Consider the following 230,686-nt stretch of genomic DNA (forward strand, 5'->3'; position numbering starts at 1 on the left):
GGAATCCCCCAGGCGAAACGGCAACAAACTCTTTATAATCTTGGCTGCACAGCGGAGCAGGTGAGCCGTTGATAAGGAGATCCAATGAAACGTTTATTACTTGTTGCCACCTTAGTGGCAAGTTTATCCCCGTTGGCAATGCACACAGCGCAGGCTGACAACGCAAATATCACCTTAGCTCCTGGCGTCTCGTTACATATTGGTGACCGCGATCCGCGCGGTAATTACTGGGACGGCGGCCGCTGGCGCGATGGGCACTACTGGCGCAGCAACTACCGTTATGATGAAGGCCGCTGGTGGCGACACGAGCAGTGGCGCAGGCATGAAGAGATGCGCCGTCGTCACGAATGGGAGCGGGAACGCAGATGGCACGATCGCGAACGTCATCGCGAATACCGTCATCATGAAAGAGAGCGTCATCACGACCACGATCATCGCCATTAAGCGATCAAAAAAGCCGACCTGTTAAGGTCGGCTTTTTTATCGGCTGCGCAGTAATGAAGTCGGCTTACAACCCCATGGCCATCGCCACCAGCAGATACAGATTCAACGCCACCACCACCAGCACAATCACCTTGCCTGCCAGCTGCATCGGGCGTGAGTTCACCATATCGCCCATCAGCTCGCGGTTGCCGGTAAAGGTCAGCAGCGGGATTAACGCCAGCGCGATACCGAAGCTCAGCAGTACCTGACTCATCACCAGGATACGTGTCGGCTCCCATCCGGCAAGGATCACGATAAAGGAAGGCAGCATGGTCACCACGCGGCGCACCAGAATCGGAATGTGAATATGGACGAAGCCCTGCATCACCACCTGCCCGGCCATGGTGCCCACCACGGTGGAAGAGAGTCCGGCAGCCAGCAGGCTCAGACCAAACACCAGCGCCGCTGCGCGACCCAGCAGCGGGTCCAGCGTCAGGTAAGCCTGATCCAGATCGGCAATGCCGGTATGACCGCTAAAGTGGAACGCCGCCGCCGCCGTGGCCATCATCGCCAGATTGACGAAGCCGGCAATGGTCATCGCAATCGCCACGTCCAGCTTGGTTGACGAGTAGCGCTGTTCACGCGAGCCGCCGTCGGGATTTTGCGTTAACGAGGAGTGCAGATAGATCACGTGCGGCATAATTGTCGCGCCCAGCACGCCCGCCGCCAGTAACACCGCATCGGCGGTTGGCAGCGAAGGCACGGCCAATCCCTGCATCAAATCGGTAATCTTCGGCTGTGAGAAGAACAGTTCGATGACGTAAGCCGCCGCGACAAACAGCAGCAGGCCACCAATCACCAGTTCCAGCGGCTTTTTACCGTGGTTTTGCAGCATCAGGATCAGGAAGGTGACCACGCCGGTGAGCACCGCGCCCTGCAGCAGACTGACGCCGAAAATCAGCTTGAAGCCAATCGCCGCCCCGATAAATTCCGCCAGGTCGGTCGCCATGGCAATAATTTCAGCCTGCACCCAGTAAAACCAGACGGCAGGACGCGGGAAACGATCGCGGATATGTTCAGCGAGGTTTTTCCCGGTGGCGATGCCGAGTTTGGCAGACATCAGCTGGATCACCATCGCCATAATATTGGCCCACACCACCACCCACAGCAGCGTATAGCCATAAGAGGCGCCGGCCTGAATATTGGTGGCAAAATTGCCGGGATCGATATAACCGATAGCCGCGATAAACGCAGGGCCCATCAACGCAAATTTGATTTTGCGCGATCCGCGAACCGTTTGTTCTACTGTGCGGCCTTCAAACATAGTTAGTCCCCTAAACACCTGAAGAGATCATTGTCTTTTAAATGATAATGATTATCAAGCGCATTTGAATGGGTTTTGCATATCGCTCTGATAGCCAGTACTAAGAAATATAGCAAAGGCTATACCTTGATTTCAAACTACTCCATAGCTAAAAAATGAGCAATCACTTTTCGTGCGCCGGTAAAAGCTTAACCTTCCGATGCGTGGGGTGTTTTTTTAAACAGTATCAGGATGTGATCAATCAGGGGATTCTGTCGGGAAGGGTGATAGGTAATTGTTATATTGTGTTCTAGATCTCGTTTTTCAGTTTCTTGTTACATAGAATGTGCAGCGAAATATAACATCCTTCAAAAATGGAGCACACATGTCAGGCATTTTTCATTTTGCTTTGGCGCTGGTGATGGTAGCCGTGCTGGCCTTACTGGTTAGCACCGATCGGAAAAACATCCGCGTACGTTTTATTATACAGCTTCTGGTTATCGAAGTGCTGCTTGCGTGGTTCTTCCTTAACTCTGAAGTGGGTCTTGGCTTCGTTAAAGGGTTTGCGGGTCTGTTCGACAAATTGCTGAGCTATGCAGCACAAGGGACTAATTTCGTTTTCGGCAACATGAGTGATAAAGGCCTGGCATTCTTCTGGCTCAATGTTCTCTGCCCTATCGTGTTTATCTCTGCACTGATCGGGATTTTGCAGCACTTCCGTATCCTGCCGATTGTTATTCGCGCCATCGGTACCGTGCTGTCAAAAATCAACGGCATGGGCAAGCTGGAATCTTTTAACGCCGTGAGCTCGCTGATTTTAGGTCAGTCAGAGAACTTCATTGCCTATAAAGATATCCTCGGAAAAATGTCTCAGCGCCGCATGTACACCATGGCGGCAACGGCGATGTCTACCGTATCAATGTCAATTGTGGGCGCGTACATGACCATGATTGATCCGAAATACGTGGTGGCCGCGCTGGTATTGAACATGTTCAGCACCTTTATCGTGCTGTCGATCATCAACCCGTACAGCGTCGACAGCGAAGAAGAACTGACGCTGGGCGATCTGCACAAAGGGCAGAGCTTCTTTGAGATGCTGGGTGAATACATCCTGGCCGGTTTCAAAGTTGCGGTGATCGTCGCGGCGATGCTGATTGGCTTTATTGCGCTGATTTCAGCGATTAACGCCCTGTTCGATTTCGTCTTCGGCATCAGCTTCCAGGGTGTGCTGGGTTACGTCTTCTACCCGTTTGCCTGGGTGATGGGCGTGCCGGCAGGTGAAGCGCTGAAAGTGGGTAGCATCATGGCAACCAAACTGGTGTCTAACGAGTTTGTGGCGATGATGGATCTGCAAAAAGTGGCGGCTGAACTGTCACCACGCGGCGTCGGCATCCTCTCCGTGTTCCTGGTCTCTTTTGCGAACTTCTCGTCTATCGGGATTGTGGCAGGCGCGATCAAAGGCCTGCACGAAGAGCAAGGTAACGTGGTTTCCCGCTTCGGCCTGAAACTGCTGTACGGCTCAACGCTGGTGAGCGTGCTCTCTGCTTCCATTGCAGGATTAGTGCTGGCCTGGTAACACGCCAGAACGAAAAAAGGCGAACCTGTGATGGGTTCGCCTTTTTTTTACTCGTCGTTCAACGAGGCGTGACCAGCGGTAAATCCAGATGGTCGCGCAACGTGGTTCCCTGATAGCCCTGCCTGAAGGCACCGCGCTTTTGCAGTTCCGGGATGACCCGTTCAGCAAAATTATTCAACGAGGCCGGCATATCAGCGGGCATCAGCACGAAACCGTCGCAGGCTTTGGCCTCTACCCAGGCAATCATCTCGCTGGCAATCTGTTCTGGCGTGCCGGCAATCACCTTAAATGAGGCGCTGGCCGCATAGGCTTTCGCCACTTCGGCCAGCGTTTTCCCCTCTTTCCTCGCCTGAGAAATCACGTACTCAAAGCGCCCTTTGCTGCCACTGATTTTGTCGAAGATATCCGGGAATATGTCGTTTTCATCGTGCTGCGACAAATCGTAATTCATGCTGGCAGACATAAAGCTCAACCCGGCTAACGGATTGACCAGTTCATCCAGCTGACGGCGCTTCTCTTCCGCCTCCTGCTGCGTTGCGCCCACAATCGGCATCAGGCCGGGCAGCACTTTACAGGCTTGCGGTGGACGACCCAAGGCGGCCATCTCCTGCTTAAACTGCTGATAAAATTGCTGCGCGCGCGCCATGTCGGGTTGAACGGTGAAAATCACCTCTGCCACCCGGGCGGCGACCTTCTTAAAATCCTCCGAGACGCCCGCCAGGATCTGCACCGGCCTGCCTTGCGGCGAGGCGGCGACGGTCAGCGGCCCTTTGATATGGAAATGCTCGCCGTGAAAATCGGTATAGCTGACCTTTTCCGGATCCATATAAACGCCGCTCTCCTGGTCGGCCACCAGCGCACCAGGCTGCCAGCTGGCAAGCAGCTGATGCACCGCATCGATAAACTCTCCCGCACGCTGATAACGCGCCTGATGGCCTAAATGCTGCTGGCGGCTGAAATTGCGTGCTTCGCCATCATTGGTCGAGGTCACCGCGTTCCAGCCCATTCTGCCGGCGCTAAAATGATCGATTGTGGCGATGGTGCGGGCAGTATGGAAAGGCTCACCGTAGGTGGTCGATACGGTTGCGCCTAAGCCAATGCGATCGGTAAACAGGCTCAATGCGGTCAGCAGCGCCATCGGTTCCGGACGGGCATAACCCGGACGCGACTGAACGGTGCTGGCGATGTCGTTACCGTAAATATCATCGATCGACAGTTTGTCGGCGATAAATGCGAAATCAAATCCGGCCTGCTCGGCTTTTTTCACCAGCGTCAGCCAGGTCTGCAGCTGCATCGGATCGTTATTTTGCGCCTCAGGATGCCGCCAGCCTCCGGCGTGCAACCCGGTGTCGCTGAGATAAAGCGCCAGATGCATGCTATTTCCCCTGCGAAAGGCTGAGGTCAATAAAGGAAGCCGCCTTCAGCGGTGCCGGGATCAGGCCATTTTTCACGTAGAAATCGGCGGTATTTTGCTGCACCGCAACCACGTCCTGACTGTTCGTGTCAACGGAGTTCACTTCGCGCTTCACCTTTGCCAGCGCCACGTCCTGCGGGATCCTTAACAGCTTGCTGATGGAGGCCGCATAGGCGTCAGGATGCTGGATGCCCCAGGCGCGGGCACGGCTCAACCGCTGCGTGAAGTCGGCCAGTTCGGCCTTCTTGCTGGCAATGGCGGCGTTGCTGGCCACCAGATAGTTGAGGGCCGGATAGTCTTTACCGTCCGCCAGGATCTGTGCGCCTGACTGATGCGTGGCAAACGACACGTAAGGTTCCCAGGTGGAAACCGCATCGACGCCGCCCTGATCCAGCACCAGCGTCGCTTCTGCTGGCGTGGTAAAGACAAAGCTGACCTGCTTAGGATCGACACCGGCTTTTTGCAGCGCCTGCAAAGCCAGGTTGTGCCCGGATGAACCTTTGACCGTCGCAATGCGTTTGCCAATCAGATCCTTCACGCTGTGAATCGGGCTACCCTTTTTGACGATAATGGCGTTGCCGGCATAGCGCGTCGCCAGGATCCCTTTGGCATCCAGCCCTGCCGCCACGGCGAAAGTTAAGGGTGCATCCCCCACCGAACCGGCATCTATTGAACCTGCGCGCATCGCTTCCAGCAACGGTGCGGCGTTAGCAAACTCATGCCAGTCCAGCGTATAAGGCGTGTTGTTTAACTCGCCGGAGGCTTCAAGGATCGCCCGCGCATTGCCCCGCTGGTCGCCAACTGAAAGCGTATTCGCAGCCAAAACGGGCGCCGTGACCGCCGCGAGAAGTACAGCAAGTGCAGAAAGAGAAAGGGTTTTCATCTGGTGTCTCAATAAGGAGAAAACCCGAGACTAACACCGGCTTTTTTAGAACCTAAATGCATTTATTGCGCATAATTTATGCAAAATGAACATAACGAGCGGCACGCTCACCGTCGGTTGCCTGCGACTGAGTAATAGCTGTATTTGCGCAAAGCTTCGCAGATTAATGAATTTCACACTCCCGCCCATCAACTATACGGTTTTCTCTCTGCCGGCGTTTACCGGCCCTCACCTGGAGAGAACCTGATGAGCATTCAATTCCTCGGTATGATTGGCCATCGCCTGGCGTCCGAAATCATTCCTGCCAGCGGTCCGCTATTCAATAAACAGTACATTGCAGACTTTGCCCGTGCTCATGAGCAGGCCGGTTTCGATCGGGTGTTGGTCGGCTACTGGTCCGATCAACCGGATGGTTTTCTGGTCACTGCGCATGCCGCCGCCAACACCTCAACATTGAAATTCCTGCTGGCCCACCGTCCGGGCTTTGTCTCGCCGACGCTGGCAGCCCGTAAACTCGCTACCCTCGATCAACTCACCGATGGCCGCCTGGCGGTGCATATCATCAGCGGCGGCAGCGATGTTGAACAACGCCGTGATGGTGATTTCCTTAACAAGACCCAGCGCTATGAGCGCACCGATGATTTCCTGAGCGTATTAAGGCAGAGCCTCACTTCCGACACGCCATACGATCACCAGGGCGAGCATTATCAGGTTGAGCAGGCGTTTTCGGCGGTGAAGCCACAGCAAAGCGCGCTGCCGATCTATTTCGGCGGCTCCTCGCCTGAAGCGATCAAAGTGGCAGGTCGTCATGCGGACGTGTTCGCCCTTTGGGGTGAACCGCTGGCCGGTGCCGCAGAAACCGTGCGGACGGTGCGTGCAGAAGCCGCCAGACAGGGCCGCAAGATTGGTTTCAATATCTCCTTCCGCCCGATTATTGCCGCCACGGAGAAAGAAGCCTGGGAAAAAGCCGAGCATATCCGCGAAGTCGCCCGCAAAAAGCTGATTGAATCCGGCCATGATTTTGGTTTGCCGAAGCCGCAAAGCGTCGGCGCGGCCCGCCTGATGGCCGCCGCCAATGAAGGGGAACGCCTCGACAAATCCCTGTGGACCGGCATCGCTAAACTGGTTGGCGGCGGTTATAACTCCACCTCACTGGTCGGTACGCCGGACCAGGTCTCCGACGCGCTGCTGAAGTATTACGACCTGGGCATTGAAAGCGTGCTGATCCGCGGCTTCGATCCGCTGAACAATGCGCTGGATTACGGCCGTGAACTGATCCCGCTGACCAGAGAGAAAGTCGCGGCCCGCAAAGTGGCAAGGAGTGCCTGATGCGTTTTCCTTTTTTACTGGCAGTCGTACTGTCATCGCTCGCCACCTCAGCGCTGGCGGAGAAAGTCACCCTGCGGCTGGGCGATGTGAAAGGCGATCGCTTTATTTCGCTGCGCGAGTCCGGGCAGTTAAAAGACCTGCCTTATGATTTGAAGCTCACCTCTTTCGATTCCGGCGCACCGGTGCAGGAAGCGCTGAACGCGGGCGCGTTGGACGTGGGCTTCACCGGCGATCTGCCGTTCTTATTTGTGTATGCCGCTGGCGCACCGGTAAAAGCGGTGGGGGCCTGGCAAAACAACCCTGACAGCATTGCCTTACTTACCCGCCCGGATTCGGGCATCCACAGCTTAAAAGATCTGAAGGGCAAACAAATTGCCGTCAACCGTGGCGGCTGGGGCCACTATCTGTTGCTGGGTCTGCTGGACAGAGCCGGCCTGAAACCCTCTGACGTCACGCTGCGCTTCCTTGGGCCGGTTGATGGACGTGCCGCGCTCGCCAGTCATGCTGTCGATGCCTGGGCCACCTGGGAACCCTACGTCTCTTCCGCCGTGGTGGTCGATCAGGATCTGTTAGTGCCACAGGGCGGCGGCAAAGGGATCCTGTCCGGTTACTCCTATGCCTTAGCCCGTGAAGAAGCGCTGAAGGATCCGGGCAAACGCAAGGCGATAGCCGACCTGCAGGCACGGCTGGCAAAAGCGCAAATCTGGGCGCAGCACCATCCTGAGGCCTTCGCTAAGGCACTGTCGACCTCACTGGGCATGCCAGAGAACATCACCCAACGCTGGATTGCCAGTGCGCAGATCCGCCCGGTGGAATTCACGCCAAAGCTGGCGAATTCCCTGCAGCAATCCGCCGATTTTTTCTATAAAAATCATGTACTGCCGAAGTCGATTGATGTCCATCAGGCCTTCGATTACAGCCTCTCCAGCCAATCCAATCAGCTGGCCTTAGGCCAGGAGGCAAAACATGAGTGAGTTGAACAACGCTCGCCTGCGCGAGTTTGTCGGTAGCCTGGCCACGCTGGTGGATGAACAGCCGCAGGAAGCCGATCTGCTTCATCGCGGCAGCCAGTTGCTGCATCAGCTGATCGCCCATGATGACTGGCTTCCCGAGGCGTTTGCCCAGCCAAATCCGGCCCGCTACCAGCAGTATTTGCTGCATGCCGATGCCCGCCAGCGGTTTTCCGTGGTCAGCTTTGTCTGGGGCGCAGGGCAATCGACGCCGGTGCATGACCATCGCGTCTGGGGATTAATTGGCATGCTGCGCGGCGCGGAAATTTCGCAGAATTTCATCCGCGATGCGCGCGGGTTATCGCCACATGGCGATCCGGTGCGGCTGGATCCCGGCACGGTTGAAGCGGTCTCGCCGCAGGTCGGCGATATTCACCGGGTCAGCAACGCCTTCAGCGATCGCACCTCCATCAGTATTCATGTTTATGGCGGCAATATCGGCGCAGTTCAGCGCGCGGTTTACAGCGAAACCGGCGAAGAAAAACCGTTTATCTCCGGATATAACAACGCGTATTTACCTAATATTTGGGATCTTTCACATGGTTGATCATTTACTCCATACCCGCAGTTTTCACGACATCCGTCAGGCGTTGCTTCAGCAGCAGGAGCTGGCGTTAATTGACCTGCGGGAAGAAGCGCAGTATGCCGAAGGCCATCCGCTGTTTGCGGTGAACATTCCGCTGTCAAAGCTGGAACTGGAGATCCTTAACCGGGTACCGCGCTTTGCCACGCCGATTACCGTCTATGACAACGGCGAAGGGCTGGTGGCGCTGGCCATTGAGCGCCTGAAAGACTTCGGCTATGCCAACGTCGCCCTGCTTGAAGGCGGCCTGCAAGGCTGGAAGGATGCAGGCGGTGAACTGTTTATCGATGTTAACTCGCCAAGCAAAGCCTTTGGTGAGCTGGTCGAGAGTCGGGTACACACCCCGTCGCTGCCCGCGGAAGATGTTCAGGCGTTATTAAACAGCGGTGAACCGGTGGTGGTGCTGGACAGCCGTCGATTCGATGAATATCAGACCATGAGCATTCCTGGAAGCATCAGCGTGCCGGGTGCAGAACTGGTGCTGCGGGTGCAGGATTTGGTTCCTTCGCCAACCACAACGGTTATCGTTAACTGCGCAGGTCGAACCCGCAGCATTATCGGTACGCAGTCGCTGGTGAATGCCGGGATTACCAACCCGGTATTTGCGCTGCGAAATGGCACCATCGGCTGGACGCTGGCCGGACAACCGCTGGAGCATGGCCAGAGCCGACGCTTTGGTGAAAGCAGCGAGACGGCCAAAACCCAGGCCGCGCAACGCGCCCGTCATGTCGCTGACCAGGCAGGCGTCAAGCGTGTGACGCGGGCGCAGCTGCAGCAATGGCAGCAGGATCACGCCCGGACGCTGTATCTGTTTGATGTCCGTGATCCGGAAGAATATGCCGCCGGTCATTTGCCCGGTTCACGATCGGTGCCGGGCGGTCAGCTGGTGCAGGAGACGGATCACACCGCCAGCGTGCGCGGCGCACGCATCGTGCTGATTGATAACGACGGTGCACGCGCCAATATGAGTGCGTCCTGGCTGGCGCAGTTGGGCTGGGATGTGTCGGTACTGGATGGATTGGTTGAGCACGATTTCAGCGAGCAAGGCCCTTGGGTAGCGAAAGTCCCTGCCCTGCCAGAGCAGGAAGAGGTTTCACCCGCCGTGCTGGCGGACTGGCTGAATACGCCCGGTACCCAGGTATTGGACTTCACCACCAGCGCTAACTATGTTGCCAGCCATATTCCGGGCGCAGCATGGCTGCAGCGCGGTTTACTGACGCAGAAAGGCCTGCAGGCACTGCCCGCCGCCGATCGGTATGTGGTGACCTGTGGCAGCAGTTTGCTGGCACGCTATGCCGTGGAAGAGTTGCAGCAGCTTAGCGGCAAGCCGGTCAGCGTGCTGACGGGCGGCAATGCGGCGTGGAGAGCGGCAGGTTTACCCATAGAACAGGGTGAAACGCAGCTGTTACAGCCGAGAAGCGATCGCTATCGTCGCCCGTATGAAGGCACGGATAATTCTGCCGACGCGATGCAGGCGTATTTAGACTGGGAGTTTGGGCTGATTGCGCAGTTAGATCGCGATGGAACGCATGGATTTACGGTGCTTGAACTGAAATAAAACGGATGCTGGGGGAGAGTGAAGCAAGAAAGGAATTGATTGGTGGAGATAAGCGGGATCGAACCGCTGACCTCTTGCATGCCATGCAAGCGCTCTCCCAGCTGAGCTATACCCCCACATAATTCAATCTGTTATCCGGTGCCACAAAATCTGCTGGTGAAGATTTGGTGGAGATAAGCGGGATCGAACCGCTGACCTCTTGCATGCCATGCAAGCGCTCTCCCAGCTGAGCTATACCCCCAAGCCGGATAACCTCGTCAGACAACCGGAGTCGTCTCAACGGCGGGGATAATATGAAACGGGGATGATGGTGTCAACGGCAAATTGCCAAACTCTGTCTAATCGCTGAAAAAGCCGCCAAACCGCACCAATTACAGCTTGTTGAGACACCGTTTATCCAGAGAGAACTGCCTTTAACTGACCAGTTGAAACGACAAAATAGGGTAAAGAGTGCAATTTCATCCGGTTATTCCTGCCGACACAGTTTGACCGCGCCAATCTTGTAAACAACGCGTTAATTAGCGGTCTAATTGATCTTGTTTTTGTTAATTTCTCGTGCAAAACTGCCCGCGCTTTCGAAGGCCGGAGCCCTCTCAGCGCTGGATGCGCGCGTTTCCCGACGCGACGGAACCGGCCATTTCATCCTTAACTACACCAGAATCAGAGCTCCTATGTCCTTGCATTCACCTAAAGAAATCGCAGCGGTTGCTATTCAATCCGGCGTGGCGAAAAGCCATTCATCTGTTTCGACTTTATTGATCCTTGGCTTCCTGGCCGGTGCGTTTATTGCCCTTGGCTTCCTGCTGGATATCCACGTTATTAACTCCTTACCTGCAGACTGGGGCTCATTTGGCGGCCTGCTGGGCGCTGCGGTGTTCCCGGTGGGAATTATCATGACGGTTCTGGCCGGCGGTGAACTGCTGACCGGTAACATGATGACCATGCCCATTGCCTGGTTCGCGCGTCAGATCAGCGCTTACAGCGTGTTGCGTAACTGGTTCTGGGTCACCATCGCTAACTTTATTGGCAGCATCGCCATCGCCTGGTTCTTTGGTCATATGCTGGGCATGACCGAAGGCGACTACCTGAAGAAGACCGTTGCTATTGCCACCGCGAAAGTAAACGCTGACTTCACTCACGCCTTTATCTCTGGCGTCGGCTGTAACTGGCTGGTGTGCCTGGCGACCTGGCTGGCGTTTGCCAGTAAAGATGTGGTCGGCAAAATCTTTGGTATGTGGTTCCCGGTGATGGCCTTTGTGGCGATCGGCTTCCAGCACGTGGTGGCCAACATGTTCATCATTCCTGCGGCCATTTTTGCCGGTCAGTTAAGCTGGGCAGAATATCTGCCTAACTTTGCCGCCGTGTTCCTCGGTAATACCTTTGGCGGCGCGGTGTTCGTCGGCCTGGCCTATTATATGGCTTACCGTCCGCAGGCAGAGTCAGCTAAAGCGCAGGGCTAATCCCCCTTTCCCTCTGCCTGTGGGCAGGGGGAAATTTCTTCTTTTCAATTGCGAACCGCCTCCCTTTTCAGCGCTTGCTGTTAGTTGTCCACGCAACAAAATCCTGTAATATGTTCGCGTTATCTCACGTCGCAAACAGGAATTGCATTATGAAAAAGGAATGGTTAACACCAGAAGAGCTGGCCCGGGAAACAGGTTTCAGCCGTCAGACGATCAACAAATGGGTCAAGAAAGAGCAGTGGACAACCATGCCGAAAACCGGCGTCCAGGGCGGTAAAGCACGGATGATCCAAATTGATGACCGCGTCAAAACGTATCTAAAATCCACGCGCCATGCGTCGGAACCCTCTGCAACTTACCGCGTTGCCCCCAACTCTCTGCAATCTTTACTGATGACCTCATTGCAGCAAATGAATGCCGCCGAACAGGAAAGGCTTTACGCGTTGCTGTTACGTGAAGGCGTACAAGGTTTACTGAGCCGCCTCGACATCAGCGACGCTCAGGCATAAAAAAACCGGCCAGTTGGCCGGTTTTTTTTATTTGCAGACGTCAGCTGAGATTACTGCTGAGCTTCGCGCTCTGCGATAAAGCTTAATGCCTGATTGATGCGCGCCACTGAGCGCGTTTTGCCGATGGCGTGAACGGTGACATCCAGCGCAGGAGACTGACCGGCACCCGTTACCGCCACACGCAGCGGCATGCCGACTTTGCCCATACCGACTTCCAGCTCATCAGCCGTGGCCTGAATGGCCTGGTGAACGTTTTCTGCCGTCCAGTCAGTTAAAGCAGCCAGTTTGTCACGCACAACTTCCAGAGGCTGGCGAGCGACCGGACGCAGGTGTTTTTTCGCTGCATCGGCATCAAACTCCGCGAAGTCCTCATAGAAGTAGCGGCATGACGCAGCCATCTCTTTCAGCGTTTTGCAGCGCTCACCCAGCAGTTTGACCAGCTGAGCCAGCTCTGGGCCGGTACGCGTATCAATTTTTTCCTGCTCGATGTGCCATTGCAGATGCGTCGCCACATACTCAGGCGCCAGGGTATTGATGTAATGATGGTTCAACCACTGCAGCTTTTCGGTGTTGAAGGCGCTGGCAGATTTGCTGACCGCGTCCAGCTCGAACAGCTCTTTCATCTCAGCAATAGAGAAGATTTCCTGATCGCCATGGGACCAGCCCAGACGCACCAGGTAGTTCAGCAGCGCTTCTGGCAGATAGCCATCATCGCGATACTGCATCACGCCCACGGCACCGTGACGTTTGGACAGTTTTTTCCCGTCGTCGCCGAGGATCATCGACACGTGCGCATAAACCGGCACCTGCGCACCGATCGCTTTCAGGATGTTGATCTGACGCGGAGTGTTGTTGATATGGTCTTCACCGCGGATCACGTGGGTAATTTCCATATCCCAGTCATCAATCACGACGCAGAAGTTATAGGTCGGCGCGCCGTCAGTACGACGGATGATCAGATCGTCCAGCTCCTGGTTGCTGAATTCGATCGGGCCACGGATCTGGTCATCAAAGATCACCGATCCTTCCTGCGGGTTACGGAAACGCACCACGCACGGCTCATCATCGGCATGATGTTCGTGGCTGTCGCGGCAGTGGCCGTCATAACGCGGCTTTTCATGATTCTCCATCTGCTTTTCGCGCAGCGCGTCGAGACGCTCTCTGGAGCAGTAGCATTTATAGGCTGTGCCGGCGTCGACCATCTGATCAATTACCGCGTTATAGCGGTCAAAACGTTTGGTCTGGTAATACGGGCCCTCGTCCCAGTCGAGGTTCAGCCAGTTCATGCCATCCATAATCGCGTCGATAGCCTGCTGGGTGGAGCGCTCCAGATCGGTATCTTCTATACGCAGCACAAACTCACCGTCCTGGTGACGGGCAAACAACCAGGAGTAAAGCGCGGTACGCGCGCCGCCAACGTGCAGATAGCCGGTTGGGCTGGGTGCGAAGCGGGTTTTGATTTTCATTAACAGCTGCCTTATTACGCTATCAGAGTCGCGCATTGCTGGAGGAGGTCAGTAAAGACCAACACAAAGTGGGCAACATTCTACCATCTGCAAACGAATCCTCAACGGCATTCCCCCGGTTGTTAGAGGCCTTTGGCGGAAAAGCCAGCGGCACCCCCCCATTTTTGGATAAAACCCCAACATCTTGATTAAATTTAAGACGAACGAACATTTTCGTTTTAAAAACCGTTGACTCATTTGCCGCGATCCCTATAATGCGACTCCACACAGCGGGGGTGATTAGCTCAGTTGGTAGAGCATCTCCTTTACACGGAGGGGGTCGGCGGTTCGAGCCCGTCATCACCCACCACTCTAAACGGTGGCTCCGCAGTGTTAAGCAGTACCGAAGTTCTCAGAGATGGGTGATTAGCTCAGTTGGTAGAGCATCTCCTTTACACGGAGGGGGTCGGCGGTTCGAGCCCGTCATCACCCACCATCTCTCAGCAGTTTCGTGAAGTACCGAAGTGGGTGATTAGCTCAGTTGGTAGAGCATCTCCTTTACACGGAGGGGGTCGGCGGTTCGAGCCCGTCATCACCCACCACTTCGGGTCGTTAGCTCAGTTGGTAGAGCAGTTGACTTTTAATCAATTGGTCGCAGGTTCGAATCCTGCACGACCCACCAATGTACGAAGGCGCCCTAAAGGCGCCTTTTTGCTATCTGCGATTCGTGTAGGATTTGAACCTGCAGCAGGTCGAGTCGAACGAAGAGAGACAGCGTTGCGACAGCAACGACCCGAAGGGCGAGGCGAAGCCGAGTCATCCTGCACGACCCACCAATGTTAAGAAGGCGCCCTAAAGGCGCCTTTTTGCTATCTGCGATTCGTGTAGGATTTGAACCTGCAGCAGGTCGAGTCGAACGAAGAGAGACAGCCACTCTTTTTCCTTTTCGATTTTTTAGCACTTCTTTTACGATTTTTCTCATCAAGTATCCCGCCACTCCTACCGATAACCGTATTGGTCTATTACACAGGAGAAAGCGATGACTACAATCAGTTCCAACTCCCTATCCTCTATTGGCTCTGGAAGTTCAGGCGGCGGGTCGGCCTCTCAGGTTGCCACCCTCAACAAGCAGATCACCCAACTGCAGGCGCAGTTAAAGGATTTGGGCAACGACACGACGCTGACGGATGAACAAAAGTCTGAACAACAGCAGTTGATCGAAGGCCAGATTCAGATGATTGAAGCGCAGATTGCTCAGGTTGAGCAGCAGCAGGCTGAGAAGGCGCAGGAAAAGCAAAGCAGCGCGAAAGATGATACTGCCAACACCATTTCTAAAGCGGCAGATGGCGTAAACCGCCCTACCGCCACCAACACGCTGAACGTCTATATCTAAAACGCCGGAGTTTTCTTGCGTTGTTGCGTCAGCAGGAGTGCCTGCTGGCGTACTTCCTGCCAGATGGCCTCGGCTGCGGGCGTAAGCGAGCGATTTTTACGGCGCACCAGCACAATGGTGCGGTTAATCTCCGGCACCATACGCCTGACCAGCAACGGCCTGCCTTCAGGCAACGGCAATGCCAGCGCCGGAAGAATACTGATGCCAATTCCCGCTTCCACCATCGGATAGAGCGTGGCGGGATGACCGATCTCCTGCACAATCTCCGCCTGCACCTGCTGGACGCGTAATGCCTCATCGATAAGAACCCGACTGCCGGAGGCATAATCCTGCAGCACCAGCTGCCGCTGGTTAAGCATCTGCCAGTGAATGGTTTGCTGAGCCGCCAATGGATCGTCCTTACGGCACAACAGCAAAAAAGGTTCATCGAGGATCGCTTCCGTTTCGAAATCCTCTTCCGGCAGCGGCCCGACAACAATACCGAAGTCCACTTCCGCATTGCGAATGCTTTGCAGCACCCATTGCTGAGGACGATCGCGCAGCATCACTTTGATATCAGGAAAATGCTCCGTGCTGGCGGCAAGGCACTGCGGCATTAAATGCGCGGCGATGGTCTGGCTGGCAGCTACCCGCACCGTGCCGCTTCTCTGCTTACCGTAGCTGCGTACATCCCGCAAGGTGGTATTCAGCTCTTCCAGTAGCCGCTCAAGCCGGCTGGAGAGCTGTTCTCCGGCTTCGGTCAGCAACACTTCCCGCGTGGTGCGGTCCAGCAAACGGATGCCCATCTCCCCTTCCAGCTCTTTAATGCTGTGGCTGACCGCCGACTGGCTCAGTCCGATCAACTGCCCGGCCTGGCTGAAACTGCCTTGCTGGGCCACGGCGACAAACACGCGAAGTTGGCGCAGGGTATAATTCATCTGTTTTATTCATATATGTATTCAATAAATCAATTTTATTTCTAAAACCGCCCGGCGCACAATAGCCCCCATCATTTTTTTAACCAGGCATTAACAATGGGCATCTTCCGTATCGATCCACTGATGTTGAAACTGATTATTACCGTGCTGCTGGCAACCTTCCTGCCCGCGCGTGGGCATTTTGTGGAATTCTTTGAATACCTGACCACGGCGGCGATTGCGCTGTTGTTCTTTATGCATGGCGCCAAGCTGTCTAAAGAAAAAATCATTGCCGGTGGCAGCCATTGGCGACTGCATCTGTGGGTGATGTGCAGCACCTTCGTGCTGTTCCCGATCCTTGGCCTGCTGTTCGTCTGGTGGCACCCGCTGCCGGTAAGCGCGGAAATCTATACCGGCTTCCTGTACCTGTGCATTCTGCCGGCCACCGTACAGTCAGCCATTGCCCTGACCTCACTGGCGGGCGGCAACGTCGCCGCGGCGGTGTGTAGCGCCTCGGCGTCCAGCCTGCTGGGCGTATTTATCTCGCCGATGCTGGTGGGCCTGGTGATGAACGTGCACAGCGATGCGGCCGGCGGCAGTTTTGAGCAGATCGGTAAGATTATGCTGCAGCTATTAGTGCCGTTCGTGGTGGGTCACCTTTCACGCCGCTGGATTGCGGGCTGGGTGGAGAGAAACCGTGGGCTGATTGGTAAAACCGACCAGGCGTCGATTCTGCTGGTGGTCTATTCCGCGTTCAGTGAAGCGGTGGTAAACGGCATCTGGCATCGCGTGGGCGCATCTACGCTGCTGTATATTGTTGCAGGTAGCCTGGGGATCCTGTTTGTGGCGCTGGTGATCAACCTGCTGGTCGCACGACTGTTCCGCTTTAATCGCGCAGATGAAATCACCATCCTGTTCTGCGGCTCGAAAAAGAGCCTGGCGAACGGTGTACCAATGGCCAACATTCTGTTCCCGTCGGCCTCGGTGGGCATCATCGTGCTACCGCTGATGATTTTCCATCAGGTGCAGCTGATGGTCTGCTCGATGCTGGCGCAACGCTATAAAAAAACCGGCGAGAAGCTGGCCGCTAAGCAGAAGGTGGAAGCAAAAGCCGCCGTGGTTGAATCGCAGAAGTAATGCAGACCGGGCTGGTGATCACCCGCGCTTCAGCGGTTTCACCAGCCCATCAAGCCCTTCGATTTTTATCGCGAGGGTGAGCTGCAACAGCTCACCCAGATGACCCGCCGGAAATTCGCCCTTCCGTTCAAACCACAACAGATACTCTTCCGGTAAATCAATCAGCGCCCTGCCCTTATATTTACCAAAAGGCATGATGCTGTTGGCGATTTCAAGCAAATGCTCTTTTTCCATCTCACTCTCCCAGTAAACGGATCATCTCAGCTTCATCAATCACGTCGATACCCAATTCCTGAGCCTTGGCCAGCTTGGAACCTGCCGCTTCGCCGGCAATCACCAGATCCGTTTTCTTCGATACGCTGCCGCTGACCTTGGCGCCTAACGCCGTCAGGCGGTCTTTGGCTTCATCGCGCGACAGAATCGTCAGTGAACCGGTCAGTACCACGGTTTTTCCGGCAAACGGACTGTCGATCTCAGCCGCATTGACCACTTCAACGGCCGGCCAGTTGATACCCGCTTCTTCCACCAGCTGACGGATCACCTCACGGTTGCTCTCTTCATCCATAAAGTTACGCAGATGGCTGGCCACCACGGTGCCGACATCCTGTACCGCGATCAGCGCGTCCAGATCGGCGGCCATGATCTTCTCCAGCGAGCCAAAGTGCGCAGCAAGGTTAGCGGCTGTCGCTTCACCCACTTCACTGATGCCAAGGGAGTAAAGGAAACGCGCCAGCGTGGTGGTCTTCGCCTTCTCCAGCGAGTTCACCACGTTTTGCGCTGACTTTGGCCCCATCCGATCCAGCCCGGTGAGTTTGCCTGCGGTCAGCCTGAACAGATCGGCTGGCGTATGGACGTACTCTTTCTCCACCAGCTGATCGATAATCTTGTCGCCCATGCCATCAACATCCAGCGCGCGGCGGGAAACGAAATGCTTCAGTGCGCCTTTGCGCTGAGCACCGCAGATCAGGCCGCCGGTACAGCGTGCAACGACTTCACCCTCGACGCGCTCAACATCGGAGCCACAGACCGGGCAATGGGTTGGGAATACCACTTCGCGCGCATCGTCCGGGCGCTCTGACTCAATCACCCCGACCACCTGCGGGATAACGTCACCGGCGCGACGGATAATCACCCGGTCGCCGATACGCAGCCCAAGACGCTCGATTTCATCGGCGTTATGCAGCGTAGCATTGCTGACAATCACGCCAGCCACCTGCACCGGCTCCAGTCGGGCTACCGGGGTGATAGCGCCCGTCCGGCCCACCTGAAACTCGACATCACGCACGGTGGTCATCTGCTCCTGCGCCGGGAACTTAAACGCCACCGCCCAACGCGGGGCCCTGGCGACAAACCCTAACTGCTCCTGCAGATCCTGTGAATCCACCTTGATGACCACACCATCAATATCAAACCCTAAGGTCGGGCGATCCTGCTCAACCTGGCGATAGAAGGCCAAAACTTCCTCGGCAGTATGGCAAAGCTTGATACGGTCGCTGACCGGCAACCCCCAGGCCTTAAACTGCTGCAAACGCGCCATATGGCTGCGCGGCATCTCGCCGCCTTCCAGCAGGCCAAAGCCGTAACAGAAAAACGTCAGTGGCCGTTTGGCGGTGATGCGGGGATCAAGCTGGCGCAGCGAGCCTGCGGCGGCATTGCGCGGGTTGGCAAAAACTTTGTTACCTGTGCGGCGCGCTTCATTATTTAACGCTTCAAATCCTGCCAGCGGCATAAAGACTTCGCCACGCACTTCCACCCGCGACGGGATATTCTCGCCGTGCAGACGCAGGGGAATGGCGCGGATAGTGCGCACGTTGGCGGTAATGTTCTCACCGGTTGTGCCGTCGCCACGCGTCGCAGCCCGCACCAGCAGGCCATCTTCATACAGCAGGCTGACCGCCAGTCCATCCAGCTTCAGCTCGCAGCAGAAGGTGATGTCATCGGTATTCTTTAACCGATCCTGCACCCGCTTATAGAAAGCCAGATAGCTCTCTTCATCAAAGGCGTTATCCAGCGACAGCATCGGCACTTCGTGACGAACCTGCTCAAAAGCGCCGAGCGGTGCCGCGCCAACGCGTTGAGTGGGCGAATCGGCGGTGACCAGTTCAGGATGTGCCTGTTCCAGCTCGCGCAGTTCGCGCATCAGCCGATCGTATTCCGCATCGGGAACCTCAGGATCGTCCATCACGTGATACTGATATTCGTGATGGCGGAGAGTGGTTTGCAGCGCAGTGATTTTGTCTTGTACGGATTCCATAGCGGCACCATAGCGATAAAAAACCCCCGACTGGCGGGGGTTTTGGAAAAACGGGAAGTCAGGCTGTTGCCTTACTGCTCAGTGAGTCAGGCGTTGGCCTCGATCACATCACGAATACGGTTTTTATAGGTTTCAAGCTTCTGCGGCGTCATCATGCGGCGCTCATCATCCAGCACCACACCGCCCACATCATCGGCGATACGCTGGGCAGATTGCAGCATCAGCTTGAAGTTCTGATTCGCATCGCCATAAGAAGGCACCATCATAAAGATGGAAATGCCCGGCGTGGTGAAATCACCCATATCGTCGGGGTTAAACGAACCCGGTTTCACCATGTTCGCCAGGCTGAACAGCACAGGGCCGCTTCCGGCCGGGCTCAGGTGACGGTGGAAGATGTTCATCTCACCGAACTGGAAGCCCGCCTGCAGCACGCCCTGTAATAGCGCTTCGCCGTTCAGCGTGCCGCCAGCGTGGGCGCCGACATGCAGAACCAGCACGGTTTCCTTCGCGCGTTCCTGCTTCGGTGCCGCTGCAGGCGCTTCTGGCTCTGCGGCGACCGGTTCCGCTTTAGCCTCGGCAACCGGCGCACGGGTAGCGACGTCAGGCTTAGCGGCAGGCTGCGGCTGATGAACAGGCGGCTGCTGACGAACAGGCTCCGGCTCATCGTCGTAATCAGGTTCAGGCGCATGCGGCAGTTCGCCACCGAACAGCGGATCGAGTTCCGGCTGCTCGTCAATCTGCGGCTGGTGACGTACCGGTTCAGGCTGGGCACGAACGGGACGCGGTGGCGCTTGATCAGTGCCAAAAGCGGCTGGAGGAACGACATCATCGTCTTCATCATCAGCTCGCGACCGTTTCACCCGCACTTCACCCACGCCATCATCGACGTCGTCAAATGTCTCTTCTCTTTCCTGTTTTAAACGCTTGTGAGGGCGATCGCGAAAAACGGATGAGCGCTCTTTACGGCTGGTCCAGAGGCCGTGCAGTAAAAGCGCTATTATGGCGATCGCGCCAACAACGATTAATATCAGACGCAAATCCTGCATCATTGTATTCTCTGTTGTTCCAATACCTTGCCACCGCGGCAAACTTTATCCTCTAACTGTATTTGCCCTGGTTAACAAGTGCAAGTCCGTGCAGTATTTTCTGACAAATAAGCGTGCATCAACACGGTTTTTTGCTGTTTTTTCGTTCAAAAGCGCACTGGTCAGCGCAAATAGCTGAGTTATGCTAGCGTTGCAACACCGTCTGTAAGGAGAAAATCAGACCATGGCCCCGACAAATACCCCACCTTCTGTTAATGGCATTCACTATTTTTCGCAGGGCTGGAAGTTGATCCGCTTGCCGGGCATCCGCCGCTTTGTGATTGTGCCATTGGCGATCAACGTCCTGCTAATGGGCGGTGCTTTTATCTGGCTGTTCTGGCAACTTGGCCAGTGGCTCCCGGCCCTGATGGCTAAAGTTCCCGACTGGCTGCAATGGCTAAGCTATTTGCTCTGGCCGCTGACCGTTATTTCAATCGTATTGGTGTTCAGTTATTTCTTCTCCACCATTGCCAACTGGATAGCCGCGCCGTTCTGTGGCCTGTTGGCCGAGCAGCTTGAAGCCAGATTAACGGGCAAGCCGCTGCCAGACAGTGGCTGGGCCGGTCTGGTGAAAGACCTTCCGCGCATCATGAAACGCGAATGGCAAAAGCTGGCCTACTACCTGCCCCGCGCGATTGTGCTGTTGATCCTTTACTTTGTGCCGGGCTTTGGCCAGACCGTTGCGCCGGTGCTGTGGTTCCTGTTTAGCGCCTGGATGCTGTCGATTCAGTACTGTGACTATCCGTTCGATAACCATAAAGTCAGCTTCCAGCAGATGCGTATGGCATTGCGGCAAAACAAAACCGACAACATGCAGTTTGGCGCGCTGGTCAGCCTGTTCACCATGGTCCCTATTCTGAATTTAGCGATCATGCCGGTGGCGGTTTGTGGCGCCACGGCGATGTGGGTTGACCGCTATCGCACGACGCTCGGGCGGGTGGCGTAGGGCCTTATGCCATTTCCATTGCCCTTATTTCTGCATAACATATATATATACGATTTCTTCACTTCCTTGAGAAACTGAAGCGGGTATGCTTTCTGCGTTCCCAATTTTTCATACAGTTAAGGACGGGCTATGAGTAAGATTTATGAAGACAACTCTTTAACAATCGGTCATACACCGTTGGTTCGTCTGAACCGCATCGGTAACGGTCGCATTCTGGTAAAAGTGGAATCCCGTAACCCGAGCTTCAGCATAAAATGCCGTATCGGTGCCAATATGATTTGGGACGCAGAGAAACGTGGCATTCTGAAGCCAGGTGTTGAACTGGTTGAACCAACCAGCGGTAACACCGGTATCGCACTGGCCTATGTTGCCGCTGCGCGCGGTTACAAGCTGACGCTGACCATGCCGGAAACGATGAGCGTTGAGCGCCGCAAGCTGCTTAAAGCGCTGGGTGCCAACCTGATCCTTACCGAAGGCGCAAAAGGCATGAAAGGTGCCATCGCCAAAGCGGAAGAAGTGGTTGCCAGCAATCCGGACAAATTCGTGCTGTTGCAGCAGTTCAGCAACCCAGCCAACCCAGAAATCCACGAAAAAACCACCGGTCCTGAAATCTGGGAAGACACCGATGGCAACGTGGATGTGTTTATCGCCGGTGTCGGTACCGGCGGAACGCTGACCGGCGTTAGCCGTTATCTGAAAAATACCAAAGGCAAAAAGGATTTGATCACCGTTGCAGTAGAGCCAACGGATTCTCCGGTTATCGCTCAGGCGTTAGCAGGCGAAGAGATCAAGCCTGGTCCGCACAAAATCCAGGGTATCGGTGCCGGGTTTATCCCAGGCAACCTCGACCTGAACCTGATTGACCGCGTGGTGGCGATCACCAACGAAGAATCCATTTCTACTGCCCGTCGTCTGATGGAAGAAGAAGGGATTCTGGCCGGCATCTCTTCCGGTGCGGCGGTTGCTGCAGCACTGAAGCTGCAGGAAGAAGAAGCCTTCGCTAATAAGACCATCGTGGTGATTTTGCCGTCCTCCGGCGAACGCTATTTGAGTACTGCGCTGTTTGCCGATCTCTTCACCGAGAAAGAATTGCAGCAGTAACGCTGCAGCAGGCGGATTTGTCTAAAAAAGCACCCAAACGGGTGCTTTTTTGTGGAGCACATCAAAGTTTTGCCATCCTGCAGATTGCTTTTACCCGTCAGTGTCTGGTATCTAAGCTGCCATTATTTCGATCCACAAAATTAATCGCCGCGTGAGATGGATCAAGCTGAATCGATTTACTGGTTTGGCGCTACGGCACAATTCGCGGCATAATGGGAACAGGTTAGTGATGGCGCGTAACAGGTTTTACTCCGCCTCCACCCTACCCTTAAACAGCGCATTTTTTGGCGCGTCTTTGTACGCAGGCCAGCGCGACACATCCAGGCTAAAGTCCGGTCACCAGGCTAGACTTTAGGTCGATAACATCAAACAAAATAAGTTGGGGAAAAAGCATGTTCCAGCAAGAAGTTACCATCACCGCACCTAACGGCCTTCATACCCGCCCTGCTGCACAGTTCGTGAAAGAAGCGAAAGCTTTTGCATCAGACATCACCGTGACCTCTAACGGCAAATCAGCCAGCGCGAAAAGCCTGTTCAAGCTGCAGACTCTGGGCCTGACTCAGGGAACTGTGGTGATGCTGTCTGCTGAAGGTGAAGACGAGCAGAAAGCGGTTGAGCATCTGGTCAAGCTGATGGCAGAGCTCGAATAAGCGCCTCTTCTCACGCTGAGCCAGTAAAATTAGTGCAAACATATTGATCGCGGACAGCATGTCCGCGTTGTTGCTTTCGTAAAGTACGTTTCTGTGCAAACCGGGAGCAGCCAGCGTGTTACGCTGTCGCCTACATAGAGGCTGGCTCGCTGAGGTGATTGACCCACAGATTCTGGGTTGTTCGCCCCGGGTGATTACTAGTAATTAAAAAGGTAGGGTTATGATTTCAGGTATTTTAGCATCACCGGGTATCGCTTTTGGCAAAGCGCTTCTGCTGAAAGAAGATGAGATAGTCATCAACCGGAAAAAAATTGCTGCCGACCAGGTTGAGCAAGAAGTTCAGCGTTTTCTCGACGGTCGCACCAAGGCTGCAAGCCAGCTGGAAGCGATCCGCATCAAAGCCGGCGAATCGCTGGGTGAAGAGAAAGCGGCCATCTTCGAAGGGCATATTATGCTGCTGGAAGATGAAGAGCTGGAACAGGAAATCATAGCCCTGATTAAAGACGATCTGTCTTCTGCCGACGCGGCTGCTCACTCTGTGATTGAAGGCCAGGCGAAAGCGTTAGAAGAGCTGGATGATGAATACCTGAAAGAGCGTGCGGCTGACGTGCGCGACATCGGTAAGCGTCTGTTGCAGAACATTCTGGGTCTGCACATCGTCGATCTCAGCGCCATTGCTGATGAAGTGCTGCTGGTTGCCAAGGATCTGACGCCGTCAGAGACCGCACAGCTGAACCTCGACAAGGTGCTGGGCTTTATTACCGATCTGGGTGGCCGTACCTCACACACCTCGATTATGGCGCGTTCCCTTGAGATCCCTGCCATCGTCGGTACCGGCAATGTCACCTCTCAGGTTAAGAATGACGACTATCTGATTCTGGACGGCGTAAACAACCAGATTTACGTCAATCCAACCGCAGAAAAAATTGAAGAGCTAAAGGCGATTCACGCGCAGTACGTGGGCGAGAAAAACGACCTGGCGAAGCTGAAAGATCTGCCGGCGATTACGCTTGATGGCCATCAGGTTGAAGTCTGTGCCAACATCGGTACCGTGCGCGACGTCGCCGGCGCTGAGCGTAACGGCGCAGAAGGTGTCGGCTTGTACCGTACCGAATTCCTGTTTATGGACCGTGACTCCCTGCCTACCGAAGAAGAGCAGTTCCAGGCTTACAAAGCCGTGGCTGAAGCGATGGGCTCGCAGGCAGTGATCGTGCGCACCATGGACATCGGCGGCGATAAAGATCTGCCGTACATGAACCTGCCAAAAGAAGACAACCCATTCCTCGGCTGGCGCGCCATCCGTATCGCGATGGACCGTCCGGAAATCCTGCATGCTCAGCTGCGCGCTATCCTGCGTGCTTCCGCTTTCGGCAAGCTGCGCATCATGTTCCCGATGATCATTTCGGTCGAAGAAGTTCGCACCCTGAAAGGCGAGCTGGAAACGCTGAAAGCGCAGCTGCGCGAAGAAGGCAAAGCCTTTGATGAGACCATTGAAGTGGGCATTATGGTGGAAACACCGGCTTCAGCGGCAATTGCGCATCATCTGGCTAAAGAAGTTGATTTCTTCAGTATTGGTACCAACGACCTGACGCAGTACACGCTGGCGGTTGACCGTGGTAACGATCTGATCTCGCATCTGTACAACCCGATGACCCCTTCCGTACTGACACTTATCAAGCAAGTTATTGATGCGTCTCATGCTGAAGGCAAATGGACAGGGATGTGTGGTGAGCTGGCTGGCGATGAACGTGCTACACTGTTGTTATTGGGAATGGGGCTGGACGAATTCAGCATGAGTGCCATTTCTATCCCACGCATCAAGAAAATTATTCGTAATACGAATTTTGAAGATGCGAAGGCATTAGCAGAGCAGGCTATGGCTCAACCGACAGCGGATGAGTTGATGAACCTGGTTAACAAGTTCATTGAAGAAAAAACACTCTGCTAAGATGTGTAGACGCTGGCCCAATATTACTGCTTAGGAGAAGATCATGGGTTTGTTTTCAAAACTTTTTGGCGATAAGTCAGATACCGCATCTGGAGCCATTGAGATCGTAGCGCCGCTGTCTGGTGAAATCGTCAATATCGAAGACGTACCGGACGTAGTGTTTGCGGAGAAAATTGTTGGCGACGGTATCGCTATCAAACCTACTGGCAATAAAATGGTTGCGCCGGTTGATGGCACCATCGGTAAAATTTTCGAAACCAATCATGCATTTTCCATCGAGTCAGACAACGGCATCGAGCTGTTTGTCCACTTCGGAATTGATACGGTTGAACTGAAGGGTGAAGGCTTCAAGCGCATCGCTGAAGAAGGCCAGAAAGTGAAAAAAGGCGACGTCGTTATCGAGTTCGACCTGGCACTTTTGGAAGAAAAAGCGAAATCAACGCTGACGCCGGTCGTCATCTCCAACATGGATGAGATCAAAGAGCTGGTTAAACTGACAGGTTCTGTGCTCGTGGGTGAAACACCTGTGATCCGTATCCGTAAGTAATCGGTTTTGCGTCTGAAACAGAGCCCCCTGAGCAGTCAGGGGGCTTTTTTTATGGCTGTTTGCCGCGTCGGATGGGGAACGAAGAGCGAAATATCTCGCTGACCTCAGGATGCTGCCAGCTTCGCTCCGGATAGGTTTGCTGCAACTCGGTCAGCTGAATGCCCGCCTGGTGATGCAGCCGATCGAGATCAAAACCCGGCTTAACCAGCTGTCGGTCCCACAACACCTTCTCTCCTGCCACAATCACGCCCTGCACATCGCGGCCGTTGCCGTTAATCACCAACGCGGTGATCGGATCAAAAACCTGCCCCATCGCCGGTTCATCCAGATCGAACAGCACAATATCCGCCTGCGCGCCCGCAGCCAGTCGCCCTAAATCCTCTCTGCCAAGGGCTTTGGCACCGCCCAGCGTCGCCATACGGTAATACCCGGCCGCGCTGGCTGCAGCGCTGTCCGACGCCACCACGCGGCTCAGAATAGTGCCGAGATGCATATTGCTGATCATATCGGGCGGGAAGGTATCGGTGCCAAGCGCAAGGTTTACGCCCTTCTCACGCAGCTCGTCGAAGGATTCGAGATATTTACCGTGCCGCCCTGACACCAGCGGACAGGAAATCAGCGTGGCCTGCGACGCCGCCAGCCGCGCGATGTCTGCGGAGATCTTCACGCTGTCAGGCTGAGGACCACCTAAAAACTGCCCATGCGGTAACAGCATGTGGCGATTGAGCAGCGAGAAATCCTCCAGCACTTCCAGCGAGCTCTTGCCTGCAAAGCGGGAAGCCACCTCATTGACCTCCAGCTGGCTTTGGCAACAGTGCAGGCGTGTCGGACAGCGCAGCGCGTTAACGGCCTGTGAGAGACCGTTGAACAGCGCGGGCGTGCCACCTTCAATCCGATCCGGTGCCAGCATACCTTTAACCGTTGCGCAGTTCCGCGCCGACAGCCGGTCGACAAACGCCACCGCCTGCTCAAGTCCGTGCAGACCTTTGGCTTCATCCAGCCGCAGAGTAATGCTACCGTCGGCTTCCACCACGTGGTAGCCAGCCATAAAGGCCGGACCAAGGTAAGCGCGGATGCCCAGCGATTCCGCCACGTCAGCGGCGTAGCAGTATTCATCAAAGGTTTCTGCCCACTCGCGATAGAGGATGGAGGTGATGGGAAGCGCGGTGGTAATGCCGGTGCGTAACAGCTGGCTGTAAGCATAGCGTTTACTGAAGTCGAGCTGGTCGCGGCTGTACAGGTCGCGCCGGACCCAGTCGGCGGCGACAACCCGGCCCTTACGCCAGCCGGGCTGGTTATCAAACCCCAGCACGGTGGTATCGACATCGCCCAGCGCGTCCAGGTCGATAAAACCGGGCCCCACCAGCGCATTTCCGGCCTCAATCTCATCATCAACCTCGCCCGGATAACCATGGCCGACAAAAAGTATCTGCGCGCCCTGCCAGACCACTTCGCCATCCTGAAAAAGCTGATGATCGCCGTTTTCATAGCCAACCACCCAGCGCGCCCGGATGCGGCTGACTTTCTGCGGGATGTCGGTCAAAACAGGCACTCCCCGTTGCGGGCAATCACCACCCCCTGTTTGATCACGGTGCGTCCCGACGGCGGGCAGGCGATCGCTTCCGCCATCGCGCGGGCCGGCACCAGCACCATATCCGCCCGACAGCCAACGTTCAGACCGTAATTTTCCAGCCGCATCACCTCCGCGCCGCCTTCGGTAACGGTTCGCGCAGCCTTGAGGATTTCACTGTCCTTGCGCCAGCGGTAGCGTAAGCCCATCAGCATCGCGCGCTGCAACATATCGCCGTTGCCATAGGGGTTCCATGTATCGCGCACGCCGTCATTCCCGGCGCAGACCCGCACGCCTGCGGCACGCAGCAGATCGAAAGGCGGAACGGCGACGTTAGTAGGCGCAGTGGTGGCGATGGCGATGTCCAGCTCGGCAAGCTGGTCGGCAAAGCGTTTCTGCGCGTCGGCATCAACCATCCCAAGGCAGAAGGCGTGACTGATGGTCACCTTACCGGCTAAACCGTATTCCCGCGTGCGGTTGATGATCAGCTCGGTGCTGAACGCCCCCAGTTCGCCCAATTCGTGCAGGTGAATGTCCACGCCTTTGCCATATTTCGTCGCCAGGCGGAAAATGATATCGAGGTGTTTAACCGGATCCTTTTCATACGAGCAGGGATCCAGTCCGCCAATCAGATCGGCCCCCATCTGCAGCGCTTTTTCCAGCAGTGCTTCCGTTCCCGGACTGCGCAAAATCCCGCTCTGCGGGAAGGCAACGGTTTCAATATCCACCTGCCCGCGCAGCGTTTCTTTGGTGGCCAGCACGCCAGCAAGGTTATTCAGCCCGCATTCGTTATCGATATCGATATGGCTACGGATAAACGCGGTGCCGTGGCTGATGCACTCACGGACTATCCGCTCCGATTGCAGCTGAATATCCGGCTGCTGATTGCGGCGATAGTCCCGTTCGTTGGCGATAATCGCCGTCAGATCCCGTGGCACATCGTTGTGATACCAGTCGCGTCCCCAGACGCTTTTATCAATGTGCGCGTGCCCATCCACCAGGCCTGGGAAAAGCTGGAAGCCGCGGCCATCAATCAGCGTACAGTCAGCGGTCGGTGCGGGCAACGTCGCGGCTCTGGCCACGATTTTACCCTGCTCCAGCAGCCAGTCTTCGGGTTGATGATGGTCAAATGCCGTCGCCTGCTTAATCAATAAGGTCATAAGGTTGCTGCTCCTGTGATAAGGGATTGCTGAGGCTGTAACGCCAGCTCGGGGAAATGGCATTCCACCTGATGGCTGGCCGAGCGGGAATGAATTACGGGCGCTTCACTGCGGCATTTCGCCGTGGCGTGCGGACAACGCGGGTGGAAGGCACAGCCGGAAGGCGGATTTAAGGGGCTGGGAACCTCGCCGGTTAATGCGCTGCGTTCGCGGGTGTTGCCCTCAAGATTAGGGATGGCGGCCATCAGCAGACGGGTATAAGGGTGCGCCGGATGACTGAAAATCTCCTCGACGGTGCCGGTCTCAACGATGCGCCCCAGATACATCACCCCCACGCGATCGGAGAAGTGCGAAATCACCGACATATTATGGCTGATAAAAAAGTAGGTCAGCCCCAGCTCGCGCTGAAGCTTGCGCATCAGGTTCAGCACCTGCGCCTGCACCGACACATCCAGCGCCGAGGTAGGCTCATCACAGATCAAAAATCGTGGCTGGGTTGCCAGCGCCCGGGCGATAGAGATTCGCTGCCGCTGCCCGCCTGAAAACTGGTGCGGATATTTCTCCATATCAGCCGCCGTCAGCCCCACCTGCTCCAGCAGAGCAATACATTGCTGCCGCGCCTGACGGTAGTGCCCTACCCGCTTTTGCAGGCACAGAGGCTCGGCAATAATCCGCTCAATTCGCCAGCGGGGATTCAGGCTGGCGTAGGGATCCTGAAAAATCATCTGGATGCCGCTGGCAGGAGGTGCCGCCTGGGGATCTAACGTTTGCCCGGCAAAAGCGATCTCGCCCGCTTCCGGCTGATAAAGCCCGGCCAGCGCGCGCGCTACCGTCGATTTACCGCAGCCGGATTCGCCAACCAGGCTGAAGGTTTCGCCCTGACAAATATCGAAGCTGATGCCGCGCACTGCCTGCAGCCGCGGCGGCTTACCTTTGCTGAACAGGCTGCGCTGACCGACCCGAAAACTGATATGCAGATCCTTGACCGACAGCACCACGCGTGGAGACGAAACGGATTTCATAGCGGACTCCCAGGCAGGTTAAGACAGGCGACGCTTGATGAGCCGACAGTCAGCAAGGCGGGCTCCTGTTGACGACAGTGTGCCGTACAGTGCGTGCAGCGCGGATGGAAGGTACAGCCCGACGGCAGTTGCGTCAGACGCGGCATCGCGCCTTCAATCTGGGTGAGGAATTCCTGACGTTGATGCATCGACGGAATAGACGCCATCAACCCCTGGGTATAGGGATGACGGGGATGGTGAATGACGTCGGCAACCGGCCCAATCTCTACCAGTCTGCCGGCGTACATCACCGCTACCCGATCGCAAATTTCGGCGATCACGCCCATATCATGGGTAATCAGCATCACGGCGGTTTGGTGCTGTTTGCATAACCGCCGCAGCAGCGCCAGCACCTGCGCCTGCACCGAGACATCCAGCGCCGTGGTCGGTTCATCGGCGATCACCAGCTGCGGATCGACGCACAGCGCCAGCGCGATAACGATGCGCTGACGTAACCCACCCGAAAGCTGATGCGGGTACTGGTCCATACGCATTTCCGGGCTGCTGATGCCGACTTCGGTCATCAAATCAATCGCCCGCTGGCGACAGGCCGACGCGGAGAGCTTGAGATGGGTGGCAATGGTTTCGGTCAGCTGGTCGCCGATGGTCAACACCGGATTCAGGCTGGTCAGCGGATCCTGGAAGATGCAACCAATCGCTTTGCCACGCAGCTTGCGGCGGGGTTCCTCTTTCAGGTTATCAATGCGTTGGTGATTAAAGCGGATCTCGCCACCGCTGATGCGGCCCGGCAGGGTCAGCAATCCGCTGATCGCCGCGCCGGTCAGCGATTTCCCCGCACCGGATTCGCCAACGATGCCGAGGATTTCCCCCGGCTTCAGCGAGAAGCTGACCTCATGCAGCGCCTGCACATCGCCTTTACGGTGCAGGAATTCCACCGAAAGTTGCTTCACTTCCAGCAACGGTTCAATTTCAATCGCGTCAGGATTCATCATTCTTTTCTCACTTAGCGCAGGCGCGGGTTAAGCACATCGCGCAGCCAGTCGCCCAGCACGTTAAACGCCAGCGACAGCGTCACCAACACCAGCGCCGGGAATAACACCACCCACCACTGACCCGAGAATAAAAACTGATTACCTTCGTTGATCAGCGTGCCCAGCGAAGGTTGATCCGGCGGCATGCCGACGCCGAGGAACGAGAGCGTGGCTTCAGTAAGGATCGCCATTCCAAGATGCAGGGTCGCCAGCACCGACAGCGGGCTGATGACGTTCGGCAGGATATGGGCAAACATGATATGCAGGGTGCCGCCACCGCTGACGCGGGACGCCTGGACATACTCTTTCTGCTTCTCCAGCAGCGTCAGGCTTCTGATGGTGCGGGCATACTGCATCCAGCCGGTCAGGGTAATCGCCAGCACAATCACCGGCATCGCCACCGCACCGTACATCTCTTTCGGCACCAGCCCTCGCGCCACGCCGCTGATCAACAGTGAAAACATAATGGTGGGAATACTTAACATCGCGTCGGCAAGCCGCATGATCAGCGTGTCCACCCAGCCGCCGAGATATCCGCTGATCACCCCGAGCAGCGTGCCCACCACCAGCGAGCAGCCCACGCTGATCACCCCAACCGTTAAGGAGATGCTTAAGCCGTAAAGAATTAAGGAGAGCACATCCCGGCCCTGCACATCCGTTCCCAGCCAGAAGCGCGGATCGCCGGCCTCCAGCCAGGCCGGCGGCAGTTCTGAATCCATCAGATCGAAGCTGGAACTGTCAAAAATCGCGTGCGGTGCCAGCCAGTGGCTGAACAACGCCGCCAGCAGCAGCACCAGCGTCCAGATAAAGGCCAGCACCACCGGTTTTGAGCGCCAGAACAGCCAGAGAAAATCACTGTCCCGCCAGGCCGAAAGGCGCTGACGTAACCGGGTCAGGCTCCCGCTGGGCGCGGCTACGGCCGGGTTTTGTGGCATTTTCATTATTCCGCCCTCACTGTTTTTTCATTCGTGGATCGATCAGGAAATAGAGCAGATCGACCGTGGTATTAATAACGATAAAAATCAGTGCGATAAAAATCAGATAGGCCGAAATCACCGGGATATCGACATAGTTAATCGCCTGAATAAACAGCAGACCCATGCCGGGCCACTGGAACACGGTTTCGGTGACGATGGCGAAGGCGATCAGCCCGCCGATTTGCAGGCCGATAATGGTCACCACCGGCAGCAGCGCATTACGCAGCGCATGGTGGAACCAGATGCTGCGGGACTTCAGCCCTCGCGCCCGGGCGAACTTGATGTAATCGGTGCCCATCACCTCCAGCATCTGCGTTCTTACCAGGCGGATAATCAGGGTGATCATAAACAGCGACAGCGAAACCGCCGGCAGGATCACCGAGCGCCAGCCGCTCAGGCTTAACAGGCCGGTACTCCAGAAGCCCAGATGCACCGTGTCACCGCGCCCGCTGGAAGGGAACCAGCCCAGCCACACCGAGAAGATGATGATCAGCAGGATGCCGGTCAGAAAGCTGGGTAACGAGATGCCGATTAACGACAGGCCCTGGATCAGGCCGGGCATCACCCGGTTCTTGCTGATAGCCGACCAGACGCCCAACGGAAATCCCACCACCAGCGACAGCACCACCGCCACAAACACCAGCTCCAGCGTGGCGGGCAGGCGTTCCATAATCAGATGGAACACATCGACCTGGTTGTAATAGGAGATGCCGAAATCGCCGTGCAGGATGCGCTGCATAAAGTGCAGAAACTGCGTCAGCATCGGATCGCTCAATCCTAACGAATTTCTCAGCTGCATCCGTTCCGCCTGGGTGGCGCTTTCCGGCAGCATGTTATTCACCGGATCGCCCAGATACTGGAACATCGAGAAGGCGATAAACGCCACCACCACCATCAGACACAGCGCCTGAATCAACTTCTTAATCAGAAAGAGAGGCATAGGTCATCTGTCCGTTCAGAGGGTTACTTAACGCTGCTGTACCACAGGCGCACCACGTTGTCCGGGCTCTGCTTGATGGCGATATTTTTCTTCGCCACCCACACCACCGGCTCGAAATGCATCGGCATAAACGGCAGGTCTGCCTGCGCCAGGTTGATCTCCTGACGCAGCATTTCGGTTCGTTTCGCGCTGTCCAGCTCCGGGATAGACTGCTCGATCAGCTTATCGACGGCGGGATTCGAGTAGCGCGGCACGTTGAACATGCCGTAGCCGCTGCCGTCATTGGTATGCAGCAGCTGCACGGAAATGCTGTAGGCATCCATAATCGGCAGGTTCGCCCAGCCCAGCACGCCAATATCGGTTTTGCCGTTATCGGTGATCTGGTTGTAAACGCTGTTGGTATGCATGGTCAGCGTGGTTTTGACGCCGATTTTTGCCCAGTAGCTCTGCACCGCCTGGCACCACTGCGGCGCGTTCATATACATCCCTTCCGGGCAGTCAAACGCCAGTGAAAAGCCTTTGCCGTAACCCGCTTCGGCCAGCAACGCTTTGGCTTTTTCCGGGTTGTAGTCCAGCGTGATGGCGCTGGCCGCGTCATAGCCAGGAATGGCCGGTGCCAGATAGGTATTGGCGACGTTGGTCATTTTGCGCATGATTTTTTGCACGATGGCCTCGCGGTTCACCGCCATCATCAGCGCCTGACGCACGCGCAGATCTTTCAGCGGGTTTTTGCCGTCGACGTTGCCGGCATTCAGGGTGTCGCGCAGGTTAAAGGTGAGGAAGTCGACGCGCAGCGAGGGACTGATCAGGGTTTGCAGCGTCCGATCCTGATTCAGCCGGGCGATATCCTGCAACGGCACGCTGGTCACCAAATCGTATTCGCCCGCCAGAATGCCGGAGAGACGCGTGGCGTCGGCGGTGATCGGTTTGAAAATAATGCGGTCAATGTTGGTTTGCGAATGCGCCTTGTTCCACCAGTCGGGGTTACGCACCAGCACCATCTGCGCTTCACGCTGGCGGCTTTGCAGCATAAAGGGTCCGGTGCCGTTGGTGTTATTGGTGGCGAAGCCTTCGGTTCCCTGGCTCATGCTGGTCGGTGACAGCGCGTTATGCTGTGCCATCCACTCCTTGTCCATCATCATCACACCGCTCAGTTCATTCAGCGCGATACCGCTTTTCTCTTTCAGATGAATATCGACGGTGTACTTGTCGACGGCCACCGCATCTTTGATGGTGGAGGCGTTGGCACGGATGCCGGAAGCCGGATCGGTGACGCGCGCAATGGATGCCACCACATCGGCCGAATCAAAGTCATCACCGTTCTGGAACTTAACGCCCTGACGCAGGGTAAAGCGCAGCGTGGTGTCGTTAACATATTCCCAGCCTGTCGCCAGCGTCGGCTGCAGCTTCAGGTCGTTATCGCGCTGCAATAACGCTTCATAGATATGGTTCTGGAAGGTCAACGCCGTGGTAGAGGCATAGGCGTAAGGGGCCAGCGTGGGAATATCTGCGGCAACGGCCCAACGTACGACGTTTTCAGCCTTTGCCCACGGAGAAGCAATCAGACCCAACAACAGTGTAACCATGACTTTTTTCATTTTTCCGCCTGGAGGTAACAGTGAAAGAAGAGGCACCTTAAACAAATAGCAACAAACCCTTTAATTGCTAGCAATCATTGCTAGCATTAACTGTGCCAGATCGCAGAAAAGGAAAAATAAGCTGATAACACGGGAGATTAGGCGGAGGGGAGAAAAAGCAGAGCAGATTGAGTTGCCCAAAAATGGAACAAAAAAAGCAGGAAAACACACCGTATTGGTGCAAAGCGGCAGGAGCGGAAGCGATCCGCTCCTGCGGGGATCAGGCCGTGCGGCCGATTTCTGGCGTCAGGATCCATTCAGCGCTGTCGTTCAGCACGTCCATATGGGTGATTTTACCTTCACGCACTTCGTAACGATCGACGTAGCGATTGCCGGCAAACTCGCGGCCATCGGGCCACTGGCCATACAGCGTGCCGGTCGCATAAACCACAACGTGATCGCCCCGATCCATCCAGTCGAACTGCCCCAACTGTTTTTTTACCCATTTATAGCGGGCACCGTTAAATGCAGTGATCGCCTGCGGATCGGGCATTTCGCGCCGTCCGGTGAAGGTGATTTTTACATCTTTGGTCATATAGGTGGCCGCCAGCACCGGGTCCGGTGCCATTGATGCCGCCAAAAAGTCTTTGACGAGATCAACCGCTGAACAATCGTTAGTCATGGTTTTCTCCAGTTTTACTTGAACAGGCATCAGGGAATTCCGTCAGCGCCACAACGGCGCTGGTCAGCCCGGATGGGGTGAGGAATAACAAAATGGCATCTAAATTGCTAGAGATAATTATAATATTGCTAGCAATTAAGGATTCACCATGAGTGCTGTTCAGTTTATTCATGCCCGGCTGGCCCACAGCGACCGGCTTCAAACCCTGTGGGTGCAAGACGGCCGATTTATCTCCTCGCCTGAGAAAGCAATCCCCGGCTGTTCCACCGTCGATTTAGGCGGCAATCTGGTGCTGTCGGGGCTGGTGGAAACCCATCTTCATCTGGATAAAGCCTGTATTTTGTCCCGCTGCCAGCTGCACAAGGGCACGCTCGGCGAAGCCATCGAACAAACCCGGCTGGCGAAAGCCACTTTTAGCGAAGAGGATGTCTATCAGCGCGGGGCGAAAGTGCTGGAGCAGGCCATTTTGCAGGGCACCAGCTGGATCCGCACGCATATCGAAATCGATCCGCAGATTGGGCTCACCGGGTTTAAGGCGATCAAACGGCTGAAAGCGGATTATGCGTGGGCGATCGATCTCAGCCTGTGCGTTTTCCCGCAGGAAGGCTTGCTGAACAATCCGGGAACAGAGGCGTTACTGGAGGACGCGCTGGCTTCAGGTGCCGACCTGCTTGGCGGCTGCCCGTATACCGACAGCGATCCCTGCGGGCAGATTGATCGCCTGTTTGCGCTGGCCGCTCGCTGGCAGGTGGACCTCGATTTCCATCTGGACTTCGATCTGCAGGCCGACAGCAGCAACATGGACTATGTGATTGCCGCCACCGAACGCTGGCAGATGGCGGGCCGGGTCACGCTGGGCCATGCGACACGTCTCTCAGCCCTGGCTGAACCGCAGCTGATCGCGCTGGCACACCGGCTGGCGAAAGCGGGCGTGCAGATCACCGCCCTGCCTGCCACCGACCTGTTTCTCACTGGCCGTGACCAGTTTCAGCTGAAGCCGCGTGGCGTTGCGCCGCTGGCCACGCTCGATCGCTGCGGCGTGACCTGCTCACTTTCCAGCAACAACATTGGCAACCCGTTCACGCCGTATGGCGATGCGTCGCTGGTGCGTCAGGCAAACCTGTTTGCCAACGTCACGCAGCTGGCCACGTCAGCAGAAATGCTGCGCTGCCTGGCGTGGATCTCCAGCCAGTCGGCGAAAATGTTGCGGCTAAAAAACTATGGCTTAACGCCGGGATGTCAGGCTGATTTTGTGGTGTTTGCCAGCGCGCAGGCGTGTGAGGTCGTGAGGGAAATCGCGGTGCCGCTGATGGGCTTTAAGCGCGGGCGACAAACCTTTCATCGCCCGGCCGCGCAGTTACTCAGAGACTAGGAAGAGAGCGTCAGCGCCTGGCGCAGGCTCAGGGAATCTGGCGAGGTGTCATTCAGATCCAGCTGCTGCTCCAGCTCATTAAGATGGGCAATCATAATCGCCTGCGCACGGGCCAGATCGCCCTCTTTCAGCGAGCTGACAATTGCGCTGTGCTCGTCGCACTGGCAGGAAGGAATATCGTTACGCTGGTAAAGCGCCACAATCAGCGAGCTGCGCACCATCAGGTTGGCGAGGATTTCACTCAGCACCTGATTGCCACTGACTTTGCCTAACAGCAGATGAAACTGGCTCAGCTCACGGACAATTTCCCGGCGGTCATCAAGCTTCGTGGCATTCACTTCCGCCAGCTGCTGGGCTTCCAGCTCAGCCAGATGGGCAGCCATATTTTCAGGCGTAATGCAGGCAATGATGGCGCTTTCGATGGCGCGGCGGGCAGTAAAAATTTCACGGGCTTCACGGGCTTCTGGCTGCGCGACCATCGCGCCACGGTTGGGCTCAATGGTGACGATATGCTGCAGCGCCATGCGTTGCAGGGCCGACTGAACGTGGTTGCGATTGGCATCCAGCACGTCCACAATTTGCGCTTCCACCAGTCGCGTTCCCGGCTTTAAACGATGCTGAGCGATGGCAATGGACAACGCTTCAACGATCCGCTGGACTTCCTGTTGCTTGCTGGTCGCAACTTTACTCATCCCTTACCTCATGAACGTGATTGCTAACGATTTAAGCCGACAATCATAGCACCGTGCGGCACAATTAAACCACCCAGTGTGGCAAACGTAACGTAAGTTCCAGTCCGCCGTTCTTGCCGTTGACTGCGCTGACCTCGCCCTGATGGGCCAGCAGCACTTTGCGGACGATCGACAGCCCCAGTCCGTAGCCTTTTCCCGACAGCGGCGAATTCACCCGCACAAAGGGATCGAAGATGCTGGAGAGCTTATCGGCATCCACGCCCGGCCCCTGATCGATCACGCTGATATTCAGCCAGCCCTGCTCCTGACGCAGATTGATCACCACCCGTTGTCCCTGCAATGAGTAGCGGAGCGCGTTACGCACTACGTTTTCCACCGCCGAACGGATCAGCTTGGCATCCCCTTTAACGGTGTAGTCGCCGCTCTTGTCGGCAAACAGCAGGATTTCCACACCGGGGATTTGCGCTTCATAGCGGGCATCGTTTGCCACCGCTTCCAGCAGGCCCAGTAAATCAAAGTACTGCTCGTCGGGCATGGCTTCATGTTCAGCCCGCGAGAGGGTCAACAGTTCGCCAATCATCTTATCCAGACGACGCGCCTCTTCATCAATGCGATCCAGCGACTGGCCAACGGATTCCGGCGTCTGGCGGGCCAGTCCGGTAGCAAGCTGCAAACGTGCCAGCGGGGAGCGTAATTCATGGGAGACATCATGCAGCAGCTCTTCGCGCGCCTTCACCAGCACCGAAAGGCGCTCAACCATTGCATCGAAATCCTGCGCCACCACCGACAGCTCATCGTAACGACGCCGCATTACCGGGAACAGGCGCACCGAAAGATCGCCTTTGGAGACGCGGTCAAACCCGGCGCGCAGCTGGCGCATCGGTCGGGTCAGGTTCCATGCCAGTATCAGGCTGAAGAGTAAACCGCCGCCGCCGGCCAAAAATAGCATCGGCTCGGGGATATTGAGAAAGCTGCGGCGCGGGCCGCCCATATGGCTGTCTTCGCGCAGGCCCTGCACATCGTAGCGCAGCTGATACTGCTGGCCGTCGGCACCGGTTACCCACTCAATCACTTCTTTAGGAAACTCACCCGGACGAAGGTCACGATTCAAATCGCCGCGCGGAATTTCCTGCGGCGGCTTTTGCATCACCTGCACCGAGAAGAAACGGCGGTCGCTGTCAGACCAGTCGGCCATCATATCATTCAGCGCGTCCATGCCGCCGCGCTGCAGGACCGACACCGCCGAGGTCATCTGCAGATTGACGATGCGCCGGGCCGCGAGGCTTTCCGGCGGCTCATGGTGCTTGCCGTAAAAGGAAAAGCTCAGCCACAGAAACTGGCTCATGATCAAAAAGGTCAGCCAGAAGCCCAGCAAAATTTTCCAGAACAACAGCCCGCGAAACCCTGCTTTCATCGGATACGGTAGCCAATGCTGCGCACGGTTTCGATGTTGATCGTCTCGTTAGTTAAGGCGGCCAGCTTCTGGCGGATGTTGCTGATATGCACGTCGACGCTGCGGTCATAGGCTTCGCGCGGGCGTCCAAGGCCTTTTTCAGACAGCTCGTCCTTCGAGACCACGCGGTCAGGAGAACGCAGCAGCAGATCGAGCAAGTTGAACTCCGAGGCCGTTAAATCAAACGCCTGTTTTTTCCATTCGCTGATGCGCGTGGCCGGATTCAGCGTCAGATCGCCCCAGGTTGCCAGCTCTTTGCTTTCGACAACCACCGGCTGCTCTTCAACGCGGCGCAGCACGGCGCGCAGTCGGGCGACCAGCTCGCGCGGGTAGCAAGGTTTCGGCACGTAGTCATCGGCACCCATTTCCAGGCCAATCACCCGGTCAATGTTGTCGCCTTTGGCGGTCAGCATGATCACCGGCAGGCGGCAGTTCTGCCGGACCTGGCGCAGCACATCAATACCGCTCATATCGGGCAGCATAATGTCGAGGATCATCGCGTTGTACTCGCCAGACAGTGCGCCTTCAACGCCCGCTTTGCCGGTTAACACCAGCGAAGCGTCGAAGCCTTCAGCAATCAGGTACTGGCTGAGCATGGTGCCCAGCTCGAGGTCGTCGTCGACCAGTAAAATTTTCATACAGCATCTCTCAGTGAGTCAGCCGCTATATTCACCTGTCGGTGACTTAATAGCAGCCGGTTTTACCTAATCCTTACAGTGTATCAGCAGGAATTAGTAAACGCCGGTAGAGAGATAACGGTCGCCGCGATCGCACACTATCGCCACCACGATACTGCCCGGCTGCTCCTCCGCAATGCGCAGTGCGCCGGCAACCGCACCGCCGGAACTGACGCCGCAGAAAATGCCTTCACGGCGGGCCAGCAAACGCATGGTTTGCTCCGCTTCGGCCTGCGCCATATCGATCACCCGGTCCACCAGCTCCGGGCGGTAAATGCCCGGCAAATAGGCCTCGGGCCAGCGACGGATACCGGGAATGCTGCTGCCTTCAGCGGGCTGCAAACCGACGATTTGCACGCTGTCGCACTGCTCTTTCAGATAGCGACCCACGCCGGTAATGGTGCCGGTGGTGCCCATGCTGGAGACGAAATGGGTTAATCGTCCGGCAGACTGCTGCCAGATTTCCGGTGCGGTGGTGGTGTAATGTCCCAGCGGATTGTCCGGGTTGTTGAACTGGTCGAGGACCTTGCCCTCGCCTCTGGCTTCCATCTCCTTTGCCAGATCGCGTGCGCCTTCCATCCCGAGAGTTTTGCTGACCAGAATCAGCTCGGCACCGTAAGCCTGCATCGCCATCTGGCGTTCCACGCTCATGTTCTCAGGCATCAACAGCTTCAGCGCATAGCCTTTCATCGCGGCGATCATCGCCAGCGCGATCCCGGTGTTGCCACTGGTGGCCTCGATCAGCACGTCGCCCGGCTGGATCTCACCGCGACGCTCGGCCCGATCGATCATCGAGAAAGCGGCACGATCCTTTACCGAACCTGCGGGATTATTGCCTTCCAGCTTCAGCCAGATTTCGCTGCCGTTGGCGGGCGTCATGCGCTGAAGCTTGATCAGGGGCGTGTTGCCGATGGTATTTTCTAGTGTGGTCACTGTGCGATTCCTGGAAGGAGCCAGAAAAGCTGGCAAAAAAAAAGGGTCAGGAAGACCTGACCCTGTTCGACTAGAAAATATCAGGCACTTTGCGCAAAGGCAACCTGTCGCAACGGCGTTTCACCTTTGTACAGGCGAGCCTGTTGCAGGCCTACAAACAGCTGCTCGCCGCGAACCGGCGCAGTCTGCGTCCCTTCCACCACCAGCGTAATCGGATCCAGGCCCCAGCCGGCTGGCTGCGCAACCAGCTGCCAGTAGTGACCGCGCGGGCTGACTTCCAGCACCTGCACCGGTAACGGCGTTTCCAGGCTGCTGTGGCGGCTGACGTCGATTTCCCACGGACGCAGGAACAGCTCGACGCGGCCCTGATGCGCGGGCGTATAGCCCAACGGCCAGTGATGCGCGCCAACGTGGAACTGGGAACCATGCACTTCGGCTTCAAAGCGGTTCACTTCACCGAGGAACTCCAGCACAAACCGGGTAGCCGGATCGCGCCAGACGTCGTCCGGTGTGCCGACCTGTTCAATGTTGCCCTGGCTCATCACCACCACGCGATCGGCCACTTCCATCGCTTCTTCCTGGTCGTGGGTCACGAAGACGCTGGTGAACTTCAATTCTTCATGCAGCTGACGCAACCAGCGGCGCAGCTCTTTACGTACCTGGGCATCCAGCGCACCGAACGGCTCATCGAGCAGCAGGATCTGCGGTTCAACCGCCAGCGCACGCGCCAGCGCCACACGCTGTTTCTGACCGCCCGAAAGCTGTGCCGGGAAGCGCGTAGCCAGATGGCTTAACTGCACCATCTCCAGCAGCTTGGTGACTTTCTGCTTAATCACCGCCGCAGAAGGACGTTCGCGGCGTGGCAGCACGGTCAGGCCGAAGGCGATGTTATCGAACACCGTCATATGGCGGAACAAGGCGTAATGCTGGAACACAAAGCCCACCTGGCGGTCGCGCGCGTGCAGCTGGGTGACGTCTTTGCCATTAAAGCTCAGACGGCCGCTGTTCTGGCTTTCCAGCCCGGCAATAATGCGCAGCAGCGTGGTTTTCCCTGAGCCAGAAGGCCCAAGCAATGCCACCATCTGACCGGAAGGGATATCCAGTGAAATATCGTTCAGGACCTTAGTACGGCCGAAAGATTTGTTAATTTTGCTGATATCAATGCTCATGGTTCCCCTCCTGTTGCAAACGCTTGTTCTGGTGTTCTAAACGCCATTGCAGCGCGCTCTTCAGAAACAGTGTGACTATCGCCATCAGGGTTAACAGCCCGGCCGCCGTAAAGGCCCCGACGGTGTTGTAATCCTGATGCAGTAATTCAACTTGTAATGGCAGCGTGTAGGTCTCGCCGCGAATCGATCCCGAGACCACCGAGACCGCACCGAATTCGCCAATCGCACGGGCATTGGTCAGTACCAGACCGTACAACAGCGCCCAGCGGATATTGGGCAGGGTCACCCGCCAGAACATTTTCCAGCCTGACGCGCCTAACAACACCGCCGCTTCATCTTCATTGCTGCCCTGACTCAACATCACCGGCACCAGCTCACGGACCACAAATGGACAGGTCACAAAGATGGTCACCATCGCCATCCCCGGCCAGGAGAACATCAGCTGGATATTGTGCGCGTCCAGCCAGCCGCCTGCCGGGCCGTTGACGCCCCAGAACAGCAGATACATCAGCCCCGCCACCACCGGCGACACGGCAAAAGGAATATCAAACAGGGTCAGCAGCAGCTGGCGGCCGGGGAAATCAAAGCGCGTAACCAGCCAGGCCAGCAGCGTCCCGAACACCAGATTGACCGGCACGGTAATCAGCGCCATCAGGACGGTCAGCCAGATTGAGTGCAGCATGTCGCCATCTTTCAGGTTGCTGAACGACGCCATAAGGCCGTTGGAGAAGGCGCTGGTAAAAATCGCCACCATCGGCACCACCAGCAGCCCAAAGGAGATCAGCATGCCCAGCGCAATCAGGATCCATTTACCCCAGTTGATGCGGCTGCGGCTGGCCCCTTTCAATTCGGTGATATCGGCCATTAATGACCTCCAATACGACGGCCAAAGCGGCTCTGTAAGGTGTTAATCGCGAACAGCAGCAGCAGCGATGCCGCGAGGATCACTGACGCAATGGCGCTGGCGGCAGGATAATCAAACTCCTGCAAACGGACGAAAATCATCAGCGAGGTCACTTCGGTTTTCCAGGCAATGTTGCCGGCAATAAAGATCACCGCACCAAACTCGCCTAGGCTGCGGGTAAAGGACAACGCGGTGCCGGCCAGCAATGCCGGCGCCACTTCAGGCAGCACCACGCGACGGAAGCTCTGCCACGGCGTGGCGCCCAGCGTTTCGGCCGCTTCTTCGTATTCCGGGCCCAGTTCTTCAAGCACCGGCTGAACGGTACGCACCACAAACGGAATGCTGGTAAACGCCATGGCGACGGCAATGCCCAGCCAGGTGTAAGACACTTTAATGTCGAACTGCGCCAGCCATTGACCATACCAGCCGTTGACCGAGAACAGGCCGGCCAGCGTCAAGCCCGCCACCGCCGTCGGTAAAGCAAACGGCAGATCCATTAAGCCATCCAGCAGCGTGCGGCCAGGAAAACGGTAGCGGGTGAGGATCCACGCCATCAGCATGCCGAACACGGCATTGAACAGCGAGGCTACACCGGCTGAAATCAGGGTAACTTTGTAGGCGGCCATCACCTGTGGGTTGGTCACGACTTCCCAGTACTGAGACAGCGTCATTTGCGACAGCTGCATCAGCAGTGCGCTGATCGGCAACAGCAGGATCAGGCAGGTGAAGAACAGGCTGCTACCGAGGCTGATACCAAAGCCCGGCAGCACGCGCTTACTTTTAGTGGCAAACATTACTGATGTCCTGCGGCTAACAATTTGTCCAGCTCACCACCGCTGGCGAACTGGGTTTTCATTACCTGGTCCCAGCTGCCGAAGGCCTCTTCCACGCGGAAAAGGTCAACCGCCGGGAAACGCTCTTTCTGCTGCGCCATCAGCTCAGGATTGTTCACGCGGTAGTAATACTGCGTGATAATTTTCTGCGCCGCTGGCGTGTAGAGATAGCCCAGGTAGGCTTTAGCGGCTTTGCCAGTGTTATTGGCATCGACGTTTTTATCGACCCAGGTCACCGGGAACTCCGCCAGGATATTGGTTTTCGGCACCACCACTTCGTAGCCATCTTTGGCGTACTGGTTGCGGATATTGTTCACTTCGGACTCGAAGCTGATCAGCACATCGCCCTGCCCACGCTCAACAAAGGTGGTGGTGGCACCGCGACCGCCGGTATCAAAGACCTCGACGTTTTTCAGGAACTGAGTCATAAACTGCTCGGTTTTAGCCCGATCTTTACCGTCCGCTTTATCGGCGGCACCCCAGGCAGCCAGGTAGGTGTAACGCCCGTTGCCTGACGTTTTTGGATTGGGGAACACCAGCTTCACATCAGTTTTCACCAGATCATCCCAACTGTGGATGTTCTTGGGGTTGCCCTTGCGCACGAGGAACGCCATGGTCGAATAGAACGGTGAGCTGTTATTGGGGAAACGTTTTTGCCAGTCGGCCGGGATCAGATTGCCGCGATCGTGCAAAATCTGCACGTCAGTCACCTGGTTGTAGGTCACCACATCGGCTTTCAGGCCCTGCAAAATGGCCAGCGCCTGCTTGGATGAGCCGGCGTGTGACTGTCTGATAGTCAGCTTGTCACCGTTATTTTGCTCGGCCCACTGTTTTTCAAAAGGCGCATTCAGGGCGACAAACAGCTCGCGCGAGACGTCGTAGGAGCTGTTCAACAGCTCGGTAGCCTGAGCGGACCCGGCTAACAGCAACGAGAAAGCGGCACTGCTCATTATTTTTTTAACCGTCGGTAACGTCATTATGCACCCTGGGAAACAGTCGGCTCGCGCCCTGAAGTTTCCTCAGTTTATTTATAACCACACTAAAAGCAGTAACGATTTCATATACCGTTTGGTGATTTGGAAGTTTAAAACGCTATAAGCGAATGGAATTGTTTATGCAGGGGATGGGAAAGCGGACGATCAGCACAGCACCTCACCGTACTTATCGCGGTGCTCTTTCGGCGTCATATCGTAATCTTTGCGGAATACCGAATAGAAGTACTGTAAGGAAGGATAGCCGCACATCTGTGAGATCTCGTTGATTGACAGCGAGCTGGAAATTAACAGGTTGCGCGCCCTCTCCAGCTTCTCGCCGTGGATCATATTGTGGATGGTCTGGCCGGTCTCATCCTTGAAGCGCTTCTCCAGGTTCGATCGCGACATGCCGACCGATTCCAGCACCTGCTCCACCTTAATCCCTTTGCAGGCGTGATGGCGAATATAATGCATCGCCTGGATCACCGCCGGGTCGCGCAGCGAACGGAAGTCGGTCGAGCGCCGCTCCACCACCTTTACCGGCGGCACCAGAATGCGTTGCAGCGGCATTTCCCGCTCGTTCAACAGCTGATGCAGCAGTTTTGCCGCGCGATAGCCCATTTGCCGCGTGCCCTGCGCTACCGATGAGAGCGCCACGCGCGATAAATAACGCGTCAGCTCTTCATTATCGATGCCAATCACGCTGAGTTTTTCCGGCACGGCAATGTCCAGATGCTCACACACCTGCAGCAGATGACGGGCGCGGGCATCGGTGACCGCAATAATTCCGGTCTGCTGCGGCAGGGTTTGCACCCAGTCCGCCAGCCGGTTTTGCGCGTATTGCCAATTCTCCGGCGCGGTTTCCATTCCCTGATACACCACGCCCTGATACTGCTCGGCCGAAACCAGATTGCGGAAAGCCTGTTCCCGCTCCTGTGCCCAGCGCTTGCCGCCCTCCGGCGGTAGGCCGTAAAAGGCAAAGCGGTTCAGGCCCTTTTCCTTCAGGTGCATAAAGGCCGCTTCGACCAACGCATGGTTATCCGTGGCGATGTAATGCACCGGCGGGTAATCTTCTTTTTGCAGATACGATCCGCCCACGCCGACAATAGGCACCTTAACGTTGTGCAGCAGCCTGGCTATCTCACCGTCGTCAAAATCCGCAATCACCCCATCGCCCAGCCAGTCGCGGATATTGTCGATGCGGCAGCGGAAATCTTCCTCAATAAAGATGTCCCAGTCGCACTGTGAAGCCTGCAGATATTCGCCGACGCCTTCCACCACCTGACGGTCATAGACTTTATTGGCGTTAAACAGCAAGGTAATGCGAAAACGTTTGCCAAACATACGGGTTCCCCTGAAATCATGCTGCTCTCTGGATAGCACAGCCATCAACAGAGCAGTGAAAATGCCGCCAGATTTGTGAGGCAACGCGAAGCCTTTCGCTGGGCCGGCACATTCTGGCGGCATTCCAGGCGATTCATACCCGACGCTTGGTGGCGGAATCCATCCACACCGCCAGCAGCAAAATCGCCCCTTTAACGATGTATTGCCAGAAGGTCGGCACGTCCAGCATGCTCATGCCGTTATCCAGCGACGCCATAATAAAGGCCCCCATCACCGCGCCGGCGACGCTGCCGATGCCGCCCGCCAGGCTGGTTCCGCCAATTACGCAAGCCGCTATCGCATCCAGCTCGGCAATGTTGCCGGCAGAAGGTGAACCGGCACCCAGTCGGGAGCTGAGGATCAGCCCGGCAATCGCCACCATCAACCCATTAATGGCGAACACCGCCATCTTGGTGCGCTCAACGTTTACGCCCGACAGGCGCGCGGCATCGATGTTGCCGCCAATAGCATAAATGCGTCTGCCAAAGGCGGTTCGGGTGGCCATAAACATTCCGGCCAGCATCAGCGCGGTCAGGATCAAGACCGGCGTGGGCACCCCGCGATAATCATTCAGCAGATACACCGCGCCCAGCACGATAATCGCCATGATGCTTTGGCGCGTGACGTCGCCGCTGGCACTGGCCACCGGCAATCCCATTTGTGCCCGACGTGCGCGACGTCGCCACTGCCAGGCGACAAACAGCATCAGCCCCACCGCCCCAATACCAAAGCCCAGCCCGCCGGGCAGATAGCTTTGCCCCATCAGCGACATCGCATCGCTGGTCGGCGCTACCGTGGTGCCGTTAGTGATGCCGATCAGCACGCCGCGAAACGCCAGCATGCCGGCAAGGGTGACAATAAATGACGGAACCTTGCGGTAAGCCACCCACCAGCCATTCCACGCGCCCAACAACACCCCAGCCAGCAGCGTCACCACAATGGTCAGCGGCAGCGGCCAGCCCAGCCAGACATCGAAGATCGCCGCCGCGCCGCCCAGTAATCCCATCATTGAGCCCACCGACAGATCGATTTCGGCAGAGACAATCACGAACACCATGCCCACCGCCAGAATGCCGGTAATCGCCGTCTGGCGCAGCAGGTTGGAGATATTACGGGCGCTCAGGTAGGCACCTTCGGTAGTGAAGGTGAAAAACAGCATGATCACCACAATGGCGGCCAGCATCACGAAGACTTGCAGATTGAGAGACTTCAACCGCAGGCCGCGTGGCGTGACTGGCGGTAAACTCACTTCAGATTGCGTGCTTTTCGACATCAGTTTCACTCCTTAACGCGGCTTCCATAATCTGTTCCTGGGTCAGGTTGCGGTTCGGCAGATCGGCTTTGATTCGCCCTTCATGCATCACCAGCACCCGGTCGCTCAGCCCCAACACTTCGGGCAGTTCGGAAGACACCACAATTACGGCGATGCCCTGCTGCACCAGCTGGTTAATCAATTTGTAGATTTCATATTTCGCCCCGATATCGATGCCGCGCGTGGGCTCATCGAGGATCAGAATTTGCGGGTCCAGTAACAGACAGCGCGCCAGAATCGCTTTTTGCTGATTGCCGCCGCTGAGCCGGCCAATCGCCAGCAAGGGCGAGGAGGTTTTCACCTTCAGCCGCGCCAGCGAGTGCTGAATAGTGGCCTGTTCTTTGGCTTCATCCAGCAGCGAGAAGCGCCCGCTGTACTGGCTTAATGCCGCCAGAGTGATATTTGCCCCCACGCTCATCACCGGCACGATGCCGTCACGTTTACGATCTTCTGGCACCATCGCTATGCCCTGCGCCATCGCATGGCGACAGTGCTGAATGGTCACCGGGCGACCGTTTACCGCGATGTTGCCTTGCCAGCGGCCAGCGTAAACGCCAAACAGGCACTGCATGGTTTCGGTACGGCCCGACCCCACCAGCCCGGCGACACCGAGGATTTCGCCGCGCCGCAGGGTAAAGGAAACGTCATCGACGCGGCGAATATGGCGGTTAACCGGATGCCACGCGGTGAGGTTGTCCACCTGCAGTACCACCTCACCAATCTGATGCGGCTCCTGGGGATACAGCTCGGTTAACTCACGACCCACCATCATCGCAATGATGTCGTCTTCGTTCATGCCTGCGGCTGAGCGCGTGGCGATATGCCGTCCGTCCCGGATCACGCAAATTAAATCCGAGATGGCTTTCACCTCGTTCAGCTTGTGCGAGATGTAGATGCAGGCAATATCGTGATCGCGCAGATCGCTGATGATCTCCAGCAACGTGGCGGTTTCGCTTTCGGTGAGCGAAGCGGTTGGCTCATCCAGTACCAACAGGCGCACCTGCTTATTCAGCGCTTTGGCAATTTCCACCAGCTGTTGCTGGCCCAGGCCAAGCTCACCCACGCGGGTATTGGGGTCGATGTTCAGCTTGACCTGCGCCAGCATTCGCTGGCAGCGCAGATACATCGACTCGTAATCCATCAGGCCAAACCGGCCCCACTCGCTGCCGAGAAACATGTTCTCCAGCACGGTCATTTGTTTCACCAGCGCCAGCTCCTGGTGAATAATGGCGATGCCCTTTTGTTCGGTTTCCCGAATGGTTTTCGCGGTGATCAGATCGCCTGAAAAATAGATCTCACCTGAATAACTGCCGTGCGGATATATTCCGCACAGCACTTTCATTAGCGTTGATTTCCCTGAACCATTCTCACCACAAAGTGATAATACCTGGCCTGCTTCAAGCTGCAGGCTGATATTATCGACGGCTTTAACCACGCCGAATTGCTTGGTGATATTTTTCATCTCTAAGAGAATAGCCATTCTGTCCTCCCGTTATTTCGCTGCGGAGGGTTCAATTTAATTCGGCTTTTTTATGGAATCCGTCAGCGATAATGGTACTGTCGATATTCGATTTATTGACCGAAATCGGCGTTAATAACCAGGACTTCACCTCTTTAGCGCCATTATTTAATGTGGCATTACTTTCTGGCTGCTGGCCCGAACCTAATTGCACCGCAATTTTCGCCGCGTCATCGGCCAGCTTGCTGATCGGTTTATACACCGTCATGGTTTGGGTGCCCGCCTCAATGCGTTTCACCGCCGCCAGGTCTGCATCCTGCCCCGAGATCGCCACTTTCCCCGCCAGCCCCTGGGCCGATAACGCCTGAATCGCCCCGCCCGCGGTCGCATCATTCGACGCCACCACCGCATCAATGTGGTTATTGTTGGCGGTCAGCGCATTCTCCATAATCTTCAGCGCGTTCTCTGGCAGCCAGCCGTCGACCCACTGATCGCCCACCACTTTGATTTTCCCGCTATCGATCAGCGGCTTGAGCACGGTCATCTGCCCCTGACGGAACAGCTTGGCGTTGTTATCCACCGGCGAGCCGCCCATCAGGAAGTAATTCCCCGTAGGCACGCGCTGTACCAGGCTTTGCGCCTGCAGCTGCCCGACCTTTTCGTTATCGAAAGAGATATAGAAATCGATGTCGGCGTTGTTGATCATCCGGTCATACGCCAGCACCTTGATGCCTTCGCGTTTGGCTTCTTTGATCACGTTGCTCAGCACCTGGCCGTTGTAAGGAATGATCACCAGCACATCGACCCCGCGATTAATCATGTTCTCAATCTGCGCCATCTGCGTCTCTTCGTTGCCGTTGGCGGACTGCACAAATACGTTTGCGCCCAGCGACTCGGCCTTCTTCACAAAAATATCGCGATCTTTCTGCCAGCGCTCCAGACGCAGATCGTCAATCGCCATCCCGATTTTGATTTCTTTACTGTATCCAGGCTGGCTGGCCAACACTAACAGCGCACAGGCAGAGAGTAAGAGGTGCTTGAATTTCATTTTTATTACCCTTTTTTATTGATGGTGTCGGGGAAATAGAGGTCACGAAACGTCCAGCGGATTGTTGTCAATTGCTTCCGGTTGAGCAATTACTGATTCTTACCCGTTGATTACGATTTTTGGTTTAGTTTTTGTTTTATGACCACGGTCATGTTTTGCTGTCATCATTCACCTTCAGCGCATTTAAAAATGCGGCACCGGCTGAAGTTAACTTTTCCCGCTGAATAATGAGATCTCACGCACAGTTAATAATTCTCTGAATTTGAGTGTGAAATAACGTAATTGTGGTTCGGCCGCTGAACTCCGAAGATGCCCCTATCCCGCCAGACGGGCCAGCTACCCAGGAGTCAACCATGCAACCCTATTTTGATCAGCTTGAACAGGTTCGCTTTGAAGGAACCGGCAGTAAAAACCCGCTGGCGTTTCGCCATTACAATCCCGACGAGATCGTCCTCGGCAAACGGATGGATGAACATCTGCGTTTTGCTGCCTGTTACTGGCACACCTTCTGCTGGACCGGGGCGGATATGTTTGGCGTCGGGGCGTTCGAGCGGCCGTGGCAGCAGGCGGGGGATCAGCTGGCGCTGGCAAAGCGTAAGGCCGATGTCGCCTTCGAATTCTTCCAGAAACTGAACGTGCCTTACTACTGCTTCCACGATGTGGACGTCTCGCCGGAAGGCGACTCGCTGAAGACCTACCTGAATAACTTTGCGGTGATGAGCGATGTGCTGGCGGAAAAACAGCAGTCCACCGGCGTCAAGCTGCTGTGGGGCACCGCCAACTGCTTTACCCATCCCCGCTATGGCGCAGGCGCGGCCACCAGCCCCGATCCGGAAGTGTTCAGCTGGGCAGCGACTCAGGTGTTCACCGCGATGAACGCAACGAAGAAACTGGGCGGCGAAAACTACGTGCTGTGGGGCGGACGCGAGGGTTATGAAACCCTGCTTAACACCGATTTACGTCAGGAGCGCGAGCAGATCGGCCGCTTTATGCAGATGGTGGTTGAGCATAAGCATAAGATTGGCTTCCAGGGCTCGCTGCTGATTGAGCCGAAACCGCAGGAGCCGACCAAGCACCAGTATGATTACGACGTGGCGACGGTGTATGGCTTCCTGAAGCAGTTTGGCCTGGAAAAAGAGATCAAGGTGAATATCGAGGCGAACCACGCCACCCTCGGCGGCCACTCCTTCCATCATGAGATTGCCACAGCGATTGCGCTGGGGATCTTCGGCTCGGTCGATGCCAACCGTGGCGATCCTCAGCTCGGCTGGGATACCGATCAGTTCCCGAACAGCGTTGAAGAAAATGCGCTGGTGATGTTTGAAATTCTTAAAGCGGGCGGCTTTACCACTGGCGGCCTCAATTTTGATGCCAAAGTCCGCCGTCAGAGCACCGATAAATACGATCTGTTCTATGGTCATATTGGTGGCATGGATACCATGGCGCTGGCGCTGAAGGTGGCGGCGAAGATGATTGAAGAGGGTGAGCTGCATCAGCTGGTCGCCAAACGCTACGCCAACTGGAACGGCGAGCTGGGCCAGCAGATCCTGCAAGGCAAGCTGTCGCTGGATGCGCTCGCGAAATACGCCGGCGATCATAACCTGGCACCACAACACCAGAGCGGTCATCAGGAAAAGCTGGAGAATCTGGTGAATCGCTATCTGTTTGGTTAATACAAGGACACGCCCCTATGTATATCGGCATCGATCTCGGCACCTCCGGGGTGAAGGCTATCCTGCTCAGTGAAAGCGGGCAGCTGCTTGCCACGCACGGTGAGCCGCTGACGATTTCACGCCCGCAGCCATTATGGTCCGAGCAGTCGCCTGCTGAATGGTGGCAGGCAACGGATAAGGCGATGCAGGCGCTGGCGAAACAACAGGATTTGCAGCAGGTGAAGGCCATCGGCCTGACCGGACAAATGCACGGCGCCACGCTGCTGGATGCGCGCCAGCAGATCTTACGTCCGGCGATCCTGTGGAACGACGGCAGAAGCGCGGCGCAATGTCGGGAACTGGAACAGGCGGTTCCGGCCTCGCGTGATATCACCGGCAACGTGATGATGCCGGGGTTCACTGCGCCCAAGCTGCTGTGGGTGAAGCAGCACGAGCCGGAGATTTTCAGCCAGATCGACAAAGTGCTGCTGCCGAAGGATTACCTGCGCTGGCGGATGACCGGTGAATTCGCCAGCGATATGTCCGATGCGGCGGGAACGATGTGGCTGAACGTCCGTCAGCGTGACTGGAGCGATGAACTGCTGTCCGCCTGCGGCCTGTCCCGCAACGCCATGCCTGCGCTGTTTGAGGGCAACCAGATAACCGGCAAGCTGCACGCCGAACTCGCCGAGCATTGGGGGCTGGCGGGTAGCTTACCGGTGGTGGCGGGCGGTGGCGATAATGCCGCCGGCGCGATTGGCGTTGGGCTGTATCAGCCGGGCCAGGCCATGCTGTCGCTTGGCACCTCGGGGGTTTATTTCGCGGTGAGCGACGGCTTCAGGAGCAATCCGGAAAGTGCGGTGCACAGCTTCTGCCATGCGCTGCCGGAAACCTGGCATCTGATGTCGGTCATGCTGAGCGCGGCGTCCTGCCTGGACTGGGCCTGCAAGCTGACCAATATTCGCGATGTGCCGACGCTGCTTACGTTGGCGGAGCAGGCCAAACCGGTTGATGCGCCGGTGTGGTTCCTGCCCTACCTTTCCGGAGAACGCACGCCGCATAACAATCCGCAGGCGAAAGGCGCTTTCTGGGGGCTGACGCATCAGCACGGTGCCGAACATCTGGCGCGCGCCGTGCTGGAAGGGGTGGGTTTTGCGCTGGCGGACGGCATGGATGCGCTGCATGCCAGCGGCCTGCAACCGCGCAGCATCACGCTGATCGGCGGCGGTGCGCGAAGTGCCTGGTGGCGGCAGATGCTGGCGGATATTTGCGGACATGCACTGGAGTACCGCACCGGCGGTGACGTGGGTCCTGCGCTGGGTGCGGCCAGGCTGGCGCAAATCGCGATCAATCCTCACAAGCCGCTCAGCGAGATGTTGCCCGAGCTGCCGCTGGAACAACGCCATACGCCGGATGCGGAAAATCATCAGCATTATGCCCAACAGCGGGAAACCTTCCGCCAGCTGTATCAGGCGCTGTTGCCGTTTATGACTGAGGAGTAATGCCGGTTGAGGAAGGATCTGTGAGCAGGGAATTAAGCCCCTTTCGTGAGGGGCTTATTGCGTATTACAGGGCGGCTAACTGCTGCTGAGAAGGCGCATAGAAATAGCTGCCGCTGACCGGCTTGGTAAAGCGCAGCATGGCATCGAACTTATTGTCCAGCTCGCCGAACATGCTTAACAGCTGCTTTTCAATGTTGTAAAGCGTGGCGCAATAGGCGAGGAAGAACAGCCCGTTGGTGCCGCTGGCCGTACCGTATGGCAGGCTCTGGCGCAGAATTTTCAGGCCTTTGCCGTCCTCTTTCAGGTCGACACGGGCCACGTGCGACGTGGCCGGGCGGTCGTCGCCTTCCAGCTCTTCATTGCTCTCTTTGGTGCGGCCCATAATCTGCTCCTGCTTATTCACCGCCATGCGGTTAAACATCTTCAGATTATGTTCCCAGCGCTGGCTCAAGACGTAGCTGCCACCGGCATTTTCGCCTGCGCCAATCAGTGCCACCATCGGCCGCTGCTCGCCCTGCGGGTTTTCCGTACCATCAACAAAGCCGCTTAAATCGCGATCTTCCACCCAGCGGAAACCGTGGGTTTCTTCCACCACGGTAATCGCTCCGCCAAATGCCGCCACCGCCGCCTGCGCCAGGCTGAAGTTCACGTCATGGCGTAAGGACTGAATATGGATCAGCAGATCGCGCTGCGTGGCGGGTGCCATGCCCTTCCCCAGCGGCTGAAAGTCTTTCAGCTCAGCAGTGCTGTTTGCAGGGTTCAGATCGTTCCATAACGCCGGGCCAAAGGCGATAACCGCACCCAGTCCCGCATCCGGCCAGCGCTGTTGCAACTGCTCAAGCTGCTGCAGGAAAAGAGGAATACCCTGACGAAAGGCGGCTAAATCGCCCTGCATCATCGCTTCAAGGTAAACAGCAAAACGGCGATGTTCTAATAAAATGCCGCTCTGGGACTGGGACATGGTGTGGCTCTCCTGCTATTTTTGCCAGATGATTTTACTGATGGTCCATTTCTGCAGCGCCTCATCCGACGGCATCAGGCCTTCCGGACCGTGCCATTCGCCGGTAAAGACGTAGCTGATATGCTGACTGCCTGGCGCATTACACTCCACGCCGTCGCTGTCTTTGCCGGTGCCTTTCTGGCAGGCGCCGAAGGCTTTGCGGAACAGATCGCTGAACGGCGTACCGATTTTATTGCCGTCGGCGGAGGCGATGCTGCTGTCGGTCACCTCAATACGGTCGACGGTCGACTGCCCGCTCACTTCCACCTTAACCTTGGCATCTTTCACGGCCTGGAAGAAGGTCACCACGTTGCCATTATCACTACGCATCCCTTTGCGCACCTGATAGTTGCCGTTGAGGCCGTCACTGATAGCCTCTTCGGTCATGGCGGTGCTGCCATTCAGCGTGCCGACGCCCTGCTCTTCAACGGTGAGCGAGGAGCCAAACCAGTGCCATGGCGCCAGGCTGGACCACGAATAGGTCAGCGGATTCCACCAGGTCGCGCCGTTGGACGGCTGGGGTGAAGGGCCTGAACTGGCGCAACCGGCCAACAGCAAAGCGACGGCGATCAGTGCCGGGCGAACAGATTTCATTGCAACTCCTGTCATGGTGACTCAAAACGTCTGAACTGGTTGGAGTGTTAATCCGTGAAAAAGTTTTATCCGGCTCACAGAGTCGGATAAAAACCTGAAAGTGCCAGGCAACAGGTTTATGCCATATTGCTGGCAGGATCAAAACAGGCTTTTAACCGCCGGTTGAAAGCCAGCCAGTACAGCGCCAGCAGATCAAAACCGGTAAACAGGATCACCAGTGGTGAAACGGCGTCGTCGCCGTGCCACAGGGTGAAAGCCTGTAACGCCAGCATCGCCACCAGGGTCAGCATCAGCACCCAGCGCCAGGCCTGCCAGAGTTTCGGTGCGCGCTGGCGATAGCCGGTTAACAGCAGGCCCAGCGCGGCGGGCACGCCTAATCCCAGCCCCAACCAGAAGGCATGGGTGTCAGGATAGAATAACGCCAGCAGCGAAGTCCCTTGCTGACGCGAGGCGCCAGCCATCACAAACAGCACCCAGGTGCGGGCCTGTAACAGCAAAATCGCCCAGAAGCCCAGCGGTAATCGCAGCTGGCCTCGGGCATCGTAATCGTCAGGGGAATACATCAGGTTATTTCACATCACAGGCAGGAACGTCGGGTGACTCTGCGCCACCCGAGCGATTAATATTCGCGATCTTCAATCAGGCGTTTGCCGAGCAGCGCGCTGTCCACCGCTTCATAATCGAGCTTTTCATAAAAGCCCATTACCGCATCATTTTCTTCACGCACCATCACGTGGATTTTCGGACATCCGCGGGCGATCAGCTTTTTCTCCAGCCGGTTGATCAACGCGTTAGCAAAGCCACGGCCCTGATAATCGGGATGAACGCCGAGATAGTAAGCCGACCCACGATGACCGTCGTAACCGCCCATCAGCGTGCCGACAATTACCCCACCGACGACCGCCACCAGAAACAGATCGGGATCGTGATTGAGCTTACGCTCGATATCCATTTCCGGATCGTTCCAGGGACGTAATAGATCGCAACGCTCCCACAGGGTAATCACTTCTTCAAAATCGTCCTGGCTAAATACGCGAATTTCCATGGCGTTGCCCCAGATGTTAACCACAATTTGCTGATTATCACGCTTTCTTTCGGCGGTGCAAGCCTCAACCATCATTAAGAGCGAAAAAAACGCCCGAGCCCATCTGTTAGCCTGCTGAAATGGAAAGTAAAAAGTTGAAATAGTTCCCTCCTCGCGCGGGAGCTATTGTTACGATATAACAATAAGCACTTTGTGCCCTGAGGATGTGTTGATGAAAAAGTTTGGCCAGATGACCCCGTTAACTTCCCGACGTCAGCTGCTGCTTTCCGGCCTGGCGTTGGTTTTACTGGCCAATAAACCGGCAAGGGCGAAAGAGGAAAGCGCGTCGCTAAAACTCGCTTCGGCACGGGCTAAAGCCAACACCCCGCCACCGCCGTCCGCCAACGGCAAAAAAATCGTGATGATCGATCCGGGCCACGGCGGCATTGACTCCGGTGCGGTGGGCGAAGAGGGTTCCGAAGAGAAACATGTAGTGCTGGAAATTGCCAATCATATCCGCACCATGCTCAACGACCATCCGCATATCGAAGCGCGGCTCACCCGCGAGTCCGACCACTTTATTCCGTTGGGTGAACGTGTCGAAATCGCCCATCAGCACGGCGCGAACCTGTTTATGTCGATCCACGCCGACGGCTTTACCAGCCCCGATGCCAACGGGGCTTCGGTGTTTGCCCTGTCCAATCGCGGGGCCAGCAGCAGCATGGCGCGCTACCTGTCGCAGCGTGAAAATGCCGCCGATGACGTCGGTGGCGTCAAAGCCGCCGATAAAGACCACTATCTGCAGCAGGTGCTGTTCGACCTGGTACAGACCGACACCATCAAAAACAGCCTGACGCTGGGCAAACACGTGCTGGGCCAAATTCGTCCGGTGCATCACCTGCACAGCCAGCATACCGAACAGGCGGCGTTTGCCGTGCTGAAGTCCCCGTCGATCCCGTCGGTGTTAGTGGAAACCTCCTTTATTACCAACCCGGCTGAGGAGCGTCTGTTAGGCACCACCGCCTTCCGGCAAAAAATCGCCACGGCGATTGTCGGCGGCATCGTCAGCTACTTTAATGAGTTCGATGCCAATAACAGACGCCCCAGCTGACCCATTTTGGCGTATACTGCGCGCGTCAATTTTCATCAGCAAGGTAAGCCATGAACGCACCCGACCTCGCCCAGGTGAAGCAGTTTCTGCTCACATTACAGGACAGCATTTGCCAGCAGTTAGCCAAGGCTGACGGCAAGGCAAATTTTGAAGAAGACAGCTGGGACCGCGAAGGCGGTGGTGGCGGTCGCAGCCGCGTGCTGCGCAACGGCGCGATATTCGAGCAGGCCGGCGTTAACTTCTCCCACGTTCATGGCGATCAAATGCCGGCGTCTGCCACCGCACACCGCCCGGAGCTTGCAGGCCGCAGCTTTGAAGCGATGGGCGTGTCGCTGGTGATCCACCCGGAAAACCCCTATCTGCCGACCAGCCATGCCAACGTGCGCTTCTTCATTGCCGAGAAGCCCGGTGCCGATCCGGTGTGGTGGTTTGGCGGCGGGTTTGATATGACCCCGTATTACGGCTTCGCGGAAGACGCCGTACACTGGCACCAGACCGCCAGCGATCTATGTCAGCCGTTTGGTGAAGAGGTCTATCCACGCTATAAAAAATGGTGCGACGACTACTTCTTTATCAAGCATCGCAACGAGCAGCGCGGTATTGGCGGGCTGTTCTTTGACGACCTGAACACCCCTGACTTCGACCATTGCTTCCGCTTTACTCAGGCGGTGGGTGAAGGCTTTTTGCAGGCCTACCTGCCAATAATCGAACGCCGCAAGGGGTTAAGCTGGGGCGAACGTGAGCGGGATTTCCAGCTGTACCGCCGTGGCCGCTACGTTGAATTCAACCTGGTGTGGGATCGCGGGACTTTATTTGGTCTGCAAACCGGTGGGCGAACCGAGTCGATTCTGATGTCGATGCCGCCGCTGGTACGCTGGGAGTATGACTACGCGCCGCAGCCTGGCACCCCGGAAGCCGCGCTCTATACCGATTTCCTGCCGGTGAAAGACTGGATTTAAGCTAAAAAAAGGGGCGATAACACGCTTATCGCCCCTTGCATCTTCTTCGGCCGCGCGGCTTTATAACGGTGCCGTTTGCGCCTCAACCACCGCCAACGCCACCATATTGACGATACGCCTGACCGAGGCGATTGGCGTCAGCACATGCACCGGTTTGGCAATCCCCATCAGTACCGGACCGACGGTCACCCCTTCCGAACAGGACACGCGCAGCAGGTTGTAGCTGATCCGCGCCGCCTCAACGTTCGGCATAATCAGGATATTCGCCGCGCCTTTTAACGGGCTGTCCGGCATCAACTCCTGACGGATGCTTTCCACTAACGCCGCATCGCCATGCATCTCACCGTCTATTTCCAGCTCCGGCGCGCGCGCTTTCACCAGCGCCAGTGTTTCCCGCATCTTACAGGCGGCCGGTGCGTTGGAGGTGCCGAAGCTGGAGTGTGAGAGCAGCGCAACTTTCGGTTCGATACCAAACCGGCGCACGGTTTCCGCCGCCATCAGCGTCAGCTCGCACAGCTGTTCCGGCGTGGGATCCTCATTGACGTAGGTATCGGCGATAAAGGTATTGCCGGCAGGCAGCAGCAGCGCGTTCATCGCTCCGGCGACCCTGACGCCTTCGCGGAAGCCAAACAGCTTTTCGATTACGTCGTAATGCTCTTTAAAGTCGCCAATGGTGCCGCAGATCAGCGCATCCGCTTCACCGCGATGTACCATGATTGCACCAATCAGCGTCGGGTTGCCGATCACCGCGCGCTGGGCCTGTTCCGGCGAGACGCCGCGCCGCTTCATAATCTGGTAATACTCACTCCAGTAGGCTTTAAAACGCGGATCGGATTCGTTATTTACCACGTCAAAATCCTTTCCGGCTTCAATCTTCAGCCCCAGTTTTTTCAGCCGCATGTCAATCACGCTCGGGCGGCCGATCAGGATCGGTTTCGCCAGCCCCAGCGAGACCAGTTCCTGGGTGGCATGCAGCACTCTGGCTTCCTCGCCTTCCGCCAGCACAATCCGTTTCGGATCTTTTCGTGCCTGCGAAAAGATCGGCTTCATAAACAGATTGGTTTTATAAACAAACTCGCTGAGCTTTTCGCGATAGGCGTCCATATCCTCGATCGGCCGCGTCGCCACGCCCGAATCCATCGCTGCCTGCGCCACCGCCGGCGCTATCTGCACAATCAGCCGCGGATCAAAGGGTTTGGGGATCAGGTAATCCGGGCCAAACGCCAGTTCTTCATCGCCATAGGCGGAAGCCACCACGTCACTCTGCTCTGCCAGCGCCAGTTCGGCGATAGCATGCACCGCAGCCAGCTTCATCTCTTCATTAATCGCCGTCGCACCGACATCCAGCGCGCCACGGAAAATAAACGGGAAGCACAGCACGTTATTCACCTGGTTGGGATAGTCGGAACGTCCGGTGCAGATAATGGCATCCGGCCGCACCGCTTTTGCCAGCGGCGGCAGAATTTCAGGTTCCGGATTGGCCAGCGCAAGGATCAGCGGATCGCGCGCCATTTTTTTTACCATCTCCTGCGACATCACGCCGGGACCCGAACAGCCCAGGAAGATATCGGCCCCTTCAATCACCTCATTCAGCGTGCGTTTGCCGCTGTCCTGCACCGCATACGCCGCCTTGGTTTCCGCCATATTCGCTTCACGGCCCTGGTAAATCACCCCTTTGGAATCGCAGACCACGATGTTGTGTTTTTGCATTCCCAACGCCACCAGCAAATTCATGCAGGCGATGGCGGACGCACCGGCGCCCGAAACCACCAGCCGCACGTCGGAAATGGTTTTCTTCACCACCCGCAGCCCGTTGAGTACCGCGGCAGTACAGATAATGGCGGTGCCGTGCTGATCGTCATGGAACACCGGAATATTCATCCGCTCACGCAGCGTTTTTTCGATATAGAAGCACTCGGGCGCTTTGATATCTTCCAGATTGATGCCGCCAAAGGTCGGCTCCAGCGCGGCAATCACGTTGATCAGCTTGTCGGGATCCAGTTCATCAATTTCGATATCGAACACGTCGATGCCGGCGAACTTTTTAAACAGCACGCCCTTCCCTTCCATCACCGGCTTACCTGCCAGCGCACCGATATTGCCCAGCCCCAGTACCGCGGTGCCGTTAGAGATCACCGCCACCAGATTTCCCCGCGCGGTGTACTTAAAGGCGGCCAGCGGATCGGCGGCAATTTCCAGACAGGGTGCCGCCACGCCCGGCGAGTAAGCCAGTGCCAGATCGCGTTGTGTTGCCAGGGGTTTCGTCGGTGAGACCTGAATTTTTCCCGGAACCGGGAACTGATGAAAATCGAGCGCACTCTGCTTCAGTTGTTCGTCCATTATCAGGATCCTTGTTTTCTACGGAGGGAGTCAACGCGTCAGTATAAAAGGGCTTCGCCGGGCAAAACTTGAAGCAGTGCATAAAACCGCCAGGAATTCAGGTTTTATGGAAATGGTTTCCAGTAATCAGCAACAGCGAATAAAACCCGCCCGGCGTCAGCAACGTGGCGCCTTCAAAGACGGGATAAATGCATGCGGGGGAGAAAAGGCAGAGCAGCCATAAAGGCTGCTACAGAGTAAATCAGCGAGGAAAGGGCTATCGTTGAACGCCGCGATATCCGGGCGCGTTCCAGCGTTACTTGGTCATATTCAGCAAGGTGCGAATGTTCTGCGCCGAGCTGGCAATAATATCGATAGCGCCGGTTCTTAACGCGCCAAGAATGGCCATGGCTTTGGTATTTTCCGAGGCGATGGCAATCACGCAGGGTATTTTGCGCAGCTCTTCGATACTCAAACCGATCACCCGATCGTTCATCACCGTATCAACGTGCTGGCCCTGCGCATTAAAGAAGTCATAGCCCGCCACATCCCCGGTGACGCCCTGATTCAGGCTGGCATCAATAATTTCATGCGGCGTAAACCAGCCGAGCTTCACCATATAGCTGTTCTCGTTCATGTCACCAATGCCGACCAGCGCAATATCGGCTTTGCGGGCGCGATCGAGGGTCTCTTTAATGGTGCCGTTCTGCATAAAGGACTCTTTCAGCGCGCGGTTTTCCACGTAGGCCGGGGCATACAGCGTTTCGCTGATGCCGCCGAACTTGCGCGCCAGGCGGCGGCTGATATGGTCGGCGTTGATCGCATCGCCAGGACGATGGGTGCCGCCAATGCCGCTGATAAAGTGGCAGTTGCGGATCGGCACGTTGCCGGGATGATCGGCCACCGCGGCGATATTGCGTCCCTGTCCCACGGCGACCACCGCGTTATCCTTCAGCGTCTGCGCCAGATGCGCGGAAACCAGCGCCGCAACCTGACGGCGCTGCTCTTCTTCATCCTGATAATCCAAAGCGATTAAGGCACGTTGCAGCGGAAAACGCTCCAGCAGCTGCTGTTCCAGGCGGGTACTGAACACCGGGTGATAGCGCACGTTGATTTCAACAATGCCCTCTTCCTTGGCCCGCTTAAGCAAGCGACCCACTTTGATGCGGGAAATACCGAATTTACGCGCGATCTCTTCCTGGGTAATTTCGTCCTGATAGTAGGCAACGGCAATTTCCGTCAGCAGTTCTGTATCCTGAGAAGGCGAGTTCTTTTCCATCCGGGTTCTCTTGAGCTGGAGATAAGTCGGTGCCTGGCGGGCAACAAAGCCCGGGCGGCACTCGGGCCGCCCGCACGGTATAGACCGGATTTATACCACTTTCCCCCGGCGATGAGCCAATGATTGCCCATTCTTGCCCGGGGGAAGCTCACAATTAGCGGCGGATTGCGTCAATTTTCAGCATACGGGCAATGACGATATCCAACTCTTTCTCGTCAAAAATCTGCTTCCAGTCGGGTTTCACAATCTTCTCACGGCCATATTCCATGGCGATCATGCAGGCATCCGAGAACGGGTTGGTGGCGCGGAAAGCCACCGCCAGCGCAATCTGAATATGTCCGTAGAGCATCGCTTTCGCAGCGGCTTCCGGCACGCCAGAATGCTTGACCGTTTCGTCCAGCGCTTCTTTCATAAAGGCACCGACCATACAGGCCACGGTTTCCACTAACGTTGGCTCCAGATAGGCCAGCTGCTTCACCGTCACCCAGTGCACTTCCTCAACCGGGCCGTACATCACGCTGACCACCTTGCTCAGCTCGGCTTTTTGCGCGTCGCTGCCGGTCTCATAGGATGCGGCAATGTGCTGGATGGCGGCCACACCCCCGAACGCATCGGCATGTTCTTCTTTGGTGTAACGCTCGAGGAATACCGAGGGATGGCAAGGGTGCGCAACCGCGTACTCAATGCCGTCGCGCTGGGCGATCAGGTTGGCATAGGCGGCAGCCGGATCCAGCGTTAACAGGATGCCGCCGGTTTTCATCTGCGGCACCACGATTTCAGACACTTTGCCCAACACGATGTCCGGCACCGCGAGGATCACCACATCACTGACCGGCACCACCGATTCAGCGGCTGACAGTTCACGGCCCTGGGCGGTGACCTGTTCCTGCGCCTGTGGCGCGCTCTCACAATAGAAGACCTGATAATCACTTTTTTGCAGATTGGCTGAGATGCGCATGCCCATTTTGCCGCCGGCGCCAATAACGGTAATTGTTTTTAATTGTGTGCTCATAAAATCACTCCTGGAATTGATGTTTCGCTAAATAATCGACGCTTTGTTGAGTCCACTGCTGTTCCAGCTGGCAGGTGCGTTGCGCATCCTGCTGCCAGGGTAACCAGTGCTCGACGATTTGGTTGATGCCTCTGCTGTCCGGGCGCACGCGCTCAATCAGCTGGCGATAATTCAGTAAGCCTTCGCCCATCGGACTGCCGGCGAGGGTAAAGCCGACCCAGCCATCCTGACGCGAGAAAGCAAAATCTTTGACATGCAGGTTCAGTACCCGATCGACGGTGTTTTCAATCACCTGTTCAGGCAGTTCCAGCGCGGCCACGCAGTTGGCCGGATCGAGACATACGCCCAGAGACGGGGAGTCGAAGCGGTTGATCACCGACATCATGTCGGCGCTGCGCACCTGCTCGTAGGTTTCCAGACAGAGTTTGACCTGCTGCTGCTCAAATTTTGGCAGCACGGTTTCGATCATCGCGCCCGCTTCGGCCAGCGTCGGTCGTGACGTCGCGCTGTTGAACATCGACCGCAACACGGTGACCTCAAGCGCATCGGCCAGTTCGAGGTAGCGTTGCAGATGCCCGGCCTGCAGGCCACGCGTGCCCAGCTCAAGCGCCATGCCCAGCTGGTCAGCCTGCTGCCGCAGCGCCTGAAGCTGCGCCGCGCTCCAGCTCTCAATCTGCGGATAGTCGCAAATCTGGAACAGCGACACGCCCATCTCAGCCGTGTGCTGCAGGACCTGTTGCAGGGTCATCGGTGCCGGGACTTTTTCTGACATCCGCCAGAAATAGGCGTAGGTGCTTAAGCCTGTTGCCATGCTGCCTCCTGAGATGTAGCCAGTTCGGCGGCTTCATCAATAATTGACGCCAGTGCCACCGGCTGATGGGCAAAGCGTCCAAGGAACAAACCGTCAACGTGGTGACCCAGACGGCGTAATAAGCCCGGCCCCGCGCTGCCGCCATAAATCACGCTGAAGGTGAATTCCCCCAGCCCGCTGAACGCACGCAGGCCGTGGCAGACCTCAGCGATAAAATCGTCGGGCGCGGAGGTGGCCGCGCCAATCGCCCACTGCGGTTCATAGGCCAGAACGATGTGGCCGGAAAGCTGTTGCTGGCGGGCCGTCAGCAGATAAGCGTCCAGCTGCTGACGACAAACGGCAATCGCCTCCTGACTGGTGCCCTGTTCTGGCTCCCCCAGACAGAGCACCGGCGTCAGGCCATTGCGCAGCGAAGCGGCCAGCTTGGCGGCAATCAGCCTGTCGTCTTCGGCAAAGTAGCGACGGCGCTCGGCATGACCGATTTCGGCGAAGCCACAGCCCATTTCCGCCAGCATCGCGCCGCTGACTTCACCGGTCCAGGCACCGTTATCTTCCTGACACAGATCCTGCGCACCGACCAGCACATTGCTGCCGGCAAATGCCTCAAGCACCGGCGGCAACGCGGGAAACGCGGGCAGGACAAACAGCGCCACCTCACCACTGATTATTGCCGGATGGTTGCGGGCAATGGCCGCGACCGCCTGACTCCACGCCAGCGTCTGCTGATAGCTGAAATACATCTTCAGGCTAACGCCCAGCGTTATACGCGGCTGTGTCATCAGTGCACTCCCTGCAGGCGGGCTTCGGTCTGCGCGGTCAACTGTTGATGAATTCTGTTAACGATCAGCGCCAGTGAGACGGCACCGGCATCCGGCGTGCCGACGCTTTTTTCGGCCAGCGGGCGGGCGCGGCCCATTTTCGGCACCATTTGACGGGTGGCTTCGGCACTCAGCGTCGCCTGCCTGGCGGCGGCGGCCCAGGCGTCATTCAGCGAGTCACCGGCCTCAACGCGGGCGCTCAGCGTTTCGCTGAACGGCACCAGCACATCGACCAGGGTTTTATCGCCGACCTTCGCCTTACCAAAGTGCATGATGCCCTCTTTGGCATGCTGCACGCCCAACGCCACGCGATGCGCATTCGGCGACTCAGTGTCACCCAGCGCGGAGCCAATAGCGGTTAACGCCACGCCCCACAATGCGCCCGAGGTGCCACCGGCTTTATCCGCCCAGGCATCGGCCGCGCGGCAAAGTAAGGTGCCGGCGCCCGCGTGGCGCTGGTGCATTTCGACCGCCTTTTCCACCGCCCCGGTCACGCCGCGCGCCATACCAATGCCGTGGTCGCCGTCACCGGCCACCGCATCGATGCGGCCTAGCTCTTCTTCATGCTGATAGATAACCTCTGCCATCGCCTTCACCACCGCCAGCACGCAGCGCGCGGACTGTTGTGACGCTTGCGAGGCGTTCGGGACCTCATCCACCTGCGGCAAAATCAGTTCGGCTGCGCTCAGCGGTTCAGCCACCAGCACGCTGCCTTTGCGGAAGGCCGGGGCATTGGCCGGCGCGCGCCAGAAGGTTTCCAGCTCGTCATCCAGCCACACCAGGGTTAATGACGCGCCGGCCATATTGAAGCTGGTGACAAATTCACCCACCTCGGGTTCAACCACTTCCAGTCCGGCGTCTTTCAACAGCTGGGCAACGCGGCGATAGACCACAAACAACTCTTCATATTTTACCGAGCCAAGGCCGTTGAGGATCGCCGCCACGCGCTGACCGCGCGGTTCGCCAATCTCTTGCGGACACTCTTTCAGCAGGTGCTCAACAAACAGCTCCGCCAGCGTATCGGCCGGTGGAATGGCACATTCGCTGATGCCCGGTTCGCCGTGAATGCCCATGCCGAGTGCCATGGTGCCGTGCGCCACTTCAAACAGCGGCTGGCTGGCGCCGGGCAGCGTACAGCCGGAAAAGGCCACGCCGAGGGAACGGGTGCGGTGGTTGGCATGGCGTGCCAGCCGGGTAACCTCGGCCAGCGAGTAACCCGCTTCAGCCGCGGCGGCAACGGCTTTAAATACCGCTAAATCACCGGCGACGCCGCGTCGCTTTTCCTGCTCGGACAGCGATGCGCTGGAGATATCGTCGGTGACCGCCAGCAGTTCACAGGGAATGCCTTCGGATTTCAGGCGCTCACAGGCCTGGCCAAAATGCAGCACATCGCCGGCATAGTTGCCGAACGCCAGCAATACGCCGCCGCCATTGTCGGCCGCGCGGGCCACGTTATAAATCTGCTGAGCGGAAGGTGAGGCAAACAGGTTACCCATCGCCGCACCGTGCGCCATCCCCTGCCCGACCAGGCCAGAAAATGCCGGGTAGTGCCCGGAGCCGCCGCCGATAACAATCGCCACGCAGCCCGGCTTGCTGCGCGTGCTGCGCACCACGCCGCCCGCCACCTGACGCACTTTGTCCGCATTCGCCGCCACAAACCCTTCGATCAGTTCATTGGCAAACGCAGAGGGTTGGTTAAAGAGATAGGTCATTGTGAAGGCTCCTGTGAAAGACGGGCAGACTGCATTCCTGAACGTTTGGCGTTGAGCAACAGCATCAACACGGCGGAGAGCAACATAAAGCCGCCGACCACCATCATCGACACGGTGTAGCTGCCGGTGGCGTCTTTTAGCATCCCGGTCAGATAGCCCGCAGAGAATCCGGCCACGTTGCCCAGCGTGTTAATCAGGGCAATCGCCGCGGCTGCTGAAGCGCCGGTCAGGAACTGCGTAGGTAAAGTCCAGAAGTTAGGTAAGGCAGCAAAGATTGAGCTGGCGGTGATGGAAATCACCAGAATGGTCGCCATCGGCGAGTCCATATACAGCGCCAGCGGCACGCTGATGGCACCGGTCAGGGCCGGCAGCGCGATATGCCAGGTTTTGCAGCCACGACGTGACGCATCACGCGACCAGAAGAACATCACCACCGCCGCAAAGATGTACGGCACGCCGGTAATCAGCCCTTTCTCAATCACGTTAAACGAGGTGCCGAACTGCTGCTGGAAGCCAGAGATAATGGTTGGCAGGAAGAAGGCCAGCGCGTACAGGCCATAGATGAAGCCGAAGTAGATCAGGCACAGCATCCACACGCGGCCATTAAACAGCACGCTGCGCAGGCCTGGATGGGCGTTGCCCTGCTTCTGGTCACGCTCTTTTTCCAGCTCGCTGCTCAGCCACGCTTTTTCTTCGGCGTTAAGCCACTTAGCCTGACGCGGCGAGTCGGCCAGATAGAACCAGGTGACGATGCCGATGACGATGGCCGGGATCGACACGCCAAGGAACATCACCCGCCAGCCGGATAAACCAAACAGGCCATGCTGTTCGATCAGCGCGGCGGCCAGCGGTGCACCAAACACCACCGTCAACGGCTGCGCCAGATAGAACAGCGACAGCACCTTGCTGCGATGGCGCGCCGGTACCCACATGCTCAGGAACAGAATGGCGCCGGGGAAGAAGCCGGCTTCCGCCACGCCCAGCAGCATCCGCAAGGTGTACAGGCCTTCGACGCTGCTTACCCAGGTAAACAGTAACGAGACGATGCCCCAGCTGACCATGATCCTCGCCAGCCACTTGCGTGCGCCGAAGCGATGCAGCGCAAGGTTGCTTGGCACCTCCAGCAGGATATAGCCAATAAAGAAGATGCCCGAGGCGAGGCCGAACTGCGCGGCGTGCAGCCCCAGATCCTCGCTCATGCCGTTTGGCCCGGCGAAAGAGATCGCCGTGCGGTCAAGGAAGTTGATGAAAAACATCAGCGCCACAAAGGGCACCAACCGCAGTGAGACTTTGCGGATAGCCGATTTTTCGACGGCCGATTGCAGATGAGTTGTCATGCCACGACCCCTTTTGCCACCGGCATCAAGGAAGAAACGGCTAACGTTGTGTAGGGCGATGAACCTGGTTGAAAGTGAATTTGACGCATGGTTTGAGTCCTCAGTGGGTCTTCTTGTGCATTGCATCAATGCGTGAACATATGAACACTACCTGTATCAATGCTCATTGCCCACGGGACAATCACAAAAGTGTGAGCGACCTCAAAACCTTTCATTTTTCCGACTTACGCCGAATAAAAGCGCATTTAAGCGACACTCGTCACCATACCTCGCGTAATAATCTCACGATCAAAAAAAACAAAAGAACATCTATTGAACATATGAGCATTTTTATGCGAGGGTAATAGCAGTTCGCCGTCGACCGGTTTTCCTGACGTCAGGATGCCCAGCGGCCCCCTTACCCGTGGAGTAACCTATGACTTCTATTGCAATTGGTGCTGATGATGCGGCGCTGGAATTAAAAAACCTGATTAAACAGTACCTTCAGACGCTGAATCTGGATGTCAGCGACTACAGTAATGATGCGCAGACCGATAAACCGATCTACCCGGACATCGCATGGACGCTGGCCAATGCCATTAAAGACGGCAAGCATGAACGTGGGATTTTGATTTGCGGCACCGGCATTGGCATGGCGATCGTCGCCAACAAGGTGCCGGGCATTCGTGCGGCGCAGTGCCACGACACCTATTCGGCCGAGCGCGCCCGCAAAAGTAACAATGCGCAGGTGATGACGCTGGGTGCGCGAGTGATCGGCCCTGAACTGGCGCGATCGATTGTATCCAGCTGGTTGAATTCGGAATTTGAGGGCGGCGGTTCGTCGGAGAAGGTCGATAAAATCAGCTATTACGAGCAGCACGCCGGCGCGAAATAAGCCTGCCGTTGGCGCGCAACCGTGCGCGCCATCACGAAATCCCAGGGAAGTGCTACACTGAAAAGTGCGGCATTTTTTTCGTCCGCGCGGCCTGACCATTGGGCGAACCCATTGCAATAATCAGAGAAAACGCATTTCTATTACAGGACGTCTGATGCAATGTTTGGCCTGAGAACAGAAAACCCTGTCGGGCAGACCGGCTGTTAGCCACTGAAAATTCCCCCTTATGAGAAGATTCAAGGCTGGATAGTTGGCCTTCAGCCCACGTTGTCCGCAAGGGTCGTAAACGTATGCAGATTGCACATCAAGGAGCCAAGAGATGAACCAGCTAGACGCACTGAAACAATACACCACCGTGGTGGCTGACAGTGGCGATATCGAATCCATCCGCAATTATCACCCGGAAGATGCCACCACCAACCCGTCTCTGATCCTGAAAGCCTCCAGCCTCGATTCTTACAAACACCTGATTACCGACGCTATCGACTACGCCAAAAAACAGGGCGGCAGCAAAGAGACTCAGATCATCAATGCCAGCGACAAGGTCGCGATTAACCTCGGTATGGAAATTCTGAAAAGCGTTCCAGGACGCGTTTCAACCGAAGTGGATGCACGCCTGTCGTTCGATCGCGGTATGTGTGTCACCAAGGCTGAGAAGCTGGTCAGAATGTACGAAGACAACGGCATTGACCGTTCGCGCATCCTGATCAAACTGGCTTCCACCTGGGAAGGTATCCGCGCTGCGGAAGAACTCGAAAAGAACGGCATCAACTGTAACCTGACGCTGCTGTTCTCCTTCGCTCAGGCGCGCGCCTGTGCTGAAGCCGGCGTGTTCCTGATTTCGCCGTTTGTTGGCCGTATCTTCGACTGGTACAACAGCCGCAAGCCGATCGACCCGTATGTCGTTGATGAAGATCCGGGCGTAGTGTCCGTACGCAACATCTACGAATACTACAAACAGCATCGCTATAACACGGTGATCATGGGTGCCAGCTTCCGTAAAGTTGAGCAGATCCTGGCACTGGCCGGCTGCGATCGTCTGACTATCTCCCCTAACCTGCTGGAAGAACTGCAGGCCAGCGATGCGCCGGTTGAGCGTAAGCTGAAGCCGTCAACCGAGGCCTTTAACCAGCCAACGCCGATGACTGAAGCCGAGTTCCGTTGGGAGCACAATCAGGATCCGATGGCGAATGACAAGCTGGCAGAAGGTATTCGTCAGTTCGCCGTTGACCAGCAGAAGCTGGAAGACGTGCTGTCCGCCAAGCTGTAACACTCAATAACCAGGGAGAAAAATATGTCTTCACGTAGAGAACTGGCTAATGCCATCCGTGCATTGAGTATGGATGCGGTACAGAAAGCCAATTCCGGTCACCCAGGTGCCCCAATGGGCATGGCAGATATCGCCGAAGTGTTGTGGCGCGAGTTTATGCATCACAACCCGACCAACCCACTGTGGGCCGATCGCGACCGTTTTATCCTGTCTAACGGCCACGGTTCAATGCTGCTGTACAGCCTGTTGCACCTCACCGGCTACGATTTGCCGATTGAAGAGCTGAAAAACTTCCGTCAGCTGCACTCTAAAACGCCAGGTCACCCGGAATACGGCTATACGCCGGGCGTCGAAACCACCACCGGCCCGCTGGGCCAGGGTCTGGCCAATGCGGTCGGTATGGCGATTGCGGAACGTACGCTGGGCGCGCAGTTTAACCGCCCGGGTCACGATATCGTCGACCATAACACCTACGTCTTCATGGGCGATGGCTGCCTGATGGAAGGGATTTCCCATGAGGTCTCTTCTCTGGCCGGTACGCTGGGTCTGGGTAAACTGATCGGTTTCTATGACCACAACGGCATATCGATTGATGGCGAAGTGGAAGGCTGGTTCAGCGATGATACCGCCAAGCGTTTTGAAGCCTACAACTGGCATGTGATCCACGAAATTGATGGTCACGATGCCGATGCCATCAAAAATGCCATCAAAGAAGCGCAAAGCGTTACCGATAAGCCTTCACTGATTATCTGCAGAACGGTGATTGGTTTTGGTTCGCCGAACAAAGGCGGCAAGGAAGAAGCGCACGGTGCCGCACTGGGCCCTGAAGAAGTGGCGCTGACCCGTAAGCAGCTCGGCTGGAACTACCCTGCCTTTGAAATCCCGAAAGACATTTATGCCCAGTGGGATGGCAAAGAAGCCGGTGCGAAATACGAGAAGTCGTGGAACGAGAAATTTGCTGCTTATCAAGCTGCGCATCCGGAACTGGCGAAAGAGTTTTTACGCCGTATGGCCGGCGATCTGCCGGACGTCTGGGAGCAGGAAACGCAGAAGTTCATTACTGAACTGCAGGCTAACCCGCAGAAAATTGCCAGCCGTAAAGCGTCACAAAATACGCTGGAAGCCTACGGTAAGCTGCTGCCGGAATATCTGGGCGGCTCCGCTGACCTGGCGCCAAGTAACCTGACCATCTGGTCTGGCTCTAAGTCGATCAAAGAAGACCATGCCGGTAACTATATTCACTACGGCGTGCGCGAATTTGGTATGACCGCCATTGCCAACGGTCTGGCGCTGCACGGTGGCTTTATCCCGTACACCGCGACCTTCCTGATGTTTGTGGAATATGCCCGTAACGCCGTGCGTATGGCCGCGCTGATGAAAGCCCGTCAGATTATGGTTTATACCCATGACTCGATTGGTCTGGGCGAAGATGGCCCGACGCACCAGCCGGTTGAGCAGCTTGCCAGCCTGCGCGTCACGCCAAATATGAGCGTCTGGCGTCCGTGTGACCAGGTTGAGACCGCCGTGGCGTGGAAACATGCCGTTGAGCGCCATCATGGGCCAACCGCGCTGATCCTGTCACGTCAGAACCTGTTGCAGCCTGAGCGTAGTAAAGAGCAGGTCGACAACATCTCTCGTGGTGCTTACGTGCTGAAAGATTGCGAAGGCACGCCGGAAGTGATCCTGATTGCCACCGGTTCAGAAGTGGAAATCACGCTGGGCGCAGCGGCGAAACTGACCGCCAGCGGCCATAAAGTGCGTGTGGTGTCGATGCCGTCGACCGAGCTGTTTGATAAGCAGGAAGTGGGTTACCGTGAATCGGTGCTGCCATCCAACGTCACCGCGCGTGTTGCGGTGGAAGCGGGCATTGCAGATTACTGGTTCAAATACGTTGGCCTGAACGGCGCTATCGTCGGCATGACCACCTTTGGTGAGTCAGCGCCTGCCGATAAGCTGTTTAACGAGTTTGGCTTCACGGTTGAGAATATCGTCAGCCATGCTGAAGCACTGCTGAAACCTCACTGAGGTGACTGACCGTTACGATCGCTGACTGAAGGCGATCGCTGATGGACAACAAAAAGCCCGGCAATCTGATTGCCGGGCTTTTTTTATGCCGCGAGAAGCGGCTCTGATGGCTTCATCACCGGGCTTCCCGCTAGGAGGTTAAGGCGTCATTTCCACATTACCGGTTGGCGTCACCGGCAAGGTTTTGCTGGTCCACAGCGTTGGCCAGTCATCGCTGCCGTGCCAGGCGTCGCAGGTGCCCTCTTCCGCAAACTCGGCCAGCACAAACTGACGTCCGTTGAACTGCCAGCGTGACGCGGTGCCACAATCTCCCAGCCCGCGATCCTTGCTGAAGGTCAGCAGCTCTCCCGAGTTGGCGTCATATTCCGCGTTAATCAATTCCAGCTGCTTATCACCGTGGCCAGGCGGCACAAACGGCAAGGTCAGCGTGATGCCCTTGGCAATATAGGGTTCGCTGCGGCTGACTTCAAAAGCCAGATCGATGACGTTGTACGCTCCCATCTCACAGCTCACCAGCAGCAGCGCTTTCTGATCGGATAACGGGGCGACGCTGACTTCACGACGCTGCGGATCCAGCGAGCACTCATCGGTATTGATCCGCCAGGTACCAAAATCAATCAGGCCGGTGGTTTCTTCGCGCGTCAGCGGTAAAGGCGGACGCGGCGGCGGAATGATTTCAGGCATCGCCGGCTCAGGCGGCACATCCATCGCCGCACGATCGCCCCGCTTAATCCAGGCGCTCATGCCATTAACCCGTCCCTGAACGTCGTCCATCAGCAGCAGCGCCGCTTTCAGCCCGTGCAGGGAAATGGTGGCGTTTGGCCGGTACAGCAACTGGATATTATCCGCGTCCATCACCTGCGCCAGAAACTCATCGATGGAGATGTTATGCGCGGTGGTCAGATGATGGGGTTCTACTTCCCAGTGCTTCAGGTCGGGCTTCAGTCGCTGCCCGTCCAGCAGCAGGTTATCCTTCAGCGCGGCGCCCTTCAGCTCACCGGTATAGCGGTTGCCATAATCAATGCGCAGCAGCGGCCGGTCATTAATTCCGGCATTACGGCTGAGGGTCATCACCAGGCCATCATCGCCGGGGAAATTACGCACCACACAACCATTAAGGTTATTGCAGGTAATCTGCCAGTCGGAAAAGACTTTTTGCAGCGGCTCGGCATGTAGCGAAGCAGCAAACAGCAGCAGCGAAGCAAAAGGTAATTTCATCCAGTAAGGCATTGAAAACGTGTATCCCAGGGTGACGTAATGGCGACGGAAACGTGCGGATAAGATCAAAAATTCGATACCGCTATGATGACGTCTGCAGGCGGGCAGCTCAATCGGATTTTTCGGACAGTGTTAGTAAAACGTTAAATCAGTCAAATCCACACATTCGGTCAAAAGCGGTCATGTTATTCTGATTCGGCAATAAGACCGTAGCCGACTATTTCTCTGCGGCACCGTGCTGCAATAGCGAAATAATGTGATGTGGTTCAAGTTGCGGACTTAAAAACATTGCCATTCAATGATTTAAATTAATGACCCTCGCATCAGAAAATGACTTAACTGCGGTTAATTCATTGATCCGGTTTATTTACTGAAGGGATATGCGTTTAGCGCTTGTTTAAACGCCTCATGCTTTTTTCCGGCAAAGAAAATATTTATTAAGGATATCCGAAAATTGCTGATGTTCTTCTTCCCGTATTTGCTATTAGCCTATGGGAGCTTTTAATTATCAGTATGCTGAGAGAGAGTCGATCTGATTAATCGGGTTGATGTACCCCGGCAAATGTTGACTTTATTTTGCAACAATAGCGGCATGACGCGGCAGTTTAGCTGCCGCTATCTGGGAAAAGTCCGGCCGCGATGCTCTCCGCGTAAGCCGGTCAGAGAGGGTTACAGTTTCAGCCAGCCTTCCAGCAAGGCGTGCTGAAACAGCATCACCGTTTTGCCGTCCTTGATGCGCCCCTCTTTGACCATCGCCCAGGCCTTGGGGAAAGGAATTTCCATCACATCGATATCTTCATCGTCCACGCCGCCGCCCGCATTGGCGCGCAGGGCATCATTGTATTCTGCGGCGAAGAAGTGGATCAGTTCGGTCACGCCGCCCGGCGACATATACATTTCGTACAGCTTCTCAACGTGGCCGACCTCGTAGCCGGTCTCCTCAATCGCTTCCTTACGGATGCAGTCTTCCGGCGAATCATCGTCCAGCAGCCCGGCGCAGGTTTCAATCAACATGCCGGTTTCATTGCCGTTAACAAAGGTCGCAATACGGAACTGACGGGTGAGGATCACGCTGTTTTTTTCGCGGTTATACAGCAGGATGGTCGCGCCATTGCCGCGGTCATAAACCTCGCGCTTGTGGCGGATAGTGGAGCCATCGTTGGCGGTAAGATCGTAGGTAAAATTACGCAAAACGAACCAGTTTTCTGACAGGATTTTATTCTTAATCACTTCGATTTTGGCTGACATACAGGCTCCGTTGCGTTTTTAAGGAGCCTGTCATCATAAGGCCAGGCTTAGCGGAAAACTATCCTAATTCAGGCTTTGTTGCGGGCCGCTCCAGCGGGCGATCGCCAGCGCGATGGCGGTGGTGCAGGCAATCAGGTCAGCCACCGGAACATGTTCATTGGGCTGATGGCATAACGCCGGGTCGCCGGGGCCAAAGTTGACGGTCGGCGTGCCGAATAATCCCGGCAGGCCAATATCACTGTGTGCACCAAAGCCGACCAGCGCCGGCGGCATTGCCGCTTCGGTGACCGCTGACTGGAAGGTGGTGACGAAAGGATGGTCGGCGGGCACTTCCGCGCAGTCGGCATCGAGGATCCATTCAATGCGCGCCGGATGCTGCTGCAAATAGGGATCGACCGCGCAGACCCGCGCCAGATAGTCTTCCAGCTCGGCCTTAACGTGGCCGCCGAGACCGAATTGATCCTTTTCCGCCGGCAGATACTGCACGTCAATAATGATTTCGGCCCGTCCGGCGATCGACGCCGGATGCTCACCGGCCTTCAGCTGCGTGACGATGATCTGATTCGGCAGATCCATCAACGGATGATTTTTGCGTGGGTCGGTCTGCCAGCGGCGATTCAGAATATCTATCGCATCGAGCATCTGGCGGCACAGCATAATGGCGTCGACCGGCCCGCTGCTGTTCCAGGCGTTCGGCGTCAACTCCGCGTGGCCACCGATGCCCTCCAGCACAATTTTGCTCCACAGCACGCCATGGCAGATCGGCGCGATGCGGTTGGCGGTCGGTTCGGTCATGATCCCGGCATCGGCCTTAAAGCCGCGATCGACCATCGCCAGCGATCCCATGCCACCAATCTCTTCGTCTACCACCGTAGTGAAAACCACATCTCCGGCCAGCGGAATGTTCAACTCTTTGAGAAACGTCAGCGCCATCAACATGCAGGTGACGCCGCCTTTCATATCTACCGAGCCACGTCCATACACCGCACCGTCCTTCACCACCGGGGTAAAAGGATCGGTGTGCCAGTGCTCCGCAGCACCCGGCGGCACCACGTCGACATGGCCGTTGAGCATGATTGAACGCCCGCCGCCGCTGCCCGCCAGAATCCCGCCCAGATTCGGCCGTCCTTCAAAGGTGCGGCCTTTATTGGCGCCCGGTCGGCCCTGGTATTTGGCGTACAGCGCCGGGCCATCGGAATCCCACAGATCGGTGGTCATGCCTAATGCCTGCAGCCGTTGCTGAAGGTAAAGCTGGCAGCCACGCTCGCCCGGCCCGGCTTCACGCGGATCGACTTTGACGATCGATGGGAAGGCGATCAGATCGCAAAGCGTCTGCACCAGACGATCGGTGTTGGCCTCAACGTGACGCGCAATCTGCTGTGCTAATGTCATAAATTATCTCCGGTAAGATGAGAAGCGGTCGGCCAGCAGCACGGCGATCAGTAACACCCCCACCACGCCCACTTGCCAGACCGTATTGATGCCAAACTGCAACAGGCTGGTTTTGATCGCCACCAGCAACAGGGTGGCGGCAAACACGCCCACCACACCGCCCCGGCCACCAAAGATCGCCATGCCACCCAACAGCGCGGCGGTCAGCGATTCCAGCTCCAGATTCACGCCGACATTGGGGCGTCCGCTGCCCAGCCAGGCCAGAGTAATAAATCCGGCACAGCCCGCCAGCGCACCGCAAATGCCGTACACCAGCATGCGCAGACGATCGACAGGAATGCCCACCAGCCTGGCCGAACGTTCGTTGAATCCCATCGCATAAATCCATCGGCCCCAGCTGGTAAAGCGCAGGATTGCCCAGGCGATAACAAACGCGGGGATCACACAGCAGAGGAACGGCAGCGGAATGGCCGCCAGTACGCCGCGTCCCCACGGCAAAATATCGCGCGGGACGCCGGATTGGGCGGCCCCGCCGGTCAGCGCCAGTGCCAGACCGGACCAGGCGTAGAACGTGCCCAGCGTGACGATCAGCGGCCAGATTTTTAGCTTCGCCACCAGATAGCCGTTGAACAGGCCAAGCAGGAAACCGCAGAGCAGGCAAATAACCGGCAGCAGCACCGGCGGTAAACCGGCGTGCAGCGCCATCATGCCCGCCACTGCCGAGAGCGAAACGTTGCCACCGACCGACAAATCGATCCCGGCGCCGCCGGCCAGCACCACCAGCGCCTGGCCTAATGCCACCAGCGCCAGTACGGTGGCAAATTGCAGGATGGTGGTCAGGGTTATCGGGTCCAGCATGCCGGGTTGCAGAATCAATACCGTGCCCAACAGCAGACACCACAACAACACCAGCAGAGAGGTCACCAGATGCGCACGTAAAAATTTCATGCCCTTCCCCGCTTCAGTCCATTCAGGTTTACGCGTCCGCTAATCACTTCCGCACTCAACACCAGCAATAACAACACGCCCGTCACCACCGTCTGCCACAGCGACGGCACGCCCACCAGCAGCAGGCCGTTTTGCAAAATCCGCAGCAGCAGAACGCCTAACACCGTGCCCAGCAAACTGCACTGCCCACCGGTGATGCGGGTTCCGCCCAGCACCACCGCCGCAATGGCTTCCAGCGCCAGCGTGCTGCCGACGGTCATCTCCACGTTGCGGTAGGTGGCCACATAAAAGGTGGCTGCCAGCCCGCACAGCAGGCCGCTCAACATAAAGGTGATAAAGCGCACCCGGGTGACCGGTACGCCGGACAGGCGGGCTTTCTCTTCCGAATGGCCAATCGCCAGCAGATGCGGGCCATAGGCCGTGCGCCGCAACGCCAGCCAGACCAGCAGATAAGCCAGCGCTATCAGCCACGCCATCAGCGGCAGGCCAAGCAAGCGGCCATCCACCCAACGCGTCAGCCCATCGGGCAGACCCGATAACCACTGACCGCCGAGTAAGGCAAAAATGGCGGTGCGGTAGACGCCGTACAAACCCAGCGTGCCGACAATGGCCGGGATGCGTCCCAACACCACCACCACCGCCGTAAAGGCACCGACCAGCATGCCAATCAGCGGGCCGGCAATCGCTGCGGCCAACACCGCGTTCGCCCCCAATAACTGTCCCACGCCCCAGGCCGCCAGCCCCATCACCACGCCGACGGAGACATCGACGCCGCCCATCGCCAGAATCAACGTCATCCCCAAACCAATCAGCAGCAGCTCAACGCTGTTACGCAATACCGTGCTCAGGTTATCGACGGTGGCAAACCAGGGTGAGGCCAGCGAGAAGATCGCGCAGGCCAGCAGGCAAACGATGGCAAGGGTGATTTCACGCGCCGACCAGCGCCACAGGGCTCCTTTCAAATTCATCCTCATCAGAAGTGATACTGATCGACGTTATCTTTGGTGAATACCGCCGGAGCGCCCAGCAACAGGATGCCGGTTTTACTGTCATAGCTGACCGGCTTAGCAAAGCCCGGCACGCTGTTTTCCGCCGCAAACTTTTTGCCGTCGATCAGCTCTTTGCCAGCCCAGACGGTCAGGTAGCCCAGTTTCTCCGGGTCCCACAACACGCTGTAACCAAAGGCACCGCTCTTCAGATAGGCGCGCGCGGTATTTGGGCTGCAGTAGCCGGCACCAATCACCTTGCCGATTTTTCCGGCGGTTTCGATGGCCTGCGCCACGCCAGGACAGGTGGTGGACGCGACGGCAATAATGCCTTTCAGGTCAGGATTGGAAGACATCAAATCGGTGGAGATTTGTGCCGCACGACTGGCGGTGCCACCGGCAAACTGCGGTGCCAGTAAGGTAACGTTCGGGTATTTCGCTTTCACCCTCGCCTGCATAAACCCGATCCAGGCGTTGAGATTCGATGCGGTCGCTTCGCCAGAGACGATGCCAATTTTGCCGCGATCGCCTACCCGTTTAACCATCTCATCAATGATGCTTTCGCCCAGTCCCTGATCCGTGGCCTGGGCAACATAGACCGCACGGCCGCTGTCCGGCGCATCGCTGTCGCTGGTGTACAGCGAGATGCCGCGTGATTTGGCCTGTTCAACCACCGGGGCCAGGCTGGAGGCATCCAGCACGCTTACCGAGATGGCCTTCACGCCCTGCGCAATCAGGTTCTGCACGATTTGCAGCTGATCCATCGGGTTGGTGTCCACCGGGCCGGAATAGATAAAATCGACGCCCAGTTCCTTCGCCGCACGGTTGCCACCGTCCTGCATCGCCTGGAAGTACGGAATGCCGACTATCTGCGGCACAAAGGCCACTTTCGGTTTGTCGGCAGCGCTGACCAACTGGCTGACAAGGTAAACAGAAGACGCAAGCAGTGTAAGAGTGACGCGTTTCAACATAGTTAAATTCCACCCAGAGAAAGGAACGATTGGTTAGTCACGGCGTTGTTCAAAGGCGCGCGCATCGGGATGCGCGCCGGTGATCAGCGAGACGATTTCATCCGGCGAGGTCTCTTCCCGTCGCCGTTCGGCAATTTTGCGGCCACGGCGGAAAACCACCATGCGATCGGCCACTTCAAACACGTCGCTGATGTTATGGCTGATCAGCACCACGCCACAGTTACGCTCGGCCAGCCGCCGCGTCAGTGAAAGCACCTTGCGGGTTTCGGCTACCGCCAGCGCGGCGGTCGGTTCGTCCATGATCACCAGCTGGGCATTGAGGTTCAGCGCGCGGCAGATCGCCACCGCCTGACGTTGACCGCCTGACAGGCTGCCTACCGGCGCTTCCGCATCGGAGATATGCGCATCCAGTTCGGCCAGCAGCTGTTGCACCCGTTCACGCATCGCCTGCATACGTAAAAATGGGATGCCCAGCACCTGCCGTTTCAACTCGCGACCGAGAAAGACGTTTTCGGCAATCGACAGGTTTTCCGCCAGCGCCAGCTCCTGATAAATGGTGGCGATGCCGCAGTCGGACGCCTCTTTCGGCGAGGAGAAACGCACGCTTTTACCGGAAACAACCAGCTCGCCTTCCGTGGCGCTGTAGGCACCCGACAGGACTTTGGTAAAGGTCGACTTTCCGGCGCCGTTATCCCCTAGCAGCGCAAGCACCTCTCCCCGGTTGATCTCCATGTTGACGCCGTTGAGCGCGGTCAGCGCGCCAAAGCGCTTGGTAATGTTGGTAGCTTTAACCAAAACGTCACCCATAACGGTTTCCCTGATGCTGGCAATAAACGAGTAAACCGGTTTACCCCTTTTCAACATCCCGGGCTTACGGCGGTGGTCTTATGGAGGATTATTAAGCAGTTCGCGTGCCAGTTCAGAGGGGTTATGACAAATATAAAAGCCAGGCGACTGAAAACCCTGCACTAATTTGTGAATGGTCTGGTAAACCGGTTCACGTGTCAGCAGCGGGAATTTTCCGTGTTAAATCAAGGATGCAACATCGTTGTGCATAATTGCGCCAGTGTGAGGCACGGGCATAAAAAAAGGCGACCTGTAAAAGGCCGCCTTTTTCTGAACGTCTCAGGATTACTTCGCTGAGGTTTCCTTCACCGGTGCATGCTCGGTTTGCGCCACCGCATGCACGCGCTTGCGCACGCCAAACCAACCGAGGATCAGGATCAACGCAATCAGCGGCACGGCAGCAATGGTGTAAGTCCCGTTAGGGTAATCAAACGCCATCAGCACCAGCACGCTGGCCAGGAACACCAGCGTCAGCCATGAGGTGAACGGTGCCCACGGCATTTTGAAGCTGACGTCTTCCGCTTTCCCTTCTTTGATCGCTTTACGCAGACGCATCTGGCAAACCACGATAAAGCCCCAGGAAGAGATGATGCCCAGTGAAGCGATATTCAGCACGATCTCAAACACGCGCGATGGCACGATATAGTTGAGGTAAACCCCAATAATATAGACGCCAATCGTCACCAGGATGCCCATGTAAGGCACCTGCTGACCGCTCATTTTTGACATGAACTTAGGTGCCGAGCCGCCCATCGACATCGAACGCAGAATGCGGCCGGTGGAGTACAGGCCGGAGTTAAGGCTGGAAAGCGCCGCGCTCAGCACCACGATATTCATGATGCTGCCAACGTAAGGCACGCCCAGTTTCGAGAAGAAGGTGACGAACGGGCTCTGTCCTGCCTGGTAAGCATTCCACGGCAGTAACAGCACCAGCAGCACCACCGAGCCAACGTAGAACAGGCCAATACGCCAGATCACGCTGTTGATAGCCTTCGGCAGCATGGTTTTCGGGTCTTTACATTCGCCGGCCGCCGTCCCCACCAGTTCAATGGAGGCAAAGGCGAAGACCACACCCTGCACCAGCACCAGCGCCGGTAACAGACCGTGCGGGAAGAAACCGCCGTTATCGGTGATCAGGTGGAAGCCGGTTGAGTTGCCGTCCAGCGGTTTACCGGTGCCGAGGAACACCACGCCGACAATCAGGAAGATGGCGATAGCCAGTACCTTGATCAGCGCGAACCAGAACTCCATTTCGGCGAACCACTTTACGCCGATCATGTTCATGGTGCCGACAATCGCCAGCGCGCCCAGCGCGAACACCCACTGCGGCACATCGCCGAACGCGCCCCAGTAGTGCATATACAGCGCCACCGCCGTGATATCCACGATACCGGTCATAGCCCAGTTGACGAAGTACATCCAGCCCGCCACGTAGGAGGCTTTTTCGCCAAGGAATTCACGCGCATAGGAAACAAAGCTGCCGCTTGATGGGCGGTGAAGAACCAACTCACCCAGCGCACGCAGGATAAAGAAGGAGAAGATGCCACACACTAAATAGACGATTGCCAGCGCCGGGCCGGCAATCTGCAGACGGGCTCCCGCACCAAGAAACAGTCCTGTCCCTATCGCCCCACCAATCGCAATCATCTGAACGTGACGATTGTCCATGGCCTTGTGATAGCCAGAGTCATGAGAATTTAACCAACGTCTTCTTGCGGCGCGTTTGTCTGCGACCGCTGTTTTATCAGCTTTCATTTTCTTTCCTATTATCCTGTCCACAGTATTACGGTTACCCGTCCCAGGTATCCTGATGTCTGTCGCCAACCAAACGATTGCGTCGCAGCACAAACGTCTGGGCAAAAGCCGACTTCCTGTAATTATATTCTTGACGGAAGCGGCAAAATTGCGGCGATGCATCCTAACCGTTCTGGAAAGCTGACGCAAAAGTTCCGCGCGTGAAATCGTGAGCTTTTGTAATTTTTGCCGGATGGCGCATAAAAAAACCGACCGCAAAGGGCGGTCGGTTCAGTGAAATCACTAAGGCTACACAGGGGTAAAACGGAGAGGGTACAGCTTAACGGTAAATCTCTGCGTTACCGCTCCACAGGCTTGAATCACCCGGGGTATCAGCGCGGATAACACGATAGTGCGTGGCGCCCATTTCAGATGCTTTCTGAGAAAGCTGATGGGTTGCGTCATCCAGCGAACCGCTAACGGCCGAGACGGACACCGTACCCATTGATTGCAGATTCTGGCTCTGCTGCGCATCGACCTGAGTAGCGGCCAATGCTGAGAAAGAGGTTGCAGCTAAAAGAGTGGCGGCGACAAGCGCAGGTATTTTGATATTCATAATTGATTTCCTCGTCGAAAGTTATCATTCGTCAGAAAGTTGATGTTGGTTACGGAATCAATTATGACCATGCTAATGAAAAGCAGGGTGAGCGAGGGGTAAAGGTGTTTAAGGATTGTGAAGAGATCGCGGATTTATCTTAAGAAGCGTCAATAAAAGTTACATTTAACCTGGGATGTAAACAGAGGTGTCAAACCGCACGGGGGAGATACATTTAATCGGGTATTTTAAGCAGTGAAACCACTGTATCCGGGTTGCCACGGCGCTTCAAGCGATACACCGCACGTTTTGAACATTCTTTTTTGCAGCCGCTTCAGGTCAGTATTTTGCTTGTGGGTTGCGGCTATACTGACCGCCTCTCTGATAAAGGATAAGCCGGATGTTTAAACGTTCCGTCACTGGCAGCCTCGCCCGCGCGCTGTTCGCCATTGCCCTGCTTTCAGTGCTGTCGACCGGTCTGGCGCTGCTGACGCTCTCCACCAGCCTGCGCGATGCGGAAGCGGTGAACATTGCCGGATCCCTGCGGATGCAAAGCTATCGACTGGCGTGGGATGCTGCCAGCCAGCGGTCTGAATTGCCGAAAGATATCGCCGCGTATCAGAAATCCGTGCAGGCGCCGCCTTTGAAAGCGTTGGATCGGGCCTATGTGCCGGAGAGTGTCCGGGCCCGCTATCATGCCCTGCTCCATGACTGGCAGAGCCTGCAGCCGGCGTTACTGGCGGGAGAGACTCAGCACTACCAGCAAAACGTCTCCTTATATGTCGCGCAGATCGATCGCTTTGTGCTGGCGCTGCAGCACTGGGCCGAACTGAAGATGAAACTGGTGGCCGGCGTCAGCCTGCTCGGCTTTATCGCCATCGCCCTGCTGGTGTTTCTGACGTTAAGACGGGTGAAGCGCCAGGTGGTGATCCCGCTGAATAAGCTGGTGAACGCCAGCCATGAGATTGAGCAGGCCCATTTTCAGCACGCGCCGCTGGATACCGGACTGAGCAACGAACTGGGCGTGCTGGCCCGCGCCTTCACCAGCATGTCGGCTGAACTGGATAAGCAGGTGCAACGCCTCGAACAGGCGGTAAAAGAGAAAACCAGCGACCTGAGTCAGGCTAACCGCCATCTGGCGCTGCTCTATCACTGCTCGGAAACCCTTAACCGCCACCTGAATCCTGCCGACGCCTGGCCGGAGGTGCTGGAGAAAGTCATTGAACATCAAGGCCTCAGCGCGATTGAACTGAGCGCCGATCCCCACGGCACGCTGAGCGCTGGCCAGCCGAATCCCCATCTGCCGTGGCTGAGCCTGCCGCTGGCGGAGAAGCCCGCATCGGCATTACGCTGGCAGGCAACAACCAGTGAGCCGCAACTGATGCAGGGACTGGCCACCATGCTGGCCCGTTCGCTGCAACTCGATCGCGCGCAGCAAAGAGTTCACCATCTGCTGGTGATCGAGGAGCGCGCCACCATCGCCCGCGAGCTGCATGATTCCCTGGCACAGTCCCTCGCCTATCTGCGCATTCAGCTCGCCAGGCTGAAACGGGTGGTCGACAGCAAGGCGGAACAGGCGTTGGCGATTGTGGCTGAGATCGATCGCGCCCTGACCGAAGCGAATATTCAGCTGCGCGAGTTACTGACCACCTTCCGCCTGTCGGTTGAACCCGCAGATTTAGCCACCGCGCTGCGCCAGGCGATCGCCACCCTGCGCACGCAGTCCAGCGCTGAAATCGTGTTAGAGAGTGAGCCAGCAGTACAGCACCTGGAGGCACAACAGCAGGTTCATGTGCTGCAAATCGTGCGCGAAGCCCTGCTCAATGCCATTCGTCATGCCCAGGCATCGCGGATTGTGATCCGCTGCAGCCGCATGGATTCGGGAGAAAATCTGATTGAAATTCATGATGATGGTGTCGGTATCGCCGACGCGGCCTCGCCACCCGGGCATTACGGCCTGTCGATTATGCAGGAACGGGCCAAAAGCCTGCGCGGCGGCATAACCATCTGTTCCGCCGGCCACCAGGGGACCACCGTCTCATTACGCTTCCCGGCATAGCGATGAGGTCACGGTCGTCAGATCAGATATTGCTGATGGCACAAGGGCTGACGGCGTACGTCTGCGGACGAATTAGCACGATAATTTACACTTTCTCCTCATTTTCTCCACGATTCTTCACAATGCTGAGGGTAAAGTGTTTGCTGCCGAAGCAGTTTGAATAAACTAGAAAAATTTGCGGCGGACCGGATTTCAGAAGCCCGCGCCCAAGAATAAGGCCGGCGCATTTCCTTTCCCGATTACTTGCCAGGAGCCTTTTTCAATGGCGAATTTTTTTATCGATCGCCCGATCTTCGCGTGGGTGATAGCGATTTTACTTTGCCTGACCGGCACACTGGCTATTTTAAAACTCCCCATTGAGCAATATCCCGACCTGGCTCCGCCTAACGTCCGCATCACTGCCAACTATCCTGGTGCCTCCGCCGAAACGCTGGAGAATACCGTAACCCAGGTTATCGAACAGAATATGACGGGCATCGATAACATGATGTACATGTCTTCCCAGAGCAGTAATACCGGGCAGGCAACCATCACCCTGACCTTTACCGCCGGAACCAACCCGGATGAAGCGCGCCAGCAGGTGCAGAACCAGCTGCAGGCCGCGCTGCGTAAGCTGCCGCAGGACGTGCAGACCCAGGGCGTCACGGTCACCAAAACCGGTGACACCAATATTTTGATGGTGGCGTTCGTCTCCACCGACGGCAGTATGGATAAGCAGGATATTTCCGACTACGTCGCCAGTAACGTGCAGGATCCACTTAGCCGTATTGATGGCGTGGGTGAAGTGGATGCTTACGGTTCGCAGTACGCGATGCGCATCTGGCTCGATCCCAACAAGATGATCAATTACGCCCTGACCACCTCGGATATTGTTTCGGCGATTGAGTCGCAAAACAGTCAGGTGGCCGTGGGTCAGCTGGGCGGCCTGCCGTCTGTCGATCGCCAGGCGCTGAATGCCACCATTAACTCGCAATCCCTGTTAAACACGCCGCAGCAGTTCCGCGATATCACCCTGCGGGTAAACCAGGACGGGTCAGAAGTAAAACTCGGCGACGTGGCGGATGTGGCACTGGGCGCGGAGAAATATGACTTCCTCAGCCAGTACAACGGCCAGGCCGCCTCCGGTCTGGGGATCAAGCTGGCGTCCGGCGCGAATGAGCTGCAAACCGATGAGCTGGTGCGCGCCCGTATTGAAGAGCTGTCGCACTTCTTCCCACACGGGCTGAAAGCAGAGGTCGCTTATGAAACCACGCCGTTTGTTAAAGCGTCGATTGAGGACGTGGTCAAAACCCTGATTGAAGCGGTGATCCTGGTATTTGTGGTGATGTATCTGTTTATGCAGAACTTCCGCGCCACGCTGATCCCGACCATCGCCGTGCCGGTGGTGTTGCTCGGGACCTTTACCATCCTGTCTGCCTTCGGTTTCAGTATCAACACCCTGACCATGTTCGCCATGGTGCTGGCAATCGGGCTGCTGGTCGATGACGCCATTGTGGTGGTGGAGAACGTTGAGCGAATAATGAGTGAAGAAGGACTCTCGCCGCGTGATGCCACCCGAAAATCGATGGGACAGATTCAGGGCGCGCTGGTGGGGATTGCGCTGGTGCTGTCAGCGGTATTTATTCCGATGGCCTTCTTTGGCGGCACCACCGGAGCAATCTACCGTCAGTTCTCGGTGACCATCGTGTCCGCCATGGTGCTGTCGGTGCTGGTGGCGATGATCCTGACCCCTGCCCTGTGCGCCACGCTGCTTAAACCTATCGCTAAGGGCCATCATCATGGTCGCCGCGGGTTCTTCGGCTGGTTCAACCGCATGTTCAACCGTAATGCCGAACGCTATGAACGTGGCGTGGGCAAAATTCTGGCGAAAGCCGGACGCTGGATGGTGCTCTATGTGCTGCTGATCGCCGGGATGGCCTTTATGTTCCTGCGCTTGCCGACCTCCTTCCTGCCGCTTGAAGACCGTGGCGTGTTCACCACCCAGGTGCAGTTACCGCCGGGTTCCACGCTGCAGGAAACCAATAAGGTGGTTAATAAGGTTGAGCAGTACTATCTGACCGAGGAGAAGAACAACGTGCTGTCGGTGTTCTCGACCATTGGTGCCGGTCCAGGCGGGAATGGTCAGAACGTGGCGCGTATGTTTGTCCGCTTAAAAGACTGGGGAGACCGCCCAGGCGCCGAAAACACCTCCTTCGCGATCATTGAACGGGCAACGGCCGCCTTTAAGAAGTTCAAAGAAGGCCGCGTGATTGCCAGCAGCCCGCCGGCCATTACCGGGCTGGGGAACTCAGCCGGATTTGATATGGAATTGCAGGATCACGCCGGCCTGGGCCACGATGCGTTGATGAAGGCGCGCGATCGGCTGCTGACCGCCGCCGAGGGCAATACCTCGTTAGTGCGCGTGCGCCATAACGGTCTGGATGATACGCCGCAGTTACGGATTAACGTCGACCAGCATAAAGCTCAGGCGCTGGGGGTTTCCATTGATGATATCAATAACACCCTGCAGACCGGCTGGGGCTCGACCTACGTTAACGATTTCCTTGACCGTGGCCGCGTGAAGAAGGTCTATGTTCAGGCCGCAGCAAAATACCGCATGTTGCCGGACGACATCAGCAAGTGGTACGTCCGCAACAGCAGCGGCGGCATGGTGCCGTTTACCGCATTCGCCACCACCAGTTGGGAAACCGGTTCGCCACGCCTGGAGCGCTATAACGGCTATTCCGCGGTGGAAATTGTCGGTGAGTCCGGTCAGGGCATCAGTACCGGTACCGCCATGGACGTGATGGAAAATCTGGTCAGCAAACTGCCTACCGGCTTTGGCCTGCAATGGACCGGCGCGTCCTATCAGGAACGGATGTCCGGCTCGCAGGCGCCTGCGCTGTATGCTATTTCTCTGCTGGTGGTGTTCCTCTGTCTGGCGGCACTGTATGAGAGCTGGTCGATTCCGTTCTCGGTGATGCTGGTGGTGCCGCTCGGCGTGATCGGCGCGCTGGTGGCCACTTGGGCACGCGGTCTGGAAAATGACGTTTACTTCCAGGTTGGCCTGTTGACGGTTATCGGCCTGTCGGCGAAGAATGCCATTCTGATTGTGGAATTCGCCAATGAAATCAATTCAAAAGGCCGGGATCTGCTGGAATCGACCCTGGAAGCCTCGAAACAGCGTCTGCGTCCGATTCTGATGACCTCACTGGCCTTTATCTTTGGCGTATTGCCGATGGTGATCAGTAACGGGGCCGGCTCCAGTAGCCAGCATGCGGTGGGCACGGGCGTGATGGGCGGTATGATTTCCGCCACGGTGCTGGCGATCTTCTTTGTCCCGCTGTTCTTTGTGTTAGTCAGACGGCGCTTCCCGGTACAGGAAAAACCCGGCAAATAAACGAACAAAGGCAGCACCGAGGTGCTGCCTTTTTCTGTTCTGGAGGTGGCCGGTGTTGCCCGATCCGCCTTACTTAAAGAAGGTGTTATTTACGCGTTAACATTGCTTCGATAAAGTCTTTCCAGGTCCCCATTTCTGTATCAATCATAAATCACCTCTCTTTTATTGTGGGTCCATTATAGGATTAATCCTAAGGCGAAGTGAATCATTTTCGCTCACCCATACCATCGGCAGTTTCGATCAAAACTGTAATTTGCGTGGCAGGACACAGTTCTGCCGTTATCATTGGCAGACTAATCAATAGCGTGATTATCGTTCGAAAACCAGAGGGAAAAGCATGATTCAGATGGTACTGACGACCTCTTACGAAAAACCTGACGTCGACTGGCAGGAACTGGCCGATCTTATCGAGCGCGCCGGCCTTAGCCGCCGCGATCCGCACACTCTTCAGCGCGCCTATCAGCATTCTCAGTTTGTCTGGTTTGGCTACGTCGAAGGTAAGCTGATGGCGACGGCGCATGCCATTAGCGACATGACCTATGCTTCCTACCTTTCCGATGTGATTGTCGACGCGACTTTCCAGGGCAAGGGATATGGCGGGCAATTGATGGCGGCGATTATGCAAGCGCTGGCGCCCTGTGGAAAAGTCTTTATCTACTCAATGCCGGACAAAATCAGCTTCTATAAGAAACTGGGCTATGCGCCATTAACGACCGGGATGATTTATGCAGAAGGGACGGCATTACTGAGGTTGCAGGAGAAGGGATTCGTCAGCGGATAGAACCTGGGGGGCCCTGCGCCCCCCATCCACGTCCACTGTTATTTCAGAACTATCACTTTATCGTAGCCGCCGCTCTCGCTGTCGATATGCGTTTTGGCATCGGGATGGTCCAGCATCACCGCCTCAACGATGTGATTGAACTCATCACACCGGCTGGTTTTCTTCCGCACGATCACGATCATTGATTGTGTCTCTTCAACCGAATGGGCGGAAGACGCTTTCATATAGTTCATATTGTCCCTCCTTACGCTAAGTCTCTGTCTGGGTGATGATATTCTGTGCTTCCCTGCTGCCTCGCAGGCGCATCCGTTGTAGACTAACCGCCTGAACAGTATCGAATATAGTTGAAACCCACAGAAAAAAGAAGGGAACCGTCATGCTTACAATGTACGGCATCAAAAATTGCGACACCATTAAGAAGGCGCGAAAGTACCTGGAAGCTGAGGCGGTGGCCTATCAGTTTCATGACTACCGCGCCGATGGCCTGGACAGCGCAACCTTACAGGGCTTCATCGACGTGCTGGGCTGGGAAGCCTTGCTGAATACCCGTGGCACCACGTGGCGCAAGCTCAGCGAAGAAACGCGCAATGGGGTGAATAATGCGGCAACTGCTCGCGAACTGATGCTGGAACAGCCGGCAATCATCAAACGCCCGTTGCTCTGCAGCGCAGACGGCTCTATGCTGCTGGGCTTTAGTGAAGCAACCTACCAGCCATTTATTTCGGAGAAGTCCTGATTATGTTTTGTCCGGTCATCGAGCTGACGCAGCAGCTTATTCGTCGCCCTTCCCTCAGCCCGGATGATGCCGGCTGTCAGGCTATTTTGATCGAACGCCTTAAGGCGCTAGGCTTCACCATTGAGCCGATGAACATTGGCGATACCCTGAATGTCTGGGCTTGGCGTGGCCAGGGCGAGACGTTGGCCTTTGCCGGGCATACCGACGTAGTGCCAACCGGCGATGCCAGCCGCTGGATCAACCCGCCGTTTGAACCGACCATCCGTGATGGCATGCTGTACGGGCGCGGCGCGGCCGATATGAAAGGCTCGCTGGCGGCGATGATTGTCGCGGCGGAGCGCTTCGTAACCAGCAATCCGAATCATAAAGGCCGTCTGGCTTTCCTGATTACGTCTGACGAAGAAGCCAGCGCCACCAATGGCACAGTGAAAGTGGTTGAAGCGCTAATGGCGCGCAAAGAGCGCATGGATTACTGTCTGGTCGGCGAACCGTCCAGCACCGAAATCGTCGGCGACGTGGTGAAAAATGGCCGCCGCGGATCGATGACCGCCAATCTGACCGTGCATGGCGTTCAGGGTCACGTGGCCTATCCTCATCTGGCCGACAACCCGGTTCACCGCGCGCTGCCGGCGCTCAATGAGCTGGTCGCCACCGAGTGGGACCAGGGCAATGAATTCTTCCCGCCGACCAGTATGCAGATTGCCAACGTGCAGGCCGGAACCGGCAGCAACAATGTGATCCCCGGTGAATGCTTTGTGCAGTTTAACTTCCGCTTCAGCACCGAGCTGACGGACGCGATGATTAAGCAGAAAGTGCAGGAGCTGTTGGATCGTCACCAGCTGCGTTACACGCTGGAGTGGAATGTTTCCGGCCAGCCGTTCCTGACGTCTCGCGGTAAGTTGGTCGATGCGGTAGTAAATGCCGTTGAGCACTATAATGAAATTAAACCGCAGTTGCTGACCACCGGCGGCACTTCAGACGGTCGTTTTATCGCCCGAATGGGTGCGCAGGTGGTTGAACTGGGTCCGGTGAATGCCACCATTCATAAAATCAATGAGTGTGTCAAAGCCGCCGACCTGCAACTGCTGAGCCGCATGTACCAGCGGATTATGGAACAGCTAATCGCTTAAGCGAATAAGGTGAGAATATGGAATGGCTGAAAGAGTATTGGTGGCTGTTGGTGATTGTGCTGATGGTAGGCGTGCTGATGAACGTCTATAAAGATCTGAAGCGCATCGATCCGAAAAAATATATGGCGAACAAACCGGATTTGCCACCGCATCGGGATTTTAACGATAAGTGGGATGACGACGACGACCTGCCGAAAAAGAAATAAATCGCAGGGGCTTCGGCCCCTGCTTTACCCTTCCCGTTCTATCCGCTCACTTTCCTGAATTACGATAATGCTTTGATTGCCTCTATCACGCTCTGCCAGCGTTGGCTGGCTGCGGCATCCAGGCCCGTTAACGCTCTTTGCGTCTCCTGTCGCCAACCGGCCAGCAGTGCCTTGCGGCCAGACAGGCCAAAGTGCTGATTGAGTTCCGCTGCCGACTTCTCCCCCACCATCGCCCCGTTAAGCAACGGCAGATCGCTCTGGCACTGGCTGACCAGCCGCCCCAGCGCGCCAAAGCTGGCTTCAAACGGACGGTGGCCCCAGGCAAAGCCTGCCAGCTCGCGCCAGTCTTCTTCATTCAGCTGCCGATCGTCCGCCTCAGGCAGTTGCAGTGCGATGCCGGGAACAAGTCGCTGTAACCACGGCCAGTCGCGTTGAAGCCGTTTTTCGGCACAGGCCTGCAGCTGTTCAGCCGGTTCACTTAATGGCAGGATCGCCATCGCCGTAAAACAGCCGCTGCTGGCTTCACGCTGGCTGCCCAGCCGCATTAGCTTAAAGCCGCAGGATTGCCAGAAGGCCCAAAGCTCTGCGGTATACCCAAAGCTGACCGACAAATAATCCAGCCCGTCGGCATCTTCCCTGCTCCGTTCCACCATTTGACGGCCGATGCCCTGGCGCCGCCGTTCAGGTGCAATGGCAATCCGACTGATACGCCGGGAACGAAGCTGGGCGGCTGCGGGCCAGCCACCATGAGCGGCTAGAGACTGCGCCACCAGATTTCCCCGGGGACGCCGAAAGCCGGCCCAGACCGCCTCGGACAGAGCGGCTGTCAAACCACCTTCATCAACCAGTAGCATCGCCCCCTGCACGGTATTGCCCTGCGATGCCAGGCTGAAATGCATGCCTGGCGCATCCATCATCCGCCGCAAATCCAGCGGCGAAGTACGGTAGTGGGCGCTCGCCAGCAGCTGATACATGGCGGACAATTGTTGCGGCTGAGTCAGCCAGGCGGATTGCTCAGGGAACGAAAACTGCAGCGGCAGCGTGCTTTGCTCTGGCTCCGCTTCCGCAATCAGCAGCGCCTGATTAATAAAGCGCTCCAGCGGATCATCGGCTGACCAGCGCAGCGGCTGATCCAGTTTACGCAGCGTCACCTGCGGCAGGCTGGCACAGAATTTCAGCATAAAGCCGCGACCGGTGCCTTCGTAACCCTGCAAGGTCGAGGTCAGCAACACGCGGGGATACAGCGCCACCAGCTGCCGCAGGATCGGCGCCGGTATGGCTGCGGCTTCGTCCACCAGCAGCCAGTCGATCGGCTGCGGCCGCTGTTCAGGGCTGAGAGCCAGCAGCCGGTCCGGTGCGATAAACTCAAAAGCGTCGCCGGCGAATTCTGCCAGCACATCGGTGGCCACTTTGGCCGGTGCGGTTATCAGGCAACGCCCTGGCCAGCGTGCCGCCAGCAGCCCGGCCAGCGCAGACTTTCCTCTGCCGCGCGGTGCGACAATCACAGAGATACCGGGCTCGCTGGCCAGCAACGCATCTAGCACTGCCTGCTGCTGTGACGTATCATCAGGCCGCCAGGCAGGCGATGTGGGCAGAGACGGTAAGGTGAATGGCTGATGCTGCTGGAGCAGCGCAATGCTGTCGTCCTGCTCAACCAGTTGCTGAAAACGACGGATAAAATTACAGGAAGGAATGGCCGAAGCCTGTTCGCTCCAGCGCAATGAATCGGTGTCTGGTAAGGTGGCCCAACGCGACCAGTCGGGCACCAGCATCAGCAGCCAGCTGCCTGCTTTTAGCGTGCCGGAAAGTGCGGCCAGCGCTTCGGCATGAAAACCGCTGCGGGCATCAAACACCGCGTGCAGAAACTCGCGCCCCAGCAGGGTTCTTGCCGCCGCCGGCGCGCAGTTCAGCGGACTGTGGGGTGCATCGCCCAGCCACATCCAGTCGCCCGGTAACCAGGCCATCCACTGCTCGGCCTGATGCTGGCACCAGCTATCGTCGCCGCTGATCACCAGGATTTGCCGCAGCCCGTGCTGCCTGAGATGTTCGCTATGGCGTAGTGTGTCGTTAACCCCGGCCATAATCAGCGACTAAAGGTGTCGCACTGGCCCGGATTACCGCTATCAAACCCTTTTTTGAACCAGCTGTAACGCTGCTCTGACGTCCCATGGGTAAAGCTGTCCGGTACTACCCGACCCTGACCACGCTGTTGCAGACGATCGTCACCGATCGCTTCAGCGGCGTTAAGCGCTTCCTGCAAATCGCCAGGTTCAAGGATATTTTGCTTTTGCATGTAGTAACCCCACACGCCCGCAAAGCAGTCCGCCTGTAACTCCATTTTCACCGAAAGCTGATTAGCCTGAGTCTGGCTTGCACCCTGCTGCATCTGGCGGACTTTTTGCTCAATGCCCAACAATCTCTGTACGTGGTGACCCACTTCATGAGCAATAACATATCCCTGGGCGAAATCTCCGTCCGCCCCCAGCTTGTTTTTCATTTCATCGTAAAACGACAGGTCAATGTAAACCGTGGTATCAGCCGGGCAGTAAAAAGGCCCCATCACTGACTGACCGGTACCACAACCTGTGCGGGTCGCCCCGCGATACATCACCAGCTTTGGTGGTGTATAGGTTTTACCCATTTTCTGAAAAAGCTGCTGCCAGGTATCTTCCGTGGTAGCCAGGATCACTGAGGTAAATTTGGCCGCTTCATCCTGCTGCGGCTTGATGCTGCTCTGGCGTTGCGGGGCTGGCTGAGAAACGCTGCTGCTTTCACCGGTCAGCAACGGGCTAAGGTCATAGCCATAGTAGCTGGCGATCACCACCACAATCAGCAGAATGATGCCGCCTTTGCCCCGGGGAATGCGCATTCTTCCCGCCCCCATTGATGGCGACGAACCAGAATCATCACGGCGATCGTCCACATTGTCGCTCTCGCGGCGCCCTTGCCAACGCATACCTTACCTCTCGTTATGTCCATTTCACGGCTGTTAGATTGATTTTAGACGTGTGTCTCAGGTAACACCAGCTAACCGGGCGTAACCTGCGATTTGAGTTAATCAGACGGGGAGAATACGGGCAATGCGAGGGAAAAGAAAGGCTGCGGTATGAGCGCCGCAGCCACAAATCTTAGTCGAGCTTCACACCCAGACGGGTGGCGACTTCTTCATAGGCTTCAATCAGGCCGCCCAGACTCTGACGGTAACGGTCTTTGTCCATTTTGTTCAGGGTGTCTTTATCCCACAGGCGCGCGCCGTCCGGCGAGAACTCATCGCCCAGCACCACTTCACCCTTGAACAGGCCAAACTCCAGCTTGAAGTCCACCAGGATCAGGCCAGCATCGGAGAACAGCTTGCTCAGTACTTCGTTCGCTTTGTAGGTCAGCTCACGCATACGGGCCAGATTCTCTTTGTTCACCCAACCAAAGGTTTCGCAGTAGGATTCGTTAACCATCGGATCGTGCTTGGCATCATCCTTCAGGAACAGGTCAAACAGCGGTGGGTTGAGGATCATTCCCTCTTCCACGCCCAGACGCTTCACCAGCGAGCCAGCGGCACGGTTACGCATCACGCACTCTACCGGGACCATATCCAGCTTTTTGACCAGCGCTTCGTTATCAGACAGCAGCGCTTCCATTTGCGTTGGGATACCGGCTTCCTGCAGTTTAGTCATGATGAAATGGTTAAACTTATTGTTAATCATTCCTTTGCGATCAAACTGTTCGATACGTTCACCGTCCAGTGCTGACGTATCGTTGCGGAATTCGAGTACCAACAGATCCGGGTTTTCGGTGCTGTAAACGGTTTTCGCTTTGCCGCGATACAACTCAGCTTGCTTTTGCATCTTCTTAAACTCCAAAAATAGAACGGGAAAAATTGTGCTGTGGCTAGTTTATTCTCTGTGGCGAAAAAATCGAAGCAATCGTTTACGTACAGAGGAATAAAAAAGGCCGGAGAGATCCGGCCTTAGGGTTTACTTGCTAAAGGCTGCGTTAAATACGGCAACCAGTGCGTCGTTTTGCGACTGGGTCAACGTATGGCCTTTAGGATCGAGGAACTGCAGGCTGCTGCGGTTATCCAGATCGCCGACCTGCAGCTTATAATCGCCGTTGGTCAGACCCGGATCTTTCGCGCCCAGCGCGTCCCACTCATCACTGCCCAGCGTTTTGTAAGTCACGTTCAGGCTGCCCTGAGAACGGTTAGTATCGGTGACTTTCCAGCCTGCGCGTTGCAGGGCTGCTGGCAGACGTTCCCACACGGTGTTGAACGGTGCGCGAACAATCAGATCCGGCAAGCCGGTATCATCTGCGCCGCTCTGCACGTCAATCTGCGCGGAACTGCGTTTAGCTGCCGCGTTTTCACGTGAGGTTTCGTTTTTATCCAGACCGCTGCTCAGCTCGTTCAGCATCTGCGCGGTGTAGCGCTGCAGCTGGACCGGTGAGTTCACGCCTTTGCCTTCCTGCTGCAGTTCCAGCAGTTTGACCGACAATGCCTGCTGATAACCCTGCTGCTGCACGCTGATCTGGTAGCGGCCACGATACTGGTGATCTTCATCAGCACGGTTCCACTGCACCCAATCGGTGGTCAGCGTCTGGGTGGCATCAGTCCGGCTGGCAATCGGGTAATTCTTCGCCTGCACCACATCGACAACCTGCGGCCACAGTGAACCGGTACGCGCGCTGTCCAGCAACAGGACGCCAGAATTACCGGCAAACTGCGTCCGGGTGCCGTTCATCAACGCCAGTGGCTGAGCCGGTGGACGGATGTCCAGCTGCTTGCCAATCGCGCCGGTGGTGCTGGCGGAAGGAATGTCGAAATCGCCATTCTGCAACGGCATCACCATCCCTGCCGGGGCGTGCAGATCGCTTACATCAGCCGCTTTCAGATAAGATTCATCGCCGCTGACCTGACGCTTGTAACGCTGGTCGCTGGAACATGCTGCCAGCAGCATCACCAAAGAAAGCCCTACCACTTTTGCTACCGTGGACTTTTGTACTGAATAAGCCATTAAAACTCCCTAAATTTACAGCAGACCTGCGCTTTTCAGTGCCTGCTCAACAACCGGACGACCGGCATCAGTCATCGGCGTCATCGGCAGACGCAGCGTGTCGGTTGCAATTAATCCTAACTGCTTAGCAGCCCATTTAACCGGGACAGGATTAGGCTCAATGAATAGCTTCTGATGCAGATGCATCAGGCGCTGATTAAGGCGTCGCGCTTCGGTAAAATTGCCCTGGCTGGCCAGTTTGCACAATTCTGCCATTTCACGCGCGGCAATGTTTGCCGTCACAGAGATTACGCCCTGTCCGCCAAGCTGCATGAAGTCGAGGGAAGTCGCATCGTCGCCACTTACCAGGATGAAATCTTCATCAACCAGCTCTTGGATCTGACTAACCCGCGATAAGTTCCCGGTAGCCTCTTTGATTCCGATAATATTTTTTATTTTCGCCAGGCGACCCACCGTTTCTGGCAGCATATCGCAACCCGTACGTGACGGGACGTTATACAGCATTTGCGGCAAATCGGTGCTTTCAGCAATGGCTTTGAAGTGCTGATACAGCCCTTCCTGAGTGGGACGGTTGTAGTATGGCGTCACGGTCAGGCAGCCTACCACGCCGCTTTTTTCAAAGCGTTTGGTCAGAGCAATCCCTTCAGCGGTGGCGTTAGCGCCGGTTCCGGCGATCACCGGAATGCGGCCGTCGGCCAGTTCCAGCGTCATCATCACCACGTCACCATGTTCGTCATGGCTTAATGTGGCGGATTCACCGGTAGTCCCTACTGAGACAATTGCCGCGGTTCCGCTGGCAACATGATAATCAATCAGTTTTTTCAAACTCGCACGGCAGACAAACCCTTTGTCATCCATCGGCGTGACGAGTGCAACAATACTTCCCGTGAACATTAGCCATCCCCTCCACAAACAAGTCCTTCATGGTACGGTTTACGGCACTCTAAAAGCAAGCAGACAAGCCCCCCAGGCCACTTGGCATAGGGTATTTTTTATGTTTACCTTAGAGTTATCACAATTGCTAATCATCATGACGGACAGGAAGCATCATTTTGCCGCAGTCACAGCAACATCATCTGGTTATCACCGCACTGGGGGTTGACCGCCCGGGGATCGTTAACACCATCACCCGCCACGTCAGCAGCTGCGGTTGCAACATTGAAGATAGCCGTCTGGCCATGCTGGGTGAGGAATTCAGCTTTATCATGCTGCTTTCCGGCAGTTGGAACGCGATTACGCTGATTGAATCCACCCTGCCGCTAAAAGGCGCGGAGCTGGAGCTGCTGATCGTGATGAAGCGCACCACCTTCCGCGAACGGCCGCCCATGCCCGCCACGGTCTGGGTTCAGGTGGAAGTAAAGGATTCACCGCATATTATTGAGCGCTTCACCGATCTGTTTGATTCCCATCAGATGAACATCGCCGAGCTGGTGTCCCGCACGCAGCCCGCGCAAGAAAATCAGCCGCCTTTACTCTATATTCAAATTACCGCTCACAGCCCCGCAAGCCAGGATGCCTCATTTATTGAGCAGGCATTCAACAGGCTATGTACAGAACTGCAGGCGCAAGGCACTATTAACGTCGTCCAGTACCCACAGCATGATGAAAAAATGGAGAGTAGTGATGAATCCACTGAAAGCCGGTGATACCGCACCGAAATTTAGCTTGCCCGATCAGGATGGCGAACAAGTAAATTTGACCGACTTCCAGGGACAGCGCGTTCTGGTGTATTTCTACCCGAAAGCGATGACGCCAGGTTGCACCGTTCAGGCTTGCGGTCTGCGTGACAGCATGGATGAGCTGAAAAAAGCCGGTGTTGATGTGTTAGGGATCAGCACCGATAAGCCAGAGAAACTGTCGCGATTTGTTGAGAAAGAGCTGCTGAACTTTACGCTGCTTTCCGATGAAGACCATCAGGTCTGCGAACAGTTTGGCATCTGGGGTGAGAAGACGTTCATGGGCAAAACCTATGATGGCATCCACCGGATCAGCTTCCTGATTGGCACCGATGGCAAGGTTGAGCATGTGTTTGATGACTTCAAAACCGCCACTCACCACGACATCGTGATGGACTACCTGAAGAGCGCCTGATCCCAGGCGCAACATAAAAAGGGCAGAAGAGAGTGCCCCTTAATCTCCGGTTTGTCGCCGAAGATTAAGGCACAGCGCCGCTTCTGCCCTTTTCTTATCCCGCTATGTGCGTTTTTTCGGCTCGACGTTCAGCTCATCAGGCCAGGCATGCACCACCGCTTTGATCAGCGTGGCCAGCGGAATGGCGAAGAACACCCCCCAGAATCCCCACAGCCCGCCAAATATCACCACCGACAGAATGATCACCAGCGGATGCAGATTGACCGCTTCTGAGAACAGCACCGGCACCAGAATATTGCCGTCCAGCCCCTGAATAATCAGATAGACGATAATCATCGTCCAGAAGTCGCCGCCGAGGCCCCATTGTGCCAGGCCCACGCCGATGACCGGAATGGTCACCGCCAGCGCGCCGACATACGGGATCAGCACCGAGAAGCCAACCAACACCGCCAGCAGCAGCGCATAGTTCATGCCGATCGCGAGGAAGCCAATCCAGGTGGCGATACCGACCACCACCATCTCCAGCACTTTGCCGCGAATGTAGTTGGAGACCTGCTGGTTCATCTCTGCCCACACCTGACCGGCCAGGCCACGGTTGCGCGGCAGAACGCGGCTGATGGCCGCCAGCATCTGATCTTTGTCCTTCAGCAGGAAGAACACCATCAGCGGCACCAGCACCAGATAAATCGCCAGGGTCATAATGCCCACCAGCGAAGCCAGCGAGTACTTCACCAGCTGGTCGCCCATGCCGCTCAGGCGGCTGCGCAGGTTCTCCACCACGATATCGACGATGCCCACGTCCATCAGCGTTGGGAAGCGCTCCGGTAAGCGGGTGGCATAGTGATACAGGCCGTTAAGCATGGTCGGCAGTTCATGCGCCAGGTTAATCCCCTGTTGCCAGGCAACGGGCGCGACCACCAGCACTAACACCATTAATAAAGAGGCAAAGATAATCAGGATGATGGCGGTCGCCCAGGTACGGGAACAGCCCAGGCGTTCGAGGCGCACCGTTGGCCACTCCAGCAGATACGCCACCACTAACGCCACCAGCAGCGGGGCCAGCAGGCCGTTAAAGAAAAACAGAATACAAAAGGCGGCGATCAGGATGGCCAGCAAGGCGATAGCCTGTGGATCGCTGAAGCGGCGGCGATACCACTGAATTAAGAGGTCCAGCATGTGAAACGTCCTTGCGTACTAAGGGGGGAAACAGTCTACCTGAAGGGTGAGGCTCTGTCGCGTGGCTGTCCGGCGTGGCGGGATGCCAGGCCGGACGGGTGAGGATTAGCCGCTGTGACGTTGCGGGTGCATCTCAAGCTGCGGTTCTGGCTGGCTGGCTATAACACGGTTACGTCCGGCATTTTTCGCCTGATAAAGCGCATCATCAGCCTGCTTGAACACCCGCTCCATCGAGATTTCATCCGGTGACCAGAACGCCACGCCAATCGAAATCGAAATATGCCCAACGGTCGGTAATTCCAGCTGCTCAATCTTTCTTCTGACGCGCTCGGCAATCGCCATCGCCACATCACGATCGGCGCCAGGCATGATCATCAGAAACTCTTCCCCGCCGTTACGGCAGACAACGTCGGTCTGTCGGGAGCTATTACCCAGCTGATCGGCGACGCTTTTAATCACGTTATCGCCCACATCATGACCCCAGGTATCGTTCACCCGCTTAAAGTGATCGATGTCCACCGCCAGCACGGCAAACGGCTGACGGGTCGCGAGGAAATATTCCAGCACCGCGTTCAGGCCGCGACGGTTAAGCAGTTCGGTCATTGGATCGGTCTGCACTTCGAACTTCAGCCGGCCGATTTTATCCTGCAACAAACCAATCCCGGCCAGCATCGCGCGTTTGATTTGCGACGATTCATAATACCAGGAGCGGATGCCGTTAATCTCTTTCGACACGCCTGGCGCGTCCATCTGGCTGGCCTTACGGGCCAGTTGCCATAGCGGTAACGCAATCAGGCGCGCAAGGATCCAGGCACAAATCAGGGTCAGTAGCGCGAAGGGAACCGAATGCTGCAGCACCTTCATCAACAGGCTGTTCAGCGGTTCAAGGGTGGTCTGCGTCGGTTTAAGCGCGACGATGGTCCAGCCCGGCGTGGAGACCGTGGCGTAACCTGCCAGCATCGGTTCGCCGCTGGCTTTCGGGATCTGCTGGTAGCCGTTGCTGTTCTTCTCCCGGACATCGTCCGCGATCAGCGGGGCAATTTTCTGCCCAATCAGTTTGGCGTTCTGGTGGTAGAGCACCCGGTTGTCGCCATCAACCACATACAGTGACGAACCATCGCGGTAGAACTGCTCGCCGAGCAATTCATTCAGAATACTTTTTTTCTTCAGGTAGATCGTGCCGCCGACAAAGCCCAGATAGCTGCCGGTTTTTGACCAGACAGGATAAGAGACAAACACCATCAGGTTGTTGGCCGCCGAAATGCTCGGTTTGCCGATCAGCGGTTTGCGCTCAGCCAGTGCCTGCGTGGTGCTGCTGCTGGTCAGATGCATGCCTTTCAGCATCAGAGACTCGGGCGAAATCGCTTTCACCCAGCCATTGGCGTCGACAATCACCACCGAGTTAAAGCTGTTAGTCTGTTCGCGCAGGCGATCGACCTCACTTTGCAACGCCGCATCGTTATCCATACCGTCGCCCAGCACTTTGGCACTGAACGCCAGCTGTGACTGCGCCAGCTGAAAAAACATTTCAGTGGTGGAGGCCAGTTTCGTGGCGTAAACGCGGTTGGATTCGAGCGTATTATTGATCAGCACTTCACGCTGTACTCGCCAGGTGGCGTACAGTGAGTTGGCCAGTGTAATCACGATGCTGGCCACGGCTAATAATGTAATAAGCGTGCGTAAGTCCGTCTTGGGGCGACTTAGCCTCAACATGGACTCACCTCGGTGAGACGTTTCATAATGTAGCGCCTTATTATTTTATGTGCGCATTTGATAAGTGCGTGTTATGCCCTGGTAAAGCACACGCCAATTGTACACCTCTCGTTCGTTTTGGGAATATTCTGACGCCCTTTATACCAATAATAATTTGGTTTAATCGATAAGCCCGTTGGCATCATAGAAGGGATAAGGGCCATCAAATTGCCCGACGACGCACTGATGGGTGACCACCCCCTGCTCCGGCGTCCAGCGGTGCAGTAAATAACCGGCGGGCTCCAGGCAGAAGTTGGCCGGGCCGTCGGTTTGCAAATCAAACGCCACCTGATGGGATACACCTGGCGCGCTGCACGCCAGCGTACCGGCAAACCTGACCTGCATACTGCGATGAAGATGCCCGCACAGCACCCTTTCCACCTGCGGATGGCCCTTGATCACCGCAGCTAACGGCTGGGGATTACGCAGCCGCTGGCGATCCATATGGTCAATCCCACTGATAAACGGTGGATGGTGCAGCATCACTATTGTCGGCCGCAGCGGTTGTTCCTTTAGCCTGTCAGACAGCCAGCCCAGACGTTCTTCGCAGAGTTCCCCTTGCGGTTGCTGTGGCACGGTGGAATCCAGTGCCAGCAGGCGTAACGGCCCGCATTCGCCTTCCCACTCAATGAATTCGTGGTGCTGAAAAAGATGCGTTTGGTCGGCAAAGATTTTTCGCATCATCTGACGATCGTCGTGATTGCCCGCCATCAGCCAGTACGGCAATTCAAGGTGGGATAACGCTTCCTTCAGCGTCAGATACTCTTCTTCGTGGCCAAAGTCGACCAGATCGCCGGTAATCACCACCGCATCAGGGCGTGGCAACAGCGCATTCAGTCGGGCAATCACCTGGCGTAATGCACCAAGGGTATCCACTTTGCGGTAGGACAATTTGCCGTGGGCTTTAATGTGTAAATCACTGATCTGGGCCAGTAACACCGCTTGCTGAGTCAAAATAACGATCCCTTAATCCCGAATTAAAAATGCATCACCCGTTCGTCGGTGATGATCAATCCTACCCTCTGACCGGTCTGCCAGACCTCACGGGCAGAACGTTCGACCTGAATCGGTTTTTCGCTGCCGATATCAATCAGCAAGCGCTGGCTGGCACCGAGAAACAGTTGTTCGACGATACGGCCCTGACGCAGACCGGCATCCGGCTGACCAAGCTGAATATCTTCAGGCCGGCAGAAACGGGCCGGCGTGCCGTATCCGGCTGGCTGAATGCAGTTGATGGCACCGACAAAATCAGCGACAAACCGGGTGGCAGGCTGCTGATAAATGGCACGCGGCGTGTCGATCTGCGCGATCCGTCCACGCTCAAGCACCGCAATCCGGTCGCCCAACGCCATTGCTTCCTGCTGATCGTGCGTGACATAGACGGCAGTGATGGCCAGCGTTCTCAGCAGATGGCCGATATCCTCACGCAGGCGCTCACGCAGCTTCACATCAAGCGCCGCCAGCGGCTCATCAAACAACAGAACCTTTGGCCGGGCTGCCAATGCGCGGGCCAGCGACACGCGCTGCTTTTGCCCACCGGAAAGCGCCTGCACCGGGCGATGAGCAAAGGGCAACAGATCGACCATCGCCAGCATCTCATCCACCCTTTCCTGCCGTTCCGCTTTGGGCACACCCTGAATACGCAGGCCGTAGCCGACGTTATCCGCCACGTTTAAATTGGGGAACAGCGCATAGTTCTGGAACACCATGCCAACATTGCGCTTCTCAATCGGCAAGTGGGTGACGTTACGATCGCCAAACCAGACTTCACCGCCAGCGTCTGGCGTTTCCAGGCCGCTGATGATGCGCAGCGTGGTGGTTTTCCCGCAGCCAGACGGTCCCAGCAGCACCAGCGTTTCGCCAGCCACAATGTCGAGATCCAACGGGTGCAATGCCACTGAACCGCCGGCAAAAGTGCGTGAACAGTGACGTAAATGAATACTCAGGGAGTCTGCCATCAGACGGTTTCCTTAACGGGTAACGCTCGCGCATCTGCCCGGCGCTGAGCAAACTGGGTGACCCAGCTCAGCGCCAGCAACAGCGGCAAAATAATCGCGAGGAAAATCAGGGTATAGGCCGAGCCCACTTCCAGACGCATTGAGGCATAGCTGTCCGCCAGACCCACCGGCAGCGTTTTCGTCAGCGGCGTGTGCAGCATCCAGGTGATATTGAATTCACCTATCGACAGCGTCAGCACCATAAATGCCCCGGCAAGAATGCCGTTACGGCAGTTCGGTACGATGACGGTAAAGAACCGACGCCAGAAACCGGCGCCCAGGCTGGCGGCCGCTTCTTCCAGCTGCAGCAGCTGGCTGGCGCGCATCACCGACAGGACCGGACGCACCATAAAGGGCAGAGTGAACAGCACATGGCCGATCAAAATAAACAGCCAGCTGCTGCGTAAACCGTGGAAGCCGCCATAAATGACAATCAGGCCGAGCGCCGTGGCCAGTCCGGGTAATGCCACCGGCAGCAACAGAAACTCTTCAATGCGGCTGGCCCAACGTGAGGGGGTTTTCAGTAATCCCCATGCGGCTGGCACGCCTAATACCAACACGCAACCGAGGCAGCTGACGGCGATCAGTAGCGACAGCCAGATCGTGCCGGCGTACAGCTCCCAAACCTGGGCAACCCAGCGCAGCGTCAGCCCGCTTTTCAGCCCGATAAAATAGTTCTCCGTCACCCCTGCCAGCAGCGAAAGGACGATGGGTACCACCATAAACAGGCACAGGCTGAGCGTGAAAATCAGCTGTAACCAGAACAGTCCGGTGCGTTTCATTACGCCATCTCCTTATGTTCACCGGCCAGCCAGCGCGCCAGAATCAACGCCAGCCAGGCGACACCGCCCATCGCCACGGACAATGCGGCCGCCGTGGCAAAATTGGCGTAATTGGTGAACTCACCGTAAATCGTCAGCGGCAAAACCTTCAGGTCGGTGCCAAGAGTAAACGCGGTGCCAAAAGCACCCATACTGGTGGCAAAGCAGATGGCGCCGCTGGAAAACAGTGCCGGCGAGATCCCCGGCACGATCACATCCCACACCACTCGCCACTGGCTGGCACCAAGGGATCGCGCTGCCTCCTCCAGCGACGGATCGAGTTTTTCGCAGGCGGCGACCAGCGTCATCACCACGCGAGGGATGGAGAAATAGAGATAGCCCACGAACAGCCCCGCCAGCGAATAGGCAAACATCCAGCGTTCGCCGAACAACGTCAGGCTAATTTGCGCAATCAGCCCCTGGCGTCCCGCCAACATCACCACCAGAAAGCCCACCACCACGCCTGGAAAAGCCAGCGGGAAAGTTAACACCGCCAGCAACAGCGAGCGCCCGGCAAAGCGGTGACGCGCCAGAAAACAGCCGACGATGGCACAAATCGCCACCGCCAACAGGGAAACCAACAGCGACAGCAGTACCGTCACCCCGAGGCTGCGCAGGTATTGCGGCTGCGTCAGAATGGTCCAGTACGCATTCACACCGGTGCTGTTATCGGCTTCGGTGCCCATCATGATCAGGGTGGCGAAAGGCAGCAGCCAGAACGCCGCAAAAAACAACAGGGCGGGAACCAGCATCCACTGCACCTTTATCCGGCGGAGAAATGGCGCGGCGCGCGCCCCGACATGGGGACGCGAACCGCTGCTGACTAATGGCGCAGACATTACTGGATCTCACTCAGATAACGCGCGGAAAAGGCTTTTTGCGCGTCAGCCATCTGCTGATAATCGACGGTTTTGGCGCGGGCATAATCACTGTCAGGCAGGAAGCGTTTCTTCGCCTCAGCCGACATCGCTTCCGGCCGGACCGGGCGCAGATAAGCATTGGCCCAAATCGCCTGCCCTTTGTCGGACAGCACGTAATCAATCACCTTTTTGCCGTTATCCGCGTGTGGCGCGTTTTTTACCAGGCTGATGACGTACGGCACGGTAATGGTCCCCTCTTGCGGGATCACAAAGGCGACGTTGGCATGGTCGGTGTATTTCGCGCGATAGGCATTGAAGTCATAATCCAGCAGGATTGGGATTTCGCCGGACAGCAGACGCGCATAGGCGGTTTGCTTCGGCACAATCGGCTTATTGGCTGACAGTTTTTTAAAGTACGCCAGGCCAGGTCCGAAGTCCTGCAGGGTGCCGCCCATCGCCAGGTTCGCGGCGACCGCGCCCACGTAACCGACGAACGCGCTGGAAGGGTCGAGGAAGCCAATCATGCCTTTATATTCCGGCTTCAACAGGTCATTCCAGGATTGCGGCACCGGCAAGCCGCCTAAGGCATCGACATTGACCATAAAGCCCATGGTGCCAGAGTGCAGCGCGACCCACTTCCCGTCTGGATCCTTCATGCCAGCCGGGATCGCGTTCCATCCGGCGGGCTTATACGCCTCCACCACGCCCGATTTTGCCGCCTGAATACCAAAGGTGACGCCCAGATAGGCCACATCGGCCACCGGGTTGGCTTTTTCCGCCACCATCTGTGCCAGCGCCTGACCGGAGTTTTTATTGTCCTGCGGCACGTTGATGCCGGTATCGGTGGCAATCGCTTTTAACTGCGTGCCCCAGTCAGCCCATTCTGGCGGGCAGTTATAACAAATGGCATCGGCTGCTGACGCCAGCTGGCTGACCATTGCACTCCCCGCCAGCAGCGCGGCGACGGCAATCTTGCTGAACTGTTTACGCTGTAACATAAGTTTTCCCGGATGTTGGTGTAATAAAAAAAGGTTAAGGCAAAGGCAGAACTGGCGGCGGCGCGATGCTTTCACCCAACCGCAGTTGCACCGGTAGCGGCGCAACAGGATCCGGACGCTGACCGGCAATTAATGCCAGCAGATGGGCAATGGCCTGCGTTCCCATGTTCTGTAAAGGTTGCACCACGGAACTGAGCGAGGGATAAACCAGCCGCCCGAGATCGATTCCGTCGAAGCCAATAATTGAAATTTGCTGCGGTACGCGATAGCCCGCACGAAGCAGCTCGCCGATCACGCTTATGGCCAGCAGATCGTTAGTGCAGAGCAGCGCGGTCATCGCCTGATGGCCCTGTAAGGCGGGTTGCAGCGTCTGCAGGTCTGAACGGGTATGGCTGGGCATTTCCAGCACCGCGGCGGGCGTCAGACCGGCGGCGTTCATCGCATCGCAGTAGCCCTGATAACGCTGAAGCGCGCGGTCAGATTGCAGGATTGGCCCGGCAATCATGCCGATGTGGCGATGCCCAAGGCCAAGCAGGTGCCCGGTGGCCTGACGCATGGCCTGGCGGTTATCAACACACACCGACGGCAGCGTGATTTTTTGCGGCGCGTTGTGGACCAAGACCACCGGCACATCTTCCCGCTGAAGGTTGGCGAGAACCTGGCTGCTGTCGGCATCGGCGACGGTCAGCACCAGCCCATCAACGCGCTGGCGGAGCATATTTTCCACGATGTCCGCTTCGCGCTGCGGCTGATAATCACTGGTGGCAATCAGCAGCCCGTAGCCTCTTTGCTGAGCAGCCACTTCCATCGCCTGAAGCTGTTCAGCAAAAACGGGGTTACTTAACGAAGGCAACAACACCCCCAGCGTGCGGGAAGATTGGGTGCGGAGCTGGCGGGCAATAAGATTTGGCCGGAAGCCAAGCGCATCTGACGCAGCAAATACTTTCAGCCGGGTCTCTTCACGCACCAGCTCAGGCGAAGAGAAAGCCCGTGCTGCCGTAGCGCGTGAAACGCCCGCCAGTTTTGCTACCCGCAATAAATCCGTCATTCGCTCACCTTTTCACCATGAGATCGATCTCATGGCAGGCAAGTTAACAACGATTTATGACAGAAAAATGATCGCAGAATGGGCCGTGCAGCGGCTCAGGGAAGGTGATCAACGAAAGGCGGCAGAAGCCTGAGTGCGGATTTGCGGGCCAGCGGCCCGCGTTATCGCAGGGACAGCAGAATTACATCGCGAGGAAGGCATAGCCCTGGTTTTCCAGGGTTGAAACCGTGGTCGGGCTGGACAGCGCATGGGTAACGGATTTATCGATCCAGTCATGCTGGAAATGGTGGAAGGCGACAGACTGATCGCAGACCGAGACATCCACTCCTTTGGCCCGCAGCTGGCTGATGAGCTTCAGGTTAGGATTATCCATACCAAACATTTTTTTATACTGTTCGTTATTTAACATCGCCGGGGTGCCATCACCGGTGACAGAAACCACGAACTTCAGCTGGTCGACCGGCACGCCAGAAGCGACATACAGATTCACAACCCTGGCAACACGCTCCAGGCCGAGATTAGGATCGTTGGGGCCATTTTCCGCTTTGGTGATCTGGAAAACGATTTTATTACTCTCACCCACAGCCGGTTTATACGCCACGTCTGATTCGTAATGAATTTTGCCGTAACCCTCAATGGTTGGAGTTGACCAGAAACCTGCGGGATCGGCAGCCGGGGTGCCAAAACGGGCACTGATTTTATCGGCAATATCGGGGGCCTTTGAAAAACTGGCGCCGACAAAACCGGCTACAACAGCGATGACTAAATAGGATACGACAGGACGCATAGGATGCTCTCCGCAACAGGGCAACGAGTCAGATGGCTCACGGATAAAAAGGCTGTAGAGTGTCGCCAACTGCGGCGATAACAGGATCTATACCATAGCTTTGACGAATTGTTTGCGGCTGAAAAAAGCATAAGAGCGCAATTAGTTTAGCGATGAAATCATTGATATTATGCAATATCAAAAAAATATTGAAAGTTACTGATTACAACAGGTTGCGCAAAGATCCAGCCAGTGCTCAGCCCATTAAATAGAGTATATTTTTTATCGTCATGGTTAATATCCAGAATTAAAATTTAACTTAAGTTATTAATGGTACTGTTAGTTAACAAATAAATTAATTATTGGCACGATTTAATTTCTGATATCAGTCCAAATAAAGCAATTATGCTAATAAACACCTCGTTCACTCCCCGGTTCATTGGGGGTATTTTTAGGACTAAACCTAATCAAATTCCATGCCATCATCAGATTAATTGAATAAATTTACCTAACTTTAAGGAAAGCACAGTTATGATTCGCCGATTGGTAAAATTTATTTGTGATCGGGGACGCAGTAAAAGCAGAAATATCAGGCGCTGCCTGTTGTGCTCAGAGCAAAGTGCGTTAAGCCGCGTAATTGGGGTTTGCGATGAGATAGTCAATTTTTTACGGCAATAATGGCCGTTTTGCAGAAAATCATTCAGTAACCGTCTGTTGCAACCGTTTCCTTCCGACTGACTTGTGATTAAGATACCCTGCGAAAAGTGCAACGATTGCCCACGGCTGCCAGAACATTTGGTCAGACTGTCGGTCGAAAGAAGACGTCATCAGAATGGGATTCCGCATGATCAGTAGATTGAAGAAGTGTGCTCTGGCCTCACTCATCTTTTCTCTTTCGGCCGCTTCACTGCCGTTGAAAGCGGACGTCAGCGACAATCTGCCGGATATCGGTACCACGGCAGGCAATACGCTTTCCATCGGCCAGGAAATGCAGATGGGTGACTTCTATGTGCGCCAGCTGCGTGGCAGCGCGCCGTTGATCAACGACCCGCTGTTAAACGACTACATCAATCAGTTAGGCCAACGGCTGGTCGCTCACGCCTGGTCGGTAAAAACGCCGTTCCACTTCTTCCTTATCCGTAATGATGAAATTAACGCCTTCGCCTTCTTTGGCGGCAATGTGGTGCTGCACTCTGCCCTCTTCCGCTATACCGACAATGAAAGCCAGCTGGCCTCGGTGATGGCGCACGAAATCTCGCACGTCACCCAACGACACCTGGCGCGCGCGATGGAAGAGCAGCAGCGCAATGCCCCGCTGACCTGGGTGGGTGCGCTGGGCTCGATCCTATTGGCCATGGCCAGCCCGCAGGCGGGCATGGCGGCGTTAAGCGGAACGCTGGCGGGCGCGCAGCAAGGGGTGATCAGCTTTACCCAACAAAACGAGCAGGAAGCCGATCGCATCGGCATTCAGGTGTTGCAGCGCTCGGGCTTTGATCCAGAAGCAATGCCGAACTTCCTGCAAAAACTGGCCGATCAGTCCCGCTTCTCCTCCAAGCCGCCGGAGATCCTGTTGACGCACCCGTTACCGGATAGCCGCCTGTCGGATGCCCGCAACCGCGCCAACCAGATGAAGCCGGTGGTGGTGCAGTCGTCACAAGACTATTACATGGCGAAAGTCCGCGCGCTGGGCATGTATTCCACCGGACAAAACCAGCTAACCGATGATCTGCTGGATACGCTGAATAAAGGCAACACGCGGGAGCAGGCGGCGGGACAGTACGGTAAAGCCGTGCAGTTTTTACAGGCCAAAAGCTTCGCCAATGCCAAAAAAATCATTGCGCCGTTACTGGCAAAGCAGCCGGACAACGTCTGGTATCTGGATATTATGAGCGATATTGATATCGGGCTTAATCAGCCGCAGCAGGCAATCTCGATGCTGCTGGCCGCGAAAGGCGTCAGTGCCAGCGCGGTGGTTCAGCTCAACCTGGCGAATGCCTATGTTGAAGCGAAGCAGCCGGCCGAAGCCAGCAAGATTCTCAATCGCTATACCTGGGCGCACAAAGACGATCCTAACGGCTGGGATTTACTGGCGCAGGCCAGTGCCGATCAGGGATTAACCGACGAAGAGCAAGCGGCCAGAGCGGAGAGTTTGGCGCTGAACGGCCAGCTCGATCAGGCGATCAGAAGTCTGAGCAGTGCCAGTGCCTCGGTGCCGTTGGGTAGCCTGAAGCAGGCAAGATATGATGCGAGAATCGATCAGCTGCGTCAGTTACAGCAGCGGTTCAAGCCTTATATGCGATCCTAATCCGGGCGGGCTGACGCAGCGGCCCGTTGCCGAACTACAGACCGAGCGCTTCTTTCACAAAAGGAATGGTCAGCTTACGCTGGGCACTGATTGAAGCGCGGTCCAGCTTATCAAGCGTTTCAAACAGCGTGCGCATCTCCCGATCCAGCCTTTTCAGCAGAAAACGGCCCACGTCTTCCGGTAGTTCAAAACCTCGCAGTCTGGCCCGCAGCTGCAGCGCCTGTAACTTATCCTCATCGGATAACGGCTGCAGGCGATAAATCTGCCCCCAGTCGAGGCGGGAAGCCAAATCGGCTAACTTGAGGTTTAACTGGCGGGGAGGACGATCGGCGGTGATCAGTAAGCGGGTGCGGCCGGTTTCCAGAATGCGGTTATAGAGATCGAAAATCGCCATTTCCCAGGGTTCATCCCCGGCAATGCATTCAATATTGTCGATGCAAATCAGCGGCAGCTGCTCCATGCCATCCAGCACTTCCGGCACAAACCAGGTGCGCTTATCCAGCGGCACATAGCCGACGGCCTCGCCACGGGCGGAGAGCTCGGCGCAGGCGGCATGCAGCAAATGGCTGCGACCTCCCCCTTCACGCGACCAGAAATAAAAATAGCTGCCGTGCTCCTGTTGCAGCGCACTTTGCAGCGCGGCAATCAGCGACGGGTTTTCCCCCGGCCAGAAGCTGGCGAAGGTTTCGTCATCGGGCAAATACAAGGGCAAAGACAGCTGTGCCGGTGTGTTCAGAAGCACCTCAGTGTTGATCGGGCAAAATCCGGCTGGAGTTTATCACAACTTTCTTCTGTTAATAAACGCAGGCCGGATTGCCGTCGCTTACAGGCGATCGCGATCCTGCGGATCGAGCACCACTTCTTCAGGGCGGATCAGGCCGATCGCCTTGAAGATCAGGCTCAGCAGAATGCCGATGATGGTGGCCAGCGCCATGCCTTTCAGCTCCGCCGCACCGATATGCACCGATGCGCCGCTCACGCCGATAATCAGGATTACCGAGGTCAGGATCAGGTTCTGCGCCTTGTTATAGTCAACCTTCGACTCAATCAGCACGCGAATACCGGAAGCGCCAATCACGCCGTATAACAGCAGTGATACGCCGCCCATAACCGGCACCGGTACCGCCTGGATCACCGCGGCCAGTTTACCGACGCAGGACAGCAGGATCGCTAGAATGGCCGCGCCGCCAATCACCCAGGTGCTGTAGACGCGGGTGATGGCCATTACGCCAATATTTTCACCGTAGGTGGTGTTGGGCGTGGATCCAAAGAAGCCGGAGATGACCGTAGAAATGCCGTTGGCAAACATCGAGCGATGCAGACCCGGATCTTTCAACAGGTCCTTTTTCACGATGTTGGCGGTGACCACCAGATGACCGACATGCTCGGCAATCACGACCAGCGCGGCCGGCAGGATAGTTAACATCGCATACCATTCGAAACGCGGCGTATAGAAGGTGGGCAGCGCGAACCAGTGCGCGGCTTCTACCGAAGACCAGTCGACAATGCCCATCGCCGAAGAGAGCGCATAACCGGCAATCACCCCAATCAGGATCGGGATAATCGCCAGAAAGCCGCGGAACAGCACCGAGCCAAACACCGTTACGCCCAGCGTCACCATCGAGATGATAATGGTTTTGCTGTCAACGGAAGCGCCGTCAGCGGGCAGCAGTCCGGCCATTTTCGCCGCCACGCCCGCCAGTTCCAGCCCGATAACCGCCACAATCGCGCCCATTGCCGCCGGTGGGAACATCACGTCCAGCCAGCCGGTGCCAGCTTTTTTGACAATCAACGCCACCAGGCAGAACAGCACGCCGCAGAGAATAAAGCCGCCGAGCGCCACTTCATACCCGAGCGGCAACAGCAGTAACACCGGAGAAATAAAGGCAAAGCTTGAACCGAGGTAAGCCGGGATTTTGCCCTTACAGATAAAGAGATAGAGCAAGGTGCCGACGCCGTTAAACAGCAATACCGTGGCCGGATTGATATGGAACAGGATTGGCACCAGCACGGTAGCGCCAAACATCGCAAACAGGTGCTGGAAGCTGAGTGGGATGGTTTGCAGCAGCGGTGGCCGCTCGCTGACGCCAATTGCACGACGTGTCATAGTATTACCCCTTGTTTTACCCATTAAAAAGCCGACTCTGCGGTCGGCTTGTCTCGTTGATGACGGCTTATTTGGTGCCGAAGATCTTATCGCCTGCGTCACCGAGGCCCGGAATGATATACCCTTTCTCATTCAGACCCTGATCGATAGACGCGGTGTACAGCTCAACATCCGGGTGCGCTTTTTCCAGCGCGGCAATGCCTTCCGGTGCGGCGACCAGCACCAGCACTTTAATGCTGGTACAACCGGCTTTTTTCAGCAGGTCGATGGTGGCAATCATTGACCCACCGGTAGCCAGCATTGGATCCACCACCAGCGCCATGCGCTCTTCGATATTGGAAACCAGCTTCTGGAAATACGGGACCGGCTCCAGCGTCTCTTCATCGCGGTAAACACCGACAACGCTGATGCGCGCGCTTGGCACGTGCTCGAGTACGCCTTCCATCATGCCCAGTCCCGCACGCAGGATCGGCACAACGGTGATCTTCTTACCTTTGATTTGCTCGATTTCTACCGGACCATTCCAGCCTTCAATGGTCACCGTTTCGGTGGCTAAATCAGAGGTGGCTTCGTAAGTCAGCAGACTTCCCACTTCTGAGGCGAGTTCACGAAAACGTTTGGTGCTTACGTCATGCTCACGCATCAGACCCAGTTTATGTTTGACCAGCGGGTGTTTGACTTCCACGATCTTCATTGTTGTACTCCCGGAGTGTTAAGCTGCAAAAAAAAATCGCGAGATTATAGCGCCATTTACGCTCCACGCCATATGACTTAGTGCAACTTTTGATTAAACCGTCCCTACCCGTCAATAATTAGCTAAAATCCAGTTATCCGCAACGCGTCTGAAGATGGCACTCGCAAACGTTTGCCTGCGCTGTTAGAATTGCCGCGCTTTATTTTCCATACCACCAACCGCAAACCGCGTGGGGATTTCGCAGTGACCGATAAGACCTCTCTCAGCTATAAAGACGCCGGCGTAGATATCGACGCGGGTAATGCTTTAGTCGATCGTATTAAAGGCGTAGTGAAAAAGACTCGTCGCCCGGAAGTGATGGGTGGACTAGGCGGTTTCGGTGCCCTTTGTGCGCTGCCGCAAAAATACCGCGAGCCGATTCTGGTTTCCGGCACTGACGGCGTCGGCACCAAGCTGCGTCTGGCGATGGACCTTAAACGCCACGATACTATCGGTATCGATCTGGTCGCGATGTGCGTGAATGATTTGGTGGTTCAGGGCGCCGAGCCGCTGTTCTTCCTGGATTACTATGCCACGGGCAAACTGGAAGTCGACACCGCAGCCAGCGTGATCACCGGCATTGCTGAAGGCTGCTCGCAGTCTGGCTGTGCGCTGGTCGGCGGCGAAACCGCAGAGATGCCGGGCATGTACCACGGCGAAGATTACGACGTGGCAGGCTTCTGCGTTGGCGTGGTTGAAAAATCAGAAATCATCGATGGCAGCAAAGTTCAGGACGGCGACGTACTGATTGCCCTCGGCTCCAGCGGCCCGCACTCCAATGGCTACTCGCTGGTACGTAAAATTCTGGAAGTCAGCAACACCAATCCGGAAACGACGCAGCTGGAAGGCAAGTCGCTGGCCGATCATTTGCTGGAACCTACCCGCATCTATGTGAAGAACATCCTCAGCCTGATCGAACAGGTTGATGTTCACGCGATTGCTCACCTGACCGGTGGCGGCTTCTGGGAAAATATCCCACGCGTGCTGCCAGACAACACCCAGGCGGTGATTGAAGAGTCAAGCTGGCAGTGGCCGGCCGTCTTCGGCTGGATGCAGGAAGCGGGCAACGTCAGCCGCTTTGAGATGTACCGCACCTTTAACTGCGGCGTGGGCATGTTAATCGCCCTCAGCGCAGACGAAGCTGATAAAGCGGTACAGCTGATGACTGACGCGGGCGAAAAAGCCTGGAAAATCGGCGTGATCAAAGCGTCCGATTCTGAAGAGCGTGTGGTCATTAACGCATGAAACGGCTAGTCGTGCTGGTTTCCGGCCAGGGAAGCAATCTTCAGGCAATCCTGGATGCCTGCCAGCAAGGCCAGATCCACGGCAGCGTCGCTGCCGTGTTCAGCAACAAGTCGGACGCGTACGGTCTGACCCGCGCGCGTGAGGCCGGTGTTCCGGCCCATGCGCTCGCCGCTTCCCAGTTTGCTGACCGTGAAGCGTTCGATCGCCAGCTGATGCTGGAAATCGATGCTTATGCGCCCGATTTAGTGGTGCTGGCCGGTTACATGCGGATCCTCAGCCCGGCCTTCGTCCAGCACTATGCCGGACGCATGCTGAACATCCACCCTTCCCTGCTGCCGAAATACCCGGGTCTGCACACTCACCGCCAGGCGATTGAAAATGGCGATGAAGAGCACGGCACCTCGGTGCATTTCGTTACCGAGCAGTTGGACGGCGGCCCGGTGATCCTTCAGGCGAAGGTGCCGGTGTTTGCAGAAGACAGCGAAGAGGATGTGAACGCCCGCGTTCAGCATCAGGAGCACGCTATTTATCCGCTGGTGGTCAGTTGGTTTGTCGATGGCAGACTGGCGATGCGTGATGATGCGGCGTGGCTGGACGGTGAAAAGCTGCCTGAAGAAGGGCATGCTGGCGACTAGCTTGTCGTAGCGCATATTAAGGGGGAGATCGTCGATCTCCCCCTTTTTTATTAGCCGTAGCGGCCGGTAATGTAATCTTCCGTGCGACGCTGGCGCGGCGTGGTAAACAGTTCGTCAGTCTCGCCAAACTCCACCACACTCCCCTGATGCATAAACGCGGTGTAATCTGACACCCTCGCGGCCTGCTGCATATTGTGCGTTACCAGAATCAGCGTGAAGTGCTGCTTCAGGCTGCTCATCAGCTCTTCAATCACCAGCGTCGAAATCGGATCCAGCGCCGAGGTTGGTTCATCCAGCAGCAAAATTTCCGGTTCAATCGCAATGGCACGGGCGATCACCAACCGTTGCTGCTGACCGCTGGACAGCGTCAGCGCATTCTGCCACAGGTTATCCTTCACTTCGCCCCACAGCGCCGCCGCCCGCAACGCCCGCTCAACCGCTTCATCCAGCACCCGCCGATCGCGAACGCCCTGCAGGCGCAGGCCATAAACGATGTTTTCATAGATGGTTTTCGGAAACGGGTTGGGCCGCTGGAACACCATGCCAACGCGCCGACGTAGCGAGGATAAGTCCTGACTGCTGCCGAGGATCGACTGCTGATTCAGCCGGATATCGCCTTCGGTGCGGCAGCCATCTATCAGTTCGTTCATCCGGTTCAGGCTGCGTAACAGCGTCGATTTTCCGCAACCGGAAGGGCCAATCAGCGCGGTGATGCGATTTTTTGGGATCCGCAGGTTGATCTCATTCAGCGCCTGCTTTTCGCCATACCACAGCGACAGGTTCTCCAGCTCAAGCGTGCTTTCCAGCAAATCGGACTTCACCATTTTTCTCTCACCATCAGTTCATCAGGGCGCGATAGCGTTCCCGCAGGCGATGCCGTAACACCATCGCCAGCAGGTTCAGCGCCAGAATTATCGTTACCAGCAACAACGCGGTGGCAAAGACCAGCGGACGATCCGCCTGAGCATTCGGGCTCTGGAAAGCCAGATCGTATATCTGGAATCCAAGGTGCATAAATTTACGGTCCAGATGCAAATAAGGAAACACCGCATCGATCGGCAGTTCTGGCACCATTTTCACCACGCCCACCAGCATCAACGGCGCGGTCTCCCCTGCTGCGCGCGCCACGGCGAGGATCAGGCCGGTCAGCATCGCAGGAACGGCCAGCGGTAGGGTCACGTGCCACAGCGTTTCCGCCTGGGTGGCCCCTAAGGCTAGCGAGCCCTGACGCAGGGATTTAGGAATACGCGACAGGCCTTCTTCGGTGGCGACAATCACCACCGGCAGCGTCAGCAATGCCAGCGTCAGCGAGGCCCACAGCAGGCCAGGCGTGCCAAAGGTAGGGTCGGGCAAGGCATCGGCAAAGAACAGCTTGTCGAGGCTGCCGCCCACCAGCCAGACAAAGAAGCCGAGGCCAAACACGCCGTAAACAATCGAAGGCACGCCCGCCAGGTTCACCACCGCAATCCTCACCAGCCGGGTCATCAGGCCGTTTCCGGCATATTCATGCAGCCAGATCGCCGCGATCACCCCCAGCGGCATCACCACGATCGACATCAGCAGCACCATCAGCACGGTGCCAAATATTGCCGGGAACACGCCGCCTTCGCCCAGGCTGTCGCCCTGGGTGCCGCTGACAAAGTGCCAGATCTGCCAGGCCAAATGCAGCCATTTCTCGCCGTAGCTCATCGCATTGGGATACCAGGCGCCGAGGATCTCGTTCATCGCAATGCGGTGCTGCTGGCCCTGAGCATCCCGCAGGATCAGCACCGTGCTGCTGCTTTCATCATTCAGGTCGCTGAGCTGCTGGGCTTTTTGCACAAACTGACGCTGCAGCTCGGCACTGTCCGCCTGATGGATCGACTGTGCCTGCGCCGTGTACTGGTGCTGTTGCTGAAGATGCCGCTGTTGCTGCGCCAGCTGCTCCAGTTCGCTGTTCAGCCTGGCCATGCTCACCCGGCGGATTTTCTCCGCCTGCGACATATGCTGTTGCGACTGTTTAATTCGCTGCTGCAAGGTACGCATCATATTGCGCGCCACCAGCGGCTGACCGTTCTCCAGCAGGCCGTCGAACCAGCCGTACGCCATGCCGCCGGTACGACGTTGCAGCGCGATCACCCCGGTAGGCTGCTCGCTGGACACAATCTGGCTGCTTAAGATGCTGTGAAAATCGGACGCGGCGAAATCGCGGTTGCCGGTTTTAATCAGATAGCGGGTCAGCTCTTGCGGCAGCCCGGCTGGCAACACGCGGCCACTCTCCTCAAGCTGCTGGCGGGAAACCGTCTGTGACTGGGCAACTTCACCCAGCATCTGCGTGGTGCCGACCGTTTGCTGAACCGTATACAGCGTAACCGGATGCGGCCAGAAATACTTCATGCCCTGCCAGGCAAGCAGAGCGATCAGCAAAATAAACGCCAGCAGGCTGACCGCCACCGCGCCACCGGTCAGCCAGCGCCAGCGGTGATTGTTCATCACTCCACTCATAACGTCTCCTCCTGCTGACTGTAACGCCGGCGAAGGCGCTGGCGGATCAGTTCAGCCAGGGTATTTACCGTCAGGGTAAACACCAGCAGCACCAGCGCGCTTAAGAACAGGATGCGGTAGTGACCGCTTCCGGCAGCCGCCTCGGGCATTTCAATCGCCACGTTAGCCGCCAGGCTGCGCACGCCCTGTAATAAACCGCCTTCGGTGACCGGCGTGTTGCCGGTTGCCATCAATACAATCATCGTTTCACCCAGCGCCCGACCAAAGCCGATCATCAGGGCGGCGAAAATGCCGGAAGAGGCGCCCGGCACCACCACGCGAGTGAGCGTTTGCCACTGCGTTGCACCAAGCGCCAGTGAGCCCTGCCCTAGCGATGCCGGCACGCTGAAGATGGCATCTTCCGCCAGGGTGAATATTAACGGCACCAGCGCAAAGCCCATCGCCACGCCGGCAATCAATAAGTTACGTTGCTGATAGCCGCTGCTGAAACGGTCGGCCAGACCCTGGCCAAACAGGCTGTGCTCAATGGCGGGCAGCAACCCCAGGCAGAAGACGCCGGTCAGCAGCATTAGCGGCAGCAGGATCCAGATTTCACGCCCTTCATCACACAGGCGGCGACGCCAGCGCGCAGGCAGTTTCAGCGAGGCCCAACTGCATAAAAGCAGGACGCCAGCCAGCATTAGCGGCAACAGCAGCACGCCGAGCAGTTTGTCAGCCAGTAGCGGGGCCAGCCACAGCCCGGCAATCAGGCCGATGACCACGCTGGGCAATGCGCCCATCATCTCTATCGCCGGTTTCACCCAGCGCCGTAAACCCGGCGCCATAAACCAGGCGGTATACATTGCCGCAGCCAGTGCCAGCGGCGTGGCAAACAGCATCGCCAGGCCAGCCGCTTTCAATGTTCCCATCACCATCGGGACCAGGCTGAATTTGCCCTGATATTCGTCATTAGCCGAGGTCGATTGCCAGACGTAATCGGGCGATGGATAGTGTTCATACCAGACTTTTTGCCAGAGGTTTCGCCAGCTGATATCGGGCCACGGGTTATCAATTTTGTAGTGCTGCAACATGCCGCCGTGCTCCAGCAGCAAACCATCACCCTGCGGCGAAAATGCGCCATTTTCGGCATTGGCAGCCAGCTGGCGTGACAAAATCGCGCCTCTTTGCTTACTGGCATACAGCTTGAGTTCACCGGCGGGGCTGAGCGTGGCAAATACCCGCCGATGCGCCTCGCTGAACAGCAGCCCGCGATCTTCTGCTCCGGCAAACTGGCGGATAGGCTGCAAATGCGGCCCGGTTTCGCTGGCGATATCAAACCACTGCGCAATCCCATTGGCATCGGACAACAGCAACGAGCTTCCGCCGCTCAGTAAGGCAATTCGATGGGGTGCGCTGGTTAAGGTGCGCGTATCGCGCAGAACCGGCCCGTCCGGGGCGATCCGCCAGACGCGGAGAATATTGCCGGCGACGCCGAACAGCAGTTTGCCATCCGGGGAAAGCAGCAGTTGATTGATGTCCGGCACCACAAGCGTGAATTTCTCAGGCGCTGCGCCTGCCGCATACCGCAACAGCGTGATCTGCTGCGCACTGCCCTGAGCAATCAGCCAGCGATCGTCGGCATGGGACAGGCTCATGACCGTTGCATTGGCATCGCTGCCCGCTAACGGTCGATCGCCGAGCGGGAACTTCCACACCGGTTCATCGTGGCTGACGGTTAGCTGTGGCTGAACCAGCACCAGCCCGCTGGCGCTATGCAGCAACACGCTGCCATTATCGGCGGACGTCACGGCACTGACTTCGCCAGCGGCAAGCGGAAAGGCCACTGACGGCGGCTGTGCATCAAGCGGGATAAACATGCCCTGTCCCTGGCGGTCAATTCGCCATGCCCACTTTTGTCGGGTATCCATCCCCAGCGCCACTGACGGTGTTGAGACGGGCAGCCTGATGGTTTGCGCACTGCCAATCGACGGTGACGAGAACAGCGGCACCACCACCCACAGCAGCCAGACAAACAGCAGCAGCATCACCAGCAGGATCGCCAGCCCGCAGACTCTGACGACGCGGCGAGTCAGCCGATCAATAAATTGACGGCGCCGGTCGTTGAACTGGGCGGGAATGGGGGTCGAACTCATGCGTTAAGTGCTTTCCTGTGGGCGTTGAAGCCGCTATGTTGCCCGTATGTGGTTAATAAGACAATCAACAATGTCCGTTGGACTTTCCTGCCATACTCTCGCCATAATGAAGTGAGACAATGGCCGGTCAAGGGCAGGATCTTCATACGGAGTAAAAATGGGTCAGGAAAAGCTGTATATAGAAAAAGAATTGAGCTGGTTATCGTTCAATGAGCGCGTTCTCCAGGAAGCGGCAGATAAATCCAACCCCCTGATTGAGCGTATGCGCTTTTTAGGCATTTACTCCAATAACCTGGAGGAGTTCTATAAAGTCCGCTTCGCCGACCTGAAACGCCGCATTCTGATTGGCGAAGAGCAAGGCATTCCCAATACCCCGCGCCACTTACTGAAAAAAATTCAGGCCAGGGTGTTGAAAGCGGACCAGGAATTCGACGGCCTGTACAATGATTTGCTGCTGGAGATGGCCCGTAATCAGATCTTCCTGATTAACGAGCGCCAGCTTTCGCCAAACCAGCAGAGCTGGTTGCGCCACTATTTCAAACACCAACTGCGTCAGCACATCACGCCGATTCTGGTCAATCACGACACCGACTTGATTGAGTTTCTGAAGGATGACTACACCTATCTGGCGGTAGAGATCATCCGTGGCGATCAGATCAGCTATGCGCTGCTGGAAATCCCGTCAGACAAGGTGCCGCGCTTCGTCAACCTGCCGCCGGAAACGCCGCGCCGCCGCAAACCGATGATCCTGTTGGACAATATTTTGCGCTATTGCCTGGGCGATATTTTCCGCGGCTTCTTTGATTACGATGCGCTAAATGCCTACTCGATGAAGATGACGCGCGATGCCGAATACGATCTGGTCACCGAGATGGAATCCAGCCTGCTGGAACTGATGTCCTCCAGCCTGAAGCAGCGTTTAACCGCCGAGCCGGTGCGCTTCGTTTATCAGCGTGATATGCCGGATGCGATGGTTGAGATGCTGAGCAAAAAGCTGAACATCACCAACTACGACTCCATTGTGCCGGGCGGCCGTTACCATAACTTTAAAGACTTTATTACCTTCCCGAACGTCGGCAAGGCCAATCTGGTTAACAAACCGCTGCCGCAGTTGCGCCACATCTGGTTCGACCGTTTCCGCAACGGCTTCGATGCCATCCGTAATCGCGATGTGCTGCTGTATTACCCGTACCACACCTTTGAGCATGTGCTGGAACTGCTGCGTCAGGCGTCGTTTGACCCGGCGGTGTTAGCCATCAAAATCAATATTTACCGTGTCGCCAAGAACTCGCGCATTATCGACGCGATGATCCATGCGGCCTATAACGGCAAAAAAGTCACCGTGGTGGTGGAACTGCAGGCGCGCTTTGATGAAGAAGCGAATATTCACTGGGCCAAACGCCTGACGGAAGCCGGCGTACACGTGATTTTCTCGGCTCCTGGACTGAAAATTCACGCCAAGCTGTTCTTAATCTCACGGCGTGAAAACGGCGAGATTGCCCGTTATGCCCATATCGGCACCGGTAACTTCAACGAAAAAACCGCGCGTATTTATACCGACTACTCATTGTTGACCGCCGATGCGCGTATCACTAACGAAGTGCGCCGGGTGTTTAACTTTATTGAAAACCCTTATCGCCCGGTCACCTTCGAGCATCTGATGGTTTCGCCACAGAACTCGCGCCAGATGCTGTATCAGCTGATCGATAATGAGATCGCCAATGCGCAGAAAGGCATTCAGGCTGGCATCACGCTTAAAGTGAACAATCTGGTGGATAAAGGCCTGGTCGACAGGCTGTATACCGCTTCCAGCGTCGGCGTGAAGGTCGATCTGCTGATCCGTGGCATGTGCTCGCTGATCCCTAATCTGGAAGGCATCAGTGAAAATATCCGCGTAATTAGTATTGTTGACCGCTACCTTGAGCACGATCGCGTCTATATTTTTGATAACGGTGGCGACAAAAAAGTCTATCTCTCCTCGGCTGACTGGATGACCCGCAACATCGATTACCGTATCGAAGTGGCCGTCGCCATTCTTGACCCTATTCTGAAACAGCGGGTGCTGGATATTATTGGCATCCTGTTAAGTGATACGCTTAAAGCGCGCTTCGTAGACAAAGAGTTGAGCAATAAGTATGTTCCGCGCGGCAATCGCCGCAAAGTGCGCGCCCAGCTGGCTATTTACGATTACATTAAATCTCTGGAACAACCTGACTAACTCACTATGCCAATATCCCAGAAAAATACGCCCAAACCGCAGGAATTCGCCGCAATCGACCTGGGCTCGAACAGTTTTCATATGGTGATTGCCCGCGTGGTGGATGGTGCCATGCAGGTGCTCGGCAGGTTGAAACAGCGGGTTCATCTGGCCGACGGCCTGGATCACAATAACGTGCTGGGCGAAGAGGCGATTGAGCGCGGGTTAAGCTGCCTGGCGCTGTTTGCCGAACGTTTGCAGGGTTTCAGCCCGGCCAATGTGACCATCGTGGGTACTCACACGCTGCGTGAAGCGGTAAACGCCGAAGATTTTCTGCGTCGTGCCGCCGATGTCATCCCCTACCCGATTGAGGTGATTTCCGGCAATGAAGAGGCCCGTCTGATCTTTATGGGCGTCGAGCACACGCAGCCGGAGAAAGGACGCAAGCTGGTCATTGATATCGGCGGCGGCTCAACGGAAATGGTCATCGGGGAAGACTTCGAGCCCAAGCTGGTCGAGAGCCGCCGCATGGGCTGCGTCAGTTTTGCTAACCTCTACTTCCCTGGCGGCGTGATCAGCAAAGAGAATTTCCGCCGTGCCCGCCTGGCCGCTGCGCAAAAGCTGGAAACCATGGCCTGGCAATATCGCCTGACAGGTTGGCAGTTTGCCCTCGGCGCGTCTGGCAGCATCAAAGCCGCCTGTGAAGTGTTGCTGGCGATGGGTGAGAAAGAGAAGCTCATCACGCCTGAACGCATTGAGATGCTGTACGACGAAGTGATCAAACATAAATCGTTTGATGCCCTGAGCCTGCCAGGCCTGTCTGAAGAGCGCAAAGCGGTGTTTGTGCCGGGCTTAGCCATCCTCAGCGGCGTGTTCGATGCGCTGGCCATTCGCGAACTGCGTCTGTCGGACGGCGCGCTGCGTGAAGGCGTGCTGTATGAAATGGAAGGTCGGTTCCGTCATCAGGATATTCGTAGCCGGACCGCGCAAAGTCTGGCCAATCATTATGCCATCGACAGCGACCAGGCGCGACGCGTGCTGGAAACCACCGAAAAACTCTACCTTCAATGGCGCGAACAGAATCCGAAGCTGACCAATCCACAGCTGTCAGCCATGCTGAAATGGGCCGCGATGCTGCATGAAGTCGGACTGACCATCAACCACAGCGGCATGCAGCGCCACTCCGCGTATATCCTGCAAAATACCAATCTGCCGGGCTTTAACCAGGATCAACAAACGCTGCTGGCAACCCTGGTACGCTTCCACCGTAAAGCGGTGAAAGTCGATGAAATGCCTCGTCTTACCCTGTTCAAGAAAAAGCAGTTCCTGCCGTTAGTGTTCCTGTTGCGCCTTGCCACGCTGCTGAATAATCAGCGTCAGGCCACCAACACGCCGGACGTGCTGAAACTGGATACGGATGATGGCCACTGGACGCTGACTTTCCCGGTCGACTATTTCAGCCAGAACAACCTGGTACAGCTCGATTTAGAACGCGAGCAAAGCTACTGGAAAGAGGTTACTGGCTGGCAGTTAACGATTCAGGAAGAGAACAAGCCATGATTGTCAGGCCCGATGACTACTACACCGAAAAATATCAGCTTTCCCCGACCCATTCTGAGGTGCTGGAAGCCCTGCAACTGATCGCGCCTGGGCGGGCGCTGGACGTTGGCTGCGGCAGTGGCCGAAATTCGCTTTACCTCAACCTGAAAGGGTTTGAGGTTACCGGATGGGATAATAATCCGGCCAGCCTGGCGCGGCTGAACCAGATTATTGCCGATGAGCAGCTGACCGGGATCGAGACCGCAGAAAAAGATCTCAACGATCTGCGTTTCAACGGCGGCTGGGATTTTGTACTGTCTACCGTGGTGATGATGTTTTTGCAGCCGGAAACCATCCAGCAGTTGATTGCCGATATGCAGGCCAGCACGGTCAAAGGCGGCTATAACCTGATTGTTGCGGCGATGGATACCGACGATTATCCGTGCGATCAGGGCTTCCCTTTCGCCTTCAAATCCGGTGAGCTTAGCGATTACTACCGCAAATGGCACATCCTGAAATACAACGAGCACGTCGGTCAGCTGCATCGTACTGACGAGCACGGCAATCGTATTTCGCTGCGCTTTGCCACCTTGCTGGCACAGAAAGAGATCACGAAAGACTAATCTCTGCGGATTCAGGCTGGCTACATCACTTCTCCACGCCGGCCTGAATCATTTCCTGCAACGGCCTTGCCGCACCGATCGCTTCCCCCTGAAAATAATCCACTCCGAGCTGGCGCAGCGCCTGTTCTGTTTCCAGTGAATTTACGCCACAGGCAATAACGCCCATGCGCTTACTTTGTGCCAGCGCACAGATTGCCGCTATCACCTGATAATTCAGGCAGTCCTGCAGCATGCTGCTGATAAAGCGCGCGTCCACTTTCAGCATATCGCCTTCCAACTCTTTCAGCCTGGCGTAGCCGGCAAACTCACTGCCAAAATCAGTGACCACTACCCGACAGCCCAGTTGCAGCAGCTGTAAAGCTGAACGCCCGCCCCATCTGGCTTGATTCATCAGCGGCGAATCCGCCACCTGGATAATCAACTGCCAGGGCTGCAGGTCATAAAGCTCCAGATACCCTTTGATCTCTTTGGCCAGCGTGGGCCGGCACAAGCTGGAGATAAACAGGGTCACGGCAAAACGGCTGACTGCAAGCCGATCACGCTGCCGGTCGGCAAAGGCCAGCACGTGCTCGAGGGTCCAACGATCCACTTCCCAGCTCAACCCTAGCTCATCCAGTTTCTCCGGGGATAGCGTTTGTCCTGAGCTGTCCTGCATGCTGAGCGTAAGGTCGTAGTAATCATCTCCCCGCACGCCCTGTACCCGCTGTGCCAGGATCGGATAGCCCTGGTTTCGCAACCTGTCGCGGATCTCATCCATCACCGCCACCTTTTCCGCGATCCGGCGCTGAACCGGCAGACTGTTATTACGCAGCAAGCTTTCCGCGATGCCGGTTCTGAGCGACTGTTCGGCCATGGCACTCATCTCGCCCAACAGCTCGTAAAGATGCGTCACCGGGCGCCGGACGGTGCAATAACTGATGCCAATATCGGGATGGATCGGCAGACCTTCCCAGCGCAGATGGAACGCCTTCAGACTGGCCTCAATGCTTTCTATACGCTGCTGACGAGCGGTGTAATTAAGCCTGATCGCCAGATCAAAGCCGGGCAGCTGGTAGACATCCTCGCCCGGCTGCAGGTCATTGAGCAGATAGTTCGCCAGGCTGCGCTTGTACTGGATGCGCAACCGTAATCCATACATACGGCTGAGCCTGTCGAGTTCCGGGATGCTCAGGTAAAACAGAAGAGTCAGTGGGATTTCATTCAAATCCGCGCTGAGTGCGCGCAGATTGGGTAGGTTGAAAACCGGATCGCTTAAGGCAGCCAGCCTGGTTTTGATTAAGATCCGCCGCTGGCGGGTACTGATCGCCGCCATCATCAGGATCGTCAGACTGAATACCAGCAGGTTCGCCGACATCACCGCCAGATGGTAAGGCTCGGTCTCAGGACAGAGAAACCGGTCGCGTAACTGGTACAGCACCACCAGCAGCACGGCCCAACTCAATGACGTGAAGAGGTAACCAAACCGCATTGCCGACCACAGCATCAGCGGCAGCAGCAAAGGAAGGCCATAATCGCTGGCCAACAGGTTGTCTTCGCTTTGCTGCATCAGCAGCAACATCACCAGCAGAAACGCCACCAGCGAGAGCCATGCCACACACTCATACGGGTGGAGATTGGCCGCCCGTTGATGGGTAAGCCGACAGTAAATCACCCGAATAAATCGCGGCTTGCGGATGCAACGGATAGCAAAGTAGTAAATCTGCACCATCGTCACGCAGGACAGCAGTACGGATTGATAATTAAGCAGCGTGTGCAGAGTGAATAAGCCGGGGGTAAAAACCGTGCCATCCAGCGCGACCACGCCCGTGGTTGCCACGCCCTGCATACCAAAGACGAACAGGGTTGGCATCAGAAAAGCCAGCCAAAGCAAACGCACCTGTGCCAGGCTCAGGCCACCATAATCCGCCTTACCGCGCCGGCCAGCATGGAGTTTATAGCCCTTCATACCCAGCGCCAGCACGGCAAGCGTAACGCTAATAATCAGCGCGGCGGGCAGCGGGCTAAAGCGCGAGAAATAGTACAGGCTCAGCACCAGCGCAATTCCCGGCATCGCTCGCCAGTCAAAAACCAACAGCATGGCAAGGTACATGGCCAGTGGCAGATAGATCAGATAGACATAGCCGCCTTCAACCACCAGCCGGATGGAGAGCTGGGTGGAAAGCGGCATCAGCAGCAACGGTAAAATCAGGGGCAACCCGAAGGCGCTTTGGCTGAAGCGGGAGATCCAGTGTGTGATATTCATGGTGCTCGACAGGGTGGCAAAAACGTCAGGCCATAACAGGTCTTTGCACGTTTCTCGGGGTCGGATTCGGTTATAGTAAAGTCAGCAGTTAAGTAAAAATTGATTTAAATCAAACCTGGCTGATTTGCTGTCGTTAATGCCGACACGTTTAAGCAAATGATCGTTTAGCCTTGTCAAAATCTGATTTGGCGCAATCTGTTGGCCCGCGCGCAGCCTCAACGTTGACCTGCTGGGCTGGCTGTGCCTAAATTGTATTAATGCCTGCGGGCTTTTTTCAGGAACCGATGCGTGAATAGCGCTATGTCATTTAGAAAACGTCGTAAAACCAGCCATATGACCCGAATTATATTGCTGGTGAGCTTTATTATCTTAGTGGGACGGTTAATTTTTGTGGTGCCCGGTGCCATCAAACATCATCAGCAAAAAAATCAGGACGTTGCTGTGCCTACCGTCATAACGAAATAATCGGCTCTGCCATCGTATTCCCCCCAGGGAGTTGCTATAAAAATGCGACTTCTCTCACTCTTTTGCCTGATTTGAGCAATACTTACCGTCTCGCTCGTCTTTTGCCAGACACAAGGGAATTTTTATGTCTGTAGCCTTATCCCATGCCCAGCAACTTGCTGAAATCCGTGGCCGTATCCTCAATCTGCTGTTAAATGACGGCGATCTGGTCGATACGCTGCTTGAACGTCCGCTAAATGAAACACCTGCCGAGGCCAGGGCGCACGAGGAACAGGCGGAAGAGATCAGGCAGTATATTCCCCTGCTGCACGCTGCGGATATTGCTGACCTGCTGGAAGCCCTGCCGGAAGATGAACGCCTGGCATTGTGGCATCTGATTGACACCGAGCGCCGCGGGATGGTGCTGGTCGAAGCCTCTGAAAGCGTCTGGGACAGCCTGATCGAAGAGATGAGCGACCGCGATTTGCTGCGCGCCATCGCCCCGCTGGATATTGATGAGCAGGTTTACCTGTCAAAATATCTCTCGCGGGATTTAACCGGCCGACTGCTGACCTCTCTGGATCCGGCGTTACGCTCCCGCGTGCTTGAAGTCATGGATTTCGATCGCGACCGCGTCGGTCGCATCACCGACTTCAAGCTGATCACCATGCCTGCCGACGTGACCCTTGCCACCGTGCAGCGTTACCTGCGGCGTAAAAAATCCATTCCTGATGGCACCGATAAGCTGTTTATCACCGATGAGCACAACACCCTGTTAGGTGAGCTGGCGCTGACTGACATTCTGCTGAACAAGCCGAAGAAGATGGTTCATGAAGTGATGAACGACAAACCGACCACCTTCCGCATCGATGATAAGGCGGAAGATGCCGCCGGGGCCTTCGAACGTTATAACCTGATCTCTGCGGCGGTTATCGATGCCAAGGGCAAGTTAATGGGCCGCGTGACCATTGAAGATGTGGTCGACCTGGTCAACGAAGAGAACGACAGCAACATCCGTAAAATGGGTGGGGTAAACCCGGATGAGGACGTGTTCGCGCCGGTCCGTAAATCGGTGCGCACGCGCTGGACCTGGTTGGCCGTTAACCTGTGTACCGCGTTTGTCGCCTCACGGGTGATTGGATTATTTGAAGGCACCATTTCGCAAATCGTCGCCCTTGCGGCACTGATGCCGATTGTCGCGGGCATCGGCGGCAATACCGGTAATCAGACCATTACTATGATTGTCCGTGCTCTGGCATTGCACCAGGTCGAACCGGGCAACTTCTCCTTCCTGATTGGCCGTGAGCTTGGCGTCGCGCTGATTAACGGAGTGTTCTGGGGAGGCATTATGGGCGGCGTCACCTGGGCGATGTACGGCAATCCGGCGCTGGGCGGCGTGATGATGCTGGCGATGGTGCTGAATCTGTTGCTGGCCGCGTTAATGGGCGTGCTTATCCCGTTGATGATGACCAAATTCAAAAGGGATCCCGCAGTCGGTTCCAGCGTATTAATCACCGCGCTGACCGACACCGGCGGCTTCTTTATTTTCCTCGGTCTGGCGACGATTTTCCTGATCCACTAACCGGTCTGGCTCCGCCCAGCAGCCTGATAACGGACATAAAAAAGCCCGCGATTACGCGGGCTTTAGTTTCAACGTTCAGAACGGGTTAGCTGAGCGCTATTCCCACTCAATCGTCGCCGGTGGTTTACCTGAAATATCGTAAACCACACGGGAGATGCCGTTGATTTCGTTGATGATGCGGTTAGAGACGCGGCCGAGGAATTCATACGGCAGGTGCGCCCAGTGCGCGGTCATAAAGTCGATGGTCTCTACCGCACGCAGAGAAACAACCCAATCGTATTTACGGCCATCGCCCATCACGCCAACGGAACGCACTGGCAGGAACACGGTGAACGCCTGGCTGACCTTGTTGTACAGGTCGGCTTTATGCAGCTCTTCAATGAAGATGGCATCCGCACGACGCAGCAGGTCACAGTACTCTTTCTTCACTTCGCCCAGCACGCGAACACCCAGACCAGGGCCCGGGAACGGGTGACGGAACAGCATGTCGTGAGGCAGACCCAATTCCAGGCCGATTTTGCGCACTTCGTCTTTGAACAGCTCTTTCAGCGGCTCAACCAGACCCAGCTTCATCTCTTTCGGCAGTCCACCCACGTTGTGGTGCGACTTGATCACGTGCGCTTTGCCGGTGGCAGATGCAGCAGACTCGATCACGTCCGGATAGATGGTGCCCTGCGCCAGCCATTTCACGTCCTGCAGCATGGTGGCATGCTCGTCGAACACTTCAACGAAGACGCGACCAATGGTCTTACGCTTCGCTTCAGGTTCGTCGATGCCAGCCAGCGCATCCAGGAAACGGTCTTCAGCGGCAACGTGAATGATGTTCAGACCGAAGTGGTCACCGAACATATCCATTACCTGCTCGGCTTCGTTCAGACGCAGCAGGCCGTTATCCACGAACACGCAGGTCAGGCGGTCGCCAATGGCGCGGTGCAGCAGCATCGCGGTCACAGAGGAATCCACACCGCCTGACAGGCCGAGGATAACTTTGTCGTTGCCCACCTGCTCACGCAGACGCTCAACGGTGTCTTCGATGATTTTTGCCGGTGTCCACAGCGCTTCACATTCACAGATATCGCGAACAAAACGCTCCAGCAGACGCAGGCCCTGACGGGTATGCGTCACTTCCGGGTGGAACTGCACGCCGTACAGACGCTTCTCTTCGTTGGCGATAATCGCGAACGGACAGGAATCCGTGCTGGCAACGGTGACGAAATCAGCCGGGATAGCAGACACTTTGTCGCCGTGGCTCATCCAGACATCCATCAGCGGCTTGCCATCTGCGCTCAGGGAATCTTCGATGCCACGGGTCAGTGCGCTCTGCAAGGCAATTTCAACCTGTGCATAGCCAAATTCACGCTCGTTAGAGCCTTCCACTTTGCCACCCAGCTGCATTGCCATGGTCTGCATGCCGTAGCACACGCCCAGCACCGGCACGCCCGCATTGAAGACATACTCAGGCGCACGTGGGCTTGCGTGCTCGGTGGTGCTTTCCGGGCCACCAGAAAGGATGATGCCGTTCGGGTTGAACCCGCGGATCTGCTCTTCGGTGACATCCCACGCCCACAGTTCACAGTAGACGCCCAGCTCACGCACGCGGCGTGCAACCAGCTGCGTGTACTGCGAGCCGAAATCAAGGATCAGAATGCGATGTTTATGAATATTTTCCGTCGTCATTGGGCTATTCCAGGGCGATATAACAAATTCAGGGAGAAGGAGTAAAACGCCCGGCTAAGCCGGGCGTGGGGTTCAGCGATGTTATGACCCCATACGGTAGTTCGGGGACTCTTTGGTGATCGTCACATCGTGAACGTGACTTTCCGAAATACCGGCGCCGCTGATGCGGACAAATTCTGCTTTGGTGCGCAGGTCGTCGATGGTAGCACAACCGGTCAGACCCATACAGGAGCGCAGGCCACCCATTTGCTGGTGAACGATCTCTTTCAGACGGCCTTTGTAAGCCACACGGCCTTCAATCCCTTCCGGTACCAGTTTGTCCGCCGCGTTGTCGGTCTGGAAGTAACGGTCAGAGGAGCCTTTGGACATTGCGCCCAGCGAACCCATGCCACGGTAGGATTTGAATGAACGGCCCTGATACAGCTCGATTTCGCCCGGAGATTCTTCGGTACCCGCCAGCATTGAGCCAACCATGACCGCGCTTGCACCTGCGGCTATCGCCTTAGCGATATCGCCCGAGAAGCGGATACCGCCATCAGCGATAACCGGAATCCCGGTGCCTTCCAGCGCTTCAACCGCGTCAGAAACCGCAGTGATCTGAGGCACACCGACGCCGGTCACGATACGCGTGGTACAGATGGAACCCGGACCGATACCCACTTTCACTGCGCTGACGCCAGCTTCAACCAACGCCAGTGCGCCTGCACCGGTCGCCACGTTGCCGCCCAGGATCTGCAGATCGGGATATTTCGCACGGGTTTCACGGATACGTTGCAGAACGCCTTCAGAATGGCCGTGTGAGGAGTCAATCAGCAGCACGTCAACACCCGCAGCCACCAGCGCATCAACACGCTCTTCGTTGCCGGCACCGGCGCCAACCGCAGCACCAACACGCAGACGGCCATGCTCGTCTTTACAGGCGTTAGGTTTACGTTCGGCTTTCTGGAAGTCTTTCACGGTGATCATGCCCAGCAGATGGAATTTATCATCCACCACCAGCGCTTTCTCTACGCGTTTTTCGTGCATTTTGTGCAGAACTACTTCGCGGGCTTCGCCTTCGCGAACGGTAACCAGACGGTCTTTCGGGGTCATTACCGCCGAAACCGGCAGGCTCAGGTCGGTCACGAAGCGCACGTCACGACCGGTAATGATACCGACCAGTTCGTTGTCGCCGTTCACCACCGGGTAGCCTGCAAAGCCGTTACGTTCGGTCAGCACTTTAACATCGCTCAGCGCGGTGGTTGGCAGAACGGTCTGCGGATCGGTGACCACACCACTTTCATGCTTCTTCACCTTGCGAACTTCTTCCGCCTGGCGCTCGATTGGCATGTTTTTGTGGATAAAGCCGAGTCCACCTTCCTGTGCCAGTGCAATAGCCAGACCGGCTTCGGTCACGGTATCCATAGCAGCGGAAAGCATTGGGATGTTCAGACGGATAGATTTGGTAAGCTGGGTGCTGAGGTCAGCCGTGTTTGGTAATACTGTGGAGTGAGCAGGAACGAGCAAAACGTCGTCGAAAGTCAGGGCTTCTTTAGTGATTCTTAGCATGGCAATATCTCAACCTCAGGGTGAATGAGAACTTGTAAAATATTGCCGCGGCATTATACAGGCCGTAATCGATTGCCTCCAGCATTATTTACGAAAAGTTCTTGATCCCGCCAGTCAGGCCTGTAGTATCGGTCAATTAACCCTCTGATTTAAAGTTTGATCTTCATCACATGTCGCTACCGCCATCAGCCAATATTTTTACCGTCAGCCGTCTCAATACCACAGTGCGCAAGCTGCTGGAGATGGAAATGGGCCAGGTCTGGCTGAGTGCTGAAATCTCCAACTTCTCGCAGCCCTCTTCCGGTCACTGGTATTTCACTCTGAAAGACGATGGTGCCCAGGTGCGCTGTGCGATGTTCCGCAACAGTAACCGGCGCGTCACCTTCCGGCCGCAAAATGGCCAGCAGGTGTTAGTCAGAGCAACCATCACCCTGTATGAACCGCGCGGGGATTACCAGCTGATTGCCGAAAGCATGCAGCCCGCCGGTGAAGGTCTGTTGCAACAGCAGTTCGAGCAGTTGAAGCAGAAGCTGATGAGCGAAGGGCTTTTTGAACAAAGCCATAAACAGCCGTTGCCGGACCCGGCCCGTCAGGTTGGGGTGATCACCTCGTCCACCGGCGCCGCGTTGCATGACGTCCTGCGCGTACTGCATCGACGCGATCCCTCGCTGCCTGTCGTCATCTACCCTACCCCGGTTCAGGGCGTGGATGCGCCGGCCAGCATTGTTCGCGCCATTGAAACCGCCAACGCCCGTGCCGAATGTGACGTGCTGATTGTGGGACGCGGCGGCGGCTCTCTGGAAGATCTGTGGAGCTTCAACGACGAGCGGGTTGCCCGCGCGATTTACGCCAGCCGCATTCCGATTGTCAGTGCCGTTGGCCATGAAACCGATGTGACCATCGCCGATTTTGTTGCCGACCTGCGAGCACCGACGCCTTCTGCTGCCGCCGAGCTGGTGAGCCGTAACCAAATCGAACTGCTGCGTCAGCTGCAATCTCAGCAAACCCGGCTGGAAATGGCGATGGATTATTACCTCGCGCAGAAGAGCCGGACCTTCACCCGCATTCAGCATCGTTTGCAGCAGCAGCACCCGCAGTTGCGCCTGGCCCGTCAGCAGACCGCGCTGATGCGTCTGCAACGCCGTCTGGACGACGCAATGCAGTTACGAGTGCGTCAGGCTGGCCGTCAGCAAGAACGCGCTAAGCAGCGTCTGAGCGCGTTTCAGCCGCAGGCGCGCATCCATCGCGCTCAGCAAAACCTGCAGCAGTGGCAGTACCGTCTGCAACAGGCGATGCAGCAGCAGCTGAATGGCGGAAAACAGCGCTTCTCAACGCTTACCGCGCAACTTGAGGGCGTCAGCCCACTGGCGACGCTGGCGCGTGGGTTTAGCGTCACCACGGCCCAGGATGGCCAGGTGGTGAAAAAGACCCGCCAGGTACAGACCGGCGACACGCTGAAAACCCGGTTAGATGACGGTTGGGTCGAGAGTGAAGTCACTGCCGTAACCCCGACTAAAAAACCGCGCAAGCCGAAAAATCCCGCATCCTGATTGCCATGCCGCCTGATTAACAGGCGGTACTGACTTCACCGCACAACTCTCCCCTGGCGACTATACTTTTCGCATACCCATCATCGACCAGGGAGCTTGGTATGCACTATGGCGTTATTCCCCCTTACATCCTGCGCAAAATAATCGATAACGGTTCCGGGCAGCAGCAAAGCTGTGCGCGCAATACGTTAGTCCACGTTCAGACGCTGATGGCCGAGAACTGGATCAAACCTGAAGGCACAACAAACGCCACGCCCGGCGAGGTCCAGCGGGAAATTTACGATTCAGAACAGACGCAAAATCTGCCCGGTACGCTGGTTCGTCGCGAAGGCCAGCCCGCAGGCAGCGATATCGCCTCGACCGAGGCGTATGACTATCTTGGTTTTACCTATGATTTCTTCTGGCAGGCCTACCAGCGCAACTCGCTGGACAATCAGGGCCTGACGCTGAAAGGCACCGTCCACTATGGTAAAGACTATCAAAATGCCTTCTGGAACGGTCAGCAGATGGTGTTCGGTGATGGAGACGGCGAGATATTTAATCGCTTTACCATCGCGCTGGATGTGGTCGGTCATGAACTGGCACACGGCGTCACCGAAACCGAAGCCGGATTGATTTACTTCGAGCAGGCTGGTGCGCTAAACGAATCGCTGTCGGATGTCTTTGGCTCGCTGGTGAAGCAATTTCATCAAAAGCAGACAGCCGACCAAGCCGACTGGATTATTGGCGAAGGCCTGCTGGCCGACAAAATCAAAGGCAAAGGCCTGCGATCGATGTCAGCGCCCGGTACCGCCTATGACGACCCGTTATTAGGCAAGGATCCGCAGCCCGCCGACATGAAAGGCTACATCCAGACCCGCGATGATAACGGTGGTGTGCACCTCAATTCCGGCATTCCAAACCGCGCATTCTATCTGGCGGCAAAAGCGCTGGGTGGCTATGCATGGGAACTGGCCGGATACGCCTGGTATGACACGGTCTGTGACAAAACCCTGCCGCAGAATGCCGATTTCAAAACCTTTGCCGGTTTCACCATCAAGCATGGTCAGAAACGGTTTAACAAATCCGTCGCGGAAGCGATTGAAGAGGCCTGGAAACAGGTTGGCGTACTCTGATGGACAGCTTGCCGGAACTGAGCGATGACGCGGTGATTGATGTGGCGCGTGAAGGAGGCTTTGCTTATATCCCTAAACTGTCGGGACCGCGACGCATTGCGCTGGCACAGCTTAGCGGGCCTCAGCGTGAGCATGTGTGCAATGTTTTGCGCCAGGCCATGCCGCTGGCCGAATCGCCGGCAGAACAAAGCCGGGCTGGTCAGGGCGATCAGCGCTATTACCGCATAGAGATCAGTTATGCCACGCCCGATCGGCTGGGTAACATCGTGATTATCATTGCCGAAGATCAGGCACCGCCGGCGCTGGTACAGCTCTGGCAGGACGGGCAATAGCCCTGACACGCAGGCAATAAAAAAGCCCCTTCAGTGATGAAGGGGCTTTGGTTTTTCAAGCCTTCAGAGGTTTCCCCCGCAGGACTTACTTATCCAGTGCGTAAGCAATCACGTAGTCGCCACGGTCTGGAGACTGACGGCCACCGCCTGCAGAAATCAGGATGTACTGCTTCCCGTTCTCTGGTGAGACGTAGCTGATTGGCGTACCCTGGCTACCCACTGGCAGACGCGCTTTCCACACTTCTTTACCGGTTGCGGTATCGAAGGCGCGCAGGTAGTAATCCTGAGTACCGGCAATGAACACCAGACCGCCCTGAGTGGCCATGGTGCCGCCCAGTGTTGGCATACCAACTGGCATCTGTGCATGCATTTTGATACCAAACGGACCGGTATCCTGCACGGTGCCGACCGGCACCTGCCAGACGATTTTCTGGGTGTTCAGGTCGATTGCAGACAGCGTACCGAACGGTGGCTTCTGGCAAGGGATGCCCAACGGCGACATGAAGCGGTTTTTGTTCACTGCATACGGCGTGCCTTTCATCGGCACCAGGCCCATACCGGTGTTAACGGCTTCACCGCCGTTGTTCACCGCGCCATCTTTCGCCGGTGCCGCAGCAACCATCTGCTGCCACAGGCCCAGACGCATATCGTTGACGAACAGGTAGTTATGGTTTGGATCGGTAGACATGCTACCCCAGTTCATTCCGCCCAGAGAGCCAGGGAAGCTGAGGGAGATATCGGTGCCTGGCGGGGTATAAAGCCCGTTATAGCGCATCGATTTGAAGCTGATACGGCATGCCAGCTGATCGAACGGCGTTGCACCCCACATGTCAGACTCTTTCAGCGTTTCGTTGCCGATCTGCGGCATGCCCACTGAACGTGGCTGAGTTTTGGAATACTGCTCGTTCGGGATATTAGCCGTCGGAACCGCCTGCTCTTCCACTTTGGTCAGCGGCTCACCGGTCAGACGATCGAGAACGTAAATCTGACCAGACTTGGTGCCGATCACCACGGCCGGTTTCTTGCTGCCATCTTTCATCGGGAAGTTGACGAGGCTTGGCTGCATTGGCAGGTCGAAGTCCCACAGATCGTTATGCACGGTCTGGTAAACCCACTTCTCTTTACCGGTCGTTGCATCGACGGCCAGCACCGCTGCACCGTATTTGTGGTCAAGCTTGGTACGGTTAACGCCCCACAGATCGACAGACGAGCTGCCCATCGGGATGAACACGGTGTTCATGTTCGGGTCGTAAGACATCGGTGCCCATGAGTTAGGCGTGCTGCGGGTGTAGTGCTCGCCCGGCATCAGGATCGCATTTGGATCGTCTTTGCCTGGATCGAACGCCCAACGCATTTTACCGGTGATCACGTCAAAGCCACGCATTACGCCGCCAGGCATATCGGTGCTGACGTTATCCGCCACACGTCCACCCACCACGACGGTGCTGCCAGCCAGCGTTGGCGCTGACGTCAGTACATAGCTTGGGTCTTTTGCATCGCCCATACCTTCACGCAGGTCAACGATGCCGTTCTTGCCGAAGTCAGCACAGAACTGGCCGTTATCGGCATCCAGCGCAATCAGGCGGTCATCAATGGTGTTCATCAGAACACGACGCTGACAGGCAGCACCTGCAGGCAGGTTAACCGGTGCCGGTGCGTTTGAACCCGGCGCAGCAGGCTGCGTCAACGGTTTGGTCGCGTCGAAGTAAGCCAGACCACGGCAGCGCATCCAGACGGAGGATTTCGCGTTGATGTCCGCTTTCCAGATCTGCTTACCGGTATCAGCCGCAACGGCAATCACGTTGTTGTGCGGCGTACACAGGAACACGGTGTTACCAACCTGCAGAGGCGTCTGCTGATCTTCCGCACCATTGCCGTCCGGGCTCAGTGGGATATCACCGGTGTGGTAGGTCCAGGCAACTTTCAGATCCTTCACGTTATCGCGTGTGATCTGGTCCAGCGCCACAAAGCGGCTACCGCCAGGGGTATTACCGTAGTTGTCCCAGTCTTTCTGCTGCTGATCTTTCGCAACAGGAACCAGTGGCAATTCCTGACCGTTTGCCACGGTAGGATGCGGCTGGAACATCTGCACCAGCGTGGCCACCAGGCCAACCACCAGTACCGCAGAGATCGCGTAAGCCGGTTTAGCCGCTGATGATTTGCCTTCGCGCTTGCGCAGGGCTGGCAGCGTAATCATCGCCACCAACAGCAGGCCGGCCAGCGTCATCAGACGGGAAACCAACGGCCAGAAATCCATGCCCGCGTCCTGCACGGCCCAGATAGCCGAGCCAATGAACACCAGCGCGAAAATCGTCACGGCAGAAGATTTGCGGCGGAAGAATTGAATCGCGGAAAGAACGGTGAACACGCCGGCAATAACGAAATACCAGCTACCGCCCAGTGAAACCAGTTTCCCGCCACCAATCACAAAGAAAAGGCCGGTCGCCAGCAGGATTAACCCGAGCAATACGCACCACAAGCTCAGCCATTTTGATGGCCGGGCATTCAGTTGAGACATGGTAAAAATACTCCTGAACAAAATAGGGCTTCAGCACAATCTTCATTTTGCATCTGTACCGCAAACACCAAGGTTGGCAGGTAGCGGAGGGCGATGAACATTATTCTTAAGTCACTAAACTTATTAACAATTCGATACGGGCTGTCCCCGTCCTGTGTTAGCCAAAGCCCCTGACGACGCCTGTTGCAGGCGGAGTGGCTCTGAAATAACGGCAAAATTGTACCACGTGGTTCGTAAAGGAATAAACACAAACTTAACAAACTTCACACTTCTGGCTCTTTTTGGCAAAAGCAGGCAGCACGCGTAGAAAGCGGAAGAAATAGTTCAGCGCCACAATTATCCATTATAGCTGAAGTGATTTTTTTGATATTCGGAGGCGGGAATAAAATAATGGGAATAAAAAAAGGGAGCCAGGCGGCTCCCTTAATATCTAATTTACTTTTTCTTCAAATGGCTGATTAAACGCTTACGTTTGCGCAGCTGATTTGGCGTCAGCAGGTTACGTTTTCCTTCGTACGGGTTATCGCCTTCCTTAAACTGGATACGGATTGGCGTACCCATCACTTCCAGCGAACGGCGGAAGTAATTCATCAGGTAGCGTTTGTAGGAATCCGGCAGATCTTTCACCTGATTACCGTGAATAACCACAATCGGCGGGTTATATCCCCCGGCGTGAGCATATTTCAGCTTCACACGGCGGCTACGGACCAGCGGCGGCTGGTGGTCATCAGCAGCCATGTTCATGATGCGGGTCAGCATAGAGGTGTTCACGCGGCGCGTGGAACAGTCATAGGCTTCGGTGACCGATTCAAACAGGTTACCCACACCGCTGCCATGTAAAGCAGAGATGAAGTGTACACGCGCAAAGTCGATAAAGCCCAGACGGAAGTCCAGCGTCTCTTTCACTTCATCACGTACTTCCTGTGACAGGCCATCCCACTTGTTAACCACAATCACCAGCGAGCGGCCGCTGTTGAGGATAAAGCCCAGCAGCGACAGATCCTGATCGGAAATGCCTTCGCGGGCATCGATCACCAGCATTACCACGTTGGCGTCTTCGATAGCCTGCAGGGTTTTGATTACCGAGAATTTCTCAACGGTCTCCGTTACCTTGCCACGCTTACGTACACCGGCGGTATCAATCAGGATGTATTCGCGACCGTCGCGCTCCATCGGGATATAGATACTGTCACGGGTAGTACCCGGGGCATCAAACACCACCACGCGGTCTTCGCCCAGAATACGGTTAGTCAGCGTTGACTTACCGACGTTAGGACGACCGACGATAGCCAGTTTGATCGGCAGATCCAGCGGGTTGAAGTTGTCTTCAGCTTCCGCTGCTTCGATTTCACCCTGCTCTGCCGCTTCCAAATCAGCCCAGTAAGCGGCGTTCTCTTCTTCTTCGGTCAGCGGTGCAGACTCTTCCACGACTTCGCGGTAAGGCTCCAGCACATCTTCCAGCAGGCTTGCGACGCCGCGGCCATGAGAAGCAGCAATCGCATGGATCTCGCCCAGGCCTAACGAGTAGAAATCCACCACGGCAGAATCAGGATCCAGACCGTCAGTTTTGTTCGCCACCAGGAAAGTCGGTTTTTCGCGCGAGCGTAAATGCTGGGCGATAGCGATATCAGCAGGCATCAGGCCGGCACGGGCATCAACCATAAACAGCACCACATCGGCTTCTTCAATCGCCAACAGGGACTGCGCGGCCATGCGCGTTTCCACACCTTCTTCGTTACCATCAATACCGCCGGTATCGATGCAAATAAACTGCTGCCCTTCGACCTCAGCACGACCATATTTACGGTCACGCGTCAGTCCAGGAAAATCCGCCACCAGCGCATCTCGCGTATGCGTTAAACGGTTAAACAGGGTGGATTTTCCCACATTGGGACGCCCGACCAGCGCGACCACAGGTACCATATTGAAGCCTCATGACAAAAATTAAGCGCCTGACATACATACTATTCATGCACGACAAACAAAAAGAGTGCTGACGCACACGCAGGCTGAAGGCGTAGAGGATACCACGCCCAGAGAAAAACGAAACGGCCCCTGACGAATCAGGAGCCGTTTAAGACCAGAACAGCGGGTGGAAGTTAGCGGGTAAACGCGTAAACTTCGCCGCCTTTTGCCTGGATCAGTAACTTATCGCTGGCGACGACTGGTTCAGTCTGGAAGCCGGAGCTGTCGACGTTCTGCTGAGCAACGAAACGACCGTCATCGGTATTAATCCAGTGCAGATAGCCTTCGCTATCGCCGACAACCAGATAGCCATTGTACAGCACAGGCGAGGTCAGGTTACGGTGCAGCAGATCGCTCTGACGCCAGATGGTCACGCCACCTTCGGTGTTCAGGGCAACCACACGGTCATCCTGATCGACCAGGTAGATACGGCCGCCATCAACGATCATATCGTGCACGGAGCCAATTTCACGCTTCCACAGGATCTGACCAGAACGCAGGTCCATCGCGGTCAGGTTGCCGTTGTACGCCAGGGCATAAACCACGCCATTGACCACCACCGGCGTGGTATCCACGTCAGACAGGCGATCGATTTCCGTGGCGCCGCTTGGCTGGGAAATACGCTGCTGCCAGATAATCTGGCCCTGGTTCATCATCACGGCGCTCACGCGACCGTTATCACCGCCAACAATCGCCGCACCAAAGGCTGCCGTAGGCGCAGACTCACCGCGCAGGGAAAGCGCCGGCACGTCGAGGTTCACAGACCACTTAATGGCACCGCTGGTCTGATCCAGACCCTGCAACATGCCGTTACTGGTGTGAATCAATACCAGGCCATCGCTGACCACCGGACGGGACAGCACTTCGCCGGCCGCCTGGGTCTGCCAGGCAACGGAACCGTCACTGGTGTTCAGGGCATAGACCTGAGCACGTTCGCTACCGAGGTAGACATGACCACCGTCAACCGTCACGCCGCCTGAAATCAGCGCAGGACGATTGCTGGAGAAGAAGCCGGTTTTTTCTGACAGGTCAACTTTCCACTGTTCTTTACCGTCGCCCGCGTTCAATGCTTTCACAATGCCATGGCGATCGGCGGCATAAACCGTACTGTCTGCCCAGCCTGGATGCAGGTTGGAGTAGTAATCACCTACACCATCACCTACTGAGGTGCTCCAGACTTTTTCCGGGGTAAACTGATTTTCAACTTTTGGTAACGGTGACATTTTGACGACGTCTTCTTCACCGCTAAACCATGAACATCCGCTGAGCAAAGTGACTGAAATCAGTCCCGGCAGAAGTATCTTACGCAATTCCATGAAATCCCTCTTGAGCCTGTGGAGGCAATTTTATACCGCGGGTAAACTTAGCCGGGTAAATTATTCATTTTCATCTGCAGCATCTCTTTCAGCGCCGGAGACGCGTCAGAGTCAATGCCTTTGCTCCAGGCATCGTGGGCGCCTTTGGTGTCGCCTTTGCTGAGCAGGGCTTCACCACGCACGTCAGCCACGATAGCTGTCCAGCCGTCACCTTTGATTAAATCGAGGGTTTTTACCGCCTCATCAGGTTTCTTCTGCTGCAGCTGAATACGCGCCAGGCGCAGATTCAACACGGCTTGCAGGTTCGCGTCTTTAGTATCTTTCAGGCCGCTTTGCAGCTGGGCTGCGGCTTGATCCAACTGGTTGCCGTCGGCGTAGCGCTTGGCCACGTCCAGAGAAGCCAGCGCACCGTAGGTGTTGCTGTTTTCACTGGCAAATTTGGCCGCAGCGGCCAGCGTTTCTGGCTTGCTGCTGTCCAGCGCGCCAGACACCTGCTGATAAGCTGCGGAGGTTTCACGGCTGCTGCCATCTTCATGGCTGCTCCAGTAGCGCCAGCCGGCCAGGGCACCAATACCAATAATGACGCCGATAACCAGTGCTTTACCGTTCTGGGCAAAGAAACCGCGTAACGCATCAACCTGTTCGTTTTCGTTGCTATAGACTTCCACGCAAACCTTCTCCTTTAAAACCGCGATACCGCTTTTGGCTTATTTCAACATCGCTGCCAGTGTGGCTGCAGCATCACGTTGCGCCAGCGTCTGTTGCTCGCCATTGCGCAAATCTTTAATAGTCACCTGCCCGTTGGCAACTTCATCTTCGCCAAGCATCAGTGCAACGCGAGCGCCCCACTTGTCCGCACGGGCGAACTGCTTCTTGAAATTACCGCCGCCGAAGTTAGTCATTAACTTCAGTGTCGGGTCTGCATCACGAATCTGCTCGGCCAGTTGCATGGCGGCTGACTGCACGCCTTGACCCGAAGCGATAACATAGACATCGACAATTCGCGTCGGTTCAAATTCCGGATTAACTGCCTGAACCAGCAGCACCAGACGCTCCAGCCCCATCGCAAAACCGACGGCTGGGGTCGCACGACCGCCAAGCTGTTCAACCAGACCATCATAACGGCCGCCGCCACAAACGGTGCCCTGTGAGCCCAGACTGGTGGTCACCCACTCAAAGACGGTGCGGTTGTAGTAATCAAGCCCGCGCACCAGACGCTGGTTAACGGTATAGGCGATACCCGCCGAGTCCAGCAGTTCACACAGGCCAGCAAAGTGCTCGCGTGATTCAGCGTCCAGATACTCGCTCAACTCCGGTGCAGCGTTCAATAACGCCTGAATATCCGGGTTTTTGCTGTCCAGCACACGCAGCGGATTGGTGTACATACGGCGCTTGCAGTCTTCATCCAGCACGTCCTGATGTTGTTCCAGGAAAGCGATCAGCGCATCACGATAGTTAGTACGCGCCTCCAGTGAACCAATTGAGTTCAGCTCGAGCTTAACGTGTTCAGAAATGCCCAGCGCTTTCCACCAGCGCGCGGTCATCATGATCAGCTCAGCATCAACGTCAGGGCCCTGAAGACCGAAGACTTCCACACCCATCTGATGGAACTGGCGATAACGGCCTTTCTGCGGACGCTCGTAGCGGAACATCGGTCCCACATACCAGAGACGCTGCTCCTGATTGTACAGCAGACCATGTTCGATACCGGCACGTACGCAACCTGCCGTGCCTTCCGGACGCAGCGTCAGGCTCTCACCGTTGCGGTCTTCGAAGGTGTACATCTCTTTTTCAACCACGTCGGTGACTTCACCGATGGCGCGTTTGAACAAAGGGGTCTGCTCTACAATCGGCAGGCGGATTTCACTGTAACCATAGCTGGCCAGCACCTGCTTGAGGATCTGCTCAATGCGTTGCCATACGACGGTTTCCGCGGGGAGGTAATCATTCATGCCACGGATAGCCTGGATATTCTTCGCCACTTTTTTTCTCTTCTTAACTCTGGGGCTGGTTAAAAGGGCCGGGACAGAAAGTCAGTAAACTCTGTCCTCCGGCCTTCGGGCCAACCCGTAAATGCGATTTATTTTTCTAACTGCTGGATAGCAATGCGGCGGCTTTCGTCCATCATCGTGGCTTTAGCACGGATGCGGGCTTCCAGCTGATCGATCATGTCGTTGTTATCAAGACGTTCACGCAAGCGCACGCCGTCTTCATATAAGCCACTTTTCTTGTTGCTACCGGTGACGCCAAGGGTGGAAACCAGCGCTTCACCCGGGCCATTCACCACACAGCCGATAATGGAGATATCCATCGGCGTCACAATATCTTCCAGCCGCTGCTCAAGCTCATTCACCGTGCCAATCACATCAAATTCCTGACGTGAACAGGTTGGGCAGGCAATGAAGTTGATACCACGTGAACGAATGCGCAGGGACTTGAGGATATCGAAGCCGACTTTCACTTCTTCCACCGGATCGGCGGCTAACGAAATACGCAGCGTATCGCCAATGCCTTCTGAGAGCAGCAGGCCAAGACCGATGGCAGATTTCACTGAGCCAGCACGCATGCCACCGGCTTCGGTGATGCCAAGGTGCAGTGGCTGATCGATCTGCTTAGCCAGCAAACGGTAAGACTCAACGGCCAAAAACACGTCGGAGGCTTTAACGCTGACTTTAAACTGATCGAAGTTCAGGCGATCCAGATGATCGACATGACGCATGGCAGATTCCAGCAGGGCCTGTGGCGTAGGTTCGCCATACTTTTCCTGCAGGTCTTTTTCCAGCGAGCCGGCGTTCACGCCAATGCGGATAGGGATGTTGTAGTGACGCGCGCAGTCCACAACCTGGCGGATACGCTCATCATTGCCGATGTTACCTGGGTTGATGCGCAGGCAGTCAACGCCGTATTCGGCAACCTTAAGGGCAATGCGATAGTCGAAATGGATGTCAGCAACCAGCGGGACATTGACCTGCTGTTTGATCAGGCGAAAAGCCTCAGCGGCGTCCATGGTAGGAACAGAAACGCGAACAATGTCGACACCGACACGCTCAAGCGCTTTGATTTGATTGACCGTCGCCGCCACATCGGTGGTTCGCGTGTTGGTCATGGACTGAACGGCTATTGGTGCACCATCGCCCACTGGCACCTTGCCGACGTAAATGCGCGTAGATTTGCGACGGATAATGGGTGCTGCGTTATGCATAGTCTTCTTTCTCCACAATTACTCGCGATCAGAAAGATGCGTTATTGCGCACCGACTGTCAGGCGAGCAACCTGGTTGGTACGGATGAAACGACTCAGATCGACCGGCTGGCCCTGATACTGGATCTGAACGGCGCCCGGCGCACCAATCTTCAGACGATATGGCGCTTTACCGGCGAGGCTGAGTTTACCACCACTACGCTGCATTCCGCTGAACAGTTTTTTCCCTGTTGCATCGGCGACTTCCAGCCAGCAGTCTTTATCGAAGCTCATCACCAGCGCATTGCCGTCGGCAGCAGGCGCGCTAACGCCTGCAGATCCGGTTGGCATCTGGCTGTTGGCCGTGTTGTCCACTGGCGCCTGAGAAGGCGAAACGGCAACAGGCTGTGAAGAAGCCGCGGCATTATTTGCCGGGGTCTGAGTTGCCGCAGGTGCGCTGGCTGCTGCTGGCGCCGAAGCTGATGGCGTCTGGGCTGAAGCGTCAGCAGGAACACTTTGAGCGGCCGAGTTATCGGCCGGCGTGTTGTCATTGCTGCTGTCACCCAGCGGGATCGACTGGCTATTATCGCCACTGGTTCCCGCGTTCTGATCGGCCATCGACACCAGATCGTCCTGAGCAGCCTTGTGGTTTTGCCACCACCAGGCGCCGGTCAATCCGACGACAACAAACAGGACCAGCCAGGTGAAAATCATCAACCAGCCATCGCGTTTTTTGCGACGTTTGCCCAAAGAAAAACTCTGCATCGGCTCCACTTTGGCAGCACGAACAGGTGAATGCTTAGCCATCATCGGCAGCAGTTCATCTTCAGGTACGTGTACCAGACGGGCATAAGAACGGATATATCCCCGCAGGAAGGTCGACGCCAGATCGGCAGGCGACTTGTCCTCTTCAAGATCACGGACGGTGGAAAGTTTCAGGCAAAGGCGTTCAGCAACGTTCTGCTGAGTCAGTCCCATTTGCTCACGGGCACTGCGCAGGCGCTGGCCTGTTGAATTTACTGCTGAGTTATCTTGAGTGGCTTCAGTATTCATTAGCTAAATAATGCAGGTGCTGTATCGATTGTGGAAAATTTCGCGCCAACTGCGCCCCGGCAAGCTTTACGCCTTCGGGTTGCTGCGCCAGCGCGGCGAAGCGAATCTCTAACCACAAACTCTCAGCCGTGGCTGAAAAGTTGCGTTGATAAACATCTAAAAGGAGCCGCGATACCTCGCGCTCATTCTTTCCAAATCGCCTTTCGGCTTCTGCCAGCAGAGCCTTTCCCTTGTCGACAGCGTTTTGTGTTGCCTCAACCAATGCGGTCCGTGCCCTGTCCTGTTCCCCCGCAAGGAGGTAGCAGTAACCGGCATTTTCACGCGCATCGGCAAGCACGCCGTTTTCAGGTAATTCAGCGGCTTTGCTGAACTGCTGCTGAGCCGCATCATACTGCCCTAAACTACAGAGAAACGCACCGTAATTATTGATTACATCACGGTTTTGTCCTGCCAGCAGCAGAGCCTTCTGATAATGCTCGCTGGCGGCAACCGGGTTATCCGATCGCTGGTAAAAACGCGCTATCGCCAGCTGAACACGATAATCCGTCGGTGCAAGCACCACGGCCTGATGCAGATTGCGCCCGGCAGCAGATAAATTATCGCGGGCCAGATAATCCAGCCCCAATTGTAGTCGGGTCTGCAGCAGTTCATTGCGTTGCGATGACGAGTGGCAGCCTGCTACAAGCAACAGTGCCAACCAGAACGGGAATCCTTTACCCATGCAACCTCCTGATTTGAGTTAAGCGTATGGTACGCTTTTCACATCAGGGCGGACAGCACGGGTCACTGCCAACGTTCAGGTTTCAGAGCGCTTTCACAGAAATCGCTTCACCGGCCATTTTTTTACGCAAGGTACGCTTGGTACGGTCAATCACTTCCCCGGCCAACTGTCCGCAGGCCGCATCAATATCATCACCGCGCGTCTTACGCACAATAGTGGTAAATCCGTAATCCATCAACACTTTAGAGAAACGATCGATGCGACTGTTCGAACTGCGACCATAAGGAGCGCCCGGGAAGGGGTTCCATGGGATCAGGTTGATTTTGCATGGGGTGTTTTTCAGCAATGCCGCCAGCTCGTGTGCGTTATCGGTGCTGTCATTCACATGATCCAGCATCACGTACTCAATGGTCACACGGCCCTGATTGGCATTGGACTTAGCAATATAACGGCTCACCGAGGCTAAAAACGTCTCGATATTGTACTTTTTGTTAACCGGCACAATTTCGTCACGAATTGTGTCGTTTGGCGCATGCAGGGAGATCGCCAGCGCCACGTCAATCATGTCGCCCAGCTTATCCAGTGCGGGAACCACGCCTGAAGTGGACAGGGTGACGCGACGCTTGGACAGACCGAAACCAAAGTCATCCAGCATGATTTCCATCGCCGGAACAACGTTGTTCAGGTTAAGCAGCGGCTCGCCCATACCCATCATTACCACGTTGGTAATAGGGCGCGTACCGGTGATTTTAGAGGCACCGATAATTTTTGCTGCACGCCATACCTGGCCGATAATTTCAGACACGCGCAGGTTGCGGTTAAAGCCTTGCTGCGCCGTCGAGCAGAATTTGCATTCCAGCGCGCAGCCCACCTGGGAAGAGACGCACAGGGTGGCGCGGTCTTTCTCCGGAATGTACACGGTTTCGACCTGCTGACCGCCAACGGTGATCGCCCATTTGATGGTGCCATCGGTCGAGCGCTGCTCGGTTGCGACTTCAGGAGCGCGGATTTCAGCAACTTCTTTCAGCCTGTTGCGGAAAACCTTGTTGATGTCGGTCATCTCGTCGAAATCATCACAGCAGTAGTGATACATCCACTTCATCACCTGATCGGCGCGGAACGGCTTTTCGCCCATGCTGGCAAAAAACTCGCGCATTTGCTGACGATTCAGATCGAGCAGGTTGATTTTTTCTGTTTTTGGCGTGGCAATGACAGGAGATTCGGACGACGGACTCACAATTAGTTCAGACATAATATTCTCTGGCCTCGTTATTACACGTTATGGCTCTGGGGGAATGGAAGGTAAAGTAATGCGCCCCTGACAGCCAGGCTGGTCAGGGGCGCATTATCATACAAGCGTGTAGCGACAGGTTAAAGCGCGTCTGCAAAATAAATTGTAAACGCCCGGCGCTATTCGCCCTGTAGTAACGATCTTAGCGGGTGCGTGGGCAAACTTCACCTTCGCCGAAGAAATAGGCGATTTCACGGGCAGCAGATTCAGCAGAGTCAGAACCGTGGGTCGCGTTCTCGGTGAAGCTGTCAGCGTAATCTGCACGCAGAGTACCTGCCAGTGCGTTAGCTGGGTTAGTTGCGCCCATCAGGTCACGGTGACGCTGAACGGCGTTTTCGCCTTCCAGCACAGAAACCACAACCGGACCTGAAGTCATGAACTCTACCAGACCGTCGAAGAACGGTTTGCCCTGGTGTTCAGCGTAGAAACCTTCAGCCTGCTCTTTGCTCAGGTGCAGCATTTTGCTGCCAACGATTTTGAAGCCAGCGCTTTCAAAACGGTTGAAGATGGCACCAATAACGTTTTTTGCCACCGCGTTCGGCTTAACGATAGAAAAAGTACGTTCGATAGTCATATGGACCCCTGTTTGATGTCGAGTTTGGCCGGTGAAAAGGCTCCCCGGCCTGGAAAATGGCGCCGATTATAGGGGGCATCGCCGCCCTTGCCTATCGGAGATTCAACAATTTAATAAAAAAATGCGATCTATAAACCCACAATTATTTAGCGGTTTTATCGCATTCAAGCGGAATCACTCCACAGTAAAAGTTGCCGAGGCGACTTGTCCACCCTCATCCAGCACCGTTAGCTGGTAGCTACCGGCTTTACCTAATGACAAATTTACGGTGTCTTGCCGGTTTGGGCGCGGAAGCGCACTGCCGTCCAGGAACCACCAGCGTTGATTTCCGCGGCCTCCCTGCGACGTGACGTTCACATCCAGCTGACTTTTACCTGGCAGACGATGCAACAGCTGACCACTGCGAACGCCCGTTAAAATCAGAGGAACCGCACTGCCGTTATCCAGTGGCGGACAGCGGGGATCCACGGCGGGCAACCGCTGTTGCCGTCGCTCAGACACCGGCAGCCAGGGTTCCAGCGGTAATGGCCACAACACCACATTTGCCCCCTTCGCCTGCGGGCAATCCGCTGCCACGCGCAAGCCTGCGGCATTTATCCATACTGGCTGTTGCAGCCCTGCCAGATTTTCCTGTCCTTCCGCCAGTAAAGTGGGCGGTGTCGTCCCTTCCAGAATCCAGCTTTGCTTAAGCTGCCGGCAATTGCTATCGCCTTCAGGTAACGCCTGTCCACCCGGCCAACACAGCGATCCGGCGGAGACCGTCGCAGGACGCGGTTCGACGGGTAACCAGTTACCGCGAAAACCGGGTGAGGTCATCAGCAAATTATTGATTTGATTCAACACCGGTACGGCGCTGGCAAAGCCAAACTGCCCGGCAACCGGTGTTCCATCCGGACGGCCAACCCACACGCCGATCAGATAACGAGGATTGACGCCGATGGCCCAGGCATCCCGGTAGCCGTAACTGGTCCCGGTCTTCACCGCCAGCGGGACAACGCCCGGTAACAGGTTGTCTGCTAAGGGTTTGGCCTCCCCGGCAAGGATGCGCCTGACGATCCACGCAGCGCCGGGAGAGAGTAACGGCCTTTCCACCAGCGGTTGTTCCGGCATAAAGCGTAATCCTGCCGCCAGCCCGTTGCGGGCAAAGGCACTGTAGGCCGCAACAATCTGATCCATTCGCGCGCCGGTCCCACCTAAAACTAAGGACAGGTTTGGCTCCGCTGCCGGCGGGAAACGCAACGTCAGGCCCACATTGCGCAAGCTGGCAGCCAGAAACTTCGGCCCGACCGCCTCCAGCAGCTGCACCGCAGGCAAGTTCAGCGAACGGGTCAGTGCTTCGCTGGCGCTAACGGCGCCGTGAAATCCGGTATCAAAATTTCCCGGCCGGTAATCACTAAAACGGCGTGGGACATCCTGCAACAGCGATTCCGCGGCGATCAGCCCCTGATCCAGCCCCATGCCATAGACGAAAGGCTTCAGAACCGACCCCGGCGAGCGGATGCTGCTGATCATATCCACATGGCCGAAGCGGCTGTCATCGTCCAGATCGACCGAGCCCAGATAGGCCCGCACTTTCATCGTGGCATGATCGACCACCAGGACAGCCATTGAGGTGCGCGGCGGTAGCTGGCTTTTCCAGCCTGACGCCAGCGCCTCTATCTGCCGCTGCAGTGCGGCATCGACCGTTGAGACGATCTTTTGCTGGCTGGACATCGCCAGTAAACGGCGGGATAGCAGTGGGGCCAGCTGTGGCATCTGCCTTGGCGCCAGCCAGACAGGCTCCGGATAAATCTCCTCAACCAGCTCTTTCGGCCAGACATGCAGAGCGACCATTCTTTCCAGTACTTTATTACGCGCGGCCTGAGCCCGCTCTGGCCAGCGATCGGGCCTCAACCAGCTCGGTGCCTGTGGCAACACCGCCAGCAATGCGGCTTCGCTTTTGGTTAGCTGCGAGGGAGGCTTACCCAGCCAGGTCCAGCTTGCTGCGCCGACGCCTTCTACCGTGCCACCAAAAGGCGCACGGTTGAGGTACAGCGTCAGAATGTCACGCTTGGACAGATGCCATTCCAGCTGCATGGCGCGCCATGCCTGCCAGAGCTTGCCGGTAAAGGTTCTTGGGTGGGGATCAATCAGTCGGGCAACCTGCATCGTTAGCGTGCTGCCGCCTGAAACGATCTCACCTCCGCTCAGATCCTGCCAGGCGGCCCGGATAACCGAGAAGGGATTAATACCCGGGTGATACCAGAACCAGCGATCTTCATAGGTAAGTAACGCTTGCAGGTAATCAGGGGAAACGTCTTCTGGCGTAACGGGATAACGCCAGACGCCCTGGGCATCAGCAAAGCGCCACAGCGGCGTGCCATCTTCCGCTACAACCACTCGCGCTGGCTGCAGCTCCTTCAGCGGCAACGGCCACAGGCGATCCGCCAGTACAAGCAGCAGCACAACGGCAATCGGCACCATCAACCAGCGGGTATAGCGTAAAAGCTTATTCATTGGTTAGCGGTGCCCGGCGTTAAGCCAGGCACCTGCAACTCAGTGAATCGTCAGGCTGTCTGGCGTAGTTCCCAGCGCCCGCCATTGTGGGACATACATCGATTCCACCTGTGGAGGCGGCATCAGGTACTGACCCGGCGTCACCGCCCTTGCCAGATAAAGCAGGGTAACCGGGCGATAGCCATCCACATCCACCGCGGCAACAAAGCGATCGTCGCGGAACTCGATGTGTTTGATATTGGCCTGCTGCATATCCCCCATCAACTCCTGCACATCGGCGGCGCTCTCCTGCAGGCTGGCGCTGCTGTTGGCCAGGTTCTGGTTTTCCAACTCAAGTCCCGCCGGCAGAAGATCGACCACCAGCGCATCTGGCACCCGGCGATCCGCCCAGACCTTCAGGCTGACCAGCAGCAAATCACCGCTCTTCAGGTTTTCCAGTGAGATCTCCTTGCCCTGAAGATCAAGATAGCGTCGGGTGACATTCAGCACACTGTTGAAAGGCGCCGGCTTAGCCGTTGGGTAGCCAACCACATCCAGTCGACTGTAAATGGCATCCGCAGAATCGTTTTGCAACTGAACCCCTTCCGCCAGCTCTGGGAAGTTTAATGGCGTGGTCACCGGTCCTTTACCATTGAGGGAACTGCCGTTGAGCGTGGCCTGCCAGGCTGAACCTGAGGCATCGGTCAGCGCCCTGCCCACCAGGAACAGGGCATTATTTTCCTGAGTAGACAGCCAGCGCTTACCATTCAAGTTCTGCGTCAACGTAAGCAGTAAGCTGTCCTGCGCCTGTGGCAGAAGCTTATTCTCTGACAACAACACGTAGATCATGGCCTGGTCGCGGATGTCGCTGCCGTAATCGCCCAGCCAGCTCTCTTTCTGGCTGCGCTGCGTCGCCAGTCCGAGGTTCAGGGCTTGTTCAGAACGCGGCCGATCGCCCATTAATTTCAATGCAACGCCCAGTTGGACCAGCGACAGCCCGGTTTTCGCCTGACCTTGTTTATCGAACAGGGCACGCAGTGCGCCCAGTGGCGCTTTTTGCTGACGCGCAAGGACCAGCGCAGCATATGCCTGAACGCTAAAGCGGGAGGCAAAGCTATCCTGGCTGTAGTAAACCTCGATCTGAGTGGGGTCCTGCAGATAGCGCAGCAGGCGCTGGTCTGCATTTTCAATCACTGATTTTTCCACGCCATAGCCCATCTCGTTGGCCCGCACGAGGAAATCAGTGACGTAGGCCGTCAGCCAAAACTCTTCCGGACTCTCTTTGCTCCACAAGCCAAAGCCGCCGTTTGCACGCTGCATTCCCGCCAGACGGTCAATGCCCAGATCGATGGAGGCCCGCCGCGCTTCATCAGTGCTGGTCTTGATCCCCAGCGCCTTCAACTGCAATTGATTGGTAAACAGTGAAGGATAGAGTCCGCTGGTTGTCTGCTCCAGACAGCCGTACGGGTATGCGTAGAGTTCGGCAATATAGCGGGCGATATTCAGCGGAGGTTTATTGCTTAATACCAGCTGCCCCTGCAGGGTTTCCGTTGCCAGACCAGAAAGCGCATCTGCCGGCAAGGCCCACGGCTCACCCGCATGTAGCACGCTGCTAAAGCTGCGCGTCACGCCCGGATAGGCTGGACGAACGCCAATTTTCCATTGTTGTTTCATCGGTTTGAACGCTTCACCTGGCAGCGACAGGCCAGTAATTTCCGTGCTGACGTCGCCATCTCCAAATCCGGCTGAGGCGGTGACGGGCAGGAACAGCGTTTTGCGTTCTCCTGCTTTCAGGATCACTGATTGCGTCTGCGGATCATCCAGCTTAAGCAAACCACCCGCACTGAACGCTATTTGCAGCGTTTGCGGCTGTGGGGTCAGGTTAGTCAGGTCCATCGCCAGCCTGGCGCGGTCGCCACCCGCCATAAAGCGCGGCGTCGCCAGTTCACTGACTAACGGTGCCGCGACAACCACTTTCTTCTCTGCCGAACCAAAGTCGCTATCACTCCAGGCCTGCGCCATTACGCGCAGTTCACCGTTGAACTCCGGTATTGCCAGCTCAAGCGTGCCCTCGCCATTGGCATCCAGCGTAACGGCCTGCAGCTGTTGGGCCACAATATTGACGTGAGTGACCGGTTTCTGCCCGCCACGGGTTAACGGATCTTCGTCATCGCCGTCACCACCGAAGCGCAGTGCCGCCAGGCGACCGCTGCCTTCAATCAGCTGACCGTAAACATCATATTGATCGGCGTTGTACCGTTTGCGGCCAAAGAAGGCTTCCCACGGGTCCGGCGTTTTGTAATCGGTAATGCTTAAGACACCACTATCAACAGCTGACAGCAGTACGGTGATTTTTTGCGGCACAGGTCCCTGCGAAACGCCCGCTTTCACCTTCACTTTCAGCGTCTGCTGCGGGCGAATTTTCTCTGCGGCATCCAGGCTGAGGGACAAACGTCGGTTCTCTTGCGCCAGCGGAAGATGCAGTAAGCCTACCGCACGTTTTGGCGTGCTTCCCTGGGTTTTATCCCCAGGGCGGATCACCAGCGCGCTGAGGTACAGGTCATGGCGTTTCCAGGCGTTATCAACCGGCACGTCAACATCCATGCCACCTGCCGGTACGGTGATCTCCTGCCACCACAATGGACCGTTACTGGACTCCACCATCAGATAGCCTTTACCCGCAGCCGGAGATTCAACGTGCACCCTGGCTTTCTCACCCGGTTTATAAGCCGGTTTATCGAGCTTTAACTTGACCTGATCCGGCCGCAGTGCCCCGGAGCCATCGGTATTATCCTGCCAGCTGTAGCCTGCCCAGAAGCGCACGCTGCTGAGCACATTATTCTCCGGGTCACGCACTTCAAGACGGTAAGATCCCCAGTCCACTGGGTATTCGACACGCGTGCTGCCGTCAGCGGCAATGGTGACGTTGTGTTCATCTTCAACCAGATCTTTCTGATCGAAGCGGGACTGCCAGCCTTCGCTGTCCGAGAAGCTCCAGTAATAATCGCGGCGTTCATGGATCAAACGGACATTCAAATCCTGGGCAGCCAACTTCTTGCCGCGACTGTTGGCATACACCAAATCAAAGGCGGCGGTACTGCCCTCTTCCACCATGGGCTGGCTGTGATAACTGTCGCTGCGATAATCGTACACGTCCTTATTACCAAATAAAGGCCGGATACCGGGTAAAATCTCAGCAGGCCAAATCGCCTGAGAAGCACGGCGCGTCACCGGTCGGCCACCCGCCTCCAGCAGGCTGGCCTGCAGAATGACGGTCAGCGGTGAATGCACCTGTTTCCAGCTCGATTCGGCCACCACGCTGCTGTTGCCCTCGGCGTCCAGCTTGAGGTCAACTTCATCAAGCGTGCGTTTCAGGTCGGATTCATTGATATCGCCAAACTGATAGCCTGGCAGGCTGGCGACAGCATCCCTCAGCGGGCGCAGGAACAGTTGACCTTGCAGAGTGTTTCCGGCAGCCGGAGCACCATACAGATAACGGCCATTCACCTGGAAGGCAGCATCCTCCTCCATAGACTGCGGAAGTGGGCTGCTTTTCAGGGTTAATGCCATGCGCTCTGGCATAAAGTCTTCTACGTTAAACGCCCAGCTTCGTTTACGGTTATCGCCGGTATTCAGGCGGAATGACCATTTGCCGGTGGTTGCCGACTCCGGCAAGGTGAAACGATATTGATAGAGGCCATTTTCTGGCAGCCAGACTAACGTGCGGGCAACCTCGCCATCCGGCTTAACCACTTCCAGCGTGACCGGCTGAGGAGCCAAAGGTTGACCATCGGCATCACGCATCAGCGCATTGATCACCACCGTCTCACCCGGGCGATACAGGTCGCGTGGGCCAAAGATAAAGATCTGCTTGTCGTACCCTTCCGGGCCAGCCACCGCGAATTCCGCCAGATCCAATGCCGGACGCGTCAGATCCAACAGCGTGGTTTGCTCACCCAGCTTTGCCAGCACGATTTTGGCTTTCGGGAAGCGGGCAAATTCCGCATGGCCCTGCGCATCCGCAGTCGCTTCGGCCAGAACCTGCCCTTTTTCGTCCAACAGTGAAAGCTGAGTACCAGGCAGAGCCGCCCCGCTTTCCAGGCTCTGGCTGAACAATGCCAGCGTTTGCGGGAACTGATGCAGAGACAGGCCGATATCGCTCAGCGTGAATAGCGTGGCGGGGTTGCTGTAGTTATAGGAACCGGCCTGCTTCATCACTGCCAGATACACGCCAGGCTGTTTAAGCGCGTCAATGTTGCTGAGCGGCAGCAGCATTTTTTCACGGGTATTGCGCTGCGGATTGAAATCAAAACGGCCGGTGTAGACCAGGTCGGCTTTGGTCAGCACATCTTGTGACTGCCAGCTGGAAAGCGTGGTGCCATATTGCCAGGACGCCAGAAAAGAAGGCAGTGAAGCCGGTTTTACCCGGAAGAAATCGACATCAATGCTGTTAATGTTGAGCGCCAGAACCGGCAGACCCTGCGTAACTTTGGTCGGCAGAAGAGAACCGCGGCTGGCAAAGCCAACCATCGGCTGCACGTCACGCGTGGCTATTTTTTGCTGGAAGGCCTGCTCAAGGACAGCGCCATTGGCGGCTTTTATCCCGCTATCAACCGAGACGGTCAGCTCACGCGCCGGTTCAAGATGACGGAAACGCAGTTCTTTACGCGAGGGAGAAAGCTCCCATCCGCCTTCGACTGCACCGGTTTTGGTGTCGATCAAATGTAACTGGCTGGCATAGTTTTGCCGATCGTCAAGCGGGATGGAAAACGTCAGCACCAGCGTGGAGGCGCCATCCAGCTGCACTTCGGAAGCATCAATAAGCGTTAATGATTTACCCGCATCACGTTTAGCTTCAGCTGCCCTCTGCGCGTCACTTAGTAAGGGAGGCTTACTGGCTGGCGCCTTATCAGATGCACTCTGGCTGGCCGGTGTCGATGATGTTTCTTCTTTTTGATCGCAGCCACCTAACAGCAGCAGCGAGAGAAAAGCCGCAACATATAATCCATTCCGTTTAACGTTCATCATGACTCCATGGCCAGCTCCCGATAATTGAGGTGCACAGTATGACCTCAGCAGGGGCAAAAAAAAGCCTGTTTTTTCACTTTTAGCAACATTTCGCAAAGTTATTCAGGACCCGTCAGCCAACGACACAAGAATTGCGTGCTGCATTCAGATTCTTACGCAATATCATCCTGATAGTGCGGAACATCTTGTGATGGAGTAACAGCGCGGTACACTGGAACTATCGTTACTTCATGTCCCAACGCGAGGCCGCTATGACATCCTCTTTCTTTGTTACCGCCGACTGGCTGGCAGAACACCTTTCGGATCCCGATCTGCAAATTGTAGACGCACGCATGTTGCCTCCGGGTATGGAAAACCAGCGGGACATTAAGGCTGAATATCTGGCAAAGCACCTGCCTGCCGCGCCGTTCTTTGATATCGAAGCCCTGTCGGATCACACCAGCCCTTACCCGCATATGTTGCCGAGGGCGGAAACCTTTGCCGTTGCGATGCGTGAGCTGGGGGTCAACAGCGATAAACACCTGGTGGTTTACGATGAGGGCAACCTGTTCTCTGCTCCACGCGCCTGGTGGATGCTGCGTGAGTTCGGCGTGGCGAAGGTGTCGATTCTGGCTGGCGGATTAAAAGGCTGGGAAGATGCCGGTTATGCGCTGGAAAGCGGTGCGGTTGACCTGCCCGAAGCGGAATTTGACGCCCGCTTTGACAGCAAACTGGTGAAACGCCTGACCGACGTGCTGTTAATCAGTCATGAAGGCGGCGCGCAAATTTTGGATGCGCGAGCAGCTAACCGTTTCAGAGGCGAAGTGGATGAACCTCGTCCCGGCCTGCACCGTGGACGCATTCCTAACAGCCTGAATGTGCCGTGGAATTCGTTGGTCGAAGACGGTGAGTTGAAGTCGCCCAAGGCGCTGGAAGAGATTTTCAGCCAGCAAGGCGTCGATCTTACCCAGCCGATCGTCACCAGCTGTGGCTCCGGCGTGACGGCGGTGGTGGTCATTCTGGCGTTGACCACGCTGGGCGTCGAAAACGTTACGCTGTATGACGGCTCCTGGGGAGAATGGGGAAGTCGTGACGATCTGCCCATCGCCGTCGGCTGATTCGCGCGGATAAAAAAGGCGGGTCAACTAAGCTGACCCGCCTTTTTTCACCTTATGCCGACTCGACGAGCTTATGCCGGCTTATTGTTCGCCTTAAACTGCCGCAGGAAGCTGCCCCACTTGCGTTCATAAAACGGGGTGATATGGGCGGTAAAGAAGTGGCTAATGCCTTTATCGTTTTCCACCACTTCACAAATATCCACCGGCTCATCTTCCAGCAGCGTATCCGTTGCCACACTGCCCGCCGCCTGAATAATCGCCTCGATATCGCTGTCCGCTTCAATCCCAATCAACAGGTTTGGCCGATCCTCTGCCGCTTCTTTGATATGCGCCACATAAGCCCGACGAACCTGCTTATATTTCGCAAACAGCTGGGTCAGGGAATCAATCATCTGCGCTGGCGGTTCAGCAATCTCAGACAGTAACAGCGAGGTTCCCCCTTCCAGCACCGTTTGCTGGCTAAGCGCATTCGCGCCTTCGCCCAACAGGCTGGTGATTTCGCGTGGAGAGAACTCTTTGCCTGTCGGCAGCTTAGGGTTAAGAAACAGCGTTTCTCCCACCGTCATTTCAAACAGGGTGCGTACCGGCATCACCAGGAACGGCTGCTCTTCGGTGACCGCCTGCTCCATCGCTTCTACCGAGGTAAAGAAGGGAATGATGCTGGTGCCGTCGTCTTTTTCCCAGTGCTGCAGGTCCACCTGAGATTCAGCGGTGACGGCCTGTTCCTCCGGGCTTTCACCTGGCACCCAGACGCTGGCGTCCATCAGCAGAGCAAAAAATTCAGGGCGATGAGCAGGCTCAGTCGCGGCCAGTTTTAGCACCTCTTCAAGGCGCTGATTGGTTTCATTCATCGGTTCGATCCAGGCTTATTTCAGCAGCATATTGGCGACGGTACGCACGCCTAAGCCCGTCGCACCGGCAGACCACTGATCGACAGCACCTTTACGGTAGGTGGCTGAACAGTCGATATGCAGCCAGCCCTGCTGATAGTTCTTCACAAAATGCGACAGGAAGGCGGCCGCAGAGCTGGCACCGGCGGTGTGTGACGGCGCAGCAATGTTGTTCAGATCGGCAAAGTTGGATGGCAGGTGGCCACGATGGAATTCAGCCAGCGGCAAGCGCCAGAACGGCTCGTTCTCATCCGTTGCACTGCCCAGTAACGACTGAGCCAGCCGATCGTCAAAGCTGAACAGCGCGTGGTAATCATTACCTAATGCGGTTTTCGCCGCGCCGGTTAAGGTGGCGGCATCAATCAGCAGCTCGGGATTTTGCTCGCTGGCATCAATCAGGCCATCAGCCAGCACCAGACGCCCTTCGGCATCGGTATTCATCACTTCAACGGTTTTACCGTTACGGTAAGTGATGATATCGCCCAGACGGAAAGCGTTGCCACTAACCATATTGTCGGCACAGCAAAGATAGAGTTTGACGCGTTTGGTCAGCCCACGGCTGATGGCCAGCGCCAGAGAACCGGTCAGCGTCGCTGCACCGCCCATATCTGACTTCATTGAGTCCATTGAACCGCTCGGCTTCAGGCTGTAGCCGCCGGTATCAAAGGTGATGCCCTTACCCACCAGGCAGGCAAACACCGGTGCGTTCTCATCGCCCGTTGGGTTGTAATCCAGCGCCAAAAACGCCGGGCTGCGGGTCGAGCCACGACCGACGGTGTGCAGGCCCATATAGCCCTGCTTGCGCAGATCTTCGCCTTTGGTGATGCGGTAGCTGACCTTGTCGCTGCCTGCGCCACACAGCAGATCGACGGCACGCTGAGCCAGTTGCTCAGGGCTAAGGTCTTCTGCAGGCAGGTTGATGGTGTCGCGCACCCAGTTGATGATCTTCATGCGGCTGTCGAATTCGGCACGGTCGCTGTCATTCAGCGTCGCCCACTCAACGGTGCGCTGCCCTTTCGGCCCACGATAACCCTGCCAGAATGCCCAGCTTTTTTCCAAATCCCAGTCGCCACTCAGGCTGACATGACGGATGCCCTGCGCATCAATTTTACGCGCTGCGCGCTGGATAGTTGCCAGCACATCGCCGCCGGTCAGATGAATGGTCATCCCGCTGTCATTGCTGGTCAGGGTCGCTTTTTCGCCCCAACGTGCATCCGCCGCTGCCGTTGACAGTGTTATTTTCATTGGTGTGGTTGTCATCGCATGGCTCCTTCTAGAGTTTATTATTTGGTCCGTCCTTAAAAACGGTCGGTCACTACAATAAACCTTTATTTGCGTTCGTCTAATCAGACTTGCAGAAATGAGAGCAAACGGACTGAAAAAGTGTTCAGTCCGTTGGAGAGTCGTAGAGGGAAAGTGCTGCTAATTCAACGAGAAGTCGTTGCTGTCTGACTGTTAGCTTTGAATGCTTTCCACTCCGGGGAAAGCTCGCGCAGGCGGCCAATCGACTTCTGCACCAGCTGAATCGCATAGTCGATCTCTTCTTCGGTAGTAAAACGGCCCAAAGAGAAACGCAGTGAACTGTGCGCCAGCTCATCATTCAGCCCCAATGCGCGAAGCACATAGGAAGGCTCAAGGCTGGCAGAGGTACAGGCAGAGCCTGACGACAGCGCGAGATCTTTCAGCGTCATAATTAGCGACTCACCGTCGACATAATTAAAGCTGACGTTGAGGATATTCGGCGCACCCGCCGCCAAATCGCCATTCAGATAGACTTCCTCGATGTCACTGAAGCCCGACCAGAGTTTGTGGCGAAATGCGCTCAGGCGCGCCATTTCACCAGCCATCTCCTGCTTAGCGATGCGGAATGCTTCCCCCATGCCGACAATTTGATGCACGGGAAGCGTTCCGGAACGCATACCGCGCTCATGACCGCCGCCGTGGATCTGCGCTTCCAGACGGATACGCGGTTTACGGCGAACATACAGACCGCCGATGCCTTTAGGGCCGTAAATTTTATGCGCAGAAAATGACATCAGATCGACTGGGATCTGGGTGACATCGACCGGTAATTTACCGACGCTTTGCGTCGCATCAACATGGAACAGAATACCGCGCGCCTGGCAAAGCTCAGAAATTTTGCCAATGTCCTGCACCACGCCCGTTTCGTTGTTCACGTGCATGATCGACACCAGGATGGTGTCATCGCGCATCACCGACTGCAGCAGATCCAGGTCGATCACCCCGTTGCTGGCTGGTGCCAGGTAAGTGACTTCGAACCCTTCACGTTCCAGCTGAATACAGGTGTCCAGCACCGCTTTATGCTCGGTCTGGCTGGTGATGATGTGCCTGCCCTTCTCCTGATAGAAGTGAGCAATGCCTTTGATCGCCAGATTATCGGATTCGGTCGCGCCGGAGGTGAAGACGATTTCGCGCGGATCGGCGCCAATTAATTCGGCCACCTGATTACGGGCGATATCCACCGCTTCTTCGGCTTGCCAGCCAAAACGGTGAGAACGGGATGCGGGATTACCAAAGGTGCCGTCGAGCGTCAGGCACTTGATCATTTTCTCGGCTACGCGAGGATCGGCAGGGGTGGTTGCAGCGTAATCAAGGTAAATCGGAACCTTCATTGCTTTTGAACTCCATACATCATGCTAAATGTAAGTCATTCAATGCGACCCGATAAGGTTATCACCCTGCCGCCACCGGCTGAAACTATCAGCCGGTGAACGACAGGAGACAGGTTCGCGTTAGCGACAATCAGGCACGCAGATTGACGTTAATGGTTTCATGCACGCGGCCATTGGACACGCGCGCTTTTTCAGTATTGTTCTGACGGTCAGCCACTTCCAGGATTTCCTGGTTGTTAACCAGCTCAGCCAGTGAAATGTTGTTCAGGAAGTCGCTGATACGCTCGCTCAGGTCACGCCACAGCACGTGAGTCAGGCAGCGTTCGCCACCCTGGCAGCCTTCTTTACCCTGACACTTAGTCGCATCAACGGATTCGTCAACCGCCGTAATCACGGCACCGACCGCGATCGCGTCAGAGCTTTTACCCAACAGGTAACCACCGCCTGGACCACGTACGCTAGCCACCAGGCCATTTTTGCGCAGGCGTGAGAACAGCTGCTCCAGATAAGACAGGGAGATGCCCTGACGTTCTGAAATATCAGCTAACGGCACAGGCCCCTGATGGGAGTGAAGTGCAACGTCGAGCATAGCAGTAACGGCATAACGGCCTTTGGATGTCAGTCTCATGGCGTAAACGACCTCAGTAATTACCCTGGTTGGGTGTTAACAAAATATGCCTGAAGTCTGCCATTCCCGACTAAATTGGTCAAGTATTTAACCTAGTAAAACACTCAACTATTTAACCAACCGTTTTAGTCAACTATTACCCCCGCAAACCGGGGGGTAAAATAGTCTACTTTTCGCCCTTTGGCTTTTGCAGCGAAGAGAGCATGCCGCGCAGAATATTCAGTTCATCGCGCTCCGGGCGGGCTCGAGTGAACAGGCGACGCATTTTACTCATTACCTGGCCAGGGCTGCCTTCACGGATAAAGCCGCTGTGGGTCATCATCTGTTCCATATGCTGATAGAAGCGCTCAAGGTCATCGACCAGCGGATATGGCGACTCTTCGTACTCTGGCTGCACGGTTTCCTGCGACTGTAAAAACGCCATACGCACTTCATAAGCGATGATCTGCACCGCCATCGCCAGGTTCAGCGAGCTGTATTCCGGGTTAGCGGCGATTGCCACGTGGTAGTGACATTTCTGCAGCTCTTCATTAGTCAGACCCACGCGCTCGCGGCCAAAGACCAGCGCGACCGGCGCCTGCTGACCTTCCTGCACGCTTTTGATCCCGCATTCGCGCGGATCCAGCATCGGCCACGGCAGCGAACGGGAGCGGGCACTGGTGCCAACAACCAGACTACAGCCGGCCAGGGCTTCATCGAGGGTGTCAACAATGTGGGCTTCGCCGATCACATCGCTGGCACCCGCCGCCAGGGCGATAGCCTGGGAGTCAGGCTTGACGAGAGGGTTAACCAGATAAAGGTTGGTCAGTCCCATGGTTTTCATCGCGCGGGCGACGGATCCCATGTTGCCGGTGTGAGAGGTTTCAACTAGCACGATTCGGATGTTTTGCAGCATAGGAGTTCAGGTCAGTGAGATAATTTGAGGATGCTATCATATTTTCAGGACATTTTACGATCTCCCTGCTATAATCCGCGCCGTTTTCCCGTTCTTTAACATCCAGTGAGAGATAACGATGCATCCAATGCTCAACATTGCCGTGCGCGCTGCGCGCAAGGCCGGAAATTTAATCGTCAAGAATTACGAAACCCCGGACGCTGTCGAAGCGAGCCAGAAAGGCACCAACGACTTCGTTACCAATGTTGATCGCGACGCTGAGCGCCTGATTATTGAGGTGATTCGCAAGTCCTATCCGAAGCACACCATTATTACCGAAGAGAGTGGTGAATTAGCCGGTGAAGACGAGGATGTACAATGGGTTATCGATCCACTGGATGGCACCACTAACTACATCAAACGCCTTCCTCATTTCTCTGTTTCTATCGCCGTGCGCATTAAAGGCCGCACTGAAGTCGCCGTCGTTTACGATCCAATGCGCAATGAGCTGTTCAGCGCCGTTCGTGGACAGGGCGCGCAGTTAAACGGTTACCGCCTGCGCGGCAGCACCGCTCGCGACTTGGATGGCACCATCCTGGCAACCGGCTTCCCGTTCAAGCTGAAGCAACACGCCACGCCTTACATCAACATCGTAGGCAAGCTGTTCACCCAGTGTGCTGATTTCCGTCGTAGCGGTTCTGCTGCCCTGGATCTGGCCTACGTGGCGGCTGGCCGTGTTGACGGTTACTTTGAAATTGGCCTGAAGCCATGGGATTTCGCGGCCGGTGAACTGCTGGTGCGTGAAGCAGGCGGCCTGGTGACTGACTTTGTTGGTGCACACGGTTACCTGACTTCCGGCAACATTGTTGCGGGCAACCCACGCGTCGTTAAAGCGATGCTGGCTAACATGCGTGAAGAACTGAGCGAAGCGCTGAAGCGCTAGGTTCCCCTTCGGGATCGTTCAGTGACAAAAAGGCGGAGCTCAGCTCCGCCTTTTTTGCTTTCAGATTAGCCTAAAAACATCGGTCTTATGCCGCCGGACATCGCCGGCGTGGCGCTCAGCCACAGCATGATGCCGACCGCGACCAGCAGCACGCCTCCCACCAACGACAATCCTGACCAGCCGACCTTCTGCCAGCCCGCCGGAGAGGCGCCACGGCTGAGTTTTAGCGCCAGCGCTCTGGAAACCTGCACCAGCAAGGCCATCGCCGAAACGGTCAATGCCGTGCCCACCGCCATCGCCAATGCCGACAGCACGCCCCAGCCATAAACACCGATCACTTTTGAAAACAGCAGCATCATGATCGCCCCGGAACAAGGGCGCAGTCCCATCGAAAGCACCACGATCGCTTTGGTTTTGCCATTGACCGCTTTATCCAGCATCTGGGCGTCCGGCACATGCTGATGCCCGCAACCGCAGCTATCGCTGTGTTGATGCCCCACCGGCACGATCCGTTGAATCTTCATCGCTGGCAAGGGCCGTAAGGCTTGCCAGATTTTGCGCAGCGCGCGCCAGCACAGCCAGAGGCCCAGTCCGGCGACCATCAGATAACTTCCCTTCTCCAGCCAGTAACTGCTGAGATGCAGCTGGCGGGATGAGAGGCCGAGCACCACCAGCATCACGGTGACCAGCAGGATGGCCACCCCGCCCTGAACCACCGCCGCGGCCAGCGTCAGTTGCAAACTGGTTTTGACTTTCGTTGGATGCGTGGCAAGAAACGTCGCGATCACCACCTTGCCATGCCCCGGCCCCAGCGCATGCAGCACGCCATACATCAGGCTGAATCCCATCAGCGCCAACCCCGCCTGATGCGGATGGCTGGCCACCTGCTGCAGCAACGCGGTCATCTGTTGATGAAGCGTTTTCTGCCACAGAATACTTTGCAACAGGATCTGCGGCCAGTGTTGCCAGACAGTGAAACCTGCGGCAATAAACAGCAGCAGCACAACATAGAGCGGCCACGCTTGCAGCCAGCCACGTTGCGGCCGGGGAGTTATGGCATTTACTGACATGTCAGGGTCACCGTCTGCGCAAACTGTTGCCCCAAATCCATATCCTCTGGCGGCGCGTCGGCTTTATCCAGCGACAGCGCATAGGCCTGCATCGACGCATCCGGTTTCGGCGTTTTCAGGGTGAAGGTACAGCGCTGCGCCAGCTCAGGGGGAATGTGCAGGGACTTTTCGGAATCGTAATACATATCAACGAAGTAACTCGGGTCAAAGGTGGTAAAGACATACGTCTGGCTGGCCAGCGGCTGCGGTTCGCCCAGCGGTAAAACATAGTCCAGCACCGCCTTGTTTCCCTGCCTGGAGAGATGGTATTCCGGCGGTAAGTTATCGAACTTCACCGGTTTGCCCTGATGCCAGAACTCACTGAAATAATGCTGTCCGAGCACGTTGGCCATCACCTCTGCCGCCAGCTTTTTCCAGACTACTGAATCGGGTTTGGCCTTACCGGCGTCGTACAGCAGATCGGCCGAGGTAATCTCATCCATCACCCAATGCATTTTCAGGCCAGTGATCTTATCGTCCTGATGCACTAGCGTTGCCTGCATATCAATAAAGCTGTGCGGATGGGCCCACGCGTGCGGTGCCAGACACAGGCATAATGCCCCGATTAGCCGCCCAACAATAATGTTATAATGTAACAAATTCAATTCCCTCTGCTGTTCAGGCAAAAATTCTGTGACCTGCCTAGAAAGCTATAAATAAAACTGGCCGCACCACGCTGCCACCGGCAGCAATCACGCTATGCTTAGCGATGTTACTTTTCACTGGGATTGCCGACGATGAGTTTACCCTCACCCGAGCCTTCAGCTTTCTCCAGTCCGCAGCGTCATTGTCATCTGCTTTTATTGCTTTATCTCCCTGAACTTCCCGTGACTCTTGAGGTGATGAGTCAGATTAACGGGGTGGATCGGTCGGTTACCCGGCAAGATATAGCGGAGGTCGAAGCAGAAATCCAGCGCTATCACCGCCTCGCCCTGCATCAGGATGCCGCGGGGAAGTGGCAGATAAGCGGTGCGGAACTGGACCAGCGGTTGTGCCTGTTTCACTGGTTACGTCGGGCATTGCGGCTGACACCGGATTTTGTGCAGCAACATTTTGCCCCGCACGTTAAGCAGCAGCTCAAACAGAAGCAGATTGAGAAGGCGCTTTATGATGAGCGAAACCTTCTGGCGCTGGTGCAACATTGCGGCCAGAAGCTCGCACGCCAGTTCACCGAGCGGGATCGCCAATTCTTGCAACTGCTAATGCAGCATTCACTGTGCCGGCAATCACGCACGGAATTCAATGACGCGCAGCAAAGCTGGCTGGCGGCAAAAATCGAACATCAGGTGGCGGAGGAAGTGGTTCGTCACTGGCAAAAACGCTGTAAAACGGCCCCCGATGGCAGTGAAACCTGGCTGTTTGCCCTGCTGTTCAGTCAGATGCACGCACCCAGCGCTGATGATGCCCACCATGATTATGAACATCAACTGCTGGACGCGGTGCGCCAGTTAATCGATCGCTTTCAGCAGCTTTCGGGCATGCGCTTCAGTGATGATAAGGGGCTGGCCGACCAGCTTTATACCCATCTGGCCCAGGCGCTGGAACGCTCGCTGTTTGGTGTCGGCATTGATAACAGCCTGACTGAGGAAGTGACCCGCCTGTATCCAAAGCTGTTGCGAACCACCCAGGCCGCGGTAGCGGAATTCGAGCAGCAGTATCAGCTGACCTTCTCGCAGGAAGAGATGGGGCTGATTGCGATAATTTTTGGCGCCTGGCTGATGCAGGAAAGTGCGCTGCAGGAGAAGCAGGTTTTGCTGCTTACCGGCAAGGATGAGGCGCTGGAGCGGGAAGTTGAGCAACAGGTGCGCGAGCTGACGCTGCTGCCACTGAATATCAAATACCTGGATGTGGCCGAGTATCAACGCAGCAGTGCGCCTAAGGGCATTGCGCTGGTGATTACTCCGTACGCCACACCGCTTCCTCTCTACTCGCCGCCGTTAATTCATGCCGAGCTGCCGCTGCAACCTCATCAGCAGCAGCGCATCCGGCAGCTGCTGGAGTCGTGATCAGGCGACCTTCGGTCGCAGGAACAGCGCAGGTATCACCACCATCGCCATCACCCAGAAGACGCCGCCGTGCAGATGCTGGAACAGCACGCCGCAAATCATGGTCATCACCGCAATACCGCCACCCATCGCCAGCGCCGAATAGACCGACTGCAGACGGATCACCTCTCCTCCCTCGCGCGTGGCAATAAAACGCATCGCCGCCAGATGACAAACGGTGAAGCTGCCGCAGTGCAGGATCTGCGCCACAATCAGCCAGGGTAGCGCGGTGGTTGATGCCATCAGGCTCCAGCGTACCAGCGCACAAATCCCTGACAGCAACAGCAGGTCTCGCGCGCCCCAGCGACGGAACAGTCGGTTGCTGGAGGCAAAGACAATGATTTCGGCCACCACGCCCAGCGACCAGAGATAGCCGACGACGCTGGCTGAGTAGCCGGCTTCCTGCCACCAGATGGCGCTGAAGCCGTAATAGGCGGCATGCGCGCCCTGCATCAGCGTCACGCACAGCAGGAACCGCCAGACGGCATTTTCCTGCAGCAATCGCTTCCAGTCAGCCCATCCGGCCGTTTCGGTCTGCTTCGCATTGCCTGTAGGCAGCACGGATGGCCGCAACAGCATGCCAGCAAACATCGCGGCAACGCCGATACACAGCATCACCAGGATCGCCTGATAAGAGAAAGCATTGACCAGCACGCCGGTCAGCGCCGAGCTGATAACGAACGCCAGCGAGCCCCACAGGCGGACCGGGCCATAGGCCATTGAAATTTGCTTTTGCCAGGTCGCTGCCAGCGCATCGCTGAGCGGAACCAGCGGCGAGAAGAACAGGTTGAAGCCAATCATCACCAGCAGCAGCCAGATCCACGAAGTGCTGATCCAGAAGCTGAGCACAAAGCATAACGCCATCACCGCCAGCAGGCGAAGCGCGGTAATCAGTTGCGAAGGATTGGTGACTCTTGAGGCGATGATCAGGCTGCCGAGGAATCGGGCGATCATGCCGCAGCCCAGCAGCAGGCCAATTTTCTCTGGCTGCAGGCCAGAGTCTTTCAGCCACACTCCCCAGAAAGGAAGCCAGACGCCATAGGCAAAGAAGTACGTGAAATAGCCCAGACCGAGCCAGTAAGCTGAACGAATCGCCATGTTCCCTCCGACAAAAGTGCGCGCTACTTTCTCAGAGGTCAGGCCTAAGATCAATTAACGGGACAGTATTGTCCCGTTAATGTGTTCCGGATCCCCTTTCGCGAGGGAAAGGGGTAACGCAACGTTATGCGTAAACCGGGAAGCGTGCGCAGATTTCCAGAACCTGCTTCTTCACACGTTCCTGAGTGCCTTCATCCGCGACGTTGTCCAGAATGTCGCTGATCCAGCCAGCCAGCTCGCGGACGTCAGCTTCTTTGAAGCCACGGCGAGTAACCGCAGGAGAACCAATACGAATACCTGAAGTCACAAACGGGCTCTTCGGATCGTTTGGTACGCTGTTTTTGTTAACGGTGATGTTGGCGCGACCCAGCGCGGCATCCGCTTCTTTACCGGTCAGGTTTTTGTCAACCAGGTCCAGCAAGAACAGGTGGTTATGCGTGCCACCAGAAACCACTTTGTAGCCACGCTCCAGGAACACCTCAACCATCGCTTTAGCGTTTTTAGCCACCTGCTGCTGGTACACCTTGAACTCAGGCTCCATCGCTTCTTTCAGTGCGACCGCTTTACCGGCAATCACGTGCATCAGCGGGCCGCCCTGGCCGCCAGGGAAGACAGCGGAGTTCAGCTTCTTGTACAGGTCTTCGTCGCCGCCCTTCGCCAGGATCAGGCCGCCACGCGGACCCGCCAGGGTTTTGTGGGTGGTGGTGGTAACGATGTGTGCATGCGGGAGTGGGTTAGGATAAACGTCCGCTGCGATCAGACCGGCAACGTGCGCCATATCAACAAACAGCCAGGCACCGATGCTGTCAGCGATTTCACGCATTTTCGCCCAGTCGCACAGACCGGAGTACGCGGAGAAGCCACCGATGATCATTTTTGGCTTGTGCTTCTGAGCCTGCGCCGCCAGATCGTCATAATCGATTTTGCCGGTTTCATCGATGCCGTAAGGCACGACGTTATACAGCTTACCCGACAGGTTAACCGGGGAACCGTGAGTCAGGTGACCACCGTGTGCCAGGTTCATCCCCAGAATGGTGTCGCCCGGCTGCAGCAGCGCGGTGTAGACGGCGAAGTTCGCCTGGGAACCTGAGTGTGGCTGCACGTTCGCATAATCGGCACCGAACAGCGCTTTCGCACGATCGATCGCCAGCTGCTCAACGATATCCACATACTCACAGCCACCGTAGTAGCGCTTGCCCGGATAGCCTTCGGCATATTTGTTGGTCAGCTGAGAACCTTGCGCCTGCATAACACGCGGACTGGTGTAGTTTTCAGAAGCAATCAGTTCAATGTGCTCTTCCTGACGCACTTTTTCCTGCTCCATTGCCTGCCATAACTCGGCATCATAATCGGCAATATTCATATCACGCTTTAACATCCGCATCTCCTGACTCAGCTAACAAAATAATCGGTATCGATCGGCCCGTTTGGGCGAAGGCCAACAGTGTAAACTGTTTTACCTGCTTAGGGGTAGCCACAAAGCGCCCTTTTTACGCAATCGATTGGCTTCAGGACTGGCGAGGGTTGCCTAACCAAATGATGCCCCTGCCAGTTAAAGGTGTATTTACAATACGTGTTTATAAGTTATAAGATGCATTTTAAATACATGTTTAAACCCTCAAGGGAGTTCACCTATGTTAGACGCAAAAACCATTGCCACTGTGAAAGCCACCATTCCTGCCCTGCTGGCGACCGGTCCGGCGTTGACCGCCCATTTCTATGACCGAATGTTTGCGCATAATCCCGAGCTGAAAGAGATTTTCAATATGAGTAATCAGCGCAACGGCAATCAGCGTGAAGCGCTGTTTAACGCCATCTGTGCCTATGCCAGCAATATTGAAAATCTGGCTGCTCTGCTGCCCGCCGTGGAAAAGATTGCGCAGAAGCACACCAGCTTCGCCATTCAGCCCGCGCAGTATCAGATTGTCGGCCAGCATCTGCTGGCAACCCTAGACGAAATGCTCAGTCCGGGCGACGAGGTGCTGGATGCCTGGGGCAAAGCCTATGGCGTACTAGCGGGCGTGTTTATTCAGCGGGAAGAACAGCTTTATCAGCAGGCCGAGGAAAAAGTGGGCGGCTGGCGTACGCCGAGGGCGTTTCGCATCAGCGCCATTGAGCCGCAAAGCGAGGTGATCAAAAGCTTTATTCTCAGCCCGACCGATGGTCAGCCGGTGGCGGATTATCAGGCGGGTCAGTATCTTGGCGTCTGGCTGCGCGACAAGCGTTTTGCCAATCAGGAGATCCGCCAGTATTCGCTGACCCGCGCGCCCAATGGCCGGGATTATCGCATTGCCGTGCGCCATGAACCGGGCGGCACGGTGTCTGGCTGGCTGCACCAGCATGCACAGGTCGGTGATGAGCTGAGACTGGCCGCACCGGCGGGTGACTTCTTGCTGGCCGTCTCTCCCGAGACACCGGTCACCCTGATCTCCGCCGGCGTCGGCCAGACGCCAATGCTGGCGATGCTGGATGTGCTGGCCTCTCAGCAGCATCCTGCCCGCGTGCAGTGGTTCCATGCTGCCGATAATGGCAACAGACATGCGTTTGGTGAAGAGGTGGCGGCTTCAGCACAACGTCTGCCCAATTTTTCGCAGCACCTGTGGTATCGCGATCCGCTGCCGCAGGATGCCGGACGTTTCGACAGCGCCGGCGTGATGAATTTACTGCCGCTGGAGAGCCAGCTTAGCGATCCGAAAGGTCATTACTACCTTTGTGGGCCGTTAGGCTTTATGCAGCAGGTGGCGCAACAGCTGGTCACGCTGGGCATCGACAGCGCCCGCATCCATTACGAAGTGTTTGGTCCGCACAAGGTGCTGTGATCGGTCAGCCAGAAACGACATCGCCGCCCTGTAAAGGACGGCGATGTGATGGGCCAGACGGGAGAGGCAAAAAATCAGATCGCTTCTTCGTCTTCCTCGCCGGTACGAATACGCACCACGCGTGCCACATCAAAGACAAAGATTTTGCCATCGCCAATTTTGCCGGTCTGCGCGGTACGCATGATGGCTTCGACGCAGGTATCGACGATATCGTCAGCGATAACCAGCTCAATCTTCACCTTCGGCAGAAAATCGACCATGTATTCCGCACCACGATAAAGCTCGGTGTGTCCTTTCTGACGACCGAAGCCTTTCACTTCAGTCACGGTCATTCCAGTAATCCCTACTTCGGCCAGTGCTTCACGCACATCGTCGAGTTTGAACGGTTTGATTATGGCATCAATCTTTTTCATGGCAGACCCTTTTCATTCTCTCCGCGGCCGGAGAGTAATCTCTGTTCAGTATACGTGCAACGGACAGCTCCCGCTGCGCGGTCTGTCTCTTTTTCAGCGTGCTTAAGCTAACATATCTCAGCCGTGAAGCGGCACAAAAAAACTACTCTTTAAAATCAGAGGCATCCAGCTCGTGGCGGGATAACAGCTTATAGAATTCCGTGCGGTTGCGCCCGGCCAGACGTGCGGCATGGGTGACGTTGCCTTTGGTCATTTGCAGCAGCTTGCGTAAATAATTGAGTTCGAACTGGTTTCTCGCTTCCACGAAGGTCGGTAGCGCGGTGTTTTCGCCCACCAGCGCCTGTTCAACCAGCGCTTCACCAATCACCGGTGCCGAACTCAGCGCCACGCACTGTTCAATCACGTTGACCAGCTGACGGACATTCCCCGGCCAGCTGGCGGCCACCAGTCGCTTCATCGCGTCGGTCGAGAAACTGCGCACAAAGGGTTTGTGCCGCTCGGCCGCCTGCTTCAACAGATGATTCGCCAGCAGCGGAATATCTTCTGAACGCTCATGCAGCGCGGGAATTTTCAGGTTAACCACGTTCAGGCGGTAGAAGAGATCCTCACGGAACTCTTTCTTTTCCATCGCTTTCGGCAGATCGCGGTGCGTTGCCGAGAGGATGCGCACGTTAATGTCCTGATCGTGGTTGCTGCCGAGCGGACGCACCTTGCGCTCCTGCAACACGCGCAGCAATTTCACCTGCAACGCCTGTGGCATATCGCCGATTTCATCGAGGAACAGCGTGCCGCCTTCGGCTGCCTGAAACAGACCTTCACGCTGGCTGACCGCGCCGGTAAAGGCCCCTTTGGCGTGACCAAACAGCTCCGATTCCAGCAACTGCTCAGGCAAGGCACCGCAGTTAATGGCGATAAAGGCTTTGCCGGCTCTTGGGCTGGCGGCATGGATCGCCTGGGCGAGGATCTCCTTGCCGGTGCCGCTCTGGCCATTGATCAGCACGCTGACATCCGACTGAGCGACCATTCTGGCCTGTTCTAACAAGCGCAGCATTACCGGGCTGCGGGTCACAATGCTTTCGCGCCAGGCATCATCACTTGCGGGTGCGCGGTGTGCCAACGCCTGATCGATAGCACTGTAAAGCGCATCGCGGTCGACGGGTTTGGTCAGAAAGCTGAACACGCCCTGCTGGGTAGCGGAGACCGCTTCAGGTATTGAACCGTGGGCGGTAAGAATGATCACCGGCATGCCAGGCTGCTGCTTTTGGATTTCGTTAAACAGCTCGACGCCATTCATTTCGTCCATCCGCAGATCGCTGATCACCAGGTCGATCTTCTCCCTTTGCAACAATCGCAGCGCTTCCGGCCCGCTTTCGGCCGTTTGCACGCTAAAGCCTTCGCTGCTCAAACGCATTCCCAACAGTTTCAACAGGCTGGGATCGTCGTCCACCAGCAGCAGATTGGCTGATTTCTTTATCATGGCTGCGCAGCATCCTCGGGTGTTGTGGCCGGCGTGCTTCCGTCGCTCTTATCGGTGTGGCTGCTATCGGACGCATCCGGAGAACGGCGGGATGAGAGCTGGCGTTCAATATCGGTCAGTGACTCCAGCTTACGGCGGGTGACGCTGAGTTCGTTAGTTAACGCCAACTGGTGCTGGCGCAACGCATCCAGCTCGGCATCACTGCTTTGCTGCAGATGGTGGTAGCGGGTTCTCTCTTCCGACAGTTGCAGTAGCCCCATCTGATCGTCCCGCCACAGTTGAATAAGTGGACGCAGCGAAGAAGGATAGTCGGCACTAAAGGTGTCCAGCCGCGCCATATACTGCCGCCGTTCGACCGGCGTGACGTTGCCATTATTCAGCAATACGCCCTGCTTGAAGGCGCTTTGCCAGTTATCCGTTGGCCAGCGCCGGGCTTCTTCACGGGCTTCAGCCGGGGAAAGACGCACCGCACAATCCATCGCCCGTAACCAGTACAGTGAACTGTTCAGCGCCGTGTCACTGTCGATGTCCCATAAGCGGTTGCAGTCAATCAGCTGGAAATTGACGATTTTGATTTCGGGTTCGGTCAGCGGTTTACCGTTAATGGTCATGGCCGGATCGGGGGCTTTGCTGCTGCATGCCGCCAACAGCATAGCGATGGCGACCACAGCGGAAACAGGGAGGGTTCTCATTATTGGGCATTCCCGACGATGGCGTTAAGTTCGATACGAAAACAGACTTCTTCCGCTTCACTGTTAACCAGTTGCAGATCGCCCTGCAGGCGATGGATACAGTCCCTGGCGATGCTCAGCCCAAGTCCGCTGCCCTTTACGGCGCCTTTGCGCTGCTGGTTGCCCTGGAAGAAAGGCTCAAAGATCATTTTTCTTTCACCTTCAGGGATGGTGCTGCCGGTATTTGCGACCTCGATCAGCACCTTGCGCCCCTGCTGGCGGCTGCGGATCCAGATGGTACCGGATTCTCCGCCGTAATGTATCGCATTCGAATAAAGATTATCGATGGCCCGCGCCAGCAGCGTGGCGTCGGCGCGACAGGCCGCAACCGGTAGCGTCACTTCAGTCTGCATCATTTTAGCTCTGGCGGTCAGGCTGTGCGAACTGACGATGCCGTTGATCAACGGATCCAGCTGCACCTCGCCCATCGCCACCGGGGCTTCAGATAGCTTGCGGTTGTAGTCCAGCAGCTGCTCGATCAGCCGCTGCAAATGGCGGCTGCTTTGATCGAGGATGCTGACCACTTCCTGCTGGTCCGGCGTTAAGGTGCCCACCACTTCGTCCGCTAACAGCGCGGTGCCTTCACGCATACTGGCCAGAGGGGTTTTAAGCTCATGAGAAATATGACGCAAAAACTCATGGCGCTGGGATTCCAGCCACGCAAGCCGTTCGCTCAGCCAGAGGATCCGTTGCCCTAACGAGCGCAATTCACGCGGGCCTTTGTACGCCAGGTTGTGGCTGAGCTGTCTGCCCTCTCCCAGCCGATTAATCATTCTCTCAACCGCCTTGACCGGGCCGATAATCATTCGGGTAAACAGCAGCACCAATCCCAGGCTCAGTAAGAACAATATCAGCGCCTGCCAGCCGAAATACTGGCCGCGTTCGGCAATTTCGCGCTGAAGTTGTAAACCGCGCGAGAAAACCACTTCGCGCGTCGACTGAACCAGCTGCGCATTTGCCGTCGAGAACGCCTCCAGCGCGTCGGAAGCGGCCTTCACTGGATTGCTGTTATCGCAGCTGATTTTTACCAGCTGGCCCAAGGCGTTATGCAGCGTGGTGGCAATCCGGCTGTCGGGCAGTACGGAGGATTGGGCATCAAGCATCTGCGCGTATTTGGTGCGTTGGGTCTGATAGAGGTTGGCGAGCATCGGATCGTCCAGCACGCAGTACTGCCGATAGCTACGCTCCAGTTCCAGCGCGGTTCGCGCCATCGCCTCGCTGCGACGAACGTCGGTCAGCGTAGTGCGGTTGGTATCCGCCGCCCTTTCGCTCAGCGCAGACAGGCTTTCCCATGCCTGCCAGGCCAGCACCAGTAAAGGCAGCAGCACCAGCAGAAAGGCCATTAATACCAGTTGACGAAGGGAACGAGGGAATAAACGCCATTTTTTCACAAGAGTTTCTCATTTTGCACGCTGCAACGATGCTAGCTGAGTGACGCGCGGGAAGAAAGCCCTGGATCCAAAACGAAAAATGGCAGATTCAAAGAATCTGCCATTCACGCTGTGAGGACATCCGTCATCACAGAAAATTAGGTGGTGCCTAACTCAACGTTGCGTCCGAAGCTTGATAGAGCCACAAAGTGGACTGTATCGGTTTGGTGGACGGCAGGCACCGTATTGTGCGTCATTCGGGTTGTTATGAAGCGCTTGACCGCTTTCGCAGGGCTGTCGTAACCAGGTGAATGAGCCACTGCAGAGATATTAGCAATAGTCGTGCCAATTTTATAATTAATCATTAACACAATGATTTCTATAACAAAGATAAATGCGGGGTAACTGGAGTCAGCGCGTTCCGGACCTGATGGTCAAAAGAAACTGTCGCTGAATAGAAACGTTATTCGGATAAAACTCAGCGAGTGAGTGAAATCAATAACTTAGATGTCACTTATTGGCGACAGTGCCAACAGGCCACTGTCGCAATTTTGCAACAGGTGGGCAGAACGTAAAAGGGCAACCCCGGAGGGTTGCCCTGTAAACCCGACTTAGCCGAGTTGTTTGCGCGCGTTACGGAAGATCCGCATCCACGGGCTGTCTTCGCCCCACTCTTCCGGGTGCCATGAGTTGCTCACCGTACGGAACACACGTTCCGGGTGCGGCATCATGATGGTCACGCGACCGCTTTCGTTGGTCACCGCGGTAATACCGTTTGGTGAACCGTTAGGGTTCGCCGGGTACTGCTGAGTCACCTTACCGAAGTGGTCAACGAAGCGTAATGCCACCAGACCTTTGTGCTCCAGCGTCGCCAGATGCGCATCATCACGCACTTCCACGAAGCCTTCACCGTGCGATACCGCAATTGGCATACGCGAACCCACCATGCCTTCCAGCATCAGTGATGGGCTTGCCGCCACTTCCACCAGGCTGAAACGGGCTTCAAAGCGCTCGGACTGGTTGCGCACAAAGCGCGGCCAGGCTTCGCTTCCCGGCACCAGTTCGCGCAGGTTGGACATCATCTGACACCCGTTACAGACGCCCAGCGCCAGCGTTTGCGGACGGTGGAAGAAGGTTTCGAACTCATCACGCACGCGGGAGTTGAACAAAATCGACTTCGCCCAACCTTCGCCTGCGCCCAGCACGTCACCATAAGAGAAGCCGCCACAGGCCACCAGCGTCTGGAACGCTTCCAGACCACGGCGTCCTGCCAGCAGGTCACTCATGTGCACGTCAACCGCATCAAAACCAGCGCGGTGGAACGCGGCCGCCATTTCAACGTGGGAGTTAACGCCCTGCTCACGCAGCACGGCAACTTTCGGACGCGCACCGGTTGCGATGTATGGCGCGGCGATATCTTCTTCTGGCTTAAAGGTCAGCGCCACGTTCAGGCCTGGATCCTGGTCGTTTTTCTTGGCGTCGTGTTCCTGATCGGCACAGGCCGGGTTATCACGCAGACGCTGCATCTGCCAGGTGGTTTCTGCCCACCAGGTACGCAGCGTGGTGCGGCTTTCGCTGTACACCGCAGAGTCGCCAGAGGTGATCACGAAACGATCGCCCTGAACGGCCTTGCCAAGGACATGCACACAGTCAGCCAGACCGTGTTGAGCAAACACCTGCTCAACCTGAGCACGGTCTGCCGCAGCCACCTGAATCACGGCACCCAGCTCTTCGTTGAACAACGCGGCCAGTGAATCGTTACCCAGCGCAGCGATATCCGCTTCAACACCGCAGTGACCGGTAAAGGCCATTTCAGCCAGCGTGACCAGCAAACCACCGTCTGAACGGTCGTGGTAAGCCAGCAGTTTGCCATCCGCCACCAGCACCTGCATGGCGTTGAAGAAGCCTGCCAGCTGCTGCACGTCACGCACGTCTGCCGGCTTGTCGCCCAGCTGACGATAAACCTGTGACAGCGCCGTGGCGCCCAGCGCATTGATGCCTTTGCCGAGGTCGATTAACAGCAGCGCGTTATCCTGCTGCGGCTGCAGCTGAGGCGTTACGGTGCGGCGCACGTCTTCCACGCGGGCAAACGCGGTGATCACCAGCGACATTGGTGAGGTCATTTCACGCTGTTCGGTGCCATGCTGCCAGCGGGTCTTCATCGACATGGAGTCTTTGCCCACCGGGATAGTAATGCCCAGCGCCGGACAAAGTTCTTCGCCAACCGCTTTCACCGCTTCATATAAACCGGCATCTTCGCCCGGGTGACCGGCTGCGGCCATCCAGTTAGCCGAAAGCTTGATGCGCTTCAGCGAACCAATCTGCGTGGCGGCAATGTTGGTCAACGCTTCACCCACCGCCAGACGGCCGGATGCGGCAAAGTCCAGCAGGGCAACCGGCGCACGTTCGCCCAGCGCCATCGCTTCACCGTAGTAGCTGTCGAGGCTGGCCGTGGTCACCGCACAGTTCGCCACCGGGATCTGCCATGGACCGACCATCTGATCGCGCGCAACCATACCGGTCACCGAACGGTCGCCAATGGTCACCAGAAAGGTCTTCTCAGCGACCGCAGGCAGGTGCAGAACACGGTTTACCGCATCCGCAACCGTTATGCTGTCGCGGATCAGCGGCTCACCCTGCGCTTTCAGCGTGGTGACATCGCGGGTCATTTTCGGGGTTTTACCCAGCAGCACGTCCAGCGGCATATCGATAGGCTTGTTATCGAAGTGGCTGTCTTCCAGAGACAGATGCATCTCTTCGGTGGCTTCGCCAATCACCGCGAATGGCGCACGTTCACGCTTACAAAGTTCGGCAAACAGTTCCAGCTTCTCTGGCGCAACCGCCATCACGTAGCGTTCCTGGGACTCGTTACACCAGACTTCCAGCGGGGTCATACCCGGTTCGTCGTTAAGAATGTCACGCAGGTTGAAGCGACCGCCGCGCTCGCCGTCGCTGACCAGTTCAGGCATCGCGTTAGAAAGACCGCCTGCACCCACGTCGTGGATAAACAGAATCGGGTTGTCTTCACCCAGCTGCCAGCAGCGGTCGATCACTTCCTGGCAACGACGTTCCATTTCTGGGTTGTCGCGCTGTACCGAAGCAAAATCCAGATCGGCATCAGACTGGCCGGAAGCCATGGAAGAGGCTGCACCGCCGCCCAAACCAATGTTCATCGCCGGGCCACCCAGCACGATCAGCTTGGCACCGACGGTGATTTCGCCTTTCTGCACGTGGTCAGCACGGATGTTGCCAATACCGCCAGCCAGCATGATCGGCTTGTGGTAACCGCGCAACTCCACGCCGTTATGGCTGTTGACCTGCTCTTCATAGGTACGGAAGTAGCCATTCAGCGCAGGACGACCAAATTCGTTGTTGAATGCCGCGCCGCCCAGTGGGCCTTCGGTCATGATATCCAGCGCGGTGACGATACGGTCAGGTTTGCCGAAGTCTTCTTCCCACGGCTGTTCAAAACCTGGGATACGCAGGTTAGAAACCGAGAAGCCAACCAGACCCGCTTTCGGTTTCGCGCCACGTCCGGTTGCGCCTTCATCACGGATTTCACCGCCTGAACCGGTTGCCGCACCCGGCCATGGCGAAATCGCCGTCGGGTGGTTATGGGTTTCGACCTTCATCAGAATGTGCGCTTCTTCCTGATGGAAGTCGTACTGCCCTTTTTCTGCGTCCGCATAGAAACGGCCCACCTGAGAACCTTCCATCACCGCGGCGTTGTCTTTATAGGCAGACAGCACGTGGTCCGGGGTCTTCTCCATGGTGTTTTTGATCATCTTGAACAGCGATTTTGGCTGCTGCTCGCCGTCGATAATCCAGTCGGCGTTGAAGATTTTATGACGACAGTGCTCGGAGTTCGCCTGGGCAAACATATACAGCTCGATGTCGTTCGGGTTGCGCCCGAGTTTTTCAAAGGCCGCCAGCAGGTAGTCGATTTCATCATCGGCCAGTGCCAGACCCAGCTTACGGTTGGCTTTATCCAGCGCGTCACGGCCTTCACCCAGCACGTCGACGCTTTGCAGCGGAGCAGGCTGGTGATGAGCAAACAGTTGTTCAGCCTGGTTCAAATCGCTGAGGACCACTTCCATCATGCGGTCATGCAGCAGCGCAGCCAGCAACGACCACTGGGCGTCGGTCAGCTGTGGGGCCTTAACATAGAAAGCCAGACCGCGCTCCAGACGAAGCACCTGAGGCAGATCGCAGTTGTGCGCGATGTCGGTCGCTTTAGACGACCACGGCGAAATGGTTCCCGGACGTGGTGTCACCAGAATCAGGCGCCCTTCCGGCGTATGTTCCGCGAGAGAGGGACCGTACTTCAGCAGGCGCTGTAAACGGGCTTTTTCATCAGCGGCCAGAGGCGTGCTGACGTCAGCAAAATGGACGTACTCAGCGTAAATGTCACTCACCGGCAGGTGAGCGTCCTGAAAGCGGGCCAGCAATTTAGTAATACGAAATGCCGACAGAGCGGGCGAACCACGCAGAATTTCCATCATCAAAGATCTCTCGTCTTCGAAGCGCCGGGCGACGCTTCTTTGGGCGCAACAGGGAAAGCGGGCGGTATTATAGAGAATCCCCACCGGTTACGAAACCGTTTGCGCAGAATAAATCGCACCAAGGAATTGGCTGAAATTCACACAATTCAGGTTGAATTCAGTTGCGCAGGGGCACCGAGTTGCGCAAAATGCCCCACGCTCAGGAACCATTATAGACATCAAATACTGCCGTTACAGACAGAACCTGAGAGCAATCGAGAGATAACCATTTGAAACGCCTGAAAATTAATTATCTTTTCATCGGCCTGGTTACCGTGCTGCTTGCGTTGGCACTGTGGCCATCGATCCCCTGGTACGGGGGTCAACAGGACCAGATAGAGCAGATAAAATCACGGGGAGTTTTGCGTGTGAGCACGTTAACTTCCCCGCTGACTTACTACACCATTAATAAAGCCCCAGCCGGAATGGACTATGAGCTGGCGAAACGCTTCGCTGATTATCTTGGCGTGAAGCTGCAGATCACCGTCCGGCAAAACCTCAGTGACCTGTTTGACGACCTGGAAGATGATAAAGCTGACGTGCTGGCCGCAGGCTTAATTTACAGCGGCGAACGTCAATCGCGCTTTCGTACTGGCCCCACTTATTACTCCGTATCCCAGCAACTGGTTTACCGGATGGGTAAGCCACGCCCAAAAAACCTCGGTGAGCTGCATGGCCGACTGACCGTCGCTTCCGACTCGGCCTACCTTTCCACCCTGCGCGGCATTAAGCAGAATCAGTATCCCGATCTGGATTGGGCGATTTCGACCGATCAGAGCCCGAACACCCTGCTGGAAGCGGTGGCCGATGGCAAACTGGATTACACGGTGGGGGATTCCGTGTCGATCGCCCTGCTCCAGCGCATCCATCCGCAGCTGGCGGTCGCCTTTGATATTACCGATGAAGAGCCGATTACCTGGTATATGCAGCGCGATCAGGACGACAGCCTGAATGCGGCGATGCTCGACTACTTTAATCAGATGGGTGAAGAAGGCGCGATGGCCCGTCTGGATGAGAAGTACCTCGGCCACGTGGGGACCTTCGATTATGTCGATACCCGCACCTTCCTGCGCGCCATTGATGGCACGCTGCCGGATATTCGCCCGCTGTTTGAAAAGTATGCCAGCGAGATCGATTGGCGTTTACTGGCGGCGATTTCCTATCAGGAGTCGCACTGGAATCCTCAGGCAACCTCCCCGACCGGCGTGCGCGGGATGATGATGCTGACCCGCAACACGGCTGAAAGTCTGAACGTCAGTGACCGCACCGATCCCGAGCAAAGCATCCGTGGCGGCAGTGAATATCTGGTGCGAATGATGGAAAAAGTGCCGCAAACCATCCCAGACGATGAGAAGATTTGGTTTGCTCTGGCGGCCTATAACATGGGTTATGCCCATATGCTGGATGCCCGTAAGCTAACGGAAAAACAGAAGGGAAATCCGGATAGCTGGGCAGATGTGAAGCTGCGTTTGCCGATGCTGAGCCAGAAACGCTATTACAGTCAGACCAACTATGGCTATGCCCGTGGTCAGGAAGCCTATAACTACGTGGAAAACATCCGGCTGTATCAGATAAGCCTGGTGGGCTATTTGCAGGATCAGGAGCGGAAGCTGGCACAGCAGGCGGCTTATGAAGCCGAGATGGGGGAAGGCTATCCGGCTGTGGCCCCTAAAATTGCGCTGAACTAACGGCATTCAGGGGCAACAGACCGCAACTCACTGGTCGTCTTCGGCAGCCTGCTCGCGTTGTTGCAGGCGCAGTGCCTTTTTTTCTGCGCGACGGTGACGGAAGAAATCACTCAGCATGCCCGCGCACTCTTCCGCCAGCATCCCCTCTTCCACCTTAACCTGATGGTTCATGCCTGCGTGGCCCAACACGTCGATCAGCGATCCTGCTGCGCCGGTTTTCTCATCCCTTGCGCCAAACACCAGCCTGCCGATCCGTCCATGCACCATCGCCCCGGCGCACATCACGCAAGGCTCCAGCGTGACGTACAGCGTGGTGTCCAGCAGCCGGTAGTTTTCCAGCACTTTCCCACCCTGACGCAGCGCCATAATCTCGGCATGCGCAGTGGGATCATGGTGGCCGATCGGGCGGTTCCAGCCTTCGCCAATCGCCTTATCGCCCTGTACCAACACCGCACCGACCGGCACTTCACCCTCTTCCCAGGCACGACGCGCCAGCATCAGAGCATGGCGCATCCAGAATTCATCGCTTACTTTGTCGCTCACCTGAGTCTCCAGCTAAAAAACGCGGCACAGTATACCTGTTTTACTCAAGCTGTTGCAGCTCGCCCTGCGGCGTGACGCGCCAGCGGTGCTGGCAGAAGAACAGCAGCGGGTTATCCTGCTTACTGTCGCTGTAGCCGCTGTACAGCTGCAACGGCGTGCCGATCTTCTCTTCCAGCCGGGCCACTTTTTCATGCCCCAGGCAGCGCATCGACAGCACCCGGCCACCGAAACCGCGGCTCATCTGGCTGGCGATCAGCTTTACCTTCGGCAGGAAAGCCGAGTCAAAATAGACCTGCTCCACCAGCCGTTGCGGTGAACCGGTGATTAACCAGACGTCCGCATCCGAGCTGTTCAGATAGTCCGTCAGCCGTTGCTGAACCACCGGGAAGGCCGTGACGCGCTGACGGAACCACTGCGCAAAGGCATTTTCCTTCGCCGTCAGGCTTTCCTCGCTATGGCCAAAGGTGATCGACCACAGCAGCAGGCTCATCGGCCAGCGTGCCGCCCGTCCCTTTATCAGTAAACCGGCGCCAATCACCGGCAGCAACGGCACCACCAATAGCAGGTTCAACGGCTGGCGCTTCAGTAAATAGCGCATAAAGGTGCCGAACATATCCTGCTGATGCAGCGTGCCGTCTAAATCAAAAAACACCACGCGTCGTTCCTGACCAGTTATCAAAAATTACTCCTCAGGGTCATTGAATCCCATAAACCAGGCAAAGAGAAAACCGCAGACTACCGCGGCAAGCCACCCTGCGAGATAGAGCATTACCTTACCAGAGATGATAGTGAGCGCCAGCGGCAGACCCGAAATACCAAAAGTAATCACCGTCGCCACCTTGGCATAGCTGATCACCGCGCCGCCGACCGCACCGCCCAGACAGGCGGCAATAAATGGCCGGCCTAAAGGCAGCGTGACGCCGAAGATCAACGGCTCGCCAATACCCAAAATCCCCACCGGAAGCGCCCCCTTCACCAGCTTTTTCAGTCGCGCATTGCGGGTTTTCAGCAATACCGCCAGTGAAGCGCCCACTTGCCCTACCCCGGCCATTGCCAGAATTGGCAGCAGCGCGTTGTAGCCATGCGCCTGAACCAGCTCGACATGAATCGGCACCATGCCCTGATGCAAACCGGTTAACACCAACGGCAGGAACGTGCCCGCCAGTAGCGCGCCGACCAGGATGCCACCGCGATCGATGGCCAGGGTTGCGCCGTGCGCAATCGCATCTGACATGATCCCGCCAAGCGGCTGTAATGCCATAATCGCCAGCGTTGCCGTGATAAGTGTAGTCAGAAGTGGGTTAAGGATCAGCTCCAGTGCTTCTGGCAGCCACTGCCGCAGCTTTTTTTCAATCCAGCACATCAGCACAACCACCAGCAGCACGGCAATGACCCCACCCCGGCCGGGTTGCAGATTTTCACCAAACAAACTGATTTGCGCCAGCGCCGGACTGGAAAGGATCCCCGCCATCACTCCGCCGAGGGCGATCGAACCGCCAAACACCCTGGCGGTATTGACCCCTACCAGAATGTTCATGATGGTGAAAATGGTGCTGCCGAAAATCGCCGCCAGACCTAACAAATTGGGATAATGAGTGGCAAAATCCCCGATGATATCCGGGCGTTTAACAATGTTGATGATGCCGGTTATCAAGCCGGAGGCGATGAATGCCGGAATAAGCGGGATAAAAACGTTGGCCAACTGGCGCAATGCGTCGCTCATCGGCGCTTTGTACTTTTGCTTCACCTGAGCTTTGGTCCGATCGATCGCCTGCGGTTGAGACGGCGCGGAAGCCATCAGACTGCGCATCGCCTCCACCACCTTGGCCGCGGCACCCGGCCCGACGATGAACTGATGCTGGCTTCCCTGCTTGACGTATCCCTTCACGCCGTCGAGCTGACGTAGTCGGGTTAGATCCAGACGCGCATCGTCATTCACTTCAATACGTACTCTTGTCATGCAGTTTTCCAGCCGGGTGATGTTCTCCTCCCCGCCGATCCCCTGCAACAGGTGGCCAGCCAGCGTCATCGCCTTATCCATCGCCTATCCCCTGTCCTGAAGCGCTGCGCGCAGGAACCCTTTATGCCTGGTTAACAAACTTTTGGCCTGGTCAGCCGCGAGGCCGCTCAGCACCATCAGAATGGCGGTTTTTACCTCGTACTGGGTTTGTTTCAGGGCCGTTTCCGCCTCTTCGGCTGAGCAGCCGGTGGCCTGACACACCATGCGACAGGCGCGATCCACCAGCTTGATGTTGGTCGCCTGCATGTCAACCATCAGGTTCTGGTAAACCTTGCCAATTCGCACCATCGCGCCGGTTGAAATCATGTTGAGCACCAGCTTCTGCGCGGTGCCCGATTTCAGACGCGTCGATCCGGTCAGGGCTTCCGGGCCCACCACCGGGGAAATGGCAATTTCGGCTTCATGGGCGATCGGTGACGCGGGATTGCAGGAGACCGCTGCGGTATGGCAGCCCAGCTGGCGGGCGTAACGCAGTGCGCCAATCACATATGGTGTGCGGCCGGAAGCGGCAATGCCGACCACCATATCTTGCGGCTTTAGCTCCAGCGCCTGCAGATCGCTGACGCCCAGCTGCGCATTATCTTCCGCACCTTCAACCGCTTTCAGCAACGCACCCGGGCCGCCGGCAATCAGTCCGACCACCACACCGTGCGGGACGCCAAAGGTTGGCGGGCATTCAGACGCATCCAACACGCCCAGACGCCCGCTGGTGCCGGCACCCAGATAAATCAGCCGGCCGCCCGCCGATAACGACGCCGCCGCAGCATCCACCGCTTTGGCCACGTCCGGTAAGGTCAGCCGCACCGCCTCGGCCACGGTGGCATCCTGTTGATTAAACTTTGTGACCATCTCAAGCGTGGACAGGTTGTCCAAATCCATCGTCTCTGGGTTACGCGTTTCTGAAACCAGTGCGCCAAGATCCATGTTTCCTCACTTATGAATTTTTAATTCTTAAAAATAGAGTAAATTTTGAATATTATATTCACTGCAAAACAGAAATTACCTAATTTTAATCATGGATTGTGATAAATGTGCCGATAAACTTACCGCTTATCGTACAGCAAGCTATTATCTGTCCATAGAATTCAAGCTGTTGGCATTTTTATTTAGAGGTAGACCGATGAGTTCCCTGCTGCGTATTCGCCAGCTGTATCCGTCCCTGGCCATGAACGAACGGCGTCTGGCCGATTTTCTGCTGTCGCAGCCGGATCGTGCACGTCATCTCAGCTCGCAGAAGCTGGCGGAGGAGTCGGGTGTCAGCCAGTCGAGCGTGGTGAAGTTTGCTCAAAAGCTCGGATATAAAGGTTTCCCCGCACTGAAGCTGGCGCTCAGCGAATCGCTGGCAGATAAAGATGCCATCACCGTGCACAACCTGATTCTCAGCGATGACCCGCTAAAACTGGTCGGCGAGAAGTTGCTGACGGAAAAGCAGTCGGCGATCCGCGCCACCCTTGATATCAACAGTGAAGAGATGCTGCTGGAGACGCTGCGGCTGATCCGCAGCGCCAACCGCATTGTGTTGGTAGGTATTGGGGCTTCCGGCCTGGTGGCGAAGGACTTCTCCTGGAAGCTGATGAAAATCGGCATTAACGCGGTGGCAGAACAGGATATGCATGCGCTGCTGGCCAGCGTGCAGGCGTTGAATCCCGGCGATCTGCTGTTAGCAATCTCTTATACCGGCGAACGGCGCGAGATTAACCTGGCCGCGCAGGAAGCGCAGCGGGCAGGCGCCAATGTGCTGGCCTTTACCGGCTTCACGCCGAATACCTTGCAACAGTGCGCGACGCATTGCCTGTATACGGTGGCGGAAGAACAAACCACCCGCAGCGCCGCCATCTCTTCAACCACCGCCCAGCTGACGCTGACCGACCTGCTGTTTATGGCGCTAGTACAGCGCGATCCCGAAAGAGCCTCCAGCCATATCCGCCATAGCGAAGCGCTGGTGAAAAAGCTGGTCTGATAACATCAGCGGCGTATAATACCCACGCACTTTATCCTGTTACTGATTGAGAGACTTATGGCGCTGCTTATCACAAAAAAATGCATTAACTGTGACATGTGCGAGCCGGAATGCCCCAATCAGGCCATTTCGATGGGTGACAGCATCTACCAGATTGATGCCGATCGCTGTACCGAGTGCGTGGGTCATTACGACACGCCAACCTGCCAGCAAGTTTGCCCAATCGTGAATACCATCATCACCGATCCCGCGCATCGTGAAAGCAATGAGCTGCTGTGGGAGAAATTTGTGGTGTTGCATCACGGGGGATAAAGGAAGCAGCCGGGCAAGCTGTGCTCAACCCGGGTTGTTGATCAGTTTTCAATAATGACCGTCGCGCAGGCGTAATGCCTTTCGTCAGCCAGCGTGACGTGGACATGCGCCACGCCCAGCTTTTTCGCCACTTCCTGCGCCTGCAGGAAGAAACGCAGTCCCGGCTTACCCAATTCGTCGTTGTACACTTCAAACTGGTTGAACGCCAGGCCACCACGGATCCCGGTGCCAAAGGCTTTTGCTGCCGCCTCTTTTACCGCAAAGCGCTTGGCCAGAAAACGCACCGGCTGCTGATGAGCCTGGTATTGCGCCCACTCATTGTCACTCAGCACGCGTTTTGCCAGCCGGTCGCCGGAACGGGAAATCACCCCTTCAATGCGTGCGATCTCCACGATATCGGTGCCGAGGCCCAGAATAGCCATTAGCGACGCGCTTCCCGCATCAGCGCTTTCATCTCTTTAACCGCGTCCGCCAGCCCACTCATCACAGCACGGCCGATGATCGCGTGGCCGATGTTCAGTTCATGCATCTGCGGCAGCGCGGCGATAGGCTGGACGTTGTGATAGGTCAGACCGTGACCCGCATTGACCTTCAGCCCTTTGCCTGCGGCATAGGCTGCAGCATCTTTGATGCGGATAAATTCTGCGTGACGCTCGCGCCCTTCTTCGGCTTCCGCATAGGCACCGGTATGAATTTCAATGTACGGCGCGCCGGATGCCATAGCGGCATCAATCTGGCGATGATCCGCATCGATAAACAGCGACACCAGGATCCCGGCTTCAGCGAGACGCGTCACCGCATAGGTGACTTTCTCCAGCTGTCCGGCTACGTCCAGACCGCCTTCGGTGGTCACTTCTTCACGCTTCTCGGGGACCAGGCAGCAGAAATGCGGTTTGATTTCGCAGGCGATATCCACCATTTCATCGGTGACGGCCATTTCAAGATTCATGCGGGTCTGGATGGTCTGACGCAGGATGCGCACATCGCGATCGGTAATGTGGCGACGATCCTCACGCAGATGCACGGTGATGCCATCGGCACCTGCCTGCTCGGAGACGAATGCTGCCTGCACCGGATCGGGATAGTTTGTGCCACGCGCATTACGCACGGTTGCAACGTGATCGATATTGACGCCTAACAACAACTCAGCCATGACAATCCTCGGAATTTTTGCAATGAGTGAAAGCAGTGTACAACGTTCGGCACGCTGACCGGAACGGCCTGATGGCTTTACTCTTCGTCCGGCAGCACGTCTGCGCGTTTTTTCGGCACAAACTGACGGAACAACTCCTGGCTTTTGAGTGGCTTTCCGCCGAGATAGGGCTTCAGTGCGATGCGGGTAAAGCGTTTCGCCGCCCGTAAGGTATCGATATCCGGGAATGACCGCTCTTCCAGCGCGCGCAGTTGACGACCGGTAAAGGTGTTATTGCCCATCACCAGGCTGGCGATAAAGCCTTTCTCCGCGCGATAGGTATAGGTCATTCCATCGGCCACTTCTTCCCCGCTGCCGGCGCAATGCATGAAGTCAACGCCATAGCCCAGGTGACCCAGCATGGCCAGCTCAAAGCGCCGGAGTGCCGGTTCGGGTGAGCCAGTGACCGCAGCCAGTGCCTGAAGACAATAGAGATAATCGAAGAAGAGTTCGGTAAACGCGGTTTCCTGCTCCAGTACCCGTGACAGCAGCTCGTTAACGTACAGGCCGCAGTAGAGCGTCAGACCAGAAAGAGGCAAAGCAAGGGAGATGGGCTCAGCGCCACGAAGCGTTTTAACTTCGCCGCGCCCGCCCCAACGGACCAGTAAGGGAGTGAAAGGTTGTAGTGCCCCTTTCAGGCTGGAACGTTTGCCTCGGGCGCCTTTGGCCAGCACCCGAATACGGCCGTAATTCTCAGAAAACAGGTCGAGCAGAAGGCTGGTTTCGCTATAGGGACGTCCATGCAGGACGAATGCGCGCTGCCAGCCTTCCATAGGGATCAAAGGTCGTCGGTGTAGCCCAGGCTACGAAGAGCACGCTCGTCATCCGCCCAGCCAGACTTCACTTTCACCCACAATTCAAGATGCACTTTTTGCTCGAACATCTCTTCCATGTCTTTACGCGCTTCGATACCAATGGTTTTGATCTTGGTGCCTTTGTTACCAATAACCATCTTTTTCTGGCCTTCACGCTCAACCAGAATCAGGCCATTGATGTCATAACCGCCGCGGGCGTTAGTCACAAACTGCTCAATCTCAACGGTCACCGAATACGGCAGCTCAGCACCGAGGAAACGCATCAGTTTTTCACGGATGATTTCTGATGCCATAAAGCGCTGCGAGCGGTCGGTAACGTAATCTTCCGGGAAGTGGTGAACCGCTTCCGGCAGACGCTTACGCACGATACTGGCGATGGTATCAACATTCTTGCCGCTTTCGGCAGAGATTGGCACCACGTCCATAAAGTCCATCTGCTGGCTGAGGAACTGCATATGGGGCAGCAGAATGCTCTTATCAGTGATGTTATCAACTTTGTTGATCGCCAGAAGAACCGGTACGCGGTTGTCTCTCAGCTTGTTGACCACCATCTCGTCATCCGCTGTCCAGCGGGTGCCTTCAACCACAAAAATCACCAGCTCAACATCGCCGATGGAGCTGCTGGCTGCACGGTTCATCAGACGGTTGATCGCCCGCTTCTCTTCCATATGCAGGCCGGGGGTATCCACATAGATGGCCTGGTAAGGCCCTTCAGTATGGATGCCCATAATACGGTGGCGCGTGGTCTGTGGCTTGCGCGAGGTGATCGAGATCTTCTGCCCCAGTAACTGGTTCAGTAAGGTGGATTTCCCGACGTTTGGACGGCCTACGATAGCAATAAAGCCGCAATGGGTAGTTTCTTCGTTCATTCAAGTCCTAGCTTAATCAGCGCCTGTTCGGCGGCTGCCTGCTCGGCTTTGCGACGGCTGGAGCCGGTTCCTACAACCGGTTCTGCCATGCCGCTCACCTGGCAGTGAATAGTAAATTCCTGGTCATGCGCTTCGCCACGCACCTGCACCACCAGATAGGAGGGCAGCGGCAGATGACGACCCTGCAGATATTCCTGCAGACGCGTTTTTGGATCTTTCTGTTTATCGCCTGGGCTGATTTGCTCCAGTCGGCTGGCATACCATTCGAGGATCAGCTTTTCAACGTTCTGAATATCGCTGTCCAGGAAGACGCCACCAATCAGCGCTTCGACGGTATCGGCAAGGATTGATTCACGACGGTATCCGCCGCTTTTCAGCTCGCCAGGCCCAAGACGCAGGCATTCGCCCAGGTCAAACTCACGGGCCATTTCTGCCAGCGTGTTACCGCGCACCAGCGTGGCGCGCATGCGGCTCATATCACCTTCATCCACACGGGGAAAACGTTGATAAAGCGCATTGGCAATCACGTAGCTGAGGATCGAGTCGCCCAGAAATTCCAGTCTTTCGTTATGTTTGCTGCTGGCACTGCGGTGAGTAAGCGCCTGCTGCAACAGTTCCTGATGAGTAAAAGTGTAGCCCAACTTCCGCTGGAGCCTGGTTATTACAATGGGGTTCATGTGTTACCAATATCTGAATGCGTCAATAATTCTGCACACGGAACAGGGCTGGCCAGGCCAACACGAAACTGTTTCGTGTGCAGTGGCTGCCCCGCAGGGCAACCACCCGTTTAACTGAACATGTCTACCGACAAACTCAGTGAATACCGCCAATGCGGCTCAGGCGAACGCCGGTTGGCCATTGCCCTTCCTGCTTGTCAAAGCTCATCCAGATGGCTGTCGCTTTGCCTACCAGATTCTTCTCCGGTACGAAGCCCCAATAACGGCTGTCTGCGCTGTTATCACGGTTGTCGCCCATCATAAAGTACATGCCCTGCGGCACGACCCAGCTTGACTGAGGCTGACCAGGCTGCTGATAGTACGAGCTGGCCTGACTTTGTGCCTGAGTGACCAGCAGAATGCGGTGCGTTACGTCACCCAGCGTTTCATTGCGGGTCGCCAGACGAAGGCCACCTTGCATTGATTCGCCCTGCGGTTTCTCGTAGAAGCCGTTGCCCACTTCATTACCGTCAAAGCCGCTGAAGGTCTGGATAAAATCACTTGGCTGTACATCGGAATAGGTCACCGGCACCGCTTTATCACAGCTCTGCTGGGCACAAGCGGGATTGATGGTGACGGTTTTGCTCTGCGGGTCATAAACCACGTGGTCACCCGGTAAGCCTACTACACGCTTGATGTAATCCATGCTCGGATCTTTCGGATATTTAAAGACCGCGATATCGCCGCGCTTAGGATGCCCGGTTGGGATCAGCGTGGTCTGGGTGATCGGATCTTTAATCCCATAAGCGAACTTCTCAACCAGGATGAAATCGCCGATCAACAGCGTTGGCATCATGGAACCGGACGGGATCTGGAAAGGCTCGTAAATAAACGAACGCACCACAAACACCAGCAACAGCACCGGGAAGACGGACGCTGCCGTTTCTACCCAACCTGGCTGTTTAGTGGCTTTATCCTGCTCCCCTGTGCTACCAGCAGCTGCGCTAGCTTCGGCCAACCTGGCCTTGCGGGCTGGCGCCCACTTGAATTTATCAATGCACCAGATTATCCCGGTGATCAAGGTCGCAATCGCCAAAATCAGGGCGAACATATTAGCCATTCCAGTTCCCTCGTAGCCTTAGGGCTTATTTACTTTCTTTACCAACATGGAGTATGGCAAGGAACGCTTCCTGTGGCAGCTCAACGTTACCAACCTGCTTCATACGTTTCTTACCGTCTTTCTGCTTCTGCAACAGCTTTTTCTTACGGCTGACGTCACCGCCGTAGCATTTCGCCAGGACGTTTTTACGCAGCTGCTTAACGGTAGAACGGGCAATGATATGGGTACCAATCGCTGCCTGAATCGCAATATCAAACTGCTGGCGAGGGATCAGCTCACGCATCTTCTCAACCAGATCGCGACCACGGTAAGGGGCGTTATCACGGTGAGTGATCAGCGCCAGCGCATCAACACGCTCAGAGTTAATCAGTACATCAACACGAACCATGTCAGACGTCTGGAAGCGCTTGAAGTTGTAATCCAGCGAGGCGTAACCGCGCGAGGTCGACTTCAGACGGTCGAAGAAGTCGAGAACCACTTCAGCCATCGGAATTTCATACGTCAGGGCAACCTGGTTTCCGTGATACACCATGTTGGTCTGCATGCCGCGCTTCTCGATACAGAGGGTGATAACGTTGCCGAGGAATTCCTGTGGCAACAGCATATGACACTCGGCAATCGGCTCACGCAGCTCTTCAATGTTGTTCAGCGGCGGCAGTTTACCCGGGCTGTCAACATAGACGGTTTCGCCTGAGGTGGTGATCACTTCATAAACCACGGTTGGTGCGGTGGTGATCAGCTCAAGGTCATATTCACGCTCAAGACGTTCCTGAATGATCTCCATGTGCAGCAGACCCAGGAAGCCACAGCGGAAGCCGAAGCCCAGCGCCGTGGAGCTTTCTGGCTCATAAAACAGCGAAGCATCGTTCAGGCTCAGTTTGCCCAGCGCATCACGGAAGGCTTCATAGTCGTCAGAGCTGATTGGGAACAGACCGGCATAAACCTGCGGCTTCACTTTCTTAAAGCCTGGCAGTGCTTTGTCTGCCGGGTTACGCGCCAGCGTCAGCGTATCGCCGACAGGTGCGCCAAGAATGTCTTTGATGGCACATACCAACCAGCCAACTTCACCGCAGTTCAGGGCATCACGATCCACGCGCTTCGGCGTGAAGATACCCAGACGGTCAGCGTTGTAGGTCTGGCCGGTGCTCATGACTTTGACTTTTTCGCCTTTGCGCAGCGTGCCGTTTTTCACACGGATCAACGACACAACGCCAAGGTAGTTATCAAACCATGAGTCGATAATCAGCGCCTGCAGTGGGCCATCCGGATCGCCTTCTGGCGGTGGGATGTCACGCACTAAACGCTCGAGCACGTCAGGTACGCCAACGCCGGTTTTTGCCGAGCAGCGCACCGCATCGGTGGCATCAATGCCGACGATGTCTTCAATTTCCTGGGCAACGCGATCCGGATCTGCCGCGGGCAGATCGATCTTATTCAGCACCGGTACTACTTCCAGATCCATTTCCATCGCGGTGTAGCAGTTTGCCAGCGTCTGAGCTTCAACGCCCTGACCGGCATCTACCACCAGCAATGCACCTTCACAGGCCGCCAGCGAGCGGGAGACTTCATAAGAGAAGTCTACGTGGCCTGGGGTGTCGATAAAATTGAGCTGGTAAGTTTCACCGTCCGGCGCATGGTACGCGAGGGTTACGCTTTGCGCCTTAATGGTAATACCGCGTTCACGTTCCAGATCCATGGAATCCAGAACCTGTGCGGCCATTTCACGTTCGGTCAGGCCACCGCAAATTTGAATCAAACGGTCGGAGAGCGTTGATTTGCCGTGGTCGATATGAGCGATGACAGAAAAGTTTCTTATATGCTTCATTTATATGAATATTTTCGCTTAAACGTTCGGTTTAATTCTCGCGGTGGACACAGCTATTAACACTTCATGCAATGTACCCGCCATCAATGAGCACGCATCTTACACTGTTAGCCCCTTGCACGAAAGAATTCACATACATAGCCGGACATCAAATTCGCAACCGGAGGTGTCATTTTATAAACAAAATCTCTCTGTAAAGCGCAATAGCGTAACAAAAATAGGCGCTTTGGACTGTCACGATCAATTAAGGCCGCATGGCGGCCTTTATTCAGATAATGAAAAGCGGTTATGGCGTTGCCGGTGGATTCTTTGCCGGCAAGGTCACCCAATAACCTGGCTGATACACCAGCGGCAGGAAGCGTTGATGGAATTCACGGAAGGTGGCATCGGGATCGATATCTGTGAACAAATCCGGGTGCAGCCATTTGGCCATCGCCTGAATCGCCACAAAGTTATAGGGGCTGTCATAGAACTGATGCCAGATAGCATGAACGTTGCCATTGCTGGCGACCGGTAAGGTTCTGAAGGCTGGACGTTCCATCAGCGCTTGCAGACGCTTAATCGCTTCCTTTTGGTCGGCGCCTGGCCCCACACCCACCCAGCCGTTGGCGGTGTTGTAGTTTTTCCAGTTAGCACCCGTCACAATCACCACATCCGGGTTTGAGCTGATGATTTGCTCTGGGTTGAGCATGCCAAAGGTGCCTGGGATCAGCCCTTTGGCGATATTCCGGCCGCCGGCAACCTCGACCATCCGACCAAAGTTTTCATCGCCAAAGGACATGCAGCACTCTTCCGTGTAGCCACCGGCGCGATCCAACATCACTGAAGGACGTTTACCCTGATAGTTTTTCAGACGTTCGGTGACGATCTCGACCTGCTGACGGCGGAAAGCGATGATTTCATCTGCTCTTTTCGGATTGCCGACCAGCTGGCCCATGATGTGAATGCTCTTCTCCGCATTTTCAAACGGCTTCTCACGGAAATCGATAAAGACTACCGGGATGCCCAGTTTGCTCAGCTTATCAATCAGCTGGCCTTCATCGGTTGCCGCTTTAGATTCGAGGTTCATCAACACCAGATCGGGCTTCAGCGTCAGCGCCTGTTCAATGTTGAAGGTGCCGTCTTTCGCCCCGCCAAAGGTGGGCAGATTACTGATCTGAGGGTATTTCTTTTCGTAATTCTGATAGCTGTCGAAATCCGCCTTCGGCAGATCGTCACGCCAGCCGACAACACGCTGGAAAGGTGCTTCGGTATCAAAAGCAGCCAGCAAAAAAATCTGCCGCCCTTCCCCGAGGATAATCCTTTTAACCGGCGATTTTATTTCGACTTTTCGACCACTGACATCTTCCACCACAAAAGACGCTGCCAGTGAAGAGACCGAAAATAACAGACAACCAACAAAGACACAGAACCTGGCCAAACGATGTTGCATGACTTACCCCAGAAAAAGTAATGATAATCATTATCATCAAAGAGTCAGCATGCTACGACGTTAGCAAATTGAAAACAACATGTGTCCGGGGATTTCGTAATGTTTCAGAGGGAGCGTAAGAAAAGTGAGATCGGCGTCACTTTATCGGCAAGATGAGAAGCAGAAAGGAGAAACCCGCCGTTAGCACGGCAGGTTGGCAAGCTTAGCGATCTGTCTCTACGCGCAGTGCATCAGGTGGTAGAGCAACGCTTAAGATAACAGGCTGGAATGAGGCCGATTTCCCCAAATACGTGGAGATGCCTTTCGCCAGGATGAAGCCACCAACCCCACCGAGCAACGCGCCAGATACTGCGGCAATATCGGTGTGAAACAATGCCTGAAACAGGCCAGCGACGATAAACAGTCCGACCAAAGGCGTCATATAGACCAGCAGCGCTGAACTGAGCAGGCTTTTTTCGGCAATCCCCAGCTCAATCCGCTGACCGGCAGCTAACGGCTCGGCGCTGGCGACTTTCATTACGTGCGCATTTTTCGGCCCAAGCTTATCCAGCATATGGCTGCCGCACCCCTTCCGCGCAGAACAGCTGCTGCAGGAGGTTTTGATTTCTGAATGCAGCGTAGCAATGCCGTTGTTCCAGGAGACCACAGTGGCCCATTCTCTCATCATGGTGTTGATCCTAAATTGACCGCATCTGCAATACGCTTGGCGGTTGACGGTGGCAGTTCGCCAACGACAGTTATTTCCGCATTATTACGCACTTCAGTCTGCACCGTACGACGCCCAGTGCGCATTAGCTGCGGAGAACTGTTTTTATCCGCTGCGCTGACGTTGATGGAGAAGCTGAACAAGCCATCTGAGTATAGACGCGACTCAACCGGTTTATTCATTGAGGGGATCTGTCGGCGACTCTGTGTCACTTCTTTCATGCCGGTAGGTAACCAGTCGGCTTTCCACTTTAATGCCACTTTCTCGCTGGGTGGCACGGACAACGCGGGAGGAAGCGTGGATTTTTCCAGCACCTTCATCACGTTCTTCACGCCATCGTCTACCGCAAAGCTAATCACGCGGTATTGCTCCAGCGTTTCGCCATCGCGGTCCAGCAAATCAACCCGCAAAGGCAGTTTGGTTTCGCTGTCCAGCCAGACTATATAGCTGTAACGGGTTCCATCACGCGCCACAATGCGGATCACTTCGCACAGTTGATCGGCGATACGGGTACGCCCAACCGCAACAAAATCATAGTTGTCGGCTAGCTTGCGGAAATCGGCATACACGAGGGACGGAAGTGAATCGACAATATGGTCGCCAGGCAGGGTAAAGGGCTCCAGGCCAGGTTCGAAATAGCTTATTTCGCTCCCACGCTGAATAATCTCACGGCGCGGGCCATCCATCTGCAGCAGCTGAGCGTAGACTTTGTTGCCCAGCATTGCATGACGATAGCGTAAGGATTCAATCCCTAACCGAGAAACGTTGATATAGGCGAATTCATAACTGAGAGACTGGCTGGCCTGCTCCATCTGTTGCAAGAGCGCCCCGGAGGTGGTTGATTCCGCCGGGGCGACACTGGAGTACATCAGGCTGCCAGCCATTAGGCTGACGGCACACCAAAGTTGCTTCATTACTGCTGCTGAATTCCTAACGACTGATTACCGGGAACCTGAACAGCGGCTTGCTGATCGGGTGCCTGCTCAAACTGGAGCTGGTCGGAATGCAAACGACGCTGCAATTCATAATCCTGCAGCATGGCATTCACGCGACGACGCGAGTCCTGCACCTGCTGGCTGGCATTGGTGTTGTTGGTCGCACTTTCAGAAGAAGGTACACCAAGGCTAACAGGTGACGCCTGCCCCATCATCGGCAGCGTGTTAAACACCGGCGAATCGGATTGTGGCTGACCATCCTGCGGCTGGTTGTAATGCTGAACACCAACAATCACGGCCAATGACACACACGCAGCAACCCCAATCTGAGTGATTTGGGCAGCCCATGGACGCACCTTGTGCCAGAACGGCATATTTTCATAGCGCTCTGGTTTGGGTTGCGCTTCCGGGATCAGCGTCGTGGTTTTGTTGACCGGCTCAAGTTCAATGGCGGCGGCAACGCGTGCGGCAATATCGAAATGCATAACCTGACCCACATCGCCACGCATAGTGTCGCGGATCAGGTGATAGCTTTCCCAATTTTTCTGCAGCGTAGCGTCTTTAGACAATGCGGATAAAACTTCATTATCTAAAGCCTCACCATCCATCAAAGCGGAAAGTTGTTCTTTCTGCATGCCTCAGTACCCTTCCTGTGTGCGCTATGACTAGCGTTGGATAAGCGGTTGAATTTTATTATCAATAGCTTCTCGCGCACGGAAAATACGGGAACGTACCGTACCGACCGGACAATCCATAATGGCGGCTATCTCTTCGTAGCTCAAACCATCCAACTCCCTGAGGGTGATCGCCATACGGAGATCTTCAGGCAGCGTCTCAATGGTGCGAAAAACTATCTGCTTCAATTCTTCAGACAACATTAAGTTCTCAGGGTTCGAAATTTCTTTCAGTGCTCCTGCACTTTCGAAGTTTTCGGCGTCTATTGCATCCACATCACTCGCCGGTGGACGACGCCCCTGAGCAACCAGGTAATTTTTGGCCGTATTGACGGCGATTCTGTAGAGCCAGGTATAAAACGCACTGTCGCCACGGAAAGATTCCAGCGCACGATAGGCTTTTATAAAGGATTCCTGCACTACGTCAGGCACATCTCCGGAGGGGACGTAACGGGAAACCAGACTCGCCACTTTGTGCTGGTAGCGAACCACCAGTAAGTTAAATGACTTCTGATCTCCTTTCTGTACTCGCTCAACGAGAACCTGATCCGTTAACTGCTCGCTCATCCGAGGTAATGTCTCCCCAAATCTTGTTCCACGCGTTCTTGAACTACCCGCAATAACTCATATTTTTCGAGCAAGCATCCGCTTTGAGTGATCATCATGAGTAAAGTTCCGTTGCGCCATTATATTTGTGATGTTCTGCCGGAAAAGGATAAATCAGCGATCATTTTTATGATTTCTGACTGATTAAGCAGCCACTGCCCCCCTTTGCACTTTCGCATGTTAGCAAAAAGTGCCCCGTCAACGCCGCAGAGTACCCCATGGAGCCCGCTTTTTCACCTTAAAATCACGGTAATCCAAGGCTGTTCTCAATATTAAACCTTATCCTCGCTTAATTGACGCAAATTGACTTAATTCTTACATTTACGAAAGTCTCGACCAGCTCACACTCTGCCTGTTGACAACGAAAAAGCCTTTTTTCGTGCCGAAGTTGAGTGCTATGCTCAGCAAACAACCTGTTTAGTAAATTAAACACTATGACTTCTTCTCCTGAATACAGCTGTGACGTGTTGATCATTGGTAGCGGTGCCGCGGGCCTGACCTTAGCGTTGCGCCTGGCGGAAAAGCATCAGGTCACCGTATTGAGTAAAGGCCCGGTTAGCGAAGGCTCAACCTTTTATGCTCAGGGCGGGATCGCCGCCGTTTTCGATGAGACGGACAGCATCGAATCTCATGTTGAAGACACCTTGATTGCCGGTGGCGGCCTGTGCGACAGGGACGCGGTCTCGTTTATCGCCAGCAATGCGCGCCACTGTGTTCAGTGGCTGATTGATAACGGCATGCTGTTTGATAAAGAAAACCCGGACGCTTTGGAAGGTCGTTACCATCTAACCCGCGAAGGTGGCCACAGCCATCGCAGAATTCTTCACAGTGCGGATGCGACCGGTCGTGCGGTCGAAACCACACTGGTCAGCCAGGCATTGAGCCATCCCAACATTCATATTATTGAACGCAGCAATGCGGTGGATTTGATTGTCTCTGACAAAATTGGTCTGCCGGGCGAACGCCGCGTGGTCGGCGCCTACATCTGGAACCGTAAGCGCGAAAAGGTGGAAACCTGCCGGGCACGTTCTGTGGTGCTGGCCACGGGCGGCGCCGCCAAGGTGTATCAATACACCACCAATCCGGATGTGGCTTCAGGGGATGGCATCGCGATGGCCTGGCGTGCGGGTTGTCGGGTCGCCAATCTTGAATTCAACCAGTTTCATCCCACCTGCCTGTTCCATCCCGACGCCCGTAATTTCCTGTTAACGGAAGCGCTGCGTGGCGAAGGCGCGATCCTCAAGCGTCCCGATGGCAGCCGCTTTATGCCCGACTTCGATCCACGCGCTGAGCTGGCCCCGCGCGATATTGTCGCCCGCGCAATCGACCACGAAATGAAGCGGCTGGGGGCAGATTGCATGTATCTGGATATCAGCCATAAACCGGCTGAGTTCATCCGTGCGCACTTCCCGATGATCGATGAGAAACTGCAAACGCTGGGCTTTGACTTAACCAAAGAGCCGATCCCCATTGTTCCTGCCGCCCATTACACCTGCGGCGGCGTGGTCGTCGAACGCCAGGGTCTGACGGATATCACCGGGCTGTATGCCATTGGCGAAGTCAGCTATACCGGCCTGCATGGCGCGAACCGTCTGGCATCGAATTCGCTATTGGAGTGTCTGGTTTACGGCTGGTCGGCAGCGGAGCACATCAATCAGCATCTGCAGGACGTCAGCATGCCGGAAAGCTTGCCGCAGTGGGATGAAAGCCGGGTCGATGATTCTGATGAACGCGTGGTGATCCAGCATAACTGGCACGAGCTTCGCCTGTTGATGTGGGACTACGTGGGGATCGTGCGCACCACGAAACGTCTTGAGCGCGCGCTTCGCCGCATCAATATGCTGCAACAGGAAATTGACGAGTACTACGCTAACTTCCGCATCTCAAATAACCTGCTGGAGCTGCGTAACCTGGTGCAGGTTGCGGAGCTGATTGTCCGCTGTGCGATGGAGCGAAAGGAGAGCCGTGGATTGCATTTCACGCTCGATTATCCCGAGCTGCTGGATGAGGCGAAGCCTACCCTTCTCTCGCCGTAGTGAGTTAGCGGAACAGATAGAAATCGCGCGTCAGGCTGCAATGCGCTTCGGAATAATTGTGGTCTGGCCCGCGAATCGTCATACGATCAACAAACGGTTCGCCGGGTTTGGGTGACAGTGCCAACAGCACGCGATTTGGCGGGCGCATTTCGGTATCCGATATATCCGTACGACAATGCAGATGCCAGCCGCGCTGTTGAGCCAGCTCAACCAGTTTGTCTCCCGCAGAGGCTGGCAGCACCACACAGAAATAGCCTTCCTCGGTAATTAATTCTTCCGCGCAGCTCAGCAACACATCGTGCGTTAAATCCGTGGTATAACGAGCAGATGCGCGCTCAGGGCTGGCACAGTCTGTTCCGGGCACAAAATACGGCGGATTGCTGACGATCAGCGAGTAACGCTGCTCAGCGTTTTTTGACCAGTGAACAATGTCGTCCTGCCAGACGTGAATTCTGTCTGCCCAGGGGGACTCGGCGGCATTTTCCCGCGCCTGACCAACGGCCTGCTCGTCCAGCTCAACAGCATCAACCTCAACGTCCTGCCCGGTTCGCTGAGCCAGCATCAGTGCAATCAACCCGCTGCCGGTGCCGATATCCAGCACGCGTTGCGCACCTGCGACTGGCGCCCAGGCACCCAGCAACACGCCATCGGTTCCAACCTTCATCGCACAGCGATCGTGGGCGACAAAAAACTGTTTGAAGGTAAATCCGTTGGACCGAAGGACCGCTTTCTGTTGAGACATTTGACTGACCTGAAATGGAAACGGCGCTAGCATAGGACAATATCCTCGTAAGGAAAAGTCATTCAGACCACACAAACAGATGAAGATCGTGTTCAATCTGTCTATAATCAGCGCCCCAAACTGAGGTAGACCATGACTGTAACCACTTTTTCCGAACTCGAACTAGATGAAAGCCTGCTGAAAGCATTGCAGGAGAAGGGCTATACACGCCCTACGGCTATCCAGGCCGCTGCGATCCCGCCTGCACTGGAGGGTCGTGACGTTCTGGGTTCGGCACCAACCGGTACAGGCAAAACGGCGGCTTATCTGCTGCCCGTGCTTCAGCATTTGCTCGACTTCCCCCGTAAAAAATCCGGACCGCCGCGCGTTCTGATCTTAACGCCGACGCGCGAACTGGCGATGCAGGTTGCCGATCAGGCCCGTGAGCTTGCTAAATACACCCATCTGGATATCGCGACGATAACCGGTGGCGTTGCGTACATGAACCACGCGGAAGTGTTCAGCGAAAACCAGGACGTCGTGGTCGCCACCACCGGCCGTCTGTTGCAGTACATCAAAGAAGAGAACTTTGACTGCCGCGCGGTAGAATCGCTGATCCTCGATGAAGCGGACCGCATGCTGGACATGGGCTTTGCCCAGGATATCGAAACCATCGCGGCTGAAACCCGCTGGCGCAAACAGACATTACTGTTCTCCGCCACGCTGGAAGGCGATGCGATTAAAGACTTCTCTGAACGTCTGCTGAACGAGCCGGAAGAAATTGAAGCCGATCCGGCCCGCCGCGAACGTAAAAAAATTCTGCAGTGGTACTATCGCGCAGATGACGTTAAGCATAAAACCGCGCTGTTGATCCACATGCTGAAACAGCCTGAAGTCACCCGCTCCGTGGTGTTTGTGCGTAAACGTGAGCGTGTGCACGAGCTGTGTGGCTGGCTGCGTGAAGCGGGCATTAACACCAGCTATCTGGAAGGCGAACTGGAGCAGTTCAAGCGTAACGAAGCGATTAAACGTGTGGTGGATGGCCGTGTAAACGTGCTGGTTGCAACCGATGTTGCCGCGCGCGGTATCGACATTGAAGATGTCAGCCACGTGTTCAACTTCGATATGCCACGCACCTCCGACACCTACCTGCACCGTATTGGTCGTACTGGCCGCGCGGGTAAGAAAGGCATCGCGATTTCGCTGGTTGAAGCACACGACAACGTGTTGTTGGGTAAAGTGACTCGCTACATCAAGGAGCCGCTGAAATCCCGCACCATTGACGAACTACGTCCAACCACTCGTCCGCCGAGTGAGAAGCTGAACGGCAAGCCGTCGAAGAAAGTGCTGGCCAAGCGCAAAGAGCTTAAACAGACGGAAGCGAAAGAAGCGCAGCCGCGTGCGAAAGAGCGCCATCGCGATACAAAGAACATTGGTAAGCGTCGTAAGCCTACCGCAGTGGCGAAACCGGACAGTGCTGAATAATTGCACCGCATAACAAAAAACCGCCCGTAGCAGGCGGTTTTTTTATGTCTGTGATGCAGAAAAATAACGGTTCCAACAAATTTTCAATCTGAAAATGGGCATTGTTGCCTCAGTCCAATTTAACCCTGAAACAACAACCCCCTATTTTCATTAACTTTCATCAGATTACAATGAAAATAGCGCTGCTGCACTTTTCAACACGCGTCCTATTTTCATGGCGATAACAGGGGTAATTTTCCCCGATTATTACAGACTTTCTGTGAAGGTACGGGCGATCACATCGCGCTGCTGTTCTGGCGTCAATGAATTGAAACGCACAGCATAGCCAGAAACACGAATTGTCAGTTGAGGATACTTTTCGGGATGATCGACAGCATCCTGCAGCGTCTCGCGGCGTAGCACGTTAACATTCAGATGCTGACCGCCTTCCACACGCACTTCCGGCTTCACTTCCAACGGAATTTCACGGTATTCGATTTGGCCTAACTCACTGACCGGCACAACCTGATCCTGGTTATAACCTTCTTTGGCACACACGCAGCGTGCTTCAGCTTTCTCGTTGTCCAGCAGCCAGAATGAGTTCAGCAGACCGGCGTTGGATGCTTTAGTAATTTGAATTCCGGTAATCATGATTGTGCCTCCAGGCAGTTCAGGGCTGATAACTATCAGCAAGGATAATGGAGCAGGATTGACTCATATCCGATCTGTATATCAGCCCGAAGGTGGTGCCTCTTTGACCAAAATCAATATTCTGCCGCGGATGAAAATGCATCCCCGAACAACTTAATGATTTAGCTCAATTTTCGTCAAACCCTCGCTTCATATTTTTTTGTAAAATATCAACAATATTTTAAGTTTTACCGCTCGCGGTTCCACGTTAAGCTACACGGCTTAAACGTTAAGGAGGCGATAATGGCCAACACACTGACCTGGCACGACGTGCTGGCAGAGGAAAAAGAGAAGCCCTATTTCATTGAAACGCTGGCCAAAGTGGCTCATGAACGTGCGTCGGGCAAAATCGTCTATCCGCCTCAGAAAGATGTGTTCAACGCGCTAAGGATGACGGAATTAGGGGATATCAAAGTGGTTATCCTCGGTCAGGACCCTTATCACGGCCCCAATCAGGCTCATGGTCTGGCCTTCTCAGTGCTGCCTGGCGTGGCTGTGCCGCCATCACTGGTGAATATGTACAAAGAGCTGGTTACAGACATTCCCGGTTTCATCCGTCCGCAGCACGGCTTCCTCGAGAGCTGGGCACGTCAGGGCGTGATGTTGCTCAACACGGTTTTAACTGTTGAAGGCGGCAATGCCCATTCACACGCGAAATTTGGCTGGGAAACCTTTACCGACAGAGTGATCGCTGCGATTAACGAACATCGCGAAGGGGTGGTATTCCTGCTGTGGGGCGCACATGCGCAAAAGAAAGGCAGCATTATCGATCGTCAGCGGCACCATGTGTTGCTGGCACCTCACCCTTCCCCACTCTCAGCCCATCGTGGCTTCTTTGGTAGCGGTCATTTTTCAAGCACCAACGAATGGCTGGAGCAGCACGGCGAAAAACCGATCGACTGGCAGCCGGTTTTGCCGGAATAAGAGCATAAAAAAAAGCACCCGAGGGTGCTTTTTTAATGGGTCAGCGCGATTACGCTTTGGCTTTCGCTACGGCAACCATCGCCGGACGAAGCAGACGGCCATTCAGCGTGTAACCACGTTGCATCACCATCAGAACGTGGTTTGGCGCCACATCCTCAGATTCCATCATCGACATCGCCTGGTGCAATTCAGGGTTGAACGGCACGTTAATGTCGCCAATCACTTCCACACCGAATTTACGGACTGCGCCCAACAAAGATTTCAGCGTCAGCTCAATCCCTTCGACCATTGAGTTCAGTTCAGGATTGCTTTTGTCAGCCACTTCCAGCGCGCGCTCCAGGCTATCGATCACTGGCAGCAGTTCGTTGGCAAATTTTTCCAGCGCAAATTTGTGCGCTTTTTCGACGTCCAGTTCGGTACGGCGACGGATGTTCTCAATCTCAGCCTGGGCACGGATTTGAGCTTCACGTACGCCACCCTGAGACTGTGCCAGCTGGACTTCCAGCTCGGCAATACGCTCATCACGCGGATCGACCGCTTCGGCTGTGTCTGCGCCCTGATTCTGCGCCTGCTCCATCTCGATATCGTCTGAGACTTGCTCGTTTGGGGTGTTCTGTTCTTTACTACTCATGAATTTCTCCGCGTTTATGCACATTCATCTCGCTGGTTCGCTTATTATGGGGATCAGAATTGCGGTTTCAAGGGAACCCGTCACATTGTCTGAGGTAGTTTACCTCATGAGGAACGCCAGCATCATGAACAAACATTTCAACTGTATCGGTATTGTGGGCCATCCGCGCCATCCTACCGCGTTGACGACACACGAGATGCTCTATCGCTGGCTGACAACCAAAGGCTACGAGGTGATTATCGAGCAGCAGATCGCCCGTGAGCTGAATCTGACGGACGTTGAAACCGGCACGTTGGCGGAAATTGGTCAGCGAGCCGATCTGGCCGTAGTGGTCGGCGGTGATGGTAATATGCTGGGCGCGGCGCGCGTACTGGCCCGTTACGATATCAAAGTGATTGGGATCAACCGTGGCAATCTTGGCTTTCTGACCGATCTCGATCCGGATAATGCCCAGCAGCAGTTAGCCGACGTGCTGGAAGGTAAATACATTACAGAAAGCCGCTTCCTGCTTGAAGCGCAGGTGTGCCGCCAGGGCCGTGAACCGCGCATCGGCACGGCCATTAATGAAGTGGTGCTGCATCCAGGCAAAGTGGCCCATATGATTGAATTCGAAGTCTACATTGATGAGTCGTTCGCCTTCTCTCAGCGCTCCGATGGCTTGATTATCTCCACGCCGACCGGTTCAACGGCGTATTCACTTTCCGCAGGCGGCCCCATTTTAACGCCGTCTCTGGATGCCATCGCGATTGTGCCGATGTTCCCGCATACGCTCTCCGCAAGGCCACTGGTGATTAACAGCAGCAGCACCATTCGCCTGCGCTTTTCCCATATGCGCGGCGACCTGGAAGTCAGCTGTGACAGCCAGATTGCCCTGCCAATTCAGGAAGGTGAAGACGTCTTGATCCGCCGGAATAACGATCACCTCAATCTCATCCATCCCCAAAACTATAATTATTTCAATACGCTGAGCTCTAAGCTCGCCTGGTCGAAAAAATTGTTTTAAAAACCAACGCCAGCTACTTTACTGGTTATAAAACCAGTATATACTGTATGAAAAACCATATCTGTGTTTACGTACAGGAATACCCACTATGCTGGCACAACTGACCATCAGTAATTTTGCGATTGTTCGTGAACTTGAAATCGATTTTCAGCGTGGCATGACCGCCATCACCGGCGAGACCGGCGCAGGGAAGTCCATTGCTATTGATGCGCTCGGCTTGTGCCTGGGCGGTCGGGCGGAAGCGGATATGGTTCGCCTTGGCGCTTCCCGCGCCGATATTTGTGCGCGCTTCTCTCTAAAAGATACCCCTTCTGCTTTGACGTGGCTGGTTGAAAACCAGCTTGATGAAGGTAACGAGTGCCTGTTGCGCCGGGTGATCAGCAGTGACGGCCGTTCACGCGGCTTTATCAACGGCACTGCGGTTCCCCTTTCTCAGCTACGCGACCTCGGTCAGTTGCTGATCCAGATCCACGGTCAACATGCTCACCAGCTTCTGCTGAAACCCGAACATCAGAAAACGCTGCTAGATGGTTACGCCGGAGAAACCGGCCTGATGCAGGAAATGGCGACAAGCTATCGTGCATGGCACCAAAGCTGCCGCGTGCTGGCACAGCATCAGCAACTCTCTCAGGAGCGCGAGGCTCGCCGTGAGCTTCTGCAATATCAGCTGAAAGAGCTGAACGAGTTCGCGCCCGTGACCGGTGAATATGAAGCGATTGATGAAGAGTACAAGCGTCTGGCCAACAGCGGGCAGCTGCTCTCCACCAGTCAACAAGCTCTGATGCTGCTGGCTGATGGCGAAGACGCCACGTTGCAGAATCAGCTGTATACCGCTCAGCAATTGCTTAGCGAGCTGCTGACGATGGATGACAAGCTCAGCGGGGTCTATAAGCTGCTGGATGAAGCATCCATTCAAATCAGTGAAGCCAGCGATGAACTCCGTCACTACTGCGAACGTCTGGATCTCGATCCAAACCGTCTGCATGAGCTTGAACAGCGGATATCTAAACAGATCGCTCTGGCGCGCAAACACCACATCTCCCCTGAAGAACTGCCGGTCTTCCACCAGCAGCTGCTGGAAGAACAAGGTCTGCTCGATCAGCAGGAGAGCGATCAGGAAGATCTGACGCTGACCGTTTCCCGCCATCATCGTGCGGCAATGACCTGTGCTGAGCAGTTGCATCAGCGCCGTGTGCATTTCGCAGAAGAATTGAGCCGCCTGATTGGTGAGAGCATGCATGCGCTCTCCATGCCGCACGGTAAGCTGGGGATTGAGGTGCTGTTTAACGCTGACCATTTGACCGCTGAGGGTGCAGACCGTATCGATTTCCGTGTGACCACTAACCCTGGTCAGCCGCTTCAACCGTTGTCTAAAGTGGCCTCTGGCGGTGAGCTGTCGCGTATTGCCCTCGCCATTCAGGTGATTACAGCCCGTAAGATGGATACGCCAGCGTTGATTTTCGATGAGGTGGATGTGGGCATCAGCGGTCCTACCGCAGCCGTGGTCGGTAAGATGCTGCGTCAGTTAGGGGAATCCACGCAGGTTATGTGTGTGACCCACCTTCCGCAGGTTGCGGGCTGTGGAAATCATCATTTCTACGTCAGTAAAGAGACCGATGGCGAAATGACTGAAACCCATATGATCCCGTTGGATAAACGTGCCCGTCTGCAGGAACTGGCCCGTCTGCTGGGCGGTAGCGAGGTCACTCGCAACACGCTGGCGAACGCAAAGGAGCTTTTAGCAGCCTGATTGCCGCACTTTTTTGGCCTGTTGTGGTCATATCCTTGCTCCGTAGAGGTTTCAAACTGCGGAAAGGTTTATTATCATCGTCTTCTTACGCTGTAATCGTAGCGAACGTTCGATGCAGCCAGATTGTTGGCCCGAAAAGGAATAGAGATACTTATGCGCTGTAAAACGCTGACTGCTGCGGCGGTGGTTCTTCTGATGATGACTGCTGGATGTTCCACTCTGGAGCGAGTGGTTTACCGCCCGGACATCAACCAGGGCAATTACCTGGTTGCGAATGATGTTTCCAAAATTCATACCGGCATGACGCAACAGCAGGTGGCTTACACCCTGGGCACGCCGATGATGCGCGACCCGTTTGGTAGCAACGTCTGGTATTACGTGTTCCGCCAGGAGCCAGGCCATGAGCCTGTGACTCAGCAGACGCTGACGCTGACCTTTGATGGTAGCGGTACCCTGACCAACATTGATAACAAGCCAACCCTGAGCGGCAAGAAAAGCGGTTAACAGCAGGCTTGTTGATGAAATCGTAAGGCGCTAAGGCGCCTTATTTTTTTGCCGCGCGTTCGGCGCGCTGACGGCGGAGTTCTTTCGGGTCGGCCAGTAACGGGCGATAGATTTCAATGCGATCGCCACTGTGTACCTCATCCCCCAGTTTTACCGGACGACTAAAAACACCCACTTTGTTACTGGCGAGATTGATATCACTTCTGAGTTCAAGAATGCCGGAAGCTTTGATAGCGTCTTCGACAGTCGCGCCCTCTTCCACGTTAACCGTGTACAGATACTGTTTTTCTGGCAACGCATAGACCACTTCAACCGCGATATCAGGCACTGTAGACCTCTTTCGCGCGTTTAGTAAACGCCTGCACCATGCTGCTTGCCAGCTCTTTGAAGATGCGTCCAAAGGCCAGTTCAACCAGCATATTGGTGAACTCAAAGTCCAGACTCAACTCAACCTTGCAGGCATCATCACTGAGCGCGGTGAACTTCCAGCCACCGTTCAATTTGCGGAACGGGCCATCAACCAGCTGCATAGCAATGCTCTGGTTATCCGTCAGCGTATTTCGCGTGACAAACGTTTTACTGATCCCAGCCTTAGAGACATCCACTGACGCGGTCATCTGCTGTTCGCTGGCATCGAGAATACGGCTACCGGTACACCCTGGAAGAAATTCCGGATAGGCATCCACATCGTTTACCAACCGGAACATCTGCTCTGCGCTGTAGGGCACCAACGCGGAACGACTAATCTGAGACATAACGTTTCCTGTTAATCTTCAACTTTTCAATAATACCATCGCCGGCAGGCAAACAAAAATTCTCAGCCGCCAGCGTTCTGCTAAAATAGCGCTTTTCCCCGTCTCGTTTGTTACAGGGGATGCCTTCAATCACTGCTTCATGTAAACTAAGTGGCACTATGACTAAGAAAAAAGCACATAAACCCGGTTCCGCTACCATTGCCATGAACAAACGGGCCCGCCATGAATACTTCATTGAAGATGAATTCGAAGCGGGACTGTCGCTCCAGGGATGGGAAGTCAAATCACTCCGCGCAGGAAAGGCTAACATCAGCGAAAGCTACATCATGCTGCGTGATGGGGAAGCCTTTCTGTTCGGCGCAACCTTCCAGGCGTTGATTGGCGCATCCTCGCATGTGGTCTGCGACCCGACCCGCACCCGCAAGCTTCTTCTTAAGGAGCGCGAGCTGGCAATCCTGTTCGATAAAGCCAACCGCGATGGTTACACCATCGTCGCTTTATCCCTGTACTGGAAAAACGCCTGGGCCAAGCTGAAGATTGGCGTAGCCAAAGGTAAGAAAGAGCACGACAAACGCGGTGATATCAAAGATCGCGAATGGAAGACCGACAAAGCACGTATTATGAAACACGCAAATCGCTAAGCCTATGGCGTAGCGACAGGTTTTTCTGTTATAGTGGTTCACAGTAGTACATGGGGCTGATTCTGGATTCGACAGGATTTGCGAAGCCCTAGGAGCATGCCGAGGGGCGGTTTGCCTCGTTAAAAGCCGCAAAAAAATAGTTGCAAACGACGAAAACTACGCACTAGCAGCTTAATAACCTGCTCAGAGCCCTCTCTCCCTAGCCTCCGTTCTTAGGACGGGGATCAAGAGAGGTCAAAAACAAAAGAACTCGTGTGGATGTCCTGCCTGGGGCTGAAACACTAAACCTAATCAGGCTAGTTGGTTAGTGGCGTGTCCGTTCGCAGCTAACCGGCGAATGTAAAGACAGGACTAAGCATGTAGTGCCGACGGTGTAGTAATTCTGGACGCGGGTTCAACTCCCGCCAGCTCCACCAAATTCTTGGTCGATGGTTACCAGACCCACTCGATGAAGTCCTGAGAACCCACACGGTGAAAACCTTGTGGGTTTTTTTGTGCCTGATATCTTTCGTAACCTGGCTGAAATAAGGTATAAAGCCGCATGAAAATCCCAAACCGAATCCAACCTCTGGTTGATGATGGCCTGATAGACGATGTGCTCCAACGCCTTAAAAGCGGAAAGGAAGCCGACGTTTACACTGTGTTATGCGGTGACAAGATCAATTGTGCCAAAGTGTACAAGGAAGCGACACAGCGCAGCTTTAAGCAGGCCGTGCAGTATCAGGAAGGCCGCAAGGTCCGTAACTCACGTAGCTCCCGTGCGATGCAGAAAGGCTCTAAATTCGGCCGCAAGCAGCAGGAAGAGTCCTGGCAAACCGCAGAGGTGGATGCGCTGTTCCGGTTGGCAGAAGCGGGCGTACGAGTCCCTCAGCCCTATCTTTGTATCGACGGCGTGCTCCTGATGGAACTGGTGACGGATGCAGACGGCATGGTGGCTCCACGTCTTAGCGATGTGACTATGTCCGAAGAAAGCGCGGTGACTGATTTCCATACCATGATCCGTAATATCGTACGCATGTTGTGTGCCGGTATCGTGCATGGTGACCTGTCGGAATTTAACGTACTGCTCGATGCACAAGGCCCGGTCATTATCGACTTGCCTCAGGCTGTCGATGCTGCAGCGAATAACCATGCTGAAGCCATGTTCGAGCGTGACGTGAATAACATCACGGCGTACTACGGTCAGTTTGCTCCGCAGTTGCTGAAAACCCGTTATGCGAAAGAAATCTGGCTGCTGTATGAAGACGGCAAGTTAACCCCAGAAACTCCGCTGACAGGACTGTTCGTCGAAGAGATTCATGAAGTCGATATGGACTCGCTGATGGATGAAATCATTACGGCGGAAGATGACTATTACGAACGTCAGCGGGCAAATAAAGAACGCGACGAAGAGTAGATGATTCTGCCCCGGTAAAATTCTGCGGCTATTTTGCAGGTGTTATTAAGGAGATCACTCCCCGCGATCTTCTTAATGAAACCAAAAAGGGCTCATCTCGCCAGGGATGACGCGATGCTAAAAAACGCCACCATCCATAAGCTTACCTTATTATAAGCCGCTGCCATTCCCCTTCTCTTCCCACTGCAGAATCGGTAAATCCACTTCCGCTTTTTGCCTGTTGTACCTTAAACAGCGATGCAAACGATTACCTGGCTCAAAAAACCCCCTTCCTGTCCTCAATCCCCTTTCAGACCATCCGGTCAAACATATTTGTGACACCCATCACACTTTACCTAAAGTGAAATGAAACAAGGTTTGACAAGTGTGAGCGATATCTATTTCCTTAAGCGCGGATGACGGCACACTGCCGCAGCATTCATCGCGGGTGTTTTTTGCTGTGAAAACAGTCACCCTTTCCTCTTCTGTTGACGACTTAATAAGACCTTCGCAGTGGCTTCATAAAAGGGTCATTAAGCCTGTGGTAATATAATGAAATATAAAATTCTGATGGCTGGCGCACTCGCAGCGCTCTCTTATAGTGCCTCTTCAACTGCTGCTACCGATTCGCCGGAGTATGTTTCCGACTGGTGGCATCAGAGCGTCAACGTGGTGGGAAGCTACCACACCCGTTTCGGACCTCAGTTCAATAACGACGTATATCTGGAATACGAAGCGTTCGCCAAAAAAGACTGGTTCGATTTCTACGGCTATATCGATGCGACTAACTTCTTCGGCGTGGGTAACTCCAATGCTAACGGTATCTTTGACCACGGCTCCCCGCTGTTTATGGAAATCGAACCTCGTTTCTCTATCGACAAGCTGACCAACACGGACCTGAGCTTCGGCCCGTTCAAAGAGTGGTACTTCGCGAACAACTATATCTACGATATGGGCCGTAACAGCGATAACCGCCAGAACACCTGGTTCATGGGTCTGGGTACCGATATCGATACCCACTCAGATGTTGGCCTTTCACTGAACGTGTATGCCAAATACCAGTGGGAAAACTACGGTGCAGCGAACGAAAACAGCTGGGATGGCTATCGCTTTAAGGTGAAATACTTCGTGCCGATTACCAGCCTGTGGGGCGGAAATCTGAGCTACATCGGCTTCACCAACTTTGACTGGGGCTCCGATCTGCGTGATGAGACCGGCCCGTCCCGTACCAGCAACTCTATCGCTTCCAGCCATATCCTCTCGCTGGGTTACGATCACTGGCATTACTCGTTCGTGGCGCGTTACTTCCACAACGGCGGACAGTGGGCTGATGGCCAGGAGCTGAACTTTGGTAACGGTCAGTTCGAAGTGAAATCCACCGGTTGGGGTTACTACCTGGTCGCTGGCTACAACTTCTGATGCCTTAACGCATTCTAAACGCCAGCACCGTAAACCGTGCTGGCGTTATTGTTTCTACGCTTACGCCGTGCCATTTCCTCCCGTCAGACGTATAATTCCTCAGCAATATTGCATCTGATAAAAGGAACTTATATGTCTCCCATGCCTGCCGAAGATGGCTTAAAACTGCGTCCTCTCGAACGTGAAGATCTGCGTTTTGTTCACCAGCTTGATAACAACGCAAGCGTTATGCGTTACTGGTTTGAAGAGCCGTACGAAGCGTTTGTGGAACTGTCCGATCTCTACGATAAGCATATTCACGATCAGAGCGAACGTCGGTTTGTGGTGGAATTTGAAGGGGATAAAGCGGGACTGGTTGAACTGGTTGAGATTAACCATATTCACCGACGTGCTGAATTTCAGATTATCATTGCCCCCAGCCATCAAGGGAAAGGCCTTGCCAGTAAAGCCGTCAAGCTGGCGATGGATTACGGATTTTCCGTGCTGAACCTGTATAAACTTTACCTGATCGTTGATAAAGAAAATAAGAAAGCCATTCACATCTACACCAAATTAGGCTTCGATATTGAAGGCGAACTTATCCACGAATTCTTTATTAACGGCGAATACCGTAACACCATTCGCATGTGCATTTTCCAGCAGCAGTATCTGGCAAAGCATAAACCCGCACACGTGATGCTGAACCCGACGGCGCAATAGCGTCGGGACGTTTTTGAACCCGTCAGAACGCGCTATCAGGGGAAGAGCGATCTTCCCCTGGTTGTCCGCATCTAGCCGCGTGCGCCCACCGGATTCATAATGGTATTCACCTTCTCCGGATGGATGTTGTACATGCCGCCATTAAACGGATCGACAAACAGCCAGCCAGGAATGCCACCCAGCGGAATGTTGCCGAGGATGTACCAGAGGTTGGCTCTCTCTTCCAGTGGGATCGTCTGCGGCACATAACCCGCGCGCTCCAGTTGCAGCGTGTATTTCTTCTTGCCAAGGTACGAGCCGTCAGACTTCAGCAGTGAGACTGTTTTAGGGGTAATCCCTTCTGCAACGGCCCTTCCCGTTTCATCCTGCACCACAAATTTCACGCCCTGAGGCCAGGTCTGGATGGAAACGTCCTGGGTCTGATCGCCAACAATGGTGGCACATCCGCTCAATAACCACGCTGAAGCCAGCGCCAGCAAAAGCCTTCTCATATGCATTCCTGCCAATTTAAATATTCAGAATAGTCTAAGCGGAGTCTGACGGGTTTTCATTAATTACGCCCGACCATTGCGGGCGTAATAAGACAAATTTTTAGCGGCTTATCGTGAATGGCAGCGCTGGGCAATCGCGGCGATATCAGCAGGGGTTGTCCGGCAGCAGCCGCCGATCAGTTTAGCCCCGGCAGACTGCCAGGCAGAAAGATTATCGATCAACGTACAGGTCGACGCATCGCTGTGCCAGGTTTTGCTGATCGCATCGTACTGCTCGCCGGAGTTGGGATAGACCACCAGCGGCTTTTTGGTCAGTGAGCTGAGGGTCTGCAGCGCAGCCGTCACTTTATCCAGCGCGATACAGTTCAGTCCCAGCGCAACGGCCTGCGGACAACTCTCCAGCACACTGACGACCTGGCTTAATGGCGTACCGTCGCTCAGGTGTTCTCCGTCACGCAGCGTGAAAGAGAACCAGGCTGGAGTGCCGGGAAACTCGGCCAGCAAAGCCACCAGCGCCTGAATCTCTGCAAAGGATGGCATCGTCTCACAGGCGAGGATATCCGCCCCAGCTGCAACTAATGCCTGAATACGTGGGCGATGAAAAGCCATCATCTCTGCTTGCGGCAGGCTGTAGTCACCCCGGTATTCGGATCCATCCGCCAGATAGGCGCCATAGGGCCCGACTGAGCCGGCAATCAGCAAATTGCCAGCCTGCGGTTCGGCAGCCTTGTAATCAGCTCTGGCACGGCTGGCAAGCTCCACGCTGCGGGCAATCAGCGTCAGCGACTGTTCTTCACTCAGCCCACGTTTGGCGAAGCCCAGCGGGGTTGCCTGATAGCTGGCGGTAATGGCCACCTGCGCGCCCGCGTTGAAATAGTCGTAGTGCACCTGATAAATCAGTTCAGGATTCTCAATCAGCACTTTGGCCGACCACAGCGCGTCGGTCAGATCGCAGCCGCGCGCTTCAAGTTCGGTGGCCATTGCGCCATCCAGCACCAGCCCTGCGGCCACCTGTTGTTTTACAGAAAGTTTATTCGGTAACACGCACACTCTCCTTTGCCAGCTCGCGATTTTTCAGTCGCTGAGTGAAATGATAGGCCGCGTAGCACAGCGCTACGAAAGGCAGGCCGCAGTATAACGCAATGCGTTGTTCCGGATCGAACGCCAGTCCAACGCAGGCCAGCAGGCAAAGCAGAAAGCCGAGGATCGGCGTCACCGGATACCAGGGCGCACGGTATTTCAAGTCTGTCAGCGGTTTACCCGCCCGCACATGCTCACGGCGGAAGAAGAAATGGGAAGCGCAGATGCTGAGCCAGACGGCCACCACCGCAAAACCTGAAATAGCCGACAGCGCGACAAACACCGTATCCGGCGCAATCACGCTGGAAAACAGCGCCAGCAAGCCTCCCAGCATGCTGACTGAAATCGCCATCAGCGGGATACCGCGGGAGGTCAATTTGGCAAAGCAGCGCGGCAAGGTATTCTGATTCGACAGCGACCAGAGCATCCTGCCCGAAGCATATAATCCTGAGTTCGCCGCCGAGAGGATCGCCGTGAGGATCACAAAGTTAAAGATATCGGCCGCATACGGAATACCGATCTTTTCAAAGACCATCACAAACGGGCTTTTGACGATCCCCGCCTGATCCATCGGGATCAGCGCTGCCAGGATCAGTACCGTACCCACAAAGAAAATGATCAACCGTGCGACCGTGGTGCGGATCGCCATTGGCAGAACTTTGTGCGGATTCTCGGTTTCACCCGCCGCGATGCCAATCAGCTCGGTACCGGAGAATGCAAAGTTGACGGCCACCATGGTCATCAGGATCGGCAGGCCGCCGTGCGGCAACCAGCCAGAGGCGGTGAGATTGTGGAAGAACGGCGCGCTGCTGCCATCCTTCAGCGGGATAAAACCGAACATGGCTCCCCCGCCGAGGAGTATAAAGGCCAGGATGGTGACCACTTTGATCACCGAGAACCAAAACTCCCCTTCCGCGAAGAAGCGGGAAGAGACCACGTTCAGCATAAAAATCAGCGCGCAAAACAGTAAGCACCACAGCCATACCGGCGATTGCGGGAACCAGTACTGCATACAGAAACCCGCAGCGGTCAGGCTTGAGCCAAGGGCGACCGTCCACGTCAGCCAGTAAAGCCATGCAACGGTGTAACCCGTCGCCGGGCTCAGGTAGCGGGCCGCATAAACATGGAAAGCCCCGGTCTCTGGCATCGCCACCGACAGCTCGCCAAGGCTCAGCATCACCAGATAGACCACCAGCGCCCCAATGATATAGGCGAGCAAGGTGCCAGCTGCACCCGTGGTGGAAATGATATAGCCAGTATTGAAGAACAGGCCGGTGCCAATCACGCCGCCTAACGAGAGCATCACCAGATGGCGGGCTTTCATGCTGCGCTTGAATTGTTGAGTTGTCTCGGGCTTGCTTTGCTGCATCGCTGATTTATCCGTTTAGACGTCTAAACTTCTACATGGGGTCAGCGTTATACCGATTCTGGCCGGTGAAAGCAACGTTACTGAGTGTGAGGGATGATCGTGCGGGGGCGAGATTTTCAGCGCGACCAACGCGTGCGCCGAAAACTCAACGGGCTGATTACTCAGCCAAACATGTTTACGATATAGCGTTCCAACGCCGCGCGGGAGCTAAAACCGTGGGGGATGCCGTAGTGATCCTGATTCTCTCCAGCCAGATACATCGGAAACTGCACGTACTCTTCACAGGCTTTCATATCGGAGGCCGGATGCGCAAAGCCGTGGCTTTTTTCCTTCAACACAGGATGAATAATCAGTGCGGTACGGCCCATGCGCGCTTCACGATTAACGTAGACATAGTTATCGCCTCGACGGTAACCATAGGCTCTTGCGGTGACCGCATCCATTTCAAATCCCGCACCTTCCAGTACGCGAGCAACTTCATCAGGGCGTAAATACATACTCATTCCTCTAAAACGTGCCAACCCTGCAACCTTACAACAGCGTGAAGGTTAAGCGCTTTCGGAATAATCCATAAACGCCCTGCTTTCCGGTCCGGGTCACTAAAAATCTGCATGATGGTCTATAGTTAATAGTACGTTTCATTTCCAAGGGAGAGAAAAATGTTTAACCGAAACACTAAATATGAAGACATTGATATCAATCAGGACGTCAATCAGCTGGCCGATACCCTTGACGATCTGCTGAAATCTTACGGAAGTAAGACTAAAGATGAAGTCGACGGTGCACGTTCCCGCGCAGAAGCGATGTTGAAAGAGACTCGCGCCAAACTCCACGGCAATAACCGTGTGACCCAGGCGGCAAAAGATGCCGGTGGGCAAGTTGACTCTTATGTGCGTGACAAACCGTGGCATGGAGTTGGGATTGGTACTTCATTAGGTATTTTTGTTGGGGCGTTGATTGCAACGACCACCTCATCGCGTAACTAGTTTCGTTTACTTTACAGACAAATCCCCGCACCTGATGGTGTGGGGATTTTTTTTTGCCGGTCTTAAAACGCTGCATCCCGCGCCTGACAAGGCCTGTCCATTTTCCTCATCAAGAAAATTCTTATACCTGGATATTGTGTGGTTGCAATATCTAAACACTATATCTAGTATTTACCCCATCAACTCAGCCACTACATGTGGTTAAACGACGGCAGCGGATTGCAGCAAAAAGCGTGCCAGACGAGACGTCAACCAGATAACAAGGTAAATACGAATCATGCGCATTATTATTTACACAAAAAACAACTGTGTCCAGTGCAATGCGACAAAAAACGCCATGGACAAGCACGGCCTCGATTACCAACTGGTTAACCTCGACCACGAGCCGGCTGCCGTTGAAACGCTGAAATCGATGGGTTATCGCCAGGTGCCCGTCGTGATGGCGGAAGAAGATCACTGGAGCGGTTTCCGCCCGGACAAAATCTCCGCGCTTCGCCCACTCACGGCGATGCAGGGTTAAGACGATGTCGACGCTGGTCTATTTTTCCAGCCAGTCTGAAAACACGCACCGTTTTGTCATCCGCACCGGCCTGCCTGCGCGCCGCATTCCACTGGATGCCGCGCAGCGTTTGCAGGTGGATGAACCCTATATATTGGTGGTGCCCAGCTACGGCGGCGGCACCAGTCAGGGCGCGGTGCCTAAGCAAGTCATCCAGTTTTTAAACGATGTCAGTAACCGCCAACTTATCCGCGGCGTGATTGCCGCCGGTAATCGCAATTTCGGCGAAGCCTATTGCCTGGCCGGCAGCATCATTGCGCAGAAATGCCAGGTGCCATGCCTGTACCGCTTCGAGCTACTGGGCACCGCCGACGACATCGCCAACGTTTATCAGGGAGTAACCGAATTTTGGCAGCGACAGAAAGTACACTCATAACCCCGAATCCGGCCGTGCTGGATTATCACTCGCTGAATGCGATGCTCAATCTGTACGATGCCGACGGCAACATTCAGTTTGAGAAAGATAAAGAAGCCACGCGTCAGTATTACCTGCAACATGTTCTGCCGAACACCGTGAAATTTGATTCCGTTGGTGAGCGCTTACAGTACCTGGTTTCAGAGGGCTACTACGAAGCCGACGTGCTGAATGCTTATCCGTTTGAATTTGTCAGTTCGCTTTTTGAACAGGCGTATCAACGCCGTTTCCGCTTCCAGACCTTCCTTGGCGCGTGGAAGTTTTATACCAGCTACACGCTGAAGACCTTTGATGGTAAACGCTATCTGGAAGGCTTTACCGAGCGCGTCTGCATGGTGGCGTTGACGCTGGCCAAAGGCGATCGGTCGCTGGCCTTATCGCTGATGGAAGAGATGCTGTCTGGTCGTTTCCAGCCGGCCACGCCGACCTTCCTCAATTGTGGAAAACAGCAGCGAGGCGAGCTGGTTTCCTGCTTCCTGCTGCGTATTGAAGACAATATGGAGTCAATTGGCCGCTCGGTGAACTCCGCTTTACAGCTCTCCAAGCGCGGTGGCGGCGTCGCTTTTCTGCTTTCCAACCTGCGTGAATCGGGTGCGCCAATAAAGCGTATCGAAAACCAGTCATCGGGCGTGATCCCGGTGATGAAAATGCTGGAAGACGCCTTCTCTTACGCCAATCAGCTTGGCGCGCGTCAGGGTGCAGGTGCGGTCTATCTGCATGCTCATCATCCGGATATCCTGCGCTTTTTGGATACCAAGCGCGAAAACGCCGACGAAAAAATCCGTATCAAGACGCTGTCGCTGGGCGTGGTGATTCCCGATATCACTTTCCAGCTGGCCAAGACTAACCAGCAGATGGCGCTGTTTTCGCCGTATGACGTTGAGCGTATTTACGGCCTGCCGTTCGCAGATATCAGCATCAGCGAAAAATACGAAGAGATGTTGGCGGACGACCGTATCACCCGCACCTTTATCAATCCGCGTGAATTCTTCCAGACGCTGGCGGAAATCCAGTTCGAATCCGGCTATCCGTACATCATGTTCGAAGACACGGTAAACCGTGCGAACCCGATTAAAGGCCGGATTAACATGAGCAACCTCTGCTCTGAGATCCTGCAGGTGAACACGCCAACCGAATACAATGATGACCTCAGCTATCGCCGTATCGGTAAGGATATCTCCTGTAATCTTGGCTCACTGAATATTGCTCACACGATGGATTCGCCAGATTTTTCACGCACGGTGGAAATTGCGGTGCGGGGTCTGACGGCGGTGTCCGATCAAAGCCATATCCATTCGGTTCCTTCCATTGAACGTGGCAATGCCCAGTCGCACGCCATTGGTCTGGGGCAAATGAACCTGCACGGCTATCTGGCACGCGAAGGCATTCAATATGGCTCTGAGGTGGCGCTGGACTTCACCAACCTCTATTTCTATACCATCACCTATCACGCCCTGCGCACCTCTAACCTGATGGCTCAGGAGCGCGGAGAGCGCTTTGCCGGTTTCGAAGAATCGCGTTACGCCAGCGGTGAATACTTCGCTCAGTACGTTGAGCAACGCTGGCAGCCACGTACACCAGAAGTCGCCGCGCTGTTTGCCCGCGCGGGAATTACCTTACCGGGCCAGAAAGAGTGGCGGGAACTGCGTGAAGCGGTGATGAAGCACGGGATCTACAACCAGAATCTTCAGGCGATCCCACCGACGGGTTCTATCTCCTATATCAATCATGCGACGTCGAGCATTCACCCGATCGTGTCGAGGATTGAAATCCGTAAAGAAGGTAAAACTGGCCGCGTGTATTACCCGGCACCGTTTATGAATAACGACAATCAGGCGTTCTACCGGGATGCCTATGATATCGGTCCCGAAGCGATTATTGACACCTATGCCGAGGCCACGCGCCATGTCGATCAGGGGCTTTCTCTGACGCTTTTCTTCCGCGATACCGCCACCACGCGCGATATCAACAAGGCGCAGATTTACGCCTGGAAGAAAGGCATTAAAACGCTTTATTACATTCGCCTGCGTCAGATGGCCCTGCTGGGCACTGAAGTAGAAGGCTGCGTTTCCTGCTCGCTGTAAGCTCACCCTAAGGGGCGGAAAACGCGCCCCGGAAGAAAAAAATATGACCTTAAAACGTGTACACGCTATTAACTGGAACCAGATCGAAGATGATAAAGATCTGGAAGTCTGGAACCGTCTGACCTCCAACTTCTGGCTGCCAGAAAAAGTGCCGCTCTCCAATGATATTCCCGCCTGGAACAGCCTGAATGCGGATGAACAGCAGCTGACCATTCGCGTATTTACCGGGCTCACCTTGCTGGACACCATTCAGAATACCGTTGGCGCACCGGCATTGATGGCGGATGCGGTCACGCCACATGAAGAAGCGGTGATGTCTAACGTCAGCTTTATGGAAGCCGTGCATGCCCGCTCATACAGCTCGATCTTCTCAACGCTCTGTCATACCACCGATGTGGATGCCGCCTATGCCTGGAGCGAGGACAATCAACCGCTTCAGCGCAAAGCAGAAATCATTCTGGAACATTACCATCATGACGATCCGCTGAAGAAGAAGATTGCCAGCGTGTTCCTGGAGTCCTTCCTGTTCTATTCCGGTTTCTATTTACCGATGTACTGGTCAAGCCGCGGCAAGCTCACCAATACCGCCGACCTGATCCGTCTGATCATCAAAGATGAGGCGGTGCACGGTTATTACATCGGCTATAAGTACCAGAAAGCGCTGGAAAAAGAGAGCCCAGCCCGTAAGGATGAGCTGCAGCAATTTGCCGTAGAGTTACTGCTGGCGCTGTATGAAAACGAACTGGCGTATACCGAAGCCTTGTACGACGGCGTGGGCTGGAGCGAAGAGGTGAAAAAATTCCTGCATTACAACGCCAACAAGGCGCTGATGAACCTCGGTTATGAAGCCCTTTTCCCGGCAGAAATGACCGACGTGAACCCGGCCATCCTCTCCGCGCTATCGCCTAACGCCGATGAGAATCACGATTTCTTCTCCGGATCGGGGTCATCCTATGTGATGGGCAAAGCGGTCGATACGGAAGACGAAGACTGGAATTTTTAACTGCCTGCCAGATGGCTGCGCCCGGCAGCCATCTTTCCTCTCATCACCCGTCATTTATTTTTTATTAATCAGTCGTTCAACAAAAATTGAATGACAGATTAATGGCAGTTTTGTGTGGCATATTTGACAACAAATCACTGTTGCTGAGGCAATAATTCGGCGGTTTGCCGGATGATCCTGAGCGAAATATTCATTTATTTTCCCGCACCTCAATTCGCCGCAATCCCTTACCCCTACTGAATTTTTCGGAGATCGCTGTCTCAGTGATAATTTTCGCACTGCGCCTGAAGGGTTGTCTCAGAATCTCAGTGTGCTACGGTATAGCCCGCTAATATTCAACCAGGTAAAATAAGAAATATAAGAAATTAACCGCTAACAAGGAATTTAAATATTGCATGGCAATTAAACTAGAAGTTAAGAATTTATATAAGGTATTTGGGGAAAATCCCGATCGTGCGTTTAAGCACATCGAGAAGGGGATCAGCAAAGAAGCACTGCTCGAGAAAACAGGACTCTCTCTCGGGGTGAAAGATGCCAGTCTGGCCATTGAAGAAGGCGAGATATTCGTGATCATGGGGTTGTCCGGTTCAGGAAAATCCACCATGGTTCGCCTTCTCAATCGTCTGATAGAACCCACCAGGGGTCAGGTCATCATTGATGGCGTCGATATTGCCAAAATATCCGACAGCGCGCTGCGTGAAGTTCGCAGAAATAAAATCAGCATGGTATTCCAGTCATTCGCATTAATGCCGCATATGTCAGTTCTGAATAATGCCGCATTTGGCATGGAATTAGCTGGCGTTCCGCTGCAGGAGCGTCAGGAAAAAGCGCTTGATGCACTACGTCAGGTGGGCCTGGATAATTATGCTCATGCTTACCCGGACGAATTATCTGGCGGTATGCGTCAGCGTGTTGGATTAGCCCGCGCTCTGGCAATTAATCCGGATATTTTATTGATGGATGAAGCCTTCTCAGCACTTGATCCGTTAATCCGTACCGAAATGCAGGATGAGCTGGTGAAACTGCAGTCGCGCCACCAGCGCACCATCGTCTTTATTTCCCATGACCTTGATGAAGCCATGCGCATTGGTGACCGAATTGCCATTATGCAGGGCGGTGAAGTCATCCAGGTGGGAACCCCGGATGAGATCCTGAATAATCCGGCGAATGACTATGTCCGCACCTTCTTCCGCGGCGTGGATATCAGCCACGTGTACAGCGCGAAAGATATTGCCCGTCGCAGCGCGGGCGCATTGATGCGTAAAGCCCCCGGCTTTGGCCCTCGCTCTGCGCTTAAGCTGTTGCAGGATGCTGACCGTGAATACGGCTACATTCTTGAAAAACAACGCTTCGTTGGTGTGGTTTCCACCGACTCCCTGAAAGCCGCGCTGGCTTCCGGTGAGGGTCTGGATGGCGCCATCCTTGCAACTCCTGCCGCCGTTCCTGGCGATACCTCGCTGAGCGACTTGCTGACTCACGTGGCTCAGGCACCGTGTGCCGTGCCGATTGTCGGTGAAGACCATCAGTACATCGGGATTATCTCCAAAGGCACGTTACTACAGGCATTAGACCGCGAAGGAGCCAGCAATGAGTGAACAAACAACCGCAACCGATCCATGGGCGGCCTCGAGCACGCCTGCGACGAACGCCCCTGCAGCCACCAGCGCACCGGCGACTGACAGCACCCAGTCTGCCGCCAGCAGCAGCGATCCCTGGTCTACCGCCGCGCCTTCTGATGGTGGCACCACGTCTTCAGCCCCTGCTGACGGCGGTTCCGCAACGTCTGCCCCAACAGACGCAGCACCCACAGGCGGTGGCGATGCATGGGGAACGCCATCAGGGGGTCATGATGCTGCGGCGGCCAGCGGCAGCGACTGGTTAAACAGCACGCCGGCGCCACAAGCCGAGCACTTCAACATTCTCGACCCGTTCCACAAAACGCTGATCCCGCTGGACAGTTGGGTGACCACCGGTATCGACTGGATCGTTTCCCACTTCCGTCCGGTGTTCCAGGGCATTCGTGTGCCGGTGGATTACATCCTCAGCGCTTTCCAGCAACTGCTGCTGGGTATGCCGGCGCCGGTCGCCATAGTGATTTTTGCCCTGATTGCCTGGCAGATGTCCAGCCTTGGAATGGGTATCGCCACCCTGGTCTCACTGATTGCGATTGGGGCGATTGGTGCCTGGTCACAGGCGATGGTCACGCTGGCGTTGGTTCTCACCGCCCTGCTGTTCTGTATTCTGATCGGTTTGCCCTTAGGCATTTGGCTGGCGAGATCTGACCGCGCGGCGAAAATTATCCGGCCGCTGTTGGATGCGATGCAAACCACCCCGGCCTTCGTGTATCTGGTGCCGATTGTCATGCTGTTCGGTATCGGCAACGTGCCGGGCGTGGTGGTCACCATTATCTTTGCACTGCCGCCGATTGTTCGTCTGACCATCCTGGGGATTAAGCAGGTGCCCGCCGATCTGATTGAAGCCGGTGAATCCTTTGGTGCCAGCCCACGTCAGATGCTGTTTAAAGTGCAGCTGCCGCTGGCGATGCCCACCATTATGGCTGGCGTAAACCAGACGCTGATGCTGGCACTGTCGATGGTGGTAATCGCCTCGATGATCGCAGTCGGCGGCCTGGGCCAGATGGTTCTGCGCGGAATTGGTCGTCTGGATATGGGTCTGGCTACCGTCGGTGGCGTGGGCATCGTTATCCTCGCCATTATCCTTGACCGTCTGACGCAGTCCGTTGGCCGCGACAGCCGCAGCCGGGGCGCTCGCCGCTGGTACAACACCGGACCACTGGGCCTGTTTACCCGTCCGTTTATCAAGTAACACCTTCTGCTGCTGGTGGCGTGCCCGCCGCGCCACCGGCAAGCTACGATAACTCAAAAAAGGATATCCCATGCGTAAGACAGCATTGTTAGCCGCCGCATTGACTACCCTGGTCGCCACTCAGGTTTCCGCCGCCGATCTGCCAGGCAAAGGCATTACCGTTAAGCCGGTTCAAAGCACCATTTCAGAAGAAACCTTCCAGACCCTGCTGGTCAGCCGTGCGCTGGAAAAACTGGGTTACACCGTTGATCAGCCAAGTGAAGTGGATTACAACGTCGCCTATACCACTATCGCTGCGGGTGACGGCACATTTATCGCCACTAACTGGAAGCCGTTGCATGATGATATGTACAACGCAGCCGGCGGCGATAAGAAGTTCTTCCGCGAAGGCACCTATGTTCAGGGTGCCGCACAGGGTTACCTGATCGACAAGAAAACCGCCGAGAAATACCACATTACCCGTATCGACCAGTTGAAAGATCCTAAGCTGGCGAAGCTGTTCGACAGCAACGGCGATGGCAAGGCTGACCTGACGGGTTGTACGCCAGGCTGGGGCTGTGAAGCGGTGATTAACCACCAGATCAAAGCCTATGACCTGAGCAATACCGTGGTGCATAACCAGGGTAACTATTCGGCGATGATTGCCGATACCATCACCCGCTTCAAAGAAGGTAAACCGATCCTGTATTACACCTGGACGCCTTATTGGGTGAGCGATGTGCTGGTTCCGGGCCGCGATACCGTCTGGCTGCAGGTACCCTTCTCTTCTATGCCTGGCGCACAGAAAGATGTGGATACCAAGCTGCCGAACGGCGCGAACTACGGTTTCCCGGTCAACACCATGCATATCGTCGCCAACAAAGCCTGGGCTGAGAAAAACCCGGCAGCGGCGAAATTGTTCTCAGAGATGAAGCTGCCTATTGCGGATATCAATGCACAGAACTCCCGTATGCATCAGGGCCAGTCTTCTGAAGCCGACATTAACGCGCACGTTGATGGCTGGATCAAAGGTCACCAGGCACAGTTTGATGGTTGGGTGAAAGACGCGATGTCTGCAGCGAAATAAACTGCATTCTTCGCGGTAGAAAGGGGTGGCGCTGGCGTCGCCCCTTTTTCGTACTGGTTTGTCCTGTTAATTAATCTGTGAGTGAAATAGTAATTTGAGTTACCATTGCCCCTCAGATTTTTACTACCATACTGAGCGCGATGAAATCCCCGCAAGCTGGTCTTACTCCCTCTCTGGTTGCCCTGATGTCCGTGGCAACAGGTCTGTCGGTTGCCTGTAACTATTATGTACAGCCCTTGCTGGAGACCGTCGCCCGCACGTTTCATCTTTCCGTTAATCAAGCCGGCTTTATCGTTACCACCGCCCAACTTGGCTATGCCGCCGGACTCCTGCTGTTGGTGCCGCTGGGAGATATGCTGGAACGCCGTGGCCTGATTGTCATCATGAGCCTGCTGGCGGCGGGAGGAATGGTGATCACCGCCCTTTCTCCAACACTTCCCTTAATGTTACTGGGCACCGTGCTCACCGGACTCTTCTCGGTGGTGGCGCAGATTCTGGTGCCCTTAGCCGCCACCCTGGCCGCGCCGGAAAAACGCGGCAAGGTGGTTGGCACGGTGATGAGCGGCTTGCTGCTGGGGATCCTGTTAGCCAGAACCGTCGCCGGTGGCCTTGCCCAACTCGGAGGATGGCGCACGGTGTATTGGGTCGCCAGCGTCCTTATGGTGCTGATGGCCCTGGCCTTATGGCGCTTTTTACCGCGCTTCAAGCAATCGGTTCCGTTGAACTACGGACAGTTGCTCAACTCTATTTTCAGCCTGTATGCGCATTCCCCTCTGTTAAGAACCCGCGCCATAACCGGCTGCCTCGCCTTCGCCAACTTCAGCGTGTTGTGGACATCGATGGCCTTCCTGCTGGCTTCCCCGCCTTATGGTTATTCTGAAGGGACCATCGGGGTACTGGGTTTGGTGGGTGCAGCGGGCGCACTGGCGGCAAGACAAGCCGGCACGCTTGCCGACAAAGGCAAAGCCCGCTTAACCACCACCGTCGGGCTGGCGATTATGCTGTGTTCCTGGGGGATCACCGCGCTGGGAAGTCACTCATTGATTGCATTAATCATTGGTATCATCCTGCTGGATTTAGCGGTGCAGGCCGTTCACATTACAAATCAGAGTGTTATCTACCGGCAGATGCCCGAGGCACGCAACCGCTTAACCGCCGGATATATGACCAGTTACTTTATCGGCGGTGCCGTGGGCTCGCTGGTTTCCGCGACGGCGTTTCAACATGCTGGCTGGTATGGCGTTTGTAGTGCCGGTGCTTTGTTAACTTTGCTTAATATTTTAAGCTGGTGGCGCGGCGCACATAATGAGCAGGCTACTTCTTAGCCTGCAAATAGTAAATTGCGTAAATTTCAGGGTGACTGCCCTGTTATGCGTTTACACACTCTGGTATGGTTAGTCTGCACTTATACAGGTTAGTTATTTTTTCGTATGAAACTATTAAGTCACAGGCAGGAAGACGTTCAGAATGTCCCGACAATTTGCCCCGCTCGCTGCACGTGATCTTCTTCTATTGTGTGTTGCCCGCAGCAACCAGCCTGTTTGTTTTAACCACATTATTGCGTCCCGGTGCTTTGCGTTGAGCGGTGGTGTCGATCCCCACAGCAGAGTAAAGGACCCGGCAAGAATACGACCATCTTGTTACTGAGTGTGCGGGTTGGAGCGTCGCTGTTTGATTCGCTCTTTGCGGTATTACCGCACACCAATAAATCAACTCCGCCGTGATGGTGGGGGATTACCGGTCTGCAACTGAGCAGAGCCCGCTTCGCGCCAACCAGCAGAGTGCTGTTAACTGGCGTTTTCGGGCTTGTTCAGATTGATGACCGTTTGAGCTTACCCTCAGGGGCTTAGGCTTATCAGGTATTACCTTTTATAACACCAGCAGTATCGCCCTTTTTGATGCTGCTGAGCGCCCTGGGTTATGGAGTGACCTGGAAATTACTGATGGTGTCCACCGGCATGTGAACAACCCCTGCCGACAGGATTGATGTTTTGACTTATCACCATCGATACGATACCAGTTGCAACTTATGAGGTCCCAGATGGAAAGTTCGTTTTCTCCCATTGAACAGATGCTAAATTTCCGCGCTAACCGCCAGAAAGATTTCCCTTTGCAGGAAATCATGTTGACGCGTCTGTGCATGCACATGCAGAGCAAACTGCTGGAAAACCGCAACAAAATGCTCAAGGCTCAGGGAATTAACGAGACGTTGTTTATGGCATTGATTACCCTTGATGCGCAGGAAAATCACAGCATTCAGCCTTCAGAACTTAGCGCTGCGCTGGGATCATCCCGCACCAACGCGACTCGCATTGCCGATGAACTGGAAAAACGCGGCTGGATTGAACGCCGTGAAAGCGATAGCGATCGCCGTTGCCTGCACCTGCACCTGACCGATAAAGGGAATGAGTTCCTGCGTCAGTTGCTGCCACCTCAGCATAAATGTCTGCAGCTGTTGTGGTCTTCACTGAATCCTTCAGAAAAATCTCAGCTCGAAGGGATCACCCGTAAGCTATTGACCCGACTGGATCAAATGGACGAAGAGGAAGTGGTCACCGCCCTTTCCAGATAACCTTTCCTTCAATAGCATATTGTGCGACAACCTGCCTGCCAGTAACCGCTATTTTAGACCGCAAATTTTTGATTTATGCCAGCGCTAACCCGCTGGCATTTTAGAATCCGGGCATGACTCATTTGAGCCATGCCCGGTTGGCATGGATAAGTGGAGAAGACCATGAGTGCAAATGCGGAGATCCAAAACCCGCAACCGCCGGCTAAAAAGAAGAAAACACGTAAAATAGCGTTACTTTTTCTTGCTGTGCTGTTCATTGTTATCGGGGTGGCTTACCTGGTGTACTGGTTTATGGTGTTGCGCCATTATCAGGATACCGATGATGCGTATGTTGCAGGCAACCAGGCGCAGGTGATGGCGCAGGTTTCAGGTAGCGTCAACAAGGTGTGGTTCGACAATACCGACTATGTCAAAAAAGGCGATGTGCTGGTCACGCTGGATAAAACCGATGCTCAACAGGCATTTGAAAAAGCGCAGACTGCTCTGGCGACAACGGTTCGTCAGACTCACCAGCTAATCATTAATGGTAAGCAGTATCAGGCCACCATCGATCTGCAAAAGACCGCGCTGGAACAGGCTCAGTCAGATTTAAAACGTCGCGAGCCTTTAGGGGCTGCGAACCTGATTGGCCGTGAAGACCTGCAACATGCGCGTGATGCCGTCGCCACCGCGAAAGCTCAGCTGGATGTTGCCACGCAGCAATACAATGCAAATCAGGCAATGATCCTCAACACGTCGCTGGAAAATCAGCCGGCGGTGAAACAGAGCGCGGCTGAACTGCGTGATGCCTGGCTGGCATTAGCACGTACCGAAGTGGTCAGTCCGGTTGATGGCTATGTTTCCCGCCGTAGCGTGCAGGTTGGTTCGCAAATCTCCTCCACTACGCCGCTGTTAGCCATCGTTCCGGCCAACAATTTGTGGGTCGATGCCAACTTCAAAGAGACTCAGTTAGCCGGCGTTCGCATCGGTCAGTCTGCCACCGTTGTCAGCGACATTTATGGTGACGACGTGGTTTATCACGGCAAAGTGGTCGGTCTGGACATGGGTACCGGTAGCGCCTTCTCGCTGCTGCCAGCACAGAACGCCACCGGCAACTGGATCAAAGTGGTTCAGCGTCTGCCGGTGCGTATTGAGCTGGATCCGAAGGAAGTCGCCCAGCATCCACTGCGTATAGGTCTGTCTACGCTGGTGACGGTGGATACCACCAATACCGATGGCGGCGTGCTGGCCACCAGCGTGCGCTCTGCGCCAGCTTATGAAACCAATGCGCTGGCTCTGGATCTGGCACCTGCGGACAAGATGATTGCTGAAATCATCCGCGCCAATGCAGGTTAAGCAAGCGGGAGGCTGTTATGGCACAAAAACCGCTTGAGGGTACTCAGCTTGTTCTGATGACCATCGCGCTGTCGCTGGCCACGTTTATGCAGGTGTTGGACTCCACCATCGCTAACGTGGCTATCCCGACCATCGCCGGTAACCTGGGCGCCTCAAACTCTCAGGGTACCTGGGTTATCACGTCGTTTGGGGTGGCTAACGCCATCTCCATCCCGATTACCGGCTGGCTGGCCAAGCGCGTAGGCGAGGTGAAGCTGTTCCTGTGGTCCACGGCGGCGTTTGCCGTGGCTTCCTGGCTGTGCGGCATGTCCGACAGCCTGACCATGCTGATCTTCTTCCGCGTGGTTCAGGGTGTGGTCGCAGGCCCGCTGATCCCGCTTTCACAGAGTTTGCTGCTCAACAACTATCCGCCAGCGAAGCGAAGCGTCGCCCTGTCGTTATGGGCGATGACGGTGATTGTGGCGCCCATTTGCGGGCCGATCCTCGGTGGCTGGATCAGTGATAACTATCACTGGGGTTGGATCTTCTTTATCAACGTGCCGATTGGCGTGGTGGTCGTGATGCTGACGCTGCAAACCTTGCGAAACCGGGAAACGGAGACCGTCATCAGGCCGATAGATACCGTCGGATTGGTGTTGCTGGTCGTTGGCATAGGCTGCCTGCAGGTGATGTTGGACCGGGGTAAAGAGCTGGACTGGTTCAGCTCACCAGAAATAGTTGTGTTGACGGTGGTGGCGGTCATCGCTTTGCTTGTCCTGTTGGTGTGGGAGCTGACGGACGACCATCCGATTGTGGATTTATCGCTGTTCAAATCGCGAAACTTCACCATTGGCTGCCTGTCGATCAGTCTGGCCTATATGCTCTATTTCGGCTCGATTGTCCTGTTGCCGCAGTTGCTACAGGAAGTCTATGGCTACACGGCAACCTGGGCGGGGCTGGCTTCGGCACCGGTGGGGATATTGCCGGTGATCCTGTCGCCGATTATCGGCCGGTTCGCGCATAAGCTGGATATGCGAAAACTGGTGACCTTCAGCTTCATCATGTATGCCGTCTGCTTCTACTGGCGAGCGTATACGTTTGAACCGGGAATGGATTTTGGCGCCTCGGCGTGGCCGCAATTTATTCAGGGCTTTGCGGTGGCCTGCTTCTTTATGCCACTGACCACCATCACCCTTTCCGGGCTTCCTCCCGATCGGATGGCGGCGGCCTCAAGCCTGTCGAACTTTACGCGAACCCTGGCGGGCTCCATCGGCACCTCGATCACCACAACCATGTGGACCGATCGGGAATCGATGCACCACAGCTACCTTAGCGAGTCAGTGAACGCTTACAACGTTAACTCGCAGGAGATGTATACCAAGCTGGAGCAACTGGGAATGACCCACGATCAGGCCTCGGCTTGGATTGCCCAACAGATCACCAATCAGGGGCTGATTATCTCCGCCAATGAGATCTTCTGGGCGTCGGCGGCGGTGTTCCTGTTCCTGCTGGTATTGATCTGGTTCGCCCGTCCGCCATTTGGTGCTGGCGGTGGCGGCAGTGGCGCACACTGACGATTGCTGAGTTTCAGCCAAAAAAAACGGGCCCTTGCGGGGCCCGTTTTTCTTTAGAGCAACAGCTTAAGCGTTCTGACGCCACCATTCTGCCAGCAGAATGCCGGTCGCTACCGAAACGTTAAGACTCTCAACGTTGCCGGTGCCGCCGATAGAGACGCTCAGATCGCCCTGTTGCCAGGTGCTGTCTGACAGACCATCACGTTCCTGTCCCAGAACCAGTACCGTTTTCGCTGGCAGTTCAGCCTGCGCTAACGGGGTTCCTTTATGACTTGACGTGGTGACGATGGTATAGCCCGCTTTACGGAATGCATTCAACCCTTCAGCAAAGCTTTCGCCGCTGATGGCCTGAACATGCTCTGCTCCACCTTCTGCCGTGCGCACTGCGGCACCGGACTCCAGTAAAGAAGCATCATCCACCAGCAACCCTTTCGCACCAAAGTGCGCACAGCTGCGCATCATGCCGCCCAGGTTGTGTGGATTACCAATCTGCTCTAAAGCAACAACACAATCTTTCTCGCCCGCGTTGGAAAGCCATTCGCTGACTGGCATTCCGACACGTTTTTTGATCAAGAAGCAGACGCCACCGTGGTGCTCTGTGCCGGACGCTTTGACCAGTTCGGCCTCGTCCACCACATGATAAGCCTTACGGTTAGCCGCCATCCATTTCAGCGCCTCGCGGAAACGCGGGGTCACTTCCTGGACAAACCAGGCACGCACGATGCAGTCAGGACGGCTCTGGAACAGGGCCTGGCAGGCGTTTTCGCCATACACACGCGTCTCTTCCAAACGTTGACGGCGGATCTGCTCCGGGTCGATATAGCTTTTTCCGCTGATGCCACCGTGATCCGGTTTGCTGTCATCAATTGCAGACGGAGCGCGTGAAACCGTACGCCATGGTGAATCACCCGGTGCTACGTCGCGATCGCGCCCGCCACGCGGTTTGCTGTCTGTGTTACTACGTGAAGAAGGACGACGACTGCCATCCTGACGAGGTCCACCTTTACCCGTGCGGGGATTTTGCCCGCCCTTGCTACTCTCGTCATCACCGCGGACATACATCACTTTGACTTTGCCGCTTTTACCTTTAAATTCGTCGTTCATTTTCCCTCCACCTGGCTGAGCGCGAAGCGCGCAGAGTACCTGATGTGGCGGCGCTTAGCTATCAACTTCCACTAAAACCGCGTTGCACGCGTTATCCGGGCAGAGAGCGCGCTTCTCCCGGGTTGAAGATGCTGAAAATTCTGTCAGCCACAGCCTATTATACCCATTGAACAAACCACTTTGTTGGCTGAGACTCTCTCAACCATAATTATCGTCACTTTTACTCAGGAATGCGGTAAGTGAATGCTTACCCCCTACTCATCACCGAGGTGAATCAATGAATACGGTTTGTGCTTCATGCCAGGCGACGAATCGCGTTCCGCCAGAGCGTATCACTGATGGCGCGAAATGCGGCCGCTGCGGCAGCGAATTATTTACCGGTGAAGTGGTTAACGCCACTGCCGCCACGCTGGATAAATATCTGCAGGATGAACTGCCTGTGGTGATCGACTTCTGGGCGCCGTGGTGTGGCCCTTGCGTCAACTTCGCCCCGGTTTATGAAAACGTCGCTGACGAACGTAACGGTAAAGTGCGCTTTATTAAGGTGAACACCGAAGCGGAGCCTGAGCTTAGCGCCCGTTTCCGTATCCGCAGTATTCCTACCATTATGGTGTATAAGCAGGGCAAGATGGTCGATATGCTCAATGGCGCAATGCCGAAGACGCAATTCGATGAATGGCTGAACGAAAACATCTGATCTTCCCTCCGTGGTCAGGCTTGCCTGGCCACTACTGCTTAACCGCTAATTCCGTTAGAATGACGTTTTCCTCAGATTAACGCTCATGACTGAAAACGCTGTCCTGCGCCTGCGCGCCGAACGCCTTGCTCGCGCCACTCGCCCCTTCCTGGCACGCGGAAACCGTACCATTCGTTGCCAACGCTGCCTGCTGCCGAGGAAAAACTGCCTGTGCGCAACGATGGCGCCGCAGCAAGCCCGCAGCCGTTTCTGTCTGGTGATGTTTGATACAGAACCAATGAAGCCAAGCAATACCGGTCGCTTAATTGCTGATATACTGCCGGACACGCAAGCCTTTGGTTGGTCACGCATCGATCCCGATCCGGCACTGCTGGCGGCGGTGCAAAATCCTGATGTTCAGCCGGTAGTCGTTTTCCCCGAGTCCTATGCCGATGCCGGGCGTCCGGTGATGAACATCCCGCCGATGACAGGCAAACCGCCCCTCTTTATCATGCTCGATGGCACCTGGACTGAAGCCCGTAAGATGTTCCGTAAAAGCCCCTGGCTGGATACCTTCCCGGTGATGTCGTTGACGCTGACCAGACCGTCGAACTATCAGTTGCGTGAAGTGCATGGCGAAGGTCAGCACTGTACCGCGGAAGTGGCGGCTGAGCTGCTGCTTCAGGCAGGTGATACTGCGGCCGGTGAAGCGCTGTTCCGCCATTTCGACCTGTTCCGCCATCGCTATTTAGCCGGCAAACCGCATCACCCACTTCATCAAAATGCGGCTTCGCACGAGGAAGTTATTCCCTGATCGCTTTATCCTTAACGCTGTTTTCCGGCTGAGTGCGGCAGACTGGCCAGAAAGCGTTAGAATCAGGATGAATCTTTTCGAAGGGAGGGGAAATGAGCCAACGCGGATTAGAAGCGCTGTTAAGACCTAAATCGATTGCGGTGATTGGTGCCTCTTCACGACCGGATCGCGCAGGGTATCTGATGATGCGTAACCTGCTGGCGGGCGGTTTTAACGGTCCAATCCTGCCGGTCAACCCGAAATACCAAGCCGTTTGTGGCGTGCTCACCTGGCCTGATATCGCCAGCCTGCCCTTATCACCCGATCTTGCGGTCCTCTGTACCCATGCCAGCCGCAACCTTGACTTGCTGAAAGCGCTGGGTGAACGCGGCTGTAAGGCCTGCATCATCCTTTCGGCGCCCGCCAGTCAGCTTGATGCGTTAAAACAGTGCGCCAGCGAATGGCAAATTCGTCTGCTTGGCCCCAACAGTCTTGGCCTGCTGGCTCCCTGGCAGGGCTTAAACGCCAGCTTCTCACCTGTCCCGATTCAACAGGGAAAACTCGCCTTTATCTCTCAGTCTGCCGCGGTTTCTAATACTATTCTGGATTGGGCTCAGCAACGGCAACTCGGGTTTTCCTGGTTTATTGCACTTGGCGACAGCCTGGATATTGATGCCGACGACCTGCTGGATTTCCTCGCCAGAGATGGCAAAACCAGCGCGATCCTGCTCTATCTGGAGCATCTCAGCGACGCCCGGCGCTTTGTTTCTGCGGCGCGCAGTGCTTCAAGGAATAAACCGATTCTGGTGATCAAAAGCGGTCGCAGTCAGCAGGCACAACAATTACTGAAAACCCATGCCGGCCTTGATGCTGCCTGGGATGCCGCTATCCAGCGCGCGGGTTTGTTGCGGGTACAGGACACCCATGAGCTGTTCTCCGCGGTAGAAACGCTTAGCCATATGCGCCCGTTGCGCGGCGAGCGGTTGATGATCGTCAGTAATGGCGCGGCCCCCGCGGCACTTGCGCTTGATGCGCTGGATGCCAGAAACGGCAAGCTGGCACAATTAAGTGAGGAACTACTCACTGACCTGCAAAGCCTGCTGCCTGATGAGATCAGCGCAGGTAATCCGCTGGATTTGAAGGATGATGCCACGCCGGATCGCTATCTTCAGGTGGTCTCGCGCTTGCTGGATAGCCAGGACATTGACGCGCTGATGATTATTCACGCTCCCAGCGCTGTCGCACCCGCCACGCTGACCGCACAAAGGCTGATTGAAACCATCCTTAAACATCCCCGCGCCAAACAGATTTCTCTGTTGACCAACTGGTGCGGAGAGTTCTCTTCACTGGATGCGCGCCGGTTGTTCAGTGATGCCGGTATCCCAACCTACCGCACGCCTGAAGGGACGGTCACCGCCTTTATGCATATGGTGGAGTACCGCCGTAACCAGAAGCAGCTGCGTGAAACGCCGGCTCTGCCGCCGAACCTGACGGCGAATACCGCTGAGGCTCATCATTTGATCCGCCAGGCACTGGAAGATGGCGCCATTACGCTCGACACGCATGAAGTTCAGGCCATTTTACGCGCCTATGGGCTCAATACATTGCCAACCTGGATTGCCAGCGACAGTGCCGAAGCGGTGCACATCGCCGGTCAGATTGGCTATCCCGTTGCGCTGAAACTGCGGTCGCCGGACATTCTCCATAAGTCGGAGGTTCAGGGTGTGATGCTGTATCTGCGCACCGCCAGCGAAGTTGAGCAGGCAGCAGAAGCCATTATCGATCGCGTCAAACTGGCCTTGCCGCAGGCAAATATTCATGGGCTTTTAGTGCAAAGCATGGCCAACCGTGCCGGAGCCCAGGAGTTAAGAATTGTGGTAGAACAGGACCCGGTTTTTGGACCGATGATCATGCTGGGAGAAGGTGGCATTGAGTGGCAAGCCGATAAACAGGCGGTGGTTGCTTTACCGCCGCTGAATATGACGCTGGCGCGCTATCTGGTTATTCAGGCCATCAAGAGCGGTAAAATCCGCAGCCGCAGCGCGCTCCAGCCGCTGGATATTGCCGGCATCAGCCAGGTGCTCGTGCAGGTTTCCAACCTGATCGTTGATTGCCCTGAGATCGTGCGGCTGGACATTCATCCTCTACTGGCGTCGGGGTCTGAATTCTCACTGCTGGATGTCACCATGCAACTGGCTGATTTTGTCGGGGATCCCGAAGCGCGTCTGGCTATTCGCCCTTATCCTCATGCGCTTGAAGAATGGGTAGAGATGAAAAATGGCGAGAGCTGCCTGTTCCGCCCGATCCTGCCCGAAGATGAGCCGTTGTTACGCCAGTTCATTAGCCGGGTGACGAAGGAAGATCTTTATTATCGCTATTTCAGTGAGATCAATGAGTTCACTCATGACGATTTGGCTAACATGACGCAGATCGACTACGATCGAGAGATGGCCTTTGTTGCTGTCCGTCAGCAAAATGGCAGTGATGAGATCATTGGTGTGACGCGTGCTATTTCCGATGCCGATAACATCGATGCAGAGTTTTCCGTGCTGGTACGTTCCGATCTTAAAGGGCTGGGCCTGGGTCGGCGGCTGCTGGAGAAGATGATTATCTATACCCGTCAACATGGGTTACAGCAGTTAAACGGTATTACCATGCCGGGCAATCAGGGGATGATTACGCTGGCACGCAAACTGGGATTTAGGGTTGATGTGCAGATTGAAGACGGCATTGTGGCCCTTTCGCTGCCTTTTTCGCCACCCTGATAATGTCTGGAAACGTAAAACTAAAACCATCGGGCCCGACTAATGGTAATATTCGCGGTTAGGGTGATGATTTTATGGCAAAAGGCCATTCTATGAACAGAGAAGATACGCACTGTGATGTTGTCTAAATTCAAACGTAATAAACACCAACAGCACCTTGCGCAACTGCCAAAACTGTCTCAGTCGGCTGCTGACTTCACGACGCTGTATTCAGCGGCTGATTTCCGTAAGACTTTGCTTGAGAAAATCGCCGGTGCGAAACATCGTATCTGCATTGTGGCGCTTTATCTGGAAAACGATGACGGTGGCCGCAGCATTCTCAACGCGCTGTATGAAGCCAAACGCCTTCGCCCTGAGCTGGATGTCCGTGTCCTTGTGGACTGGCACCGCGCACAGCGTGGTCGTATTGGCGCAGCGCGTACGGCAACCAATGCCGATTGGTATTGTGAGTTGGCAGACGCTCACCCTGACATTCACATCACCGTTTATGGCGTGCCGGTAAATACCCGTGAAGCCTTAGGCGTGCTGCATCTGAAAGGGTCGATCATCGATGATACCCTTTTCTATACCGGTGCCAGCCTCAATGACGTCTATCTGCATCAGCATGATAAATACCGTTATGACCGCTATCAGCTGATTACCAATCCCACGCTGGCTAACACCATGTTCGACTGGATAGAAACCAACCTTATCCAGGCTGAAGCGGTGCATCGTCTCGATCAGCATGAGCGGCCAAAAAGTCCGGAAATCAAAAATGAAACTCGTCAGTTCCGCCAGGATCTGCGCGGGTTTGATTATGAGTTCGAAGGCGATGCCAATAATGAACAGTTGGCAGTGACTCCGTTAGTTGGGCTGGGCAAACGCAGCCTGCTCAACAAAACCATCTTCCACCTGATGCCTTGTGCTGAGCAAAAGCTGACGCTCTGTACTCCGTACTTCAATATGCCCGCCATCCTGGTGCGCAACATTATCTGGTTACTGCGTCAGGGCCGCGAAGTTGAGATCATCGTCGGGGATAAAACGGCGAATGACTTCTACATCCCTGAAGATCAGCCGTTCAAGATTATCGGTGCCCTGCCTTACCTGTATGAGATCAACCTGCGCCGCTTCCTGAGCCGTTTGCAATATTACGTCACTAACGGCCAGTTGACGGTTCGCCTGTGGAAAGACGGCGAGAACAGCTACCATCTTAAAGGCATGTGGGTAGATGACGAATGGCTGCTTATTACCGGGAATAACCTGAATCCGCGCGCATGGCGTCTCGATCTGGAAAATGCCGTCCTCATCCACGATCCACTCCAGCAGCTGGTTGAGCAAAGCCGCCACGAGCTGGCGCTGATCCGTCAAAACACCACCGTGGTTGAACACTTCCGCGATCTGGAAAGCATTGCCGATTACCCGCTTAAAGTGCGTAAGCTGATCCGCCGTCTGCGCCGTATCCGTATCGACAGGCTGATTAGCCGCATTCTGTAAGTTCGCTTAAATCAGGCCCTGTCAGTGACGGGGCTTTTTTTTAAGGAGAAGTAATGCGCAAACTCGTGTTGCTGATGGTTCTCTGTTGCACCGGTTGTACCCATATGGCCAACGACAGCTGGACCGGCAAGGATAAAGCGGAGCATTTTGTTTCCTCTGCGGTACTGTCGGCGGCGGGAAGTGCTTATGGCGATAAACAACACTGGAGCGAAGGCCGAAGCGCCAGCTTTGGCTTGATGTTTGCGCTCAGTTTGGGCGCGGCGAAAGAGTTGTACGACAGTCGGGAGGGAGGTTCTGGCTGGAGCTGGAAAGATTTCAGTTGGGATGTAGCCGGTGCTGCCACCGGCTACACGTTATGGAGTCTTGCCCGTTAAAGCTTGATGCCATTCCCTCTTCGGTGCAGCATCAGCGACACCAGGAATGCAACGGCCCCCATCGCCGAGACATACCAGAAGAAGCTGGTCTCGCTGCCCGCCGCCTTCAGCGACAACGCCACATATTCTGCTGAACCGCCAAACAAAGCGTTGGCTACCGCGTAAGACAGTCCCACACCTAACGCGCGTACCTCCGGTGGAAACATCTCTGCCTTCAGGATCCCACTGATCGACGTGTAGAAGCTGGTGATCAGCAG

Annotated in this window: 202 protein-coding genes, 6 tRNA genes and 2 other RNA genes (1 of these 210 running past the window's edge); 82 read left to right on the forward strand and 128 right to left on the reverse strand. The window is 55.7% G+C overall.

Annotation, left to right across the window (positions count from 1 at the left end; all coding sequences use genetic code 11):
• The first annotated feature begins 84 nt into the window (after positions 1-84).
• Complete coding sequence (locus EBC_RS17950) at positions 85-444, forward strand: DUF2502 domain-containing protein (RefSeq protein WP_013203270.1); 360 nt, start codon at positions 85-87, stop codon at positions 442-444.
• 64 nt (positions 445-508) lie between these two features.
• Here EBC_RS17950 and EBC_RS17955 read toward each other — a convergent pair whose 3' ends face one another.
• Entirely contained in the window at positions 509-1,747 is a 1,239-nt protein-coding gene (locus EBC_RS17955; RefSeq protein ID WP_013203271.1) for an Nramp family divalent metal transporter, read from the reverse strand.
• A gap of 364 nt (positions 1,748-2,111) precedes the next feature.
• Between EBC_RS17955 and EBC_RS17960 the strand changes: the two genes are divergently transcribed.
• A complete protein-coding gene (locus tag EBC_RS17960; RefSeq protein ID WP_013203272.1) occupies positions 2,112-3,302 on the forward strand; it encodes a NupC/NupG family nucleoside CNT transporter in 1,191 nt (396 codons plus the stop codon).
• A 58-nt stretch (positions 3,303-3,360) separates the two neighbouring features.
• Here the strand turns inward: EBC_RS17960 and EBC_RS17965 are convergent, their stop codons facing one another.
• A complete protein-coding gene (locus EBC_RS17965; protein ID WP_013203273.1) occupies positions 3,361-4,677 on the reverse strand; it encodes an LLM class flavin-dependent oxidoreductase in 1,317 nt (438 codons plus the stop codon).
• 1 nt (position 4,678) lies between these two features.
• Complete coding sequence (locus tag EBC_RS17970; protein ID WP_013203274.1) at positions 4,679-5,599, reverse strand: ABC transporter substrate-binding protein; 921 nt, start codon at positions 5,597-5,599, stop codon at positions 4,679-4,681.
• Positions 5,600-5,845: 246 nt separating this feature from the next.
• Between EBC_RS17970 and EBC_RS17975 the strand changes: the two genes are divergently transcribed.
• Genes EBC_RS17975 through EBC_RS17990 form a run of 4 tightly spaced genes read left to right on the forward strand, consistent with a single transcriptional unit; the run spans position 5,846 to position 10,079 of the window.
• The gene (locus tag EBC_RS17975) at positions 5,846-6,928 is read left to right on the forward strand and encodes an LLM class flavin-dependent oxidoreductase (protein WP_013203275.1); all 1,083 of its coding nucleotides are present in this window, start codon (positions 5,846-5,848) and stop codon (positions 6,926-6,928) included.
• On the forward strand, positions 6,928-7,902 hold the full coding sequence (locus tag EBC_RS17980; protein ID WP_013203276.1) for an ABC transporter substrate-binding protein: 975 nt from the start codon (positions 6,928-6,930) through the stop codon (positions 7,900-7,902). The genes EBC_RS17975 and EBC_RS17980 overlap by 1 nt, the downstream gene beginning before the upstream one ends.
• The gene (locus EBC_RS17985; RefSeq protein WP_013203277.1) at positions 7,895-8,485 is read left to right on the forward strand and encodes a cysteine dioxygenase family protein; all 591 of its coding nucleotides are present in this window, start codon (positions 7,895-7,897) and stop codon (positions 8,483-8,485) included. Before EBC_RS17980 ends, EBC_RS17985 begins: the two co-directional genes overlap by 8 nt.
• Entirely contained in the window at positions 8,478-10,079 is a 1,602-nt protein-coding gene (locus EBC_RS17990; RefSeq protein WP_013203278.1) for a rhodanese homology domain-containing protein, read from the forward strand. The genes EBC_RS17985 and EBC_RS17990 overlap by 8 nt, the downstream gene beginning before the upstream one ends.
• 40 nt (positions 10,080-10,119) lie before the next feature.
• Here the strand turns inward: EBC_RS17990 and EBC_RS17995 are convergent.
• Both EBC_RS17995 and EBC_RS18000 read right to left on the reverse strand, forming a co-directional pair.
• Positions 10,120-10,195: transfer RNA gene (locus EBC_RS17995), tRNA-Ala, on the reverse strand.
• A gap of 49 nt (positions 10,196-10,244) precedes the next feature.
• Positions 10,245-10,320: transfer RNA gene (locus tag EBC_RS18000), tRNA-Ala, on the reverse strand.
• 430 nt (positions 10,321-10,750) lie between these two features.
• Between EBC_RS18000 and EBC_RS18005 the strand changes: the two genes are divergently transcribed.
• Positions 10,751-11,539 (forward strand): formate/nitrite transporter family protein, encoded by a 789-nt coding sequence (locus EBC_RS18005; RefSeq protein ID WP_013203279.1) that lies wholly within the window; start codon positions 10,751-10,753, stop codon positions 11,537-11,539.
• 149 nt (positions 11,540-11,688) lie between these two features.
• Complete coding sequence (locus tag EBC_RS18010; RefSeq protein WP_013203280.1) at positions 11,689-12,048, forward strand: YfeC-like transcriptional regulator; 360 nt, start codon at positions 11,689-11,691, stop codon at positions 12,046-12,048.
• 50 nt (positions 12,049-12,098) lie between these two features.
• Here the strand turns inward: EBC_RS18010 and gltX are convergent, their stop codons facing one another.
• Positions 12,099-13,514: a glutamate--tRNA ligase gene (gltX, locus tag EBC_RS18015; RefSeq protein ID WP_013203281.1), complete on the reverse strand. Its 1,416-nt coding sequence runs from the start codon at positions 13,512-13,514 to the stop codon at positions 12,099-12,101.
• A 273-nt stretch (positions 13,515-13,787) separates the two neighbouring features.
• Between gltX and EBC_RS18020 the strand changes: the two genes are divergently transcribed.
• From EBC_RS18020 to EBC_RS18040, 6 genes are all read left to right on the forward strand, one after another.
• Positions 13,788-13,863, forward strand: a tRNA-Val gene (locus EBC_RS18020).
• A gap of 50 nt (positions 13,864-13,913) precedes the next feature.
• Positions 13,914-13,989: transfer RNA gene (locus tag EBC_RS18025), tRNA-Val, on the forward strand.
• A 30-nt stretch (positions 13,990-14,019) separates the two neighbouring features.
• Positions 14,020-14,095 (forward strand) — tRNA-Val (locus EBC_RS18030).
• Between the two features lie 4 nt (positions 14,096-14,099).
• Positions 14,100-14,175, forward strand: a tRNA-Lys gene (locus EBC_RS18035).
• A 31-nt stretch (positions 14,176-14,206) separates the two neighbouring features.
• A non-coding RNA gene (locus tag EBC_RS24830) (RtT sRNA) lies at positions 14,207-14,329 on the forward strand.
• Positions 14,330-14,532: 203 nt separating this feature from the next.
• Positions 14,533-14,886 (forward strand): FlxA-like family protein, encoded by a 354-nt coding sequence (locus EBC_RS18040; protein WP_013203282.1) that lies wholly within the window; start codon positions 14,533-14,535, stop codon positions 14,884-14,886.
• Here the strand turns inward: EBC_RS18040 and EBC_RS18045 are convergent.
• The gene (locus EBC_RS18045) at positions 14,883-15,803 is read right to left on the reverse strand and encodes a LysR family transcriptional regulator (protein WP_013203283.1); all 921 of its coding nucleotides are present in this window, start codon (positions 15,801-15,803) and stop codon (positions 14,883-14,885) included. The genes EBC_RS18040 and EBC_RS18045 overlap by 4 nt on opposite strands.
• 96 nt (positions 15,804-15,899) lie before the next feature.
• Between EBC_RS18045 and EBC_RS18050 the strand changes: the two genes are divergently transcribed.
• The gene (locus EBC_RS18050) at positions 15,900-16,919 is read left to right on the forward strand and encodes a bile acid:sodium symporter family protein (RefSeq protein ID WP_013203284.1); all 1,020 of its coding nucleotides are present in this window, start codon (positions 15,900-15,902) and stop codon (positions 16,917-16,919) included.
• 18 nt (positions 16,920-16,937) lie between these two features.
• Here the strand turns inward: EBC_RS18050 and EBC_RS18055 are convergent, their stop codons facing one another.
• The 3 genes from EBC_RS18055 to zipA form a co-directional block, all read right to left on the reverse strand.
• Positions 16,938-17,153, reverse strand: a complete 216-nt coding sequence (locus EBC_RS18055; protein WP_013203285.1) for a DUF3820 family protein — start codon at positions 17,151-17,153, stop codon at positions 16,938-16,940.
• Between the two features lies 1 nt (position 17,154).
• The gene (ligA, locus tag EBC_RS18060) at positions 17,155-19,173 is read right to left on the reverse strand and encodes an NAD-dependent DNA ligase LigA (protein WP_013203286.1); all 2,019 of its coding nucleotides are present in this window, start codon (positions 19,171-19,173) and stop codon (positions 17,155-17,157) included.
• Between the two features lie 86 nt (positions 19,174-19,259).
• Positions 19,260-20,222 carry a cell division protein ZipA gene (gene zipA, locus EBC_RS18065; RefSeq protein WP_013203287.1) on the reverse strand — a complete coding sequence of 321 codons (963 nt, stop codon included), beginning with the start codon at positions 20,220-20,222 and terminating at the stop codon, positions 19,260-19,262.
• 220 nt (positions 20,223-20,442) lie between these two features.
• On the opposite strand from zipA, the gene cysZ reads away from it, so the two are divergent.
• From cysZ to crr, 5 genes are all read left to right on the forward strand, one after another.
• A complete protein-coding gene (gene cysZ / locus EBC_RS18070) occupies positions 20,443-21,204 on the forward strand; it encodes a sulfate transporter CysZ (RefSeq protein WP_013203288.1) in 762 nt (253 codons plus the stop codon).
• 129 nt (positions 21,205-21,333) lie between these two features.
• Positions 21,334-22,305, forward strand: a complete 972-nt coding sequence (cysK, locus tag EBC_RS18075; protein WP_013203289.1) for a cysteine synthase A — start codon at positions 21,334-21,336, stop codon at positions 22,303-22,305.
• A 392-nt stretch (positions 22,306-22,697) separates the two neighbouring features.
• A complete protein-coding gene (ptsH, locus tag EBC_RS18080) occupies positions 22,698-22,955 on the forward strand; it encodes a phosphocarrier protein Hpr (RefSeq protein ID WP_013203290.1) in 258 nt (85 codons plus the stop codon).
• A 220-nt stretch (positions 22,956-23,175) separates the two neighbouring features.
• Positions 23,176-24,903, forward strand: a complete 1,728-nt coding sequence (gene ptsI, locus EBC_RS18085) for a phosphoenolpyruvate-protein phosphotransferase PtsI (protein ID WP_013203291.1) — start codon at positions 23,176-23,178, stop codon at positions 24,901-24,903.
• 43 nt (positions 24,904-24,946) lie between these two features.
• Complete coding sequence (crr, locus tag EBC_RS18090) at positions 24,947-25,450, forward strand: PTS glucose transporter subunit IIA (protein WP_013203292.1); 504 nt, start codon at positions 24,947-24,949, stop codon at positions 25,448-25,450.
• Positions 25,451-25,499: 49 nt separating this feature from the next.
• Here crr and EBC_RS18095 read toward each other — a convergent pair whose 3' ends face one another.
• The 8 genes from EBC_RS18095 to EBC_RS18130 all read right to left on the reverse strand — a co-directional run bounded on the left by EBC_RS18095 (position 25,500) and on the right by EBC_RS18130 (position 34,409).
• Positions 25,500-26,993 (reverse strand): amidohydrolase family protein, encoded by a 1,494-nt coding sequence (locus EBC_RS18095; RefSeq protein WP_013203293.1) that lies wholly within the window; start codon positions 26,991-26,993, stop codon positions 25,500-25,502.
• Complete coding sequence (locus EBC_RS18100) at positions 26,990-28,180, reverse strand: amidohydrolase family protein (protein ID WP_013203294.1); 1,191 nt, start codon at positions 28,178-28,180, stop codon at positions 26,990-26,992. The genes EBC_RS18095 and EBC_RS18100 overlap by 4 nt, the downstream gene beginning before the upstream one ends.
• Complete coding sequence (locus EBC_RS18105; protein ID WP_013203295.1) at positions 28,177-29,202, reverse strand: ABC transporter ATP-binding protein; 1,026 nt, start codon at positions 29,200-29,202, stop codon at positions 28,177-28,179. Before EBC_RS18105 ends, EBC_RS18100 begins: the two co-directional genes overlap by 4 nt.
• The gene (locus EBC_RS18110; RefSeq protein ID WP_013203296.1) at positions 29,199-30,191 is read right to left on the reverse strand and encodes an ABC transporter ATP-binding protein; all 993 of its coding nucleotides are present in this window, start codon (positions 30,189-30,191) and stop codon (positions 29,199-29,201) included. The genes EBC_RS18105 and EBC_RS18110 overlap by 4 nt, the downstream gene beginning before the upstream one ends.
• Before the next feature lie 14 nt (positions 30,192-30,205).
• Positions 30,206-31,174, reverse strand: coding sequence for an ABC transporter permease (locus tag EBC_RS18115; RefSeq protein WP_013203297.1), 969 nt, complete (start codon positions 31,172-31,174; stop codon positions 30,206-30,208).
• Between the two features lie 10 nt (positions 31,175-31,184).
• Complete coding sequence (locus EBC_RS18120) at positions 31,185-32,150, reverse strand: ABC transporter permease (protein WP_013203298.1); 966 nt, start codon at positions 32,148-32,150, stop codon at positions 31,185-31,187.
• A 23-nt stretch (positions 32,151-32,173) separates the two neighbouring features.
• A complete protein-coding gene (locus EBC_RS18125; protein ID WP_013203299.1) occupies positions 32,174-33,748 on the reverse strand; it encodes an ABC transporter substrate-binding protein in 1,575 nt (524 codons plus the stop codon).
• A gap of 259 nt (positions 33,749-34,007) precedes the next feature.
• On the reverse strand, positions 34,008-34,409 hold the full coding sequence (locus EBC_RS18130) for a nuclear transport factor 2 family protein (RefSeq protein WP_013203300.1): 402 nt from the start codon (positions 34,407-34,409) through the stop codon (positions 34,008-34,010).
• Between the two features lie 148 nt (positions 34,410-34,557).
• Here EBC_RS18130 and EBC_RS18135 point away from each other — a divergent pair, with 148 nt between their 5' ends.
• A complete protein-coding gene (locus tag EBC_RS18135) occupies positions 34,558-35,781 on the forward strand; it encodes an amidohydrolase family protein (RefSeq protein WP_013203301.1) in 1,224 nt (407 codons plus the stop codon).
• Here the strand turns inward: EBC_RS18135 and EBC_RS18140 are convergent.
• The 12 genes from EBC_RS18140 to xylF all read right to left on the reverse strand — a co-directional run bounded on the left by EBC_RS18140 (position 35,778) and on the right by xylF (position 48,618).
• Entirely contained in the window at positions 35,778-36,473 is a 696-nt protein-coding gene (locus tag EBC_RS18140; RefSeq protein WP_013203302.1) for a GntR family transcriptional regulator, read from the reverse strand. The two genes, EBC_RS18135 and EBC_RS18140, sit on opposite strands and share 4 nt — an antisense overlap.
• A 64-nt stretch (positions 36,474-36,537) precedes the next feature.
• A complete protein-coding gene (locus EBC_RS18145; protein WP_013203303.1) occupies positions 36,538-37,887 on the reverse strand; it encodes an ATP-binding protein in 1,350 nt (449 codons plus the stop codon).
• On the reverse strand, positions 37,884-38,564 hold the full coding sequence (locus tag EBC_RS18150; protein WP_013203304.1) for a response regulator transcription factor: 681 nt from the start codon (positions 38,562-38,564) through the stop codon (positions 37,884-37,886). Before EBC_RS18150 ends, EBC_RS18145 begins: the two co-directional genes overlap by 4 nt.
• A gap of 93 nt (positions 38,565-38,657) precedes the next feature.
• The gene (gene cysM / locus EBC_RS18155) at positions 38,658-39,536 is read right to left on the reverse strand and encodes a cysteine synthase CysM (RefSeq protein ID WP_013203305.1); all 879 of its coding nucleotides are present in this window, start codon (positions 39,534-39,536) and stop codon (positions 38,658-38,660) included.
• Between the two features lie 80 nt (positions 39,537-39,616).
• Complete coding sequence (gene cysA / locus EBC_RS18160; protein ID WP_013203306.1) at positions 39,617-40,705, reverse strand: sulfate/thiosulfate ABC transporter ATP-binding protein CysA; 1,089 nt, start codon at positions 40,703-40,705, stop codon at positions 39,617-39,619.
• Positions 40,695-41,570 (reverse strand): sulfate/thiosulfate ABC transporter permease CysW, encoded by an 876-nt coding sequence (gene cysW / locus EBC_RS18165; protein WP_013203307.1) that lies wholly within the window; start codon positions 41,568-41,570, stop codon positions 40,695-40,697. Before cysW ends, cysA begins: the two co-directional genes overlap by 11 nt.
• Entirely contained in the window at positions 41,570-42,403 is an 834-nt protein-coding gene (cysT, locus tag EBC_RS18170; protein WP_013203308.1) for a sulfate/thiosulfate ABC transporter permease CysT, read from the reverse strand. Before cysT ends, cysW begins: the two co-directional genes overlap by 1 nt.
• Positions 42,403-43,419 carry a sulfate ABC transporter substrate-binding protein gene (locus EBC_RS18175; RefSeq protein ID WP_013203309.1) on the reverse strand — a complete coding sequence of 339 codons (1,017 nt, stop codon included), beginning with the start codon at positions 43,417-43,419 and terminating at the stop codon, positions 42,403-42,405. Before EBC_RS18175 ends, cysT begins: the two co-directional genes overlap by 1 nt.
• Before the next feature lie 162 nt (positions 43,420-43,581).
• Positions 43,582-44,760: a D-xylose utilization transcriptional activator XylR gene (xylR, locus tag EBC_RS18180; protein ID WP_013203310.1), complete on the reverse strand. Its 1,179-nt coding sequence runs from the start codon at positions 44,758-44,760 to the stop codon at positions 43,582-43,584.
• A 133-nt stretch (positions 44,761-44,893) separates the two neighbouring features.
• Positions 44,894-46,072, reverse strand: a complete 1,179-nt coding sequence (xylH, locus tag EBC_RS18185) for a xylose ABC transporter permease XylH (RefSeq protein WP_013203311.1) — start codon at positions 46,070-46,072, stop codon at positions 44,894-44,896.
• Positions 46,050-47,591, reverse strand: coding sequence for a xylose ABC transporter ATP-binding protein (locus EBC_RS18190; RefSeq protein ID WP_013203312.1), 1,542 nt, complete (start codon positions 47,589-47,591; stop codon positions 46,050-46,052). Before EBC_RS18190 ends, xylH begins: the two co-directional genes overlap by 23 nt.
• Positions 47,592-47,622: 31 nt before the next feature.
• Complete coding sequence (xylF, locus tag EBC_RS18195) at positions 47,623-48,618, reverse strand: D-xylose ABC transporter substrate-binding protein (RefSeq protein ID WP_013203313.1); 996 nt, start codon at positions 48,616-48,618, stop codon at positions 47,623-47,625.
• Between the two features lie 353 nt (positions 48,619-48,971).
• Here xylF and xylA point away from each other — a divergent pair, with 353 nt between their 5' ends.
• Together xylA and xylB are read left to right on the forward strand one after the other, a co-directional pair.
• Complete coding sequence (gene xylA, locus EBC_RS18200; RefSeq protein WP_013203314.1) at positions 48,972-50,291, forward strand: xylose isomerase; 1,320 nt, start codon at positions 48,972-48,974, stop codon at positions 50,289-50,291.
• Between the two features lie 17 nt (positions 50,292-50,308).
• Positions 50,309-51,772, forward strand: coding sequence for a xylulokinase (xylB, locus tag EBC_RS18205; protein WP_013203315.1), 1,464 nt, complete (start codon positions 50,309-50,311; stop codon positions 51,770-51,772).
• A gap of 64 nt (positions 51,773-51,836) precedes the next feature.
• On the opposite strand, the gene EBC_RS18210 is transcribed toward xylB, so the two are convergent.
• The 4 genes from EBC_RS18210 to EBC_RS18225 all read right to left on the reverse strand — a co-directional run bounded on the left by EBC_RS18210 (position 51,837) and on the right by EBC_RS18225 (position 54,411).
• On the reverse strand, positions 51,837-52,733 hold the full coding sequence (locus EBC_RS18210; protein ID WP_013203316.1) for a Dyp-type peroxidase: 897 nt from the start codon (positions 52,731-52,733) through the stop codon (positions 51,837-51,839).
• Positions 52,734-52,748: 15 nt separating this feature from the next.
• Positions 52,749-53,366, reverse strand: coding sequence for an RpoE-regulated lipoprotein (locus EBC_RS18215; RefSeq protein ID WP_013203317.1), 618 nt, complete (start codon positions 53,364-53,366; stop codon positions 52,749-52,751).
• A gap of 116 nt (positions 53,367-53,482) precedes the next feature.
• Positions 53,483-53,929 (reverse strand): DUF2919 domain-containing protein, encoded by a 447-nt coding sequence (locus tag EBC_RS18220; RefSeq protein ID WP_013203318.1) that lies wholly within the window; start codon positions 53,927-53,929, stop codon positions 53,483-53,485.
• Positions 53,930-53,985: 56 nt separating this feature from the next.
• Positions 53,986-54,411: a GNAT family acetyltransferase gene (locus EBC_RS18225; RefSeq protein WP_013203319.1), complete on the reverse strand. Its 426-nt coding sequence runs from the start codon at positions 54,409-54,411 to the stop codon at positions 53,986-53,988.
• A gap of 211 nt (positions 54,412-54,622) precedes the next feature.
• On the opposite strand from EBC_RS18225, the gene amiA reads away from it, so the two are divergent.
• Complete coding sequence (gene amiA, locus EBC_RS18230; RefSeq protein WP_013203320.1) at positions 54,623-55,501, forward strand: N-acetylmuramoyl-L-alanine amidase AmiA; 879 nt, start codon at positions 54,623-54,625, stop codon at positions 55,499-55,501.
• Between the two features lie 50 nt (positions 55,502-55,551).
• Entirely contained in the window at positions 55,552-56,460 is a 909-nt protein-coding gene (hemF, locus tag EBC_RS18235) for an oxygen-dependent coproporphyrinogen oxidase (protein WP_013203321.1), read from the forward strand.
• A 60-nt stretch (positions 56,461-56,520) separates the two neighbouring features.
• Here the strand turns inward: hemF and maeB are convergent, their stop codons facing one another.
• From maeB to EBC_RS18270, 7 genes are all read right to left on the reverse strand, one after another.
• Complete coding sequence (gene maeB, locus EBC_RS18240; RefSeq protein WP_013203322.1) at positions 56,521-58,800, reverse strand: NADP-dependent oxaloacetate-decarboxylating malate dehydrogenase; 2,280 nt, start codon at positions 58,798-58,800, stop codon at positions 56,521-56,523.
• A 295-nt stretch (positions 58,801-59,095) separates the two neighbouring features.
• Positions 59,096-60,058 carry a sugar-binding transcriptional regulator gene (locus tag EBC_RS18245; RefSeq protein ID WP_013203323.1) on the reverse strand — a complete coding sequence of 321 codons (963 nt, stop codon included), beginning with the start codon at positions 60,056-60,058 and terminating at the stop codon, positions 59,096-59,098.
• 154 nt (positions 60,059-60,212) lie between these two features.
• Positions 60,213-61,070, reverse strand: coding sequence for a phosphogluconate dehydrogenase C-terminal domain-containing protein (locus EBC_RS18250; protein ID WP_013203324.1), 858 nt, complete (start codon positions 61,068-61,070; stop codon positions 60,213-60,215).
• A gap of 4 nt (positions 61,071-61,074) precedes the next feature.
• Complete coding sequence (locus EBC_RS18255) at positions 61,075-61,881, reverse strand: sugar phosphate isomerase/epimerase family protein (protein ID WP_041692093.1); 807 nt, start codon at positions 61,879-61,881, stop codon at positions 61,075-61,077.
• The gene (locus EBC_RS18260; RefSeq protein ID WP_013203326.1) at positions 61,866-62,660 is read right to left on the reverse strand and encodes a triose-phosphate isomerase family protein; all 795 of its coding nucleotides are present in this window, start codon (positions 62,658-62,660) and stop codon (positions 61,866-61,868) included. Before EBC_RS18260 ends, EBC_RS18255 begins: the two co-directional genes overlap by 16 nt.
• Positions 62,660-64,411: a dihydroxyacetone kinase family protein gene (locus tag EBC_RS18265; protein ID WP_013203327.1), complete on the reverse strand. Its 1,752-nt coding sequence runs from the start codon at positions 64,409-64,411 to the stop codon at positions 62,660-62,662. The genes EBC_RS18260 and EBC_RS18265 overlap by 1 nt, the downstream gene beginning before the upstream one ends.
• The gene (locus EBC_RS18270) at positions 64,408-65,748 is read right to left on the reverse strand and encodes an MFS transporter (RefSeq protein ID WP_013203328.1); all 1,341 of its coding nucleotides are present in this window, start codon (positions 65,746-65,748) and stop codon (positions 64,408-64,410) included. The genes EBC_RS18265 and EBC_RS18270 overlap by 4 nt, the downstream gene beginning before the upstream one ends.
• Before the next feature lie 415 nt (positions 65,749-66,163).
• Here EBC_RS18270 and rpiB point away from each other — a divergent pair, with 415 nt between their 5' ends.
• The 3 genes from rpiB (at position 66,164) to tkt (ending at position 69,917) form a co-directional block, all read left to right on the forward strand.
• A complete protein-coding gene (gene rpiB, locus EBC_RS18275) occupies positions 66,164-66,622 on the forward strand; it encodes a ribose 5-phosphate isomerase B (protein ID WP_013203329.1) in 459 nt (152 codons plus the stop codon).
• 319 nt (positions 66,623-66,941) lie between these two features.
• A complete protein-coding gene (tal, locus tag EBC_RS18280; RefSeq protein ID WP_013203330.1) occupies positions 66,942-67,892 on the forward strand; it encodes a transaldolase in 951 nt (316 codons plus the stop codon).
• A 24-nt stretch (positions 67,893-67,916) separates the two neighbouring features.
• Positions 67,917-69,917, forward strand: coding sequence for a transketolase (tkt, locus tag EBC_RS18285; protein WP_013203331.1), 2,001 nt, complete (start codon positions 67,917-67,919; stop codon positions 69,915-69,917).
• Positions 69,918-70,055: 138 nt separating this feature from the next.
• On the opposite strand, the gene EBC_RS18290 is transcribed toward tkt, so the two are convergent.
• From EBC_RS18290 to EBC_RS18330, 9 genes are all read right to left on the reverse strand, one after another.
• Positions 70,056-71,147, reverse strand: coding sequence for a DUF1176 domain-containing protein (locus tag EBC_RS18290; protein WP_013203332.1), 1,092 nt, complete (start codon positions 71,145-71,147; stop codon positions 70,056-70,058).
• A gap of 657 nt (positions 71,148-71,804) precedes the next feature.
• Positions 71,805-72,383, reverse strand: coding sequence for a GDP-mannose pyrophosphatase NudK (nudK, locus tag EBC_RS18295; protein WP_013203333.1), 579 nt, complete (start codon positions 72,381-72,383; stop codon positions 71,805-71,807).
• A 63-nt stretch (positions 72,384-72,446) separates the two neighbouring features.
• Entirely contained in the window at positions 72,447-73,775 is a 1,329-nt protein-coding gene (locus EBC_RS18300) for a M20 family metallopeptidase (protein ID WP_013203334.1), read from the reverse strand.
• Positions 73,776-73,778: 3 nt separating this feature from the next.
• On the reverse strand, positions 73,779-74,723 hold the full coding sequence (locus EBC_RS18305) for an ABC transporter permease (RefSeq protein WP_013203335.1): 945 nt from the start codon (positions 74,721-74,723) through the stop codon (positions 73,779-73,781).
• Positions 74,720-75,691, reverse strand: a complete 972-nt coding sequence (locus EBC_RS18310; protein ID WP_013203336.1) for an ABC transporter permease — start codon at positions 75,689-75,691, stop codon at positions 74,720-74,722. The genes EBC_RS18305 and EBC_RS18310 overlap by 4 nt, the downstream gene beginning before the upstream one ends.
• 5 nt (positions 75,692-75,696) lie before the next feature.
• Positions 75,697-76,680, reverse strand: coding sequence for an autoinducer 2 ABC transporter substrate-binding protein (locus EBC_RS18315; protein WP_013203337.1), 984 nt, complete (start codon positions 76,678-76,680; stop codon positions 75,697-75,699).
• A 33-nt stretch (positions 76,681-76,713) separates the two neighbouring features.
• Positions 76,714-77,487 (reverse strand): ATP-binding cassette domain-containing protein, encoded by a 774-nt coding sequence (locus tag EBC_RS18320; RefSeq protein ID WP_041692094.1) that lies wholly within the window; start codon positions 77,485-77,487, stop codon positions 76,714-76,716.
• A 324-nt stretch (positions 77,488-77,811) separates the two neighbouring features.
• On the reverse strand, positions 77,812-79,281 hold the full coding sequence (gene ansP / locus EBC_RS18325) for an L-asparagine permease (RefSeq protein WP_013203339.1): 1,470 nt from the start codon (positions 79,279-79,281) through the stop codon (positions 77,812-77,814).
• Positions 79,282-79,600: 319 nt separating this feature from the next.
• Entirely contained in the window at positions 79,601-79,876 is a 276-nt protein-coding gene (locus tag EBC_RS18330; protein ID WP_013203341.1) for a YdgH/BhsA/McbA-like domain containing protein, read from the reverse strand.
• Positions 79,877-80,255: 379 nt separating this feature from the next.
• On the opposite strand from EBC_RS18330, the gene narQ reads away from it, so the two are divergent.
• Entirely contained in the window at positions 80,256-81,914 is a 1,659-nt protein-coding gene (gene narQ, locus EBC_RS18335; protein WP_013203343.1) for a nitrate/nitrite two-component system sensor histidine kinase NarQ, read from the forward strand.
• Between the two features lie 262 nt (positions 81,915-82,176).
• The gene (gene acrD / locus EBC_RS18340; protein WP_013203344.1) at positions 82,177-85,293 is read left to right on the forward strand and encodes a multidrug efflux RND transporter permease AcrD; all 3,117 of its coding nucleotides are present in this window, start codon (positions 82,177-82,179) and stop codon (positions 85,291-85,293) included.
• Between the two features lie 85 nt (positions 85,294-85,378).
• Here acrD and ypfM read toward each other — a convergent pair whose 3' ends face one another.
• Positions 85,379-85,441, reverse strand: a complete 63-nt coding sequence (gene ypfM / locus EBC_RS26355) for a protein YpfM (protein WP_141653794.1) — start codon at positions 85,439-85,441, stop codon at positions 85,379-85,381.
• A 198-nt stretch (positions 85,442-85,639) separates the two neighbouring features.
• On the opposite strand from ypfM, the gene EBC_RS18345 reads away from it, so the two are divergent.
• The gene (locus EBC_RS18345) at positions 85,640-86,074 is read left to right on the forward strand and encodes a GNAT family N-acetyltransferase (protein WP_041692382.1); all 435 of its coding nucleotides are present in this window, start codon (positions 85,640-85,642) and stop codon (positions 86,072-86,074) included.
• 38 nt (positions 86,075-86,112) lie between these two features.
• Here EBC_RS18345 and EBC_RS18350 read toward each other — a convergent pair whose 3' ends face one another.
• Positions 86,113-86,307 carry a hypothetical protein gene (locus EBC_RS18350; protein WP_013203346.1) on the reverse strand — a complete coding sequence of 65 codons (195 nt, stop codon included), beginning with the start codon at positions 86,305-86,307 and terminating at the stop codon, positions 86,113-86,115.
• A 143-nt stretch (positions 86,308-86,450) separates the two neighbouring features.
• Here EBC_RS18350 and EBC_RS18355 point away from each other — a divergent pair, with 143 nt between their 5' ends.
• Genes EBC_RS18355 through EBC_RS18365 form a run of 3 tightly spaced genes read left to right on the forward strand, consistent with a single transcriptional unit; the run spans position 86,451 to position 88,146 of the window.
• Positions 86,451-86,810: an ArsC family reductase gene (locus EBC_RS18355; protein ID WP_013203347.1), complete on the forward strand. Its 360-nt coding sequence runs from the start codon at positions 86,451-86,453 to the stop codon at positions 86,808-86,810.
• A gap of 2 nt (positions 86,811-86,812) precedes the next feature.
• Complete coding sequence (gene dapE, locus EBC_RS18360) at positions 86,813-87,940, forward strand: succinyl-diaminopimelate desuccinylase (protein WP_013203348.1); 1,128 nt, start codon at positions 86,813-86,815, stop codon at positions 87,938-87,940.
• 17 nt (positions 87,941-87,957) lie between these two features.
• Positions 87,958-88,146 carry a YpfN family protein gene (locus EBC_RS18365; RefSeq protein WP_013203349.1) on the forward strand — a complete coding sequence of 63 codons (189 nt, stop codon included), beginning with the start codon at positions 87,958-87,960 and terminating at the stop codon, positions 88,144-88,146.
• Between the two features lie 59 nt (positions 88,147-88,205).
• Here the strand turns inward: EBC_RS18365 and EBC_RS18370 are convergent, their stop codons facing one another.
• The 5 genes from EBC_RS18370 to dapA form a co-directional block, all read right to left on the reverse strand.
• Positions 88,206-90,227, reverse strand: a complete 2,022-nt coding sequence (locus tag EBC_RS18370; RefSeq protein WP_013203350.1) for a tRNA(Met) cytidine acetyltransferase TmcA — start codon at positions 90,225-90,227, stop codon at positions 88,206-88,208.
• A 2-nt stretch (positions 90,228-90,229) separates the two neighbouring features.
• Positions 90,230-91,102, reverse strand: a complete 873-nt coding sequence (gene ypfJ / locus EBC_RS18375) for a KPN_02809 family neutral zinc metallopeptidase (protein WP_013203351.1) — start codon at positions 91,100-91,102, stop codon at positions 90,230-90,232.
• A 172-nt stretch (positions 91,103-91,274) separates the two neighbouring features.
• Entirely contained in the window at positions 91,275-91,988 is a 714-nt protein-coding gene (gene purC / locus EBC_RS18380; protein WP_013203352.1) for a phosphoribosylaminoimidazolesuccinocarboxamide synthase, read from the reverse strand.
• A 129-nt stretch (positions 91,989-92,117) separates the two neighbouring features.
• The gene (bamC, locus tag EBC_RS18385) at positions 92,118-93,152 is read right to left on the reverse strand and encodes an outer membrane protein assembly factor BamC (RefSeq protein ID WP_013203353.1); all 1,035 of its coding nucleotides are present in this window, start codon (positions 93,150-93,152) and stop codon (positions 92,118-92,120) included.
• A 15-nt stretch (positions 93,153-93,167) separates the two neighbouring features.
• A complete protein-coding gene (gene dapA / locus EBC_RS18390; RefSeq protein ID WP_013203354.1) occupies positions 93,168-94,046 on the reverse strand; it encodes a 4-hydroxy-tetrahydrodipicolinate synthase in 879 nt (292 codons plus the stop codon).
• Between the two features lie 158 nt (positions 94,047-94,204).
• Between dapA and EBC_RS18395 the strand changes: the two genes are divergently transcribed.
• Both EBC_RS18395 and bcp read left to right on the forward strand, forming a co-directional pair.
• Positions 94,205-94,798 carry a glycine cleavage system transcriptional repressor gene (locus EBC_RS18395; RefSeq protein WP_013203355.1) on the forward strand — a complete coding sequence of 198 codons (594 nt, stop codon included), beginning with the start codon at positions 94,205-94,207 and terminating at the stop codon, positions 94,796-94,798.
• A complete protein-coding gene (bcp, locus tag EBC_RS18400) occupies positions 94,776-95,243 on the forward strand; it encodes a thioredoxin-dependent thiol peroxidase (RefSeq protein ID WP_013203356.1) in 468 nt (155 codons plus the stop codon). Before EBC_RS18395 ends, bcp begins: the two co-directional genes overlap by 23 nt.
• A 102-nt stretch (positions 95,244-95,345) precedes the next feature.
• On the opposite strand, the gene EBC_RS18405 is transcribed toward bcp, so the two are convergent.
• From EBC_RS18405 to EBC_RS18445, 9 genes are all read right to left on the reverse strand, one after another.
• Positions 95,346-96,419 (reverse strand): AI-2E family transporter, encoded by a 1,074-nt coding sequence (locus EBC_RS18405; protein ID WP_013203357.1) that lies wholly within the window; start codon positions 96,417-96,419, stop codon positions 95,346-95,348.
• Between the two features lie 105 nt (positions 96,420-96,524).
• Positions 96,525-98,132, reverse strand: coding sequence for a sensor domain-containing diguanylate cyclase (locus tag EBC_RS18410; protein ID WP_013203358.1), 1,608 nt, complete (start codon positions 98,130-98,132; stop codon positions 96,525-96,527).
• Between the two features lie 159 nt (positions 98,133-98,291).
• A complete protein-coding gene (locus EBC_RS18415) occupies positions 98,292-99,125 on the reverse strand; it encodes a phosphodiesterase (RefSeq protein ID WP_013203359.1) in 834 nt (277 codons plus the stop codon).
• Between the two features lie 23 nt (positions 99,126-99,148).
• On the reverse strand, positions 99,149-100,129 hold the full coding sequence (locus EBC_RS18420) for an ABC transporter ATP-binding protein (protein ID WP_013203360.1): 981 nt from the start codon (positions 100,127-100,129) through the stop codon (positions 99,149-99,151).
• The gene (locus EBC_RS18425) at positions 100,129-100,950 is read right to left on the reverse strand and encodes an ABC transporter permease (protein ID WP_013203361.1); all 822 of its coding nucleotides are present in this window, start codon (positions 100,948-100,950) and stop codon (positions 100,129-100,131) included. Before EBC_RS18425 ends, EBC_RS18420 begins: the two co-directional genes overlap by 1 nt.
• Positions 100,950-101,828, reverse strand: a complete 879-nt coding sequence (locus tag EBC_RS18430; RefSeq protein WP_041692095.1) for an ABC transporter permease — start codon at positions 101,826-101,828, stop codon at positions 100,950-100,952. Before EBC_RS18430 ends, EBC_RS18425 begins: the two co-directional genes overlap by 1 nt.
• Positions 101,828-102,847, reverse strand: coding sequence for an ABC transporter substrate-binding protein (locus EBC_RS18435; RefSeq protein ID WP_013203363.1), 1,020 nt, complete (start codon positions 102,845-102,847; stop codon positions 101,828-101,830). The genes EBC_RS18430 and EBC_RS18435 overlap by 1 nt, the downstream gene beginning before the upstream one ends.
• 34 nt (positions 102,848-102,881) lie before the next feature.
• On the reverse strand, positions 102,882-103,895 hold the full coding sequence (locus tag EBC_RS18440) for a LacI family DNA-binding transcriptional regulator (protein WP_013203364.1): 1,014 nt from the start codon (positions 103,893-103,895) through the stop codon (positions 102,882-102,884).
• Positions 103,896-104,076: 181 nt separating this feature from the next.
• A complete protein-coding gene (locus tag EBC_RS18445) occupies positions 104,077-104,682 on the reverse strand; it encodes a DsrE family protein (protein WP_013203365.1) in 606 nt (201 codons plus the stop codon).
• An 823-nt stretch (positions 104,683-105,505) separates the two neighbouring features.
• Here EBC_RS18445 and bepA point away from each other — a divergent pair.
• Positions 105,506-106,966, forward strand: coding sequence for a beta-barrel assembly-enhancing protease (gene bepA / locus EBC_RS18450; protein WP_041692383.1), 1,461 nt, complete (start codon positions 105,506-105,508; stop codon positions 106,964-106,966).
• A 34-nt stretch (positions 106,967-107,000) separates the two neighbouring features.
• On the opposite strand, the gene hda is transcribed toward bepA, so the two are convergent.
• The 3 genes from hda to upp all read right to left on the reverse strand — a co-directional run bounded on the left by hda (position 107,001) and on the right by upp (position 109,767).
• Positions 107,001-107,702: a DnaA inactivator Hda gene (gene hda, locus EBC_RS18455; protein ID WP_219845779.1), complete on the reverse strand. Its 702-nt coding sequence runs from the start codon at positions 107,700-107,702 to the stop codon at positions 107,001-107,003.
• An 87-nt stretch (positions 107,703-107,789) separates the two neighbouring features.
• Positions 107,790-109,073, reverse strand: a complete 1,284-nt coding sequence (gene uraA / locus EBC_RS18460; protein ID WP_013203368.1) for a uracil permease — start codon at positions 109,071-109,073, stop codon at positions 107,790-107,792.
• A 67-nt stretch (positions 109,074-109,140) separates the two neighbouring features.
• On the reverse strand, positions 109,141-109,767 hold the full coding sequence (gene upp, locus EBC_RS18465; RefSeq protein ID WP_013203369.1) for a uracil phosphoribosyltransferase: 627 nt from the start codon (positions 109,765-109,767) through the stop codon (positions 109,141-109,143).
• A 243-nt stretch (positions 109,768-110,010) separates the two neighbouring features.
• On the opposite strand from upp, the gene purM reads away from it, so the two are divergent.
• Positions 110,011-111,051: a phosphoribosylformylglycinamidine cyclo-ligase gene (gene purM / locus EBC_RS18470; protein WP_041692384.1), complete on the forward strand. Its 1,041-nt coding sequence runs from the start codon at positions 110,011-110,013 to the stop codon at positions 111,049-111,051.
• A complete protein-coding gene (purN, locus tag EBC_RS18475; RefSeq protein ID WP_013203371.1) occupies positions 111,048-111,686 on the forward strand; it encodes a phosphoribosylglycinamide formyltransferase in 639 nt (212 codons plus the stop codon). The genes purM and purN overlap by 4 nt, the downstream gene beginning before the upstream one ends.
• 50 nt (positions 111,687-111,736) lie before the next feature.
• Here the strand turns inward: purN and pstB are convergent, their stop codons facing one another.
• The 3 genes from pstB to EBC_RS18490 are packed head-to-tail and all read right to left on the reverse strand — an operon-like array spanning position 111,737 to position 116,302.
• Positions 111,737-112,510 (reverse strand): phosphate ABC transporter ATP-binding protein PstB, encoded by a 774-nt coding sequence (pstB, locus tag EBC_RS18480; RefSeq protein WP_013203372.1) that lies wholly within the window; start codon positions 112,508-112,510, stop codon positions 111,737-111,739.
• A 13-nt stretch (positions 112,511-112,523) separates the two neighbouring features.
• Positions 112,524-114,170: a phosphate ABC transporter permease PstA gene (gene pstA / locus EBC_RS18485; RefSeq protein WP_013203373.1), complete on the reverse strand. Its 1,647-nt coding sequence runs from the start codon at positions 114,168-114,170 to the stop codon at positions 112,524-112,526.
• Positions 114,167-116,302 (reverse strand): ABC transporter permease subunit, encoded by a 2,136-nt coding sequence (locus tag EBC_RS18490; RefSeq protein WP_013203374.1) that lies wholly within the window; start codon positions 116,300-116,302, stop codon positions 114,167-114,169. Before EBC_RS18490 ends, pstA begins: the two co-directional genes overlap by 4 nt.
• Positions 116,303-116,459: 157 nt before the next feature.
• Here EBC_RS18490 and ppk1 point away from each other — a divergent pair, with 157 nt between their 5' ends.
• From ppk1 to tehB, 3 genes are read left to right on the forward strand one after another with little or no spacing between them, the layout of a single operon-like run.
• The gene (ppk1, locus tag EBC_RS18495) at positions 116,460-118,520 is read left to right on the forward strand and encodes a polyphosphate kinase 1 (protein WP_013203375.1); all 2,061 of its coding nucleotides are present in this window, start codon (positions 116,460-116,462) and stop codon (positions 118,518-118,520) included.
• A 6-nt stretch (positions 118,521-118,526) separates the two neighbouring features.
• Positions 118,527-120,059 (forward strand): exopolyphosphatase, encoded by a 1,533-nt coding sequence (gene ppx, locus EBC_RS18500; RefSeq protein WP_013203376.1) that lies wholly within the window; start codon positions 118,527-118,529, stop codon positions 120,057-120,059.
• The gene (gene tehB, locus EBC_RS18505) at positions 120,056-120,661 is read left to right on the forward strand and encodes a tellurite resistance methyltransferase TehB (protein WP_013203377.1); all 606 of its coding nucleotides are present in this window, start codon (positions 120,056-120,058) and stop codon (positions 120,659-120,661) included. The genes ppx and tehB overlap by 4 nt, the downstream gene beginning before the upstream one ends.
• 25 nt (positions 120,662-120,686) lie before the next feature.
• Here tehB and EBC_RS18510 read toward each other — a convergent pair whose 3' ends face one another.
• Positions 120,687-122,903, reverse strand: coding sequence for an EAL domain-containing protein (locus EBC_RS18510; RefSeq protein WP_013203378.1), 2,217 nt, complete (start codon positions 122,901-122,903; stop codon positions 120,687-120,689).
• Between the two features lie 288 nt (positions 122,904-123,191).
• Between EBC_RS18510 and EBC_RS25225 the strand changes: the two genes are divergently transcribed.
• Complete coding sequence (locus EBC_RS25225) at positions 123,192-123,368, forward strand: YfgG family protein (RefSeq protein WP_013203380.1); 177 nt, start codon at positions 123,192-123,194, stop codon at positions 123,366-123,368.
• 124 nt (positions 123,369-123,492) lie between these two features.
• Positions 123,493-124,929: a magnesium transporter gene (gene mgtE, locus EBC_RS18515; RefSeq protein WP_013203381.1), complete on the forward strand. Its 1,437-nt coding sequence runs from the start codon at positions 123,493-123,495 to the stop codon at positions 124,927-124,929.
• A gap of 96 nt (positions 124,930-125,025) precedes the next feature.
• Here the strand turns inward: mgtE and guaA are convergent, their stop codons facing one another.
• Together guaA and guaB are read right to left on the reverse strand one after the other, a co-directional pair.
• Entirely contained in the window at positions 125,026-126,606 is a 1,581-nt protein-coding gene (gene guaA, locus EBC_RS18520) for a glutamine-hydrolyzing GMP synthase (protein ID WP_013203382.1), read from the reverse strand.
• A gap of 81 nt (positions 126,607-126,687) precedes the next feature.
• On the reverse strand, positions 126,688-128,154 hold the full coding sequence (gene guaB / locus EBC_RS18525) for an IMP dehydrogenase (protein WP_013203383.1): 1,467 nt from the start codon (positions 128,152-128,154) through the stop codon (positions 126,688-126,690).
• Positions 128,155-128,324: 170 nt separating this feature from the next.
• Between guaB and xseA the strand changes: the two genes are divergently transcribed.
• The 3 genes from xseA to EBC_RS18540 all read left to right on the forward strand — a co-directional run bounded on the left by xseA (position 128,325) and on the right by EBC_RS18540 (position 131,151).
• Positions 128,325-129,704, forward strand: a complete 1,380-nt coding sequence (gene xseA, locus EBC_RS18530; RefSeq protein ID WP_013203384.1) for an exodeoxyribonuclease VII large subunit — start codon at positions 128,325-128,327, stop codon at positions 129,702-129,704.
• A gap of 101 nt (positions 129,705-129,805) precedes the next feature.
• Entirely contained in the window at positions 129,806-130,819 is a 1,014-nt protein-coding gene (locus EBC_RS18535) for a M4 family metallopeptidase (protein WP_013203385.1), read from the forward strand.
• Positions 130,819-131,151, forward strand: a complete 333-nt coding sequence (locus EBC_RS18540) for a protealysin inhibitor emfourin (RefSeq protein WP_013203386.1) — start codon at positions 130,819-130,821, stop codon at positions 131,149-131,151. Before EBC_RS18535 ends, EBC_RS18540 begins: the two co-directional genes overlap by 1 nt.
• Before the next feature lie 85 nt (positions 131,152-131,236).
• Here EBC_RS18540 and EBC_RS18545 read toward each other — a convergent pair whose 3' ends face one another.
• The 12 genes from EBC_RS18545 to EBC_RS18600 form a co-directional block, all read right to left on the reverse strand.
• Positions 131,237-133,669 carry a glucose/quinate/shikimate family membrane-bound PQQ-dependent dehydrogenase gene (locus EBC_RS18545; protein WP_013203387.1) on the reverse strand — a complete coding sequence of 811 codons (2,433 nt, stop codon included), beginning with the start codon at positions 133,667-133,669 and terminating at the stop codon, positions 131,237-131,239.
• 435 nt (positions 133,670-134,104) lie between these two features.
• Positions 134,105-135,592, reverse strand: a complete 1,488-nt coding sequence (gene der / locus EBC_RS18550) for a ribosome biogenesis GTPase Der (protein ID WP_013203388.1) — start codon at positions 135,590-135,592, stop codon at positions 134,105-134,107.
• Between the two features lie 176 nt (positions 135,593-135,768).
• Positions 135,769-136,950, reverse strand: coding sequence for an outer membrane protein assembly factor BamB (gene bamB, locus EBC_RS18555; protein ID WP_013203389.1), 1,182 nt, complete (start codon positions 136,948-136,950; stop codon positions 135,769-135,771).
• Between the two features lie 47 nt (positions 136,951-136,997).
• On the reverse strand, positions 136,998-137,618 hold the full coding sequence (locus tag EBC_RS18560) for a YfgM family protein (RefSeq protein WP_013203390.1): 621 nt from the start codon (positions 137,616-137,618) through the stop codon (positions 136,998-137,000).
• A gap of 39 nt (positions 137,619-137,657) precedes the next feature.
• Positions 137,658-138,932: a histidine--tRNA ligase gene (hisS, locus tag EBC_RS18565; protein WP_013203391.1), complete on the reverse strand. Its 1,275-nt coding sequence runs from the start codon at positions 138,930-138,932 to the stop codon at positions 137,658-137,660.
• A 98-nt stretch (positions 138,933-139,030) separates the two neighbouring features.
• Entirely contained in the window at positions 139,031-140,152 is a 1,122-nt protein-coding gene (gene ispG, locus EBC_RS18570) for a flavodoxin-dependent (E)-4-hydroxy-3-methylbut-2-enyl-diphosphate synthase (RefSeq protein ID WP_013203392.1), read from the reverse strand.
• 41 nt (positions 140,153-140,193) lie between these two features.
• Positions 140,194-141,183, reverse strand: coding sequence for a cytoskeleton protein RodZ (gene rodZ, locus EBC_RS18575; protein WP_013203393.1), 990 nt, complete (start codon positions 141,181-141,183; stop codon positions 140,194-140,196).
• Positions 141,173-141,904: a type IV pilus biogenesis/stability protein PilW gene (pilW, locus tag EBC_RS18580; protein ID WP_013203394.1), complete on the reverse strand. Its 732-nt coding sequence runs from the start codon at positions 141,902-141,904 to the stop codon at positions 141,173-141,175. Before pilW ends, rodZ begins: the two co-directional genes overlap by 11 nt.
• A gap of 82 nt (positions 141,905-141,986) precedes the next feature.
• Positions 141,987-143,156, reverse strand: a complete 1,170-nt coding sequence (locus tag EBC_RS18585; protein WP_013203395.1) for a bifunctional tRNA (adenosine(37)-C2)-methyltransferase TrmG/ribosomal RNA large subunit methyltransferase RlmN — start codon at positions 143,154-143,156, stop codon at positions 141,987-141,989.
• A gap of 181 nt (positions 143,157-143,337) precedes the next feature.
• Complete coding sequence (ndk, locus tag EBC_RS18590) at positions 143,338-143,769, reverse strand: nucleoside-diphosphate kinase (RefSeq protein ID WP_013203396.1); 432 nt, start codon at positions 143,767-143,769, stop codon at positions 143,338-143,340.
• A gap of 174 nt (positions 143,770-143,943) precedes the next feature.
• Positions 143,944-146,265: a peptidoglycan glycosyltransferase PbpC gene (gene pbpC, locus EBC_RS18595; protein WP_013203397.1), complete on the reverse strand. Its 2,322-nt coding sequence runs from the start codon at positions 146,263-146,265 to the stop codon at positions 143,944-143,946.
• A 39-nt stretch (positions 146,266-146,304) separates the two neighbouring features.
• Positions 146,305-151,269, reverse strand: coding sequence for an alpha-2-macroglobulin family protein (locus EBC_RS18600; protein WP_013203398.1), 4,965 nt, complete (start codon positions 151,267-151,269; stop codon positions 146,305-146,307).
• Positions 151,270-151,523: 254 nt separating this feature from the next.
• Here EBC_RS18600 and sseA point away from each other — a divergent pair, with 254 nt between their 5' ends.
• Positions 151,524-152,369, forward strand: a complete 846-nt coding sequence (gene sseA / locus EBC_RS18605; protein WP_041692096.1) for a 3-mercaptopyruvate sulfurtransferase — start codon at positions 151,524-151,526, stop codon at positions 152,367-152,369.
• A 71-nt stretch (positions 152,370-152,440) separates the two neighbouring features.
• Here the strand turns inward: sseA and sseB are convergent, their stop codons facing one another.
• The 5 genes from sseB to trmJ all read right to left on the reverse strand — a co-directional run bounded on the left by sseB (position 152,441) and on the right by trmJ (position 157,415).
• Positions 152,441-153,220 (reverse strand): enhanced serine sensitivity protein SseB, encoded by a 780-nt coding sequence (gene sseB, locus EBC_RS18610; RefSeq protein ID WP_013203400.1) that lies wholly within the window; start codon positions 153,218-153,220, stop codon positions 152,441-152,443.
• Between the two features lie 15 nt (positions 153,221-153,235).
• Positions 153,236-154,519, reverse strand: coding sequence for an aminopeptidase PepB (gene pepB / locus EBC_RS18615; RefSeq protein WP_013203401.1), 1,284 nt, complete (start codon positions 154,517-154,519; stop codon positions 153,236-153,238).
• A gap of 167 nt (positions 154,520-154,686) precedes the next feature.
• Positions 154,687-155,892, reverse strand: coding sequence for an IscS subfamily cysteine desulfurase (locus EBC_RS18620; RefSeq protein WP_013203402.1), 1,206 nt, complete (start codon positions 155,890-155,892; stop codon positions 154,687-154,689).
• Positions 155,893-156,022: 130 nt separating this feature from the next.
• Positions 156,023-156,520 (reverse strand): Fe-S cluster assembly transcriptional regulator IscR, encoded by a 498-nt coding sequence (gene iscR / locus EBC_RS18625; protein ID WP_013203403.1) that lies wholly within the window; start codon positions 156,518-156,520, stop codon positions 156,023-156,025.
• A gap of 166 nt (positions 156,521-156,686) precedes the next feature.
• The gene (gene trmJ / locus EBC_RS18630; RefSeq protein WP_013203404.1) at positions 156,687-157,415 is read right to left on the reverse strand and encodes a tRNA (cytosine(32)/uridine(32)-2'-O)-methyltransferase TrmJ; all 729 of its coding nucleotides are present in this window, start codon (positions 157,413-157,415) and stop codon (positions 156,687-156,689) included.
• A gap of 118 nt (positions 157,416-157,533) precedes the next feature.
• Here trmJ and suhB point away from each other — a divergent pair, with 118 nt between their 5' ends.
• A complete protein-coding gene (gene suhB / locus EBC_RS18635; RefSeq protein ID WP_013203405.1) occupies positions 157,534-158,337 on the forward strand; it encodes an inositol-1-monophosphatase in 804 nt (267 codons plus the stop codon).
• Positions 158,338-158,402: 65 nt separating this feature from the next.
• On the opposite strand, the gene EBC_RS18640 is transcribed toward suhB, so the two are convergent.
• Both EBC_RS18640 and EBC_RS18645 read right to left on the reverse strand, forming a co-directional pair.
• Positions 158,403-159,407 carry a nickel/cobalt transporter gene (locus EBC_RS18640; protein ID WP_041692097.1) on the reverse strand — a complete coding sequence of 335 codons (1,005 nt, stop codon included), beginning with the start codon at positions 159,405-159,407 and terminating at the stop codon, positions 158,403-158,405.
• Positions 159,398-160,030, reverse strand: coding sequence for a DUF1007 family protein (locus EBC_RS18645; protein WP_049789666.1), 633 nt, complete (start codon positions 160,028-160,030; stop codon positions 159,398-159,400). Before EBC_RS18645 ends, EBC_RS18640 begins: the two co-directional genes overlap by 10 nt.
• 153 nt (positions 160,031-160,183) lie before the next feature.
• Between EBC_RS18645 and csiE the strand changes: the two genes are divergently transcribed.
• Positions 160,184-161,452, forward strand: a complete 1,269-nt coding sequence (gene csiE / locus EBC_RS18650) for a stationary phase inducible protein CsiE (protein WP_013203408.1) — start codon at positions 160,184-160,186, stop codon at positions 161,450-161,452.
• Here the strand turns inward: csiE and EBC_RS18655 are convergent, their stop codons facing one another.
• Together EBC_RS18655 and glyA are read right to left on the reverse strand one after the other, a co-directional pair.
• Positions 161,453-162,589 carry a 3-phenylpropionate MFS transporter gene (locus EBC_RS18655; protein ID WP_013203409.1) on the reverse strand — a complete coding sequence of 379 codons (1,137 nt, stop codon included), beginning with the start codon at positions 162,587-162,589 and terminating at the stop codon, positions 161,453-161,455.
• A gap of 124 nt (positions 162,590-162,713) precedes the next feature.
• A complete protein-coding gene (gene glyA, locus EBC_RS18660) occupies positions 162,714-163,967 on the reverse strand; it encodes a serine hydroxymethyltransferase (protein WP_013203410.1) in 1,254 nt (417 codons plus the stop codon).
• Positions 163,968-164,223: 256 nt separating this feature from the next.
• On the opposite strand from glyA, the gene hmpA reads away from it, so the two are divergent.
• Complete coding sequence (gene hmpA / locus EBC_RS18665) at positions 164,224-165,408, forward strand: NO-inducible flavohemoprotein (protein ID WP_013203411.1); 1,185 nt, start codon at positions 164,224-164,226, stop codon at positions 165,406-165,408.
• Between the two features lie 74 nt (positions 165,409-165,482).
• On the opposite strand, the gene glnB is transcribed toward hmpA, so the two are convergent.
• The 5 genes from glnB to purL all read right to left on the reverse strand — a co-directional run bounded on the left by glnB (position 165,483) and on the right by purL (position 173,901).
• On the reverse strand, positions 165,483-165,821 hold the full coding sequence (gene glnB / locus EBC_RS18670; RefSeq protein ID WP_013203412.1) for a nitrogen regulatory protein P-II: 339 nt from the start codon (positions 165,819-165,821) through the stop codon (positions 165,483-165,485).
• Positions 165,822-165,963: 142 nt separating this feature from the next.
• The gene (gene glrR / locus EBC_RS18675) at positions 165,964-167,298 is read right to left on the reverse strand and encodes a two-component system response regulator GlrR (protein WP_013203413.1); all 1,335 of its coding nucleotides are present in this window, start codon (positions 167,296-167,298) and stop codon (positions 165,964-165,966) included.
• Entirely contained in the window at positions 167,295-167,990 is a 696-nt protein-coding gene (gene qseG, locus EBC_RS18680) for a two-component system QseEF-associated lipoprotein QseG (RefSeq protein ID WP_049789621.1), read from the reverse strand. Before qseG ends, glrR begins: the two co-directional genes overlap by 4 nt.
• Positions 167,990-169,420: a sensor histidine kinase gene (locus EBC_RS18685; RefSeq protein WP_041692098.1), complete on the reverse strand. Its 1,431-nt coding sequence runs from the start codon at positions 169,418-169,420 to the stop codon at positions 167,990-167,992. Before EBC_RS18685 ends, qseG begins: the two co-directional genes overlap by 1 nt.
• 590 nt (positions 169,421-170,010) lie before the next feature.
• Entirely contained in the window at positions 170,011-173,901 is a 3,891-nt protein-coding gene (gene purL / locus EBC_RS18690; RefSeq protein ID WP_013203416.1) for a phosphoribosylformylglycinamidine synthase, read from the reverse strand.
• Between the two features lie 269 nt (positions 173,902-174,170).
• Between purL and mltF the strand changes: the two genes are divergently transcribed.
• Positions 174,171-175,628, forward strand: a complete 1,458-nt coding sequence (gene mltF, locus EBC_RS18695; protein ID WP_013203417.1) for a membrane-bound lytic murein transglycosylase MltF — start codon at positions 174,171-174,173, stop codon at positions 175,626-175,628.
• 27 nt (positions 175,629-175,655) lie between these two features.
• On the opposite strand, the gene tadA is transcribed toward mltF, so the two are convergent.
• The 4 genes from tadA to murQ are packed head-to-tail and all read right to left on the reverse strand — an operon-like array spanning position 175,656 to position 179,115.
• Positions 175,656-176,171, reverse strand: a complete 516-nt coding sequence (tadA, locus tag EBC_RS18700) for a tRNA adenosine(34) deaminase TadA (RefSeq protein WP_013203418.1) — start codon at positions 176,169-176,171, stop codon at positions 175,656-175,658.
• 40 nt (positions 176,172-176,211) lie between these two features.
• Positions 176,212-176,850, reverse strand: coding sequence for a phosphatidylglycerophosphatase C (gene yfhb, locus EBC_RS18705; protein WP_041692099.1), 639 nt, complete (start codon positions 176,848-176,850; stop codon positions 176,212-176,214).
• A 3-nt stretch (positions 176,851-176,853) separates the two neighbouring features.
• On the reverse strand, positions 176,854-178,212 hold the full coding sequence (locus tag EBC_RS18710; RefSeq protein ID WP_013203420.1) for a PTS transporter subunit EIIC: 1,359 nt from the start codon (positions 178,210-178,212) through the stop codon (positions 176,854-176,856).
• A 3-nt stretch (positions 178,213-178,215) separates the two neighbouring features.
• A complete protein-coding gene (gene murQ, locus EBC_RS18715; protein WP_013203421.1) occupies positions 178,216-179,115 on the reverse strand; it encodes an N-acetylmuramic acid 6-phosphate etherase in 900 nt (299 codons plus the stop codon).
• A 196-nt stretch (positions 179,116-179,311) separates the two neighbouring features.
• On the opposite strand from murQ, the gene EBC_RS18720 reads away from it, so the two are divergent.
• Both EBC_RS18720 and EBC_RS18725 read left to right on the forward strand, forming a co-directional pair.
• Positions 179,312-180,151, forward strand: coding sequence for a MurR/RpiR family transcriptional regulator (locus EBC_RS18720; protein ID WP_013203422.1), 840 nt, complete (start codon positions 179,312-179,314; stop codon positions 180,149-180,151).
• A 57-nt stretch (positions 180,152-180,208) separates the two neighbouring features.
• On the forward strand, positions 180,209-180,463 hold the full coding sequence (locus tag EBC_RS18725; protein ID WP_013203423.1) for a YfhL family 4Fe-4S dicluster ferredoxin: 255 nt from the start codon (positions 180,209-180,211) through the stop codon (positions 180,461-180,463).
• Between the two features lie 41 nt (positions 180,464-180,504).
• Here the strand turns inward: EBC_RS18725 and acpS are convergent, their stop codons facing one another.
• From acpS to rpoE, 12 genes are all read right to left on the reverse strand, one after another.
• Positions 180,505-180,885, reverse strand: coding sequence for a holo-ACP synthase (acpS, locus tag EBC_RS18730; RefSeq protein WP_013203424.1), 381 nt, complete (start codon positions 180,883-180,885; stop codon positions 180,505-180,507).
• The gene (pdxJ, locus tag EBC_RS18735; RefSeq protein WP_013203425.1) at positions 180,885-181,616 is read right to left on the reverse strand and encodes a pyridoxine 5'-phosphate synthase; all 732 of its coding nucleotides are present in this window, start codon (positions 181,614-181,616) and stop codon (positions 180,885-180,887) included. Before pdxJ ends, acpS begins: the two co-directional genes overlap by 1 nt.
• A gap of 77 nt (positions 181,617-181,693) precedes the next feature.
• Positions 181,694-182,428 (reverse strand): DNA repair protein RecO, encoded by a 735-nt coding sequence (gene recO / locus EBC_RS18740; protein ID WP_013203426.1) that lies wholly within the window; start codon positions 182,426-182,428, stop codon positions 181,694-181,696.
• A 5-nt stretch (positions 182,429-182,433) separates the two neighbouring features.
• Entirely contained in the window at positions 182,434-183,339 is a 906-nt protein-coding gene (gene era, locus EBC_RS18745) for a GTPase Era (RefSeq protein ID WP_013203427.1), read from the reverse strand.
• Entirely contained in the window at positions 183,336-184,016 is a 681-nt protein-coding gene (gene rnc / locus EBC_RS18750) for a ribonuclease III (RefSeq protein ID WP_013203428.1), read from the reverse strand. The genes era and rnc overlap by 4 nt, the downstream gene beginning before the upstream one ends.
• Positions 184,017-184,152: 136 nt before the next feature.
• On the reverse strand, positions 184,153-185,115 hold the full coding sequence (gene lepB / locus EBC_RS18755) for a signal peptidase I (protein WP_013203429.1): 963 nt from the start codon (positions 185,113-185,115) through the stop codon (positions 184,153-184,155).
• A gap of 25 nt (positions 185,116-185,140) precedes the next feature.
• Positions 185,141-186,940 carry a translation elongation factor 4 gene (gene lepA / locus EBC_RS18760; protein ID WP_013203430.1) on the reverse strand — a complete coding sequence of 600 codons (1,800 nt, stop codon included), beginning with the start codon at positions 186,938-186,940 and terminating at the stop codon, positions 185,141-185,143.
• Positions 186,941-187,226: 286 nt separating this feature from the next.
• Positions 187,227-188,372, reverse strand: a complete 1,146-nt coding sequence (locus tag EBC_RS18765) for an ABC transporter substrate-binding protein (protein WP_013203431.1) — start codon at positions 188,370-188,372, stop codon at positions 187,227-187,229.
• A 202-nt stretch (positions 188,373-188,574) separates the two neighbouring features.
• Complete coding sequence (rseC, locus tag EBC_RS18770) at positions 188,575-189,039, reverse strand: SoxR-reducing system protein RseC (RefSeq protein ID WP_013203432.1); 465 nt, start codon at positions 189,037-189,039, stop codon at positions 188,575-188,577.
• On the reverse strand, positions 189,036-189,992 hold the full coding sequence (rseB, locus tag EBC_RS18775) for a sigma-E factor regulatory protein RseB (RefSeq protein ID WP_013203433.1): 957 nt from the start codon (positions 189,990-189,992) through the stop codon (positions 189,036-189,038). Before rseB ends, rseC begins: the two co-directional genes overlap by 4 nt.
• Positions 189,992-190,648 carry an anti-sigma-E factor RseA gene (gene rseA, locus EBC_RS18780; protein ID WP_013203434.1) on the reverse strand — a complete coding sequence of 219 codons (657 nt, stop codon included), beginning with the start codon at positions 190,646-190,648 and terminating at the stop codon, positions 189,992-189,994. The genes rseB and rseA overlap by 1 nt, the downstream gene beginning before the upstream one ends.
• A 30-nt stretch (positions 190,649-190,678) precedes the next feature.
• Positions 190,679-191,254, reverse strand: coding sequence for an RNA polymerase sigma factor RpoE (rpoE, locus tag EBC_RS18785; RefSeq protein WP_013203435.1), 576 nt, complete (start codon positions 191,252-191,254; stop codon positions 190,679-190,681).
• Positions 191,255-191,727: 473 nt separating this feature from the next.
• Here rpoE and nadB point away from each other — a divergent pair, with 473 nt between their 5' ends.
• Complete coding sequence (gene nadB, locus EBC_RS18790; RefSeq protein WP_013203436.1) at positions 191,728-193,329, forward strand: L-aspartate oxidase; 1,602 nt, start codon at positions 191,728-191,730, stop codon at positions 193,327-193,329.
• A gap of 4 nt (positions 193,330-193,333) precedes the next feature.
• Here the strand turns inward: nadB and trmN are convergent, their stop codons facing one another.
• Positions 193,334-194,071 (reverse strand): tRNA(1)(Val) (adenine(37)-N(6))-methyltransferase TrmN, encoded by a 738-nt coding sequence (gene trmN / locus EBC_RS18795; protein WP_041692387.1) that lies wholly within the window; start codon positions 194,069-194,071, stop codon positions 193,334-193,336.
• Between the two features lie 132 nt (positions 194,072-194,203).
• On the opposite strand from trmN, the gene srmB reads away from it, so the two are divergent.
• On the forward strand, positions 194,204-195,535 hold the full coding sequence (gene srmB, locus EBC_RS18800; RefSeq protein ID WP_013203438.1) for an ATP-dependent RNA helicase SrmB: 1,332 nt from the start codon (positions 194,204-194,206) through the stop codon (positions 195,533-195,535).
• 246 nt (positions 195,536-195,781) lie between these two features.
• Here srmB and grcA read toward each other — a convergent pair whose 3' ends face one another.
• Complete coding sequence (gene grcA / locus EBC_RS18805; protein WP_013203439.1) at positions 195,782-196,165, reverse strand: autonomous glycyl radical cofactor GrcA; 384 nt, start codon at positions 196,163-196,165, stop codon at positions 195,782-195,784.
• A 282-nt stretch (positions 196,166-196,447) separates the two neighbouring features.
• Here grcA and ung point away from each other — a divergent pair, with 282 nt between their 5' ends.
• Entirely contained in the window at positions 196,448-197,128 is a 681-nt protein-coding gene (gene ung / locus EBC_RS18810) for a uracil-DNA glycosylase (protein WP_013203440.1), read from the forward strand.
• A 49-nt stretch (positions 197,129-197,177) separates the two neighbouring features.
• On the opposite strand, the gene grpE is transcribed toward ung, so the two are convergent.
• Entirely contained in the window at positions 197,178-197,759 is a 582-nt protein-coding gene (gene grpE / locus EBC_RS18815; RefSeq protein WP_013203441.1) for a nucleotide exchange factor GrpE, read from the reverse strand.
• Between the two features lie 124 nt (positions 197,760-197,883).
• Between grpE and nadK the strand changes: the two genes are divergently transcribed.
• The 3 genes from nadK to bamE all read left to right on the forward strand — a co-directional run bounded on the left by nadK (position 197,884) and on the right by bamE (position 201,016).
• Positions 197,884-198,762, forward strand: coding sequence for an NAD(+) kinase (gene nadK, locus EBC_RS18820; protein ID WP_013203442.1), 879 nt, complete (start codon positions 197,884-197,886; stop codon positions 198,760-198,762).
• Between the two features lie 88 nt (positions 198,763-198,850).
• Positions 198,851-200,512 carry a DNA repair protein RecN gene (gene recN, locus EBC_RS18825; protein ID WP_013203443.1) on the forward strand — a complete coding sequence of 554 codons (1,662 nt, stop codon included), beginning with the start codon at positions 198,851-198,853 and terminating at the stop codon, positions 200,510-200,512.
• Positions 200,513-200,665: 153 nt separating this feature from the next.
• Positions 200,666-201,016, forward strand: a complete 351-nt coding sequence (gene bamE, locus EBC_RS18830; RefSeq protein ID WP_013203444.1) for an outer membrane protein assembly factor BamE — start codon at positions 200,666-200,668, stop codon at positions 201,014-201,016.
• A gap of 40 nt (positions 201,017-201,056) precedes the next feature.
• Here the strand turns inward: bamE and EBC_RS18835 are convergent, their stop codons facing one another.
• Positions 201,057-201,344, reverse strand: a complete 288-nt coding sequence (locus tag EBC_RS18835; RefSeq protein ID WP_013203445.1) for an RnfH family protein — start codon at positions 201,342-201,344, stop codon at positions 201,057-201,059.
• Entirely contained in the window at positions 201,337-201,771 is a 435-nt protein-coding gene (locus EBC_RS18840) for a type II toxin-antitoxin system RatA family toxin (RefSeq protein ID WP_013203446.1), read from the reverse strand. Before EBC_RS18840 ends, EBC_RS18835 begins: the two co-directional genes overlap by 8 nt.
• Before the next feature lie 158 nt (positions 201,772-201,929).
• Here EBC_RS18840 and smpB point away from each other — a divergent pair, with 158 nt between their 5' ends.
• The 5 genes from smpB to speG all read left to right on the forward strand — a co-directional run bounded on the left by smpB (position 201,930) and on the right by speG (position 205,905).
• Complete coding sequence (smpB, locus tag EBC_RS18845; RefSeq protein ID WP_013203447.1) at positions 201,930-202,412, forward strand: SsrA-binding protein SmpB; 483 nt, start codon at positions 201,930-201,932, stop codon at positions 202,410-202,412.
• A gap of 52 nt (positions 202,413-202,464) precedes the next feature.
• Positions 202,465-202,828, forward strand: a transfer-messenger RNA (tmRNA) gene (ssrA, locus tag EBC_RS24835).
• Positions 202,829-202,953: 125 nt separating this feature from the next.
• Positions 202,954-203,808 (forward strand): PA4780 family RIO1-like protein kinase, encoded by an 855-nt coding sequence (locus EBC_RS18850; RefSeq protein ID WP_013203448.1) that lies wholly within the window; start codon positions 202,954-202,956, stop codon positions 203,806-203,808.
• A 531-nt stretch (positions 203,809-204,339) separates the two neighbouring features.
• On the forward strand, positions 204,340-205,206 hold the full coding sequence (locus tag EBC_RS18855; protein WP_013203449.1) for a nucleoside-specific channel-forming protein Tsx: 867 nt from the start codon (positions 204,340-204,342) through the stop codon (positions 205,204-205,206).
• A gap of 141 nt (positions 205,207-205,347) precedes the next feature.
• Positions 205,348-205,905: a spermidine N1-acetyltransferase gene (speG, locus tag EBC_RS18860; RefSeq protein WP_041692388.1), complete on the forward strand. Its 558-nt coding sequence runs from the start codon at positions 205,348-205,350 to the stop codon at positions 205,903-205,905.
• A 71-nt stretch (positions 205,906-205,976) separates the two neighbouring features.
• Here speG and EBC_RS18865 read toward each other — a convergent pair whose 3' ends face one another.
• The 4 genes from EBC_RS18865 to EBC_RS18880 form a co-directional block, all read right to left on the reverse strand.
• Positions 205,977-206,396: a hypothetical protein gene (locus tag EBC_RS18865; RefSeq protein WP_041692100.1), complete on the reverse strand. Its 420-nt coding sequence runs from the start codon at positions 206,394-206,396 to the stop codon at positions 205,977-205,979.
• A 108-nt stretch (positions 206,397-206,504) separates the two neighbouring features.
• The gene (gene mmuM / locus EBC_RS18870) at positions 206,505-207,440 is read right to left on the reverse strand and encodes a homocysteine S-methyltransferase (RefSeq protein WP_049789622.1); all 936 of its coding nucleotides are present in this window, start codon (positions 207,438-207,440) and stop codon (positions 206,505-206,507) included.
• Positions 207,427-208,845 carry an S-methylmethionine permease gene (gene mmuP / locus EBC_RS18875; RefSeq protein ID WP_013203453.1) on the reverse strand — a complete coding sequence of 473 codons (1,419 nt, stop codon included), beginning with the start codon at positions 208,843-208,845 and terminating at the stop codon, positions 207,427-207,429. The genes mmuM and mmuP overlap by 14 nt, the downstream gene beginning before the upstream one ends.
• 161 nt (positions 208,846-209,006) lie before the next feature.
• The gene (locus EBC_RS18880; RefSeq protein WP_013203454.1) at positions 209,007-209,342 is read right to left on the reverse strand and encodes a DUF2002 family protein; all 336 of its coding nucleotides are present in this window, start codon (positions 209,340-209,342) and stop codon (positions 209,007-209,009) included.
• A gap of 162 nt (positions 209,343-209,504) precedes the next feature.
• Here EBC_RS18880 and EBC_RS18885 point away from each other — a divergent pair, with 162 nt between their 5' ends.
• The 12 genes from EBC_RS18885 to emrB all read left to right on the forward strand — a co-directional run bounded on the left by EBC_RS18885 (position 209,505) and on the right by emrB (position 223,244).
• Complete coding sequence (locus EBC_RS18885; RefSeq protein WP_013203455.1) at positions 209,505-209,831, forward strand: DUF883 family protein; 327 nt, start codon at positions 209,505-209,507, stop codon at positions 209,829-209,831.
• A gap of 277 nt (positions 209,832-210,108) precedes the next feature.
• A complete protein-coding gene (gene nrdH / locus EBC_RS18890; RefSeq protein WP_013203456.1) occupies positions 210,109-210,351 on the forward strand; it encodes a glutaredoxin-like protein NrdH in 243 nt (80 codons plus the stop codon).
• Positions 210,352-210,355: 4 nt separating this feature from the next.
• Positions 210,356-210,766: a class Ib ribonucleoside-diphosphate reductase assembly flavoprotein NrdI gene (gene nrdI / locus EBC_RS18895; protein ID WP_013203457.1), complete on the forward strand. Its 411-nt coding sequence runs from the start codon at positions 210,356-210,358 to the stop codon at positions 210,764-210,766.
• 17 nt (positions 210,767-210,783) lie between these two features.
• Positions 210,784-212,889, forward strand: a complete 2,106-nt coding sequence (gene nrdE, locus EBC_RS18900; RefSeq protein ID WP_162096480.1) for a class 1b ribonucleoside-diphosphate reductase subunit alpha — start codon at positions 210,784-210,786, stop codon at positions 212,887-212,889.
• A 43-nt stretch (positions 212,890-212,932) separates the two neighbouring features.
• The gene (nrdF, locus tag EBC_RS18905) at positions 212,933-213,892 is read left to right on the forward strand and encodes a class 1b ribonucleoside-diphosphate reductase subunit beta (RefSeq protein WP_013203459.1); all 960 of its coding nucleotides are present in this window, start codon (positions 212,933-212,935) and stop codon (positions 213,890-213,892) included.
• Positions 213,893-214,287: 395 nt separating this feature from the next.
• Entirely contained in the window at positions 214,288-215,487 is a 1,200-nt protein-coding gene (proV, locus tag EBC_RS18910; RefSeq protein WP_013203460.1) for a glycine betaine/L-proline ABC transporter ATP-binding protein ProV, read from the forward strand.
• On the forward strand, positions 215,480-216,718 hold the full coding sequence (gene proW / locus EBC_RS18915) for a glycine betaine/L-proline ABC transporter permease ProW (protein WP_013203461.1): 1,239 nt from the start codon (positions 215,480-215,482) through the stop codon (positions 216,716-216,718). Before proV ends, proW begins: the two co-directional genes overlap by 8 nt.
• Positions 216,719-216,788: 70 nt before the next feature.
• Positions 216,789-217,784 (forward strand): glycine betaine/L-proline ABC transporter substrate-binding protein ProX, encoded by a 996-nt coding sequence (gene proX, locus EBC_RS18920; RefSeq protein ID WP_013203462.1) that lies wholly within the window; start codon positions 216,789-216,791, stop codon positions 217,782-217,784.
• A gap of 140 nt (positions 217,785-217,924) precedes the next feature.
• A complete protein-coding gene (locus EBC_RS18925; protein WP_013203463.1) occupies positions 217,925-219,109 on the forward strand; it encodes an MFS transporter in 1,185 nt (394 codons plus the stop codon).
• A gap of 716 nt (positions 219,110-219,825) precedes the next feature.
• A complete protein-coding gene (gene mprA / locus EBC_RS18930; protein ID WP_013203464.1) occupies positions 219,826-220,356 on the forward strand; it encodes a transcriptional repressor MprA in 531 nt (176 codons plus the stop codon).
• Between the two features lie 162 nt (positions 220,357-220,518).
• Positions 220,519-221,691 (forward strand): multidrug efflux MFS transporter periplasmic adaptor subunit EmrA, encoded by a 1,173-nt coding sequence (emrA, locus tag EBC_RS18935; RefSeq protein WP_013203465.1) that lies wholly within the window; start codon positions 220,519-220,521, stop codon positions 221,689-221,691.
• A gap of 17 nt (positions 221,692-221,708) precedes the next feature.
• Positions 221,709-223,244, forward strand: coding sequence for a multidrug efflux MFS transporter permease subunit EmrB (emrB, locus tag EBC_RS18940; RefSeq protein WP_013203466.1), 1,536 nt, complete (start codon positions 221,709-221,711; stop codon positions 223,242-223,244).
• Positions 223,245-223,310: 66 nt separating this feature from the next.
• Here emrB and EBC_RS18945 read toward each other — a convergent pair whose 3' ends face one another.
• Positions 223,311-224,348: a tRNA/rRNA methyltransferase gene (locus EBC_RS18945; RefSeq protein ID WP_013203467.1), complete on the reverse strand. Its 1,038-nt coding sequence runs from the start codon at positions 224,346-224,348 to the stop codon at positions 223,311-223,313.
• A 277-nt stretch (positions 224,349-224,625) separates the two neighbouring features.
• Between EBC_RS18945 and trxC the strand changes: the two genes are divergently transcribed.
• The 5 genes from trxC to EBC_RS18970 all read left to right on the forward strand — a co-directional run bounded on the left by trxC (position 224,626) and on the right by EBC_RS18970 (position 230,429).
• A complete protein-coding gene (gene trxC, locus EBC_RS18950; RefSeq protein ID WP_013203468.1) occupies positions 224,626-225,045 on the forward strand; it encodes a thioredoxin TrxC in 420 nt (139 codons plus the stop codon).
• A gap of 85 nt (positions 225,046-225,130) precedes the next feature.
• Positions 225,131-225,838 (forward strand): tRNA-uridine aminocarboxypropyltransferase, encoded by a 708-nt coding sequence (locus tag EBC_RS18955; RefSeq protein WP_013203469.1) that lies wholly within the window; start codon positions 225,131-225,133, stop codon positions 225,836-225,838.
• A 92-nt stretch (positions 225,839-225,930) separates the two neighbouring features.
• Complete coding sequence (locus tag EBC_RS18960; protein ID WP_013203470.1) at positions 225,931-228,582, forward strand: bifunctional acetate--CoA ligase family protein/GNAT family N-acetyltransferase; 2,652 nt, start codon at positions 225,931-225,933, stop codon at positions 228,580-228,582.
• Between the two features lie 117 nt (positions 228,583-228,699).
• The gene (pssA, locus tag EBC_RS18965; RefSeq protein WP_013203471.1) at positions 228,700-230,055 is read left to right on the forward strand and encodes a CDP-diacylglycerol--serine O-phosphatidyltransferase; all 1,356 of its coding nucleotides are present in this window, start codon (positions 228,700-228,702) and stop codon (positions 230,053-230,055) included.
• Between the two features lie 53 nt (positions 230,056-230,108).
• A complete protein-coding gene (locus tag EBC_RS18970) occupies positions 230,109-230,429 on the forward strand; it encodes a YfiM family lipoprotein (protein WP_013203472.1) in 321 nt (106 codons plus the stop codon).
• Here the strand turns inward: EBC_RS18970 and EBC_RS18975 are convergent.
• Positions 230,426-230,686, reverse strand: partial view of an MFS transporter gene (locus EBC_RS18975; RefSeq protein WP_013203473.1) — the 3' portion only. Its footprint extends 1,044 nt past the window's final position; 261 of the gene's 1,305 nt are visible here — the last part of the coding sequence; its start codon lies beyond the right edge, outside the window; the stop codon is at positions 230,426-230,428. The two genes, EBC_RS18970 and EBC_RS18975, sit on opposite strands and share 4 nt — an antisense overlap.

It is taken from the genome of Erwinia billingiae Eb661 (assembly GCF_000196615.1).
Lineage (GTDB): Bacteria > Pseudomonadota > Gammaproteobacteria > Enterobacterales > Enterobacteriaceae > Erwinia > Erwinia billingiae.

Excerpts from the sequence above, each read along its gene's own strand:
- glrR (WP_013203413.1), bottom strand. The coding sequence starts at position 167,298 with ATGATAAAGAAATCAGCCAATCTGCTGCTGGTGGACGACGATCCCAGC.
- EBC_RS18330 (WP_013203341.1), bottom strand. The coding sequence starts at position 79,876 with ATGAATATCAAAATACCTGCGCTTGTCGCCGCCACTCTTTTAGCTGCA.
- EBC_RS18350 (WP_013203346.1), bottom strand. The coding sequence starts at position 86,307 with ATGAACTATATGAAAGCGTCTTCCGCCCATTCGGTTGAAGAGACACAA.
- xseA (WP_013203384.1), top strand. The coding sequence starts at position 128,325 with ATGTCGCTACCGCCATCAGCCAATATTTTTACCGTCAGCCGTCTCAAT.
- EBC_RS18445 (WP_013203365.1), bottom strand. The coding sequence starts at position 104,682 with ATGCGTCCTGTCGTATCCTATTTAGTCATCGCTGTTGTAGCCGGTTTT.
- maeB (WP_013203322.1), bottom strand. The coding sequence starts at position 58,800 with ATGGACGAACAACTGAAGCAGAGTGCGCTCGATTTTCATCAGTTCCCG.
- EBC_RS18655 (WP_013203409.1), bottom strand. The coding sequence starts at position 162,589 with ATGGCGATTCGTTCAGCTTACTGGCTCGGTCTGGGCTATTTCACGTAC.
- EBC_RS18925 (WP_013203463.1), top strand. The coding sequence starts at position 217,925 with ATGAAATCCCCGCAAGCTGGTCTTACTCCCTCTCTGGTTGCCCTGATG.
- crr (WP_013203292.1), top strand. The coding sequence starts at position 24,947 with ATGGGTTTGTTTTCAAAACTTTTTGGCGATAAGTCAGATACCGCATCT.
- ung (WP_013203440.1), top strand. The coding sequence starts at position 196,448 with ATGGCCAACACACTGACCTGGCACGACGTGCTGGCAGAGGAAAAAGAG.
- tkt (WP_013203331.1), top strand. The coding sequence starts at position 67,917 with ATGTCTTCACGTAGAGAACTGGCTAATGCCATCCGTGCATTGAGTATG.
- EBC_RS18970 (WP_013203472.1), top strand. The coding sequence starts at position 230,109 with ATGCGCAAACTCGTGTTGCTGATGGTTCTCTGTTGCACCGGTTGTACC.
- tal (WP_013203330.1), top strand. The coding sequence starts at position 66,942 with ATGAACCAGCTAGACGCACTGAAACAATACACCACCGTGGTGGCTGAC.
- pstA (WP_013203373.1), bottom strand. The coding sequence starts at position 114,170 with ATGAGTGGAGTGATGAACAATCACCGCTGGCGCTGGCTGACCGGTGGC.
- pbpC (WP_013203397.1), bottom strand. The coding sequence starts at position 146,265 with ATGAATAAGCTTTTACGCTATACCCGCTGGTTGATGGTGCCGATTGCC.
- nrdI (WP_013203457.1), top strand. The coding sequence starts at position 210,356 with ATGTCGACGCTGGTCTATTTTTCCAGCCAGTCTGAAAACACGCACCGT.
- EBC_RS17980 (WP_013203276.1), top strand. The coding sequence starts at position 6,928 with ATGCGTTTTCCTTTTTTACTGGCAGTCGTACTGTCATCGCTCGCCACC.
- rpiB (WP_013203329.1), top strand. The coding sequence starts at position 66,164 with ATGACTTCTATTGCAATTGGTGCTGATGATGCGGCGCTGGAATTAAAA.
- EBC_RS18545 (WP_013203387.1), bottom strand. The coding sequence starts at position 133,669 with ATGTCTCAACTGAATGCCCGGCCATCAAAATGGCTGAGCTTGTGGTGC.
- EBC_RS18175 (WP_013203309.1), bottom strand. The coding sequence starts at position 43,419 with ATGACGTTACCGACGGTTAAAAAAATAATGAGCAGTGCCGCTTTCTCG.
- EBC_RS18410 (WP_013203358.1), bottom strand. The coding sequence starts at position 98,132 with ATGTTGAGGCTAAGTCGCCCCAAGACGGACTTACGCACGCTTATTACA.
- rodZ (WP_013203393.1), bottom strand. The coding sequence starts at position 141,183 with ATGAATACTGAAGCCACTCAAGATAACTCAGCAGTAAATTCAACAGGC.
- nadK (WP_013203442.1), top strand. The coding sequence starts at position 197,884 with ATGAACAAACATTTCAACTGTATCGGTATTGTGGGCCATCCGCGCCAT.
- EBC_RS18355 (WP_013203347.1), top strand. The coding sequence starts at position 86,451 with ATGCTTACAATGTACGGCATCAAAAATTGCGACACCATTAAGAAGGCG.
- EBC_RS18290 (WP_013203332.1), bottom strand. The coding sequence starts at position 71,147 with ATGCCTTACTGGATGAAATTACCTTTTGCTTCGCTGCTGCTGTTTGCT.
- EBC_RS18125 (WP_013203299.1), bottom strand. The coding sequence starts at position 33,748 with ATGAAAAAAGTCATGGTTACACTGTTGTTGGGTCTGATTGCTTCTCCG.
- purC (WP_013203352.1), bottom strand. The coding sequence starts at position 91,988 with ATGCAAAAGCAAGCTGAGTTGTATCGCGGCAAAGCGAAAACCGTTTAC.
- EBC_RS18300 (WP_013203334.1), bottom strand. The coding sequence starts at position 73,775 with ATGACATTAGCACAGCAGATTGCGCGTCACGTTGAGGCCAACACCGAT.
- bamE (WP_013203444.1), top strand. The coding sequence starts at position 200,666 with ATGCGCTGTAAAACGCTGACTGCTGCGGCGGTGGTTCTTCTGATGATG.
- emrA (WP_013203465.1), top strand. The coding sequence starts at position 220,519 with ATGAGTGCAAATGCGGAGATCCAAAACCCGCAACCGCCGGCTAAAAAG.
- EBC_RS18320 (WP_041692094.1), bottom strand. The coding sequence starts at position 77,487 with ATGGGTGACGTTTTGGTTAAAGCTACCAACATTACCAAGCGCTTTGGC.
- trmJ (WP_013203404.1), bottom strand. The coding sequence starts at position 157,415 with ATGCTGCAAAACATCCGAATCGTGCTAGTTGAAACCTCTCACACCGGC.
- srmB (WP_013203438.1), top strand. The coding sequence starts at position 194,204 with ATGACTGTAACCACTTTTTCCGAACTCGAACTAGATGAAAGCCTGCTG.
- EBC_RS18310 (WP_013203336.1), bottom strand. The coding sequence starts at position 75,691 with ATGAATTTGAAAGGAGCCCTGTGGCGCTGGTCGGCGCGTGAAATCACC.
- trxC (WP_013203468.1), top strand. The coding sequence starts at position 224,626 with ATGAATACGGTTTGTGCTTCATGCCAGGCGACGAATCGCGTTCCGCCA.
- EBC_RS18710 (WP_013203420.1), bottom strand. The coding sequence starts at position 178,212 with ATGGATAAGGCGATGACGCTGGCTGGCCACCTGTTGCAGGGGATCGGC.
- mgtE (WP_013203381.1), top strand. The coding sequence starts at position 123,493 with ATGTCTGTAGCCTTATCCCATGCCCAGCAACTTGCTGAAATCCGTGGC.
- EBC_RS18865 (WP_041692100.1), bottom strand. The coding sequence starts at position 206,396 with ATGAGAAGGCTTTTGCTGGCGCTGGCTTCAGCGTGGTTATTGAGCGGA.
- pepB (WP_013203401.1), bottom strand. The coding sequence starts at position 154,519 with ATGACAACCACACCAATGAAAATAACACTGTCAACGGCAGCGGCGGAT.
- ligA (WP_013203286.1), bottom strand. The coding sequence starts at position 19,173 with ATGGAATCCGTACAAGACAAAATCACTGCGCTGCAAACCACTCTCCGC.
- acrD (WP_013203344.1), top strand. The coding sequence starts at position 82,177 with ATGGCGAATTTTTTTATCGATCGCCCGATCTTCGCGTGGGTGATAGCG.
- EBC_RS17960 (WP_013203272.1), top strand. The coding sequence starts at position 2,112 with ATGTCAGGCATTTTTCATTTTGCTTTGGCGCTGGTGATGGTAGCCGTG.
- EBC_RS18270 (WP_013203328.1), bottom strand. The coding sequence starts at position 65,748 with ATGACAACTCATCTGCAATCGGCCGTCGAAAAATCGGCTATCCGCAAA.
- murQ (WP_013203421.1), bottom strand. The coding sequence starts at position 179,115 with ATGGATCTTGGCGCACTGGTTTCAGAAACGCGTAACCCAGAGACGATG.
- glnB (WP_013203412.1), bottom strand. The coding sequence starts at position 165,821 with ATGAAAAAGATTGATGCCATAATCAAACCGTTCAAACTCGACGATGTG.
- zipA (WP_013203287.1), bottom strand. The coding sequence starts at position 20,222 with ATGATGCAGGATTTGCGTCTGATATTAATCGTTGTTGGCGCGATCGCC.
- EBC_RS18140 (WP_013203302.1), bottom strand. The coding sequence starts at position 36,473 with ATGAGTAAAGTTGCGACCAGCAAGCAACAGGAAGTCCAGCGGATCGTT.
- sseA (WP_041692096.1), top strand. The coding sequence starts at position 151,524 with ATGACATCCTCTTTCTTTGTTACCGCCGACTGGCTGGCAGAACACCTT.
- EBC_RS18490 (WP_013203374.1), bottom strand. The coding sequence starts at position 116,302 with ATGAGTTCGACCCCCATTCCCGCCCAGTTCAACGACCGGCGCCGTCAA.
- ptsH (WP_013203290.1), top strand. The coding sequence starts at position 22,698 with ATGTTCCAGCAAGAAGTTACCATCACCGCACCTAACGGCCTTCATACC.
- EBC_RS18535 (WP_013203385.1), top strand. The coding sequence starts at position 129,806 with ATGCACTATGGCGTTATTCCCCCTTACATCCTGCGCAAAATAATCGAT.
- trmN (WP_041692387.1), bottom strand. The coding sequence starts at position 194,071 with ATGTCTCAACAGAAAGCGGTCCTTCGGTCCAACGGATTTACCTTCAAA.
- proW (WP_013203461.1), top strand. The coding sequence starts at position 215,480 with ATGAGTGAACAAACAACCGCAACCGATCCATGGGCGGCCTCGAGCACG.
- EBC_RS18440 (WP_013203364.1), bottom strand. The coding sequence starts at position 103,895 with ATGACGGATTTATTGCGGGTAGCAAAACTGGCGGGCGTTTCACGCGCT.
- speG (WP_041692388.1), top strand. The coding sequence starts at position 205,348 with ATGCCTGCCGAAGATGGCTTAAAACTGCGTCCTCTCGAACGTGAAGAT.
- EBC_RS18250 (WP_013203324.1), bottom strand. The coding sequence starts at position 61,070 with ATGAGCACACAATTAAAAACAATTACCGTTATTGGCGCCGGCGGCAAA.
- purL (WP_013203416.1), bottom strand. The coding sequence starts at position 173,901 with ATGATGGAAATTCTGCGTGGTTCGCCCGCTCTGTCGGCATTTCGTATT.
- guaA (WP_013203382.1), bottom strand. The coding sequence starts at position 126,606 with ATGACGACGGAAAATATTCATAAACATCGCATTCTGATCCTTGATTTC.
- EBC_RS18150 (WP_013203304.1), bottom strand. The coding sequence starts at position 38,564 with ATGAAAATTTTACTGGTCGACGACGACCTCGAGCTGGGCACCATGCTC.
- EBC_RS18045 (WP_013203283.1), bottom strand. The coding sequence starts at position 15,803 with ATGAATTATACCCTGCGCCAACTTCGCGTGTTTGTCGCCGTGGCCCAG.
- EBC_RS18210 (WP_013203316.1), bottom strand. The coding sequence starts at position 52,733 with ATGTCCCAGTCCCAGAGCGGCATTTTATTAGAACATCGCCGTTTTGCT.
- gltX (WP_013203281.1), bottom strand. The coding sequence starts at position 13,514 with ATGAAAATCAAAACCCGCTTCGCACCCAGCCCAACCGGCTATCTGCAC.
- EBC_RS18855 (WP_013203449.1), top strand. The coding sequence starts at position 204,340 with ATGAAATATAAAATTCTGATGGCTGGCGCACTCGCAGCGCTCTCTTAT.
- qseG (WP_049789621.1), bottom strand. The coding sequence starts at position 167,990 with ATGAGAACCCTCCCTGTTTCCGCTGTGGTCGCCATCGCTATGCTGTTG.
- mprA (WP_013203464.1), top strand. The coding sequence starts at position 219,826 with ATGGAAAGTTCGTTTTCTCCCATTGAACAGATGCTAAATTTCCGCGCT.
- uraA (WP_013203368.1), bottom strand. The coding sequence starts at position 109,073 with ATGACACGTCGTGCAATTGGCGTCAGCGAGCGGCCACCGCTGCTGCAA.
- EBC_RS18600 (WP_013203398.1), bottom strand. The coding sequence starts at position 151,269 with ATGAACGTTAAACGGAATGGATTATATGTTGCGGCTTTTCTCTCGCTG.
- EBC_RS18620 (WP_013203402.1), bottom strand. The coding sequence starts at position 155,892 with ATGAAGGTTCCGATTTACCTTGATTACGCTGCAACCACCCCTGCCGAT.
- EBC_RS17970 (WP_013203274.1), bottom strand. The coding sequence starts at position 5,599 with ATGAAAACCCTTTCTCTTTCTGCACTTGCTGTACTTCTCGCGGCGGTC.
- EBC_RS18725 (WP_013203423.1), top strand. The coding sequence starts at position 180,209 with ATGGCGCTGCTTATCACAAAAAAATGCATTAACTGTGACATGTGCGAG.
- narQ (WP_013203343.1), top strand. The coding sequence starts at position 80,256 with ATGTTTAAACGTTCCGTCACTGGCAGCCTCGCCCGCGCGCTGTTCGCC.
- EBC_RS18435 (WP_013203363.1), bottom strand. The coding sequence starts at position 102,847 with ATGTTACAGCGTAAACAGTTCAGCAAGATTGCCGTCGCCGCGCTGCTG.
- ppx (WP_013203376.1), top strand. The coding sequence starts at position 118,527 with ATGCCAATATCCCAGAAAAATACGCCCAAACCGCAGGAATTCGCCGCA.
- xylA (WP_013203314.1), top strand. The coding sequence starts at position 48,972 with ATGCAACCCTATTTTGATCAGCTTGAACAGGTTCGCTTTGAAGGAACC.
- EBC_RS18145 (WP_013203303.1), bottom strand. The coding sequence starts at position 37,887 with ATGAAAGCAGGGTTTCGCGGGCTGTTGTTCTGGAAAATTTTGCTGGGC.
- iscR (WP_013203403.1), bottom strand. The coding sequence starts at position 156,520 with ATGAGACTGACATCCAAAGGCCGTTATGCCGTTACTGCTATGCTCGAC.
- ndk (WP_013203396.1), bottom strand. The coding sequence starts at position 143,769 with ATGACTATCGAACGTACTTTTTCTATCGTTAAGCCGAACGCGGTGGCA.
- EBC_RS18880 (WP_013203454.1), bottom strand. The coding sequence starts at position 209,342 with ATGTATTTACGCCCTGATGAAGTTGCTCGCGTACTGGAAGGTGCGGGA.
- EBC_RS17975 (WP_013203275.1), top strand. The coding sequence starts at position 5,846 with ATGAGCATTCAATTCCTCGGTATGATTGGCCATCGCCTGGCGTCCGAA.
- EBC_RS18115 (WP_013203297.1), bottom strand. The coding sequence starts at position 31,174 with ATGAAAATGCCACAAAACCCGGCCGTAGCCGCGCCCAGCGGGAGCCTG.
- EBC_RS18040 (WP_013203282.1), top strand. The coding sequence starts at position 14,533 with ATGACTACAATCAGTTCCAACTCCCTATCCTCTATTGGCTCTGGAAGT.
- mmuP (WP_013203453.1), bottom strand. The coding sequence starts at position 208,845 with ATGCAGCAAAGCAAGCCCGAGACAACTCAACAATTCAAGCGCAGCATG.
- bcp (WP_013203356.1), top strand. The coding sequence starts at position 94,776 with ATGAATCCACTGAAAGCCGGTGATACCGCACCGAAATTTAGCTTGCCC.
- EBC_RS18720 (WP_013203422.1), top strand. The coding sequence starts at position 179,312 with ATGAGTTCCCTGCTGCGTATTCGCCAGCTGTATCCGTCCCTGGCCATG.
- EBC_RS18840 (WP_013203446.1), bottom strand. The coding sequence starts at position 201,771 with ATGTCTCAGATTAGTCGTTCCGCGTTGGTGCCCTACAGCGCAGAGCAG.
- acpS (WP_013203424.1), bottom strand. The coding sequence starts at position 180,885 with ATGGCTATTCTGGGCCTCGGCACCGATATCGTGGAGATCGCACGCATT.
- glyA (WP_013203410.1), bottom strand. The coding sequence starts at position 163,967 with ATGTTAAAGCGTGATATGAATATTGCCGATTATGATGCCGAGTTATGG.
- EBC_RS17990 (WP_013203278.1), top strand. The coding sequence starts at position 8,478 with ATGGTTGATCATTTACTCCATACCCGCAGTTTTCACGACATCCGTCAG.
- EBC_RS18420 (WP_013203360.1), bottom strand. The coding sequence starts at position 100,129 with ATGGCAGACTCCCTGAGTATTCATTTACGTCACTGTTCACGCACTTTT.
- cysT (WP_013203308.1), bottom strand. The coding sequence starts at position 42,403 with ATGTTTGCCACTAAAAGTAAGCGCGTGCTGCCGGGCTTTGGTATCAGC.
- EBC_RS18110 (WP_013203296.1), bottom strand. The coding sequence starts at position 30,191 with ATGAATCCTGACGCGATTGAAATTGAACCGTTGCTGGAAGTGAAGCAA.
- amiA (WP_013203320.1), top strand. The coding sequence starts at position 54,623 with ATGAAAAAGTTTGGCCAGATGACCCCGTTAACTTCCCGACGTCAGCTG.
- EBC_RS18510 (WP_013203378.1), bottom strand. The coding sequence starts at position 122,903 with ATGAATATCACACACTGGATCTCCCGCTTCAGCCAAAGCGCCTTCGGG.
- EBC_RS18945 (WP_013203467.1), bottom strand. The coding sequence starts at position 224,348 with ATGAACGACGAATTTAAAGGTAAAAGCGGCAAAGTCAAAGTGATGTAT.
- ispG (WP_013203392.1), bottom strand. The coding sequence starts at position 140,152 with ATGCATAACGCAGCACCCATTATCCGTCGCAAATCTACGCGCATTTAC.
- emrB (WP_013203466.1), top strand. The coding sequence starts at position 221,709 with ATGGCACAAAAACCGCTTGAGGGTACTCAGCTTGTTCTGATGACCATC.
- sseB (WP_013203400.1), bottom strand. The coding sequence starts at position 153,220 with ATGAATGAAACCAATCAGCGCCTTGAAGAGGTGCTAAAACTGGCCGCG.
- ppk1 (WP_013203375.1), top strand. The coding sequence starts at position 116,460 with ATGGGTCAGGAAAAGCTGTATATAGAAAAAGAATTGAGCTGGTTATCG.
- EBC_RS18225 (WP_013203319.1), bottom strand. The coding sequence starts at position 54,411 with ATGGAAATTCGCGTATTTAGCCAGGACGATTTTGAAGAAGTGATTACC.
- xylF (WP_013203313.1), bottom strand. The coding sequence starts at position 48,618 with ATGAAATTCAAGCACCTCTTACTCTCTGCCTGTGCGCTGTTAGTGTTG.
- rseC (WP_013203432.1), bottom strand. The coding sequence starts at position 189,039 with ATGATGAGAGAATGGGCCACTGTGGTCTCCTGGAACAACGGCATTGCT.
- bepA (WP_041692383.1), top strand. The coding sequence starts at position 105,506 with ATGATCAGTAGATTGAAGAAGTGTGCTCTGGCCTCACTCATCTTTTCT.
- EBC_RS18120 (WP_013203298.1), bottom strand. The coding sequence starts at position 32,150 with ATGCCTCTCTTTCTGATTAAGAAGTTGATTCAGGCGCTGTGTCTGATG.
- EBC_RS18370 (WP_013203350.1), bottom strand. The coding sequence starts at position 90,227 with ATGGCCGGGGTTAACGACACACTACGCCATAGCGAACATCTCAGGCAG.
- xylR (WP_013203310.1), bottom strand. The coding sequence starts at position 44,760 with ATGTTTGGCAAACGTTTTCGCATTACCTTGCTGTTTAACGCCAATAAA.
- EBC_RS17950 (WP_013203270.1), top strand. The coding sequence starts at position 85 with ATGAAACGTTTATTACTTGTTGCCACCTTAGTGGCAAGTTTATCCCCG.
- ptsI (WP_013203291.1), top strand. The coding sequence starts at position 23,176 with ATGATTTCAGGTATTTTAGCATCACCGGGTATCGCTTTTGGCAAAGCG.
- EBC_RS18010 (WP_013203280.1), top strand. The coding sequence starts at position 11,689 with ATGAAAAAGGAATGGTTAACACCAGAAGAGCTGGCCCGGGAAACAGGT.
- EBC_RS18105 (WP_013203295.1), bottom strand. The coding sequence starts at position 29,202 with ATGAAATCCGTTTCGTCTCCACGCGTGGTGCTGTCGGTCAAGGATCTG.
- purN (WP_013203371.1), top strand. The coding sequence starts at position 111,048 with ATGAAACGGCTAGTCGTGCTGGTTTCCGGCCAGGGAAGCAATCTTCAG.
- nrdH (WP_013203456.1), top strand. The coding sequence starts at position 210,109 with ATGCGCATTATTATTTACACAAAAAACAACTGTGTCCAGTGCAATGCG.
- rnc (WP_013203428.1), bottom strand. The coding sequence starts at position 184,016 with ATGAACCCCATTGTAATAACCAGGCTCCAGCGGAAGTTGGGCTACACT.
- recO (WP_013203426.1), bottom strand. The coding sequence starts at position 182,428 with ATGGAAGGCTGGCAGCGCGCATTCGTCCTGCATGGACGTCCCTATAGC.
- EBC_RS18050 (WP_013203284.1), top strand. The coding sequence starts at position 15,900 with ATGGGCATCTTCCGTATCGATCCACTGATGTTGAAACTGATTATTACC.
- EBC_RS17985 (WP_013203277.1), top strand. The coding sequence starts at position 7,895 with ATGAGTGAGTTGAACAACGCTCGCCTGCGCGAGTTTGTCGGTAGCCTG.
- proV (WP_013203460.1), top strand. The coding sequence starts at position 214,288 with ATGGCAATTAAACTAGAAGTTAAGAATTTATATAAGGTATTTGGGGAA.
- EBC_RS18585 (WP_013203395.1), bottom strand. The coding sequence starts at position 143,156 with ATGTCTGAACTAATTGTGAGTCCGTCGTCCGAATCTCCTGTCATTGCC.
- EBC_RS18255 (WP_041692093.1), bottom strand. The coding sequence starts at position 61,881 with ATGGCAACAGGCTTAAGCACCTACGCCTATTTCTGGCGGATGTCAGAA.
- EBC_RS18315 (WP_013203337.1), bottom strand. The coding sequence starts at position 76,680 with ATGTTGAAACGCGTCACTCTTACACTGCTTGCGTCTTCTGTTTACCTT.
- grcA (WP_013203439.1), bottom strand. The coding sequence starts at position 196,165 with ATGATTACCGGAATTCAAATTACTAAAGCATCCAACGCCGGTCTGCTG.
- EBC_RS18640 (WP_041692097.1), bottom strand. The coding sequence starts at position 159,407 with ATGTCAGTAAATGCCATAACTCCCCGGCCGCAACGTGGCTGGCTGCAA.
- EBC_RS18260 (WP_013203326.1), bottom strand. The coding sequence starts at position 62,660 with ATGACACAGCCGCGTATAACGCTGGGCGTTAGCCTGAAGATGTATTTC.
- hemF (WP_013203321.1), top strand. The coding sequence starts at position 55,552 with ATGAACGCACCCGACCTCGCCCAGGTGAAGCAGTTTCTGCTCACATTA.
- pilW (WP_013203394.1), bottom strand. The coding sequence starts at position 141,904 with ATGGGTAAAGGATTCCCGTTCTGGTTGGCACTGTTGCTTGTAGCAGGC.
- cysW (WP_013203307.1), bottom strand. The coding sequence starts at position 41,570 with ATGGCCGATATCACCGAATTGAAAGGGGCCAGCCGCAGCCGCATCAAC.
- EBC_RS18425 (WP_013203361.1), bottom strand. The coding sequence starts at position 100,950 with ATGAAACGCACCGGACTGTTCTGGTTACAGCTGATTTTCACGCTCAGC.
- EBC_RS18220 (WP_013203318.1), bottom strand. The coding sequence starts at position 53,929 with ATGTATTCCCCTGACGATTACGATGCCCGAGGCCAGCTGCGATTACCG.
- EBC_RS18130 (WP_013203300.1), bottom strand. The coding sequence starts at position 34,409 with ATGACTAACGATTGTTCAGCGGTTGATCTCGTCAAAGACTTTTTGGCG.
- EBC_RS18765 (WP_013203431.1), bottom strand. The coding sequence starts at position 188,372 with ATGCAACATCGTTTGGCCAGGTTCTGTGTCTTTGTTGGTTGTCTGTTA.
- EBC_RS17965 (WP_013203273.1), bottom strand. The coding sequence starts at position 4,677 with ATGCATCTGGCGCTTTATCTCAGCGACACCGGGTTGCACGCCGGAGGC.
- EBC_RS18055 (WP_013203285.1), bottom strand. The coding sequence starts at position 17,153 with ATGGAAAAAGAGCATTTGCTTGAAATCGCCAACAGCATCATGCCTTTT.
- pssA (WP_013203471.1), top strand. The coding sequence starts at position 228,700 with ATGTTGTCTAAATTCAAACGTAATAAACACCAACAGCACCTTGCGCAA.
- EBC_RS18540 (WP_013203386.1), top strand. The coding sequence starts at position 130,819 with ATGGACAGCTTGCCGGAACTGAGCGATGACGCGGTGATTGATGTGGCG.
- EBC_RS18960 (WP_013203470.1), top strand. The coding sequence starts at position 225,931 with ATGAGCCAACGCGGATTAGAAGCGCTGTTAAGACCTAAATCGATTGCG.
- proX (WP_013203462.1), top strand. The coding sequence starts at position 216,789 with ATGCGTAAGACAGCATTGTTAGCCGCCGCATTGACTACCCTGGTCGCC.
- der (WP_013203388.1), bottom strand. The coding sequence starts at position 135,592 with ATGGTACCTGTGGTCGCGCTGGTCGGGCGTCCCAATGTGGGAAAATCC.
- bamB (WP_013203389.1), bottom strand. The coding sequence starts at position 136,950 with ATGGAATTGCGTAAGATACTTCTGCCGGGACTGATTTCAGTCACTTTG.
- EBC_RS18405 (WP_013203357.1), bottom strand. The coding sequence starts at position 96,419 with ATGCTGGACCTCTTAATTCAGTGGTATCGCCGCCGCTTCAGCGATCCA.
- bamC (WP_013203353.1), bottom strand. The coding sequence starts at position 93,152 with ATGGCTTATTCAGTACAAAAGTCCACGGTAGCAAAAGTGGTAGGGCTT.
- upp (WP_013203369.1), bottom strand. The coding sequence starts at position 109,767 with ATGAAGATCGTGGAAGTCAAACACCCGCTGGTCAAACATAAACTGGGT.
- xylB (WP_013203315.1), top strand. The coding sequence starts at position 50,309 with ATGTATATCGGCATCGATCTCGGCACCTCCGGGGTGAAGGCTATCCTG.
- EBC_RS18885 (WP_013203455.1), top strand. The coding sequence starts at position 209,505 with ATGTTTAACCGAAACACTAAATATGAAGACATTGATATCAATCAGGAC.
- EBC_RS18850 (WP_013203448.1), top strand. The coding sequence starts at position 202,954 with ATGAAAATCCCAAACCGAATCCAACCTCTGGTTGATGATGGCCTGATA.
- EBC_RS18365 (WP_013203349.1), top strand. The coding sequence starts at position 87,958 with ATGGAATGGCTGAAAGAGTATTGGTGGCTGTTGGTGATTGTGCTGATG.
- EBC_RS17955 (WP_013203271.1), bottom strand. The coding sequence starts at position 1,747 with ATGTTTGAAGGCCGCACAGTAGAACAAACGGTTCGCGGATCGCGCAAA.
- dapE (WP_013203348.1), top strand. The coding sequence starts at position 86,813 with ATGTTTTGTCCGGTCATCGAGCTGACGCAGCAGCTTATTCGTCGCCCT.
- EBC_RS18005 (WP_013203279.1), top strand. The coding sequence starts at position 10,751 with ATGTCCTTGCATTCACCTAAAGAAATCGCAGCGGTTGCTATTCAATCC.
- smpB (WP_013203447.1), top strand. The coding sequence starts at position 201,930 with ATGACTAAGAAAAAAGCACATAAACCCGGTTCCGCTACCATTGCCATG.
- EBC_RS18430 (WP_041692095.1), bottom strand. The coding sequence starts at position 101,828 with ATGTCTGCGCCATTAGTCAGCAGCGGTTCGCGTCCCCATGTCGGGGCG.
- EBC_RS18100 (WP_013203294.1), bottom strand. The coding sequence starts at position 28,180 with ATGACCTTATTGATTAAGCAGGCGACGGCATTTGACCATCATCAACCC.
- hmpA (WP_013203411.1), top strand. The coding sequence starts at position 164,224 with ATGTTAGACGCAAAAACCATTGCCACTGTGAAAGCCACCATTCCTGCC.
- lepB (WP_013203429.1), bottom strand. The coding sequence starts at position 185,115 with ATGGCTAATATGTTCGCCCTGATTTTGGCGATTGCGACCTTGATCACC.
- EBC_RS18265 (WP_013203327.1), bottom strand. The coding sequence starts at position 64,411 with ATGACCTATCTCTTTAACCAACCCTCTGCGTTTGCCAATGAACTGATC.
- recN (WP_013203443.1), top strand. The coding sequence starts at position 198,851 with ATGCTGGCACAACTGACCATCAGTAATTTTGCGATTGTTCGTGAACTT.
- EBC_RS18215 (WP_013203317.1), bottom strand. The coding sequence starts at position 53,366 with ATGAAATCTGTTCGCCCGGCACTGATCGCCGTCGCTTTGCTGTTGGCC.
- xylH (WP_013203311.1), bottom strand. The coding sequence starts at position 46,072 with ATGTCGAAAAGCACGCAATCTGAAGTGAGTTTACCGCCAGTCACGCCA.
- EBC_RS18135 (WP_013203301.1), top strand. The coding sequence starts at position 34,558 with ATGAGTGCTGTTCAGTTTATTCATGCCCGGCTGGCCCACAGCGACCGG.
- rseB (WP_013203433.1), bottom strand. The coding sequence starts at position 189,992 with ATGAAGCAACTTTGGTGTGCCGTCAGCCTAATGGCTGGCAGCCTGATG.
- nudK (WP_013203333.1), bottom strand. The coding sequence starts at position 72,383 with ATGTCAGCCAAAATCGAAGTGATTAAGAATAAAATCCTGTCAGAAAAC.
- csiE (WP_013203408.1), top strand. The coding sequence starts at position 160,184 with ATGAGTTTACCCTCACCCGAGCCTTCAGCTTTCTCCAGTCCGCAGCGT.
- grpE (WP_013203441.1), bottom strand. The coding sequence starts at position 197,759 with ATGAGTAGTAAAGAACAGAACACCCCAAACGAGCAAGTCTCAGACGAT.
- cysK (WP_013203289.1), top strand. The coding sequence starts at position 21,334 with ATGAGTAAGATTTATGAAGACAACTCTTTAACAATCGGTCATACACCG.
- rseA (WP_013203434.1), bottom strand. The coding sequence starts at position 190,648 with ATGCAGAAAGAACAACTTTCCGCTTTGATGGATGGTGAGGCTTTAGAT.
- pdxJ (WP_013203425.1), bottom strand. The coding sequence starts at position 181,616 with ATGGCTGAGTTGTTGTTAGGCGTCAATATCGATCACGTTGCAACCGTG.
- guaB (WP_013203383.1), bottom strand. The coding sequence starts at position 128,154 with ATGCTAAGAATCACTAAAGAAGCCCTGACTTTCGACGACGTTTTGCTC.
- ansP (WP_013203339.1), bottom strand. The coding sequence starts at position 79,281 with ATGAAAGCTGATAAAACAGCGGTCGCAGACAAACGCGCCGCAAGAAGA.
- nadB (WP_013203436.1), top strand. The coding sequence starts at position 191,728 with ATGACTTCTTCTCCTGAATACAGCTGTGACGTGTTGATCATTGGTAGC.
- cysZ (WP_013203288.1), top strand. The coding sequence starts at position 20,443 with ATGGCCCCGACAAATACCCCACCTTCTGTTAATGGCATTCACTATTTT.
- EBC_RS18245 (WP_013203323.1), bottom strand. The coding sequence starts at position 60,058 with ATGGAAAAGAACTCGCCTTCTCAGGATACAGAACTGCTGACGGAAATT.
- era (WP_013203427.1), bottom strand. The coding sequence starts at position 183,339 with ATGAACGAAGAAACTACCCATTGCGGCTTTATTGCTATCGTAGGCCGT.
- rpoE (WP_013203435.1), bottom strand. The coding sequence starts at position 191,254 with ATGAGCGAGCAGTTAACGGATCAGGTTCTCGTTGAGCGAGTACAGAAA.
- nrdF (WP_013203459.1), top strand. The coding sequence starts at position 212,933 with ATGACCTTAAAACGTGTACACGCTATTAACTGGAACCAGATCGAAGAT.
- EBC_RS18190 (WP_013203312.1), bottom strand. The coding sequence starts at position 47,591 with ATGGCTATTCTCTTAGAGATGAAAAATATCACCAAGCAATTCGGCGTG.
- tehB (WP_013203377.1), top strand. The coding sequence starts at position 120,056 with ATGATTGTCAGGCCCGATGACTACTACACCGAAAAATATCAGCTTTCC.
- dapA (WP_013203354.1), bottom strand. The coding sequence starts at position 94,046 with ATGTTCACGGGAAGTATTGTTGCACTCGTCACGCCGATGGATGACAAA.
- lepA (WP_013203430.1), bottom strand. The coding sequence starts at position 186,940 with ATGAAGCATATAAGAAACTTTTCTGTCATCGCTCATATCGACCACGGC.
- ypfJ (WP_013203351.1), bottom strand. The coding sequence starts at position 91,102 with ATGCGTTGGCAAGGGCGCCGCGAGAGCGACAATGTGGACGATCGCCGT.
- cysA (WP_013203306.1), bottom strand. The coding sequence starts at position 40,705 with ATGAGCATTGATATCAGCAAAATTAACAAATCTTTCGGCCGTACTAAG.
- EBC_RS18345 (WP_041692382.1), top strand. The coding sequence starts at position 85,640 with ATGGTACTGACGACCTCTTACGAAAAACCTGACGTCGACTGGCAGGAA.
- pstB (WP_013203372.1), bottom strand. The coding sequence starts at position 112,510 with ATGGTGAAGTCCGATTTGCTGGAAAGCACGCTTGAGCTGGAGAACCTG.
- EBC_RS18305 (WP_013203335.1), bottom strand. The coding sequence starts at position 74,723 with ATGAAATTTTTACGTGCGCATCTGGTGACCTCTCTGCTGGTGTTGTTG.
- suhB (WP_013203405.1), top strand. The coding sequence starts at position 157,534 with ATGCATCCAATGCTCAACATTGCCGTGCGCGCTGCGCGCAAGGCCGGA.
- EBC_RS18955 (WP_013203469.1), top strand. The coding sequence starts at position 225,131 with ATGACTGAAAACGCTGTCCTGCGCCTGCGCGCCGAACGCCTTGCTCGC.